Origin of the sequence: Williamsia sp. Leaf354 (assembly GCF_001424365.1) — a bacterium.
Taxonomy (GTDB): domain Bacteria; phylum Actinomycetota; class Actinomycetes; order Mycobacteriales; family Mycobacteriaceae; genus Williamsia_A.
Genome location: NZ_LMPL01000001.1, coordinates 1,193,490 through 1,423,253, shown reverse-complemented (window position 1 = coordinate 1,423,253; position 229,764 = coordinate 1,193,490). Strand labels below are relative to the sequence as shown.

The 229,764-nt window shown below is 67.8% G+C and carries 216 protein-coding genes, 4 tRNA genes and 1 pseudogene (2 of these 221 running past the window's edge); 106 read left to right on the top strand and 115 right to left on the bottom strand.

Annotated features, from left to right (window positions below):
• A protein-coding gene (locus ASG12_RS06865; protein ID WP_055786708.1) for an AMP-binding protein crosses the window boundary here: on the bottom strand, positions 1-1,001 show its 5' portion. Its footprint begins 586 nt before the window's first position; 1,001 of the gene's 1,587 nt are visible here — the first part of the coding sequence; it begins with the start codon at positions 999-1,001; the stop codon falls past the left edge of the window.
• Positions 1,002-1,167: 166 nt separating this feature from the next.
• Here ASG12_RS06865 and ASG12_RS06860 point away from each other — a divergent pair, with 166 nt between their 5' ends.
• On the top strand, positions 1,168-1,650 hold the full coding sequence (locus tag ASG12_RS06860; RefSeq protein ID WP_055786705.1) for a MarR family winged helix-turn-helix transcriptional regulator: 483 nt from the start codon (positions 1,168-1,170) through the stop codon (positions 1,648-1,650).
• Positions 1,651-1,671: 21 nt separating this feature from the next.
• On the opposite strand, the gene ASG12_RS06855 is transcribed toward ASG12_RS06860, so the two are convergent.
• The gene (locus ASG12_RS06855) at positions 1,672-2,133 is read right to left on the bottom strand and encodes a DoxX family protein (RefSeq protein ID WP_055786702.1); all 462 of its coding nucleotides are present in this window, start codon (positions 2,131-2,133) and stop codon (positions 1,672-1,674) included.
• 92 nt (positions 2,134-2,225) lie between these two features.
• Positions 2,226-2,639: a TraR/DksA family transcriptional regulator gene (locus ASG12_RS06850; protein WP_327197937.1), complete on the bottom strand. Its 414-nt coding sequence runs from the start codon at positions 2,637-2,639 to the stop codon at positions 2,226-2,228.
• Positions 2,640-2,770: 131 nt separating this feature from the next.
• On the opposite strand from ASG12_RS06850, the gene ASG12_RS06845 reads away from it, so the two are divergent.
• Positions 2,771-3,982 (top strand): acyl-CoA dehydrogenase family protein, encoded by a 1,212-nt coding sequence (locus ASG12_RS06845; protein ID WP_055786700.1) that lies wholly within the window; start codon positions 2,771-2,773, stop codon positions 3,980-3,982.
• Between the two features lie 7 nt (positions 3,983-3,989).
• Here ASG12_RS06845 and ASG12_RS06840 read toward each other — a convergent pair whose 3' ends face one another.
• Positions 3,990-4,781: an HpcH/HpaI aldolase family protein gene (locus tag ASG12_RS06840; protein ID WP_055786697.1), complete on the bottom strand. Its 792-nt coding sequence runs from the start codon at positions 4,779-4,781 to the stop codon at positions 3,990-3,992.
• A gap of 109 nt (positions 4,782-4,890) precedes the next feature.
• Between ASG12_RS06840 and ASG12_RS06835 the strand changes: the two genes are divergently transcribed.
• The 4 genes from ASG12_RS06835 to cysC (ASG12_RS06820) all read left to right on the top strand — a co-directional run bounded on the left by ASG12_RS06835 (position 4,891) and on the right by cysC (ASG12_RS06820) (position 9,056).
• Positions 4,891-5,352 (top strand): DUF309 domain-containing protein, encoded by a 462-nt coding sequence (locus ASG12_RS06835; RefSeq protein WP_055786694.1) that lies wholly within the window; start codon positions 4,891-4,893, stop codon positions 5,350-5,352.
• Between the two features lie 85 nt (positions 5,353-5,437).
• Positions 5,438-6,256 (top strand): trehalose 2-sulfotransferase, encoded by an 819-nt coding sequence (gene stf0 / locus ASG12_RS06830; RefSeq protein WP_055786691.1) that lies wholly within the window; start codon positions 5,438-5,440, stop codon positions 6,254-6,256.
• Positions 6,253-7,182: a sulfate adenylyltransferase subunit CysD gene (cysD, locus tag ASG12_RS06825; RefSeq protein ID WP_055786689.1), complete on the top strand. Its 930-nt coding sequence runs from the start codon at positions 6,253-6,255 to the stop codon at positions 7,180-7,182. Before stf0 ends, cysD (ASG12_RS06825) begins: the two co-directional genes overlap by 4 nt.
• Complete coding sequence (gene cysC, locus ASG12_RS06820) at positions 7,182-9,056, top strand: adenylyl-sulfate kinase (RefSeq protein ID WP_055786686.1); 1,875 nt, start codon at positions 7,182-7,184, stop codon at positions 9,054-9,056. The genes cysD (ASG12_RS06825) and cysC (ASG12_RS06820) overlap by 1 nt, the downstream gene beginning before the upstream one ends.
• A gap of 80 nt (positions 9,057-9,136) precedes the next feature.
• Here cysC (ASG12_RS06820) and ASG12_RS06815 read toward each other — a convergent pair whose 3' ends face one another.
• The 5 genes from ASG12_RS06815 to ASG12_RS06795 form a co-directional block, all read right to left on the bottom strand.
• Complete coding sequence (locus tag ASG12_RS06815) at positions 9,137-10,741, bottom strand: dipeptide ABC transporter ATP-binding protein (protein WP_055786683.1); 1,605 nt, start codon at positions 10,739-10,741, stop codon at positions 9,137-9,139.
• Positions 10,738-11,631, bottom strand: coding sequence for an ABC transporter permease (locus ASG12_RS06810; protein WP_055786681.1), 894 nt, complete (start codon positions 11,629-11,631; stop codon positions 10,738-10,740). Before ASG12_RS06810 ends, ASG12_RS06815 begins: the two co-directional genes overlap by 4 nt.
• On the bottom strand, positions 11,624-12,622 hold the full coding sequence (locus ASG12_RS06805; RefSeq protein ID WP_055786677.1) for an ABC transporter permease: 999 nt from the start codon (positions 12,620-12,622) through the stop codon (positions 11,624-11,626). Before ASG12_RS06805 ends, ASG12_RS06810 begins: the two co-directional genes overlap by 8 nt.
• A 4-nt stretch (positions 12,623-12,626) precedes the next feature.
• On the bottom strand, positions 12,627-14,243 hold the full coding sequence (locus tag ASG12_RS06800) for an ABC transporter substrate-binding protein (protein ID WP_055786674.1): 1,617 nt from the start codon (positions 14,241-14,243) through the stop codon (positions 12,627-12,629).
• Positions 14,244-14,381: 138 nt separating this feature from the next.
• Positions 14,382-14,600, bottom strand: a complete 219-nt coding sequence (locus ASG12_RS06795; RefSeq protein ID WP_045824212.1) for a dodecin — start codon at positions 14,598-14,600, stop codon at positions 14,382-14,384.
• A gap of 126 nt (positions 14,601-14,726) precedes the next feature.
• Here ASG12_RS06795 and ASG12_RS06790 point away from each other — a divergent pair, with 126 nt between their 5' ends.
• A complete protein-coding gene (locus tag ASG12_RS06790) occupies positions 14,727-15,011 on the top strand; it encodes a hypothetical protein (protein ID WP_055786671.1) in 285 nt (94 codons plus the stop codon).
• A 13-nt stretch (positions 15,012-15,024) separates the two neighbouring features.
• Here ASG12_RS06790 and ASG12_RS06785 read toward each other — a convergent pair whose 3' ends face one another.
• Positions 15,025-16,740, bottom strand: a complete 1,716-nt coding sequence (locus ASG12_RS06785; protein ID WP_055786668.1) for an N-acyl-D-amino-acid deacylase family protein — start codon at positions 16,738-16,740, stop codon at positions 15,025-15,027.
• Positions 16,741-16,827: 87 nt separating this feature from the next.
• Here ASG12_RS06785 and ASG12_RS06780 point away from each other — a divergent pair, with 87 nt between their 5' ends.
• The gene (locus ASG12_RS06780) at positions 16,828-17,448 is read left to right on the top strand and encodes a TetR/AcrR family transcriptional regulator (protein ID WP_082501694.1); all 621 of its coding nucleotides are present in this window, start codon (positions 16,828-16,830) and stop codon (positions 17,446-17,448) included.
• A 113-nt stretch (positions 17,449-17,561) separates the two neighbouring features.
• Positions 17,562-19,799, top strand: coding sequence for an NADP-dependent isocitrate dehydrogenase (locus tag ASG12_RS06775; protein WP_055786663.1), 2,238 nt, complete (start codon positions 17,562-17,564; stop codon positions 19,797-19,799).
• Here ASG12_RS06775 and ASG12_RS06770 read toward each other — a convergent pair.
• Complete coding sequence (locus ASG12_RS06770) at positions 19,796-21,277, bottom strand: aminotransferase class I/II-fold pyridoxal phosphate-dependent enzyme (RefSeq protein WP_055786660.1); 1,482 nt, start codon at positions 21,275-21,277, stop codon at positions 19,796-19,798. The two genes, ASG12_RS06775 and ASG12_RS06770, sit on opposite strands and share 4 nt — an antisense overlap.
• Before the next feature lie 137 nt (positions 21,278-21,414).
• Here ASG12_RS06770 and ASG12_RS06765 point away from each other — a divergent pair, with 137 nt between their 5' ends.
• Genes ASG12_RS06765 through ASG12_RS06755 form a run of 3 tightly spaced genes read left to right on the top strand, consistent with a single transcriptional unit; the run spans position 21,415 to position 23,233 of the window.
• Positions 21,415-21,777 (top strand): ArsR/SmtB family transcription factor, encoded by a 363-nt coding sequence (locus ASG12_RS06765; protein ID WP_055786658.1) that lies wholly within the window; start codon positions 21,415-21,417, stop codon positions 21,775-21,777.
• Positions 21,774-22,829 (top strand): ACR3 family arsenite efflux transporter, encoded by a 1,056-nt coding sequence (gene arsB, locus ASG12_RS06760; protein ID WP_055786655.1) that lies wholly within the window; start codon positions 21,774-21,776, stop codon positions 22,827-22,829. Before ASG12_RS06765 ends, arsB begins: the two co-directional genes overlap by 4 nt.
• Positions 22,826-23,233, top strand: coding sequence for an arsenate-mycothiol transferase ArsC (locus tag ASG12_RS06755; RefSeq protein WP_055786652.1), 408 nt, complete (start codon positions 22,826-22,828; stop codon positions 23,231-23,233). Before arsB ends, ASG12_RS06755 begins: the two co-directional genes overlap by 4 nt.
• A 13-nt stretch (positions 23,234-23,246) precedes the next feature.
• On the opposite strand, the gene ASG12_RS06750 is transcribed toward ASG12_RS06755, so the two are convergent.
• The 9 genes from ASG12_RS06750 to ASG12_RS06710 all read right to left on the bottom strand — a co-directional run bounded on the left by ASG12_RS06750 (position 23,247) and on the right by ASG12_RS06710 (position 32,785).
• Positions 23,247-24,761, bottom strand: a complete 1,515-nt coding sequence (locus ASG12_RS06750; protein WP_162243406.1) for an HNH endonuclease signature motif containing protein — start codon at positions 24,759-24,761, stop codon at positions 23,247-23,249.
• A gap of 261 nt (positions 24,762-25,022) precedes the next feature.
• Complete coding sequence (locus ASG12_RS06745; protein ID WP_162243405.1) at positions 25,023-26,174, bottom strand: PucR family transcriptional regulator; 1,152 nt, start codon at positions 26,172-26,174, stop codon at positions 25,023-25,025.
• Positions 26,175-26,197: 23 nt separating this feature from the next.
• Positions 26,198-27,022, bottom strand: coding sequence for an SDR family NAD(P)-dependent oxidoreductase (locus ASG12_RS06740; protein WP_055786643.1), 825 nt, complete (start codon positions 27,020-27,022; stop codon positions 26,198-26,200).
• A complete protein-coding gene (locus ASG12_RS06735; RefSeq protein WP_055786640.1) occupies positions 27,019-28,776 on the bottom strand; it encodes an alpha/beta fold hydrolase in 1,758 nt (585 codons plus the stop codon). Before ASG12_RS06735 ends, ASG12_RS06740 begins: the two co-directional genes overlap by 4 nt.
• The gene (locus ASG12_RS06730) at positions 28,773-29,639 is read right to left on the bottom strand and encodes a short-chain dehydrogenase/reductase (RefSeq protein ID WP_055786638.1); all 867 of its coding nucleotides are present in this window, start codon (positions 29,637-29,639) and stop codon (positions 28,773-28,775) included. Before ASG12_RS06730 ends, ASG12_RS06735 begins: the two co-directional genes overlap by 4 nt.
• Positions 29,636-31,141 carry a flavin-containing monooxygenase gene (locus ASG12_RS06725; RefSeq protein WP_055786635.1) on the bottom strand — a complete coding sequence of 502 codons (1,506 nt, stop codon included), beginning with the start codon at positions 31,139-31,141 and terminating at the stop codon, positions 29,636-29,638. The genes ASG12_RS06730 and ASG12_RS06725 overlap by 4 nt, the downstream gene beginning before the upstream one ends.
• Positions 31,138-31,695 carry a thioesterase family protein gene (locus ASG12_RS06720; protein WP_156377945.1) on the bottom strand — a complete coding sequence of 186 codons (558 nt, stop codon included), beginning with the start codon at positions 31,693-31,695 and terminating at the stop codon, positions 31,138-31,140. Before ASG12_RS06720 ends, ASG12_RS06725 begins: the two co-directional genes overlap by 4 nt.
• Before the next feature lie 140 nt (positions 31,696-31,835).
• Positions 31,836-32,129 carry a hypothetical protein gene (locus ASG12_RS06715; RefSeq protein ID WP_055786629.1) on the bottom strand — a complete coding sequence of 98 codons (294 nt, stop codon included), beginning with the start codon at positions 32,127-32,129 and terminating at the stop codon, positions 31,836-31,838.
• Complete coding sequence (locus ASG12_RS06710; RefSeq protein WP_055786626.1) at positions 32,126-32,785, bottom strand: EAL domain-containing protein; 660 nt, start codon at positions 32,783-32,785, stop codon at positions 32,126-32,128. Before ASG12_RS06710 ends, ASG12_RS06715 begins: the two co-directional genes overlap by 4 nt.
• 889 nt (positions 32,786-33,674) lie before the next feature.
• Between ASG12_RS06710 and ASG12_RS06700 the strand changes: the two genes are divergently transcribed.
• The 4 genes from ASG12_RS06700 (at position 33,675) to ASG12_RS06685 (ending at position 38,357) form a co-directional block, all read left to right on the top strand.
• Entirely contained in the window at positions 33,675-34,607 is a 933-nt protein-coding gene (locus ASG12_RS06700) for an alpha/beta fold hydrolase (protein WP_162243404.1), read from the top strand.
• Positions 34,608-34,932: 325 nt separating this feature from the next.
• Entirely contained in the window at positions 34,933-36,087 is a 1,155-nt protein-coding gene (locus tag ASG12_RS06695; protein ID WP_055786618.1) for an alpha/beta fold hydrolase, read from the top strand.
• Between the two features lie 109 nt (positions 36,088-36,196).
• On the top strand, positions 36,197-37,579 hold the full coding sequence (locus ASG12_RS06690; RefSeq protein WP_055786615.1) for a carotenoid oxygenase family protein: 1,383 nt from the start codon (positions 36,197-36,199) through the stop codon (positions 37,577-37,579).
• A 223-nt stretch (positions 37,580-37,802) separates the two neighbouring features.
• Positions 37,803-38,357 (top strand): PadR family transcriptional regulator, encoded by a 555-nt coding sequence (locus ASG12_RS06685; RefSeq protein WP_055786614.1) that lies wholly within the window; start codon positions 37,803-37,805, stop codon positions 38,355-38,357.
• Here the strand turns inward: ASG12_RS06685 and ASG12_RS06680 are convergent.
• The gene (locus tag ASG12_RS06680) at positions 38,321-40,663 is read right to left on the bottom strand and encodes a molybdopterin-dependent oxidoreductase (RefSeq protein WP_055787847.1); all 2,343 of its coding nucleotides are present in this window, start codon (positions 40,661-40,663) and stop codon (positions 38,321-38,323) included. The two genes, ASG12_RS06685 and ASG12_RS06680, sit on opposite strands and share 37 nt — an antisense overlap.
• Before the next feature lie 23 nt (positions 40,664-40,686).
• Entirely contained in the window at positions 40,687-42,093 is a 1,407-nt protein-coding gene (locus ASG12_RS06675; protein ID WP_055786611.1) for an FAD-dependent oxidoreductase, read from the bottom strand.
• A gap of 157 nt (positions 42,094-42,250) precedes the next feature.
• Here ASG12_RS06675 and fdxA point away from each other — a divergent pair, with 157 nt between their 5' ends.
• Genes fdxA through ASG12_RS06660 form a run of 3 tightly spaced genes read left to right on the top strand, consistent with a single transcriptional unit; the run spans position 42,251 to position 44,255 of the window.
• Positions 42,251-42,580 (top strand): ferredoxin, encoded by a 330-nt coding sequence (gene fdxA, locus ASG12_RS06670; protein WP_055786609.1) that lies wholly within the window; start codon positions 42,251-42,253, stop codon positions 42,578-42,580.
• The gene (locus ASG12_RS06665) at positions 42,577-43,818 is read left to right on the top strand and encodes a molybdopterin molybdotransferase MoeA (protein WP_156377943.1); all 1,242 of its coding nucleotides are present in this window, start codon (positions 42,577-42,579) and stop codon (positions 43,816-43,818) included. Before fdxA ends, ASG12_RS06665 begins: the two co-directional genes overlap by 4 nt.
• Positions 43,815-44,255, top strand: a complete 441-nt coding sequence (locus tag ASG12_RS06660; RefSeq protein WP_055786605.1) for a molybdenum cofactor biosynthesis protein MoaE — start codon at positions 43,815-43,817, stop codon at positions 44,253-44,255. Before ASG12_RS06665 ends, ASG12_RS06660 begins: the two co-directional genes overlap by 4 nt.
• A gap of 23 nt (positions 44,256-44,278) precedes the next feature.
• Here the strand turns inward: ASG12_RS06660 and ASG12_RS06655 are convergent, their stop codons facing one another.
• From ASG12_RS06655 to ASG12_RS21870, 5 genes are read right to left on the bottom strand one after another with little or no spacing between them, the layout of a single operon-like run.
• The gene (locus ASG12_RS06655; RefSeq protein WP_055786602.1) at positions 44,279-44,530 is read right to left on the bottom strand and encodes a MoaD/ThiS family protein; all 252 of its coding nucleotides are present in this window, start codon (positions 44,528-44,530) and stop codon (positions 44,279-44,281) included.
• 1 nt (position 44,531) lies between these two features.
• Positions 44,532-45,596 carry a GTP 3',8-cyclase MoaA gene (gene moaA, locus ASG12_RS06650; protein ID WP_055786601.1) on the bottom strand — a complete coding sequence of 355 codons (1,065 nt, stop codon included), beginning with the start codon at positions 45,594-45,596 and terminating at the stop codon, positions 44,532-44,534.
• Positions 45,587-45,856: a cytochrome C oxidase subunit IV family protein gene (locus ASG12_RS21880; protein WP_055786598.1), complete on the bottom strand. Its 270-nt coding sequence runs from the start codon at positions 45,854-45,856 to the stop codon at positions 45,587-45,589. Before ASG12_RS21880 ends, moaA begins: the two co-directional genes overlap by 10 nt.
• Positions 45,853-46,416 carry a cytochrome c oxidase subunit 3 gene (locus tag ASG12_RS21875; protein WP_055786595.1) on the bottom strand — a complete coding sequence of 188 codons (564 nt, stop codon included), beginning with the start codon at positions 46,414-46,416 and terminating at the stop codon, positions 45,853-45,855. Before ASG12_RS21875 ends, ASG12_RS21880 begins: the two co-directional genes overlap by 4 nt.
• Entirely contained in the window at positions 46,413-47,153 is a 741-nt protein-coding gene (locus tag ASG12_RS21870; protein WP_055786593.1) for a hypothetical protein, read from the bottom strand. The genes ASG12_RS21875 and ASG12_RS21870 overlap by 4 nt, the downstream gene beginning before the upstream one ends.
• 154 nt (positions 47,154-47,307) lie before the next feature.
• Between ASG12_RS21870 and ASG12_RS06630 the strand changes: the two genes are divergently transcribed.
• Both ASG12_RS06630 and ASG12_RS22220 read left to right on the top strand, forming a co-directional pair.
• Complete coding sequence (locus ASG12_RS06630) at positions 47,308-49,818, top strand: molybdopterin-dependent oxidoreductase (RefSeq protein WP_055786592.1); 2,511 nt, start codon at positions 47,308-47,310, stop codon at positions 49,816-49,818.
• Positions 49,819-49,824: 6 nt separating this feature from the next.
• Positions 49,825-49,959 carry a hypothetical protein gene (locus tag ASG12_RS22220; protein ID WP_268810426.1) on the top strand — a complete coding sequence of 45 codons (135 nt, stop codon included), beginning with the start codon at positions 49,825-49,827 and terminating at the stop codon, positions 49,957-49,959.
• Positions 49,960-50,195: 236 nt separating this feature from the next.
• Here ASG12_RS22220 and ASG12_RS06625 read toward each other — a convergent pair whose 3' ends face one another.
• Genes ASG12_RS06625 through ASG12_RS06615 form a run of 3 tightly spaced genes read right to left on the bottom strand, consistent with a single transcriptional unit; the run spans position 50,196 to position 53,049 of the window.
• Positions 50,196-50,936: an SDR family oxidoreductase gene (locus ASG12_RS06625; RefSeq protein ID WP_055787844.1), complete on the bottom strand. Its 741-nt coding sequence runs from the start codon at positions 50,934-50,936 to the stop codon at positions 50,196-50,198.
• 8 nt (positions 50,937-50,944) lie between these two features.
• Entirely contained in the window at positions 50,945-51,793 is an 849-nt protein-coding gene (locus ASG12_RS06620) for an SDR family NAD(P)-dependent oxidoreductase (protein ID WP_055786589.1), read from the bottom strand.
• Positions 51,790-53,049 (bottom strand): acyl-CoA dehydrogenase family protein, encoded by a 1,260-nt coding sequence (locus tag ASG12_RS06615; RefSeq protein ID WP_055787842.1) that lies wholly within the window; start codon positions 53,047-53,049, stop codon positions 51,790-51,792. Before ASG12_RS06615 ends, ASG12_RS06620 begins: the two co-directional genes overlap by 4 nt.
• A gap of 64 nt (positions 53,050-53,113) precedes the next feature.
• On the opposite strand from ASG12_RS06615, the gene ASG12_RS06610 reads away from it, so the two are divergent.
• Positions 53,114-53,698: a TetR/AcrR family transcriptional regulator gene (locus ASG12_RS06610; RefSeq protein WP_055786586.1), complete on the top strand. Its 585-nt coding sequence runs from the start codon at positions 53,114-53,116 to the stop codon at positions 53,696-53,698.
• Here the strand turns inward: ASG12_RS06610 and ASG12_RS06605 are convergent.
• The 4 genes from ASG12_RS06605 to ASG12_RS06590 form a co-directional block, all read right to left on the bottom strand.
• Positions 53,665-54,384, bottom strand: a complete 720-nt coding sequence (locus ASG12_RS06605; protein ID WP_055786583.1) for a GAF and ANTAR domain-containing protein — start codon at positions 54,382-54,384, stop codon at positions 53,665-53,667. The genes ASG12_RS06610 and ASG12_RS06605 overlap by 34 nt on opposite strands.
• Before the next feature lie 100 nt (positions 54,385-54,484).
• Positions 54,485-54,934, bottom strand: coding sequence for an SRPBCC family protein (locus tag ASG12_RS06600; protein ID WP_055786581.1), 450 nt, complete (start codon positions 54,932-54,934; stop codon positions 54,485-54,487).
• Between the two features lie 112 nt (positions 54,935-55,046).
• The gene (locus ASG12_RS06595; protein WP_200932731.1) at positions 55,047-55,886 is read right to left on the bottom strand and encodes an MBL fold metallo-hydrolase; all 840 of its coding nucleotides are present in this window, start codon (positions 55,884-55,886) and stop codon (positions 55,047-55,049) included.
• A gap of 38 nt (positions 55,887-55,924) precedes the next feature.
• Entirely contained in the window at positions 55,925-57,007 is a 1,083-nt protein-coding gene (locus tag ASG12_RS06590) for a spore photoproduct lyase family protein (protein WP_055786578.1), read from the bottom strand.
• A gap of 94 nt (positions 57,008-57,101) precedes the next feature.
• On the opposite strand from ASG12_RS06590, the gene ASG12_RS06585 reads away from it, so the two are divergent.
• The 3 genes from ASG12_RS06585 (at position 57,102) to ASG12_RS06575 (ending at position 60,568) form a co-directional block, all read left to right on the top strand.
• Positions 57,102-58,526 carry a permease gene (locus ASG12_RS06585; RefSeq protein WP_156377940.1) on the top strand — a complete coding sequence of 475 codons (1,425 nt, stop codon included), beginning with the start codon at positions 57,102-57,104 and terminating at the stop codon, positions 58,524-58,526.
• A 121-nt stretch (positions 58,527-58,647) separates the two neighbouring features.
• Positions 58,648-59,538: an alpha/beta fold hydrolase gene (locus ASG12_RS06580; RefSeq protein WP_055786575.1), complete on the top strand. Its 891-nt coding sequence runs from the start codon at positions 58,648-58,650 to the stop codon at positions 59,536-59,538.
• 40 nt (positions 59,539-59,578) lie between these two features.
• On the top strand, positions 59,579-60,568 hold the full coding sequence (locus tag ASG12_RS06575; RefSeq protein WP_055786572.1) for an enoyl-CoA hydratase/isomerase family protein: 990 nt from the start codon (positions 59,579-59,581) through the stop codon (positions 60,566-60,568).
• A gap of 91 nt (positions 60,569-60,659) precedes the next feature.
• Here the strand turns inward: ASG12_RS06575 and ASG12_RS06570 are convergent, their stop codons facing one another.
• The gene (locus ASG12_RS06570) at positions 60,660-61,238 is read right to left on the bottom strand and encodes a TetR/AcrR family transcriptional regulator (RefSeq protein ID WP_055786570.1); all 579 of its coding nucleotides are present in this window, start codon (positions 61,236-61,238) and stop codon (positions 60,660-60,662) included.
• 176 nt (positions 61,239-61,414) lie between these two features.
• Between ASG12_RS06570 and ASG12_RS06565 the strand changes: the two genes are divergently transcribed.
• The 6 genes from ASG12_RS06565 to ASG12_RS06540 all read left to right on the top strand — a co-directional run bounded on the left by ASG12_RS06565 (position 61,415) and on the right by ASG12_RS06540 (position 67,091).
• Positions 61,415-62,137: an SDR family oxidoreductase gene (locus tag ASG12_RS06565; RefSeq protein ID WP_055786567.1), complete on the top strand. Its 723-nt coding sequence runs from the start codon at positions 61,415-61,417 to the stop codon at positions 62,135-62,137.
• Entirely contained in the window at positions 62,134-63,015 is an 882-nt protein-coding gene (locus ASG12_RS06560) for an alpha/beta fold hydrolase (protein WP_055786564.1), read from the top strand. Before ASG12_RS06565 ends, ASG12_RS06560 begins: the two co-directional genes overlap by 4 nt.
• Positions 63,012-64,010, top strand: coding sequence for an NADP-dependent oxidoreductase (locus tag ASG12_RS06555; RefSeq protein WP_055786561.1), 999 nt, complete (start codon positions 63,012-63,014; stop codon positions 64,008-64,010). Before ASG12_RS06560 ends, ASG12_RS06555 begins: the two co-directional genes overlap by 4 nt.
• An 82-nt stretch (positions 64,011-64,092) precedes the next feature.
• Positions 64,093-65,316 (top strand): sensor domain-containing diguanylate cyclase, encoded by a 1,224-nt coding sequence (locus ASG12_RS06550; RefSeq protein ID WP_162243403.1) that lies wholly within the window; start codon positions 64,093-64,095, stop codon positions 65,314-65,316.
• Between the two features lie 48 nt (positions 65,317-65,364).
• The gene (locus ASG12_RS06545; RefSeq protein WP_055786555.1) at positions 65,365-65,856 is read left to right on the top strand and encodes a DUF2231 domain-containing protein; all 492 of its coding nucleotides are present in this window, start codon (positions 65,365-65,367) and stop codon (positions 65,854-65,856) included.
• A gap of 134 nt (positions 65,857-65,990) precedes the next feature.
• Positions 65,991-67,091: a GGDEF domain-containing protein gene (locus ASG12_RS06540; RefSeq protein WP_055786553.1), complete on the top strand. Its 1,101-nt coding sequence runs from the start codon at positions 65,991-65,993 to the stop codon at positions 67,089-67,091.
• Here ASG12_RS06540 and ASG12_RS06535 read toward each other — a convergent pair.
• The gene (locus ASG12_RS06535) at positions 67,076-67,795 is read right to left on the bottom strand and encodes a TetR/AcrR family transcriptional regulator (protein WP_055786550.1); all 720 of its coding nucleotides are present in this window, start codon (positions 67,793-67,795) and stop codon (positions 67,076-67,078) included. The genes ASG12_RS06540 and ASG12_RS06535 overlap by 16 nt on opposite strands.
• Positions 67,796-67,840: 45 nt before the next feature.
• On the opposite strand from ASG12_RS06535, the gene ASG12_RS06530 reads away from it, so the two are divergent.
• Positions 67,841-69,445, top strand: coding sequence for an MFS transporter (locus tag ASG12_RS06530; protein WP_055786546.1), 1,605 nt, complete (start codon positions 67,841-67,843; stop codon positions 69,443-69,445).
• A complete protein-coding gene (locus ASG12_RS06525; protein ID WP_055786543.1) occupies positions 69,445-70,680 on the top strand; it encodes an MCE family protein in 1,236 nt (411 codons plus the stop codon). Before ASG12_RS06530 ends, ASG12_RS06525 begins: the two co-directional genes overlap by 1 nt.
• 16 nt (positions 70,681-70,696) lie before the next feature.
• On the opposite strand, the gene ASG12_RS06520 is transcribed toward ASG12_RS06525, so the two are convergent.
• Positions 70,697-70,999 carry a putative quinol monooxygenase gene (locus ASG12_RS06520; RefSeq protein ID WP_055786540.1) on the bottom strand — a complete coding sequence of 101 codons (303 nt, stop codon included), beginning with the start codon at positions 70,997-70,999 and terminating at the stop codon, positions 70,697-70,699.
• A 140-nt stretch (positions 71,000-71,139) separates the two neighbouring features.
• Here ASG12_RS06520 and ASG12_RS06515 point away from each other — a divergent pair, with 140 nt between their 5' ends.
• The 4 genes from ASG12_RS06515 to ASG12_RS06500 all read left to right on the top strand — a co-directional run bounded on the left by ASG12_RS06515 (position 71,140) and on the right by ASG12_RS06500 (position 76,266).
• On the top strand, positions 71,140-72,480 hold the full coding sequence (locus ASG12_RS06515; RefSeq protein ID WP_055787835.1) for a hypothetical protein: 1,341 nt from the start codon (positions 71,140-71,142) through the stop codon (positions 72,478-72,480).
• Complete coding sequence (locus tag ASG12_RS06510) at positions 72,477-73,850, top strand: outer membrane protein assembly factor BamB family protein (protein ID WP_055786538.1); 1,374 nt, start codon at positions 72,477-72,479, stop codon at positions 73,848-73,850. Before ASG12_RS06515 ends, ASG12_RS06510 begins: the two co-directional genes overlap by 4 nt.
• Positions 73,851-73,907: 57 nt before the next feature.
• Positions 73,908-75,218, top strand: coding sequence for an NtaA/DmoA family FMN-dependent monooxygenase (locus ASG12_RS06505; RefSeq protein ID WP_055786535.1), 1,311 nt, complete (start codon positions 73,908-73,910; stop codon positions 75,216-75,218).
• A 106-nt stretch (positions 75,219-75,324) separates the two neighbouring features.
• Entirely contained in the window at positions 75,325-76,266 is a 942-nt protein-coding gene (locus ASG12_RS06500; RefSeq protein WP_156377938.1) for a GTP pyrophosphokinase, read from the top strand.
• 60 nt (positions 76,267-76,326) lie between these two features.
• Here ASG12_RS06500 and ASG12_RS06495 read toward each other — a convergent pair whose 3' ends face one another.
• The 3 genes from ASG12_RS06495 to ASG12_RS06485 all read right to left on the bottom strand — a co-directional run bounded on the left by ASG12_RS06495 (position 76,327) and on the right by ASG12_RS06485 (position 79,140).
• Positions 76,327-77,175 carry an Imm49 family immunity protein gene (locus ASG12_RS06495; protein ID WP_082501687.1) on the bottom strand — a complete coding sequence of 283 codons (849 nt, stop codon included), beginning with the start codon at positions 77,173-77,175 and terminating at the stop codon, positions 76,327-76,329.
• Between the two features lie 62 nt (positions 77,176-77,237).
• Entirely contained in the window at positions 77,238-78,083 is an 846-nt protein-coding gene (locus tag ASG12_RS06490) for an Imm49 family immunity protein (RefSeq protein ID WP_055786527.1), read from the bottom strand.
• Between the two features lie 283 nt (positions 78,084-78,366).
• On the bottom strand, positions 78,367-79,140 hold the full coding sequence (locus ASG12_RS06485; RefSeq protein WP_055786524.1) for an SDR family NAD(P)-dependent oxidoreductase: 774 nt from the start codon (positions 79,138-79,140) through the stop codon (positions 78,367-78,369).
• 179 nt (positions 79,141-79,319) lie between these two features.
• Between ASG12_RS06485 and ASG12_RS06480 the strand changes: the two genes are divergently transcribed.
• The 4 genes from ASG12_RS06480 (at position 79,320) to ASG12_RS06465 (ending at position 83,393) form a co-directional block, all read left to right on the top strand.
• Complete coding sequence (locus ASG12_RS06480; RefSeq protein ID WP_055786521.1) at positions 79,320-80,744, top strand: MFS transporter; 1,425 nt, start codon at positions 79,320-79,322, stop codon at positions 80,742-80,744.
• A 13-nt stretch (positions 80,745-80,757) separates the two neighbouring features.
• Positions 80,758-81,642 carry a transketolase gene (locus tag ASG12_RS06475; RefSeq protein WP_443089074.1) on the top strand — a complete coding sequence of 295 codons (885 nt, stop codon included), beginning with the start codon at positions 80,758-80,760 and terminating at the stop codon, positions 81,640-81,642.
• A 1-nt stretch (position 81,643) separates the two neighbouring features.
• On the top strand, positions 81,644-82,636 hold the full coding sequence (locus ASG12_RS06470; protein WP_055786519.1) for a transketolase family protein: 993 nt from the start codon (positions 81,644-81,646) through the stop codon (positions 82,634-82,636).
• Between the two features lie 100 nt (positions 82,637-82,736).
• Entirely contained in the window at positions 82,737-83,393 is a 657-nt protein-coding gene (locus tag ASG12_RS06465) for a GntR family transcriptional regulator (protein WP_055787829.1), read from the top strand.
• A gap of 57 nt (positions 83,394-83,450) precedes the next feature.
• Here the strand turns inward: ASG12_RS06465 and ASG12_RS06460 are convergent, their stop codons facing one another.
• On the bottom strand, positions 83,451-84,017 hold the full coding sequence (locus ASG12_RS06460; RefSeq protein WP_082501686.1) for a TetR/AcrR family transcriptional regulator: 567 nt from the start codon (positions 84,015-84,017) through the stop codon (positions 83,451-83,453).
• A 64-nt stretch (positions 84,018-84,081) separates the two neighbouring features.
• Here ASG12_RS06460 and ASG12_RS06455 point away from each other — a divergent pair, with 64 nt between their 5' ends.
• Positions 84,082-85,065, top strand: a complete 984-nt coding sequence (locus ASG12_RS06455) for a hypothetical protein (RefSeq protein ID WP_055786513.1) — start codon at positions 84,082-84,084, stop codon at positions 85,063-85,065.
• Positions 85,066-85,104: 39 nt separating this feature from the next.
• Here ASG12_RS06455 and ASG12_RS06450 read toward each other — a convergent pair whose 3' ends face one another.
• Entirely contained in the window at positions 85,105-85,539 is a 435-nt protein-coding gene (locus ASG12_RS06450; protein ID WP_055786510.1) for a MarR family winged helix-turn-helix transcriptional regulator, read from the bottom strand.
• Positions 85,540-85,601: 62 nt separating this feature from the next.
• Here ASG12_RS06450 and ASG12_RS06445 point away from each other — a divergent pair, with 62 nt between their 5' ends.
• On the top strand, positions 85,602-86,606 hold the full coding sequence (locus ASG12_RS06445) for an amidohydrolase family protein (RefSeq protein ID WP_055786507.1): 1,005 nt from the start codon (positions 85,602-85,604) through the stop codon (positions 86,604-86,606).
• 22 nt (positions 86,607-86,628) lie between these two features.
• On the opposite strand, the gene ASG12_RS06440 is transcribed toward ASG12_RS06445, so the two are convergent.
• On the bottom strand, positions 86,629-87,288 hold the full coding sequence (locus ASG12_RS06440; protein ID WP_055786504.1) for an SDR family NAD(P)-dependent oxidoreductase: 660 nt from the start codon (positions 87,286-87,288) through the stop codon (positions 86,629-86,631).
• A 99-nt stretch (positions 87,289-87,387) separates the two neighbouring features.
• Here ASG12_RS06440 and ASG12_RS06435 point away from each other — a divergent pair, with 99 nt between their 5' ends.
• Entirely contained in the window at positions 87,388-87,807 is a 420-nt protein-coding gene (locus ASG12_RS06435) for a winged helix-turn-helix transcriptional regulator (protein WP_082501685.1), read from the top strand.
• Positions 87,808-87,866: 59 nt separating this feature from the next.
• On the opposite strand, the gene ASG12_RS06430 is transcribed toward ASG12_RS06435, so the two are convergent.
• The 4 genes from ASG12_RS06430 to ASG12_RS06415 form a co-directional block, all read right to left on the bottom strand.
• Positions 87,867-87,940: transfer RNA gene (locus ASG12_RS06430), tRNA-Phe, on the bottom strand.
• A gap of 66 nt (positions 87,941-88,006) precedes the next feature.
• Positions 88,007-88,080 (bottom strand) — tRNA-Asp (locus ASG12_RS06425).
• Between the two features lie 61 nt (positions 88,081-88,141).
• Positions 88,142-88,214, bottom strand: a tRNA-Glu gene (locus ASG12_RS06420).
• 113 nt (positions 88,215-88,327) lie between these two features.
• Complete coding sequence (locus ASG12_RS06415) at positions 88,328-89,842, bottom strand: DHA2 family efflux MFS transporter permease subunit (protein WP_055787823.1); 1,515 nt, start codon at positions 89,840-89,842, stop codon at positions 88,328-88,330.
• A gap of 102 nt (positions 89,843-89,944) precedes the next feature.
• Here ASG12_RS06415 and ASG12_RS06410 point away from each other — a divergent pair, with 102 nt between their 5' ends.
• A complete protein-coding gene (locus ASG12_RS06410) occupies positions 89,945-90,622 on the top strand; it encodes a TetR/AcrR family transcriptional regulator (protein WP_055787821.1) in 678 nt (225 codons plus the stop codon).
• A 44-nt stretch (positions 90,623-90,666) separates the two neighbouring features.
• Positions 90,667-90,742: transfer RNA gene (locus tag ASG12_RS06405), tRNA-Lys, on the top strand.
• Between the two features lie 512 nt (positions 90,743-91,254).
• Here the strand turns inward: ASG12_RS06405 and ASG12_RS06400 are convergent.
• From ASG12_RS06400 to ASG12_RS06385, 4 genes are all read right to left on the bottom strand, one after another.
• Positions 91,255-91,545 (bottom strand): hypothetical protein, encoded by a 291-nt coding sequence (locus tag ASG12_RS06400; protein WP_055786502.1) that lies wholly within the window; start codon positions 91,543-91,545, stop codon positions 91,255-91,257.
• A gap of 76 nt (positions 91,546-91,621) precedes the next feature.
• The gene (locus ASG12_RS06395) at positions 91,622-92,293 is read right to left on the bottom strand and encodes a response regulator (RefSeq protein WP_055786499.1); all 672 of its coding nucleotides are present in this window, start codon (positions 92,291-92,293) and stop codon (positions 91,622-91,624) included.
• The gene (locus ASG12_RS06390; protein ID WP_055786497.1) at positions 92,293-93,960 is read right to left on the bottom strand and encodes a sensor histidine kinase; all 1,668 of its coding nucleotides are present in this window, start codon (positions 93,958-93,960) and stop codon (positions 92,293-92,295) included. The genes ASG12_RS06395 and ASG12_RS06390 overlap by 1 nt, the downstream gene beginning before the upstream one ends.
• Positions 93,961-94,025: 65 nt before the next feature.
• Positions 94,026-95,465 carry a CitMHS family transporter gene (locus tag ASG12_RS06385; RefSeq protein ID WP_055786495.1) on the bottom strand — a complete coding sequence of 480 codons (1,440 nt, stop codon included), beginning with the start codon at positions 95,463-95,465 and terminating at the stop codon, positions 94,026-94,028.
• Positions 95,466-95,665: 200 nt separating this feature from the next.
• On the opposite strand from ASG12_RS06385, the gene ASG12_RS06380 reads away from it, so the two are divergent.
• The 9 genes from ASG12_RS06380 to phoU all read left to right on the top strand — a co-directional run bounded on the left by ASG12_RS06380 (position 95,666) and on the right by phoU (position 105,493).
• Entirely contained in the window at positions 95,666-96,574 is a 909-nt protein-coding gene (locus ASG12_RS06380) for an alpha/beta fold hydrolase (RefSeq protein ID WP_045824223.1), read from the top strand.
• Entirely contained in the window at positions 96,553-97,392 is an 840-nt protein-coding gene (locus ASG12_RS06375; RefSeq protein WP_082501683.1) for an endo alpha-1,4 polygalactosaminidase, read from the top strand. The genes ASG12_RS06380 and ASG12_RS06375 overlap by 22 nt, the downstream gene beginning before the upstream one ends.
• 91 nt (positions 97,393-97,483) lie before the next feature.
• Positions 97,484-98,956: an ABC transporter substrate-binding protein/permease gene (locus tag ASG12_RS21135; protein ID WP_082501682.1), complete on the top strand. Its 1,473-nt coding sequence runs from the start codon at positions 97,484-97,486 to the stop codon at positions 98,954-98,956.
• A complete protein-coding gene (locus ASG12_RS06365; protein WP_055786492.1) occupies positions 98,953-99,771 on the top strand; it encodes an amino acid ABC transporter ATP-binding protein in 819 nt (272 codons plus the stop codon). The genes ASG12_RS21135 and ASG12_RS06365 overlap by 4 nt, the downstream gene beginning before the upstream one ends.
• Positions 99,772-99,810: 39 nt before the next feature.
• Entirely contained in the window at positions 99,811-100,317 is a 507-nt protein-coding gene (locus ASG12_RS06360) for a nuclear transport factor 2 family protein (RefSeq protein WP_055786489.1), read from the top strand.
• Between the two features lie 136 nt (positions 100,318-100,453).
• Positions 100,454-101,446 carry an acyl-ACP desaturase gene (locus tag ASG12_RS06355; protein WP_045824220.1) on the top strand — a complete coding sequence of 331 codons (993 nt, stop codon included), beginning with the start codon at positions 100,454-100,456 and terminating at the stop codon, positions 101,444-101,446.
• Positions 101,447-101,585: 139 nt separating this feature from the next.
• Positions 101,586-102,671: a tRNA dihydrouridine synthase DusB gene (gene dusB, locus ASG12_RS06350; RefSeq protein WP_235456295.1), complete on the top strand. Its 1,086-nt coding sequence runs from the start codon at positions 101,586-101,588 to the stop codon at positions 102,669-102,671.
• A 77-nt stretch (positions 102,672-102,748) separates the two neighbouring features.
• Positions 102,749-104,734, top strand: a complete 1,986-nt coding sequence (locus tag ASG12_RS06345) for an LCP family protein (protein WP_055786485.1) — start codon at positions 102,749-102,751, stop codon at positions 104,732-104,734.
• 90 nt (positions 104,735-104,824) lie between these two features.
• The gene (phoU, locus tag ASG12_RS06340; RefSeq protein ID WP_045824264.1) at positions 104,825-105,493 is read left to right on the top strand and encodes a phosphate signaling complex protein PhoU; all 669 of its coding nucleotides are present in this window, start codon (positions 104,825-104,827) and stop codon (positions 105,491-105,493) included.
• Positions 105,494-105,651: 158 nt separating this feature from the next.
• On the opposite strand, the gene pstB is transcribed toward phoU, so the two are convergent.
• From pstB to ASG12_RS06310, 6 genes are all read right to left on the bottom strand, one after another.
• The gene (pstB, locus tag ASG12_RS06335) at positions 105,652-106,428 is read right to left on the bottom strand and encodes a phosphate ABC transporter ATP-binding protein PstB (protein WP_045824265.1); all 777 of its coding nucleotides are present in this window, start codon (positions 106,426-106,428) and stop codon (positions 105,652-105,654) included.
• Between the two features lie 65 nt (positions 106,429-106,493).
• Positions 106,494-107,393: a phosphate ABC transporter permease PstA gene (pstA, locus tag ASG12_RS06330; RefSeq protein ID WP_055786483.1), complete on the bottom strand. Its 900-nt coding sequence runs from the start codon at positions 107,391-107,393 to the stop codon at positions 106,494-106,496.
• Entirely contained in the window at positions 107,390-108,421 is a 1,032-nt protein-coding gene (pstC, locus tag ASG12_RS06325; protein WP_055787812.1) for a phosphate ABC transporter permease subunit PstC, read from the bottom strand. The genes pstA and pstC overlap by 4 nt, the downstream gene beginning before the upstream one ends.
• Before the next feature lie 162 nt (positions 108,422-108,583).
• Positions 108,584-109,696 (bottom strand): phosphate ABC transporter substrate-binding protein PstS, encoded by a 1,113-nt coding sequence (gene pstS / locus ASG12_RS06320; protein ID WP_055786481.1) that lies wholly within the window; start codon positions 109,694-109,696, stop codon positions 108,584-108,586.
• 311 nt (positions 109,697-110,007) lie between these two features.
• Positions 110,008-110,937: a mycothiol synthase gene (gene mshD, locus ASG12_RS06315; RefSeq protein ID WP_055786479.1), complete on the bottom strand. Its 930-nt coding sequence runs from the start codon at positions 110,935-110,937 to the stop codon at positions 110,008-110,010.
• Positions 110,927-111,694 carry a winged helix-turn-helix transcriptional regulator gene (locus ASG12_RS06310; protein WP_055786477.1) on the bottom strand — a complete coding sequence of 256 codons (768 nt, stop codon included), beginning with the start codon at positions 111,692-111,694 and terminating at the stop codon, positions 110,927-110,929. The genes mshD and ASG12_RS06310 overlap by 11 nt, the downstream gene beginning before the upstream one ends.
• Positions 111,695-111,802: 108 nt before the next feature.
• Here ASG12_RS06310 and ASG12_RS06305 point away from each other — a divergent pair, with 108 nt between their 5' ends.
• From ASG12_RS06305 to ASG12_RS06285, 5 genes are all read left to right on the top strand, one after another.
• Positions 111,803-112,744, top strand: a complete 942-nt coding sequence (locus ASG12_RS06305; RefSeq protein WP_082501680.1) for an LmeA family phospholipid-binding protein — start codon at positions 111,803-111,805, stop codon at positions 112,742-112,744.
• A gap of 269 nt (positions 112,745-113,013) precedes the next feature.
• Entirely contained in the window at positions 113,014-113,850 is an 837-nt protein-coding gene (locus tag ASG12_RS06300) for a sulfurtransferase (RefSeq protein ID WP_045824270.1), read from the top strand.
• A 2-nt stretch (positions 113,851-113,852) separates the two neighbouring features.
• Positions 113,853-114,158, top strand: a complete 306-nt coding sequence (locus ASG12_RS06295) for a DUF1416 domain-containing protein (protein ID WP_045824271.1) — start codon at positions 113,853-113,855, stop codon at positions 114,156-114,158.
• Positions 114,159-114,336: 178 nt separating this feature from the next.
• Entirely contained in the window at positions 114,337-115,017 is a 681-nt protein-coding gene (locus ASG12_RS06290; RefSeq protein WP_055786473.1) for an FABP family protein, read from the top strand.
• A 90-nt stretch (positions 115,018-115,107) separates the two neighbouring features.
• Entirely contained in the window at positions 115,108-115,656 is a 549-nt protein-coding gene (locus ASG12_RS06285; protein WP_235456095.1) for a DinB family protein, read from the top strand.
• Positions 115,657-115,827: 171 nt separating this feature from the next.
• Here ASG12_RS06285 and cydC read toward each other — a convergent pair whose 3' ends face one another.
• The 5 genes from cydC to ASG12_RS06260 all read right to left on the bottom strand — a co-directional run bounded on the left by cydC (position 115,828) and on the right by ASG12_RS06260 (position 122,829).
• Positions 115,828-117,585 (bottom strand): thiol reductant ABC exporter subunit CydC, encoded by a 1,758-nt coding sequence (gene cydC / locus ASG12_RS06280; protein WP_082501789.1) that lies wholly within the window; start codon positions 117,583-117,585, stop codon positions 115,828-115,830.
• Positions 117,578-119,221, bottom strand: coding sequence for a thiol reductant ABC exporter subunit CydD (gene cydD / locus ASG12_RS06275; RefSeq protein ID WP_055786471.1), 1,644 nt, complete (start codon positions 119,219-119,221; stop codon positions 117,578-117,580). The genes cydC and cydD overlap by 8 nt, the downstream gene beginning before the upstream one ends.
• Positions 119,218-120,261: a cytochrome d ubiquinol oxidase subunit II gene (gene cydB, locus ASG12_RS06270; RefSeq protein WP_055786469.1), complete on the bottom strand. Its 1,044-nt coding sequence runs from the start codon at positions 120,259-120,261 to the stop codon at positions 119,218-119,220. The genes cydD and cydB overlap by 4 nt, the downstream gene beginning before the upstream one ends.
• A gap of 9 nt (positions 120,262-120,270) precedes the next feature.
• Positions 120,271-121,776 carry a cytochrome ubiquinol oxidase subunit I gene (locus ASG12_RS06265; RefSeq protein WP_055786466.1) on the bottom strand — a complete coding sequence of 502 codons (1,506 nt, stop codon included), beginning with the start codon at positions 121,774-121,776 and terminating at the stop codon, positions 120,271-120,273.
• A gap of 135 nt (positions 121,777-121,911) precedes the next feature.
• Positions 121,912-122,829, bottom strand: a complete 918-nt coding sequence (locus tag ASG12_RS06260) for an aminodeoxychorismate lyase (RefSeq protein WP_055786462.1) — start codon at positions 122,827-122,829, stop codon at positions 121,912-121,914.
• Positions 122,830-122,907: 78 nt separating this feature from the next.
• Here ASG12_RS06260 and ygfZ point away from each other — a divergent pair, with 78 nt between their 5' ends.
• Entirely contained in the window at positions 122,908-124,029 is a 1,122-nt protein-coding gene (gene ygfZ, locus ASG12_RS06255; RefSeq protein ID WP_055787804.1) for a CAF17-like 4Fe-4S cluster assembly/insertion protein YgfZ, read from the top strand.
• Positions 124,026-124,712: an MOSC domain-containing protein gene (locus ASG12_RS06250; protein ID WP_055786459.1), complete on the top strand. Its 687-nt coding sequence runs from the start codon at positions 124,026-124,028 to the stop codon at positions 124,710-124,712. Before ygfZ ends, ASG12_RS06250 begins: the two co-directional genes overlap by 4 nt.
• Before the next feature lie 3 nt (positions 124,713-124,715).
• Here ASG12_RS06250 and ASG12_RS06245 read toward each other — a convergent pair whose 3' ends face one another.
• On the bottom strand, positions 124,716-126,008 hold the full coding sequence (locus tag ASG12_RS06245) for a glycosyltransferase family 61 protein (protein WP_055786456.1): 1,293 nt from the start codon (positions 126,006-126,008) through the stop codon (positions 124,716-124,718).
• A gap of 220 nt (positions 126,009-126,228) precedes the next feature.
• On the opposite strand from ASG12_RS06245, the gene ASG12_RS06240 reads away from it, so the two are divergent.
• Complete coding sequence (locus tag ASG12_RS06240; RefSeq protein ID WP_045824286.1) at positions 126,229-126,408, top strand: DUF3073 domain-containing protein; 180 nt, start codon at positions 126,229-126,231, stop codon at positions 126,406-126,408.
• Positions 126,409-126,472: 64 nt separating this feature from the next.
• On the opposite strand, the gene purM is transcribed toward ASG12_RS06240, so the two are convergent.
• On the bottom strand, positions 126,473-127,582 hold the full coding sequence (purM, locus tag ASG12_RS06235; protein WP_055786453.1) for a phosphoribosylformylglycinamidine cyclo-ligase: 1,110 nt from the start codon (positions 127,580-127,582) through the stop codon (positions 126,473-126,475).
• Between the two features lie 147 nt (positions 127,583-127,729).
• On the opposite strand from purM, the gene ASG12_RS06230 reads away from it, so the two are divergent.
• A complete protein-coding gene (locus tag ASG12_RS06230) occupies positions 127,730-129,721 on the top strand; it encodes an OPT family oligopeptide transporter (protein ID WP_055786450.1) in 1,992 nt (663 codons plus the stop codon).
• Positions 129,722-129,737: 16 nt separating this feature from the next.
• Here the strand turns inward: ASG12_RS06230 and purF are convergent, their stop codons facing one another.
• Positions 129,738-131,312 (bottom strand): amidophosphoribosyltransferase, encoded by a 1,575-nt coding sequence (gene purF / locus ASG12_RS06225; protein WP_055786448.1) that lies wholly within the window; start codon positions 131,310-131,312, stop codon positions 129,738-129,740.
• Positions 131,313-131,432: 120 nt separating this feature from the next.
• Positions 131,433-131,816, bottom strand: coding sequence for a sterol carrier family protein (locus ASG12_RS06220; protein WP_055786446.1), 384 nt, complete (start codon positions 131,814-131,816; stop codon positions 131,433-131,435).
• Between the two features lie 70 nt (positions 131,817-131,886).
• On the opposite strand from ASG12_RS06220, the gene ASG12_RS06215 reads away from it, so the two are divergent.
• From ASG12_RS06215 to ASG12_RS06205, 3 genes are all read left to right on the top strand, one after another.
• Entirely contained in the window at positions 131,887-132,234 is a 348-nt protein-coding gene (locus ASG12_RS06215; protein WP_082501677.1) for a VOC family protein, read from the top strand.
• A 63-nt stretch (positions 132,235-132,297) separates the two neighbouring features.
• On the top strand, positions 132,298-133,806 hold the full coding sequence (locus ASG12_RS06210; protein ID WP_055786443.1) for a glutamate-cysteine ligase family protein: 1,509 nt from the start codon (positions 132,298-132,300) through the stop codon (positions 133,804-133,806).
• 42 nt (positions 133,807-133,848) lie between these two features.
• Positions 133,849-134,301: an Rv0361 family membrane protein gene (locus tag ASG12_RS06205; RefSeq protein ID WP_055786439.1), complete on the top strand. Its 453-nt coding sequence runs from the start codon at positions 133,849-133,851 to the stop codon at positions 134,299-134,301.
• A 25-nt stretch (positions 134,302-134,326) separates the two neighbouring features.
• On the opposite strand, the gene ASG12_RS06200 is transcribed toward ASG12_RS06205, so the two are convergent.
• The 5 genes from ASG12_RS06200 to purL all read right to left on the bottom strand — a co-directional run bounded on the left by ASG12_RS06200 (position 134,327) and on the right by purL (position 140,094).
• Positions 134,327-135,172 (bottom strand): phytanoyl-CoA dioxygenase family protein, encoded by an 846-nt coding sequence (locus ASG12_RS06200; protein ID WP_055786436.1) that lies wholly within the window; start codon positions 135,170-135,172, stop codon positions 134,327-134,329.
• A gap of 44 nt (positions 135,173-135,216) precedes the next feature.
• A complete protein-coding gene (locus ASG12_RS06195; RefSeq protein WP_055786433.1) occupies positions 135,217-136,296 on the bottom strand; it encodes an NAD(P)H-dependent amine dehydrogenase family protein in 1,080 nt (359 codons plus the stop codon).
• Between the two features lie 82 nt (positions 136,297-136,378).
• Complete coding sequence (locus tag ASG12_RS06190) at positions 136,379-137,437, bottom strand: GGDEF domain-containing protein (protein WP_082501676.1); 1,059 nt, start codon at positions 137,435-137,437, stop codon at positions 136,379-136,381.
• Positions 137,438-137,470: 33 nt separating this feature from the next.
• Complete coding sequence (locus ASG12_RS06185; protein ID WP_055786428.1) at positions 137,471-137,812, bottom strand: DMT family transporter; 342 nt, start codon at positions 137,810-137,812, stop codon at positions 137,471-137,473.
• Positions 137,809-140,094 (bottom strand): phosphoribosylformylglycinamidine synthase subunit PurL, encoded by a 2,286-nt coding sequence (gene purL / locus ASG12_RS06180; protein ID WP_055786427.1) that lies wholly within the window; start codon positions 140,092-140,094, stop codon positions 137,809-137,811. Before purL ends, ASG12_RS06185 begins: the two co-directional genes overlap by 4 nt.
• A gap of 153 nt (positions 140,095-140,247) precedes the next feature.
• On the opposite strand from purL, the gene eccA reads away from it, so the two are divergent.
• The 5 genes from eccA to ASG12_RS06155 all read left to right on the top strand — a co-directional run bounded on the left by eccA (position 140,248) and on the right by ASG12_RS06155 (position 146,779).
• Positions 140,248-142,047 (top strand): type VII secretion AAA-ATPase EccA, encoded by a 1,800-nt coding sequence (gene eccA, locus ASG12_RS06175; protein WP_055787798.1) that lies wholly within the window; start codon positions 140,248-140,250, stop codon positions 142,045-142,047.
• An 80-nt stretch (positions 142,048-142,127) separates the two neighbouring features.
• On the top strand, positions 142,128-142,475 hold the full coding sequence (locus tag ASG12_RS06170) for a hypothetical protein (RefSeq protein WP_055786424.1): 348 nt from the start codon (positions 142,128-142,130) through the stop codon (positions 142,473-142,475).
• A 20-nt stretch (positions 142,476-142,495) separates the two neighbouring features.
• On the top strand, positions 142,496-144,838 hold the full coding sequence (locus ASG12_RS06165) for a TPR repeat region-containing protein (protein ID WP_156377937.1): 2,343 nt from the start codon (positions 142,496-142,498) through the stop codon (positions 144,836-144,838).
• Positions 144,839-145,505: 667 nt separating this feature from the next.
• Entirely contained in the window at positions 145,506-145,922 is a 417-nt protein-coding gene (locus ASG12_RS06160) for a hypothetical protein (RefSeq protein WP_055786418.1), read from the top strand.
• Positions 145,923-146,026: 104 nt separating this feature from the next.
• Complete coding sequence (locus tag ASG12_RS06155) at positions 146,027-146,779, top strand: SDR family oxidoreductase (protein ID WP_055786417.1); 753 nt, start codon at positions 146,027-146,029, stop codon at positions 146,777-146,779.
• Positions 146,780-146,807: 28 nt separating this feature from the next.
• On the opposite strand, the gene eccCa is transcribed toward ASG12_RS06155, so the two are convergent.
• Complete coding sequence (gene eccCa, locus ASG12_RS06150) at positions 146,808-150,818, bottom strand: type VII secretion protein EccCa (protein WP_055786415.1); 4,011 nt, start codon at positions 150,816-150,818, stop codon at positions 146,808-146,810.
• A 78-nt stretch (positions 150,819-150,896) separates the two neighbouring features.
• Between eccCa and eccD the strand changes: the two genes are divergently transcribed.
• From eccD to ASG12_RS21560, 5 genes are all read left to right on the top strand, one after another.
• Positions 150,897-152,462, top strand: a complete 1,566-nt coding sequence (gene eccD, locus ASG12_RS06145; protein ID WP_082501675.1) for a type VII secretion integral membrane protein EccD — start codon at positions 150,897-150,899, stop codon at positions 152,460-152,462.
• A complete protein-coding gene (gene mycP / locus ASG12_RS06140; RefSeq protein WP_082501674.1) occupies positions 152,459-153,928 on the top strand; it encodes a type VII secretion-associated serine protease mycosin in 1,470 nt (489 codons plus the stop codon). The genes eccD and mycP overlap by 4 nt, the downstream gene beginning before the upstream one ends.
• Positions 153,928-154,704 (top strand): hypothetical protein, encoded by a 777-nt coding sequence (locus ASG12_RS06135; protein ID WP_055786406.1) that lies wholly within the window; start codon positions 153,928-153,930, stop codon positions 154,702-154,704. Before mycP ends, ASG12_RS06135 begins: the two co-directional genes overlap by 1 nt.
• A 40-nt stretch (positions 154,705-154,744) precedes the next feature.
• Complete coding sequence (locus tag ASG12_RS21565) at positions 154,745-155,572, top strand: hypothetical protein (protein ID WP_156377936.1); 828 nt, start codon at positions 154,745-154,747, stop codon at positions 155,570-155,572.
• A 149-nt stretch (positions 155,573-155,721) separates the two neighbouring features.
• A complete protein-coding gene (locus ASG12_RS21560; protein ID WP_156377935.1) occupies positions 155,722-157,344 on the top strand; it encodes a hypothetical protein in 1,623 nt (540 codons plus the stop codon).
• A 79-nt stretch (positions 157,345-157,423) separates the two neighbouring features.
• Here the strand turns inward: ASG12_RS21560 and ASG12_RS06120 are convergent, their stop codons facing one another.
• From ASG12_RS06120 to eccB, 3 genes are all read right to left on the bottom strand, one after another.
• A complete protein-coding gene (locus ASG12_RS06120; protein ID WP_156377934.1) occupies positions 157,424-157,984 on the bottom strand; it encodes a hypothetical protein in 561 nt (186 codons plus the stop codon).
• Between the two features lie 19 nt (positions 157,985-158,003).
• Positions 158,004-158,435, bottom strand: coding sequence for a CD225/dispanin family protein (locus ASG12_RS06115; protein ID WP_162243402.1), 432 nt, complete (start codon positions 158,433-158,435; stop codon positions 158,004-158,006).
• A gap of 122 nt (positions 158,436-158,557) precedes the next feature.
• Entirely contained in the window at positions 158,558-159,997 is a 1,440-nt protein-coding gene (gene eccB / locus ASG12_RS06110) for a type VII secretion protein EccB (protein WP_082501673.1), read from the bottom strand.
• Between the two features lie 113 nt (positions 159,998-160,110).
• Between eccB and eccE the strand changes: the two genes are divergently transcribed.
• Positions 160,111-162,201: a type VII secretion protein EccE gene (gene eccE, locus ASG12_RS06105; RefSeq protein WP_055786396.1), complete on the top strand. Its 2,091-nt coding sequence runs from the start codon at positions 160,111-160,113 to the stop codon at positions 162,199-162,201.
• An 82-nt stretch (positions 162,202-162,283) separates the two neighbouring features.
• Here the strand turns inward: eccE and ASG12_RS06100 are convergent, their stop codons facing one another.
• The 7 genes from ASG12_RS06100 to ASG12_RS06070 form a co-directional block, all read right to left on the bottom strand.
• Positions 162,284-162,577, bottom strand: coding sequence for a WXG100 family type VII secretion target (locus ASG12_RS06100; RefSeq protein WP_055786393.1), 294 nt, complete (start codon positions 162,575-162,577; stop codon positions 162,284-162,286).
• 53 nt (positions 162,578-162,630) lie between these two features.
• Positions 162,631-162,954 carry a WXG100 family type VII secretion target gene (locus ASG12_RS06095; protein ID WP_055786391.1) on the bottom strand — a complete coding sequence of 108 codons (324 nt, stop codon included), beginning with the start codon at positions 162,952-162,954 and terminating at the stop codon, positions 162,631-162,633.
• An 82-nt stretch (positions 162,955-163,036) separates the two neighbouring features.
• Positions 163,037-163,828, bottom strand: coding sequence for an ESX secretion-associated protein EspG (locus ASG12_RS06090; protein ID WP_156377933.1), 792 nt, complete (start codon positions 163,826-163,828; stop codon positions 163,037-163,039).
• Between the two features lie 5 nt (positions 163,829-163,833).
• Positions 163,834-164,796 (bottom strand): PPE domain-containing protein, encoded by a 963-nt coding sequence (locus ASG12_RS06085; RefSeq protein WP_055786383.1) that lies wholly within the window; start codon positions 164,794-164,796, stop codon positions 163,834-163,836.
• 31 nt (positions 164,797-164,827) lie between these two features.
• Positions 164,828-165,130: a PE family protein gene (locus tag ASG12_RS06080; protein WP_055786380.1), complete on the bottom strand. Its 303-nt coding sequence runs from the start codon at positions 165,128-165,130 to the stop codon at positions 164,828-164,830.
• Between the two features lie 66 nt (positions 165,131-165,196).
• The gene (locus ASG12_RS06075) at positions 165,197-166,435 is read right to left on the bottom strand and encodes a hypothetical protein (RefSeq protein ID WP_156377932.1); all 1,239 of its coding nucleotides are present in this window, start codon (positions 166,433-166,435) and stop codon (positions 165,197-165,199) included.
• A 71-nt stretch (positions 166,436-166,506) separates the two neighbouring features.
• Positions 166,507-166,824 carry a type VII secretion target gene (locus tag ASG12_RS06070; RefSeq protein ID WP_055786374.1) on the bottom strand — a complete coding sequence of 106 codons (318 nt, stop codon included), beginning with the start codon at positions 166,822-166,824 and terminating at the stop codon, positions 166,507-166,509.
• Positions 166,825-167,077: 253 nt separating this feature from the next.
• Here ASG12_RS06070 and ASG12_RS06065 point away from each other — a divergent pair, with 253 nt between their 5' ends.
• Positions 167,078-167,545: a hypothetical protein gene (locus ASG12_RS06065; RefSeq protein WP_055786371.1), complete on the top strand. Its 468-nt coding sequence runs from the start codon at positions 167,078-167,080 to the stop codon at positions 167,543-167,545.
• Positions 167,542-167,952, top strand: coding sequence for a YbaB/EbfC family nucleoid-associated protein (locus ASG12_RS06060; protein WP_055786369.1), 411 nt, complete (start codon positions 167,542-167,544; stop codon positions 167,950-167,952). Before ASG12_RS06065 ends, ASG12_RS06060 begins: the two co-directional genes overlap by 4 nt.
• A gap of 16 nt (positions 167,953-167,968) precedes the next feature.
• On the opposite strand, the gene ASG12_RS06055 is transcribed toward ASG12_RS06060, so the two are convergent.
• The 5 genes from ASG12_RS06055 to cysD (ASG12_RS06035) are packed head-to-tail and all read right to left on the bottom strand — an operon-like array spanning position 167,969 to position 172,191.
• The gene (locus ASG12_RS06055; protein ID WP_055786366.1) at positions 167,969-168,286 is read right to left on the bottom strand and encodes a DMT family transporter; all 318 of its coding nucleotides are present in this window, start codon (positions 168,284-168,286) and stop codon (positions 167,969-167,971) included.
• Positions 168,286-168,636, bottom strand: a complete 351-nt coding sequence (locus ASG12_RS06050; protein WP_055787795.1) for a DMT family transporter — start codon at positions 168,634-168,636, stop codon at positions 168,286-168,288. The genes ASG12_RS06055 and ASG12_RS06050 overlap by 1 nt, the downstream gene beginning before the upstream one ends.
• Positions 168,637-168,644: 8 nt before the next feature.
• Positions 168,645-169,400 carry a 3'(2'),5'-bisphosphate nucleotidase CysQ gene (locus tag ASG12_RS06045; protein WP_055787792.1) on the bottom strand — a complete coding sequence of 252 codons (756 nt, stop codon included), beginning with the start codon at positions 169,398-169,400 and terminating at the stop codon, positions 168,645-168,647.
• A gap of 14 nt (positions 169,401-169,414) precedes the next feature.
• On the bottom strand, positions 169,415-171,277 hold the full coding sequence (cysC, locus tag ASG12_RS06040; RefSeq protein WP_055786364.1) for an adenylyl-sulfate kinase: 1,863 nt from the start codon (positions 171,275-171,277) through the stop codon (positions 169,415-169,417).
• Entirely contained in the window at positions 171,277-172,191 is a 915-nt protein-coding gene (gene cysD / locus ASG12_RS06035) for a sulfate adenylyltransferase subunit CysD (RefSeq protein ID WP_082501670.1), read from the bottom strand. The genes cysC (ASG12_RS06040) and cysD (ASG12_RS06035) overlap by 1 nt, the downstream gene beginning before the upstream one ends.
• A gap of 58 nt (positions 172,192-172,249) precedes the next feature.
• Between cysD (ASG12_RS06035) and ASG12_RS06030 the strand changes: the two genes are divergently transcribed.
• The 6 genes from ASG12_RS06030 (at position 172,250) to ASG12_RS06005 (ending at position 178,658) form a co-directional block, all read left to right on the top strand.
• A complete protein-coding gene (locus tag ASG12_RS06030; protein WP_082501669.1) occupies positions 172,250-173,143 on the top strand; it encodes a helix-turn-helix domain-containing protein in 894 nt (297 codons plus the stop codon).
• Positions 173,144-173,185: 42 nt separating this feature from the next.
• Positions 173,186-174,082 carry an enoyl-CoA hydratase gene (locus ASG12_RS06025; protein WP_055786356.1) on the top strand — a complete coding sequence of 299 codons (897 nt, stop codon included), beginning with the start codon at positions 173,186-173,188 and terminating at the stop codon, positions 174,080-174,082.
• Positions 174,083-175,267 carry an acyl-CoA dehydrogenase family protein gene (locus tag ASG12_RS06020; RefSeq protein WP_055786353.1) on the top strand — a complete coding sequence of 395 codons (1,185 nt, stop codon included), beginning with the start codon at positions 174,083-174,085 and terminating at the stop codon, positions 175,265-175,267.
• Positions 175,264-176,232 carry an acyl-CoA dehydrogenase family protein gene (locus ASG12_RS06015; protein WP_055786349.1) on the top strand — a complete coding sequence of 323 codons (969 nt, stop codon included), beginning with the start codon at positions 175,264-175,266 and terminating at the stop codon, positions 176,230-176,232. Before ASG12_RS06020 ends, ASG12_RS06015 begins: the two co-directional genes overlap by 4 nt.
• Entirely contained in the window at positions 176,229-177,338 is a 1,110-nt protein-coding gene (locus tag ASG12_RS06010; RefSeq protein ID WP_055787789.1) for an acyl-CoA dehydrogenase family protein, read from the top strand. The genes ASG12_RS06015 and ASG12_RS06010 overlap by 4 nt, the downstream gene beginning before the upstream one ends.
• Before the next feature lie 72 nt (positions 177,339-177,410).
• Complete coding sequence (locus ASG12_RS06005; RefSeq protein ID WP_055786346.1) at positions 177,411-178,658, top strand: sensor domain-containing phosphodiesterase; 1,248 nt, start codon at positions 177,411-177,413, stop codon at positions 178,656-178,658.
• On the opposite strand, the gene ASG12_RS06000 is transcribed toward ASG12_RS06005, so the two are convergent.
• From ASG12_RS06000 to hsaA, 6 genes are read right to left on the bottom strand one after another with little or no spacing between them, the layout of a single operon-like run.
• On the bottom strand, positions 178,655-179,821 hold the full coding sequence (locus ASG12_RS06000; protein ID WP_055786343.1) for a sulfotransferase family protein: 1,167 nt from the start codon (positions 179,819-179,821) through the stop codon (positions 178,655-178,657). The genes ASG12_RS06005 and ASG12_RS06000 overlap by 4 nt on opposite strands.
• A 28-nt stretch (positions 179,822-179,849) precedes the next feature.
• On the bottom strand, positions 179,850-180,632 hold the full coding sequence (locus ASG12_RS05995; protein ID WP_055786340.1) for an SDR family oxidoreductase: 783 nt from the start codon (positions 180,630-180,632) through the stop codon (positions 179,850-179,852).
• 7 nt (positions 180,633-180,639) lie between these two features.
• Positions 180,640-181,821: a hypothetical protein gene (locus ASG12_RS05990; RefSeq protein WP_235456283.1), complete on the bottom strand. Its 1,182-nt coding sequence runs from the start codon at positions 181,819-181,821 to the stop codon at positions 180,640-180,642.
• Positions 181,818-182,390: a 3-hydroxy-9,10-secoandrosta-1,3,5(10)-triene-9,17-dione monooxygenase reductase subunit gene (gene hsaB, locus ASG12_RS05985; protein WP_055786334.1), complete on the bottom strand. Its 573-nt coding sequence runs from the start codon at positions 182,388-182,390 to the stop codon at positions 181,818-181,820. The genes ASG12_RS05990 and hsaB overlap by 4 nt, the downstream gene beginning before the upstream one ends.
• 1 nt (position 182,391) lies before the next feature.
• Complete coding sequence (gene hsaC, locus ASG12_RS05980; protein ID WP_055786331.1) at positions 182,392-183,318, bottom strand: iron-dependent extradiol dioxygenase HsaC; 927 nt, start codon at positions 183,316-183,318, stop codon at positions 182,392-182,394.
• A 4-nt stretch (positions 183,319-183,322) separates the two neighbouring features.
• The gene (gene hsaA, locus ASG12_RS05975; RefSeq protein ID WP_055786328.1) at positions 183,323-184,504 is read right to left on the bottom strand and encodes a 3-hydroxy-9,10-secoandrosta-1,3,5(10)-triene-9,17-dione monooxygenase oxygenase subunit; all 1,182 of its coding nucleotides are present in this window, start codon (positions 184,502-184,504) and stop codon (positions 183,323-183,325) included.
• A 181-nt stretch (positions 184,505-184,685) separates the two neighbouring features.
• Between hsaA and ASG12_RS05970 the strand changes: the two genes are divergently transcribed.
• The 4 genes from ASG12_RS05970 (at position 184,686) to ASG12_RS05955 (ending at position 188,162) form a co-directional block, all read left to right on the top strand.
• Complete coding sequence (locus ASG12_RS05970) at positions 184,686-185,888, top strand: Rieske 2Fe-2S domain-containing protein (RefSeq protein WP_055786326.1); 1,203 nt, start codon at positions 184,686-184,688, stop codon at positions 185,886-185,888.
• A 4-nt stretch (positions 185,889-185,892) separates the two neighbouring features.
• Positions 185,893-186,255, top strand: coding sequence for a hypothetical protein (locus ASG12_RS05965; protein WP_055786322.1), 363 nt, complete (start codon positions 185,893-185,895; stop codon positions 186,253-186,255).
• A gap of 68 nt (positions 186,256-186,323) precedes the next feature.
• Complete coding sequence (locus ASG12_RS05960) at positions 186,324-187,124, top strand: VOC family protein (RefSeq protein ID WP_055786319.1); 801 nt, start codon at positions 186,324-186,326, stop codon at positions 187,122-187,124.
• Between the two features lie 117 nt (positions 187,125-187,241).
• Positions 187,242-188,162, top strand: coding sequence for a type IV toxin-antitoxin system AbiEi family antitoxin domain-containing protein (locus ASG12_RS05955; RefSeq protein ID WP_055786316.1), 921 nt, complete (start codon positions 187,242-187,244; stop codon positions 188,160-188,162).
• A gap of 65 nt (positions 188,163-188,227) precedes the next feature.
• Here ASG12_RS05955 and dmpG read toward each other — a convergent pair whose 3' ends face one another.
• From dmpG to ASG12_RS05940, 3 genes are read right to left on the bottom strand one after another with little or no spacing between them, the layout of a single operon-like run.
• Entirely contained in the window at positions 188,228-189,292 is a 1,065-nt protein-coding gene (dmpG, locus tag ASG12_RS05950) for a 4-hydroxy-2-oxovalerate aldolase (RefSeq protein WP_055786314.1), read from the bottom strand.
• A gap of 1 nt (position 189,293) precedes the next feature.
• Positions 189,294-190,193 (bottom strand): acetaldehyde dehydrogenase (acetylating), encoded by a 900-nt coding sequence (locus tag ASG12_RS05945; RefSeq protein WP_055786311.1) that lies wholly within the window; start codon positions 190,191-190,193, stop codon positions 189,294-189,296.
• A gap of 9 nt (positions 190,194-190,202) precedes the next feature.
• Positions 190,203-191,000, bottom strand: coding sequence for a 2-keto-4-pentenoate hydratase (locus ASG12_RS05940; RefSeq protein ID WP_055786308.1), 798 nt, complete (start codon positions 190,998-191,000; stop codon positions 190,203-190,205).
• A gap of 171 nt (positions 191,001-191,171) precedes the next feature.
• Here ASG12_RS05940 and kstD point away from each other — a divergent pair, with 171 nt between their 5' ends.
• Positions 191,172-192,887 (top strand): 3-oxosteroid 1-dehydrogenase, encoded by a 1,716-nt coding sequence (kstD, locus tag ASG12_RS05935; RefSeq protein ID WP_055786305.1) that lies wholly within the window; start codon positions 191,172-191,174, stop codon positions 192,885-192,887.
• Positions 192,887-193,750: a MaoC/PaaZ C-terminal domain-containing protein gene (locus ASG12_RS05930; RefSeq protein ID WP_055786302.1), complete on the top strand. Its 864-nt coding sequence runs from the start codon at positions 192,887-192,889 to the stop codon at positions 193,748-193,750. The genes kstD and ASG12_RS05930 overlap by 1 nt, the downstream gene beginning before the upstream one ends.
• Positions 193,751-193,831: 81 nt before the next feature.
• Here the strand turns inward: ASG12_RS05930 and ASG12_RS05925 are convergent, their stop codons facing one another.
• Positions 193,832-194,794 (bottom strand): ferritin-like domain-containing protein, encoded by a 963-nt coding sequence (locus ASG12_RS05925; protein WP_055786299.1) that lies wholly within the window; start codon positions 194,792-194,794, stop codon positions 193,832-193,834.
• A gap of 196 nt (positions 194,795-194,990) precedes the next feature.
• A complete protein-coding gene (locus ASG12_RS22215) occupies positions 194,991-195,119 on the bottom strand; it encodes a hypothetical protein (RefSeq protein WP_268810425.1) in 129 nt (42 codons plus the stop codon).
• A gap of 164 nt (positions 195,120-195,283) precedes the next feature.
• Here ASG12_RS22215 and ASG12_RS05920 point away from each other — a divergent pair, with 164 nt between their 5' ends.
• Positions 195,284-196,987 carry an MFS transporter gene (locus tag ASG12_RS05920; RefSeq protein ID WP_082501788.1) on the top strand — a complete coding sequence of 568 codons (1,704 nt, stop codon included), beginning with the start codon at positions 195,284-195,286 and terminating at the stop codon, positions 196,985-196,987.
• A gap of 50 nt (positions 196,988-197,037) precedes the next feature.
• On the opposite strand, the gene ASG12_RS05915 is transcribed toward ASG12_RS05920, so the two are convergent.
• The 7 genes from ASG12_RS05915 to ASG12_RS05885 form a co-directional block, all read right to left on the bottom strand.
• A complete protein-coding gene (locus ASG12_RS05915) occupies positions 197,038-198,711 on the bottom strand; it encodes an AMP-binding protein (RefSeq protein WP_082501666.1) in 1,674 nt (557 codons plus the stop codon).
• Positions 198,708-199,883 carry a lipid-transfer protein gene (locus ASG12_RS05910; RefSeq protein ID WP_055786295.1) on the bottom strand — a complete coding sequence of 392 codons (1,176 nt, stop codon included), beginning with the start codon at positions 199,881-199,883 and terminating at the stop codon, positions 198,708-198,710. Before ASG12_RS05910 ends, ASG12_RS05915 begins: the two co-directional genes overlap by 4 nt.
• Positions 199,880-200,323, bottom strand: a complete 444-nt coding sequence (locus ASG12_RS05905; RefSeq protein ID WP_055787781.1) for a MaoC family dehydratase — start codon at positions 200,321-200,323, stop codon at positions 199,880-199,882. The genes ASG12_RS05910 and ASG12_RS05905 overlap by 4 nt, the downstream gene beginning before the upstream one ends.
• The gene (locus ASG12_RS05900) at positions 200,320-201,375 is read right to left on the bottom strand and encodes a bifunctional MaoC family dehydratase N-terminal/OB-fold nucleic acid binding domain-containing protein (protein WP_055786292.1); all 1,056 of its coding nucleotides are present in this window, start codon (positions 201,373-201,375) and stop codon (positions 200,320-200,322) included. The genes ASG12_RS05905 and ASG12_RS05900 overlap by 4 nt, the downstream gene beginning before the upstream one ends.
• 5 nt (positions 201,376-201,380) lie before the next feature.
• On the bottom strand, positions 201,381-202,547 hold the full coding sequence (locus tag ASG12_RS05895; RefSeq protein WP_055786290.1) for an acyl-CoA dehydrogenase family protein: 1,167 nt from the start codon (positions 202,545-202,547) through the stop codon (positions 201,381-201,383).
• A 1-nt stretch (position 202,548) separates the two neighbouring features.
• Positions 202,549-203,634 (bottom strand): acyl-CoA dehydrogenase family protein, encoded by a 1,086-nt coding sequence (locus tag ASG12_RS05890; RefSeq protein ID WP_055786287.1) that lies wholly within the window; start codon positions 203,632-203,634, stop codon positions 202,549-202,551.
• A 158-nt stretch (positions 203,635-203,792) separates the two neighbouring features.
• Positions 203,793-204,953 carry a beta-ketoacyl synthase N-terminal-like domain-containing protein gene (locus ASG12_RS05885; RefSeq protein ID WP_055787778.1) on the bottom strand — a complete coding sequence of 387 codons (1,161 nt, stop codon included), beginning with the start codon at positions 204,951-204,953 and terminating at the stop codon, positions 203,793-203,795.
• 262 nt (positions 204,954-205,215) lie between these two features.
• Between ASG12_RS05885 and ASG12_RS05880 the strand changes: the two genes are divergently transcribed.
• A complete protein-coding gene (locus tag ASG12_RS05880) occupies positions 205,216-207,678 on the top strand; it encodes a sensor domain-containing protein (RefSeq protein ID WP_235456092.1) in 2,463 nt (820 codons plus the stop codon).
• 22 nt (positions 207,679-207,700) lie between these two features.
• Here ASG12_RS05880 and ASG12_RS05875 read toward each other — a convergent pair whose 3' ends face one another.
• The gene (locus tag ASG12_RS05875; protein WP_055787770.1) at positions 207,701-209,863 is read right to left on the bottom strand and encodes an acyl-CoA dehydrogenase; all 2,163 of its coding nucleotides are present in this window, start codon (positions 209,861-209,863) and stop codon (positions 207,701-207,703) included.
• A gap of 205 nt (positions 209,864-210,068) precedes the next feature.
• On the opposite strand from ASG12_RS05875, the gene kstR reads away from it, so the two are divergent.
• Genes kstR through ASG12_RS05855 form a run of 4 tightly spaced genes read left to right on the top strand, consistent with a single transcriptional unit; the run spans position 210,069 to position 212,971 of the window.
• On the top strand, positions 210,069-210,770 hold the full coding sequence (kstR, locus tag ASG12_RS05870) for a cholesterol catabolism transcriptional regulator KstR (protein ID WP_055786284.1): 702 nt from the start codon (positions 210,069-210,071) through the stop codon (positions 210,768-210,770).
• Positions 210,767-211,930, top strand: a complete 1,164-nt coding sequence (locus ASG12_RS05865; RefSeq protein ID WP_055786281.1) for an iron-containing alcohol dehydrogenase — start codon at positions 210,767-210,769, stop codon at positions 211,928-211,930. The genes kstR and ASG12_RS05865 overlap by 4 nt, the downstream gene beginning before the upstream one ends.
• 49 nt (positions 211,931-211,979) lie before the next feature.
• Entirely contained in the window at positions 211,980-212,396 is a 417-nt protein-coding gene (locus ASG12_RS05860) for a DUF6264 family protein (RefSeq protein WP_156377930.1), read from the top strand.
• A complete protein-coding gene (locus ASG12_RS05855; protein WP_055786275.1) occupies positions 212,393-212,971 on the top strand; it encodes a hypothetical protein in 579 nt (192 codons plus the stop codon). Before ASG12_RS05860 ends, ASG12_RS05855 begins: the two co-directional genes overlap by 4 nt.
• 13 nt (positions 212,972-212,984) lie before the next feature.
• On the opposite strand, the gene ASG12_RS05850 is transcribed toward ASG12_RS05855, so the two are convergent.
• Positions 212,985-213,566, bottom strand: coding sequence for a TetR/AcrR family transcriptional regulator (locus tag ASG12_RS05850; protein ID WP_055786272.1), 582 nt, complete (start codon positions 213,564-213,566; stop codon positions 212,985-212,987).
• A 116-nt stretch (positions 213,567-213,682) separates the two neighbouring features.
• Between ASG12_RS05850 and ASG12_RS05845 the strand changes: the two genes are divergently transcribed.
• The 3 genes and pseudogenes from ASG12_RS05845 (at position 213,683) to ASG12_RS05835 (ending at position 217,278) form a co-directional block, all read left to right on the top strand.
• Positions 213,683-215,461: an acyl-CoA dehydrogenase gene (locus ASG12_RS05845; protein ID WP_055786269.1), complete on the top strand. Its 1,779-nt coding sequence runs from the start codon at positions 213,683-213,685 to the stop codon at positions 215,459-215,461.
• A gap of 259 nt (positions 215,462-215,720) precedes the next feature.
• Positions 215,721-216,218 (top strand): annotated as a pseudogene (locus ASG12_RS21555) (DUF222 domain-containing protein); the annotation flags it as partial.
• 85 nt (positions 216,219-216,303) lie between these two features.
• A complete protein-coding gene (locus tag ASG12_RS05835; RefSeq protein WP_055786263.1) occupies positions 216,304-217,278 on the top strand; it encodes a DUF222 domain-containing protein in 975 nt (324 codons plus the stop codon).
• Between the two features lie 19 nt (positions 217,279-217,297).
• Here the strand turns inward: ASG12_RS05835 and ASG12_RS05830 are convergent, their stop codons facing one another.
• Both ASG12_RS05830 and ASG12_RS05825 read right to left on the bottom strand, forming a co-directional pair.
• Positions 217,298-218,089, bottom strand: a complete 792-nt coding sequence (locus ASG12_RS05830) for a hypothetical protein (RefSeq protein WP_235456090.1) — start codon at positions 218,087-218,089, stop codon at positions 217,298-217,300.
• Between the two features lie 176 nt (positions 218,090-218,265).
• Positions 218,266-219,258: a hypothetical protein gene (locus ASG12_RS05825; RefSeq protein ID WP_055786259.1), complete on the bottom strand. Its 993-nt coding sequence runs from the start codon at positions 219,256-219,258 to the stop codon at positions 218,266-218,268.
• 161 nt (positions 219,259-219,419) lie between these two features.
• Between ASG12_RS05825 and ASG12_RS05820 the strand changes: the two genes are divergently transcribed.
• Positions 219,420-219,776 (top strand): hypothetical protein, encoded by a 357-nt coding sequence (locus tag ASG12_RS05820; protein WP_055786257.1) that lies wholly within the window; start codon positions 219,420-219,422, stop codon positions 219,774-219,776.
• 77 nt (positions 219,777-219,853) lie between these two features.
• Here ASG12_RS05820 and ASG12_RS05815 read toward each other — a convergent pair whose 3' ends face one another.
• Positions 219,854-222,382 carry an ATP-dependent Clp protease ATP-binding subunit gene (locus ASG12_RS05815; protein ID WP_055786254.1) on the bottom strand — a complete coding sequence of 843 codons (2,529 nt, stop codon included), beginning with the start codon at positions 222,380-222,382 and terminating at the stop codon, positions 219,854-219,856.
• A 216-nt stretch (positions 222,383-222,598) separates the two neighbouring features.
• On the bottom strand, positions 222,599-222,991 hold the full coding sequence (locus ASG12_RS05810; protein WP_082501787.1) for a winged helix-turn-helix transcriptional regulator: 393 nt from the start codon (positions 222,989-222,991) through the stop codon (positions 222,599-222,601).
• Between the two features lie 127 nt (positions 222,992-223,118).
• On the opposite strand from ASG12_RS05810, the gene ASG12_RS05805 reads away from it, so the two are divergent.
• Positions 223,119-223,973, top strand: coding sequence for an SDR family oxidoreductase (locus ASG12_RS05805; protein WP_055786247.1), 855 nt, complete (start codon positions 223,119-223,121; stop codon positions 223,971-223,973).
• A 68-nt stretch (positions 223,974-224,041) separates the two neighbouring features.
• A complete protein-coding gene (locus ASG12_RS05800) occupies positions 224,042-224,659 on the top strand; it encodes a class I SAM-dependent methyltransferase (RefSeq protein WP_055786245.1) in 618 nt (205 codons plus the stop codon).
• Here ASG12_RS05800 and ASG12_RS05795 read toward each other — a convergent pair.
• The 4 genes from ASG12_RS05795 to ASG12_RS05780 all read right to left on the bottom strand — a co-directional run bounded on the left by ASG12_RS05795 (position 224,656) and on the right by ASG12_RS05780 (position 228,016).
• Positions 224,656-225,912: a DUF222 domain-containing protein gene (locus ASG12_RS05795; RefSeq protein WP_235456088.1), complete on the bottom strand. Its 1,257-nt coding sequence runs from the start codon at positions 225,910-225,912 to the stop codon at positions 224,656-224,658. The two genes, ASG12_RS05800 and ASG12_RS05795, sit on opposite strands and share 4 nt — an antisense overlap.
• Before the next feature lie 196 nt (positions 225,913-226,108).
• Complete coding sequence (locus ASG12_RS05790) at positions 226,109-226,639, bottom strand: hypothetical protein (RefSeq protein ID WP_156377928.1); 531 nt, start codon at positions 226,637-226,639, stop codon at positions 226,109-226,111.
• A gap of 5 nt (positions 226,640-226,644) precedes the next feature.
• The gene (locus ASG12_RS05785) at positions 226,645-227,532 is read right to left on the bottom strand and encodes an alpha/beta fold hydrolase (protein WP_055786240.1); all 888 of its coding nucleotides are present in this window, start codon (positions 227,530-227,532) and stop codon (positions 226,645-226,647) included.
• Positions 227,533-227,539: 7 nt separating this feature from the next.
• Positions 227,540-228,016, bottom strand: coding sequence for an anthrone oxygenase family protein (locus tag ASG12_RS05780; RefSeq protein ID WP_055786239.1), 477 nt, complete (start codon positions 228,014-228,016; stop codon positions 227,540-227,542).
• 72 nt (positions 228,017-228,088) lie between these two features.
• Here ASG12_RS05780 and ASG12_RS05775 point away from each other — a divergent pair, with 72 nt between their 5' ends.
• Together ASG12_RS05775 and ASG12_RS05770 are read left to right on the top strand one after the other, a co-directional pair.
• On the top strand, positions 228,089-229,030 hold the full coding sequence (locus ASG12_RS05775; protein WP_055786236.1) for an AraC family transcriptional regulator: 942 nt from the start codon (positions 228,089-228,091) through the stop codon (positions 229,028-229,030).
• A gap of 53 nt (positions 229,031-229,083) precedes the next feature.
• On the top strand, positions 229,084-229,764 hold the start of the coding sequence (locus tag ASG12_RS05770; protein ID WP_055786233.1) for an acyltransferase. Its footprint extends 741 nt past the window's final position; the window shows 681 of its 1,422 coding nt (coding positions 1-681); the start codon lies at positions 229,084-229,086; its stop codon lies off the right edge, out of view.

Here is a 229,764-nt window from a genome sequence, read left to right as displayed (position 1 = left end):
TGCACCTCCGGACGCAGAACGGTGGCCACGCCCGCGATCTCGGTCTGCCCGTAGACCTGGACGAAATCGATGTGCGGCCAGGCGTTCAGCGCCCGTTGCAGTAGTGGCAGCGGCATCGGCGCGGCGCCGTAGCCCACGAACTTGAGCTTGCCGAACGCGCCGATCGCGCCGTCACCCGCGGCGAGGAAACCGGCGAGCACCGGCGGCACGAAGAAGGCGTGCGTGGCGCCGGCCACGAAGGCCCCGACCAGCGACGCCGCGTCGGGCTCACGGGTCATGATGCTCGGTACCCCGGCACGGATCCCGATGAACGCGTACGAGATCCCGCCGACGTGGAACAGCGGCATCGCGACGAGGCTGATGTCGCCTGCGGCGTAGGGGAACACGTCGCCGTTGTCGACGGTGTGGGTGATCAGCGCACGCTGATCGAGGACGACACCCTTGGGCCGACCGGTGGTGCCGGAGCTGTAGATGACCAGCAGCGCATCGGTGTCGACGACATCGGCACCGGCCGGGGTCGGCTCGCCCGCGGCCAGGAAGGACTCGTAGTCGTCGGCGCCCTCGCCGCCGACCACCAGAGTCCGCGTGACGGCCGGGGTACGGTCGGCCACCGCCTCGACTGACTCGGCGAACTCCGCACCGGCGAACACCATCGTCGACCCGCTGTCGACGAGAACGTGGACGAGCTCGTCGCCGGCCTGGCGCCAGTTGACGATGGCGACCGCGGCACCGAGGGCGGCGACGGCGAAGGTGACCTCGAGGCACGCGGGGTGGTTCTTGTCGACGAAGGCGACGGTGTCACCTCGCCCGATGCCCGCCGCGCGCAGCGCCCCGGTGAGGCGTCGGATCCGCAGGTCCCACTGCTCCCACGTCCACGAGGTGTCGCCGTAGGTGATGGCGGTGGCGTCGGGACGTTCGTGCGCCCACCGCGTGACGAAGTCCGGGAGCAGACCCCGACCGTCGGTGACGGTCTGTGGACCCGGGTCGAGATCGGCGGTCATCGGAACTCCTCTGCCTGGCGTCGAGTGATCGCGAGTGTAACGGCGATCACACCCCAGGTTCCTCGGAATCGGACACGATGATCCGACGACGCCTCCCGACAGGCGTCCCCGCCGGCGCAAGTCGGTTCTGGCGCCGGGGTTTTCGCGCCTGCAGTACGCTCCCGGCATGGCCGACCCCACACCGGAGGACCCCACGCGCTGGCTCGACACCGACGAGCTCGAATCGTGGATGGCGCTGACCACGGTGATGATCCGGTTGCCCGCCGCCCTCGGTCGACAGCTGCAGCGGGACTCGGGCCTCACCCACTTCGAATACCAGGTGCTGGCAGGGTTGTCGCAGGCCCCCGAACGCACGCTGCGGATGAGCGATCTCGCCGTGGTGACCGAGGGTCAGCTCCCGCGGCTGTCGCAGGTGACCGCGCGGATGGAGAAGCGGGGATGGCTGACCCGCGCCACCGACCCCTCCGACGGCCGCTTCACGTTGGCCTCGCTCACCGACGACGGCCTGCAGGTCCTCGTCGATGCCGCACCCGGACACGTCGAGGCCGTGCGGCGGTTGGTCTTCGATCCCCTGACCTCCGCACAGATCCGACAGCTCCGCGAGATCGGCAGGCGCCTGCGGTCCTCGCTCGACGACGAGGACCGCTGAGGCGCCGACCGCCAGGGTCGGTCAGGCCGCGGTGACCCGCTCGCGCTCGGCGGCGACCGTTCGGCGCGCCCAGGGCAGGCGCGCGCCCAGGGCTCCGTCGACACTGAACCGGCCGGCACCGACGGCCGCGATGACCAGCGCCGCGGCACCGAGGCCGAGCACCAGCTCGTAGCCACCGTCGGAGATCCAGATCCCGTTGCCGATGTGCGCGATGAAGTAGGCCCCGATCATGTCCGCGACGAGCAGGATCGCGAAGATCGGCGTGAGAAGCCCTGCGATGAGCGCGATCCCGCCGAGGATCTCCACCCAGGTGGCGAGGAACGCCGAGACCCCGGGGGCCGGCGCACCCATCCCCGCGAACGCGGTCTTGGTTCCCGCGTATCCCCACACGTCGAGTTTCTGCAGTCCGTGGGCGAGGAAGACGACCCCCACCCCGACGCGGGCGAGAAGCAGGGCGATGTCGCGCGGGACAGTGGTGTTCATGGGTCCTCCAGCAGTGGGAACGAAGCGACTTTCACTTCATACGTGAAGTGAAAAAGTAGCAGTCGATTACTTCACGCTGCAAGTATCCGACGTCACCAGCGTGATCGATGACGGCGTGACGCGCAGGTGATGCAGACCCCGGTGGCGGGCAGGGCCTCGAGTCGGACCTCGGCGATGTCGCCCCCGCAGTCGAGGCACCGGCCGTAGATGCCGTCCGCGAGCCGGGCAAGTGCAGTGTCGACCTCGGCGACACGCTCGGTCGACCGCTCGATCTGGGCGACGAGCTGTCCCCGCTCGAACGCGAGCGTCGAGCCTTCCGGGTCGTGTTCGTCGTCGGCGTGGTCATCGACCGCGGCGTCGACGACCGCTGAGAGCCGGGCGCGCATCGACCCGATTGAGCGCCGACGCGTCGGCACGTTCGGCGGCGAGTCGACCTCGCGCGATGTCGGGGTCCATGTGCGCACGGTACGGCCCACCTCCGACACCGGCGGATGGGAGAACGTCACAGCACACCGACACCTTTCGACGGGCGATGACCGGTCTTGGGCCCGATCCCTCGGCACAGCACGACCCCCGCCCCTAGAGTCGAGGAGATCGCGTCACCCGCGCCGATCCTCACCTGCAAGAAAGGCGTTCGATGACGTTCTCGCTGGCTCTGACCGACGACCACATCACGTTGCGCGACTGGGCGCACGAGTTCGCCGAGAAGACGATCCGGCCCGCCGCGGCGGAGTACGACGAGAGCGAGGAGACGCCGTGGCCGGTGCTGCAGGAGGCCGCGAAGGCGGGGCTCTACGGCTTCGAGATCATGTCGAACCTGCGCGAGGACGAGAGCGGCCAGAGTTTCCCGATCCTCACCGAGGAACTGTTCTGGGGTGACGGTGGCATCGGCCTGGCCATCATGGGCACCGGCCTGGCCGCCGCCGGGATCGCCGCTGCGGGAACGCTCGAGCAGATCATCGAGTGGGTTCCCCAGTGCTACGGCTCGGCCGACGACGTGAAGGTCGCCGGGTTCTGCTCCTCGGAGCCCGAAGCCGGTTCCGACGTCGCGAACATGCGGACCACCGCCAAGTACGACGAGGCCTCCGACGAGTGGGTGATCTCGGGCCAGAAGGCGTGGGTGACCAACGGCGGCATCGCCGATGTGCTGGTGGTGCAGGCCGTCGTCGAACCCGGTCTCGGTTCGCGGGGACAGGCCGCGTTCGTGCTGAAGTCCGACACCGCGGGCATCGCCTCACCGAAGAAGCTGCGCAAGCACGGATTGCACGCCTCGAACACCGCCGACATCTTCTTCGACGACGTCCGTGTCCCCGGCAGCGCCCTGCTCGGCGGCAAGGAGAAGCTCGACGCCAAGATCGCCCGCGCGAAGGAGGGCCGCAAGACCGGTGCCCAGGCCGCGATGGCGACCTTCGAGACGACCCGACCCACCGTCGGCGCGATGGCGATCGGCGTCGCGCGGGCCGCCTACGAGTACGCCCTCGACTACGCCAAGGATCGCGTGGTGTTCGGCAAGCCGATCATCGAGAACCAGGCGATCTCGTTCATGCTCGCCGACATGGCCACCGAGATCGACGCGGCACGACTGCTGGTGCGTCGCGCCGCGTGGATGGGTGCGGCGAAGCAGCCGTTCGCCGCGGCCGAGGGGTCGATGAGCAAGCTCAAGGCCGGTCGCGTCGCGGTGTGGTCGACCGAGCGCGCGATCCAGATCCTCGGCGGCGTCGGCTACACCCGTGAGTACCCGGTGGAGCGGATGCACCGTGACGCCAAGATCTTCGACATCTTCGAGGGCACCGAGCAGATCCAGCAGCTCGTCATCGCGCGCGCCATCTCGGGCGTGCGCCTGACCTGAGAACGGCTCAGCGCGAGACGGTCTCGGCGTTCCGCACCCCCACCCGCGCGGCGTGCAGGTGGGTGGCCGCGGCCACCTCGAGGTGGGCGAGGTCGTTGGCGATGCAGACGAAGGTGTAGCCGCGGTCGATCCGCAGGGCCGCGGTGGCGCCGTCGGGGGCGTGGATCCCTGCGGCGACGCCGTGACGGCGGGCGGTGTCGGCGACGGTGGCCAAGGCCTGCTCGTACACCTCACCGATCGACGGGTCGTACGGATACGCACCGCCGAGCGCGATCGACAGATCCGACGGTCCGACGTACACCCCGTCGAGTCCGTCGACGGCACAGATGGATTCGATGTTCTCGAGCGCCTCGAGGGTCTCGATCATCGCGATCACGACGGTCGCCTCGTTGGCCTCGGCAGGGCGCGGACCGATACGCAGCGCCGACCGTGCCGGTCCGTAGGAGCGCACACCCAGCGGGGCGTAGCGGGTCGCGGCGACCGCGTGCACCGCGTCGGCGGCGGTGTTGACCATCGGCACGATGACGCCCACCGCGCCCGCGTCGAGGGCACGCTCGATGAGGCGTTCGGAGTTCTCCCCGACGCGGACGAGGCCGACGGCGGTACGGCCGGCGTCGATCGCCATCATCCCGTTGAGGATGCCCGCGTAGCCCATCATCCCGTGCTGCTCGTCGAGGCAGACGAAGTCGTAGCCGACGCGTGCGATGCGCTCGGTGGCAGGCGGCGCATCGAGCGTCACCCAGTATCCGATCGACTCGCGACGTTCACGGATGGTGCGTGCGAATGTGATGGCGTCCATGTGTGAGCCCTTCTGTTGCCTGGCTCTCACCCTGCTGCCGTGGCGCCGCGGGCGTCAACGGCGATGTGACCGAAAATAATGCAACTTAGTGCCGTGACAGGGTGGGCAGATGACCGCAACCGGCGGCGAGCGACGGGACCGGGATCCCGACGGTCGCCCACGCAACGCCCGACCCCGTGACGGGCTGGGCCGACCGTTGCCGCGGGGGGCCGAGGGCGTGCCCCGCGCGCCCGAGGGCGTCGTGCGCAGTGTCTCCGAGACGATCGAGCAGGCGCAGGAACTCCTGAACTCCGGTCGGCCCTTTCACGCCCACGAGGTGTTCGAGGACGCGTGGAAGGCCGCGCGCGATCGAGGGGCGCACGACGCCGAGCTGTGGAAGTCGCTGGCGCAGCTGGCCGTCGGCCTCACCCACCGACTACGCGGACGCCCCGTGGGCGCCGACCGGTTGCTGCGTCGGGGAGCGCAGGGTCTGCGGCCGTTCACCGCCGACCCGCCGTACGGGCTCGACGTGGCGGGTCTCGTCGCGTGGGCGGCGGTGCCCGACACGACCGATCCACCCCGCCTGCGCTGACCGCCCCTGCCGTCGAGATTTGGACCCAGCGTGAGCCAAAACCACTGGTGCGCAGTCGCGCTGCAGGGTGACTAGTATTCCGCAGATGACGACCCGACCGCGCGCCTACCTGGTGCTCGCGACCCAACGCAGCGGCAGCACGCTGCTCGTGGAGTCCCTGCGCGCCACCGGCCAGGCCGGGCACCCCGAGGAGTTCTTCCAGTACCTGCCCCACAGCGACCTCGCCCCGCAACCGCGCGAGTGGTTCGCCGGTGTCACCGACGACTCGATCCTGCGTCTGCTCGACCCCCTCGAACCCGGGACACCGCAGACCGAGACCGCGCAGGAGTGGGCGGCACGTATCCGGAGTGTCGGCGCCACCGACAACGGCGTGTGGGGCGGCAAGCTGATGTGGAACCAGACGCCGCTGCTCACCGCGCACGCCGCCGGTCTGCCGAACCGTTCGGGCACAGACCTGCGCTCGGCGATCTCCGACCTGCTCGGTCCCGACGTCCTCTACGTCCACGTGTACCGCGACGACATCGCCGCGCAGGCCGTCTCGATGTGGCGGGCGGTACAGACCCGCGTGTGGCGCGGTGCCGCCGACCCCGAGGTCGATGCCCGCGCCGAGTACCACGCGGGCGGAATCGCCCATCTGCACCGGATCCTCGCCGACCAGGAACGCAGCTGGCGACGCTGGTTCGCCGAGGCCGACATCTCCCCCATCGAGATCGACTACCGACGACTCGCCGCCGACACCACCTCCGAGGTGGCGAGAGTGCTCGAGGCGCTGGACCTCGACCCCGGTCTCGCCCCGCCGCCGGTGCTGCAGCGCCAGGCCAACGCACGATCGTCGGACTGGATCGCCCGATACCAACGCGACAGTCACGGCACCGAACCCCTCGAGAAAGGAGCGTCCGCATGACCGTGCCCACGCTCACCGACGACACCACCCACGTCGACGAACTGCGGGCCCTGGAGGCCGAGTCGGTGCACATCATCCGTGAGGTGGTGGCCGAACTCGAACGGCCCGTGCTGCTCTTCTCCGCCGGCAAGGACTCCATCGTGCTGCTGCGGTTGGCCGAGAAAGCCTTTCGGCCGTCGCCGCTGCCGTTCCCGGTGCTCCATGTCGACACCGGCCACAATTTCCCGGAGGTCATCGAGTTCCGCGACCGCCGCCTCGGCGACGCCGGCCACACCCTGGTGGTCGGTTCGGTGCAGGAGTCGATCGACTCCGGGCGCGCCCAGGAGATCGGCGGCCCCAACGCATCTCGCAACCGCCTGCAGACGCGCACGCTGCTCGACGCGCTGGAGGCCGGCCGCTACGACGCCGCGTTCGGCGGCGCCCGTCGCGACGAGGAACGCGCCCGCGCGAAAGAGCGGGTGCTGAGCTTCCGCGACGAGTTCGGGCAGTGGGATCCGCGCGCTCAGCGACCCGAACCGTGGTCGTTGTACAACGGCCGCATCCGCCGGGGCGAGCAGGTGCGCGTGTTCCCGCTGAGCAACTGGACCGAGCTCGACATCTGGCGCTACATCGAACTCGAGGAGCTCGAGCTGCCGTCGATCTACTTCGCGCACGAGCGCGAGGTGTTCGAGCGTGACGGGATCCTGCTGGCGACATCGGAGTTCACGTCGCCGGGTGAGTCGGAGAGCGCCGCCGTGGAGTGGGTCCGCTACCGCACTGTCGGTGACCTCACCATCACCGGTGCCGTGCGCTCGCACGCCACCGACATCGCCGGCGTGATCGCCGAGATCTCGGCCGCCACGGTGTCCGAACGCGGCGAGACCCGCGCCGACGACCGCACATCGATCGCGGCGATGGAAGACCGCAAACGCGAAGGATACTTCTGATGACGACCCACGCTCACCGCCAACTGCTGCGCCTGGCCACGGCCGGTTCGGTCGACGACGGCAAGTCCACGCTCATCGGACGTCTCATGTTCGACACCGACAGCTTGCCCCTCGACCACATCGAGGCGGTGCTCAAAGACGGTGTCCCCGACCTCGCGGCGCTGTCGGACGGTCTGCGCGCCGAGCAGGAGCAGGGCATCACCATCGATGTCGCCTACCGCTTCTTCTCCACCGAGACCCGCAACTACATACTCGCCGACACACCCGGGCACGAGCGCTACACGCGCAACATGTTCACGGGCGCTTCCACCGCGCACGTGGCGATCCTGCTGGTCGACGCGAGCGCCGGGGTGCTCCGTCAGACCCGTCGGCACGCCCGGATCGCGACGCTGCTCAACGTCAGACACCTCGTCGCCGCGGTCAACAAGATCGACCTCATCGGATACGACGAGCAGAAGTTCCGCGCGGTCGAGACCGAACTCGCCACGCTCGCAGAACGTCTCGGTGGCGCCGAGCTGACGGTGATCCCGTTGGCCGCCAAGGACGGTGACAATGTGGTCCACCGGTCGGAGAACACGCCCTGGTACACCGGACCCACCCTGCTCGAGTACCTCGAGTCGATCGAACTCGTCGCCCCCTCGGCACAGGCGACCGAGCTGCGGCTGCCCGTGCAGTGGGTGTCGCGGCCGGTGGGCACCGAGCGTCGTCGCTACACGGGTCGGTTGTCGGCGGGCACGCTCGCCGTCGGCGACCCGATCGTGGCGCTGCCGTCGGGTTCTCGCAGCACCGTCACCGCCCTCGACACGCTCGACGACGACCGCGACGTCGCGGTCGCCCCGCTGTCGGTGGCGGTCCAACTCGCCGACGACATCGACATCGGTCGCGGGGATGTGCTCGTCAGCGGGGACGACGCGGCCCACGTCCCGGTGTTGGCACGCGAGCTCGACGCCACCGTCTGCTGGTTCGGCGAGACCCCGCTGCGGGCCGGGGATCGGTTGTCGCTCAAGCACACCGCGACGACCGTGCGCGCCACCGTGCAGGCCCTGTCGTCGCGGCTCGACCCCGAGACGCTCGACGAGCAGGACGGCCCGGTCGAGTTGGCGCTCAACGACATCGGCGTCGTGACGCTGCGTACCAGTTCCATCGTGGTGGCCGACCCGTACGTCGGCAACCGTGACGCCGGCGCGTTCATCCTCATCGACGAGACCACCAACGACACCGTGGGCGCGGGCACCATCCTCGACGCCCGCGAGGTGAAGCCCGGCGCCCAGGTCCGCAAGGACGTCAAATGGCATCCCTCGGCGCTCAACCGGACCCACCGCTGGGGCGCGACCGGCCAGTCGGGCGCGACGGTGTGGCTCACCGGCCTGCCCGCCTCGGGCAAGTCGACGGTCGCGGTGGCGCTCGAACGTGCACTCGTCGAATCCGGACGCACCGCATACCTGCTCGACGGCGACAACGTGCGCCACGGACTGTCCGACGATCTCGGCTTCACCCCGGGTGACCGCGCGGAGAACATCCGTCGGGTCGGGCACCTCACGCGACTGCTCGCCGACGCGGGCGTGGTCGCCATCGCGTCGCTGGTGTCGCCGTTGGAATCCGATCGGGCCATCGCACGCGCCCTCAACGACGCCGCAGACCTGCCGTTCGTCGAGGTCGCGGTGGCCACCCCGCTCGCCGAGTGCGAGCGCCGCGATCCCAAGGGGCTCTACGCACGCGCCCGTGCGGGGGAACTGAAGGGCCTCACCGGCATCGACGCGCCCTACGAGGCGCCGACGAACCCGGACATCACCATCGACACCACCGACGCCGACATCGACGACCTGGTGCGCCAGATCCTCGCCGTCCTCGACGAGGTCGCTCCGCGCCCCTGACCACCCCGATCGGGCAGCTAAATTCGTCGACCGGGCAGCTAACGCCGTCCATCGGGCAGGTAACGCCGTCGATCGGGCAGCTAACTTCGTCGATCGGGCACATGGTCCCGCCCGGGGACCGCATCACGGAGTTCGGCCGTGTAGGGATGCGACGGGGAGTCGAACACCGACTCCGCGTCGCCCTGCTCGACGATGCGCCCCGACCGCATGACGGCGACGTCGTCGCTGATCTGGCGCACGACCGCGAGGTCGTGCGAGATGAACAGATAGGTCAGACCGAGGTCGCGCTGCAGATCGTCGAGCAGGTCCAGGATCGTCGCCTGCACCGACACGTCGAGAGCGGACACGGGTTCGTCGAGGATCACCAGGTCGGGCTCGAGGGCCAGTGCCCGCGCGATCGCGACCCGCTGACGCTGGCCTCCGGAGAGACGGGCAGGCCGGCGGTCGGCGACGTCGGTCGGCAACGACACGCTCGCCAGCAGTTCGGCGACCCGTGTCCGACGACCGGATCGGTCACCGATACCGAAGGCCCGCAACGGTTCGGCGATCGTGTCACCGACCGACACGCTCGGGTCGAGCGACAGAAACGGGTTCTGGTGCACGAACTGGACACGGCGACGGAAGTCTCGCAGCGATCTGCCCCGTGCCGAGGTGACGTCGGCGCCGTCGAAATGCACCGACCCGGTGGTGGGCGTCTCCAGTCGTGCGGCGATGCGTGCGGTGGTGGATTTCCCCGAACCGCTCTCCCCCACCAGCGACATCGTCTGTCCACGACGGATCTCGAGGGACACACCGTCGACGGCGACGAGCTTCTCACCACCGGCACGGAAGGTCTTGCCCAGCTCGCGCAGCGACAGCAGCGGGGTCCCGTCGACCCGCACCGGTGTCCGGCGCGTCCGTGCCCGCGACAGGCTCGGCGCCGCGGCCACGAGGTGCGCGGTGTACTCCTGCTCGGGCGAGGCGAGAACCTGCGCGGTCGGCCCGTCCTCGACGACGACGCCGTCACGCAGGACGACGATCCGATCGGCCCGATCGGCCGCGACCCCCAGGTCGTGGGTGATGAACAGGACGGAGGCGCCGGTGGAGTCGACACGGTCGTCGAGGTGATCGAGGATCCGTTTCTGGACGGTGACATCGAGTGCGCTGGTGGGCTCGTCGGCGATCACCAGCTCCGGGGAGCACGCCAGCGCGATGCCGATGAGGACGCGTTGTCGTTGCCCACCGGACAGCTCGGCCGGGTGCTGTCGGGCACGGACCTCGGGGCGGTCGATGCCCGCCTCGTCGAGGATGCGGACCGCCTCGAGGGCGGCGGTGCGTCGGTTCGCCCGCCCATGGATCCGCAGGATCTCGGCCACCTGGTCACAGATGCGCCGCACCGGGTTCAGCGACGACGTCGGGTCCTGGGGCACGACACCGATGTGCGCTCCGCGCAGCTTCTCGAGACGACGTGCCGGTGCGGAGTCGATGCGCTCGCCGTCGAACCGGATCTCACCGCCGGTGACGCGCCCGCCGGCGGGCAACAGTCCGACCACCGCGTGCGCCAGTGTGGTCTTGCCCGAACCGGATTCGCCGACCAGCGCGACGACTTCGCCCCGGTCGACGGTGAGATCCACACCGTGCACCACCTCGGTGTCGCCGTAGGCGATCCGGAGCCCGCGGATCGCGAGCAGGGGCCCGCGCGTCACGATCGACGCTCCCCGACGGCGTGACCCAGCCGATGCGCACTGAGGACCACCGCGACGATGACCAGACCGGGCACGGTGGTCAGCCACCACGCCGTCGCGAGATAGTTGCGCCCCTCCGACACCAGCGAACCCCATTCCGGCGTCGGTGGTTTCGCGCCGTAGCCCAGGAAACTCAGCGCCGAGACCGCGAGCACGGCCAACCCGAACTGGACCGCCGCCAGCCCGATCACGGGCGCGCACGCGTTGCGCAGGATGTGCTGCACCAACACGCGCGGCCACCGCGACCCGACGGCGAACGCCGCCTCGACGTACGGAGCGCGTCGCACCCTCAGGACCTCCGATCGCATGACCCGCGCGAAACTCGCGACCATCGTGACGCCGACCGCGATGGCGACGTTGACGGTCCCGAATCCGAGTGCGGTGACCAGGGCGAGGGACATCAACAGCAGCGGGATCGACAGCAACACATCGACGATGCGCATCAGCAGCGCGTCCACGGCACCACCGATCGCGCCGGCCAGCAACCCGATGAGCGACCCCACGACGAGCGCGAGACCGACGGCGAGCAGCGTCGCGGACAGCGACAGCTGCGACCCGTGCACGACGCGGGTGTACACGTCGCGGCCGATGTTGTCGGTCCCGAACCAGTGGGACGTACTCGGTGGCTGCAACTTGTCCCGCGGGGTTCCGGTGAGCGGGTCGCCGCTCGCGAACAGCGACGGCACGGCCGCCCAGCCGATGACGAGGAGGACCACCACTCCGGACACGGCGACCGATGCCCGACCGCCCCATCGCGACGGGGAGAACCGGCGTCGAACGGGGCGCGGAGTCGGTCGTGCCCCGGTCGACTCGTCGAGCCGGGGTGTGTCGATGACCAGTTGGTCAGACATGGGCCTCCTCCGTCGTCGCCTCGGTCGTGGTGGTGGCGGACTCGGATCGACCGCGTCTGCCCTCGACGATCCGGGGATCGATGAACGGGTAGACGATGTCGACGGCCAGGGTCACCACGACGTAGACCAGTGACGTCAGCACGACGACACCCTGGACCACCGGGATGTCCTGGGACAGCACCGACGTCTGCGTGAGCCGCCCGACACCGGCTCGCGCGAACACGGTCTCGACGACCACCGATCCGGCGAGCAGTTCGCCGACGAGCACACCCGCGATAGTCAGCGCCGGAACGGTCGCGAGCCGGAACACGTGGCGGGTGTGGATGTACCACCGCGACGCACCCTTGGTCGCGGCGACCTCGACGAACGGCTCGCGCCACGTCGAGGCCAGCGAGTTCGCCAGCACCTGCGCGATGACGGCTCCCGTGGGGATGGCCAGCGTGATGGCCGGGAGGACGACGGCGGCCGGGGTGCGATCGCCGAACGCCGGGAACACCGGGAGCCCGAACGAGAAGCACTGCAGCAGGATGAGTCCCACCCAGAAGGTCGGTACGGCGACCCCGAGCGGCGGCAGCGACAGCAGCAGGGTGCGCAGCCGGCGGGCGCGGGTGTATACGCCGAGGAAGGCGAGGAGCCCGCCGCCGACGACGGCCAGGGCCAGGGCCGTCGCGGCGAGTGCCAGGGTGCTCGGGATCGCGGCGGCGATGGCTCCGGTGACCGTCTGTCCGGTGGAGATGGAGACGCCGAGATCGCCGCGAACGGCGTGGGACAGCGCGGTCCAATACTGTTCCAGCACAGGCTTGTCGAGTCCGTAGCGGGCCTGCAGCTCGGCGATCGCGGCCTTGTCGACCGGCGTACCCGCGCCGCCACCCTCGGCGGCGAGGCTCACCGGATCCGACGGCAGCAGGAACAGCACGATGAACGACACCGTGAACGCCGCCCACAGCACACCGATCGCCTGCAGCACACGCAGAGTCAGATATCGGGCCATGTCATCAGCCTCCGTTCACCCAGGTGTCGTAGAACTGCAGCCGGGCCGACGCGTCGAAGGTGACGGCATGCGCGCGGGGTCCGACACCGATCGCCTGGGACAGCTCGATGGTCGGGATCCACAGACCGTTGTCGAGGATCTGCTGCTGGGCCTGCGCGAAGAAGCGGTTGCGGGCGGCCACGTCGGTGGTCGAGAGTTCGCCGACGAACGCCTGCTCGAGCGCCGCGTTCGGTACACGCTGCTGGTTCAGGTTCCGCTGCGTCACCGAGAACGAGGTGCGCAGGATGTCCCCGTCGCCGCGGGTCGAGTTGTAGTACGTGGCGTCGTAGTCGCCGCTGTTCTGCCGCGAGGTCGACTCGGGTAGCGACACCAGATCGAGTCGGGCGTCCACCCCGACCTTGCGCAGTTGCTGCTGCACGAGTTCGAGGATCGTCTGGTTGCCGGCGAACACCGCGCTGAACAGGATCGAGAAGCTCAACCGGGTGCCGTTCTTCGTCCGGACACCGTCCGATCCCGGCGTCCAGCCCGCCTGCTGCAGTATCGATCTCGCCCGCTCGGGATCGAAGGTCACCGTCTCGGACCGCTGGTGGCCCGGCGTCTTCACCGACAGCACACCGGTCGCGAGCAGGAAGTCCTTGCCGAGCACGGTGTCGACAAGTTCCTGCCGGTCGATGGCCGGGATCAGGGCCCGCCGCACGGCGGGATCGGCGAGGACGCCGCGGGAGACGTTGGGTTGGATCCCGAACGTCAGGCCGGGGTTCGGCGTGGTCCGGATGGCGCCACCGGTGTTCTCGATCAGCGGGGCGTCCTGCGGCAGCGCGTCGCTGACGGCGTCGAGTTGACCCGAGGACACGCTGCCCGTCCGCACCCCCGACTCAGGGACGACGGTGAACTGGATCGCGTCGAGATAGGTCTCACCGGTGTGGCCGAACGCGGCCGAACCCCAGGCGTATCCGGTGCGGCGGACCAGTTTCGCCGAACGGTCCTGCTGATAGTCGGCGTAGGTGAAGGGCCCGGATCCCACGATGCCCGACTGGCATCGCGTCTCGGCCGACTCTGCGTTGGTCGACGCCGCGAGGATGCCGAGCTGCGGTGTCGCCGACGCCTGCAGGAACTGCGCGTTCGGGGCGGAGAACGTGACCCGCGCGGTGAGCGGATCGATGACGGTGGTCCCGGTGTACCCGGCGAGGTAACTCGCCGGCAGCGGCGCCTTCACCCCGCCGAGGGTCGTCACGATCGCATCGAAGGTGCGCTGGACCGCGGTGGCGTCGACCGGGGTGCCGTCGCTGAACGTCACGCCGGGACGCAGGCGGAAGGTGAATTCGCGCGAGGTGGGATCGACCTGCCAGCTCTGCGCGAGCCACGGCACGATCTGGCCGGTCCGAGGGTTCTGGTCGGTGAGCGAGTCGACGACCTGACGGGTGACGTAGATGGTCTGGTTGCTCGACGACTGCGCGGGATCGGCGCACGTCGGCGCGAGGGAGAGTCCGTACTTGAGGGTGCCGCCGCGGTGCGGCGGACCGCTGTCGTCGCCGCCGACGCCGGTTCCCGCGCATCCGGCCACGACGATGGCGAGCACTGTTGCCGGGACGAGCGTGCGAAGAACGGAGACGAGGCGCATCGAGAACGATTTCAGCCCGGACCCGTCTAGTCCGACAGGGTTGCGCCCACGCTGACCCTATGCGTGACAGTCGATTCACCGGCGATGCGATTCTTCCCGCTGAGCGGGAAGAATCGCATGCGATGCCGCCTCGTCAGATCATTCGCCGTCCTCGGCCAGTCGGAAGCCCACCTTCAGGGTCACCTGGAAATGGGCGACCTGGCCGTTCTCGATGTGACCACGGGTCTCGACGACCTCGAACCACTCGAGGTTGCGGACGGTCTTGTTCGCCCGCGCGATGGCGCCCTTGATGGCGTCGTCGATGCTGCTCTCCGACGATCCGACGATCTCGGTGATGCGGTAGACGCTGTCGCTCATGCTGATTCTCCTGGTGGTCAAAATGCCTGTGGTGGAACGGGGTAGGGACCCCGTCACCCTAGGGCTGCACCGACCGTCGCCGGGACGGTTCGACCCACCCGGAAGCAAACATGGCACCGTGGGCCCATGAGCGACGGACCGGAACGCACCGACGACGGGCGCTACATCGTGGTGAAGGGGCGTCGGTGGCGGGCGACCGATCCCGAGATCCCCGCCGACCGTGACGCCGAGCTGCGGTCGATCCTCATGGCGTGGCGCCGCGAGGTGAGACGCACCGACGGGGCGCCGGAGTCGCGGGCCGGTGTGCAGGCGGCGAAGATCGCCCTGGGCGAGCGCGGCACACCATGGTGGGACCAGATGCTCGACGAACGGCGCGCCCGCTGGGAGACCGACGTCCCCCGCCCCGACTGACCGCAGGGGTACGTCAGCGTGTGCGCGCCCGCAGGAAACGACCGGCGCGATCGGTCACCGGGGTGAGCGCCCCGTATTCGGCCACGATCTGACCACCGACGACGGTCGCCGCCACGGCGGCGTCGTTGCGGTTGACCATCCGCGACACCCCCGTCCCCGGGAGTTCGGCCTCGGCGTACTGCGCCGACGAGCCGTCGAAACCGGCGGGATCGATCACCGCGACATCGGCCCGCCTCCCGACCTGCAGGTGACCGGCGTCGAGCCCGTACCAGTCGGCGAGCTCGCCGGTGAGCCGATGCACCGCCGAGTGGACCGGCATGAATCCGCGCTCGTGGCAACGCTCGAGGAAGCGGACGCCGAAGTTGTAGAACGCCATGTTCCGCAGATGCGCCCCGGAATCGGAGAAGCCGACCTGGACCTCGTCGCTGCGCGCGATCGAGTCGAGTTCGTCGTCGCGGTCGTTGGCGATCACCGTCCGCCACCGCAGGTCGGCGCCGTGTTCGACGGCGAGATCGAGCAGGGCATCGGCGGGGTCGATCCCGCGATCGGCGGCGACGTCGGCGAACGACCGGCCCACCACCGAGGCGTCGGGGCATCCCACGATGAAGGCGTCGCCGAGGTCGCGGTGCCACACACGCTGACCGAACCGCTTGCCGATGTCCTTGCGGAACGCCCGTCGATAGCTCTCGTCCTGGAGGAGCTCGGTGCGTTCCATGACGTCACGGATGTCGAGAGCGAGGGTGCCCGAACCGAATTCCTCGAACACCACGAGGTCGACACCGTCGGCGTACACCTCGAAGGGCACCGGCAGGTGCTGCCAGCGGAAGTCGCCTCCGAACACGCGGTTGATGATCCGCGCGCTGATGGTGGCGGCCTTGATGACCGTGCGGTCGGCCTTGATGTCGGCTGCGGAGATGAGGCTCGTGCGCATCGCCGGGCGCCCGCGGAACGGGATCGACTGCGCGAAGTACTTCGCGATCTCCAGGCGGCGCGTGAGGTTGGGGGTGCTCTGGTGCACGCGTCCGCGCGAGCGGACCTCGCGGTTGAGACGGCGGAACTCGCGCCAGGTGCCGAACGTCGACGGCAGTTGGCGCGCCGGCCATCGGGTTCCCTCGAGCTTGGAGAACGAACTGCGGATGGTCGACAGCCCGACGAATCCCTCGTCGAGGGCGTCGGCCACCAGAGCGCTCATCTGCTCGATCTCGGCGGCCGTCGCCGCCTCGCGTGTCGATCGGTCCATCCCCATCACGGTGGTGCGGATGTCGGAGTGGCCGATGAAGGCCGCAACGTTGGCTCCCAGCGGGAGGGAGTCGATGTGGTCGATGTAGCTACCCGCGTCGTGCCACACCTTGTGCTCTTTGACCGCTCCCGCGACCACGTCCCAGGGAAGCGCCTCGACGCGCGCGAAGCAGTCGGCGATGTCGTCGGGTTCACCGTGCACCGTCGACAGCGAGCAGTTGCCCATCACGACGGTCGTCACCCCGTGTCGGGTCGACTCTCCCAGTCCGGGGTTGCCCAGCACCTCGGCGTCGTAGTGGGTGTGCACGTCGAGGATGCCCGGGATCACCCACTTGCCGTCGGCGTCGATGGTCCGCGACGCCGTCGCCGCCGACAGATCGTCGATCGCGGTCACGGTGTCGCCGGAGATGCCGACGTCGGCGCGTACCGGGTCGGTGTCGTCTCCGCTGAACACGGTTCCGTTGACGATGAGGACGTCGAAGTGGGTCATGGGTTCTCCTGATCTCAGGCGGCGCACGTGTCAATACTTTCGGTATCGGATACCGACAGTATCGAATGGGGCCGATAGTGTCACCCCATGTCGAGGAACAGAACGGTGCCGGTGCGCCCGTCACGCGACAACGTGCGCACGCGGATCCTCGACGCCGCGAGCGACGAGTTCGCGGCGAAGGGCTTCGCCGACGCACGCGTCGACGCGATCGCCGAGGCGGCGGGTTTCACCAAGGGCGCCGTCTACTCGAACTTCGGCGGCAAGGACGACCTCTTCTACGCGCTGCTGCACCAGCAGATCGACTCCCGCACCGATCTCGCGGTCGCGGTGCTGGCCGACCTGCCCCCGACCGTCGACGCCGCGATCGCCGAACTCGGCGCCCGCCTGACCGCGTCGATCGGCCGCAACCGTGAGTGGCAGATGCTGTTCTTCGAGTACTGGGTGCGGGCCATGCGCGACCCGCAGCGTCGCGCCGCGTTCGCCGAGCACCGCCGGGCGGTACGCGCGCAGATCACCGAGCGCGTCGAGTTCGCGCTGGCCCAGACCTCGGTACGGCTCGAGATCCCGGTCGACCAGATGGCGTTGGTGATCCTCGCCCTCACCAACGGGCTCTCGGTCGAGGCCCTCGCCGACGACGAGGCGGTGCCGGCCACCCTGCTCGGCGAGGTGCTCCGTGGGCTGCTCACACGGCCCCCGCACGAGGGCTGACCCTCCGCGCGACCGAGCCATCGCTCGGCAGCAGGGCGCGTCCGTGATACTGGTGTAGGCGGACACGGGCAGACCCCCGGAACAGTCCACGTACTACGAGGCGAAGGCGAAACATGAACGCGAAGCAGCCGACCATCATCTACACCCTCACCGACGAGGCGCCCATGCTGGCGACACACGCATTCCTGCCTGTGGTGCGCGCCTTCGCCGATGCGGCCGACATCTCGGTCACCTCGAGCGACATCTCGGTGGCGAGCCGAATCCTCGCCGAGTTCAGCGACACGCTGCCCGAGGATCAGCGGGTGCCCGACAACCTGGGCGAGCTGGGTCGGCTGACGCAGTTGCCCGAGACCAACATCATCAAGCTCCCGAACATCAGCGCCTCGGTTCCCCAGCTGCGCGCCGCGATCAAAGAGTTGCAGGACAAGGGGTACGACCTCCCCGAGTACCCCGGCAACCCCAAGAACGACGAGGAAGCAGCGATCCGCGACAAGTACACCAAGTGCCTGGGCAGCGCGGTGAACCCCGTTCTGCGCGAGGGTAATTCCGACCGACGCGCACCCAAGGCGGTCAAGGAGTACGCGCGCAAGCATCCGCACAGCATGGGCACGTGGTCGATGGCGTCGCGCACCCACGTCGCGCACATGGAAGAAGGCGACTTCTACCACGGTGAGAAGTCGATGACCGTCGACGGCGACCGCGAGGTCCGCATGGAACTCACCACCGCCGACGGCGAGACCCACGTGCTCAAGCCGAAGGTCTCGCTCACCGACGGCGACGTCATCGACAGCATGTACATGTCGAAGAAGGCGCTCATCGAGTTCTACGAGGAGCAGATGCAGGACGCCTACGAGACCGGCGTCATGTTCTCGCTGCACGTCAAGGCGACGATGATGCGGGTCTCGCACCCCATCGTGTTCGGCCACGCGGTGCGCGTGTTCTACAAGGAGGCGTTCGCCAAGCACGGCGAGCTGTTCGACGAACTCGGCGTCAACGTCAACAACGGTCTGTCGGATCTGTACAGCAAGATCGACTCGCTGCCCGCGACCAAGCGCGAGGAGATCGTCGACGACCTGCACAAGTGCCACGAGCACCGCCCCGAGTTGGCGATGGTCGACTCGGCGCGCGGCATCACGAACTTCCACTCCCCCAGCGACGTCATCGTCGACGCGTCGATGCCGGCGATGATCCGTTCCGGCGGCAAGATGTACGGCGCCGACGGCCGCCAGAAGGACACCAAGGCCGTCAACCCCGAGTCGACGTTCTCCCGGATCTACCAGGAGATGGTCAACTTCTGTAAGACCAACGGACAGTTCGATCCCACCACCATGGGCACCGTCCCCAACGTCGGCCTCATGGCGCAGAAGGCCGAGGAGTACGGCTCACACGACAAGACCTTCGAGGTCCCCGCGGCCGGTGTCGCCGACATCGTCGACAACGCGACCGGCGAGGTGCTGCTCACCCAGACCGTCGAAGAGGGCGACATCTGGCGACTGTGCATCGTGAAGGACGCCCCGATCCGCGACTGGGTGAAGCTGGCCGTCACGCGGGCGCGCGACTCGGGCATGCCGGTCGTGTTCTGGCTCGACCCGTACCGCCCGCACGAGAACGAGCTGATCACCAAGGTCCGCACGTACCTCGCCGAGGAGGACACCGACGGGCTCGACATCCAGATCATGTCGCAGGTACGCGCCATCCGGTACACGATGGAGCGCCTGATCCGCGGACTCGACACCATCTCCGCGACCGGCAACATCCTGCGCGACTACCTGACCGACCTGTTCCCCATCCTCGAGCTGGGCACCAGCGCGAAGATGCTGTCGATCGTGCCGCTCATGGCCGGCGGCGGGCTGTACGAGACGGGCGCGGGTGGCTCCGCCCCCAAGCACGTCAAGCAGCTGCTCGAGGAGAACCACCTGCGGTGGGACTCGCTGGGCGAGTACCTCGCGTTGGCGGTCAGCCTCGAGGATCTCGGCAAGAAGACCGGCGACAGGCGCGCGACGATCCTCGGCAAGGCGCTCGACTCCGCAACCGGTCGGCTGCTCGAAGACGACAAGGGTCCCTCCCGCAAGACCGGAGAACTGGACAATCGCGGCAGCCACTTCTATCTCGCGCTCTACTGGGCGCAGGAACTCGCCGCGCAGACCGAGGACGAAGGCCTGGCCAAGCACTTCGGTGAGCTCGCCGAGACGCTGAAGAGCAACGAGGACACCATCGTCGAGGAGATGGCGAAGGTCCAGGGCGAGCAGGTCGACATCGGCGGCTACTACTACCCCGACTGGGACAAGACCGCCGAGGTGATGCGTCCGAGCCCGACGTTCAACGCCGCGCTCAACGACGCGCGGGACTAGGTCCGGTCCGAGCGGAGCACGACGACGGTCGCGAAGCCCGGATCGCTCGCGCCGTGCAGGCGTGCTCCGCCGTCGACCACCTGCTGGAGGTAGGTCACGGCGTCGGCGGTGATCTCCTCACCGGGTAGGAGCGTCGGCACCCCCGGCGGGTACGCGGCGACCGCCTCGCAGGAGATGCGGCCGACGGCGTCGGCGATCGCGACCCGCTCCGACGCCCCCAGGAACGCGGCGCGCGGCGAGACCGACAACCCGTGACCGAAGATCCCCGTCCCCGCCGACAGGGGGCGGGTCGTCACGCCCGGCCGAGCCAGACGGGTGACCGCCTCCTCGATGTCGCCGGCCAGTCGCCGCAGTGCGGGTGCCGAGTCGCCGAGTCCCACCACCAGCACGATGGTCGCCTGCATCGGCAGCTCGACGTGGACGTCGTAGCTCCGTCGCAGTTCATCGGCGATCTCGTAACCGGTGCAACCGGTTCCGCGGACGTCGAGCACGATGCGCAGCGGATCGTAGGCGTGCACCCCCATCCGCCCGATGAGTCGCTGGTCCACCAGGTCGATACCCGGAATCGTGCGCAGTTTGGCGTGGGCGAGTTCGATCGCCTCGAGCGTCTCGTGCAGCAGCTGCTCGCCGTGCATCGACAGTTGCCGCCGGGCACTGTCGAGGGAGGCGATCAGCAGCGACGACGGGCTGGTGCTGCGCAGCAGTCGCAACACCCGGGCCAGTGCGTCGGCGTCGACACGGCCGGAGTTCCCGACGTGCAGCATGGCGCTCTGGGTCAACGAGCCGGCGATCTTGTGGGTGCTGGTGAGCATGGCGTCGGCTCCGGACGCGAGCGCGGTCGTCGGCAGAGCCGGGTGGAAGCCGAAGTGCGGCCCCCACGACTGATCGACGACGAGCGGGATGTCGCGGGCGTGTGCCACCTCGGCCAGTGCGGCGATGTCGGCGGTCATCCCGTAATAGGTCGGCGACACCAGGAACACCGCCTGCGCGTCGGGGTCCGCGGCCAACGCCGCGTCGAGTGACTCCGGCGTCACACAGTGGGCGATGCCCAGATCCTCGTCGTACTCCGGCGCGACGAACGTCGGGATCCCTCCGGAGAGCACCAGTCCGTCGACGATCGATCCGTGCGAATTACGTTGCGCGACAACATGCACGTCGGGTCCGGCCAGGGCGAGACACAGGGCGTGGTTGCCCTGGGTGGCCCCGTTGGTGAGGAAGAACGATCGGGCGGCGCCGAACGCATCGGCCGCCAGGGTCTCCGCTCGTTCGTACGCCGACGGCGACTGCCCGATGTCGATGCCGTGGATGTCCTGGGGGACGTCGGCCGCCAGAGCATCGATCCCGATCGCCTTTCGCAGCGCGGGATCTGCTCCGGGACCGCCCTTGTGGCCGGGGACGTGATAGCGCGCCGGTCCGCGGAACGCGTAGGCGACCACCGCGTCGAGATACGGCGAACTGTGCTGCGGTTCGGGAACCATGGCGGGATGGTATCCGTGCAACCGGACCAGCCGCGTGAAAGCGCACGAGGCCCGCCTTCGCGACCCTGCGTCACAGTGACCCGCGGACGTCCCCGTCACGGTTTGACCGCTGCATCGACATTCGTCAATATAGACGGATGTCGAAGCAACAGGCGGGCGGCGCCGGTGGGTGCGATGGGCAGCTGGTCCGTGCGCCGCTGAGCGAGAACGAGTCCGCCGATCTGGCGCGGATGTTCAAGGCCATCGGCGACCCCGTGCGGTTGCGGTTGGTGAGCCTCATCGCGAGCCACGACAACGGTGAGGCCTGCGTCTGCGACATCTCCGACACCTTCGACCTGTCGCAGCCGACGATCTCCCACCACCTCAGGGTGCTGCGCGACGCCGGACTCCTGGACTGCGAACGACGTGGCACCTGGGTCTACTACCGCGTGATACCCGTTGCGTGGGAGAAACTGTCGGCCGCCGTCGACACCGTCGGCCGAGTCGCGGTGTCCGCATGAGCACTGTCGAGGCCTCCCCCGCGGTCGTCGCCAAACTCTCGGTTCTCGACCGCTTCCTCCCGGTGTGGATCGGCGTGGCGATGGTCGGCGGCATCATCCTGGGCCGCGGCATCCCCGGCCTCGACGACGCCTTGTCGACCATCTCCGTCGACGGCGTCTCACTGCCGATCGCGATCGGGCTGCTGATCATGATGTATCCGGTTCTGGCGAAGGTGCGCTACGACCGACTCGACTCGGTGACCGGCGACCGGAAACTGCTGCTCGGCTCGCTGGCCCTCAACTGGATCCTGGGGCCCGCGTTGATGTTCGCGCTCGCCTGGTTGTTCCTACCCGACCTGCCCGAGTACCGCACCGGGCTGATCATCGTCGGTCTGGCGCGCTGCATCGCGATGGTCATCATCTGGAACGATCTGGCGTGCGGTGACCGCGAGGCCGCCGCGGTCCTGGTGGCGATCAACTCGGTGTTCCAGGTCGTGATGTTCGCGGTGCTCGGCTGGTTCTACCTGTCGGTGCTGCCCGGGTGGCTGGGCCTGGAGCAGACCACGATCTCGGCCTCGCCCTGGCAGATCGCGAAATCGGTGCTGATCTTCCTCGGCATCCCCCTCGTTGCCGGCTACCTCTCGCGACGAATCGGCGAGAAGACCAAGGGGCGTGAGTGGTACGAGCGGGCGTTCATCCCGCGTATCGGTCCGTGGGCGCTGTACGGGTTGCTGTTCACGATCGTGATCCTTTTCGCGCTCCAGGGCGATCAGATCACCTCACACCCACTCGATGTCGTCCGCATCGCGCTGCCGCTGCTGGTGTACTTCGCGGTCATGTGGGGCGGTGGGTACGCCTTCGGCGCGGCGATCGGACTCGGGTACGAACGCACCACCACGTTGGCGTTCACCGCGGCCGGCAACAACTTCGAACTCGCCATCGCCGTCGCGATCGCCACCTACGGGGCCACGTCGGGTCAGGCGTTGGCCGGTGTCGTCGGTCCGTTGATCGAGGTGCCCGTGTTGGTCGGTCTGGTGTATCTGTCGCTGGCACTGCGGAAACGGTTCCGATGAGCACGACGCCGAGTGTCCTGTTCGTGTGCGTGAAGAACGGCGGGAAGTCGCAGATGGCGGCCGGGCTCATGCGCAAGGTCGCCGGGGACACCGTCGACGTCCACTCCGCGGGGACGAGACCCGGGTCGGCGGTCAACGGCCTGTCCGCCGAGGCACTTCTCGAGGTCGGTGTCGACATCACCGCCGAGCGTCCGCAGGCCATCGACCCCGACCTGCTGGCGCGGATGGATGTCGTTGTCACCCTGGGCCGCGAGGCCACGGTCGATCAGATCGACGGTCCACGGTACGAGAACTGGGACACCGACGAACCGTCGAACCGCGGGATCGAGGGTATGGAGCGGATGCGGCTGGTGCGCGACGACATCGCCGCGCGCGTCGACGACCTCGTCCGCCGACTCGCTTGACCCGAGCGGCCTGTCACGCTGCGTCGTCGATGACCATGTCTCGTGGCCAGGTGATGTCGAATCGCTGAGCCGGGGCACGCGGGAGCCGCTCGGCCGCGGGGTGGGCAAGCTGGCGTTCGACATCGATCGGTGGTGTTTCGTCGATGTCCGCATGTCGTTGCAGCAGTTCGTCGATGCGGTGCAGATGATTGGCGCGGAGCTTCTCGGGTGGGTCGGTGTTGCGTCGCCAGCCGTAGCGGCCCTTGTCGGGCCCGTCGGTGACCTTCTCGGTCGACCATTGGTACGGTTCAGGTCCGACAGCCCGGTTGTGGCGTCCGCATGCGGGTGCCATGTCGGTGGAGTCGGTGAGGCCGCCGTCGGCCCAATCTCGTTCGGCGTGGTGCATTTCGGTGTGCGCGAACGGCGTCGTGCAATTGTCTTTGCTACAACCCTTGTACTGGGCGAAGGCCATCAACCGCTGTGCCCGGGACGCGAGGCGCCGATTGCGGCCGAAGTACAGGGGTTCGCCTGTGACGTCGTTGAACACCGCAAGATGAGTCTGGGCGTCGGCGGCAAGTTTCACGACATCACTGATCGGGAGATCGGTACCCGTGGCGGTGCGTGCGACACCGGCATGCTCACGAAGTTGAGCGTCAGTGATGGAGACGATGATCTGCGGCGGCAACCCCCGATGCGACCCACCGAGCAGGCCACCGTTCACCGCCGCATCCAGCAAGGCCTTGAAGGCGTCGTGGTTGCGTTGGGACTGGCTGCGGCAATCCCGATCAGCTGCATCCTTCAGCAACTGCGGGTCGGCATCGCCGTGATCACCCTTCGGCGACTGATCGTCGTCGGGATTGTTCATCCCGGGAGCCGCCCATTTCGCCAATACGACGTCGAACAGCGCTCGCGTGATCGGATCCAACGTGGCGGTCAGCTTCGACATCAACTGCGAGTCCTGGCAACCGAGGTTCAGCTTCCGGTTCCGGGCGCGATCGCGATCGTCGGTGAGAGTGCCGTCGGGATCAAGATGCGCCAGGATTCGGATGCCGGCCGCGCCGATCTCTCTCGGGGTCAACGTCATCGCGAACTCGGCGAGGACTTCCTCCGCCCGCCTCCGCTGTTCGACATCGACGGCTGACGGGATCTTCTTCAACACGTCGAGTACCGCGTGGACGTGGTCGGGTCCGATGGTTCCGGCAGCCAACTCGCGCGCGATGTTCGGGCAGACGGGTGGCAGCTTCTCACCGGTCATTGCGTGCATCGGTTCCAATGCCTGGACTGCCTGTAACCGTTTCTTGGGGTGGGTGATCCGCAGTTTCGTCTGCAGGAACTCAGTGACGGTCACGCATCCCACGGACCGGTGGGCGTCGCGGTCGGAGACCTCGAGGATCCGCTGGTTGCCGATGGACTCGAATTGGCGGACAACGGTGTGGTGGTCGATCGCCAGTTGCGCGACGGTCTCGTCGTCGTGGGCGTCTGCGGTCTCCTTGGCGATCTCTGCCACGAGAGCTTGCAGGGCAGCGTATTTCGCCACGAGATCGCTCACGGACTGCCCCCTCCCCCGGTGTGACTGTACGTCTATTCTAGCACGCGTGTTCGAGGGGTGGGAGGTTGAATTCAGTGAATAGTGTTGAACATGAGTGTATTTCGGGTGGGTGGTTGCGTTCTACCGTGACTGTGCCGAAACTCTTCGCCGAGTGTGCGTCGTTTCGCTTTCGGCGAGCGCTGTGTTGTCTGCACACTCGACTCGAGTTTTGTCACAGTCAGCACGACCGGCACACTCGACGGCCGTTTCCGCACAGTCAGCCTATTGGCGGCCTAGGAGCCACCAGGTGAGCACCAGGTCGTCGGTGCGATCCAGGTCGAGTCCGGTGATGTCGGTGAACCGGCTCACGCGATTGCGCACGGTGTTGCGGTGCAGGAACAGCGCCGTGGCGGTCTCGTCGACACGACAGTTGTTGCGCAGGAACGCAGTCACGGTGTCGATGATCTCGGTGCCGGCCACACCGCGCGCACGCAACGGAGCGAGGTGGACGTCGGCAAGGTGATCGGCGGTGTCGGTGTCGATCGCGAGGAGGGGCAGCGCACCGAGGTCGGCGAGTTCCACGATGCCGGTGCGTCCGAATCGTGCTGCGATGTCGAGTGTGTGCCGCGCGCGGCGGTAGGACGTTCCCGCGTTCGCCGGAAACTCTGCCGGTCCGATGGCGATCAGCGCGTCGACGACGAGATCGTCGGGGATGTGCGGGAGCAGCGCCAGGTAGTGGGAGTCGACCACCGCGTCGACCACCGGGATGTCCCGCGCCGCGCACCGGAGTCGCACCGCGGCGCGGACATCGGACCCGAACCGCGGATCGTCGTGATCGGCGCACGCGACGGAGTAGTGCACGTCGGGCCGGAGGCCGTGTTCGGCCAGACGCGCGGGGAGCGCCGACGCCGCGAACTCGCCCGCGACCAGTCGCCGCAGGAAGGTGCTCCGGCGGGCGGCGAGGGACACCGCATCCTCCTGCAGCACCGTGTTGATCACCGCGGAATACGAAGTCGCCCAATCCCACATGATGTCCTGGAGACCGTCGATGACCTCGGGTCCGATCCCACGGGCGGTGGCGCGCTCGCGCATCACCTTGGCGAGTGTGCGTGCACCGACCTGGATGCTGTGCGCCACCAGCTCGAGCGGGATCTGCTGGGTCGACCACAGACGCGCGAGTTCGGTGAGTTCGACGGTGTTGATCTGCGGCGAGTCACTGCGCACCTGCCGCAGCACCATCTCGAGCACGGCGCGGGTGTTCCGTTCGATCTCGTCGCGCGCGATGAGGTCGTACACCGGGATCCGCTCGCGGTAGATCGCGGTGAGCTCCGCGGCCATCCCGTCGATCTCGGCCTCGACCTCGGCGTCATCGATGAGCGAGGCGATACGCGCCGCCGCCTCGCGTTCCCGGCGATCCGATGTGTCGTCGTGCACCCGTGTCACCTTCGACCGTTCCGTCATCTGTGTTCACTGAGACGTCGGATCTCCGGCGCGACCGTCCTGCTGCGTCGTGTGAACACCGAGGTCTGCAGGACCGCGCGTCCGGCGAGCAACGCCCATCCGACCCGAGGGTAGATCATGCGCGACACGCGCCGTTCGATCGCCGAGACCAGGTGGGGCGTGATGGCGTCGACCGTGCTCACGGTGCCGAACGGGGCGGGCAGCGCTCGCAGCAACGCCGCGAACGCCGGCTGCTCGAGCTTCCCGGTCACCATCGCCGTATCGATCCACCCGGGGTGGAACGCACCGACCGCGACGCCGGTGCCCGCGAGCTCCAGACGCAGCGAGTCGGCGAAGGCCTCGAGGCCGGCCTTGGCCGCGGCGTACGCGCTGTGTCCGGGCTGGTGGGCGAACGACGCCCACGAACAGGTCATCGCGATGTAGCCGCGCGACGCGAGTATCGGGCGCAGGCCGGCACGCACGATGTTGTGGGCGCCGATGAGGTTGATGTCGATGACCCGCTGCCACTCACCGTCGGCGAGCGCGTCCACGGGACCGAACACCGACACCCCGGCGTTCGCCCACACCACGTCGATGCGTCCGTGCCGGGCCACGACCTCGTCGATCACCCGCACGCAGGCCGAGCGGTCGGTCACGTCGAGCACGTGGGTGCTCCCGAGTCCGGGGATGCTCGACTCCGCCCGTGCCAGTGCGTCGGCGTCGCGGTCGAGCAGCACCACCACGGCGCCGCGCTCGGCGCACACCCGCGCGGCCGCGACACCGAGTCCACCCGCACCACCAGTGATCACGACGACCTGGCCGGGCAGCGGCTGTGCGGTCATCGCGTCTCCTCGGTACGCGCAGGAAGTTCGATGACCCCCAGGGCGGATTCGGCGATGCTGCCCAGGATCAACTGCGAGCCGCGACGCACCACCGACGTCACCATCGAGTAGTCCGCAGTCGACGACTGCAGGTCGTGCACCACGTGACCGTCACGATCCACGGCCATCACCCAGGTGGTGTTCGTTCCCTCCCGGAGCTTTTCTGGCAGTGCATAGATGAGCTGTCGGAGGACTCCGGGAAGGGATGCGAGCGCATCGAACCGACGATCCCGCGGGTTGGCGATCGAGATCCACACGAGGTCGCCGTCGACAGAGATGTTGTCGGGGAATCCCGGCAGGTTCTCGATCAGAGCGTCGCCGGCACCGTCACCGTGGAGGCCGAGTCGGAAACTGCCGGATTCGGCGACCGCGATCCACGACTCGTCGTCGTCGACCGCGACACCGTTCGCGAAGTCGAGACCATCGACGACGGTGCGGACCGAGCCGTCGGTCTCACGGACCACGAGACGCCCCGTGCCCGAGTGTTCGAGCAGGTCGGCGAGATAGTCCTCGAGACCGAAGCGTCGCGTGGAGGTGGTGAAATAGATCCTCCCCGACGGGGTGCGGACCACATTCGACGCGAAATTGACGGGCAGTCCGTCGATCTCGGCGACCAGTACCGTGACCTCGCCGCTGTCGACGTCGACCTGCAGCAGGCCGCGTTCGCTGTCGCAGACGAGCAGGGTGTCGTCGTCGACGACCGCGATGCCCAGCGGGCGTCCACCCGTGTGCGCGATCGTCTCGATCGTCGCGGGCCCGTCGGTATGAGTGGTGACACGCAGGATCCGACCGTCCTCGACACCGGTGAGGATGCGACCCACCGAGTCGACGCGGACGTCCTCGGGTCCCCGACCCGGGAGCTCCACCCGCCGCAGGATCCCCATCGGGACAGCGCTCTCGGTCCGGCGGGCGCGATCGGGGTAGGGCAAGGGGTTCCAGCGTCGGGGACGTAGCGTCGGGACCGGCCGGTGCGGGGCGGTGATCGCCGTGCCCGGTGATGCCTCGCCCCGGATGACGGCGGTGACCGCTGCTGCCGACGACCACGGCGCCCCGTGGCCCTCGTTCGCCAGCGGGTACGCGTTGCGGCCGGGTCCGGACGCCGAGATCGCCATCGCTCCCGGATCGACCCGGTGATCGGCCAGTCCGTAGACCACATCCACCGGGCACGACGCCGTCGCCAACCGGTCACCGAGCGTCGCCTCGTCGAGGTAGTGGTCGATGGCGTTGCTCTCGTCGACGAACTCGCGCAGCGTCCGCGCGGCGAGGTCGTCCACCGCGAACTGCGGGACCCGCGTACTCGGCGCGAATGCCGTGCCCAGACCGCGCCGCAACCGCGCGGGCGGGAGCACCGACCAGATCGCGGTACCCAGCATGGGCAGTCGCAGAACGCGTTCGGAGATGCTGCTCGCGGTGAGGCGGCTGGCGACGGTCGCCGGTGTGGCGATCAGGATCACGCGCTCGACGAGCGATCCGAACTGCTCGGCCAGGGCGGTGGCGACCAGGCCACCCCGTGAGTGCCCGACGACCGTCACGGGTGTGGTCCCGTTCTGGCGAATCAGTCGGGCCACCGTCAGCGCGTCGTCGGCGATCGAGGCGCCGCCGACGAGATGCGGGACGAGGGTGTCGACGGAGTCGCCGAGGAGGTCGATGACCCGGGTCCAGGTCGCGGGAGAGCCGCCGAGACCGTGCAGCAGGACGACGTTCGGGCGGCTCATGCGTTCTGTGCCGCGCGGAGTGCCGACACCTCGCGCTCCAGAGCGGGAACCGTCGTCGACGCGCGCAGACCGACGGCGACGTCCCAGAGGCGTCCGGTGAACACGCCCCGCACCTTGTCGACGGCGGCCAATGCGGCCGGTACGTAGACCTTGCGACTCCGGTTCTCGATACCCGCGACGAACGCGGCCGCGCAGTCGTCGGGTTCGGTGACCACACTGAAGGGCCACGGCAGTTTGGTGATGGCCTCGCGCACCGCGTCGATCTTGTCCTGCGCGTCGTACATCGGGGTGCGGATCCACGCCGGGTGGGCGACGCCCACCGACACGCCCTTGTGCGCCACCTCCAGTCGCAGCGATCCGCCGAACCATTCGACGCCCGCCTTCGATGCCGCGTAGGCCGATCCACCGGGTACGTTCTTGAGCGCGGCGGCCGACGAGACGATCAGGATGTGGCCGCGCTGGTCGATCACGTGCGGCAGCGCCGCGTGCACGGTCCGCATGACGCCGATGAGGTTGACCTCGACCGTCCGCACCAGTGCGTCGATCGGCGTGACCACAACCGTTCCCGCCTCCGCCACACCGGCATTGGCCACGAGGATGTCGATGCATCCGTAGTTGTCGATCACCGTGGCGATCGCAGCGGTGAGCGATGCGCTGTCGGTGACATCGGCGCGCAGTCCGAGGTGACGGTTGCCCTTCGAGCGGGCAAGGTCGAGTGCGGCGTCCGCCACGGTGTCGGCGCGATCGACGAGCACCACGTGCGCACCCTTAGAGGCGAGGGTCCGCGCCGTCGCGGCGCCGATTCCCGATGCGCCGCCGGTGATGACGGCGACCTTCCCCTCGACGGAGATCCTGCGGCTCATGACTGTCCTCCTGCTGTGCGGGTGAGATGGTCTGCGGAACGGAATCCCTGGGCACGCCTGCGGTATCCGGCGATGCTGGCCGGCCACAGGTTGCTGTTACGGCCGGTCGCGTCGAGGTACCAGCTCGAACAGCCACCACTGGTCCACACGGTGCCGTCGGTGAGATCGTCCACGTCGCGGACGAAGTCGTCCTCGGCCGCGACGGTCGGTTCCACGGTGGCAGCGTTCCGGTTGTCCCGCAGGGTCATCGCGGCGGCGATGTAGCGCATCTGCGACTCGAGCATCATGATCACCGAGGTGTGCCCCAGGCCGATGTTGGGTCCGTGCATCAGGTACAGGTTCGGGAAGCCCGCGACCGACGTCCCCAGGTACGCGCGCTGGCTCTCACCCCAGTGCTCGGACAGGGTGTACCCCTCGGGGCCGGTGACCGCATCGGTCAGCGGTAAACGACTCGTGTCGAAGCCGGTACCGAAGATGATGACGTCGACATCGTGCTCCACCCCGTCGGCGTCGATGAGTCCGCGTGCGGTGGCGCGGGCGATCCCGGTCGTGCCTACATCGACGTTGGGTTGGGCGAGCGCCGGGTAGTAGTTGTCGGAGATGAGGATTCGCTTGCATCCCATGCGGTAGTCGGGGGTGAGCTTCGCACGCAGCGCAGGGTCCGCGACCGCATGCGCCAGGTGCGCGCGCGCCTCTTTCTCACCGATCGCCATCAGGCGCGGATGTCGGAACGCGGCCAGCTTCAGTTCCCGGACCGTGAACACTTTGGCGCGGCGCAGCTTCTGCACGCCCGGGATCCATCGGGTGGCGGCGCGGGTCCGCCGGGAGATGGGAGCGTCGTTGCGCGGCATCACCCAGGGCGCCGTGCGTTGGAAGAGTGTCAGCGACGACACCAGGGGCTGGATCTGCGGGACGAACTGGATGGCCGAGGCGCCGGTCCCGACGACCGCCACCCGCCGGTTCGTGAGATCCACCGAGTGGTCCCACTGCGCGGAGTGGAAGACCGGGCCGGAGAAGGTGTGGAGGTCGGCGATGTCGGGGATGGCCGGGTCGGCGAGTGCACCGGTGGCGAGGACCACGTGATCGGCGGTCGAAGTACCCCGCTCGGTCTGCAGGATCCACCGTGAGCGCGCGGTGTCCCAGGTGATCGACTCGACCGCGCATCGGGTACGGAGACGGGGCATCAACCCGTGGTCGCGGGCGACGCGTTCGAGATAGGCGCGGATCTCCGACTGGCGGGCGAAGACGTGACGCCAGGCCGCACTCGGCGCGAACGAGAAGGAGTAGAGGACGCTCTGCACGTCGCAGGCGGCACCCGGGTAGTCGTTGTCGCGCCACACCCCGCCGAGGGTGTCGGCGCGTTCGAAGATGACCACGCTGCCCCGGTGGTGAGGTTCGAGACGCACGGCGGCGCCGATCCCGGCGAAGCCGGAGCCGACGATGGCCAGAACGTGGTGATCCACCGCGGTGCCACCGTCGAGGGTGGTGTTCTCGCGTGTCATGCGTGTGCTCCTGTCGCGGCGTGGGTGGTCGACGACTCTGCTGTCGCCTGCGTTCGGATCGCCTCCGACCAGGCGTCGACCCAGCCGGGGAGTGACCCGGGCAACGCCACGTCGCCGTGGAGCGCCAGAAGACGTTCGGGCGCAACGGAGTCACCGGCGCGGTCCAGATAGCGGACCGCGACCACCGCGACGGCGTGCGTGCGGTCGCCGACGTGGAACACCTGCTCGAAGTAGGCGTTGCGGTCGTCGACGCCGATCATGGTGCTGCGCACCTGATACCGCGTTCCCACCGTGAGGGGGCGGCGGTAGCTGATGGTCTGGGCGACGACGACCGGATGCCATCGCCGAGACCGCAGCGCACGCCACAGACCGGTGTCGGACATGTAGGCGATACGGGCGGCGTCGAGGATCGACAGGTACCGGCCGTTGGTCATGTGCATCAGGATGTCGAGATCGGACGGGAGTACCCGGAACGTCGCCTCGCACGAGCTCCCGACCTGTGCACGTCCACTCGCGCGCAGTGGCTTCATGGCGATGATCCATCGCATGGTCATCAACACGTGGACTCCCCGGTGTCACGATGTCCGTCTCTCGGACGAGTTCATCGTGATGCACTGACGACCGTCACAACAGGGACCCGACGACACGATCGGCGAGGTGTCCCTGTGCACTGTGCACACGTCTGGAGTGTCAGCTAGGCGAAGAGCCTTCGCGCGATGGTCGACGCGACCGCCCCGGTCAGATCACGGTCGGTCGTCAGACAGCATTCGTAGACCGCTCCGCGGTGATCGTCGACGCTGCGTCGTTCGGCGGCGACGAAGGCGATGGAACGGTCAGGGGTCAGCAGAGTCATGCTGAACTCGTTCTCGAAGGGGTTGTCGCCGGAATGGGCGCGCACCCCTGTCCCCGTCCATTCGGGAGCCCCCAGGACGCCGAACAACCGATGCTTCTCGACGTAGGCATCGCAGTTCTGCGCGAAGTGGGTCACGAAGGTGTCGGGTTTGTCGACTTGATCAGGATCAGTCCGGGCTCGCACCCCTCGGCACCGCCGATGACGGACTGCAGGTTCGCGATCGCCGTCTGATACGACGCGATGTATGTCTGCTCGAAGCGGAAGATGTCCGACGGCGCCTCGAGGTGCCGACGCGCAGCCGGCGCGAGATCCCGCATCCCCTGCGCGGGAGCCGACAGCGGCGGACACATGCTCTCCGGCAAGCCGAACAGGGGGCCCTGACCGAACACGGCACCAGCGACATGGGCGTGCAGCAGGTCTGTCTGCGTGAACATCTCGGCCACGAGGAGTTCTGCGGCGGTGTGGGCGCAATAGCCTCGGACGGCCGACAGAGCACGCTGATTCCTGGCGCCGCCCGAGAGCATGTCGGCGTGGATCCTGACGATGTCCGGGGCGAGGAGCGGGAACAGGCTGAGAGATTCGTCGAGGTCGCCCGATGCATCCAGGCAGATCGCCAAGCCGTTGTCGCGAGCCCAGCCGACCGTGCGCACGAGCGCGCCGACGCCCCTGGGGTGCGGGGGTCTCGACACCTCGACGATGTCGGGGGCCGACCGACCGGAGGGGCGTGTGAGGAGCTGCTCGGCGATCGGTGGTGCCCAGTCGGGCGCCGAGATCGGCGGGACGACGAACACGAGCCGGGCGTCCCCCCGAGCATCGATCCACTCACTCGCCGAAGCGGAGGCTTCCACGGTGCGCGCGGCTGGATCCGACGTCAGTCGACGTGCGACAACATCTCCCGACCGGAGGGACACCACCGGTTGGGAAAACCTGAACTCCGCTGACGCAGAACCCGAACCGCTTGAGTGGCCTCCCCGCATCGCGTCCTTCGCTTCATGGATCATGGTGGTGATGGTCCGAGGAGCATCTGAGTACGGGGGCAGAAGTTACGGCACCGGACCGCATACCTCAACACCTGTTTTGACAACCTACGATGGGCCGCCACGCCGCTTCGGAGAGTGTCGCACAAAGCGCCGACCACGCGTCGTCACGTGAGACGCATTGCCCGCGAAGTCCGTTCGGCCTCGACCCGTCACGGGAGCCGGCGCCGTCCCGGGCGATGTTCGCAATGCCGTTGCGTACGGTCTATGGTGTAGTCCATATCCCTTCGTGGTCTCAGCGTCTCCGCGCCGCCCACGAGCGACCGGCCGTCGACGATCCTGAACACGACCTCGCCGCCACAGAGGGTCCCGAAAGCGTGGCACACCGAACGGTGAGATACGCCCTCCGCTGCATCGAAAGTGACATGCCGATGATCCGTCGTACTCCAGCACACGACGAGCAGTGGTGCGGCCACCCCACCGACTCCGGTCGACAGGCCCTTCATGGTCGGTCCGTCGCACCGTCTGCGCCGACAGGTCGGGAGACGTGGATGGCGCTGTACGCACTTCTGCTGGGTCCGCCGAGCGGACTCGCCCTGTTCGTCGTCGGATGGTTCTTCGGCGCCACGTCGTACGCGGACGACATCCACGATGTTGCCGCACCCGGGTCCTCAGTGCTGGCGCTGGCGGCGTTGTTCGCCGCATGCGGGATGTTCGCCGGCGGCGCGATCGGGTTGGTGATCGGTGCGCGCCGTTCGCGGGATCTTCGCCCACACGAACGCCACGCGACAGAGGGGTTGCATCACGAATCACCGAGAGTATCGGCGAGAGGGATGAATTCATGATTGACACCATTCGAGTCGATGGCATCGACGTCCACATCGACGGCCCCGACGACGCGCCGACCATCGTCATGGTCCATGGATGGCCGGACACGTTCCGCCTGTGGGAGAGCCAGGTGGCGGCACTGCGGGATTCGTACCGTTGCGCGCGGTTCACACTGCCCGGGTTCGAACTCGGCGCGCCACGTCGCAGCCATTCTGTCGACGAGATCGCCGAGACCATGTCCGGCATCGTCGACGCGGTCAGTCCCACCCGCCCCGTGATACTGATGCTGCACGATTTCGGCTGCGCGTTCGGCTACCGCTTCACAGTCGATGCGCCGGAACGAGTTTCGGCAGTGATCATGTTCGACGTCGGTGACGCGAATTCACCCGAGGTCGACGCCGAGTTGGATAGGACCGCCAAGATCCTCCGCAACGGCTACCAGCGGACGTTGGCCGCGGCATGGCGTCGGGGTGGCCGCGGCAGCAACACCGTCAGCCGCCTCATGGCGAAGGTGTTGGGTACTCATGCCGACCCCACGCTGATCCATTCGGGTATGAACTACCCATACGAGGCGATGCTGGGCAATCCTGATCTGCCGGTCCTCGGTGCGGTCATCGCACACCCGACGTTCTATCTCTACGGCACGAAGAAGCCCTTCATGTTCCACTCGCGAGACTGGTCAGATCGGTTGGCGGCCACCGAAGGGTGCGCGGTGACCGCGGTGAGGGCAGGCCACTGGCTGATGGTTCAGAAAGCCGACGAGGTCAATTCGGCCATCACCGAATGGCTCGGGTCCACGAAGGTGTGAACGACGACACCGCCGTCGGTTGTGCAGCCGACTGTCGGGAGTCGGCCGTCGGGGACGACGCGCCACGTGACAACGAACGTCGCCGCGGCCGCGATTGCGTGGAACACGAGAACGGAACCCCACCAGAGGCGTTCGAGTCGTCACGAAGACGGCCAGGCACAGCGTCGCGAGCACAACGTCCATCGACACGACATGGACATTCGCCGCTCGACGCATCGATGGCGGTGCGGTGGGCCGACACACCGTTTTCGTGGGCATGAACGTCCGACCGCGAACACGCCGAGAGCGCAGAAGTCCGACGGTATGGCATGCGACACTGACGACCGTGAAAACCGGCCCGAACGCTCTGATCGCCGTCGCGACATCTGTTCTCGCTCTCACGGTGATGTCGCCCATTGCGCATTCCGCACCGAGCACACCTGTCGGCACCACGATCTCGACCACCGCCCTGCCGCCGAGACAACTCCTGTCGGGCGCTGCTTCGGGCTACGCGATCTCATACTCGACGACCGACGAGCACGGCCGGAGGGCGATCGCGAACGGACAGGTCTATCTACCGTCGGGCCGCGCACCCGTCGGGGGGTGGCCGGTGGTGTCCTGGGCCAAGGGCACTGTCGGAGTCGGTGACCAGTGCGCGATGAGCACCACGCTGGCGGCCGGTCGCCCCGACCCCTACGCGGTGGAGATCTCGAAGCCGCTGCTGACCCGGCTCCTCGCCGCAGGGACCGCCGTCGTGTCCACCGACTACATCGGCCTCGGTAGCCCCGATGCACACCGGTACCTCGAGACCACCGCCGAGGCGCACGCGGTGATCGACATCGTCCGCGCGGCGGCCTCCCGCTTCCCCGCCCTGTCGCGCACATGGGTGGCGGTAGGACATTCCCAGGGAGGCGGGGCCGCGCTCGCTGCAGGCGCCCTGACGCGGAGCTACGGCACCGGTCTGGGCTTTCGCGGGACTGTCGCGATCGCCCCGGCGTCCAACATCGAGTCCGTCGTGTCGCAGCTCGGTCCCGCCACCCCGAGGATCGGCCTGATCTCGAACATCACCGCGACCTTCGCCTACATCCTGTCGGGACTGAAGGCCTCACGTCCCGACATCGATGTCGACTTCTACCTGACCGACCTCGGGAGACGAACGGTCGCCGCGGCAGGAGACCGCTGTATCGCCGAGGAGCGCGCAACCCTGGCCTCCGTTGTCCCGCAGCAACTGTTGCGCCGGCCTCTCTCCGACCCCACGTTCACCCGTGCCCTGCGCGCCTATCTCGCGGTCCCGACCACGGGCTACCGGCAACCGGTGGTGATCGAGCAGGGTCTCGCCGACTCGGTGGTCTCCCCCGCGCTGACCACCCTGCTGGTCGGGCAACTCGCGGCCGGCGGCACCATCGCCCGCTACAACGTGGACCGACCCGCAACCCACTACGACGTCATCGGTCGCACCGCAGGTCAGTCCGCGGCAGCGATAGCCCGCATGCTGACGTAGCCGAATCCACCGAACGAGGTGTCCGAGCACTGCGCCCTTGACCTACTAACTTTGTTGACTATTGTATTAATTGACCAACACGCATTTCAGTCGACAGGGAGCAGGCACGATGACGACCGAGACATCACCGCTTTACCTCACGGGCGTTCTGGAGCCCGTCACCGCAGAAGTGGACACGCGCGCGCTCGAGGTGACCGGCTCACTTCCCCCGACCCTGTCGGGCCTCTACCTGCGCAACGGCCCGAACGCCCACCCTGGAGTGGACCCCGGGCATGCCTGGGCGGGTCAAGGCATGGTGCACGGGATCCGCATACGAAACGGGCGCGCCGAGTGGTACCGCAATCGATGGGTGCGCACCCCGGAGATGCCGAGCGACTACAGCTTTTTCGACGCAGAACGCGACCGTGCGATCACCGCGGCGAACACGAGTGTCATCGGATTCGACGGGCGCATCCTCGCGATCCAGGAGGCGGGCCTGCCCTATGAGGTGGATCGTGACCTGAACACAGTCGGCCCCTACGACTTCGGCGGATCACTCACCACCGGGATGACCGCCCACCCGAAATGCGACCCACGGACCGGGGAGCTGCACTTTTTCGACTCGTACCTTCCAGAGCAACCGCACCTGCGCTACCACGTCGCGTCTGCATCGGGACAACTCCTGCGCAGCACCGCGATCGAGCTCCCCGAGGTGCCGCTGATGCACGACTTCGCCATCACCGAGCACTTCGTCGTCTTCTTCGACCTCCCCGTGGTCGCCGATCCGACCGTCGCGAATGCAATGCCGTTCAGATGGAACGACGACCACGAGGCGCGGATCGGGATCCTCCCGCGAACCGGAACCGGCGCCGACATCGTGTGGATCCCGGTCGATCCGTGCTGGATCATCCACGCGGCGAACGCTCGCGAGGATTCGCGCGGTCGCATCGTGCTGGAGGCAAACCGCGTCGTCCCCGATCGCTGGGACATCAGCTGGGCCAGACTGGGCGGCGATGTCGCCCATGTCCCGGGCGGACTCGACACTCGCAACCCCCTCCCCGAGGCACTTCTGCACCGCTGGACCTTCGACGTGGCGGCGCGCACCGTGACCGAGCAAGCCCTCGACGACCGCGCGATCGAGTTCCCGACGATCAACATGCAGCGAACGGGGTTGTCGCACGAGTACATCTACGCGGTGGGATATCCGCGGGTGGGCGGTCGCGACGGGTACGAGCTGATCAAATACAACACCCGGACGGGCACCGACGAGGTGCGAGGATTCGGCACCATGCAGGTACCCGGTGAGGCCGCCTTCGTCTCGGCACCAGGGGAGACGAACGACGACGACGGCTGGCTCTTCTCGTTCATCTCCGGCGTGGGCGACGCTCCCTCGGAGCTGCTCGTGCTGGACGCCACCGACTTCACCGGTCCACCGGTCGCGCGGATAACGCTGCCGGCGAGGATCCCTTACGGGTTCCATGGCAGCTGGATGCCTGATCACGACAATGCCTGACATGCCGCTCGTGACGTTCCATCTCATCGGACACCGCTCCCCGCCGAGAGTCGTGGGTTGCTCGACGCCGCTGCGGGATCGACCCCGAGGACGTGATCGTCTCGATCACCGAGAACGCCCATCCCGACGGGTCTTTCGGAAGGGGGTGAGCACAGTTCTCGACCGCGGAGCCCGGTCCTCCCCGCGCCGATTTCGCAGTCGAGAGCACGTAGGATGCTGGCCCATGGCACTACGGAATGCTCTTCTGGCCGCCCTCGCGGATGGTGAGTCGTCGGGGTACGACCTGGCGAAATCGTTCGACGTCGCTGTGGCCAATTTCTGGAGCGCCACCCCTCAGCAGCTCTACCGGGAACTCGACAGGCTCGAGACCGACGGGCTCGTCGAAGGCCACGTGATCGAGCAGACGAATCGCCCCAACAAGCGCGTGTTCTCCCTGACCGACGCCGGGCGTGGGGCACTGCACGACTTCATCGCGCGTCCGCCGAAGGCGACCGCGATCCGCGACGAGCTGCTGGTCCAGGTCGAGGCCATGGAACCGGCGGACTTCGGGGCAGTGCGCTCCCATCTGCAGACAACCCGCGCCGCGTCCGTGACCAGGCTCGGCCGGTATCAGAGGTCGCGGGAACTGCTGCTCGGCGGCAGGACCGAGGAGCAGTTCCTCGCCGAGACCGACCGTCTCGGGCACTTTCTCACCCTCGCGCGTGGCATCGCCTTCGAGGAGGAGACCGTCCGGTGGTGCGACTACGTCCTCACCGTGGTCGCCACGCGGCTCGATTGAGCGTCCGACCTCGCGGCGACATCGCCGCTACCGACCGCCTCGACCCGGGCCGGCACGTTCTTGTGCCACGGGGTACCGACGACCGGATCTCGGCGCTGCGCATCGGTGAGCTCGTTGAGGGCGACCCCGACGCGCCTCGAGGCCGCGCCGTCATCTGTGAGGGCGAGCCCGAATCCGTTGGGGAGCGCGGCGTGCCCTGCCTGCATCCGATCGTCGATCTCGATCTCTGCCACCGCTTCCCCGCGATTGGTCACCACGCGCGCGATGTCACCGGCCGCCAGCGACAGGGCCTCCGCGTCAGCCGGCGCCATCCGTAGAGCGCCGTTCTTGTCCTTCAGTCGCCAAGCGGAGTTGTGGAAGATGGTGTTGGCGGTGAACTGTCGACGCTGTCCGGCCGAGAGGACCAGTGGGAATTCACTGCTCGTGTGCACGGCGCTCACCGGGTCGAGGTCGTCGAGGATCGACAACAGTTCCGGGATGAGAACGGGGATCTTCGCGTCCGCGTGCGGGACGTACCCCCACGCGTCCTCTTCGGACTCCTCCGAGAACACGACACCGGACCGTCCGGCGATCACCGCCTCGTACAGCGCATCCGCACTACGGTGCCCCGCACGCTTCATGGCCTTCGGTGCGCCGAAGGCGGTGAGCTGAGCGAGCGCCCAGACGACCGCTGTCGAACGGTCGCGCGCCGGGAGGGTCGCGCCGAGGGTCTCGTAGACGAGGTAGGGCGCCAATCGGAACGTGTCCTTGTCGAGAAGGCCGCATGCAGCGAACGCGAACCGGAACGGGGTACGTCCCAGCCGCAACGCTGCGCGCAAGGTCGCCAACGTGCGCTCCTTGCCCGCACCGAGCTCTCTGATCAGCCGTGCATAGATCTCCGGCTCGGGCAACGTTCCGGGAAGGGGATCCAGAACGGGTTCACGAAGATGGAACGAGTTCTTCGGGAAGTGGAAGTTGAAGAACGTGGCCTCCCACTTCTCGTACTGGGAGGCGGCGGGCAGAACGTAGTCGGCGTGCTGCGCCGTCTCGGTGAACACCACATCGATCACGACCACCAATTCGAGTGCGTCGAGAGCCGCACGGAAGGTCGTCGAATCGGCCAGGGAGTGAGCCGGATTCGACGACTCGATCAACATGGCGCGAAAACGGTCGGGGTGGTCGGTGAGGATCTCCTCCGCGATCACGTTGGGCGGGACCATTCCGACGGCCATCCGCGCTCCGGTGACGGGCGTGTGCTTGAACTCGGTCGTGTACTTCGCAAGTGGGGCGAACAGCGAGTGCGGATGCATACCGCCCTGCTTGCCGAAATTGCCGGTGAGCAACCAGATCAACTTGTTCAGGTATGAGATGAGCGTGCTGTTCAGGTTCTGCTGGACGCCGAGATCCTCGTAGGTCGACACACTCGACGCCGTACCGATCCGCCGCGCCGTGCGACGCAGGAGGTCTTCCTCGATCCCGCAGACCGCGGCGTACTCACCGATGTCGACCGAACGAAAGTGCGTCTGCAGCTCCTCGACGTCACGCGTGTGGTTCGCGATGAACTCGGCGTCGGTGAGATTCTCCTCGAACAGGATCGCGATGAGAGCCGTCAGGCACCATGCGTCGGTACCCGGCTTCACCTGCAGGTGGAAGTCGGCGAGGTCGGCGGTCTCGGTACGCACCGGATCGATGACGATCATGCTGCGTTCCGGGTCTTTCGAGATCTCCTTGAGAACCGTGCGGGCTCGGGAGACCCCGTGGCTCTGATACGGGTTCTTGCCGAAGAAGACCGACACCTCGGCGTGCTCGAAGTCGCCATGCGTGTGACCGCCGGTGAGGTGGGCATCGACCCAGGCCTCGCCGGTCTTCTCCTGGGCCAGGGCACTCGAGTGATATCGAGAACCGAGCAGCCTCAGGAACGGCAGCGCGTAGGCGCCGCCCAGATGGTTACCTTGGCCGCCACCACCGTAATAGAAGATCTTGTCGCCACCATGGGTGTCGCGCACTGCCGCGAACTTCTGTGCGATCTCTCGGATCGCGGTGTCCCAGTCGATGGGGGTGAACGTGCCGTCGGCCTCGCGCCGCAGTGGCGTGCTGAGCCGTTCGGCGCCGTTCTGATAGTGGTCGAGCCGCAGCGCCTTGTTGCACGTGTAGCCGTGGGTCGACACATGGTCCTTGTCGCCCCGGATCTTGAGGAACCTGCTGCCACTGGTCGCCGGGTCCGTCAGGATCTGTATGCCGCAATTGTTCTCGCACAGGATGCAGGCGGTCTTGTGCCACGTGCCCGTCTCGGTCTTCGTGGGCCCGGTGTGCGTGCTCTCTGCCATCGTGATCTCCTGGTGGGTGTCGGTCATGGGCGGGGTGCGGCGAGCACCTTGTCGGGTTCGGCGGCGGCGAGCATGTCCTCGCGCTCGACGACCTTGATGCGTTCACGGCCCTCGGCCTCACCGAGCTTGCGCTCGTGCTCGTCGAGTCGGTACCAGCCATCCCAGGTCGTGAACGGCACCGACCGGCTCTCGAGCAGTTCGACCACCGACGCCTCGGCGGGGCTCGACGGGTCGTTGAGCGACCCGGCCTTCATGTCGTCGAGGATGCATTCGACGGTCTCGTTGGCGTCGCCCTTGGTGTGGCCGATCAATCCGATGGGACCACGCTTGACCCACCCGGTGGTGTACAGCCCGGTGAGGTGGGTGCCCTCGTCGAAGATGCGTCCCGACTCGTTGGGGATGACCCCGGCCTGCTCGTCGAACGGGATCGCCGGCAGGTTGTCGGACAGGTATCCCACCGCGCGGTAGACCGCCCCGATCTCCCAGTCGGTGTACTTGCCGGTCGGTGTCACGTTGCCGGTCCCGTCCAACTGCGTGCGCTCGGTGCGCAATCCGACGACCTTGCCGTCGGAACCGAGAATCTCGACCGGCGACTCGAAGAAGTGCAGGAACAGCTTGTGCGGCCGGTCGCCGGGCTCGCGGATGGCGTAGTTCTCGATGATCGTGGCGACCTGGTCGGTGATCTTCGACCCGCGCCGGGCGACGGCGGAGCCTTCGTCGTAGTCGATGTCCTCGGGGTCGACGATGACCTCGATGTTCGGCGAGTGGTCGAGCTCCTTGAGCTCGAGCGGGGTGAACTTCGCCTGCGCCGGACCACGACGCCCGAACACGTGGACCTCGATCGCTTTGTTGGCCTTCAATCCCTCGTAGACGTTCGGCGGGATCTCCGTCGGCAGCAGCTCGTCACCGGTCTTCGCGAGCACCCGCGCGACATCCAACGCGACGTTCCCGACGCCGATGACGGCGACCTTCTCCGCCTCCAGCGGCCAGGTGCGCGAGAAGTCGGGATGCCCGTCGTACCAAGCCACGAACTGCGCGGCACCGTAGCTTCCGTCGAGGTCGACCCCGGGGATGTCCATCACCCGGTCGTCGGTGGCGCCGGTGGAAAAGATCACCGCGTCATAGAAGCTGCGCAGGTCGTCGAGGGTGATGTCGGTGCCGTAGTCGACGTTGCCCAGCAGTCGGACCTGTGGTTTGTCGAGGACCTTGTGCAGGGCGGTGATGATGCCCTTGATCCGCGGATGATCCGGCGCCACCCCGTACCGGATCAAACCGAACGGCGCCGGCATCCGCTCGAACAGATCGATCGACACGCCTCGTTCACCGGCGGTGTCCGATTTCATCAGCGCGTCGGCCGCATAGATCCCGGCGGGTCCGGCGCCGACGATGGCGACTCGCAACGGACGCGCATCCATAACCTCATTATGCATCCCGTCATATTACATACGTGACGGGGTGGCGTCGATTGATTATGCGTTCTGGCGTGTGCCATAGTCTGGGCATGCGAAGAAGTCACAGGCGATTGAAAATCGTTGCACCGGAGACACATAGGCGCATTGTGCGCCGTGCACACACGACGGTGGCCCCATGACCTACGTGATCGCGGCCCCGTGTGTCGATGTCCTCGACCGCGCCTGTGTCGAAGAATGTCCGGTCGACTGCATCTACGAGGCTCCTCGGATGCTGTACATCCATCCCGACGAGTGCGTCGACTGCGGTGCGTGCGAACCGGTCTGCCCGGTGGAGGCCATCTTCTACGAGGAGGACGTACCCGACGAGTGGGCGCCGTTCACCTCGGCCAACGCCGACTTCTTCGACGAGATCGGTTCCCCCGGAGGGGCCGCCAAGGTGGGCCCCTACCCGAACGACGTCGACGCGATCGCACGGCTTCCTCGCAGGGAGGTGCCGTCGGCGTGAGTACGTCGACCACCAGAACGGTGGCCGAGCATGCGTCCGCGGTGGCCGATCACATGGGCTCGGCAGCGACGATCACCGTTCCGCTGTCGCAATCACGTGGGGCGGTGGTGGCGGCCACCACCACCGCTCCCACCCTTCTCCCCCGCTTCGACAACTCGGCCGTCGACGGCTACGCCATCACGGCAACCGACCGCGTCTCGGCGGTCGACGGCACACGAGTTCTGGAGCTGGTGGGCCAGATCAACGCCGAAGCCGGCGAGCATCGACGTCTCACCGCGGGTTCGGCGCTGCGCATCATGACCGGCGCGCCTGTACCCGATGGTGTGGATGCCGTTGTCGCACAGGAACACGTGACGCGCCACGGTGATCGGATCGACGTGTCCGGCCACATCCCCAGCGGTCACAACGTCCGACTGGCGGGCGAGGAGGTGCGCAGTGGCGACGTGATCGCTCGACGCGGCACCACTGTGACACCGGGTCTGGTGGGCCTGTTCGCGGCGGTCGGTATGACCACCGTGGACGTCGTGGCGCCGGTGCGGGTCGCCATCCTGTCGACGGGATCGGAGCTGACGGAACAGTGTTCGGGTGACCCTCACCGCGAACTCCGGACCGGTGAGGTGTACGCGTCGAACGCGATCATGCTGACCCAGGCCGTGATCAGCTGTGGAGCAACGGTCGTCCACACGGCGATGGTGTCCGACAATCCGCAGGCATTCCTCGACGCCATGACACGAGCGAGTGCGGTCGCCGACGTCGTGATCACCTCGGGAGGAATTGGTTTCGGTGATCACGACGTCGTGAAGTCGACGCTGCGGACCCGCGGGGTCGATCTGTGCACCGTGAACATGCGACCGGGTCGCCCGCAGGGTGCGGGCAGGTTCGGCGGAGCTGCTGTGGTGACCCTGCCCGGCAATCCGTTGGCCGCGCTCGCCTCGTTCGAGGCCTTCGTCCGCCCCGCCCTGCGGTCGGCGATGGGGTACACCGGGGACGGTCGGCACACAGTGGACGCGCAGCTCGGTCAGACGATCGCCGCCCGGCCGGGAACGGTGCGTTTCTCGCTCGGTTCCGTCGTCCTGACGCCACCCCGATCGATACCGGTGGTCGATCTGGCCGTAGGCGGCAAAGGCCTAGCCGCGGTGATCGGTGCGAACTGCTTCGCGTTCCTCGACGCCGACCGCACCCGCCTCGCCGCCGGCGACCTGGTCACTGTCACCGTGGAGGGAGGGATCCCGAGATGACCCTGCACGACACCACCTCGCGGGTGGCTCATGCTCTGGTCACCGACGCTCCGCTGTCGACCGCCCACCTCACGGCGATGGTCCGTCAGCCGGGATTCGGCGCCGTGTTCTGCTTCGAGGGCGTGGTCCGCGACCATGACCACGCGCGAGCGGTCATCGATCTCGAATACGTGGCACACCCGAGCGCCTCGGACGTCATCGCACGTCTCGCCGCGAGATGCGCCGCAGCCCATCCGGAATGCGTGGTGGCTGTGGCCCATCGAACCGGCCGCCTCGCGATCGGGGACGTCGCATTCGTGGCGGTGGTCGCATCCGCGCATCGGGGCGCCGCCTTCGCGGCCTGCTTCGACGCCGTCGAGACGGTCAAGGCCGAACTACCCGTCTGGAAGTCGCAGCACTTCGCCGATGGCTCGTCGGAATGGGTCAACTGCGCCTGAGCGCCCGCGCCCGGCCCCCTGCGCTATCCGCCGGCGAACGGCGGCAGGACGTCGAGCGTCGCCGCCGATCCCACCTGTCGGTCGGTGGTGACCGCCACGGCATCGAGGAGCACCGAGCACCGTGGGAGCACCGACACCAGTGCAGGGTGGGAGTTCTCGAGCGACCGCAGCACGTCCGAGACCTGATCGGTCGGCGAACACACGCGGTGCTCGGATGCCGCCCCGGCAGCAGCCTTCGCGGCCGCGAAATAGCGGATTTCCAGCGTGACATCCATGTCAGCCTCCTATTGCACTCATGGGCCTGGTGGGGTGCAGGAACCCGGGATCGTTGATCCCGTGTCCGGGTTGTTTGCGCCACAGGGCCTCTCGCCATCTCTGCGCGATGGCGAGGTCGACCGCGTCCTCGGGGTCCGCCGAGCGCAGCAAACCACGTAGGTCGAACTCCTCGGCGCCGAACAGACAGCTGCGGACGCTGCCGTCGGCGGTGAGACGTACACGATCACAGTCTCCGCAGAACGGTCGGGTGACCGACGCGATGACACCGACCCGGTGACGGCTGTCGTCCACGGTCCACAGCTCTGCGGGTGCCGAACCCCGCGGCTCCGATGCAGGACGTAACGTGAACTCCGACCGCAGAGCCGCGAGGATCTCCTCGGCGGTCATCATCTCCTGTGCGGCCCAGGCGTTGTCGGAGTCGATGGGCATCTGCTCGATGAACCGGAGTTCGATGTCGTGGCCGATGCAGTAACGCAACAGATCGCACGCGCCGCCGTCGTTGACGCCGCGCATCAGCACCGCGTTGACCTTGATGGGGCCGATGCCGGCCGCGTGGCACGCGTCGATCCCCGCCAACACCGCGGGCAATCGGTCACGGCGCGTCATCGACGCGAACGTGGCGCGGTCGACAGTGTCGAGTGAGATGTTCACCCGGTCGAGGCCGGCCGCGGCGAGCGCCTTCGCCCGACGCTCCAGCCCGATCGCGTTGGTGGTGAGGGAGATCTGGGGTCGTGGAAGGAGTTCGGCGGCACCACCGATGAGCTCTTCGAGTCCGTGGAACAGGAGGGGTTCACCGCCGGTGAAGCGGATCTCTTCGATGCCCAGGTGGGCCACGGCGATACCGATCAGTCGACTCATCTCTGCCGTCGAGAGCAGTTCGTCCTCGGGCATCCAGTCGAGACCCTCGGCGGGCATGCAGTACGTGCACCGCAGGTTGCACCGATCGGTGACCGACACACGCAGGTCGGTGGCGACGCGACCGAATCGGTCGACGAGTCCGCCGACGTCCGGCCTGCCGGCCGACAGATCCCGCGGTACCGGGATACCCAGGGGGATCATGTCCACACCACCGACGACAGAAGGACCACTGCCGTCGCCACGATCCATGTCATGGCGCCCGCCCTGAGCCACACCGGCGCATGACGAATCTCCATGTACTCGGCCATCACCAGCGCGATCTTGACCAGGGTCACGACGATCAGTGCCACACCGACGATCAGCGGACGTCCGGTGACCGCGGAGGTCTCGATCGCCGCGATGAGGGTGAGCACCACGGCGACGATCCACACGACCCGCAACGACCGCGTGTCCGGGGGCGGCGTCACGCGACGTACACCAGGTAGAAGATGACGATCCACACCGCGTCGACCATGTGCCAGTAGACGCCCACGCCTTCGGCGGGTGCGACTCGCAGGCGACCTGTCGCGGACAGTCGGTGGGCGTATGCCACCGCGACCAATCCCACCAGCACATGGACCAGATGGATCGCGGTGAGCGCGAAATACCAGGTGAAGAAGGGGTTCGCGAGTTGGTCCCGGTGAATCAGGTGTGTCGAATACTCGACCGCCTTGAGGACCACGAAGGCGAGGCCGCACGCGATCGCCGCGGCGTAGCACCGACGCGCGCCGTCGTGCCTGCCCTCCCGAACCTGCGCCAGGCCGGTGGCCACGGCGTAAGAGCCGCTCAGCAGCGCGATGGTGTTCGCCGCACCGATCCACACGTTCACCTGATCGTGCCCCGTGGCGAACTGCTCCCGGTGGCCGATGGCCACCCATTCGAACGCACCGAAGAGGACGAGGAACACGGCGAGCTCGCCGAAGATCAGCAACCAGAACTCGAGCTCACCGGGAATCCGGTTCGCCGGGCGTGATCGTGGGGCGCTCACGCGAATCTCCGGACGAACGGGAGCCCACGAAAACCGAACTCCACCTGCCAGATCGCCACCGTGATCCCCAGCATGTCGGCGATGAAGATGGCAGTCGGTATCCAGAACCCGAAGAGGCCGTCGTACGCGAAGGGACCCGACCGGAAGAAGAACAGCATGATCTCGGGGAGGAACAGCATCAGCGTCAAAGCGCAGCCCCAGCCGAGCCATCGCGGCAGTATCACGGTGTTGCGCCCCTGGACGACGAGACCGGCGTAGGCGAGGACCGCGAAGATCAACAAGAACGTCGGCGTGCCGCCGAGAAACAGGAAATATCCTGCATCCCCGGCGAACTGGACAAGACCCGGATCCCGATCGGGGCGGAAGACCGCCAGGGCGAAGGCGGCGCCGGTGAGAAAGTTGAGCGTGATGAACGCCGTGGAACTGATCACCATCACCATCGCCAGCAGTCCCGAACGCCCTTCGATCCGACGTACCGCCGTCGTCAGGTACCCCATGAACGGCATGATCGTCATCGTCGAGATCATCAGCACGACAGCAGCACCCATGATCTGAGAACGGTGATCGAGGAACTCGTCGGCGTACGCCCGGGTACTCAACGCCGGCGACACCGGCGGGACCCACTGGGCCAGCAGGACCCATCCGAGTCCGAGCATCAGCAGGTAGGCGATCGGCGACACCATCGCGACCACCAGGACGGTGACGTCACCGGTCGTCCGCGGGCGTTGCTCGCTCATGACTCCCCAGTTCAATCGATGGTGCACGACACGAACATGGGGCGGCGCACACGGTTTCGCGGAACCACTGTGCAGGCGCACACCGTGCCCGGACCGGCACGATTCCTGTTGCTGAATATGTAATATAGCTTACACATTACAAGGGAGGTCCGACATGGCCGAGAACACTCAGCCGGCCGAGTGGCAGAAGACCGCATGCATTCTGTGCGAATGCAATTGCGGTATCGAGGTCATGCTCAAGGGCAGGGCGCTGACGAAGATCCGCGGCGACAAGGACCATCCCAACTCGCAGGGCTACAGCTGCGAGAAGCCGCTCCGTCTGGATCGCTACCAGAACGGTGCGCATCGCATCGACAGCCCACTGCGCCGCCGCCCGGACGGCACCTTCGAGGAGATCAGCTGGGACACGGCCCTCGACGAGATCGCCGAGCGTCTCGCCGCGGTACGCGACACCCACGGCGGCGAGCGGATCTTCTTCTACGGCGGTGGTGGCCAGGGCAACCACCTGGGCGGGGGATACGGCCGCGCACTGTTCAACGCGGTGGGCGGCAAGTACATGTCGAATGCACTGGCCCAGGAGAAGACCAGCGAGGCCTACGTCGACATGCACCTGTACGGCGGCCACACGTCGGGCGACTTCGAACATTCCGAGGTCGCGGTGTTCATCGGCAAGAACCCGTGGCAGTCGCACGGCATGGCCCGCGCGCGGCCGACGCTCAAGGAGATCGCCCGCGACCCCGAGCGCTCGATCATCGTCATCGATCCACGCAGGAGTGAGACGGCCGCCATGGCCGACCATCACCTCCAGATCAAACCCGGCACCGACGTGTGGTGCCTCGGTGCACTCGACGCCACCCTCGTACAGGAGAACCTGATCGCCTCGGAGTGGCTGGACACCCACGCGGTCGGCGTCGAGGAGGTACTCGAACTGTTCCGCGGCATCGACATCTCCGACTACGCGCGACGGTGCGGCGTGCCCGAAGAGGACATCCGCGCGGCCGCGCGACGCATCGGACGCGCGACGAGTGTTGCGACCTACGAGGACCTGGGCATTCAACAATCACCGAACAGCACCGTCTGCTCGTACCTGCAGAAGATGCTGTGGGTGCTGACCGGCAGCTTCGCCAAACCGGGCGGGATGCACATGCATTCGTGGATCTTCCCGCTCGCCGGGCCGTGGTTCCCGATTGAGCGGAAGAAGCCGGTGCCGTTCTTCCGGGTGCGGCGCGCCGTCGGATTGCAATCGATGCGACACGGTGCCGCCGCGATGCGCGCCGTCCTGTCCCGCCTCGACGGCGAGTCGACCTCGGGACGGCTCGCCGAGAGCATCGCACGGACGACACAGAGGATGTTCTTCGCGTCGGTGTCGGTGGCCGCGGCCGATCCGATCGCCCGCCTCGCGGGAAACATCGAGCAGGAGGGATTCACCCCGGTCACCGGCGCCCGCATCATCGCCGGACTGATCCCGGGCAATTCCATTGCCGACGAGATCCTCACCGATCACCCCGATCGCTTTCGCGCTATGTGGATCGAGTCGTCGAATCCGCTGCACTCGCTGGCGGGTTCGGACCGCTTTCGCCGGGCCATGCGCAGCCTCGATCTCACCGTCGTCGTCGACGTCGCACTGACCGAGACCGCCCAGGCGGCCGATTATGTGCTGCCCGCCGCGAGCCAGTTCGAGAAGTACGAGGCATCACTGTTCACTCTGCATTTCCCGCACAACACGTTCCAGATGCGTCGGCCGCTGATGCCGCCGATGCCGGGCACGCGGCCGGAGCCCGAGATCTACGCCGCGGTGATCGACCGGCTGCACCTTGTGGACCCCACGATCATCGAATCGCTCACGGCGGCAGCTCGGGTGGGGCGGTCGGCATTCGGCCTGGCCCTGTTCGCGACCATCGAACAGAAGCCCGAGCTCGCCGGGCTGCTGCCCTACATCGTCTACCGCACCCTGGGTGCGACGTTGGCGCCCGGCGACGAAGCGCAGTCGCTGATCTGGAGTTTCGCGCAGCTCGCGACCATCGCCCAACCCGACGCCGCGCGGCGTGCAGGTTTCACCGACGACGGCAACGGACAGGGCGATCAGCTGTTCGAGGCGATCCGCGACCGCCCGCAAGGCGTGGTGTTCACCGAGGACAGATACTCCGACGCGTGGGACTACATCCGCCACGAGGACAGGAAGTTTCACCTCGCGATCCCGGAGCTCATCGAGGAGATCCGTCTGCTCGACACCGAGGAGCCCTGCTACACGAGCGCCGAGTTCCCGTTCATCCTGTCGGCAGGAGAACGGCGAGCGTTCACGGCCAACGTGATCATCCGGGACCCCGAATGGCGACGACGCGACAAGGGCGGCGCACTGCGCATGAACCCGCAGGACGCGGCCGGGCTCGCTGTCGACGACGGCGGCCTCGTGCGTTTGACCACGGAGAGCGGTAGTGCCACGACCACTGTGGAGATCAGCGAGATGATGCAGCCCGGACATGTGTCGCTGCCCAACGGCATGGGCGTGACGTACCCGGGCGAGAACGGCGACACCGTGGTCGGGGTGCCGCTCAACACCTTGACCACGGTCACCCGGCGCGACAAGTTCTTCGGGAACCCATGGCACAAGAACGTGCCGGTCCGCATCGAGCTGGTCGATGCGACGGGCGGGCCCGACAGTTAGGTACTGATGTCCGCCGAGAAACCGCCGATTGTCCTGCTGCACGGGGTGGGAATCTCGGGAGCCGTGCGCGACATCGCCGCGCACACAGATCGGATGACCCACGGTGAAGCCGTCTCCGCCATGCGTGATCTCGTCGACTGACCCGCGGCCGGCGACCTGTTGACCGCAACCGAGCAGGTGTCCCCGATGACGACGATGTCCTGCCTCATCACCCTTGCTGGGCCGAGAGGGACCATCTGCTTCCACCGGCGGTCAACGGTGCCGTGACACGAGAGCGACTGCCCGACGCCCGCTTTCGCAGCCTGCCGACGGTGACGGTGCGCCGGGTGCTCGGTCTCGTCAGAGCCGAGGGTGTCCGGGAGTCCCTCAAAGGGGGGTCACACCATCCGGCGCACCACCGACAGCGGGAGCACCTTCAGGGCCATCGACACCGGTAGCCACGGCCACGTCGGGACATACGCCTTGTGGGACCGCTTCTCGATGGCCGACACCATGGCCTTCACGCCGGTCTCGGTGTCGACCATCAGCTTCGTCTCCTGCTCCACGTGGTCGTTCATCTCCGAGCGGATGTAGCCGGGGTAGATCACCGACACGTCGACGCCGCGGATGTTCTCCGACCGCACGCCCTCGGCGATGGCCGCGACACCCGCTTTGGTCGCGGCGTAGGTGGTCATCGCCTTGCGCATCCCGCGAAGGGCAGACACCGACGAGATCATCACCAGATGTCCGTGCCCCTGCGCGCGGAACAGCTCGAGGGCGGCCTCGGTCTGGGAAAGCGCACCGACGAAGTTGGTCATCGCGGTGCGACGGTTCGCGTGCTGCTTGCCCGTGCCCAGTGCCGCCCCCGATCCCGATCCGGCGTTGACGATCACACGATCGATGCCGCCGAGCCGCTCGGCGAGGTCACCGAACACGGTGAACACCGCCTCGTCGTCGGTGACATCCAGTGCGGCGATCTCGATCCGACGGCCCGGGTGGGCGGCGAGGATCTCCGTGCGCAGGTCCTCGAGCCGGTCGGTGCGACGCGCGCACAGCGCGAGATCGTGGCCGAGCGCGGCGAACTGGCGGGCCATCTCCGCACCGAGACCCGAACTGGCGCCGGTGATGAGCGTGGTCATCGACGAGCTCACGGTGTCTTCTCCCCCTTCTCGGCAGCGGCGGGTGCCGATGCGGTGGCGCTGTGGATGCGTCGGGACATGCCCAGCATCTGGCGAGTGAAGAGCGGGCGCGCGAATCGCTTCGCGAAGAACGCTTTCCGACCCGCGCGGTCGGTGAGGATCACCGGTCGTCGGGCGTCGACGCCGGCGATCACCGCATCGGCCACCTCGTCGGCACCGGTGTCGGAGCGATCGATGAGGCGGGCCGCGATCTGGTCGAGCATGCCGTCACTGCCCGACAGCGACGACGACAGGTTGGTGCGGAAGAACGACGGGCACACCACCGAGGTGGTGATCCCCCACGGCTCGAGTTCGAACGACAAGGTCTCGCTGAGCGCGACCACCCCCGCCTTCACCACGTTGTACGAGGCCATCGCCGGCGGGTGCACGAGACCCGCCATCGACGCGATGTTGACGATCTGGCCTGCAGGCGAACCCTTCTGGGCTGCATCCCTGTGGGCCTGGTCCTTGAGCACGGGGACGAAGGTCTGGCACCCGCGGACCACGCCGAGCAGGTTGATGTCGATGATGCGGCGCCACTCCTCGAGGGTCACCACGTCGATACGCCCGCCCGCGGCGATCCCGGCGTTGTTCACGACGATGTCGACACCGCCCCAGGTGGCCATCACGTGATCGCGGGCGTCGGCCCAGTCGTCGGCGTCGACCACGTCGAGACGCCGATAGGTGGTGCCCTCCGGACCCGAGTACTCCTCGGCGAGGTCGGTGACGAGGACCCGATCGCCGCGGGCGGCGAAGCTCTCCACCAGGGCTGCACCCAGCCCGGAGGCGCCTCCGGTGACGATGACGCGCCGGCTCATCGCTTCACCCCGTACGAACCCAGCTCGATGCGGGCGACCATGCCGAGGTGCACCTCGTCGGGACCGTCGGCGAGCCGCAGGGCACGGGCGTTCGTCCATGCCGCGGCAAGAGGAAAGTCGTCGGACAGGCCTGCGCCGCCGTGCATCTGTATCGCGAAGTCGATGACCTCCTGCGCCATCCGCGGCGCGGCAACCTTGATCTGGGCGACCTCGCTCAGTGCGTTCGACGGACCGCCGGTGTCGAGTTTGTGTGCGGCATCGAGGATGAGCAGACGAGTGGAGTTGATCGCGATGCGCGCCTGGGCGATCCGCTCGCGGTTGCCACCGAGGTTCACGATCGGTTTTCCGAAGGCGAGCCGCTCGCTGCCCCGACGACACGCCAGTTCCAACGCCTTCTCGGCGAGACCGACGACCCGCATCGCGTGGTGCACGCGCCCGGGACCGAGGCGTCCCTGGGCGATCTCGAACGCCTGCCCCGGACCGGAGATGAAGTTCTCCCGGGGCACACGGACGTCGGTGAAGGTGACCTCACCGTGGCCGCCGGGCTCGTCGAAGAAGCCCATCGTCGGCAGCATCCGCGCCACCTCGACGCCCGGTGTGTTGCGCGGCACCAGCACCATCGAGTGCCGGTGGTGTCGATCGGCGTCGGGCGCAGTGAGACCCATGACGATGAGGATCTCGCATTCCGGGCTGCCCACGCCGGTCGACCACCACTTGCGGCCGTTGAGGATGATGTCCTCGCCGTCGGCAATGGCGGTGAGTTCCATGTTCGTGGCGTCGCTCGAGGCGACATCGGGCTCGGTCATGCAGAAGGCGCTGCGGATCCGGCCTTCGAGCAACGGGTCGAGCCACTCCTCGCGCTGCGCATCGGTGCCGTAGCGCAGCAACACCTCCATGTTGCCGGTGTCGGGGGCGTTGCAGTTGAACACCTGCGGGGCGAGGGACGACCGACCCATGGCCTCGGCGACCGGCGCGTAGTCGATGTTGCTCAGTCCCACGCCGCCGTCGGTGCCGTACTTCTCCGCGTAGTGCATCTCGTGGCCGGCGGGCAGGAAGAGGTTCCACAATCCCTCGGCGCGCGCCTTCGTCTGCAACTCGCCCATCAGCGGCAGGGGCTGCCACGGGTCGCCACGACCGTTGCGGAGACGGGCGATCTCGCGGTGATGATCGTGCTCCACGGGCTCGATGTGGGTCTCGATGAAAGAGCGGACACGATCGCGGAGATCGGTGGCCCGTGGTGAGTGGCTGAGGTCCATGGGTTGCACAGTAGCGAGTTGTTGAGCGATGCTCAATAGCGTGTCGACACCTCCACGGAGCCGGATGTCCCCCGAGGACCGCCGCCGTCAACTGCTCGGGCTGGGTCTCCGCATGCTCGTCGAACGACCGATCCACGAACTGTCGATCGACGCGGTCGCGGCCGAGGCGGGAATCTCACGCGGACTGCTGTTCCACTACTTCCCCAGCAAGAGCGCGTACTACGACGCCGTCATCGAGGCCGCCACCCGTCGTGTTCTCCGCAACACCGCGCCCGATTCTGGCGCCACCGCCGACGAGGCACCGACGCAGTTCGTGCGACGGTTCCTCGAACAGATCCAGCGCCGCCGCGACTTCTACCTCGCGCTGGTCTACGGCACGGCCTCGGTCGCCCTCGGCGGAGACCGCGTGGTGAGCCTGCGACTCACCTTCGCGCGACAGATCGCCGAGTCGATCGGCGCACCCGATGCCGAGATCCCGCTGATCCACGCCTGGACGGCCTACGTGGAGGACCGGGCCCTGCAGTGGTCGGATCCCGATCGCACCGATCGCGTCGTGATCGACGACGAGGTAGCCCACTGTGTCGCCGCGTTGACCGCTCTGCGGGGCATCGCCACTCAGGAGCGGGACGACTCCTCACGGGCGGGATGATCGGTCTCGACCAGTTGGCGGGCGAGCTCGGCGAGTTTGACGTTGCCGTCCTGGGACAGTCGACGCAGCAGTTCGAACGCCTGCACGGCGTCGATGCCGAAGCGCTCCATGATCATGCCCTTGGCCTGGCCGATGATGTCGCGACTGGCCAGCGCGCTGGTGAACTGGCTCTTGCGCTCCCGCGCCATCCACGCGTTGGCGACGTGGGCCGCGTACACCAGGCCGATCTCCTCCACGTCGGTGCCGAAGTTGTCGGGGGTGCGGGAGTACAGCGTGAGCGTCCCCAACTTCTCGTCGGCGGTGTAGAGCCGGAACGACAGAATGGACCGGAACGGCACCGCGTTGCGGGCGTCGGCGGCGTAGCCGGGCCAGCGGTCGTCCTCCCAGAGGTCGTCGATGCGGACCACGGCCTCGTCCCACGCCGCGGCCAGGCAAGGGCCCTCACCGTGCGCGGTCTGGATCTCGTTGTGCCGCGTCGCCAGCGGATCGGTGGAGAACTCCGTGGTCAGCGCGTGGCGCCCGTGCGTGATGGAGATGCTCGCGGCCTCGGCCCCGGGCACGTGGTCGATGGCCCCACCGACGACGTCGCCGAGAACCGCCTCCGCCGGCCGATCGTCCGCCGCGTGCAGACGCCGAGCGAGCTCGGCGATCGCCACGTGCACGTTCGTTGTCGTGTCCTCGCTCATCCCACATCCTCTGTCGGTACAGCTCACTGCAGCGAACTGTATCGACCGGCACCGGTCGGGGTGTGCGCATCCCACCGTTGGGCCGGGTGGGTCTCGCCGATCACCCCTTCTCGGCACCGGCCAATCCGTTGAGCACCTCGGTGAGCTGCTTCTCGGTGTCGACACCGACCTTCTCGAAGACCAGCTTCATCGCGGGGGCGCCGATCTTGGCGATCCCCTGCAGCTCGATCTCGTTGGTGTAGGTGACCTCACTGCCACTGCCGTCCGGGTGGACGGTGATGGTCTCGGTAGAGGTGGCGGTGTCGTTGGTGCCGACCAACACGATGGTGTCGTCGGTGAGAGTCGTCAGCTCGTACGTCAATTCGGTACTCACACCGGCGATCTTGGACTCGTTGTGCCAGTTCGACCCGACGCGGATCGGACCGTCGTCGTTGCGGGTGCAGGTCTGGGTGCCGGGATCCCACTCCGGCGCGTTGCCGAAGTCGGACAGGTACTCGACGACGCGGGCGGGCGGGGCGGTGACGGAAAAGGTACGTGAAACCGTGGGCATGGTGCACTCCGATGAGAGGTGGGTCGGCGATCAGCCGATCGCCGGGAGCGGGCTGATTCGCTGAACCCACCGGTGGACCACCATCCACAGTACCGATGCGACCCTGGCGGCCTCAGGAGCCGACGAGGTCGATCGTCTCGTACGCGTCCTGGAACCGGACCTCACGAGCGGTGCCCTCGGTCCGGCGGGTGAGCAGATCCCGGCTGCGCGCGAACCGATCGACGAAGAAGGGCAGCGGGCGCATCGGACGGTCGAGTGACCGACCGAAGTTGTCCCAGTGCACAGGGACGATCAAAGACGGGTCGGTCGCGTCGACGACGTGACGCCAGTAGTCGTCCTGGAATTGCGTTGTCTGCGCGCCCAATCCGCCGATCCCGAGATACAGGGTGTCGACGTCGAGTCCATCGAAGGCATGGGGCACGAAGTTCGCACTCGGATGGATCAGCACCGTGTGGTCGGGGTGGGTGACGAGGAACGAGTAGCAGGCGCCGGTCCGGTAGTCCTTCGCGCGACACGGCGGCGTCAGCGGATCGCTGATGACACCGGGCGCGAAGTCGCCGGGACTGTGCTCCCCCACGAAGACCCGGACGACGAAGTCACCCATCGCGATCTCGTCGCCTCCGTCGATCACCCGCATCGAATCTTCGTCGAGCCCCCACCCGCGGCCGACGTTCATGGTCGATTCCGAGCCGTACATCGTTGCGCCGGTGCGGCGGGCGACCTCGGGTGCGTCCATCGCGTGATCGAGATGCGAATGCGCCACCAGGACCGCGTCAAGGGTGTCGATGTGTGCGCGGGTGAGGGTGTCGGCGATCCGCGTCAGATCCGGGGACACGCGACCGAACCGCACGCGCAGCAGCGGCGGTCGCGAGAAGAACCCGTCGGTGAGCAGAGACGTGGTGCCGTCGGTCAGCAGGATCGACGATGTCCCGAAATAGGTTGCCTGCAGCACGGTCGCGCTCCTGCCGTCGCGGGGCGGCGCGCCCCGGTTCACGTCCAGTAGAGCAGGTGCGCCGCGGGCAGCGCCGCCTCGAGCTCCCGGGTGAACCACGCCTTCATCTCCGACATCGTCTCGCGGGGGTAGACGTATTTCGCGCCGCCGAACTTCGTGCGCTTGACCGTTCGGAGGTCTTCGTCCATCTCCAGTTTCGTACCGGGGTACCAGCTCAGGAGGACGTCCTTGCTCGACGCGGTGAACCGGTGGGTGATGATCTCGGCGGTGAGGTCGAGGTCGTCCACGTCGCCGACGGCATCGGCGACGTCGGCGAGCAGGCGGGCGTACTGCTCACGCCATCCGGGGATGGGCATGATCGGCGCGATCGTCAGTCCCACCCGATACCCGGCCTGCGCGAGCCGTCGGAGGGCATCGATGCGCGCGGGCATCCGCGCCGTGCCGCCCTCGAATCGGTGCGCGATGTCGTCGGCGTTGACCGACAACCGCACTCGGGTGCGCCGACGGTGATCGAGCGCGACGAGGTCGGCGACGTCGTCGAACTTCGTGGTGAACCGCACCGACACGCCGTCGCCGTACTCCCCCGCCCCCACGCGCGTGATGGCCTCGGCCAGCGAGCCGGTCACGTGCTCGATCCCCAGGGGATCGGTGTAGCAGGACAGTTCGAAGGTCGTGCCCTCGTGGCCGCGCTCGGCCGTGCCCGAGGTGATGCTGCCGCGACCGGCGTGAGTACCGATGCCGGCCAGCACCTCGTCGAGGTTGGCGAAGACCCGGGTGACAGGCGGTCCGGAGAGCGAACCCGCCAGATAGCAGTACTGACAGTGCGCCGGGCACCCCTTCGCGAGGTCGATCCGCCAGTCGGCGCTCGGAGGGATGGGTTGGGGCCGAAGCACACTCGGCGGCGCGACGACCACGGCCAGGGTCTTCTTCGCGATCGCGTACGTCTCGCGTTCGGACTGACCGCGCAGGCCGGTCAGCCGGTCGCCGGACAACACGTCGATGTCGGACACACCCGCGGCCTCGCACCGCCGGAGTATCGCGGCGGTGTGGGGCAGTTCGGAGGCCGAACGGGTCACGACGACGCGCGACGGGGTCCAGATCCGAGTGGGGGTCACGAGCATCTCGCAGTCCTCAACGCCGGTCGGCAGTGGATCCTTCCTGGTAGGAAACGCCGACTGCCACGCCCATGACCGATTCGGGGGATATCGTCCTCGCGTGCAGAACACCCTCACCGGCTCGACACCGCGGCCTGAGCTGCGGCGAATGCCCCCTGTCGCCACCCTTACGGCGACGGCGGGCCTGATCGTCTCGCTGGTCGTCGGGGTGACGGTCGAGACATCCACACTGTGGGGGTTCGCACCCATCGTGCTCTACGGACTCCTCGCCGCACTGGGGATGCCGATCCTGCGGGCGACCGTGGTCTCGGTCGTCTCGGGGCTGCTCATCCTCCTGCCCGGGGCTCGGACGGCGCTCGACATGGCCGGCGAGGCCGCCACCGATCAGGTGACCGTCATCGGTGTCGTGATCCTGCTCGGCGGGGCACTCGCGGAGATCCTCCGCGCGACCGGCGCAGCGGCGACCATCGTCACCGCCGCCATGCGCTTCGTCGGCACCTCGAACACCACCGCCGTCGCGGCGGGGATCATGGTGACGTGCCTGCTCCTGGTGGGCGCGCTGGGAACACTCGCCGGCGCACTCGCGGTCGCGGTCCCCGTGCTGCTGCCGATCGCGGCGCGGGCCGGACTGACACGATCGGCCACCGCATCGGCGATATTCATCGGCGGCTGTGCGGGTTTCGCGGTCGCGCCCTTCGCGTCCGGCAACATCGCGATCATGGGCGCCGCCGACATCGGGTACCTCGGCTATCTGCTCCACGGCGGCGGCCCGCTCGCTGTGGTGTCCCTCGTCGTCGGGATGCTCGTGGTGCCGTGGATGCAACGACGCACCCGTGACCTCGACGACCTCTACGCACCCGAGGAACTCGTCGCGACACCCACCGACGACGACGCCCCGACCGACCGTCGCGCGCGACGGGCTGCGGTCGCGTTCACCGTCACCCTCGCCGCTGTCCTCGTCGCGACCCTCACCACGGCGGGCATCGTGTTGCCGATCGTCGCGCTCCCCCTCATGGCCGTGGCCACCGCTCTCGGGGGCGGCATGTCGCCGAGGGCGTTCGCCGCGAGCGCGGTCCGGGGTGCGTCCGCCCTCGCGTGGCTGTTCGTCCTGTTCTTCCTCCTCGCCGTGCTGTTCACCGCGATCGCCCGCATCAACCCGTTCTCGGTGGTGCTGGGTTCCTACGGCACCGACATCGCGCACCTGTCACCGTTCCTGCTCGCGATGACCGTCGCCCTCATCGGCTGGGTCGGCATCCCGGGCGCCTCGGCCGCGCAGGTCGTGTTGGTGGACAAGGTGTTCGGCGAGCTGGCCGCCGCCGCGGGTATCGGCGCGGGGGTCTGGGTGGTGGTGCTGCTCTTCTCGTCGAAGGCCGACACCTACGGTCCCCTGCCCAACGTGAACATGCTGGGGGTGATGGGACTGTGCCGGTCGGCGAACGTCCGGAACATCCTGATCACCGGCTGGGCGGTGCTCGTACCCGCCGTCATCCTCTACACCGCGTTGATCTGGTTCGGCACCATGTGACGCTGCGGTTCTTGTGGCCCGTCACTGAACCGGGCCGGTAGTACACAGATCTGTTTACACGCGGCGTTCCGTGCGCTACGTTCGGCGGGTACACCGATCTGTTTACTCGAGGAGACCCGCCATGACCGGCCACGCATCCCACGACAACCGCTCCGGATCACCGTCTGCGCCCAGCCCGGGATCATCGTGGCGCGTGGTCCCGACCCGCACGATCGCCGTCGGCGACACCGAGTTCGCGTACCGCAGCTACGGGCACCCCGGCGGAGTGCCGGTGGTGTTCCTGCATCACCTCGCCGCGAACCTGGACAACTGGGATCCGCGCGTCGTCGATGGCATCGCCGCGGGCCATCACGTCATCGCATTCGACAACCGCGGCGTCGGCGCATCCGGGGGAACCACTCCCGACACCATCGAGGCCATGGCAGCCGATGCGATCGCATTCATCGACGCGATGGGGCTCACCGAGGTCGACCTTCTCGGCTTCTCGATGGGCGGTTTCGTCGCCCAGGTGATCCTCGCGAGGCGACCGGAACTGATCCGCCGCGTCATCCTCGCGGGCACCGGACCCGCCGGGGGCGTCGGGATCGACAAGGTGACCCGGGTGTCCTACAGCGACTCGATCAAAGCCGTGTTGACGGGCAAGGACCCCAAGCAGAACCTCTTCTTCACCCGCACCGCGAACGGAAAGACCCAGGCGAAGGCGTTCATCACGCGTCTGAAGGAACGCACCGAGAACCGGGACAAGGCCGTCACGGTGCGGACGTTCCGCACCCAGCTGCGCGCGATCCACACATGGGGCACGCAGACGCCCGCCGACCTCGGCACCATCACGCACCCGGTGCTGGTGGCCAACGGCGACGACGACCGGATGGTGCCGACCAGCAACTCCCACGATCTCGCGCATCGCCTCCCCAACGCGACCCTCCGGATCTATCACGACGCGGGACACGGCGGGATCTTCCAGGAACACCGCCAGTTCGTGGCGACCGCGGTCGAGTTCCTCGACTCCTGACCGAGCAACGCCGCAATCCCCCTTCGAACAGGAAGAAGTGATGAACCAGAAATCCAGGCAGGCGCCCGCACACGCGGCAGCACCCCAGGGACGCATCATCGTCGAGGGAGACAGTGGAGTCCTCGTGGCCCGCATCGACGGTGGCCCCAACGCCCTGTTCGACGCGGCGCTCACCAGAGAACTCAAGAAGCTCGTCGATCGTGCCGACAAAGATCCCGACATTCGCGCGGTCGTCTTCACCAGTACGCATCCCGATCGCTTCCTGAGCCACTCCGACGTCGCCTGGCTCCAGAAGGGCGGCACCGGGTTCCCGCCGATCAACACCCGCCTCGCGCGGCTCGCGGCAGGTTCTGCCCGGCTGATCAACCGGCTGCCGGGCATCAGGACGCTGGCGTCGATGACTCGTCTCGAGACGCTGCTACAGCTCGACAGTTTTCACGCGACGTTCCTCAAGATGAACGCGAGCGGGACCATCTTCGTCGCGGCGATCAACGGTTCCGCCCTCGCCGTCGGCGCAGAACTCGCCTGGGCCTGCGACATCCGCATCATGGCCGATGGCGACCATGTCATCGGTTTGTCCGAGGTGCTGCTCGCGCTCACACCGGGCGGAGGAGGTTCGCAACGTCTACCGCGTCTGATCGGTCGGCAGCAGGCACTGATCGCCATCCTCGAGGGCCGGGCCTTCACGCCGGCCGAGGCGCTCGAACTCGGCGCGGTCGACGAGGTCGTCCCGCAGAGCGAGGTGGTGGCGCGCGGTGTCGAACGCGCCGAATACCTGAGCCGACGGGCAAAGAAGTCGCTGGGAGCCATCAAGCGGTCGCTGTACTTCGGCAGCACGCTGTCGCTCGAACAGGGCCTGCAGTTCGAGCACGCCGAGTTCCTGGTGCGCGACCAGTCGAAGGTGGCCCAGAAGCGGATGCTCGAGTACATCGACGCCAGCAACGCGACCGGCGAGCTCCCGCTGTTGAACAAGGAGACCTACGCCCAGGCACTGCGCGACGGCCGCATCGGCGGTTCGTACGGCGAGTAGGCGTGACCGAGAGATACTGCACCGCACTGTGATCGGGGTGGTGCGGCGTTGACGGCGCCGGTGCGGCTGGACCGCATCGGCGCCTGACCTGTCACTCCATGTCGAGGAGCATCTCAACCAGCGCGCCCGCCCGCGCCCACGGTTCGACCGCGTCAAGTGATGTCGACAGGGCGGCGGCACCCTCGTAGATCAAGGCGATCCGCCCCCCGAGCAGGTCCGGGTCCTCGACACCCAGATCGCGACATATGGCGACGATCGAGGCGGCGAACGCCTCCTTCTGCCGATGCACGAATTCCGCGACCTCCGGCATCACCGCCGCGGCCTCGACCGCCGCGTTGTGGAACGGACAGCCCCGCATCTGTCCGCCGCCCGCCTGGGGAACGGCGAAGAGCGCCGACAGGCGCTGGCGGGCAGTGCCCGTCTGCACTTTCTGGTGCTCCACCACGAACTCGAACATCCGGGTCAGGTACTGCTCGACGAGGTTCACTTTGCTCGGAAAGTACTTGTAGAGCGTCCTTTTGGAGACGCCGGCTCGGGCGGCGACCAGATCGACACCGGTGGCGTTGATCCCATCCGTATAGAACAGTTCCATCGCGGCAGCCAGTATGCGGTCACGAACACCCCACGTAGGGCTCGACTCGACAGCCGTTGTTGTTGCCGTAGAAGTCATGGTTCTCACCCGGTTCTTTCATGGTCTTCACCTGTCCCGACCCAAGGTACACCGACCTGTTTACGTGGGCGACTTCATCGCAAAACAGATCGGTGTACTTCCGTGGCATCATCGGCTACAGTCACGAAGTACACCGATCTGTTTACATGCAGCCATCCCAAGAAGAGGTCCCCACCATGACAGACCTGACCCATGCGGTCGTCCTCATCACCGGCGCCAACGGCGGCCTCGGAGAGCAGTTCGTGCACCAGGCCCTCGCACGCGGTGCGCGCAAGGTCTACGCGGCCGCGCGCAGGCCGCGTGAATGGAACGACGACCGCATCGTGCCCTTGACGCTGGACGTCATCGACGCCGCGTCGCGTACCGCTGCCGTCGAGGCCGCGCCCGACGTGTCGGTCCTGATCAACAACGCGGGAATGGTGCCGCCCACCGCCGGCTACGTGGAGCTCGAGGAGACCGACCTGCGCTCGACCATGGAGACCAACTTCTTCGCGCCGGTCCTGCTGGCCACGGCATTCGCGCCGATCCTGCGAGCCGCGGAGAACGCCGCCCTCGTCGACGTGCACTCGGTGGCCAGCTGGAGCGCATTCGGCGGCGTGTACAGCGCCTCGAAGGCCGCACTCTGGTCGGCGACCAACGCGCTGCGCCTCGAGCTCGCGCCTGACGGCGTCCACGTGGTGGGAGTCCACATGGGTTACGTCGACACGCCGATGGCGGCAGGCGCCCAGGGGCCGAAGCTCCGTCCCGAAGACCTCGTCGGCGCGGTGTACGACACCCTCGCCGACGGCGGGTACGAGGTCATCGGCGACGACCTCACCGCCTTTGTGAAATCCGCGTTGAGCGGATCCATCGAATCGCTGTACACCGACCTTCCCACCACTGCTGGAGCGACCTCATGACCACCTGGACCGACACCCCCACACAGACCATCGATGTCGGCGGCGTGCCCTTCGCCTACCGCGAACTCGGCCCGACCGGCGGAGTCCCGGTGGTGTTCCTCCACCACTTCACCGCCACCCTCGACGACTGGGATCCCCGCATCATCGACGGGGTCGCCTCCGCACATCACGTGATCACCTTCGACAACCGCGGTGTGGGCGGATCCGGTGGAAAGGTCCCCGCCACCATCGATCAGATGGCAGCGGATGCGATCGCGTTCATCCGCGCGCTCGGTCTCACGGAGGTCGACCTGTTCGGGTTCTCCCTCGGTGGCGGAGTCGCCCAGGTCATCACGCTGCGGGCTCCCGTACTGATCCGACGCATCGTGCTGACGGGTACCGGACCGCGCGGTGGCGGCGGCATCGACAAGATGGCCGGCATCGTCGGTGGCGCGTACCTCAAGGCGGCACTGGCCCGTCAGGATCCACGCAACTTCCTGTTCTTCCCACGCTCCTCCGAGGGAAAGAAGGCGGCCGCAGCATATTTCGATCGACTCGCCGAACGCCGCGGCGACCGAGACGCGAAGATCTCGCTGCAGGCACGCGTGGCGCAACTGCGCGCCATCGTGGCCGGCGGCCGGGCAACCCCAGACGATCTGTCGATGATCACCCAACCCGCACTCGTCGCGAACGGAGACAACGATGTGATGGTCGCCAGCGAGCACTCTGTGGAACTCGCCGCGCGCATCCCCGACGCGCGAGTCATCATCTATCCCCGCTCCGGTCACGGCGGCATCTTCCAGTATCACGACGAATTCGTCCCCGAGGTGCTCGACTTCCTCGGCGAATCCGTTCCGACCGCACCAACCACGACAACACGAGAAGGAACACGCCGGTGAAAGCGTTCGTCATCGACAAGTACAAGGGCCCCGTACATCTCGCCGAGGTCGCCGTCCCCACCGTCGGGCCGCGTGACGTCCTGGTGAAAGTGGCTGCCGCCAGCGTCAATCCACTCGACAAGATGGTTCGCAACGGCGAGTTCAAGGCGCTGATCAAATACAGGACACCCATCACCCTGGGACATGACGTGTCCGGGGTGATCACCGAGGTCGGTGCACAGGTCTCCGAATTCGCGGTGGGCGACGAGATCTTCGCCCGTCCCCGCGACCTGCGGATCGGCACCTTCGCCGAGTACATCGCGATCGACGCCGACGATGTCGCACCGAAGCCGACGTCGTTGTCGTTCGCCGAGGCCGCCGCGGTCCCACTCGTCGCACTCGCGGCGTGGCAGATCCTGGTGGAGAAGGCGAACATACGCCCCGGACAGAAAGTGCTCGTCCACGCCGGTGCCGGCGGCCTGGGTTCGACCGTCATCCAGCTCGCGAAACATCTCGGCGCGCACGTCGCGACCACCGCGAGCAGCAGCTCGGCCGAACTGGTGACCGCACTGGGCGCCGACGTCGTGATCGACTACCGCACGGACGACTTCGCCGAGGTGCTCTCCGGCTACGACCTGGCGATCGACGCCGTCGGCGGCGACAACCTCGTGAGAACGCTGACCGTCCTGAAACCGGGCGGACTCGCCCTCGGGGTGACCGGACCACCCGACGCGGGCTTCGCGAAACAGCTGGGCGCGCCCAAGCCGTTCGAGTTCGTGCTGTCGTTGCTCAGCAGGAAGGTACGGGCGGCCGCGAAGAAGCGCGGCGTCACCTACGCGTTCTTCTACATGCACGCCGACGGGGCCACGCTCGCGACACTGGCCGCCCTCTACGAGGCGGGACATCTGCGACCGGTGGTGGACACGACGTTCTCCTTCGACGACACCGTCGACGCGATCGCCTACGTCGACGCCGGCAGAGCGCGCGGCGGCAAGGTCGTGATCACGCACGAGTGATGCGGGTGCTCGCCACCGTTCGGCCACCTGACGGCGCGCTGTGGGATCATCGCCCGAGCGACGCAGACGGGTGGGGGTGCAGGTGGACGAGACCGGTTCCGACGCCGACATCCTGCGTCGGGTCATCGACAGCGTTCCCGCACTGATCGGGTACTGGAGCGCGGATCTTCGTAATCTCGCGGCGAACGAGGCCTACGTCGACTACTTCGGTCTCACGCCCGAGAAGGCCCGTGGAATGCACATCCGCGACGTTCTGGGGCCCGAGGTGCACGAGCTCAACCGGCCGTACATCGAGGCCGCCCTGGCCGGCACACCGCAGCAGTTCGACCGCACCCTGATCGACGTGCACGGCATGGTGCGGCACACCCAGGCCACCTACGTTCCCGAGATCGTCGATGGCCGGGTGCGGGGCTTCTTCGTGCATGTCGCGGAGGTCTCACGACGAGTGGAGGCCGAGCGTGCGCGCGACGAGGCGATCTCGCTGTTCGAGACGTCGATGCATCACGCCGCGATCGGCCAGGCGGTGGTCGGCACCGACGGTCGATGGCTGCAGGTGAACCAGGCCCTCTGCGAACTCACCGGGTACACCGCAGAAGAACTGCAGGAGTTGTCCTTCCGCGACATCACCCACCCCGATGACGTCGAGGCCGCCGATCGCCATCTGGCCCAGTTGCTCGACGGCAGCCGAACCCACATCCAGTCCGAGAAGCGCTACCTCCGCAAGGACGGCAGCGTGGTGTGGGTGCAACGCAACGCCGTCATCGTGCGCGGTACCGGCGCCGACGGCATCATCATCGCGCAGATCCAGGACATCACCCGTCGCAAGGTGGCCGAGAGCGAACTCGCGCGGCTGGCCGTCACCGACGCACTGACGGGCCTGGGCAACCGGCACCTGCTCATGGCGCAGATCGGGCGACACGACGCGGGCCCGCTGGGCCTGTTGTTCCTCGATCTCGACGGGTTCAAGCGCGTCAACGACACCCACGGTCACGGAGTCGGCGACGAACTCCTCGTCGCGGTCGCTCGGCGTATCGCCGACGGCATCGATCCTGCAGATCTGGCGTGCCGGATCGGCGGCGACGAATTCGTGGTGCTGATCCGGTCGGCGACCTCGAGCTCTGAGATCGAGAAGTACCGATCGGAGCTCAAGGCCGCGGTCACCGGGACGTACCGACTCACCTCGGCGCCGATCGCGATCGAGGTCGCGGCGTCGGTGGGATCGAGTTGGTCGGCCGACGGCGACCACAGCGCCCTGTTGCGCGCGGCGGACAAGCACATGTACGCCGACAAATCCGGCGCTTCGTAGGGTCGTTCTCAGCGTGCTCTCAACGGGGCGTCGCTACCGTCGCCGCTCATGGACAGCTTCAACGGGTTACCCCTGCATCCGCTCGTCGTGCACATCGTCGTGGTGATGATCCCCTTGGCCGCGGTGTTCGCCGTCCTCGGCGTCGTGTGGCCTGCGGCCCGACGCAAGCTCGGCATCGTCACACCGATCGTCGCGGCGATCGCATTGACCGCGACGCCCATCGCGACCAGCGCGGGCGAGTCGTTGGAGAAGAAGACCCCGCCGAGCGCGGTGTTGGAGCGGCACACCGAACTCGGCGACCAGATGATCTACTTCGCGGCCCCACTGTTCGTGCTCGCCGTGCTCTGGTGGGTCCACACCAGTGCATGGTTCCGCGAGAACGAGTGGGTCGCCGGGCGCGTTCCGGCCCTCACGCGAGGGCGCTCGCAGACCGTCATCACCGGAGTACTCGCCGTCCTCCTCGTGGTGGTCGCCGTCGGCGCGGTCATCTGGGTGTACCGCATCGGCGACGCCGGTGCCCGTTCGGTGTGGGGCGGCTGAGCGAGCCGCGCAGGGAGATCACGGCCGGCTGATCGACCGGTCGCGGTCTCGCCGATTCCCTGTCGGCAGACGTGCGGGCTTTGTTGTCTTTGGCCCCCCGCTACGAGTACGCGCCACCGAGAACCCGGACCGCCGTGACCCCTGGAACGACCGACGACCGCGTTCCCGACCTGTCCGACCTCATCGCGGGGACCGGTGCTGCGCGAACACTGCGCCGCAGCGTCGCATTCGGATCGGTCAACTTCGGGATCATCGCGGCGTGGGTCGCGGTGGACACCACGATCGGACCGACGTCGATTCCGCTTCGCTTCCTCGTGGGACTGTCCGCGGTGCTGGCGATCGGGGCCGGAGTGCTGTGGGCGGTGACCGACCGCATGATGAGCCGTCTCCCCTGCACGGTGTTCGGGGTCTATGCGGAGGCGGGAACGGCGATCGTCATCCTCAGTCTCCCCGATCCCCGGTACGGCGCGGTGGGCTGCGCACTGTTCGCGGTTCTGGGGGCACAGTTCACCGTGCTCATGGCGAGCAGGTGGTTGGTCCTGCACCTGTCCGTCGCGGCAGGTGTGATCGGAGTGGTCACGTTCCGTTCGGTCGGACCCGATGCATTGTCACCCGGGGCGGCGGCACTGGCCGCGTACGTGCTCGCGGTCTCCTCGATCCTCACGCCGTGGGGTGCGCGGATCGTATGGACGCGATTGCTGGTCTACGCCGCACGATCGCGCATCGACCCTCTCACGGGGCTGCTGAACCGGGCGGGCCTGGATCACGCGCATCAACGTCTGGTCGAGCAGGCCCGATCCGGCGGCGTCGATCCGCAGGTGCTCGCGGTCCTCGACATCGACGACTTCAAATCGGTCAACGACAGCCACGGCCACGTGGTAGGCGATCGCGTGATCGGCGAGGTCGCGACATCGCTGCGGCGGTTCGCCACGTCGGTACGAGGAGTGGTGGCGCGCACGGGCGGCGAGGAGTTCACGCTGCTGATGCCCGCCCACCCCCGGACATCACTGACCGATGTGGGCGGTCGACTACCGCTGACCACGGCCGGTCGCGAAGGACCCGCGGTCACGCTGAGTGCGGGGATCGTGCCGCTCGAGCTCCACGGCGCCGACAGGTTCGCGCTCTCCAACGCCCTCACCGAGGCCGACCGGTTGATGTATGACGCGAAGCGTCGCGGCGGCGCTCGGGCCACCGTCCACGGCACCCCCGGGGACGACGGTCAGGTGACCGCGTAGATCCCCGAGGCCCCGGGTCCCTCGGTGTTCCACCACCGCAGGGCGATCGCCGCCGACGTCTCGGCGCGCGCCCTCTCGTCGCCCATGCCCACGAACTGGTGGATCGCCATCGGGGCGAGCACCTCGAACACCGGATTGGCGAAGCGGGCGAAGTGCCCGGCGCCCTCGAGCGTCACGAACCCGTGGACGAAGCTCCACAGTTCGGCGGCGACCTGATGGCCGTCGGTGACCGAGATGCGGCCGGTCTCGACCAGACGGTGTGATGCCCCGGCGAGGACGTCGTAGGCGGTCGCGAAACGCTCGGCCACCACGTTCTCCGCCGCGGGCGTCACCGACCGGTACGTCCCGCGCGTGGAGAGCCCGAACATCATGTCGTAGAGATGCGGGTTGCGCTGTGCGAGATGTCGATTCGAGAGGGCGATGCCGAACAGCTGCGCTCCGGGATCGTCGTCGCACCGCACTGCGTCCTCCATTGCCGCGGTGAGTGCCCGATACCCCTCGGCGACAACGGCGTTCAACAGCTCGGCGACGCCGCCGAAGTGGTGGTAGACGGTGATCGTCGACAGTCCGGCGGCCTCGGTGATGCGACGGACCTTCATCTCAGACGGGCCCACCTGGGCCAGCAGCTCGATCGTGACGGCGACCAGTCGTTCGGGGACGGTCTGTGGCGGTGTAGCGGCCACGGCGTCGGGCTGTTCGGTCACAAAACAATGATGACACGCCCTCGACGCCCGTGATAGAACTTCGTTATGCCACTCCTCGGGGGACCTACCGCTGCGGCGGCGAACAAGACCGCCGTGCTGATCGCACTGTGTTTCGCGGTGTTCGTCGTCAACGTCTCGACGACGATCGTCAACATCGCGCTGCCATCGCTGGTGACCGAACTCGGCGCCACCACGCGCGACCTGTTGTGGATCGTCGATGCCTTCAACCTGGCGTTCGCCGCACTGGTGCTCGCCGCCGGATCGTTGAGCGACCGGTTCGGGCGCCGACGCTTCCTGCTCCTCGGCCTCGCCGTGTCGTTGGTCGCGTCGCTGGCCGGTGCGTGGAGCCAGACCCCCGACATGCTGATCGCCTGGCGCGCCGTGGCCGGCGTGGCCGCGGCGGTCGTCTATCCGGTCACGCTGTCGATCCTGACCAACGTGTTCACCGAGCGATCCGAACGCGTCATGGCGATCGGCATCTGGGGTGCAGCGACGGGGATGTCGGTCGCGGTCGGCCCCGTCGTGGGCGGGGCACTGCTCGAATCGTTCTGGTGGGGATCGATTCTCCTGTTCGGCGCGGTGGCGGCCGGGGTGACGATCGTCCTGACCTTCCGGTTCGTCCCGGATTCCCGCGACCCGTCGACGCCACCCCTCGACGTCGTCGGTCTCGTACTCTCGACGGTCGCGTTGGGCGTCCTGGTCTACACGATCATCGAGGCTCCGGATCACGGATGGACCTCAACGGCCACGCTCGTCGGATTCGGCTGTGCAGTGGCACTTCTCGCGGTGTTCGTCCTTCAGGAGATGCGTGTGGAGCACCCGATGCTCGACGTGCGCCTGTTCGCCAACATGCGCTTCACCGCGGCGAGCGGCGCGGTGACCGCGGCGTTCTTCGCGTTGTTCGGCTTCATCTTCCTGGTCACCCAGTACTTCCAGTCCGTCCGCGGCTACGGCGCTCTGGAGACGGGTCTCCGTATGCTGCCGGTGGCGAGCTCGCTCGCGGTGGCTGCGCTGATCGGTCCGCGGATAGCGGTGTTCATCGGGTCGAAGCTGGTCGTGGCGTTCGGGTTGTTCTCCCTCAGCGTGGCGTTCATCTGGGCCTCGACGGTCGGGACCGACACCAGCTACCTCGTCGTCGTCGGACAGATGATCTTCCTCGGCGCCGGCATCGGCCTCACCAGCGCGCCTGCGACCGAGGCAATCATGGGCATGGTCGCCCCGGAGAAGGCCGGCATGGGATCGGCGGTCAACGACGCGACGCGCGAGCTGGGCGGAACACTCGGCGTCGCGGTGATCGGATCGGTCGCCCTGTCGGTCTACCGGGAGAAGCTCGACGGTCTCGCGCTGCCGTCCCAACTGACCGATCCCGCACGCGATTCCATCGGTGCCGCGCTCGAGGCCTCACGGATCGCCGCGGAGCGTTTCGGTGAGGCCGGCGCTCGCGCCGGTGAGCAACTCGCCGGTCTCGCCCGCGCCGGATTCGTCGACGGCTTCGCCACCGGATGCATCGTCGCCGGCTGTGTCACCGCGGTCGCCGGCGTACTCACCCTCGTCTTCCTCCCGGCCCATCCCGGCAACCCCGAGTCCGATGACGAGGCCACCGAGTCCTCGGTGCCGCAGTCGGATTCGACGAAGCAGCCGCTGACGTGATGACCCGGGCCCACTGGTGGCAGCTCGTCGCTCTGCTGGTGGTGGGTCTCACCGCGCTGACCTACGTCGGTCTCCGGTACGCGCGGCTCGACCGCTACGCCGGCGGGACCTATACGGTGCATGCCGATTTCGCCGACTCCGGTGGGATCTTCGTCAATGCCGAGGTCACCTATCAGGGCGTGCCGGTGGGACGCGTCGGTGCGCTGCGACTGAGGCCCGGGGGCGTGCGGGTCGAGCTCGAACTGGACACCGACAATCCGCGGGTGCCGGCGAGCGCTCAAGCCGTGGTGGCGAACCGCTCAGCGATCGGCGAACAGTTTGTCGATCTGCGGCCGGCAAGTGTCGGCGAGCCGTACCTCGCCGAGGGTTCGGTCATCTCGAACACGACCATCCCCGTACCCATCCAGGACGTGCTCGCCTCGGCGGTCGAGTTCACCGACTCGGTGCCCATCGACGACCTGCACACCGTCATCACCGAACTCGGGAAAGCCTTCAACGGCAACGGCGAGAACCTCAGGGTGCTGGTCGACTCTCTTGCGAATCTGGCGAAGGCCGGCAAAGACAACCTGTCGCAGACCATCTCACTGATCCGGAACGGCAACACGGTCCTCGAGACTCAGGCCCAGCAGTCCGATGCCATTCTCGACTGGTCGAAGAACCTCGACTCGATCACCGCGCAGCTCGCGACGAGCGACCCGGACCTGCGCCGTCTGCTCACCACCGGGCAGACCAGCGCCACCGAGATCTCGACGCTCATCGCGCGCAGCGGCACCGACGTCACCACCGTCCTGCGCAACCTCGCCGCCGATGTCCGCAATGTCCAGGGCACCTTCTTCGCCGCGGGACCGGCGTTGGCGATGCTGTCCTCGATCTCCGCGGGCAGCTACAGCACCGCCTCCGGCGACGGCGTCCTCAGGTTCGGCACGCAGCTCGAGACGAACAACCCACCCTCCTGCACCGTCGGATACGACTCGATGGAAGACGTCATCGCACGAGAACGTCGCAAGAACCCGAACTTCGACATCAACTACGACGACTACCCCTTCAATCGCAACGCCGGATGTAAGGTGCCGCACGGCAATCCGACCTCTGTGCGCGGCGCACAGAACGCGACGTACGACGACCCCCGCATCCCGCAGCCCTGGGACCGCAAGCCCAAGAAGGACCCCGACAAGCTGAACCTCAACCCCATCGCGCAGCAGCTGTCGACACTGCTCGGGGTCTCGCCGCGCTGACGTCGGGGTCGGCGAATCAGTCGCGCAACGGGATCGTCGTCGACCAGACGGTCTTCACCGGCGCCGCGGCCACGATCTCCCGCAGTCGGCTCGCACCCTCGGGGGTCGTGCGCCACTGTGCGTACGCGGCGTGATCGGCGGTGGTGGCCCATCGTTCGACGACCATCACGTGGCATGCGTCGTCGTCGTCGACATGGACCTCGATCCCTTCGTTGCCGGGCCAGGCCCGGGTCGCGACGAGGGTCTCGTCGATGATCTCCGGCGCGGCGTCACGCTGGGCGGGGTCGAGGTGCAGTTCGAGCAGGACGAGGATGGTCATGCCTCCATGGTGCCGTGCCGGCGACCTCCCCGTTCGCAATCGAGGCGTGGTCCGTCCGGCCATGACACTCTTCTCGCGACGAGATGGTCCGATGTGTCCCGTAAGTAACTATTACTGCTTATATGTACGACATGCCGGACATGAAGGACACAGGCGGCCGCTCGGCGGGACACGATCCGGCCCGCGTCCGCGCCCAACGCGCGTGGACGTTCGTCCTCTGCGCCGTGTCGCTGTCCGCGGTCGGGGCGATCATCGGCGCGGTCTTTCCGTGGCCGGACAACGATGCGACACCCTCCGCGGCACCGGCAGCATCGTCCTCGGTCGCCGCGCCGGCAACCACCGCTGCATCCTCAGCACCCCCCACGCCCGCTGCGCCGAACGTCGTCGAGGAGCCGTTCGATCCGAAGGCCCCCATTCCGGGATGCGCCACGGTGGAGCAACCGGACCCCGGTAGCGGAACAATCATCTCGAGGTTGTCGTCGGGCACACCGAGTTACGACAACCCCCGGTTCCCGTGGTTCAGCGGCCCGAAAGCGACGGCCATGTCGAACGCGGTGGCCGACCAGCTGCCGCCCCGCGCGACCATCGATTTCGCAAACCCGAGCAGCTCTCTATTCTTCGGACCGATCCTCGACCTCGACGAATCCGCCCCCGATCCGGAGGGCTCGACGATCGCCTCCGGATCGCTGACGAACGGCGACGCCCACGGATCGGTGTTCCTGACCGTGCAGAAGACCTCCGCGCCCGTCCCACCCTGCGTGGCAGGTCAACTCGACGCTCGACGCACACTCCCGGACGGCACGATCGTGGACGTCCACGACACGTGGCGTGAGGTCGACGGGGTGCGTACCAATACGCGATCGGCGGACGCCACCGCGACCGACGGCTCGCGGATCACCGCGAACGCCGGCGACACGCTCGGCAACACCCAGCAGAGCCGCGGCGCGGTGCCATTGACCATCGACGATCTCGTACGCATCGTCGGCGACCCGAGACTGCGCGTGAGCACCCCGGTTCCCCCCGGCACTCCCCCGCCGGCGCAGGGCTGCGGCGACCGCTCGTTCGGGACGTCGAACGGGCCTGCGGTCACACGCGAGCAGGCGCGCAGACTCGACGGTGTGCTGGCGACAATCGACTTCGGCGGCCGACGACCTGCCCCGCTACAGGTGGCCGAAGGTTCCTCGAGCACGCTGTGCACCACCGTTCCCGGTGGGAACGGTGCACCGGCTCGGCAGATAACGATCACCGGCGGGCAGTCCCTGCCGCCGCAGCCGCGACCCGATCCGGTCTCGAACCCCGGCACGTGGCGCACACTGGCCGACGGATCGGTGGTCCAGACCCAGAACCTCGACACGGTGATCGTCACTCGAACCAACGGGACGCGCGTGACCGTGAGCAACGACGGCGCACCGCCGGCATCGCTGACCTCTCCGACAACCGAGCTCGAATCGATCGCCCTCACTCCGGGACTGAAATTGTGAGAACACTCGATCGACAGACGTGGGCGTTGGCGGCCGCAGCGGTCACCGCCGTCGTGACGGTAACCGTCGCGACGATCATCGTGGTGACGAACATCGGATCCGACACCAGCGGCTCGGCATCGCGGTCGGGACCGCCCGCTGTCGCGTGGACACTCGATGCGGCGAAATACCTCGACCGTCCTTTCGGGCAGTTCTCCGACCCGCGCGGGGGAGCCTCGTTCGGGTCCGGCACGCCCGGGTTCGTGGACACCGGGGACACTCTGGTGACGCTCGCCGGTAGCCCGACCTCCGGGTACCACCTCGGCGACGCGGTCATGATCGGCATCGATCCCGAGACCGGACAGGTGCGGTGGAGGTCGCCCGCCGCCGATCTCGAGGGATGCGGCTCGACGCCCGTCGGCGGCAAGCTCGTCTGCTACGCCTCGAACAGCGGCGGCAAGCACGAGATCGTCACCTTCGACATCGAATCCGGAACATCGGCCCGTCGGTCGATCTCGGAGTTCGTGTTCGCGATCGCCACCACCGGCGACACCGTGTACATCGTCGAGGGCAGCCCCGAGGAGGACGACGTCCGTGTCCACTCGGGCACCGTCGAGGACGTGTCGGCCCACTGGACCCACGCTTACGACCTCGGCGCGGCGTGGGAGAGCGTGTACGAAGACCAGGTCCTGACCGTCACCGACGGTGTCGGCCTCCTGGACATCGGCGGGCAGATCGCCCAGTTCGCGACCGATTCCGGCGCCGAGCGCTGGCGGAGTACCGACTACCGGGCGACCAACGTGACCCTCCGGGCCGGTGGCGTGCTGACACAGGCCACCACCGACGCACCGTCGGGCCAGACGACGGTGAGCCAGGAGCTCCGGGGACCCGACGCGACGGTGCGAGCATCGACGACGGTCCCCGTCGTCCAACGTTTCGACGCCGGACGCGCTGACGACGCCGACCGCCCGGTGCTGATGGGTGACGCCGCCTACGACCGCAGCAGCGGGAAACAGCTGTGGCGCAGCGACGATCTGCTCGCCACGCAGGGCAACGGGTTCGGGACTGTGACTGCCGTGACCGAACACATCGCCTACCTCCGCGACTCCGACAAGAGCGAAACCGGTCTCGACATCAACTCGGGAAAAAGGCTGTGGCGCACCACCTCGGCCCAGCAGTTCGCGCCACTCACGTCACACGACGACGTTGTCGCCGGCGGCGACGGACAGGCCCTCGCGGCGTTTGACGCCAAGCGCGGCACCTCGCTGTGGACGATCCCGTTCAGCGCGCTCGATCCCGATCCCGAGACCTTCCGCTCCGGAGGAGCGATGGTGGCGCATGACGACGGATGGGTGTACTCCTCGGACCGGCGGATCGTCGGTCTCTCCTAAAACCCATCGTCGCCGAAACCATCGGCGCTGTGACGACTCGGGCCTAGCGTCGGGCTCATGGCGGCCACACGACCCCGCACACTCGCGACCATCACCTCGGCGGGCGGGAGTCCCGGCGCCTACGCACTCGCCATCGACCCGCAGCGCAGCACGCTCGACACCGCGCTGGTCGTGGCCGAGCGCGCCGAAGCCGCACGCATCGACGCGTTGTTCGCCGCGGATCTGCTGACGTTCAACGCCCAGGGCGAGATCGGCGCACAGGAGCCACTGGTCTTCGTCTCCGCATTGAGTGCTGTGACCACACGCGTCGGACTCATCGCCACGGTCTCGACCACGTTCCACCACCCGTTCAACCTGGCCCGGTTGTTCGGGACGCTGGACCATGTCAGCAACGGCCGTGCGGCGTGGAACCTGGTGACCTCGGCGATCGGCGAGGAGAACTTCGGCCCCGATGACCTCCCCCCTCCCGAACGGCGATACGCACGCGCCGCCGAGACACTCGAGGTGGTCAACGCGCTCTGGGACAGTTGGGGTGACGGCGCGCTGACCCGAGGTCCCGACGGCGGGGCGGTGCTCGACGCGAGCAAGGTCCGTCCCATCGATCATCGGGGTGAGTTCTTCTCCGTCGCAGGGCCGTTGAACATCCCGCCGCTCCCCCAGGGTCGCCCCGTCCAGATCCAGGCCGGTCAGTCCACAGCGGGAATAGCACTCGGCGCGCGGTACGCGGAAGTGGTCTTCACCTCGTTGCCGACCATGGACCTCGCGCAGGCTTACACCACCGCGATTCGCGAGCAAGCCGTCGACCTCGGGCGCCCCCAGGGATTGCCACTGATCTTCAGCTCGTTCCATGCGACCTTCGGCGCGACCGAGGCCGATGTCCGGGCCACCCTGCGCGACAAACACGACGCCATCGACTACGAACGCGACCGCGCCCTCGTGGCGAACATGCTCGGCGGCGATGTCGATCTCAGCGAGGCGAAGCTCGACGAGCCGCTGCCGGAGAGCCTGATCCCCGACGTCACGACGATCAACCGACGCCGCGGGCGAGTGGAGGTGTTCGGTGAGTACATCCGTCGGGGCCTGACCCTGCGCGAACTGATCGTCGCAGCGCAGGACACCGGACACTGGGCGGTCGCGGGGACCCCCGAGCAACTCGCCGACGCCGTCGAAGAACGCTTCCGTGCCGGGGTTCTCGATGTGCTGTCGCTCAACGGCATCGCCGACGACACGCAGCACGACTTCATAGTCAACGGGCTCCTCCTGATCCTGCGGGCCCGCGGGATCGTCAAACCCGACTACGTGGGTCCGACGCTGCGCGAGAACCTGGGGCTGCCCGAGCTGTACCGCGGTACACCCGGCCGTTTCTGAGCCCGGGTCGCGCTCCGCGGAGCGCGGCGAGTCCGCGGTCGGACACCTGCGGCTCCTTCTAGAGTGTTGACAGTTCGCCTCACGGCTCACCGCAGAAGGAGTGACGATGACCTCGGCAATCGAGCTCTATCTCCGTGACTTCAGCCGTTTCCAAGACGTCACCGCGGCCATGGAGCGTGCCGTGACGGCGCGGCTCACGGAGTCCTTCATCGCGGTCCATGCGGTCCAGTCCCGCACCAAGGAGCCCGATTCCGCGGCGGGTAAGTTCGCCCGACTCGACGAGGCCGGGGTCCCGATCTTCACCGACCCGCTGCACGAGGTGACCGACCTCGTGGGCGTGCGGGTGATCACCTATCTGACATCCGACATCGATCGCGTCGAGCAGGCGCTGACCTCCACCTTCGAGGTGCGACAGCGGGTCGACAAGACCTCGGTCACGCAGAGTGCGGGCACCTTCGGCTACGCGGGTACGCATCTGATCCTCCGCGCCGACGACGAACTCGATTTCGAGGTGCAGATCCGCACCGTGCTGCAGCACGCGTGGGCAGAGATCGAGCACGGTATCCGGTACAAGGGTTCGCGCACAACGTCTTCGGCGCCCATCGATCGCGCCTTCACGCTCGCCGCGGGTCTGATCGAGCTCGCCGACGCGCAGTTCGCCGAGGTCGACACGCTTCACAAGAACGACCTGGCGCACGCCCGTGCGACCGAAGAGATCGAGATCGGCACCCTGCAGGAAGTGCTGACGACTGCTCTGCCCGACATCAATCCGGCCCGCGCGAACGCCTACGAATGGCTCGTCACGCTGCTCGCCGCGAACGGCATCACGGTGCGTGAGGATCTCGACGAGTTCCTCGCTTCCGCCCACGTCGAAGCCGTCATCGCCGCGATGGACTACAAGTTCGCACCCACGCACGTCCGCCTGGTCGACGACCTCCTGCTCGCCCGGTTCGGCGACGACCACATCGAGCGCACGGCCGGCATGGCGTCGGACCGGGATCGTGAACCAAAACTCCGCTATCGGCTGGGGCGACTCACCAAGGAGTGAGGGCAAGGTACTGGGTGCTCGGCGATCGCACTGCGCTCTCCCCGAACTCGCAGGGAGCGATCACGTCGAGCTGAACCATCCCGGCCTCACCAACCCCATCGCCAGATAGTCCGATTCCACCTCGACAGTCATGCCCTCGTCGACCGCAATCGCCGCCGCCGCGGCGATGGGCAGCGAGCTGAACCCGCGGCAATCTTCCCTGCGTTCGGCAGACTTGGTCCAGTAGGTACGGTGCGCCACCAGCGCCGCGTCGATGCTGTCGGTGAGACGCCCCTGATCCCCCTCGGCGACCGCCGCAAGGATCTCGATCACCCCACGGTCGAGCAGATCAGCCTCCTCGGGGAACACCGAGATCGGCTGCTCCAGAGCCCTGGCCGCGTCCGCGAGATGCGACGTCCACTGCGGGTCACCGACGTCACGAGAACGGAAGGCACGAAAGAGGTGGAGGCGATGCTCACCCCACCGCCCATCAGCCGTGAGCTCGGTGAGCTCGAATCTACCGGCGGCTGCTGCGGCAACCTCGCTGCGCGACATCGCTTTCCACCAATACAGCTCGAACCACGACGCCAGGTGAAGATAAGTCGTCTTCCCTGTGCCCTCGATCTCGAAGACCGTTTCGTCAACCTGCGCCCGCACAATCGTGCCCGGCTCCGCCGCAGCCACCAGGAAGAAGGTGGCATGTACCTCCGTCGCGGTCCGGGCCGCGGATGCGGTTGTCGGTTGCTCGACCTGCGGATCGGCAAGCAGGTTGAAAAGAGCTGCGACCTCAGCGGTCGTGGCGGTGAACTCGATCGACTTGTTGCTCCGAGCGAGCCGATCGAGGCGTCGCGACAATCTGCTCGCATTGCCGCGGAGCGACGTGTCAAGATCGGATGCTGGATCGCAATGCCGAGGAATGCGCGGATCCAAAGGTCAACTCCTTGCCCACCGGCCGAGCACGCCTGCTGTCTTGTTGCGCATATGCTGACAGTTCACGTCGAGTGGAACCACCCCGGCCTCACCAGGCCCATCGCCAGATAGTCCGATTCCACCTCGACAGTCATGCCCTCGTCGACCGCAAGCGCCGCCGCCGCGGCGATGGGCAGCGAGCTGAACCCGCGGCAATCTTCCCTGCGTTCGGCAGACTTGGTCCAGTAGACGCGGTGGTTGGACAGAGCTGAGCCGATGCGGTCGGTGAGGAGCCGCTGGTCCCCCTCGGCGACCGCCACCAGGATCTCGATCACACCCCGGTCGAGCAGATCGGCCTCCTCGGGGAACACCGAGATCGGCTGCTCCAGTGACCTGGCCGCATCCGCGAGGTGGGTCGTCCACTGCGGGTCCCCGACGTCACGGGACTGCAGGGCACGAAACAGGTGGAGCCGATGCTCACCCCACCGCCCATCAGCCGTCAGCTCGGTGAGCTCGAACCTGCCGGCAGCTGCCGCGGCAACCTCGCTGCGCGACAGAGCTTTCCACCAGCAGATTTCGAACCAGTTGGCGAGGTTGAGGCCGTGTGTCCCTTCAGTCCCTGCGACGGCATACTCATCGCCGCCGACGACCGCCCTCACCCTTGTCGAGCGGGCCTGGTTTGCCGCGGCGAACTGCACGGTGTGTAGCTCGGTCGTCATTCGTGCGGCGGACAACGTGGTTTCATGTCCGGCCCGTGGGTCGACGCACAGCCGGTACATCACCGAGATTCGTGCCACGTCAGCGGCGGCGTCGATCGACTTCCCCTGCTTCAGTCGGTCCAGTTTGTGCGACAACCACCGCGCCGATTCTTCGACCTCCTCCACGACCTCGGGTCGACGATCGCAATGCCTGCCGTTGGCGTAGGGCATCAGCCGTCCCCCTCGCACTCGAATTCATCGGATATCGAAGTCAGGGAACAAGTAACCGTTCCAGCGACCACCGTTGGTGACCCCAGCATCGACCAAACGACGGTTCTTCACATTATTCCGGAGGCTTTCACCAGGCTGTCGATGCAGACCCGCGTTCCCTGCTTATAGGTCTTGCCGTCGTATCCGCGGCGAATGCCGATATTCATTTCATCCCCAGCTCTGGAGCAGGTATCGATCGTAGGCGGAGCCGTCGGCCCGCGCGGCGCCGACTTCGTCGCGCGGTTCAGTGCATGTGGCTGCCGCCGTTGATGTCGATGGTGGTGCCGGTGAGGTACGCCGCGTCGTCAGATGACAGGAACGTGATGACCGAAGCGATCTCACGTGTCGTGGCGGTGCGGCCAAGCGGGATGCCGGCCGCAATGGCCTTCTCCTGCTCATCGGTGCTGCCCACGCGGATGTTGGTGTCGACAGCACCCGGGGTGACGGCGTTGATGGTCACGCCTGTGTCCTCGAGTTCGCGAGCAAGGGCTTTCGTGAAGCCCAGAACCGCTGCCTTCGCCGACGAATACGGCACCTTGCCGAAGACGCCACCGCCGCGTTGGGCGGACACCGACGACATGGTCACGATCCGCCCCCACCCCTGAGCGATCATGTCCGGCAGAAACGCCTTCGTGACGAGGTAGGTTCCGGTCGCATTGACGGCGAACACCTTGTTCCACAGCTCGAGGGTGGTCTCGAGAAACGGAACGGGCGAGGTGATTCCGGCGATATTGGCCACCGCTCCGATCGGCGGCAACGCTCCGGTTTTCACCTCGTGGCGAGAGGCCTCATAGGCAGCCAGCACGGAATCCTCGTCAGAGACGTCGATGGCGTGACCGAACGCGGGCACGTTGTAGGTACCGCCGATCTCGGCCGCCACCTTTGCCGATGTCTCGCCGTCGAGATCGAGCACGATCACGCCCCAGCCGTCTTCGGCGTAGCGCTCGGCAGTGGCGCGGCCGATCCCCTTCTTCGAGGTGGCTCCGGTGATGACCGCCGTGCGTGTCATTGAGTTCATCGTTCTCTCCTGTACAGATCTCGCTGGTCGACCCCACGCTAGAAGTGTTCCGCGTCACTGTCAACAGTCAACTGTTGCCTGTTACCTGTTGACTTTTAAGTGAAGCGTAGGTCACAGTTGTCACCACTGTTGACAGTCAACAGGAGTCCGATTCATAGTGAGCTGCCGGAGGAGTTGCCATGAGCGTTGACGCTCTCAAGATGCGAGGTCCCGTCCGCGGGACGAAAGACGCGAAACGCGTCGCCATCGGTTCGTCGGTGGGGGCGGTGATCGAGACCTACGACTTCATCGGGTTCGGCACGGCAGCCGCGCTCTATTTCGGGACCGCGTTCTTCCCGGGCAGCAGCTCGGTGGCCGGCACGCTGTTGGCGTTCGCCACCCTCGGGGTCGGCTTCGCCGCTCGACCGATCGGCGGCATCATCGGCGGTCACCTCGGTGACCGGGTGGGCCGGAAACCCGTGTTGGTCGCGTCGTTGATCACCATGGGTCTGGCGACCTTCGTCATCGGACTGCTACCGACCTACGCGCAGATCGGTGTCATCGCGCCGATCCTCCTCGTCGCCGTCCGGATCATCCAGGGCGTCGCCTTCGGCGCCGAGTGGGGTGGGGCGATCATGATCAGCTACGAACATGCCCCGTGGAAGAAGAAGGGGCAGTTCACCGGCATCGTCCAGGCCGGCTTCCCCGTGGGCCTTCTGCTGGCCAATCTGGTGTTCCTGGTCAGTGTGCATCTGCCCGGCGACTGGGCCTGGCGCGTGCCGTTCCTCGCGAGCATCGTGCTCGTCATCGTCGGCCTCATCATCCGATCCAAGGTTCCCGAGTCGCCGGTCTTCGAAGACGTCAAGAGCGACGGCGACATTGCGAAATCGCCTGTCACCGACGCGATCAGGCACGACTGGCGCAACATCCTGCGCGGGATCGGCCTTCGCATCGCAGAGACCGCCGGCTACGCCGTGTCGATCACGTACATGATCTCGTACCTCCACACCGAGAACCTCGCGAGCAAATCGGAGACATTGACGGCCCTGTGCATCGCGTCGGGCATCGGCATCGTGGCCACCATGGCCTGGGGCGCGCTCACCGACCACATCGGACGCCGCACGCTCTACCTCGCCGTGTGCGCCTTCGCCGTCGTGTTCGGCATCCCGATGTTCCTGCTCGTCAACACAGGCTTCTTCCTCCTCGTGATCGCCACGTTCGTCATCTCCTACGCCGTCTGCCAGAACGCCCTCGCCGGCACCCAGGGCGCCTGGTTCCCCGAGCTGTTCGATGCGGCGCGCCGAGCCTCTGGAGCCTCACTGGCGTACCAGATCTCGGCGATGGTCTCCGGCTTCACGCCCTTCATCACCACGCTGCTGTTCCTCTGGATGGGTTGGTGGGGTCCGGCGCTGCTGTTCACCACCTACGCCCTCATCGGACTGATCGCGGCGATCTCGACCGCAGAGACGTGGGGCCCGACCGAGCGCCGACTCGCCGATCGCGCACTGTCCGAGCTGAACGCGGCCGACGCGCTCGACTCCCGCCCCGCGCACATGGACGACGCCACATTCGCCACCCCCACGGCGTCGGGCAGCACCGCCGCGCCCCGACCCGTCACCCACTGAGTCAGGAACACCTATGAGCACCATGACAACCCAGCAGAATGCACCGGCGACAGAATTCGCCGCCCGGGTCGCTGCGGTCGAGGAGTTCGCCTACCGCAGTCGACACAACTCGCTCGACATGGGCGAGGAACAGGGACAGGGCTACGTCGGCCAGGCCCTCGGCGCAGCCGACATCTTCGCCACCGTCTACGCCGACCGGCTGCGCTTCCGGCCCTCCGAACCCGACTGGAACGAACGCGATCGCTTCCTGCTCTCCACCGGTCACTACGCCATCGGCCTCTACGCCGCACTCGCCGAGGCCGGCATCGTCGACCGCGCCGAGTTGGCGACCTACGGCTCCGACGACTCCCGGTTGCCGATGTCGGGGATGGCGAGTTACACACCGGGAATGGAGATCTCGGGCGGGTCGTTGGGACACGGCCTGACCGTCGCGGTGGGAATCGCCCTGGGCCTGCGGCATCAGAAATCGGCCTGCAAGGTCATCAACTTCCTGTCCGACGGAGAACTCGACGAGGGCTCGACGTGGGAGGCGGCCATGGGTGCCCACCACCATCGTCTCGGCAACCTCACCGCAGTCGTCGACATCAATGCGTTGCAGGCCGACGGTGCCACCTCCACCATCCTGTCCACCGAACCGGTGCACGAGAAGTGGGCGGCGTGTGGTTGGTACGTCGAGCGGATCGACGGCAACGACGTCGCCGCTCTGTTGGCCGCGTTCGACCGAGCCGCGGACCTGTCCGGCGACCGACCCTCGGTGATCCTGTGTGACACCAAGGTCGGCAAAGGTGTTCCACTGCTGGAGAACCGAGAGAAGGCGCACTTCATGCGCATCGAAGAACACGAGTGGCAGATCTGTCGCGACCAACTCACCGCCGGCCACACCTCGAAGGACCTCTGACATGACCACCACCACCGCTCCCAAGCTCAAGACGTCGGCGATGATCGCCTCGTTCGTCGACCCCGGCCAGAAGACCGCCATGGCCCCGTTCGGTCACGCACTCGTCGAGGCGGCTGCGCAGAACGACAAGATCGTCGGTCTCAGTGCCGATCTCGCGAAGTACACCGACATGCACATCTTCGCCGCGGCGTTCCCCGACCGCTTCTTCCAGATGGGCATGGCCGAGCAGCTGCTCTTCGGTGCGGCCGCCGGGATGGCCGAAACCGGCCTGATCCCCTTCGCCTCCACCTATTCGGTTTTCGCGGCGCGGCGCGCGTACGACTTCCTCTGCCTCGACATCGCCGAGCCAAAGCTCAACGTCAACATCGTCGGCGGGTTGCCGGGGCTGACCACCGGGTACGGACCGAGCCACCAGGCGACCGAGGACATCGCGATCTTCCGGGGCATGCCGAACCTCACCATCGTCGACCCCTGCGACTCGGTCGACATCAGCCAGGCCGTGCCGCAACTGGCCGCCTCGGAGGGACCGACCTACCTGCGTGTGCTGCGCGGCAAGGTCGCGACCGTCCTCGACGAGTACGACTACACCTTCGAGCTCGGCAAAGCCAAGACCCTGCGCGGCGGCACCGACGTGCTGTTCATCAGCAGCGGACTGATGACGATGCGAGCGCTCCAGGCTGCCGAGCGCCTCGCCGCCGACAACATCGACGTCGCGGTCCTGCACTCGCCGACGATAAAACCCTTCGACTCACAGACCGTGCTGGCCGAGATGAACACCGACCGCCTCGTGGTCACGCTCGAGAACCACACCGTGATCGGAGGGTTGTTCGAATCTGTCGCTGCCGTGGCCACTCGGGTCGGTATGGGCAAGCGTGTCGTCCCGATCGGACTACCCGATCAGTTCCTCGACGCGGGCGCGCTGCCCACCTTGCACGAGCGGTACGGGCTCAGCACCGATCGCATCTGCGCCACCGTGCGCGCCGAACTCGGCTGACGCGACCGCGGTGGAGTCGTCGACCGACCTCCGAGACCGTAAGCTGACAGTCGACAATTGTTTGTCGACAGTCACACCACTGCCGTCTCAGGAGGTCGTCATCGCACCGCAATCGACCGCGCTACTGGGACTTGCGAAGACGAACCTGCGCGAACAGGCCGTCACGGCGCTGCGAGCTGCGATCACCAGTGGCAATCTGCCGCCGAGCAGCCCACTCGTCGAGACCGAGCTGTCGGAGATGCTGCAGATCAGCCGCGGAACCCTGCGCGAAGCGCTGCGACAACTCCAACAGGAGGGGTTGGTGTCCGCCGGCGCACGAGGACGGCTGTTCGTCCGCCACCTCGACTCCAAGGAGATCCGCGACATCTTCGCCGTCCGCGCCGCTCTCGAAGCGCTCGCGGTCCGCGAGCTGGCGGAGAATCCCGACCGGGCCGAGCTGGTCGCAACCCTCCGTAGGGCTCTGGAGGTGATGGACGCCGCCGGTGACGACCTGGAGGCACGGATCGAGGCGGACCTCGATTTCCACCGCCACCTCAGCCGATTGACCGGCAACGAGACGCTCGTGCACTCGTGGTCGTCGCTCGAAGGGTCGATCCGGATGTCGATCATGTTCGCCGGACTCGACCGGGCGGTGGGAAACATGGACGTCGGCAAGCACAGCGCCATCGTCGACGCCATCGAGACGGGCGACGCGAACGAGGCATCGAACGCCGTCGAATCGCATATGCGTTGGGCGTCAGCCAATCTGATCGGCTGACGCGCGGGGTTCGACCCTACGAGAAGGTGGGGGAGACGACGCGGGCCATCGTGCCGTTCACGACAAGTCGATGGTCTCGAGTGACGCGTTCACGTCCTGCGCGCCCAGCACCGCGCTGCGGACGATGTAGCCCTGACAGAAGGTGAGCATGGCCAGCGCCGTGGCGGGCGCAGTTGCAGGCTCTCGCCCCTCGGCGATGAGCCAGCGCTCGGCGGCGGCGGCGAACGCACGCTCGATGTCGTTCATCCGCCGCTGCACGATCTCGCGCATCGTGGCGTCGAAGGCCGCCTCGCCCCAGAACTGCACCACGGTCGCGAACGGGATGCCTGCCTGCTCCAGGCCGACCAGCCACCGCCGCACGACCTCGCGGGGGGAACGTGCCGGCTCGTCGTCCGGCATGGCGAGCAGGCTGAGCCGCTTCCCGATCACCTCGGCCGCGACCAGCTCGATGAGCTCGTCCTTGCGCGCGAAGTGGGAGTAGACCGAACCGGCGGACAGGCCGGCCTCCTCGATGATGTCGGCCATCGTCAGGTTGTTCAGCGCTCGCCGACGCAACACGCGCAGGGCCGCGGCGACTATCTCATCCCGACGTGCCTGGCGGTACGCGTCACTGACTCGAGGCATACGACGAAGCCTAACCTAGGCTAGTCTCCAAACAGAACCGTCATTCTGTTTAGGGAGTAGCGCCATGAGTAACACCACAATCGACCGCACCCGTCCCACGGCCGCCGTCGGTTTCGGAGTCGTCGCCGGTCTCGTCGTCGCGCTGGTGGTCCTGGCCTTCCTCTGGCCCATTGCCACCTCTGAGCCGCGCGACCTCCCGGTGGGCGTCGTCGGCGCGGCGCTTCCACAGGGGGTCGAGCTGCCTGTTGACGCCACGCCCTACAACACCCGCGCCGACGCAGTCCAGGCGATCAAGGAGCGAAAGGTGTACGGCGCCTATGTACTCGACCAGGCCGCGCCGGAGGTGTTGATCGCCGGGGCCGGTTTGGCGTCAGGCACCGCGGTCATCGAGAAGGTGGGCGCCCAGCTGACCGCCGCCCAGGGAAAGGCCCCGACTGTCACCGACGTGGTCCCGCTCTCCTCAGGCGATCCGACCGGCACCGGGCTCGGCGCGATGGGCTTCCCACTGGTCCTGGGCGGCATCGTCGGCGGCGTCCTGGTCTCGTCGCTCGTCACCGGCCTGCGGCGCAGACTCCTCGCCCTCGGCGTCTACGGCATCGCCGCCGGCCTCCTGGCCGCCGTGGTGACCGGACCCGTGCTCGGCATCGTCACGGGCTCGTTCTGGGCCGACGCCGTGGTCCTCGGGGTCGCGATGCTCGGCACCGCCTCGACTGTTGTGGGCCTCAACGCCCTGATCGGTGCCGCGGGTACCGGCGTGGGCGCCGCCATCACCATGCTGCTCGCGAACCCGATCTCGGGCGGGGCCACGCCGCACCAGTTCATCACCGGCCCCTGGGGCGAGATCGGCCAGTATTTCGTCCCCGGCGCCTCGCAGAGCCTCTTCCGTGAGGTCAACTACTTCCCCGATGCATCAACCCTGCACGAGTGGCTCATCCTGATCGCCTGGATCCTCGGCGGCGTAACTCTTTCGGTCGCTGCGCATTTCCGGAGCTCGGCACCGGTGGACGTCCCCGTCGGCGAACGCGAGGAGGCGTCCAGCATCGCCTGAAGGCTGCCGCACCGTTCCCGGTGAGGGCTTCGCTCGGTTTCAGTCGACCGTGTCCCCGCACAGAACGTCCAGGCTCTCCAGCACGAGCCGAATCCTGTCGGGGCTCAGAAGGCGGAGTCGCCGACCCAGAACAGGTGTGATCCGCGCCCCGATGTCCTCGGTCGTCTGCACGCCGTGATCAGTCAGTCGGATCCGTGACCGGCGTGAGTCCGCGAGATCGATTTCACGCGTCACCAGGCCCGAGTCGGCAAGCTTGGACAGTGCCCTGCTGAGAACGGACGGGTTGAGACCGAGGTCGCTCACGAGATCACCCGGACTGTCGACGCCCATCGTGACGGTGCGCAGCACCAGGAAATCCACGAGGTCCAGGTGTGCGGCGGCAGCGACGTGCACCCGGGCGTCGGCCACGACCAACTTGTTCAGGCGGTAGAGCGCATCGAGCAACTGCAGCTCGGGGGCGTCGGTGTCAGCCATGGGAGAAATCTAACATCCGATGATTATTGACATGAGTCAACTATTGCGAGTTGGGTGTGGGTATGACTGATGACAGCGCCACCACACCGGGCCGGATCGATTTTCACCACCACTTCATGCCGACCGCCATGCTCACCTCAGGTTTGTTCGGCGACACCACCGGCTGGAAATTCCGTGACGAGGATGCGTGGACACCGCAGGTCAGTGTGGACTTCATGGATCGTCTGGAGATCGACACCGCGATCCTGTCGGTGCCCAACGATGTGGAGGCACGACTGCCGGAGAACAAGCGTCATCACTTCGCTCGCGAGGTGAACACCTTGTCTCGCCAGGCGGCCGACGACCACCCCGGACGCTTCGGGCTGTTCGCGCATCTACCGACCCCGACAGACACCGACCCCGCACTCGAGGAACTGACCTATGCATTCGACGTGCTCGGAGCCGATGGCGTCACCCTGACCAACGTCTACGGCACCGGTGATGAGGCCCGATCCCTGGGCGACCCGATCTTCGAGCCACTGTGGGCTGAGCTCGATCGCCGCAACGCGCTGGTGTTCCTGCACGGCGAGCAGACGCCGGGCAGCAATCGGGCCCCGAGCAGGTTCTTACCCACCCCGATCAGTGAGACCCCCAACGAGACCTACAAGGGCGCAGCCGATCTGGTGACCAGCGGCCGCAAACGGCAGTATCCGAACGTGCGGATCATCCTCGCCCATTCGGGCGGCAGCACGCCCTATCTGGCCGCCCGCGTCGCCGCACTGTGCGCGTTCCACCTCGACTGCGAACTGACCGCAGACGAGATCCTCGCCGACTTCCGGACGTTCTACTACGAGACCGCCCTGTCAGGATTCGAGACGAATCTGGTGGCGCTCGAGAACTTCGTCGACCCGAGCCACATCCTGTTCGGCACCGACTTCCCCGCCGCCAACCCGCGCACCGCCGGCTGGTTCACCGACAACGTCGACGAGTACTTTGCGACTCGTCCCGCGATTCTCTCGAAGGTCATGCATGACAACGCATTCAGCCTCGTGCCCCGGCTGAGCGCCGTAGTCCCCGCGCACCGGTGAACCTCGACTGCCGGCAAACCCGTCAGGTCAGCGCGGGGTAGCGGGAGTCGGCGTCGGAGCGTGCCTCGTACAGATCGAAGTACGTGGGAGCGATCTCGGCTGCCGACGTGCCGGGTTGCCCGGATCCGATCCACACGCTGATCGCGAGATGGGCGGCGTACACGCCGTGTTCAGTGAGCACGTTGTGCAGGTTGAGAACCCAGTTGCGCAAACCGGCGGAGGCGATGTTGATGTTCGCCATAGCCGGCGACGGCTCCACCGATCCACCTCCGGCTGTGATGATGATGGTGCCGGTTCTGGCGGCGATCATGTCGTCGACGACCTGCTTCACCACATGTATCGCACTGAAGTAGAAGTCGAGCTGTGGCTGAAGATTGGCCGGCGTGACCTCCAGGACGCCGGCAGCGGGCAAGCTGGTGTCGGCCGCCGAGAACTCGAGAACATCGACAGTTCCGAGGGTTTCACGGATCTGGGCGAACGCCGCGGTGATCGACTCCGCGTCGAGCAGGTCAGCAGTGAAGGCGGTCGCCGCGATTCCCTCGCCGTTGAGCACGTCGGTGAGGGAATCCAGCTTTGCCCGATCACGGGCGACGAGCGCGACGGTGAAACCGTTCCGGCCGAACACGCGGGCGATCTCCAGACCCATCCCTGGCCCGGCACCGACTATGACAATCAACGACACGTTCTCACCCCTGAATGGTTACTGTTTGTGTGCAACCACATCGTCTGTGTGTTTCACCGTCGCCACAAGAAGGCACATTCGTGTTCGTGAGGAGCGCCCATGTCCACCAGCGAGAACGCATCGCTCGCACACGGCGCCACCCCGCCCGGTCCGTGTGAGGGGTGGGGCGACGATGCCCCGTTGATCCGCAGCATCCTCGACCGTGTCGGAGACAAGTGGGGCATTCTCGTGATCGCCGTTCTCCGCGACACCCCGCTGCGATACAAACAGTTGCACCGCAGCGTCCCGGACATATCCCAGCGGATGCTCACCCTCACCCTGCGCCACCTCGAGCGCGACGGTCTCGTCACACGCACCGTCTACCCCGAGGTACCGCCGCGCGTCGACTACGCACTGACCCACCTCGGCGTCTCGCTCCTCGAACACGTTCTGGGCCTGGCGATGTGGGCGTCCGAACACACCGATGAGATCCGAGGCCACCGCAGCGAATATGACCGGCGGCAGTCAGTGAAAGCCTGAGAAGGTGCCGCGCGCGGCAGCTGGGCTGCATCGAAGCGCTGATCTGCGCAAACGTTGTGTGGCCAGAGTCGGGATCGAACCGACGACCTTCCGCTTTTCAGGCGGACGCTCGTACCAACTGAGCTACCTGGCCGTACGGCTTGCACCCAGTGGACCGGGCTACTTCGCCGCTTGCGGTCTTCTCGGGAGAAGACCAAAGCGACCCTGACGGGACTCGAACCCGCGACCTCCGCCGTGACAGGGCGGCGCGCTAACCAACTGCGCCACAGGGCCTTGCTTGTACATCACGTGCTCCGGCGTATCTCGAGTTGTCACCTCGAACGCCGGATCAGCGTACCCCCTACGGGATTCGAACCCGCGCTACCGCCTTGAAAGGGCGGCGTCCTAGGCCGCTAAACGAAGGGGGCCAGTATCTCCGTGGGGAGCTAGATGAGCTTAGGACATCGGCTGGAAATTTCTCAAATCCGCTGACCAGAGGACCCGGGGCCGCCGTGGCGACCCCGGGCCCTGGAGCAACCGATCAGGCGTGGACGACGGCTGCACCCTCGGGGGTGGCCGGCAGTTTGCCGCTGCGGACCAACACCGCGGCGATCACACCGCCGACCGCGAAGATGCCCGCGGCCCATCCGAACGCCGTGGTGTAGCTGTGCACCGCAGCCAGCTGACCTGCGTACGCCGGGTTCGAGGCCACTGCCGACGCGTGGTCGGTGAGGTAGCTCGCGACGGCGCTGGAGGCGATGGTGCTCAGCAGCGCGGTACCGACCGAGCCACCGACCTGCTGCATCGTGTTGACCGTGGCCGACGCGACGCCCGCATCCTCGGCGGAGACGCCCGAGATCGCGCCCTGCATGGCCGGCGCCATCGACGAACCGATACCGAGGCCCATCACGATCAGTCCGGGCAGGATGTCCGAGGCGTACGAGCTCGTCTCGGTCAGCTGCGTCAGGTAGAGCATGCCGCCGGCGGCGACGAGCATGCCGACCGTCATCAGCCAGCGCGGTCCGAAGCGCGGCAGCAGCACCGACGTCGACAGGGTCGCGGTGAGCACCAGGGCGCCGATCATCGGCAGGAACGCGAGTCCGGTGCTGATGGGGCTGAAGCCGAGGTTCTGCTGCAGGTAGTAGGTGAGGAACAGGAAGATGCCGAACATCCCGATGCCGGCGATGAACACCACCAGGTACGAACCACCGCGGGTGCGGTCGAGGACGATGCGCAGCGGCAGCAGGGCGTGGGCGGTGCGGGCCTGCAGGGTGACGAACACTGCGAGCAGCACAGCTCCGGCGACCAGCCAGGTGATGGTGGCCCAGTCGGCCCAGCCGTTGGTCTCGGCGTTCGAGAAGCCGTAGACGATCGAGAACAGCGCGGCCGAGACGGTGACGACGCCGGGCATGTCGAGTCGCGGACGGACCGCGGACTTCTGCTTGCCGATGAACAGCAGCGCGCCGACGAGAGCGATCGCGGCGATCGCGAGGTTCACGTACAGGCACCAGCGCCAGTCGGCCCACTCGGTGAGCATGCCGCCGAGCAGCAGGCCGATGGCACCGCCACCGCCGGCGATCGCGCCGAAGATGCCGAACGCCTTACCGCGCTCCTTGGGGTCGACGAACGTGGTGGTCAGCAGAGACAGGGCCGCAGGTGCGAGCAGCGCGCCGAAGACGCCCTGGCCGGCACGAGCGAACACCAGCATCTCGAAATTCACCGCGGCGCCACCGACGGCGGACATCACGGCGAAGCCGACGAGGCCGACCATCAGCGTCATGCGCCGACCGAAGATGTCGGAGAGGCGGCCGCCGAGCAGAAGAAGGCTGCCGAAGGCCAGTGCGTATGCGGTGACGATCCACTGGCGATCGGCGTTGTCGAAGCCGAGCGACGCCTGGGCGTGCGGAAGAGCGATGTTCACGATGGTGGCGTCGAGAACCACCATCAGCTGAGCGAGGGCGAGGACACCGAGGATCACCCAGCGGAGCCGGTGGTGGCGCTCCCCTGCGTTCTCCTCGAGACCCTGCGGGTCGAGGTTCTTGGTCAACGTGGTCATGACGTACTCCATGTTCTGAGCTAGGCGGAGGCATGGCCTCCGGTTACTGAGATCACGCTAGCACTAAGTGGAGATTCTGGCTCCACTTGATATGCTGTGATCATGACCACTGCTGATCAGGTCCGGACAGAACGGACAGAGGCACGCCCCTTGCGCGCCGACGCCGAGCGCAATCGGCTGCGGATCATCGCCGCCGCACGCGACCTGTTCGCCCAGCGTGGGTTGGAGGTGACCCTCGACGACGTCGCCGCCCACGCCGGCGTCGGTGTGGGAACGGTCTACCGCCGCTTCGACAATCGCGATCAGCTGATCGAGGGCGTGTTCGTCGAGCATCTCCACGAGGTCGCGACGCGATTGACCGCGGCCCTGGAATCGCCGGACACCTGGAACGGTGTGGTGACGCTGTTCACCTATGTCGGAGAATCGATGGCCGGTGACCGCGGGCTGGCGTCGGTGATGATGCGCATCGACCACACCGCGCCCGCGATCGAGACCGCGAAGCTGTCCATGACGTCTCTGATCGAGCAGGTGCACCAGCGCGGGGTGGCCGAGGGTGTCCTCCGGCCGGAGATCGAGCGCACCGATTTCTTCGCCTTCTTCACCATGCTCTCGTCCATCGCCGAGGTCACCGAATCGACCGCGCCGGGCACGTGGCGGCGCTACCTCGAGCTCATGCTCGACAGCATCCGTGCCGACGGGACGCGCCACCCGCTGACCGTCCCGGCCATGACCGATGAACAGATCCGCGCCGCGCAGGCCGCGCGGTGCCGGACCCGGTGAGCCGTCTGTAAACTCCCCCGTGCCGCGGTTCGCCGCAGGCATCAGCCCCTATAGCTCAGTTGGTAGAGCTACGGACTTTTAATCCGCAGGTCGTAGGTTCGAGCCCTACTGGGGGCACCACCACCCATCGCCAGACACTTCGCCACGAAGCGGGGTGTCCTCGTTGCCCGTGGTCACCTACGCCGGGCAGCCTTCTACAGCACAACGCGCCACCGCGAAACGTGTTCGCGGTGGCGCGTCAATTTCCCGATGTGGGGCTGCGTCAGGGCCCGGGGGGCGCGCTGCCAGGCGGTGTGCCCGGGCCGGGAGGCGCGCTACCCGGCGGCGTGCCCGGACCAGGAGGTGCACTGCCGGGAGGGCTGGCTGCCGCGGCGCCGGCGCCTACCCCCAGCCCTCCGATGACGACCATTGCGGTAGCGACGCAGGCCACTACGATCTTCGTCGCGATCGTGCCGATGGTTCTCTGACTCATGGCGCCTCCTCAGCTCGGGGACCCGTGGATTGATCTGGTCGCCACCGGCGCGGTGGTGCCCGCGCGGCTGCAACCTACTTCGATGTGGAGGTGATCGTAAGCGGGTCTAACAGACTTTACGTCGCGGGAGCGAGTGTCGGTGACGGCGAGGGACTCTTCGCTAGTGCGCGTGGCTGGGATGGCAGCAGTCGCAGAGCTCACCGCTCCAGCCGAAGCCGCGACCGGCCGAGATCTCGTCGCAGAAGTAGCACGACATGTGGTTCGCGCCGTGGAAGGCCAGCCAGTCCGTCACTCGTTCGACAGCGTCGTCGACGGCACGATTCCAGCGGTAGAGGGTGCGCAGGATCGGCCGGTCGATCAGGGCCGAGTGATCACGGTGCACGCGGTGCTCACAGAGCGGGCAGACCTCGACATCGGACGTCGAGGGCTTCGCGAGCGTGATCAGGGACACATGTGGATTATGTCCCAATCTGCCGCGCTTTTGTACGGATCATTTGAGAAAGCATACGAACATGCGACATCTGCAATTACTCCTCCGGTAGCCTGTATTCCTGCTTCGGACGGCCGGTCGTTCCGTATCGCAGTTTCATCGACAGGCGCCCGTCGGCGACCAGCGTCGCGAGGTGGCGTCGCGCCGTCGGCGGCGAGATGCCCACGGACACGGAGATCTCGTCGGCGAACACGGGCCCGTCGGCCTCGGTGACCGCCGCGAGGATCGACTGCTCGGTCTGCGACATCTCCTCCGAGCGGGGTGCGGCCACCCGTTCGCCTCGCATCGTGGCGATCGCCGAATCCACCTGTGACTGCACCAGATTCGACGCCTCGACGATCCTGCGGTACTGCGCGTACCCGGCGAGGCGGCGGGCCAGTTCGGTGTTCTCGAACGGCTTGATGAGGTAGGCCAGCGCGCCGGCGGTCAGCGCGTGACGCACGGCGGTGGCGCTGTCCTCCGCCGTGACCACGAAAGCGTCGCACCGCATCTCATGGATCAGCTCGATACCCGATCCGTCGGGCAGGTGGACGTCGACCAGGGCGAGATCGATCTCGGGATGGTCGATCAGCGCGGTGCGCGCCTCGGCCACGCTCCCGACGCGCGCGGTGGTGGTGAAGCCGATCATCGCGTCGGCGATGGAGGCGTGCAGGGCCGCGACGCGGAAGTCGTCGTCGACCACCAGCAACGACAGCTCGGTCCTCGCCATCACACTCCCCCTGACACGGTTCGCGCCGCCCGCAGCACGCCCGGTATGCGCGCCACCATCACCGCTCCACCCAACGGGTTCTCGCCCGAGACGTCGCCACCGGGGTCGCCGATGGTCACGTCACCGCCGTGGCCGCGCGCGGACTGCCGCGACAGTGCCAGACCCATGCCGCGGCCACCGGGCACGGTCGAGTCGCGGTGGCTGGTGACGCCCTCGACGAAGACGTCGTCGCGGTGGTCGAACACGATGCCGTCACCGCTGTCGTTCACCGTGACGTGCACGGTGTCACCGTCGGCGACCACCTCGACCTCGACGGTCCGCGGCTCGCGAGCACCGGTGGACGCGGCGTCGATCGCGTTGTCGACGAGGTTGCCGACGATGGTGATGACATCGACCGGCGAGGTGAGCTCCCCGTCGATCCATGTCTGCGGTCCGAGCACCAGCGTCACCCCGTGCTCGCGCGCCGAGGCGGCCTTGGCGTCGAGGAACGCCCGGAGGTGCGGTTCGGCGACGTTGTCGAGCCCGGGCGTCTCGATCGCGAACCGTCCGGTACCGGCGACCTCGTCGAGATACTCCAGCGCGGCGTCGGCGTGGCCCTGTCGGATGAGGCCGGCCACCACGTGGATCCGGTTCGCCGACTCGTGCCGTTGGGCCCGCAGCGCGTCGGTCATCGCCTTGATCGAGGCGACCTCCTGGGTGAGTCCCTCGACGTCGGTGCGGTCGATCACCGACACCACCAGGCCGAGGTCCCGGCCGTCGCGCCGCACCTGTCGCGAGCTGACCAACACGATGCGGTCGCCGACCGCCGCCGCGCGGGGTGTCTCGACCGGGTCGTGGGCGACCTCGAGAACCCGTGGCGTGAGCCCGATGTCGTCGATGCGGTCACCGACGTCACCGGTGATCGCGAGAAGGTCGCGCGCCCTGTCGTTGATGACCCTCACGATGCCGCGCGCATCGGCGGCCACCACGCCGTCTCCGATCGAGTGCAGCACCGCCTCCTGCTCGCGCACCAGCTCGGAGAGCTGATCGGGTTCGAGGCCGAGGGTGAGCCGCCGCCACCGTCGCGACAGCAACACCGATCCGACGATGCCGACGAGCAACGCGGCCGCGGCGAGCGCGGTGGTTGTGACGATGTCGCCACGGATGTCCTGCCGGACCTGCTCGGTGGAGATGCCGACACTGACGAGCCCGACGATGCGTCCGTCGGACGACCGGATCGGGGTCTTCGCCCGCACCGATTCGCCGAGGGTGCCGCGTTCGGTGGCGAGGTCGTCGGATCCCGACAGCGCCCGGAAGGGGTCGGTGGACAACGGTTGGCCGAGCTTGTCGACCTCGGGGTGGGCGAGGCGGATACCGCGGTCGTCGGCGATGACGACGAACAGTGCTCCGGTGCGCGCGGCGACGGCCAAGGCCTGCTGTTCGAGCGGCCCGTTCTCCAGGGCGGCACGTGTCGGGTCGAGTGAGCCGGGCGTCAGCCGCGAGTAACGGGTGACCTCGGAACGGACCTGTTGATCGCTGGCGACCGACCGCGCGATGGCCAGCGCGCGCTGGGCGTACTCGTCGCGCAGGCGGTCACCGGAACCGGAGATGAGGACACCGAAGCCGACGCCGAGACTCAGGACGATGACGACGATCTGCAGCACAAGCACCTGGTTGCGCAGCTTCATCCGAAAAGGGTAGGCACCCGTCCTGCGACGGGTGCCCACCTTGGTCGAACTCGGTATCTCCTCGATCAGAACGGGATGACCCCGACGAGGACGCCGACTCCCAGCATCGACAGCGACACCAGGCCCGCTCGCCACAGCACCTTCTTGTGATGATCGGCCAGCGACACCCCGGCCAGGGCGACCAACAGCAGGATCGCGGGAACCAGCGGGCTCTGCATGTGGAACGGCTGTCCGGTGATGGAGGCGCGAGCGACCTCGGAGGGATCGATGCCGTACTTGCCCGCGGTCTCCGAGAGCACCGGGAGCACCCCGAAGTAGAAGGCGTCGTTCGACATGAAGAAGGTGAACGGGATCGACAGGACACCGATCACGATCGCCATGTGCGGCCCGAGGAACGTAGGCAGGACACCGGTGAGCCACTGCGCGATCGCCTCGACCATGCCGGTTCCCGACATCACGCCGGTGAGGACCGCTGCGGCCAGGACCATCGCGACCACCGAGACGATCGACGACGAGTGCCGGGTGATGGCGGCCTGCTGCTCGGCCACGCGGGGGAAGTTGATGACCAGCGCGATGCCGGCGGCGATCATGAACAGCACCGGGATCGAGATGACGTCCATGCCGAGCACGGCCAGCAGGGCGACGGTGAGACCGGCGTTGACCCACAACAGCTTCGGGCGCAGCGTGGGGCGGTTCTCGTCGAGTGCGCCACCGGTGAAGCCCGAGTTCGGGGTGGGGGTCTCGTCGATGTCGTCGGGGCCGTCGCCGGTGCCCATCGAGGGCCGGGCCGGCGGGGTGGTGCCGTTGCCGGAACCGGGGCCGTCGAGGACGGCCACCGCGGAGTCGCCGCCGGAACCCGAACGGGCGAGGACGGATTCGCGGATCTCGATCTTGCCGATACGACGACGCTCCATGATGCCGAGGTGGTAGCTGAAGATCATGACCACGATCAAGCCGACCACCAACGAGGGGATCATCGGGACGAACACATCCGACGGGGAGACGCCGAGAGCGGCGGCGGCGCGGGTGGTGGGCCCGCCCCACGGGAGGATGTTCATGGTGCCGTTGGCCAGGCCCGCGACCACGGTGAGGACGACCGGGCTGACGCCGAGCTTGAGGTACAGCGGCAGCAGCGCCGAGGTGGTGATGATGAAGGTGGTCGACCCGTCGCCGTCGAGCGACACGATCATGGCCAGAACCGCGGTTCCGACAACGAGTTTCGCCGGATCGTCGCGCACCAGGCGGACCACGAGGCGGACCACCGGGTCGAACAGTCCGACGTCGATCATGATCCCGAAGAACACGATCGCGAAGAACAGCATCGCGGCCGTCGGCGCGAGATCCTTGATGCCGTCGCTGATCATGTCGCTGATGCCCAGCCCGGCGCCGGCGAACAGACCGAACGCGACGGGGACCAGGATCAGCGCGACCACCGGGGTGGCGCGTTTGGTGATGATCAAGAACATGAACGTGACCACCATCAGGAGGCCTAGTACTACGAGCATGGCGTCTACCGCTTTCTCACCGGACTGTGTCGGAGTGATCTGGGTCGGAGTGATCTCCGCTACATCTGGAGTCTCGGGGTCGCACAGATCACAGTCACGCTTGAGCGCGTAAGGCACGTTCTGCGCATTTCGCGCGGCCGGATGGTGTCGCCGCGGCGGAACGCCGACGACCGATACGGGGCCGGTGGCATATTCGAGAGGTGATCGACATCGACCGCCCGCAGATCGAGGGTTCCGTCGCCGTGCGCCAGGGCCGCCGGATCGGCTTCGCCGAATTCGGCTCCCCCCACGGACGTGCGGTGATCTGGCTCCACGGCACCCCGGGAGCGCGACGGCAGATCCCGCTCGAAGCCCGACGGTGGGCAGGCGAGAACAACGTACGGGTGATCGGTCTCGACCGTCCCGGAGTGGGCTCGTCGACCCCGTACCGCTATCCGTCGGTGCTCGGTTTCGCCGACGACCTCCGCATCGTGGCCGATGCACTCGGTGTCGACCAGATGGCCGTGATCGGACTGTCGGGCGGCGGTCCGTACACCCTCGGCACCGCCTACGCGCTGCCCGAGCGGGTGGTGGTGGCCGGCGTCCTCGGCGGTGTCGCGCCGACCGTCGGACCCGACGCCATCGACGGCGGCGCCATGGGCCTGGGCAAGTACGCCGCCGGAGTGCTCGAGGTGGCCGGCGCCCCGATCGGGCGGACGGTCAGTTCGTTCATCCGGGTGGCGCGACCCATCGCGAGCCCCGCCATCGGCCTCTACGGGCTGCTCTCCCCGCGCGCCGATCGGCAACTGTTGGCCCGACCCGAGTTCAAGGCGATGTTCCTCGACGACCTGCTCAACGGCGGCAAGCACCGCATGGAGGCCCCGTTCGCCGACGTCGTCGTGTTCTCGCGCGACTGGGGTTTCCGCATCGGCGACGTCACGGTCCCGGTGCGCTGGTGGCACGGCGACCGCGACCACATCATCCCGTTCCGCCACGGACAGCACGTCGTCGATCTCCTCCCCGACGCGAAGCTCTACCCGATGCCCGGCGACAGTCATCTCGGTGGCCTGGGCATGGCCACCGACATCCTCACGGAACTGATGTCGGTGTGGGACAGCACCGGTCGCTGAGGGCGCTGCTGGGGGTGATCGTCCTGGTCACCCTCAGCGCGTGCGGTCCCGACGACAGCGCCGAGCGGCCGGTCGAAACGACACCCTCGATCGCCTCAGCCGTCACCCCGCCCCCGACCAGCGGCGGCTTCGACTACCAACTGGGCGGCGCATACCCGCCGCCGGACGGGACGACCGTCGTCGAACGCGACAGCACCTCCGACCCCGTCGACGGCATCTACTCGATCTGTTACGTCAACGGCTTCCAGACCCAACCCGGCGTCGAGTGGCCGCGTGACCTGCTGGTACCCGGCGACGACGGAACCCCGCTCGTCGACCCCGGCTGGCCCGACGAACACCTGCTCGACCTGTCGACGCCGGCCCAGCGCGACGCAGCCGCCGCTCGCCAGCAGAACACCATCGACCTGTGTGCGCGCAAGGGATTCCGTGCCGTCGAGTTCGACAACCTCGACTCGTACTCACGCTCACGCGGGGCGTTCACCCTCGACGACGCCGTCGCCTTCGCGACCGATCTCACCACCAGGGCCCACCGTGCGCGTCTGGCCGTGGCGCAGAAGAACACCGCCGATCTCGAGAGCCGCGGCCGCGACGAGGTCGGCTTCGACTTCGCCGTCACCGAGGAGTGCGACCGTTTCGACGAGTGCGCGGCCGCGACCGAGGTGTACGGACCACGGGTGTTCGACATCGAGTACACCGACGATCTGCGCGGCAGCGTCGCCGATATCTGTGCCCGGTCGGCGACCCCGGCCATGACCGTGGTGCGCGACCGCGACCTGGTCCCGCGAGGCGACCCGGCGTACCGATACGCGCGCTGCTGAAAACTGCCCCGCTGCGAAGTGCCGAGGGGAATATGCCCTCGGCGCACGCTCAGGGGGCAGTTTTCGGCAGCAACCGGTGGTTGGATGAGCCATGACCTGCTCACCGTCGCTGTTCCGGCGCGCCGTCGGACTGGCGCTGATCGTGCTGGCGGCGACCGCGACCCTCGTGATCGGCGGGGTGGCGACGCCGCAGGCGCATGCCGCACCGACATTGACCACCGTCGAACCCGGGGTCCTCACCGTCGGCACCGAGGGCACCTACGCGCCGTTCACCTATCACGAGAACGGGACCGGGCCGCTGACCGGTTTCGACGTCGACATCATCACCGACATCGCGAAGAAGCTCGGCCTTCGCGTGAAGTTCGTCGAGACGCCCTTCGACTCGATCTTCCCGGCGCTGGACGCCGGTCGTATCGACATCGTCGCCAACCAGATCTCGTACTCCGCCGAGCGCGCCGCGAAGTACGACTTGTCGGAGCCGTATGTCGAGTCGGCGAGCGTGGTCATCACGCGGTCGGACGACGACTCGATCCGCTCGGTGAACGACCTGAAGGGCAAGACCTCGGCGCAGTCACTGACCAGCAACTACGCCACGATCGCGAAGGACGCCGGCGCGGTGATCGAACCGGTGTCCGGCTTCGACATCGCGATCCAACTACTCGCCCAGGGGCGGGTCCAGGCGACCGTCAACGACGAGCTGACCGCGAAGAACTACCTGACGACCACCGGCGACTCGAGCGTGAAGATCGCCGCCACGACACCGGACAAGAGCCGACAGGTGTTCGCCGCGCGGAAGAACTCCGGTCTCATGCCGGCGATCAACACCGAGATCTCGGCTCTGCGCGAGGAGGGCACGCTCGACAAGACCTACGCGAAGTACTTCGACAAGACCGAACGAGGTTCGAGCACGTGGGACGTGGTGCGCAGCAACCTCGTCCCGCTGCTGAAATCGGCGGTCACCGGCACCATCCCGCTGACCGCGATCAGCTTCGTCATCGGCCTCGCGATCGCGCTCGTTGTGGCGGTGGCCCGCATGTCGAGCCGTCGGGTGATCAGCAACGTTGCGCGTCTGTATATCTCGATCATCCGCGGGACACCACTGCTCGTGCAGCTGTTCATCATCTTTTTCGGGCTGCCGGAGATGGGCATCGTGGTCAGCCCGTACCCCGCGGCCGTCGTCGCCTTCAGCCTCAACGTCGGCGGATATGCCGCCGAGATCATCCGTGCGGCGATCGAGTCGATCAACAAGGGTCAATGGGAGGCGGCGTCGACCATCGGAATGAACTACACGACGACGCTGCGTCGGATCATCCTGCCGCAGGCGGCACGCACCGCGGTGCCGCCGCTGTCGAACACGCTGATCTCGTTGGTGAAGGACACCTCGCTCGCCTCGACGATCCTGGTGACCGAGCTGTTCCGTCAGGCCCAGTCGGCGGCGGCGTCGAGCTTCGACTACCTCGCGCTCTACAGCACCGCCGCGCTGTACTACTGGGTGATCTGCCTCGTGCTGTCGTTCGGGCAGTCGAGATTCGAGGACCGACTGCGAAAGTACGTGGCCACATGACCAGCACACGCGTCATCGAGGCGACCGGGTTGACGAAGTCGTTCCCGGGCCCCGGGAAAGACCCGATCCGGGTACTCGATCACATCGACTTCACCGTGGAACCGGGCTCGGTCTCGGTCATCATCGGTCCGTCCGGGTCGGGCAAGACGACGATGTTGCGATCGCTGAATGCCCTCGACATCCCCGATGGCGGCGTGATCCGGATCGGCGAGGTGAGCGTCGACTTCGCTGCGCTGGGCACTCCGCGCACAGGCCTCGGCAGCGGACGGAAGCTGTCGCGTGCCGACAACGCACTTCTCGCGCGCTACCGGCTGCAGAGCGGCATGGTGTTCCAGTCGCACAACCTGTTCCCCAACAAGACGGTGCTGCAGAACATCATCGAGGGCCCGGTCATCGTGCAGAAACGCGACGCCGAACAGGCTCGCACCGAGGCCCGCGAACTCCTCGACCAGGTCGGCCTGGCCGCGCAGGCCGAGCAGCTCCCCCACCAACTCTCGGGCGGACAGCAGCAGCGTGTCGGCATCGCCCGAGCGTTGGCGATGAAACCGACCGTCGTGCTGTTCGACGAGCCGACCTCGGCGCTCGATCCGGAGTTGGTCGGCGACGTCCTCGGCGTCATCAAGGACCTCGCGACCGCGGGCACCACGATGGTGATCGTCACCCACGAGATCCGCTTCGCCCAGCAGGTCGCCAACCAGGTGCTGTTCATCGACGGTGGCGCGATCGTCGAACGCGGAGCGCCGGCCGACGTGATCGGCGCACCGAGCAACGACCGCACCAAGACCTTCCTCAAGCGCATCCTCGACCCGGCCTGACCCTTACCAAGCGAGCGCTTGATCGCCTACTCTGCGGGCATGCCCGCACCCTTCACCTCCGAGGAACTCAGCGCTGCCTTCGCCCGTTTCGAGGCGACCACCGAGACGTGCGCGGCGAGCGGCGACTGGAACCCGTGGGCCGAGCAGTTCACCGTCGATGCCGACTACATCGAGCACGCGATGGGGACCATGAAGGGGCGCGAACAGATCCGTCCGTGGATCGCGAAGACCATGGGCACCTTCCCGGGCAACCACATGGTGGCGTTCCCGTCGTTGTGGCACGTCACCGATCCGGCGACGGCCCGGGTGATCTGCGAGATCGACAACCCGATGCGCGATCCGGGGGACGGTTCGGTGGTGTCGGCGACGAACATCACGATCCTCACCTACGCCGGCGACGGGCTGTGGTCGTGCGAGGAGGACGTCTACAACCCGATGGAGTTCGGCCAGGCCGCGAAAACATGGTGTGTGCGGGCGAAAGAGAGCGGCACCATCACCGCCGAGGCGCAACGGTGGCTCGACACAACGGGCGCCTTCTTCCCCTGAGGTCAGCGGTACCGCGGGAGACCGTGTCTGTTATTCGTCACGACCGTGTTGCGGAAACTTGGGTCGCACAGGGAGAACCCGTACTCTGAAACACTGTTGAGAGTCGATCCACGCACGTCGAAGAGGGGCTGAACACATGGCACGCGAGATGACCCAACTCGAACTCCTCCAGGAGCTGTCGCCGGCTGCCGAGGAGAACGTCAACCGTCACCTCGCCGTGGCCAAGGACTGGAACCCGCACGACTATGTGCCGTGGGACGAGGGAAGCAACTTCGCGATGCTCGGCGGCCAGGACTGGTCGCCCGAGCAGTCCGAGCTCGGTGACGTCGCCAAGGCGGCCATGATCACCAACCTCCTCACCGAGGACAACCTCCCCTCGTACCACCGCGAGATCGCCAACAACTTCTCGACCGACGACGCCTGGGGCCACTGGGTGGGTCGCTGGACCGCCGAGGAGAACCGCCACGGACTCGCGATGCGCGACTACCTCGTGGTCACCCGCGGTGTCGATCCCGTGGCCCTCGAAGAGGCCCGCATGATCCACATGACCAACGGGTTCACCTCCGTCGGTGTCGGTGGCGACCGCGCCGACGAGGTCGAGGCCCACGGCGGCGAACTGGGCCTGCTCTACACCGTCGCGTACGTGACGTTCCAGGAGCTCGCGACCCGCGTCAGCCACCGCAACACCGGCCGCGCATGCAACGACCCCATCGCCGACAAGATGCTGCAGCGCATCGCCGCCGACGAGAACCTGCACATGATCTTCTACCGCAACATCGTCTCCGCGGCGATGGATCTCACGCCGGATCAGACCATGCGCGCGATCACCGACGTGATCTGCAACTTCCAGATGCCCGGCGCCGGCATGCCCAACTTCCGTCGCCACGGCGTGCTGATGGCCAAGCACGGCATCTACGACCTGCGCCAGCACCACGAGGAGGTCGTGCTCCCGATCCTCCGCAAGCTCAACGTCTTCGACCGCGACGACTTCGGCGCGCAGGGCGAGGCCGACCGCGAGCGGCTCGGCGAGTTCGTCGAGAAGCTCGGCGAGGACACCCTGAAGTTCGAGGAGATGCGTGATCGCGCGCTGGCCCGCGAGGCGGCCAAGCGCGAGGCCCGCGCGTCGTAGGCAGCCCTTGACCACGCTCCTGGATCCGGCAACCGCCGCCCCCGATTCCTCGGGTGCGGCGGTTTCGGCATCGGGATCGACCCGTCCGGCCCTGTCGATCGGTCGTTTCGCGCTCGGCAGTCCCGTGGTGCTGGCGCCGATGGCCGGCGTCACCAACGTCGCGTTCCGCACGCTGTGTCGTGAGCTCGAACTCGAGCGCACCGGCACCGTCTCGGGGCTCTACGTGTGCGAGATGGTGACCGCCCGCGCACTCGTAGAACGCCACGAGTCGACGATGCACATGACCACCTTCGGCCCCGACGAGAACCCGCGGTCGATGCAGCTCTACACCGTCGACCCCGAGTACACCTACGCCGCGGCGAAGATGATCGTCGACGAGGATCTCGCCGACCACATCGACATGAACTTCGGCTGCCCGGTGCCGAAGGTGACCCGCAAGGGCGGCGGCGCGGCGATCCCGTTCAAGCGTCGCCTGTTCGCCCAGATCGTGGCCGCGGCTGTCCGCGCGACCGAGGGCACCGACATCCCGGTGACCGTGAAGTTCCGCATCGGCATCGACGACGATCACCACACCCACCTCGACGCCGGCCGCATCGCCGCTGCCGAGGGAGCGAAAGCCGTTGCGCTGCATGCCCGTACCGCGTCGCAGCGGTATTCGGGTGAGGCCGACTGGTCGGAGATCGCACGGCTCAAGGAACACGTGACCGAGGTTCCCGTGCTCGGCAACGGCGACATCTTCGAGCCGCCGGACGCGGTGGCGATGATGGAGCAGACCGGGTGCGACGGCGTCGTGATCGGTCGCGGCTGTCTCGGGCGCCCGTGGCTGTTCGCCGAGCTGAGCGCCCACCTCAACGGTCTGCCCGCACCGACCCCGCCGACGCTGGGCGAGGTCGCGCAGATCATCGTCCGACACGGACGCCTGCTCGCCGACCACCACGGCGAGGACAAGGGCATGCGCGAGATCCGCAAGCACGTCGCGTGGTACCTGCGAGGGTTCCCCGTCGGCTCGGATCTGCGTCGTGACCTGGCGCTGGTCACCAGCGTCGATCAGCTCGTCGATCTTGTCGGCACCCTCGACGCCGACGCCCCGTTCCCCCGCGACGGCCACGGTCCGCGCGGACGCCAGGGATCGCCCGCCGCCGTAGCCCTGCCCCAGGGGTGGCTCGACGATCCCGACGACGACGCCGTGCCCGCCGGCGCCGACGTCATGCACTCCGGGGGCTGAGTCGACTCCATGACGTGTTCATCCGGCCGTAGCGGCACGTACCATCGGTCACGTTCCCATAACGGCAGAGGAGTCCGGTGAGCGACGACCCCACTCCCGGATCAGCAGATCCGGGTGATCCCGCGCGTCGCCCCGCCCCCGGTTCTCGACGTGACGACATCCGTCGTCGCCTCGACCAGCCCTCCGACGACGTGCTCCGCGAACCGTCTGACCGGGAACGTCTACGGCGCGGCTCCACCGGCCGCCTGACCGTCGCCGAACTGCTCGCGCAGATGAACGACCCGTCCGCGTCGTCGCGCGCCGCAGCAACGCCCCCTCCCGCGACCCCGCCGCCGTCGACGCCACCGCCGTCGACTCGATCGCCCGTGGGCGACACTGACAACGACCGCACCGAGAACATCCCGCCTGTCGTCGACGACATCCCCGCCCCTCCGCCGCCCCCGCGCCCTGCGCCCCGTACCGCGGTGGCACCCGAGGTCCTCCCGCCGCGAGGCGACCGGGTGGCGAAGGCCGCTCAACGCAGCAGCCGCGTGCGCACCGCCCGCACCGCCGCCAGGGTCGTGATCGTGGTCGGAGCGGTGCTGGCCCTCGTCGGCACCGGCACCGTATGGGGGTATCTCCGGGTCACCAACGGCGGTTTCCGCACCATCGAGGCCGTCGACTCCAACGACAAGAACATCCGCAACAAAGGCGCCCAGTACGGCGACCAGACCTACCTGATCGTCGGCACCGACACCCGCGTGGGGAACAACGGCAAGGTCGGCGCGGGCACCACCGCCGACGCCGAGGGCGCCCGTTCGGACACCGTCATCCTCGTCAACGTCCCGGCCAACCGCAGTCGCGTGGTGGCGGTCTCGTTCCCGCGTGACCTGCAGATCGACCGACCCGACTGCGAGAGCTGGGACAACAACACCGCCACCTACGACCCGAACAACATCATCCCCGCCGAGACCGGCGCGAAGCTCAACACCGCCTACGGCGACGGCGGTCCCAAATGCGCGGTGAAGGTGATCCAGCAGCTCTCGGGCCTCAACATCAACCACTTCATCGCGATGGACTTCTTCGGTTTCGAGCAGGTGGTCAACAAGCTCGGCGGCGTGCAGGTGTGTTCGCCCACGCCGCTCTACGACTACGAGCTCGGCCAGATCCTGTCGCGGCCGGGCAAGCAGACGGTGAAGGGCCAGCGGGCCCTGAACTATGTGCGCGCCCGCACCATCGACACCGAGGGCAACGGCGACTACGGCCGGATCAAACGCCAGCAGCTGTTCATGTCGGCACTGCTGCGCGGGATGCTGTCGGGCCAGGTGTTGTCGAACCCGGCACGCCTCAACGGGATCATCAACACCTTCACCAAATACAGCTACGTCGATGGCATCGACACCGACAGCCTCGTGAACCTCGCACAGTCCCTCGAGGGTCTGCAGGCGGGCCGCGTGACGTTCCTGACGATCCCGACCTCGGGTACCACCACCGACGGGTCGAACAACGAGATCCCGCGCAACGACGACATCAACGCGATCTTCGACGCCATCATCAACGACGATCCGCTGCCCGGCGAGCAGAAGGCGTCGGCCCCCTCGTCGTCCTCGTCGTCGAAGGCCCCGTCGTCGTCGGCTCCGAGCACAACGCCCCAGGCACCCCAGGTCATCACCGCCTCGGCGCAGTCGCCGTCGGCGGTCGGCGTCCGTGTGCTGAACGGGACCGGCACCACCGGGCTCGCCACGCGGGTGTCGGATCAGATGTCGCAGCTGGGCTTCGATGTGCGTGGCGTGGCCGACGCCTCGGAGAACCAGACGCAGACCGTGGTCCGCTACGGACCCGGTGAGCAGGCCGCGGCCGCGACGGTCGCGTCGATGATCACCGGCGCGGTGATCCAGTCGGACCGCACCGTGAAGTCCGGCGTCGAGGTCCTCCTCGGCAGCGACTACCCCGGCGAGATCGGAGCGGTGCCCACCGCGGGCGAATCGCTGCGGGTGACGGAGAATCCGCGATCCGACGAGGCCGTCGACCTACCCGGCGATCTGTCGGTGACCAACGCCGCCGACACGTCCTGCAGCGGCTGACCGACCCGAAATCCTCGATCTTCCTGCGCGTTCACCGCGCGTTCACCGCGAGACAACCGTCCGATCCGGGTCTGCCAGTACCCTTGGCACATGCGGAATGCGTACCACGAGCAGATGGCCGAACTGAACGGCATCCTCGGTCACATGTCAGAGCTCGCCGGCGTCGCCATGGAGCGCGCCACACAGGCACTTCTCCAGGCCGACCTGGCGGTTGCCGAGTCGGTCATCTCCGACCACGAACAGATCGTGCGACTCTCCGCACAGGCCGAGGAGCAGGCGTTCGCCCTGCTCGCGCTGCAGGCCCCGGTCGCCGGTGACCTGCGCGCCATCGTCTCCGGTTTCCAGATCGTCGCCGACGTCGACCGCATGGGCGCTCTCGCCCTCCACGTCGCGAAGGTCGCGCGCCGTCGCCACCCGAGCAAGGCCCTGCCCGAGGAGGTCAACGGCTACTTCGCCGAGATGGGCCGCCTCGCCGTGCAGATGGCACTGTCGGCCCGCGAGGTGCTCAACAGCCAGGAGCCGACCGACGCCCTGCGTCTGCAGAGTGACGACGACGCCATGGACGACCTGCACCGTCACCTCTTCACCGTCCTCATGGACCGCGACTGGAAGCACGGCGTCGCCGCGGCCGTCGACGTCACCCTCCTCGGCCGCTACTACGAGCGCTTCGCCGACCACGCCGTGCTGATCGGCCGGCGCGTCGTGTTCCAGTCGACCGGCAAGACCCCGGAGCAGTTCGTCGAGGCGCAGCCGCACTGACGTGACGGCACGCTCGACCTAGTTTTTCGGCACGCTCGGCGGATCTCCGCCGAGCGTGCCTTTCTTTCCGCCGACTGTGCCAAAACATCGCCCCGAACGTGCCAAGCCCCGGTCCTCGTGCAGAGGACCGGGGCTTGCGCTGAGTTCAGCCGAGCGATTTAGCCGAAGCGGCCGGAGATGTAGTCTTCCGTGGCCTTCTGCTCAGGGTTGGAGAACATGGTCTCGGTGTCGTTGATCTCGATGAGCTGTCCGGCCTGGCCGACGCCGGCGAGGTTGAAGAACGCCGTCTGGTCGCTCACGCGTGCAGCCTGCTGCATGTTGTGGGTGACGATGACGATCGTGTAGTCCTTCTTCAGCTCGGTGATGAGGTCCTCGATCGCGAGGGTGGAGATGGGGTCGAGGGCCGAGCACGGCTCGTCCATCAGCAGGACCTCGGGCGACACCGCGATGGCACGCGCGATGCACAGACGCTGCTGCTGACCACCGGAGAGACCGCCGCCGGGCTTGCCCAGGCGGTCCTTGACCTCTTCCCACAGGTTCGCCCCGCGCAGGCTGCGCTCGGCGACCTCGTCGAGCTCCTTCTTGTTCCGCATGCCCTGCAGCTTCAGGCCGGCCACGACGTTGTCGCGGATCGACATGGTGGGGAACGGGTTCGGGCGCTGGAACACCATGCCGATGGTGGAGCGCACGCTCACCGGGTCGACCGAGCGGCCGTAGATGTCCTCGCCGTCGAGCAGGACCTTGCCCTCGACGCGGGCGCCAGGGGTGACCTCGTGCATGCGGTTGAGCGTGCGGAGCACCGTCGACTTGCCACAGCCCGACGGGCCGATGAAGGCGGTGATGCAGCGCGGCGGCACCTCGAGCGAGACGTCCTTCACCGCGTGGAACGCGCTGTAGTAGATGTTCAGGTCTTTGATGTCGAGACGCTTTGCCATGTCGGGCTCTTTCGTTCGGGTCGTGCGAATGTCTGTGTGGGCGCAGATGGTCCGGCGCGGACGCCTCAGGCCTTCTTGGGTGCGAACAGGCGCGAGACGAGCTTGGCGCCGAAGTAGATCACCGCGACGATGAGCACCAGCGTGAGCGCGGCACCCCACACCTTGTCGAGCGCGTCGGGGCCGTTGTTGTACTGCTGCACCATCATCAGGGGCAGCGACTGCTGATTGCCCTCGAACGGGTTGTTGTTGATCGCTCTCGTCGAGCCGACGAGGATCAGCACCGGCGCGGATTCACCCATCACACGGGCGACGGCGAGCATGACGCCGGTGACGATGCCCGACAGTGCCGTCGGCAGCACGATGCTGACGATGGTGCGCCACTTCGGGACACCGAGTGCGTAGGACGCCTCGCGCAGATCCTGCGGGACGATCTTCAGCATCTCCTCGGTGGAGCGCACGACGATCGGGATCATGAGCAGCACCAGGGCGAGCGCGACCACGAAGCCCGACCGGGGCAGACCCAGGGTGGTGCGCCACACGGCGTAGATGAACAGGGCCGCGACGATGGACGGCACACCGGAGAGGATGTCGACCATGAAGGTGGTGAAGCGGGCCAGCACCGACTTGTTGCCGTACTCGACGAGGTAGATCGCGACGAAGATGCCCACCGGGATCGAGATGACCGCCGCGAGCAGCGTCTGCTGCAGGGTGCCGACGATCGCGTTGAACGCGCCGCCGTGCAGTTCGTCGAACTGCCACCAATCGGCCGACAGGATCGGGCTGATGCCCCGGACGATCAGCGTGACCAGCAGCCACACCAGCGGCGCGAGGGCGATCAGCAGCGCCGCCGACACCAGCACCAGGGCCAGCTTGTCGGTGACCTTGCGGCGGGCGATGACGGGGGTGAAGCCCGACGGGTCCCGCTTGACCGGGCCGACGCTGGGACTCTCGAGGGTGGCGGTCATGACTTCGCCTTTCCTGCGACGACCGAGCGGGCCGCGGCGTTGACGATGAAGGTCAGCACGAACAGGGTGAGGCCGGCCGAGATGTAGGCGCCGGTCTTGATGGGCGAGTCGAACTCGGCGGCGTTGTTCGCGATCTTGGTGGCGAACGTCTCACCGCTCTCCATCAGGTTGAAGTCGAGCGGACCGGCGGTCGAGATGATGAGCAGCAGCGCCATCGTCTCGCCGAGAGCGCGCCCGAGGCCGAGCATCGAGCCGCTGATGTACCCGGAGAAGCCGAAGGGCAGGACCGAGACCTTCACGACCTCCCACTTGGTGGCGCCGAGGGCCAGAGCCGCCTCACGGTGACCGATGGGGGTCTGGACGAAGACCTCGCGGGTGACGGCGGTGATGATCGGCAGGATCATCACCGCGAGCACGATGCCCGCGGTCAGCAGGGTGCCACCGGTCGAGAGGTTCGCGACCTGGGTCGGCTCCTTGAAGAACGGCAGGAACGAGAGGTTGTTCACCAACCAGTTGTCGAGCGGGACCAAGGCGGGGCCGAGGACGAGGATGCCCCAGAGGCCGTAGACGATCGACGGCACGGCGGCCAGCAGGTCCACCAGGTAGGTGATGGGGCCGACGAGGCGGCGCGGGGCGTACTGCGTGAGGAAGATCGAAATGCCCAGGGCGACAGGCATGGCGAGGATCAGAGCGATCACCGCGACCACGACGGTGGCGTAGAGCAGGTTCAGGATGCCGAACTGCAGGGTGTCACCGGAGGTGACCCAGTCGCCGGAGTAGGTGAAGAAGTTCTCGGAGTTCTTCAGCAGGGCCGGGACGGCCTGGATGATGAGAAACACCGCGATCAGGGCGATGAGCACCGAGATGAAGATGCCCGAGCCGACCGAGAGTGTGCGGAAGATCTGGTCGCCCAGACGGGTGACCGTGCCCGCTGTCGACGAACCCGACTTGTCCGCGTTGTCGCCGGTGGGAGGGGGACCGGGAATCGTCCCGGCCATCGGGTCCGGGCCGCTGAGCGAGGAGGTCATGGATCCTTCTGAATCAGCCGTCTGGCCGGCGCGCAGTTCGCCGTGCACTTCGGTCATGAGCAATGTCTCCCAAGTCTCTCAACCAACGTCGCGGGGCCGCAATTTGCGCGGCCCCGCGACACCGGGTTCATCGATGCCGGCCCGGATCGGGCGTGGCAGCGGTCAGCTCAGAGAGTTGACCGTTCCGAGCAGGGTGTTCTTGTAGCTGTCGGGCAGGGCGACGTAGCCCAGGTCGGACAGGCCTTCCTGACCGTTGTTCAGGATGCTGGTGAACGCCGACTTCAGGATGGCGCCCTTGTTGCCGGTGTAGCCCTTGGAGCAGACGATCTCGTAGGTCGTCAGCAGCAGCGGCCACGCGCCCGCGGTCTTGGTCTCGAACAGCTTGTCGGTGTCGACCTGCAGGTCCTTCGAACCCGGGGTCTTGAACTGCACGCTCTCGAGCGCCTTGCCGGCGGTGTCGGCGTCGAGCTTGGTGGCGCCCGAACCGAAGTCGAGCTGCGCCAGGCTGAGCTTGTTCTGCTCGGCGAAGCCCCACTCGACGTAGGTGACCGAACCGGGGGTCTTCTTCACGGTGTCGCCGACGCCGGTCGACTTGGCCGCGGCCGAGCCGCCCTGACCCTTGAAGGACTTGTCGTGGGCGTAGGGCCAGTCCGCCTTGGCGGTGTCACCGAGGAAGCGCTGGAAGTTGTCGGTGGTGCCCGAGCTGTCGCTGCGGTGGACCGGGACGATCTTCTCCGACGGGAGGCTCTTGCCCGGGTTGAGCGCGGCGATGGCCGGGTCGTTCCAGGTGGTGATCTTCGAGTCGAAGATCTTCGCCAGCGTGCTCGGGTTGAGGATCAGGTCGTCGACGCCGTCGAGGTTGTAGGCGATCGACACCGGGCCCGCGACGAGCGGGATGTGCCACGCGTCGTTGCCGGCGCAGCGGGTCTTGGCCGAGGCGGCCTCGTCGGTCTTCAGCGCCGAGTCCGAGCCGGCGAAGTCGACGTCGCCGCTGATGAACTTCTTCACGCCGTCACCGGAACCGCTGCCGGTGTAGTTGAGGACGATGCCGCCGTTGGAGGCGAGCACGTCCTGGAACTTCTCGACGGCCTTCTGCTGGGCGGTCGAACCCTCGCCGCTCACCGACTGGCCGCTGAAGCTGTTGTCCGAGCTGGCGTCGCCGCTGCCCGAATCGCTGCCGCCACCGCTGCACGCCGACAAGGTCAGCGTGGCCGCGACCGCGATACCGACGGCCGCGCTGCCGCTGCGAACAGCCGAGCTCCGATTGAATTTCACTCCAGGGTCCTCCGTTGTGATGTGACAAATGTGTGTGGCTGCCCGAGGGACGTCCGCGCGCACGGTCGAACCGCTCCGCACTCGAATCCGTCGAGTCGACCCGCTTCGAATGCCGCGGTCACCTGGAAAGCTAGGGCTCGGTGGTGGACGAGCAGCCGACGGTGGGTGAACGGACGGTGAATAGATCGCGGGTCCACATGGTCGCCGGGCGAACGCCCGGCGTAACTCATTAGTCGAGGTGAGCAACTATTTCGCGGGCTGTGACGCAGCCGCGTGACGGTGCCCACAGACGCGCCGTCGAGGAGGGCGGTTCAGGTGGTCTGCGATCGCCCGTAGGCGACGTCGATCGAGTGCTGCGTGAAGCCCAGTTTCTCGTAGGTGTGGAGCGCCGCGGCGTTGTCGCCCTCGACGTAGAGCTCCACGATCGGCAGCCCTCGCTCCTCGAGGTAGATCAGTCCCGCGAGGGTGAGCAGCTTCCCGAGCCCGCGGCCCTGCGTGCCCGTGTCGACACCGACGATGTACACCTCGCCGATGCTGGGCTCGGTGTCGGTCGCGGGGTGCACCTTGGTCCAGTGGAAACCGAGCAGGGTGTCGGGATCGGCGTGATCGAACACCAGGAAGAGACCCTCGGGATCGAACCAGTCCGAACCGGTCCGCGCGGTGATCTCGTCGATCGACCAGCCGCCCTGCTCGGGATGCCAGTCGAACGCGGCGTTGTTCACGCGCAGGATCTCGGCGTCGTCACCGGAACCGGCGTAGGTACGCAGCACCAGGTCATCGGGAACGGTCAACGGCGGCAAAGGATTCTGCGGATCGTCCAGAGGACGTCGCATCGACAGCAGTTCGCGCAGAGGCTCGAGGCCGCGCGATCGCGCCACGGCCTGCGCGGCCGGGAGGTCGCCGTGTGCCCAGATACGTGCGCCGGAACCGGCCTCCTCGAGCGCCGCGGCGATCAACTCGCCACCGACACCCTTCCCGCGAGCGGGCGGATCGACGATTGCCTCGACCATTGCGGGCTCGTCGTCGCGGCCCGGGGTGATGTTCGCGTAGCCAACGAGCACCCCGTCACGATGGGAAGTCACGTGCGTGACGCGGTCGGTGCCGATGGCGGCGAACGCCTGCTCCGACAACCCCGCGACATCATCGGCCGCCTCGGCTTTCTCCGCGATCAGCCTTGCCGCCCGGGCGGTTTCGGCGTCGAGCGCGCCGTGGATCACCGCTTCGCCCGGCTCACGCACCATTGTCGGCGAACTCCTGATCGTCGAGATCGGTGTCCTCGGCGATGTTCTCGAGGTCCTCGACGTCGTCGGTGGCCTCACCACGGCCGCGGCTGCTGGGGCGCACCGCCTTGTACCCGACGTTGCGGACGGTCCCGATCAGCGACTCGTGCTCGGTACCGAGCTTCGCGCGCAGACGCCGCACGTGCACGTCAACCGTGCGCGTGCCACCGAAGAAGTCGTAACCCCAGACCTCTTGCAGCAGTTGCGCTCTCGTGAACACCCGACCCGCGTTCTGGGCGAGGTACTTCAGGAGTTCGAATTCCTTGTAGGTCAGGTCGAGTGGGCGCCCACGCAGGCGCGCGGTGTAGGTGCCCTCGTCGATGACCAGCTCGCCCAGCGACACCTTGCCGCTCGACTCCTCGGCCGCCACGCCGCGGGTACGCACCACCAGCAGTCGTAGTCGCGTGTCGAGTTCGGCCGGACCGGTTCCTGGCAACAGGAATTCGTCGAGCCCCCACTCCGCGTTCACCGCGACCAGTCCACCCTCGGTGAGCACGGCGACCACCGGGACCGACGAACCCGTGCTGCCCAGCAGTCGACACAGGCCACGCGCCGCGGCCAGATCGGTACGGGCATCGACGATGGCGACGTCGGCGTTGCCGGCCTCCATCAACGACGAGACCTCGGTGGGCACCACACGGACGGTGTGCGCCAACAGCGACAACGACGGCAGGACCGACTCAGGGGTGGGATCGGCGGTCAGCAGCAGGAGATCCACTTCACGCTCCGATCGAGACGGGTTCAGATGTGTACGCCGCTTTACGGGCGTGTGCGAGTCAGATGACAGAATAACCGCAAACAGGCCGCAGCCTGTGATCAGCCGTTGATGCGGGGGACCGTGATGCGCAAGGCGCTCGTCTGTCTGGCGGTTGCGCTCGTCGTCCTCGCGGTCGGAGCGCTCGCCGTCGACACCGGTTTCGCCATCGCGACCGAACGCAGCTTCGCCCGCGCTCTGATGCAGTCCCGTGGGTTTGACGGCGAATCGCCGGCTCTGCTTTACGAGCCCGAAGTCACCATTTCCGGCTTCCCCGCGATACCGCACATCCTCGACGGGCACTACCCGGCCATCGGCATCACCGCCCGCGGTGTCGCCGCCACCGGCACGGCCACTTTCCCGCACAATCGGCAGCCGCATCAGCGCCGCGAGTGCGGATCCGGCGCGCCGTGCCGAGTGGACGTCCGGTCGAGACTCTCAGACGTCGAGGTTGCGGGATCGCACTCGCTGACGCAGCCGTTCCCGCCGTCGAGCTCCCTCGCCGTCCGCTCGGCCACCGCCTCGACCACCCTCGATTCGGTGACAGTGGGTCGGTTCCTCGGTATCGACGACCTCACCGTCAACACCCCGGCACCACGTGGGAGGGCCGGCGGAGGTGGCCCGCAGGACGGCCTGCTCTCGCGGACGTCGGGAGTGCTGATGACCGGAACCGTCCGCGGACCCGACGACCGGGACGTGAAGGTCAGCGTCACCGTCGACCTGTCGATACGCAGCGGCGAGCTCCATCTGGAGGCAACCGGTTTCTACGACGGCCCCGAGGAGCATTCGGCCACCCGCGTTGCCCCAGAATACGAACGCAGCGTGCTCGATCAGTTCACCGCGACGCTGTCCTCGCTGCCCATGGCCTGGGGCACGGAGGCGACATCGGCCCGAAGCAGCGGAAGCGACCTCATGATCGAGGGCACCCCGCACCCGCAGATCTACTCGCCGCTGCTGTTCCTGGACGCGGAGAGCGTCCACTGGATGTTCACGTGCGGCGGTAAGCCCTGTTGAGCCGTCAGTCAGGTGGTCAGCGCAGCTTTGTTACCCTCGGCGCATGTTGACGCGTCGTGAGTTCCTGCTCACCCGCCGCCGTGCGATCGACTTCTGTCGTTCCGCCACCTGCCGCTGTCGATAGTCGGGTCCGTCGCGCTCCCGCGCGTCCCCGGCGTCTCGACGCGTCCGCATTCGCACCTCCCGCCGCACGCGCTCTCCATCTCTGCCTGTGTGCTGCGACCCCTCATCACGTACCCCGCACCACGTACTCCAACGAAAGGAACACCATGGCTCGCTCCGATGTCCTGGTCAGCGCCGACTGGGCTGAGCAGAACCTGAACGCCGACAAGACCGTCTTCATCGAGGTCGACGAGGACGCCACCGCCTACGACGGCGGGCACATCGCCGGCGCGATCAAGCTCGACTGGAAGGCCGACCTGCAGGACCAGGTCCGCCGCGACTTCCTGAACCAGGAGCAGTTCTCCGACCTGCTCTCTGCGCGCGGCGTCGCCAACGACGACACCGTCATCCTCTACGGCGGCAACAACAACTGGTTCGCCGCCTACGCGTTCTGGTACTTCAAGCTGTACGGCCACAAGGACGTTCGCCTGCTCGACGGTGGTCGCAAGAAATGGGAGCTCGACGGTCGCCCGCTCAGCACCGACGCCGTGTCGCGTGAGGCCACCTCCTACAAGGCGGAGTCGCCCGATCTGTCGATCCGCGCATTCCGCGACGAGGTCCTCGACGCCATCGGCACCAAGAACCTCCTCGACATCCGTTCGCCTGATGAGTACTCGGGCAAGATCCTCGCGCCGGCGCACCTCCCGCAGGAGCAGAGCCAGCGTCCCGGCCACATCCCCGGCGCGGTCAACGTCCCGTGGAGCAAGGCAGCAAACGAGGACGGCACCTTCAAGTCCGACGAGGAACTGAAGGAGCTCTACGACGGTGTCGGCATCGACCCGTCCAAGGGCACCATCGCGTACTGCCGCATCGGCGAGCGCTCCTCGCACAGCTGGTTCGCACTGACCCAGCTGCTCGGCTACGACAACGTGAAGAACTACGACGGCAGCTGGACCGAGTACGGCTCGTTGGTCGGCGCCCCGATCGAGCTGGGAGAGCAGTAAGCATGTGTTCCGCACCGAAACAGGGTCAGAAGTTGCCGGCCGGCGTCGATGTCGAGAAGGAGACCGTGATCACCGGTCAGGTCCTCGGCGCCGACGGGTCGCCGGTGGGCGGCGCGTACGTGCGTCTGCTCGACGGCACCGGTGAGTTCACCGCCGAGGTCGTGTCCAGCGGAACCGGTGACTTCCGGTTCTTCGCCGCACCGGGAACCTGGACGCTGCGTGCGCTCTCGTCGCAGGGCAACGGCGAGGCCACCATCAGCCCCGACGGCACCGGCATCTTCGACCAGGACGTGACCATCGCGTCGTAGTCCCGACCGGTCCGCGATCGCCCCCGCCGAGGTTTCGGTGGGGGCGATCGTCGTCTCGGAGCCGCGCACGTAGAATCGGCTCCGTGGTCATCTTCTTCGAGATACTCCTGGTTCTGGCGACGATCGCGATCGTCTGGTTCGGTCTGTACACGCTGTACCGCCTGATCAACGACGAGTCGTGACCTCGGGCGCCCCTGAACCCACTCCCGACGAGCCCGGCGACCGCACCATCGCCGGCAACGAGGCGATAGCGCACGCCGAGGAACGCGCGGCGCGCACCGCCGACAAGAACATCTCCACCCTGCCGGGACTCCCTCTCCCCGAGGACACCGCGAATCTGCGCCAGGGTCCCGACCTGCATCCCGGGCTGCTCGGCCTGCTCCCCCTCGTGGGTGTGTGGCGCGGCCTCGGTGAGGGCAACGACCCCGTCCACGGCGACTTCCACTTCGGCCAGCAGGTCGTCATCAGCCACAGTGGCGAGAATTTCCTGATGTGGGAGTCGCGGTCGTGGATCGTCGACCCCGATGCCCGCTACCTCGAACCGGGTCTGCGTGAGACCGGCTACTGGCGGATCAGCGGACCCGACTCCGACGAGACCATCGAGTTCCTCCTCACCCACTCCGAGGGGTGGATCGAGCTGTTCTACGGCAAACCGCTGAACCAGACCTCGTGGGAGCTCGTCACCGACGTCGTGATCACCTCTGCGTCGGGTACCGAGAACGGTCTGAAGATCGGCGGCGCGAAGCGTCTCTACGGTCTCGTCGAGGACGGTGACCTCGCCTACGTCGAGGAACGCGTCGACGCCGATGGCGACCTCGTGCCGCGGCTGTCGGCGAAGCTGAGTCGCCACATCGGCTGACCGCGTCGTCGCACGGAAATGTGTGCACCTGCCCGCGTGTCCGTCCATGGATGGATGCGCGAACGGGCGGCTGGTGCGAAGCTGTTGTCCATGATGATCGCCAGCGCCAACATCCCGGGAGAGCGAGAAACGCTCATCGAGATCTACGGCGACCAACGCACCAATTTCCTGATCGCGATCGACGGGGTCTCCGAGGACGACGCGCGCCGTGCCGCCGCCGTCGGTGAGCTCACCCTCGGCGGTCTCGTGAAGCATCTGACGATCATGGAGCAGTACTGGATCACCACGGTGACCGAGGCCGATCCCGACGCCGAGTTCGATGTCGAGGCCGCCGCCGACGCCTACCGCCTCACCGACGACGAGTCCTTCGCCGACTGGGTCGACGCCTACCGCAAGCAGGCGCAGCTCACCGACGAGTTCATCGCGACCGTCGCCGATCTCGATGCGCTGATCCCTATACCGACCGCGCCGTGGGCGCCGGTGCGCCAACACCACACGGTGCGTCGCATCCTGCTGCACCTGTTCCGCGAGACCGCGCACCACAGCGGGCACGCCGACCTCATCCGCGAGGCGATCGACGGTCAGAGCACCACCGCGACGATGGCGCGCGACGCCATCCGTAGCTTCGAACGAGGCTGACACCCCGCTCGTACCTGCCCCGGGCTCGTTCACACCCCAGACATGGAACGACCCCCGCACCGCTCGATGAGAGCCTGGCCTGTCAGGACGTGACAGGGATGCGGGGGCCGGGTGACCACCGTGGATTCGCTGAGCAGCGGCGCCGCTGGGCAAACCCGGGCAGCACACCACCTAGCTGATGGTCACCTCACGTGTCCATATGTCATTCAACTGCAGACCACCTCCTTCCTCGTGTACAGCCGAAGTTACGCCGGGATCGCAGGGTGTGCAACGGATTAACCGGTCGAGGTCGATGACGCGGTCGGCCGCGGTGTCGACGGGCAGTGTGTGGGTCGCGACGATCACGGTGCGGTCCGGATCGACGAGGCCGCTGCGCGGGTCGAGCAGCTCGCGGTGCAGGCGATCGGACTCGTCGCGGTCGAGGTGCTCACACGGTTCGTCGAGCAGCACGATCGGCGCGGCGTTGATCAGCACCCGCGCGAGCAGCAGGCGGCGTCGTTGTCCGGCGCTGACCGCGTCGACGCCGCTGTCGAGGACGGTGTCGAGTCCCTCGGGGAAGCCGGCGACCCAGTCGCGCAGACCGACCGACGCCAGCGCGGCGGTGATCTCGGTGTCGTCGGCGTCGCCGCGCGAGACCAGGAGGTTCTCGCGGACCGTTGTCGTGAACAGGTGCGCATCCTCACCGAAGTAGCGCACCGTCTGCGCCGGGGTCGCCGCCCCGGAGACGCGCACCTCGCCCGCCCGCGGCGGCAGGAGCCCCGCGAGGGTGAGCAGCAGTGCGGTCTTACCCGATCCGCTGGCTCCGACGACGGCGATCCGCTCCCCCGCGGTGATCGCGGTCAGAGCATCGACGGGACCACATGCGAGCGAGTCGGTGTGTCCCCAGCACAGTCGGTCGACGACGAGGTCCGCACGGGTCGGCATCGTTGCGCGCTGATCCACCGTCGTGGACGGGGGCGTGGCGATCGTCACGTCGACCCCGGTTCCGTCGAGGAGTGTGAGCACCCGTCGCGCGGCACCGCGGCTGCGTTGCAGTTGCCGGGCGGCGTCGAGCAGACCGCTCGCGGCCTCGAATGCACTGAGCGGCAGGAGGATCAACACACCGAGGGTGGTCGCGTCGACGCGGTCGCTGAGTCCGATCGCCAGCAGGCACGCGATCACCGCGACCGCACCTGTCGCCGCGGGCATCACCCCGGCGGCCCAGGCCTGCACGCGCATCCCGCGGTCGGCAGCCGCGGTCGCCCGATGTGCCGCGGCACGGGCGTCGGCGAGGAGCTGATCGCGACGGCCCGCGACCTCGAGTTCGGGCGCGTGCCACAGCACTGTCGCGGTGATGTCGAGCAGTTCCCCACGTGCGGCGCGGTCGTCGGCCTCGGCGCGTGCGGTCCCGGCCGCGGCCGCCCGCGGGGCCACGACCGCGACCAGCAGCCACGCGACGGCGGTGGCGAGGCCCGCCCAGGGCGACACCAGTGCCATCACCACCACCGCGATCAGCCCGGTCACCGCAGCGGAGCCGATGGGGATGAGCCCACGGATCAGCGCGTTGCCGATCTCGTCGATGTCGTCGCCCGCGCGACCCACGATCTCCGACCGCTTCACCGACAGCGGGTGCGCGGCGTCGCCGGTCGCCAGCGCACCGAACATGCGGGCGCGTGCGGTCGCCATGGCGTCGAGCGCGAGGTCGTGGGTGGCGAGGCGTTCGAGGTAGCGCAGCAGCGCGCGTGAGATGCCCAGGGCCCGCACCGATGTCACCGCGATCGACAGCGCCAGCACCGGCGGCATCTGCCAGGCGCGCGTGATCAGCCACGCCGAGAGCGCGGCGAGCGCGAGGGCGCTGAGCGATGCGCCGGCGCCGAGCAGCAACGACCGGGCGACCGGGCGGGGTCGCACGCCGAGCAGGCCCATCGACCGTACGAGGGGGTCACGCATCGACTCGACCTCTCGCATTCGCGCCGAGATCGATGACGGTGTCGGCGGCCGCGAGCACGGCGGGGCGGTGGCTCACCACGACCACCGTCGCGCCCTTCTCGGCCCGCGTACGGACGGCGCGCATCACCGTCGCCTCCGATTCGGTGTCGAGGTGGGCGGTCGGTTCGTCGAGCAGCAGGACCGGCGCCGGTGACGCCAACACCCGCGTCAGCGCGAGCCGTTGACGTTGCCCCGCCGACAGCCCGGCGCCGCCGTTGCCGATCCGCGCCTCGAGGCCACCGATCTCGGCGAGCACGGTGTCGAAGCCGACAGCGGCGGCGGTACGCGTGATGGTGTCGTCGGACCGGATTCCGAACAGTGCGAGGTTCTCCGCGACGGTTCCGGGCACCATCACCGGCGGCTCGGCCAGCCAGGCCACCTCGCCGGTCACACACACGACGCCCTCGTCGGGTTCGACGAGCCCCGCGATCACCTGCAGCGCCGTCGTCTTCCCCGATCCGTTGGGTCCGGTCAGCACGGTGACCGTCCCGGGAGCGCAGTGGGCGTCGAGATGCCGTGGTGCCCAGCCGTCGCGGTCGACGACACCGACGTCGCGCACCTCCACCTCCGCCGACCGGGCCGTCGTTGCCGTCGGTGGGGCCGTCGTTCGTGCCGATGGCGTGTCGATGAGGTCGAGCACGTCGTCGGCCGCCGCGCGGCCGGCCTCGGAGTTGTGGAACTGCACACCCACCGACCGCAGCGGTAGGTAGACCTCGGGCGCGAGGATCAGCGCGAGCACGCCCGCCTGCAAGGACATGTCCCCGAAGACGAGCCTCAACCCGACACCGACGGCGACGAGCGCCACGCACAGCGTCGCGAGCAGTTCGAGCACTCCGCCGGAGAGGAACGCGATCCGCAGAGCGGCCATGGTGCTGCGACGGCTCCGCTGACCCAGTGCGGCAACACGTTCCACCGGTTCCGACGCCCTGTGCAGCGCGCGCAGGGTCCCGATGCCCGCGACGAGGTCGAGCATCTGCGCGCCCTGGGCGGCGGTCGCTTCGAGGCGGGCACGGGTCCGGTCCCGGGTCATCAGTCCGATGAGGACCATGAAGACCGGGATGAGTGGCAGCGTCACGATCACCACGATCGCCGAGGTCAGGTCGGTCAGCGCCATCACGACGATCACTGCGGGTGTCACCGTGACCGACAGCACGAGCGCGGGGACGAACGAGGTCAGGTACGGGCCGAGGGCGTCGAGGCCGGTGGACAGGGTGGTGATCAGTTCGCCGCGCATCCGGTGCAACGCGCGCGGAGAGGTGCGGGCGGGATCGGTGACCGCGCGCAACGCCGCGTCACGCAGCTGCGCGATGACCTCGGCCGACGCCCGATGGGCGTACCGGTCGCCGAGGACGGTCGCGGCGACCCGGACACCGAAGGCCGTTGCCAGAACAGCGATGTGACCACTCTGGGCTTGCAGCGACCGTGTCGCCGGGTCGGTGACCAGCTCGGCGAGGATGGCCGCGATCATCACCGCTCCGACGATGACGGCCGCGGCGGTCACGATTCCCATCACCGACGTGAGCGCGATGTGGGCACGCGCGGCGGGCGACCTCCGCAGCAACCGCGGGTCGACGGGCCCGCGCCGGGCGGCGGTCATCGGCCCGGCGTGCGCAGCGGCAGGCCGATGGGGGCCGGGATGTGCGCGGTCGAGATGCGTTGCCGGAACACCCAGTAGGTCCAGGCCTGGTAACCGATGACGACCGGGAGCACGGCCAGCGACGCCCAGCTGATGACGGTGAGCGTGTAGTGGCTCGACGCGGTGTTGGCGATGGTGAGGTCGAAGGCGGGACCGACGGTCGAGGGGATCACCGCCGACCACAGCGCCGAGAACAGCATCACCACGTGCGCGACGATGGCGATGCTCGTCGTCGCGAACGCCGTCCACTCGCGACCGGCCGTGGTGGCCGCGACGGTGGCGAGGGTGGCCAGGGTGAGCACGGCGACGACCACCGGCGTGCCGTGGTCGATCCACGTCCACAACCCGAACGCGATGGTGATCGCGGCGGCGGGGACGGCGAGCCGACGCGCGGCGCGCATCGCGTCGCCGCGCATGGGTCCCGCGGTCTTCAGCGACAGGAACACCGCACCGTGGGTGGCGAACAGCGCGGTGGTGGCCACTCCCCCGAGCAAGGCGTAAGGGTGCAGCAGGTCCAAGACACCGCCGATGAAGCGCTGGTCGGCGCCGATCGGCAGGCCGTGCACCAGATTCGCCAACGCCATGCCCCACAGGAAGGCCGGTAGCCACGACCCCAGCCCGATGCCGACGTCGCACCACCGACGCCACCGCGGGTCGTCGATCTTGCCGCGCCACTCGATGGCCACCACGCGGGCGATGAGGCCCACGAGCAGCAGCAGCATCGGGAGGTACATCGCGCTGAGCATGGTGGCGTACCACCCCGGGAACGCGGCGAACAACGCGCCGACCGCGGTGATGATCCAGACCTCGTTGCCGTCCCACACCGGGCCGATGGTGTTGAGCAGCACGCGACGTCGGGTGTCGGCGTCGGACGGGGTCTCGCCGCGGCGGCGTCCGAGGAACGGCATCAGCATGCCGACACCGAAATCGAACCCTTCGAGCAGGAAGTAGCCGGCGAACAGCACCGCGATGACGATGAACCAGATCTCGGGGAGAGTCATGGCGATCTCCTAGTAGGCGAACGAGAGTCGTTCGGAGGCGGGGTGATCCGCGCTGTCGTCGTGGGTGTCGTCGTCGGTGCCCGGTGGGTGGGCGTCGTGGTCGAGCGGCCCCTCGATCACGTAGCGCCGGATGAGCCCGAACCACACCACGGCGAGGACGCCGTAGATCACCGTGAACGTGATGAGCGAGGTGAGCACCGCGCCGACGCTGTTCGCCGACACGCCCTGGGCGACGGTGAGGTGGATACCGGGGTCGCCGGTCGGGTTGGGCACCACCACCCACGGTTGGCGACCCATCTCGGTGAACACCCATCCGGAACTGTTGGCCAGGAACGGTGTCGGGATCGCGGCGATCGCGAGGCGGCCCAACCAGCGCGCGTCGGGGACACGGCCCTTGCGGGTGAACCACAGTCCGGCCAGCGCCAGCAGTGCTGAGCCGCCCGCCCAACCGATCATCGCGCGGAAGGCCCAGTAGGTGACGAACAGGTTGGGTCGGTAGTCCCCGGGGCCCACGGTCTCGGCGTAGTGCTGCTGCATCTCGGCGACACCGGGCAGTGTCGCGTCGAAGGTGTTGGTGGCGAGGAACGACGTCAGGTTCGGCAGCTCGATCACGCGGGTGATGGAGTCGCAGTTGTTGTGGGTGCCGATGGTCAGCACGGAGAACGAGGCGCCGGTCTCGGTGTGGCACAACGATTCGGCCGAGGCCATCTTCATGGGCTGCTGTTCGAACATGAGCTTGCCCTGGACGTCGCCGGTGATCGCCAGGGCCACACCGGAGACGACGATGACCCACAGCGCGAACCGTGTGACGGGTCGGTACAGGGTGCGTGCGTCCCGGTCCAGGGTGTCCGCGAGCTCGACATCGCTGGTCGCGGCGGCGCGCCGCCGGTTACGGATCATCCACCACAGCCCGATGCCCGCGACGAAGGTGCCCGCGGTGAGGAACGATCCGGCGACGGCGTGCGGGAAGGCGGCCAACGTGGTGTTGTTGGTCATCACCGCCCAGAAGTCGGTCAGCTCAGGGCGTTTCGTCTCCGGGTTGATCCGGGCGCCGACCGGGTGCTGCATCCACGAGTTCGCCGCGATGATGAAGTAGGCCGAGGCGTTGACGCCGATCGCGACCAGCCAGATGCACGCGAGATGCACCTTCTTCGGCAACCGTTGCCATCCGAAGATCCAGAGTCCAAGGAACGTCGACTCGAGGAAGAACGCGACGAGTCCCTCCAGCGCGAGAGGGGCGCCGAAGACGTCACCGACGTAGCGGCTGTACTCACTCCAGTTCATCCCGAACTGGAACTCCTGCACGATGCCCGTCGCGATGCCCAGGGCGAAGTTGATGAGGAAGAGCTTCCCGAAGAACTTGGTGGCGCGGTACCACTGCTCGTTGCCGGTGACGGTCCACACGGTCTGCATCACCGCGATCATCGGCGCGAGTCCGATGGTGAGCGGTACGAGGATGAAGTGATAGACGGTCGTGATGCCGAACTGCCATCGGGAGATGTCCAGGGCGTTCATGGTCGACCTCGCTGTCGTCTAGCACTACTACTGTTCGTAGTACTACAGCCGAAAGTAGACCGAATCGGACAGGGAAGCGAGAGGTCAGGGGTGTCTCGTGCGCCACACGGGGACGACGGACACCCTCCGGGGAGGTCAGTCCTCGATCGCGCGATCGACCAGCGCGGCGAACTCCGCGGCGCGCGCCGGCACGGGCATCTCGTAGCCGTTGAGGGTCACGACACGGGCCGCGAGGGTGATCGACGACAGCAGCCACACACCGTCGGCCGCGATGAGATCCGCGGTGCGCAGCGAGCGGGTCTCGGTGGCGAAACCCTCCTTCTCGGCCAGCGCGAACAGCGCCTGCTGGGTGGTGCCGTGCAGGATGCCGTACTCCGGGGGCACCGTCACGAGGGTGTCGCCGAAGAGCGCGATCACGGTCGACCGCGGGCTCTCGAGCACCTCGCCCTCGCTGCTGACGTAGATGACGTCCTCGGCGCCCTGGGCCGCGGCGTGCCGCTGGGCCGCCATGTTGGTGGCGTAACTCAGGGTCTTCGCGCCGATCAGCTGCCACGGCGCGTAGGAGGCCAGATCGATGGAGTAACCGCGGTCGAGGGTGATGACCGACGTCCCGTTCTCGCGCGCCGAGGCGACGCGGTCGGCCACCGGGCCGACGGTGAGATACGCAGTCGCCTCGTTGGATTCACGGCTGATGCCCGTTTCGGCGCCGTCGCGGGGTCCCGGGGCACCCACCGGGGCGCTCTCGCGTCCGCGGGAGTAGACCAGACGCATCACGCCCTCGGTGTCTTTCCCGTTCTCCTCCGCCCACACCCGCGCGCCGGTCTTGATCACCGACCGCCACTGGCCCGCATCGGGCTCGGGCAGATCGAGCAGCGATGCGCTGCGGGCCAGCCGCTCGAGGTGCAGCCCCACCAACCGGGCGGTCCCCGACCGCACCAGCAGCGTCTCGAACACCCCGTCGCCGCGCACCGCGGCGAGGTCGTCGGCGTGCAGGTAGGGCACGTCCGGGTCGAGAACTGCACCGTCATAGGTCACCAGGATCGGATGCGGCATGGCGATCAGAGTAGCGGGTGCTCGTACGATGGAACCGTGACCGACCGCAACGGTGACGCCCCCGTCACCTCGACCCCCATCCCCGCCCCCGATGACTCCCCCGACGCCGGTGTCGCATGGCACCATGGCGACCCGCTGGGCGAACAACGCAGCGCGGCCGAGTCGGTGGTGGTGGTCGATCGGTCGCACCGTGGCGTGATCGAGATCAGTGGCGACGAGCGGTTGAGCTGGCTGCACACCATCACCAGCCAGTTCGTCAGCAACCTCCCCGACCGGCAGTCGGCCGAGAACCTCAGCCTCGACGTGAACGGTCGCGTGGAGGAGCATTTCGTCGTCACCGACATCGACGGGCTCACCCTCATCGACACCGAAGCCGAACGGACGCAGCCGCTGCTGGGCTTCCTGCAGCGAATGGTGTTCTGGGCGAAGGCCGAACCGGTTCTCCGCGACGACCTCGCCGTGCTCACACTGCTGGGCCCCGACGCGCTGTCGGGGCCCGTCGCAGCGCTGCTCGAGATCCCCGCGGATGCCGCGGTCTACCAGGCGGGCAGCATCCCCGAGCAACACCACGACGCCGAGCCGGTCGGGTTCTGGCGCGTCATGCCCCCGCTGGGTGAGCGCGGCGCCGACGGCCGGCCCACCATCCCCCGCGTCGACGTCGTCGTCCCGCGAAGCGAACTCGGCCGCTGGTGGGACGCGCTGGTCGAGGCAGGCGCCCGACCTGCGGGCACATGGGCCTACGAGGCGTCGCGGGTGGTCGCGGTGTCGCCGAGGCTGGGTCTCGACACCGATGAGCGCACCATCCCCCACGAGGTCGAATGGATCGGTCCCCCGGCGGAATTCGGCGCGGTCCACCTCGAGAAGGGCTGCTACCGCGGACAGGAGACCGTGGCGCGGGTGCACAACCTGGGCAAGCCGCCGCGGCGACTGGTGCTGTTGCAGCTCGACGGCAGCTCCGACACCCGCCCGGTGACCGGAGACGCCGTCACCGCCGACGGTCGTGCGGTCGGCCGGATCGGCACCGTGGTCGACCACTACGAGTACGGACCCGTCGCACTGGCGCTGGTCAAGCGCAGCGTGCCGGCCGGGACCGCGCTCCTCGCAGGCGGCGCCGCGGCCGCCATCGACCCGTCGTCGCTGCGTGACGACGACCGGGTGCAGGCCGGACGCGCCGCGATCGAAGGATTGCGCGGGCGATGACCCTGTCCGACGCGGGCTCGGTTCTCGCGGTCTGTGGCGCCGACCGTCCCGTCGCGCTCGACCGCATCGGCGACAGCGGCATCGCGAAGACGCCGTTCACCGGCACGGTGTCGGTGACCGCCGAGGGTGTCGTGGGCGACCTCATCTGCGACACCAAGCACCACGGCGGCATCGATCAGGCCGTGTACGCCTACAGCGACACCGAGGCCCGTCGGTGGGCCGACGAACTCGACCGTGACCTGGCGCCGGGCTGGTTCGGCGAGAACCTGCGCGTCGACGGCGTCGCGGTGAGCGACGCGGTCATCGGTGAACGCTGGCGGGTCGGCGACACCGTCGAACTCGAGGTGACCATCCCGCGCGTCCCGTGCCGGACGTTCGCGGCGTGGGCCGAGGAGGACCGCTGGGTCGCTCGGTTCGCCGATCGCGCCGACGTCGGCGCCTACCTGAAGGTGCTGGTCCCCGGCCCGATCTCGGCCGGCGACGGCATCGTGGTGCTCGACCGCCCGGACCACGGCGTCACCGCCCGCGCCCTGTTCACCGGCGACGTGACGACCGACGCGCTCGAGCACCTGACCACCGACCCCCGCTACACGGGCAAGGTGCATCGCGAGGCGTCGAAGGTGCTGCGCAGACACACCCGCGAGGCCGCGCGGACCTCCCGTGCGAGCGTCGCGCCGGACTGACCGTCACACGACGCCGACGTCGTCGAGCGCGCGTTCGACCTCCCCGACGTCGATGGTGAACGGCAACAGCCACGGCGACCCGGTCCCCACCGTCGGCCCATAGACGCTCGCGTAGCGGTGACCGCAGGCCGCGGCCAGGTCGGCGTAATACGGCTCGGTCCACCCGCTCGCGGCCAGGTGGATCACCGATGTCCCCCGCGGCGCGAAGATGCTGTTGACCATGGCCGCGCCCATCACGCCGACGATCACGTCGGCGCGCAGGCACGCCTCGGCCTGCTCCCGCGCCGATGCCGTGATCGGGTCGAGGGTGACGAAGCCACGGCTGGTCAGCAGATCTTCGATCTCGGCGCCGTTGATGATCTTTCGGCCCGCCGCCCCGCCGCGACGCAGGATGTGCAGACGTGTGCCGGGACCGTCCGGCCGCGACAGCCCGGCGACGACGGCCTCGCGAGAGGCCGCGATCGCGTCGGGCGACTTCCGCACCGGGTGGAGCGTCGGCTGCGACATGTACCGGACGTCGCGGACCACGACGGGACGCTCGAACGGGACGAGCGTCACCTCGACGTCCGGGTCGCCGAGCGCGAGGCCCAGCGACTCCTGCCGACGCAGGTTGATCAGGGTGCCGCGATCGGTCATGACCCACCGCGGCCGGGTGCCCGGTGCCGTGTTCCTGGCCGCGGCGACCGCCCGGGAGAGGTCATCGGTGAGCCAGTGACCGAAGTTGCTGCTGCCGGGCGAGCCCAGGTAGACGGTGTCGGGGTGATCGGGCAGGGTTCGCGCGAGGCGGAGATCGGCCGGGGTCGGCGGCTGCAACGCCACCCGGTCGTGTGACCGCGCGCTCTCGTACAGGGCACTGATCGTGCCGTCCCGCCGCAGGTAGACCGCGTTGCGGTAAAGGATCACCTCGTCGAAGCGCGCCTCGCGGACCGCGACGCCGGCCGGATGGACCCGCCGTGTCTCCTGGTAGATCTCGGCGGCGTCGAGCGGCTCACCGTAGAGATGCAGCTCGGGGCCGTCGTAGGTGTGGCGCCCGAACACCTCGGTCGTGGCGACGTCGGCGTCGCCCAGCACGAACGAGTCGTCCTCGTGGAGGGTCTCCTCGTCGTACATCGGCGGGTGCATCGACAGCGCTGTGCGGGAGAAGTCCTGCACGATGTGGTCGGACAGGTCGGCCGGATGACGCCGCAGCACGCGGGCGGCGAGATCGGCGACCATCCACCGCAGCCGTTGGCCGTTGTCGGCGAGCAACCGCCCGGTCCCGTAGTTGTCGATCGACGCGCGTATGAGGTCGGCCACGTGACAGGACACCTTTCTCGACGTGATGCACAACCGTACAATTTCCCTGGTGGGACCCGTCGAACGGCCGCCGCGACATGACCCGCACTCGCGCGGTGCGGGCTGGTCCGCATCGACGCTCAGAGCGCGCTAGACTGTTGCACACGACAAGATTTATAAACTCAGAATGGGGCCGCCAGTCTTGATTGGCCGCCCCGTCATTGTGCGAGGGGGTCCCCCTATGGGCCGCGGCAGAGCAAAAGCGAAGCAGACGAAGGTCGCTCGGGAGTTGAAGTACAGCTCCCCGAACATGGACCTCTCCAGCCTGCAGCGAGAGCTGGCGAACGAACCCGAACGCCCCTCCGATCGACCGGACCCCGCTGACGCGTGGGCCGACGAGGACGAGTGGCGTCGGGCCTGACCGGCTCCGTCACCACCGACGTACCGATCTGACGACCGCACGGCCCGCGAGGGCCGCGGTCGGCTCAGAATCGCGGATGTTCACCCTTCAGTGCAGCGGCTCCCGCATGGTCTTTTCCGTCGTGTGACTTGGTGATCGACCCGAGCACCCAGCTGTTCAGGTGCCGGGCGGTCAGCACGGCCAGCGCGCGGTCGGTGTCCTCGGGCGCCACGATCGCGACCATGCCGATCCCCATGTTGAAGGTGCGTTCCATCTCGAGGCGCTCGACGCGTCCGCGCTGGGCGATCATCGCGAACACCGGGTCGGGCGTCCACGTGCCGCGATCGAGTTCGGCGAGCAGGCCGTCGGGGATGACACGGGCCAGGTTCTCGGCGAGTCCACCGCCGGTGACGTGGCAGAACGTTCGCACATCGGTCTCCGCCGCCAACGCGAGGCAGTCCTTGGCGTAGATGCGGGTCGGTTCGAGCAATTCCTCACCCAGGGTGCGACCGAACTCCTCGACGTGTCCGCCGAGATCCATGTGGCCCCACTCGAGCAGCACCTTGCGAGCCAACGAGTAGCCGTTGGAGTGCAGACCCGACGACCCCATCGCGATCACCACGTCTCCGGGGCGCACGCGATCGGGTGAGAGCACCGAATCCGCCTCCACCACACCGACTCCGGTGGCCGACAGGTCGTAGTGCGCGTCCTCCATCAGTCCGGGGTGCTCGGCGGTCTCGCCGCCCAGCAGGGCGCACCCCGCCTCGACGCACCCGTCGGCGATGCCCTTGACCAGCTCCGCGACGGTCTCCGGGACCACCTTGCCGACGGCGATGTAGTCCTGCAGGAACAGCGGCTCGGCGCCGCACACGACGAGGTCGTCGACGACCATGGCGACGAGATCTCGACCCACCGTGTCGTGCTTGTCCATGGCCTGGGCAATGGCCAGCTTCGTGCCGACACCGTCCGTCGAGGAGGCCAGGACCGGTTCGCGGTAGGTGCCCTTGAGGGCGAAGAGGCCGGCGAACCCGCCGATGCCGCCGAGCACCTCCGGACGCGACGCGCGCTTGGCGTGCGGGGCGAACAGCCGCACGGCCCGATCACCTGCGTCGATGTCGACCCCGGCGTCGGCGTAGGACGCCCCCCGCCGGACTGGAGTGCTGTCGCCTGCGGGATCGGAGTCCTGATTGGTCACGCGCCACACGCTACCGGAGCCGACGTGGACCGTATCGCCCCACTTTGACCATCACGCCCCGAACGGGGTGTGGCGTCGGTCGCACATCGCCGGGCCGTGTCCGCCATACTTCGTAACCATTGTCCCGCGATCGAACAGGTGGATCCCATGACCGATGTGCGCACCACGGGCAGCGCCGTCCGTGAACTCACCGTGCGCGGTGTGATCCTCGGCGGGATCATCACGCTCGTCTTCACCGCCGCCAACGTCTACCTCGGGCTCAAGGTGGGCCTCACGTTCGCCACCTCGATCCCCGCGGCGGTCATCTCCATGAGCGTGCTGCGGTACTTCCGCAATCATTCGCTCGTCGAGAACAACATCGTGCAGACCATCGCGTCGGCGGCCGGAACGCTCTCGGCGATCATCTTCGTGCTGCCCGGCCTGATCATGGTCGGCTGGTGGACCGGGTTCCCCTACTGGACGACCGCCGCAGTCTGCGCGACCGGCGGCATCCTGGGCGTCGCGTTCTCCATCCCGCTGCGACGCGCGCTGGTGACCGGATCCGACCTTCCCTTCCCCGAGGGTGTCGCGGGCGCCGAGGTCCTCAAGGTCGGCACGTCGGACTCCGCACAGGCCGCCGCCGACAACAAGACCGGACTGCGGATGCTGTCGGTGGCCGCGGTCGTGGCCGCGGGTTTCTCGCTCGTGTCGTCGCTGAAGGTGATCAGCAACGCGGTGTCGACGTCGTTCAAGGTCGGCTCGGGCGGCACGATGGTCGGCGCGAGCCTGTCGATGGCGCTCATCGGCGTCGGCCACCTCGTCGGTCTCACCGTCGCCGTCGCGATGGTCGTCGGACTGGTCATCTCGTTCGGCATCCTGCTGCCCATCCGCACCTCGGGGAACCTGTCGGGCTCCGAGGCCCTCGCCGACACCGTGTCGTCGACGTTCTCCTCCGACGTGCGCTTCATCGGCGCCGGTGCGATCGCGGTCGCCGCGGTCTGGACGTTGGCGACCATCCTGCGTCCCATCGTCACCGGCATCATCGAGTCGGCACGCTCGGCCCGCCTGCGCCGTGGGGGCACCGAGGTCGACGTCGTGGAACGCGACATCCCCATCCAGATCGTCGCGGGCGTCACGGTGTTCATGCTCATCCCGATCGGCTGGCTGCTGTGGGACTTCACCAGCAGCACCGCACTCAACGGCGGTGTCGCCGGGATCATCACCGTCAGCCTGGTGTACCTGCTCGTGTTCGGTCTCGTGATCGCCGCGGTGTGCGGCTACATGGCCGGCCTCATCGGCTCGTCGAACAGCCCGCTGTCGGGCGTCGGCATCCTCGTCGCCATCAGCGCGGCGCTGCTGATCAAGGTCACCTTCGGTGACGCGGACAGCTCGCAGATGACCGCACTCGTCGCCTACACGCTGTTCACCACGGCGGTGGTGTTCGGCGTCGCGACGATCTCCAACGACAACCTGCAGGACCTCAAGACCGGTCAGCTGGTCGGGTCCACCCCGTGGAAGCAGCAGTTGGCGCTCGTCATCGGTGTGCTGTTCGGTTCGGCTGTGATCCCGCCGATCCTGCAGCTGATGCAGACCGCGTTCGGGTTCGCCGGTGCACCCGGCGCCGGCGACGACGCGCTCGCCGCACCGCAGGCGTCCCTCATCTCGTCGCTCGTCAGCGGCGTGTTCGGCAGTTCACTCGACTGGGCATTGATCGGCCTGGGTGCGCTCATCGGGCTCGGCGTCATCGCGATCGACGAGACGATGAGCCGCACCACCCGGTTCCGCTTGCCCCCGCTCGCCGTGGGACTCGGCATGTACCTGCCGATCTCACTTACCCTCGTCATCCCGATCGGCGCGGTGCTGGGCTTCTTCTACAACCGCTGGGCCGACCGGAACGCGACCAACGTCGAACGGACCAAGCGCCTCGGTGTGCTGCTCGCGTGCGGACTCATCGTGGGCGAGAGCCTGTTCGGGGTGGTGTTCGCCGGCATCGTCGCGGCGTCGGGCGACGACGATCCGCTGCGCATCGTCGGCGAGGGATGGGACAACTGGGCCCAGATCGTGGGGATCCTGGCGTTCGTCCTCGTGGTGGGGTGGCTCTACAAGCGCACCCAGAAGGTGTCGGAGACCGCCGCCGTGACACCCGAGGCCTCGGTCTGATCGACCGCGGTGGCGGTCAGGGACGGCGCAGCGCGCTGGCGTTGTCGTTGACCGCACCCAGCGGATCGGACCCGACCGCATTCGAGAGCATCGTCTCGAGGACGGCCTTGCCCATCGAGGTCTCGGTCGGCAGATCGATCGGGTACTTGCCGTCGAAACAGGCCGCACACAACTGATCTCGCGGCTGATCGGTGGCGGCGATCATCTCGTCGATGCTGATGTACCCCAGCGAGTCGGCGCCGATGGCCTGACGCACACCCTCGACCATGCCCTCCTCGGACTCCATGCCGTTGGCGATGAGCTCGGCGGGAGAGGCGAAGTCGATGCCGTAGAAACACGGCCACCGCACGGGGCTCGACGCGATGCGCACATGGATCTCGGCGGCACCGGCCTCGCGCAGCATGCGGATCAGGGCGCGCTGGGTGTTGCCACGGACGATCGAATCGTCCACCACCACGAGCTTCTTGCCGCGGATGACCTCTTTGAGCGGGTTGAGCTTGAGGCGGATGCCGAGCTGGCGGATCGTCTGCGAGGGCTGGATGAAGGTGCGGCCCACGTAGGCGTTCTTCATCAGGCCCTGGCCGTAGGGGATCCCCGATTCCTGCGCGAAGCCGGTGGCCGCCGGCGTGCCCGACTCGGGCACCGGGATCACCAGGTCGCCCTCGGCGGGGAACTCGCGCGCCAGGCGGCGACCGATCTCGACCCGCGAGGAGTGCACCGAGCGACCGTTGATGACGCTGTCGGGGCGGGCGAGGTAGACGTACTCGAACACGCACGCCTTGGGCGTGGGCTGGGCGAACCGCGAGCTGCGGACGCCGTCGGCGTCGATGGCGAGCAGCTCGCCGGGCTCGATGTCGCGGACGAACGAGGCGCCGACGATGTCGAGGGCGGCGGTCTCCGAGGCGACGACCCACCCGCGGTCGAGGCGACCGAGGCACAACGGGCGGACACCGTGGGCGTCACGCGCGGCGTAGAGGGTGTGCTCGTCCATGAAGGTCAGGCAGAACGCGCCCTTGAGGGTGGGCAGCAGTTCCATCGCGGCCTGCTCGATGGTGCGGTCGGCGGCACCGTGCGCGAGCAGCGCACCGACGACGTCGGAGTCCGACGTCGCCCCGCCGTGCAACCGCGACTCCATCAGACCCGCGGCGCGAGCGGTGCTCGCGAGGTCGGAGGTGTTGACGAGATTGCCGTTGTGGCCCAGTGCGACACCGGTTCCCGCGGCGGTGGTGCGGAAGATGGGCTGCGAGTTCTCCCAGGTGGTCGACCCCGTGGTCGAGTAGCGGCAGTGCCCGATGGCGACGTGGCCGGGCATCGAGGCCAACGTCTGCTCGTCGAACACCTGACTCACCAGACCGAGATCTTTGAACACCAGCACCTGCGAGCCGTCACCGACGGCGATGCCGGCGGCCTCCTGGCCGCGGTGCTGCAGGGCGTAGAGCCCGTAGTAGCTGAGCTTGGCGACATCCTCGCCGGGAGCCCAGACCCCGAAGACACCGCACTCTTCTCGGGGCTCGTTCTCATGGATGTCGAGCTCGGCATCCGGCGTGGGTTCGGCGAGAAGATTCGGGCTGTGGATCGACAGCTCGGTCACAGTGACGCTCCCAAAGGTGGGCGGTGCGGAGGGCGTAGAAGTGAGTCTAGGGCCCCCGCGCCGACCTGGGCGAATCATGCGGGCGCGCGTGGCGTCCGGTTCGCCGCGGGCGCGGTCGGATCAGATCGCGACCACCGGCAGGTACGCCGCGACCTCGACCGCGCGACTCCCCGAGGCCGACACCGCTCCCGCGGCCACCGCGTCGTCGAGGTCGAGCAGTCCGGTGGCGAGCAACAACCAGGTGCGCGGGTCGGTCTCGACGACATTCGGGGGCGTGCCCCGGGTGTGCCGCGGCCCCTGGATGCACTGCACCGCCACGAACGGGGGCACCCTGACCTCGACCGACGCCCCCGGGGCGAGTTGGGCGACGGTGCGCGCGGACATGCGGACCGCGGCGGCCAGCTCGGTGCGCGCCGGCGTCGGCAGCGTGTCGTCACGCAACCACGCCGCCACGGCGAGCACCGATGCGCGCATCTGCGCGGGATCGACGGACTTGGGGGCCATGAGCACCGATGATGACAGCAGCGGCGCACACCGACCCGTACCGCCGGACACAGACGGAGGAATTCCCGCCATGGCCGTGAGAAGGATCATGCCGATCATCACCGTCGGCGACATCGCGACGGCGAGTCGGCACCACACCGACATCCTCGGACTCACCGAGGTGATGAACCACGGATGGATCGCGACGTTCGCCGATCCGGACTCGGGACTCCAGGTCAGCCTCATGACCACCGACCTCACCGCACCCTGCAACCCGGCGATCTCGGTCGAGGTCGACGACGTCGACGCCGCCTACGCACGGGCCCTCGCCTCGGGTGCGGAGATCATTCACGAACTGCAGCCCGAGGACTGGGGCGTACGGCGGTTCTTCTACCGCGACACCGACGGCATCGTGGTCAACGTGCTGCAACACCTGTAGGTCCGACCGTCGGTGTGTCCGATATGCGGGCGCGCACCCCCTCGTCGATGACACGATGGGCCGATGGGTGCCGAGGTCTCCACGCGTGAGTTCACCCGTGAGGACCGGCGCCGTTTTCGCGAGCAGGTCGGTCGCGGTACCGACGCCATCGCCCGGATGCTCGCCGACGGCCTGTTCACCGACGCCGGTCGGCAGGTGGAGCCGCTGCTGGGCATGGAGGTCGAACTCAACCTGATCGACCGGGCGATGAACCCGGCGATGTCGAATGCGATTGTGCTGCAGGCCATCGCCGACCCCGAGTTCCAGACCGAGTTGGGGCAGTTCAACATCGAGATCAACGTCGCGCCGCAACCGTTGACCGACGACAACACCATCGCCCTCGAGCAGGCCCTGCGCGCGTCGCTGAACCGGGCCGAACAGCGCGCCGCGGCGACCGACAACCACATCGTGATGATCGGCATGCTGCCCACGCTGCGCACCGACCACCTGAACCACCAGTGGATCTCGGCCAACCCCCGCTACGGTCTGCTGAACGAGCAGATCTTCGCCGCGCGCGGCGAGGACATCGCCCTCGACATCGACGGGATCCCGCTCGGCGACGAACGCGTCGGCGAGCGTCTGGTCACCACCAGCGACTCGATCCTTCCCGAGGCGGCGTGCACATCGGTGCAGTTGCACCTCCGTGTGGCCCCGGAAACCTTTGCCGCGCACTGGAACGCCGCGCAGGCGATCGCCGGTGTCCAGGTGGCCGTCGCCGGCAACTCCCCGTTCTTCGCCGGCAAGGCGCTGTGGCACGAGAGCCGGATCCCGGTGTTCGAACAGGCCACCGACACCCGACCGCTGGAACTGAAGAACCAGGGCGTGCGACCGCGGGTGTGGTTCGGCGAACGGTGGATCACCACCATCTTCGATCTGTTCGAGGAGAACACCCGGTACTTCCCCGCGCTGCTGCCCGTCTGCAGCGACGACGACCCGCTGGCGACCCTCGCGTCGGGTCGGATCCCCGAGCTGAACGAGCTGAGACTCCACAACGGGACGGTGTACCGCTGGAACCGTCCCATCTACGACGTCGTCGACGGTCACGCGCATCTGCGCATCGAGAACCGCGTGCTACCGGCCGGGCCGACGGTGCTCGACACCATGGCCGACTCGGCGTTCTACTACGGCGTGGTCCGGGCCCTCGTCGATGCCGACCGGCCGCTGTGGTCGCAGATGTCGTTCGACGCCGCCACCGAGAACCTGCACTCCGGCGCCCGCGACGGTCTCGACGCCCAGCTGTACTGGCCCGCCGTCGGCTGGGTGTCGCCCGACGAGCTGGTGCTGCGGCGACTGCTCCCCCTCGCCGACCGCGGACTCGCCGCCTTCGGGGTGTCCGACCGTGCGCGTCGGCGCTACCTGTCGGTGATCGAGGGGCGGTGCCTGCGCCGACAGACCGGCGCGGTGTGGCAGCGCGAATCGGTGGCCGCACGCGAGCGCGCCGGGGACTCCCGCGACCGCGCGCTGTCGGGGATGTTGCGCGAGTACGTCGACCGGATGCACGAGGGCGAGGCCGTGCACACCTGGGATCTGTAGTCCCACCACGTGCCCGACGGACGCACGGCTACCGTTGCGTCCATGACCGCCGCACCTGATCCGACGACGCCTGACCGCTCGAACCGCCGCGGGTTCGTGATCGTGGCCGTCGTGGTGGTGGTCGCCATCGCGGCACTGGCCGTCGGACTGGTCGCCTACTTCTCCGGTGGCAGCGACGACGCGCGGGGTGGCCGCACCGACACCCAGCAGGTCAGCGATGTCGCGCACCAGTTCACCGATGCCGCCAGCAAAGGTGACGCGACCACCGCGCGCGACGCGGTGTGCACCGCGGACAAGAGCCGGTACTCGAACCTCTCGACACGTCCGCTCCCCCAGGCCCTGCCCGCGTTCACCCTGGTCGACGTCAAGTTCGCCGGCGACGACGCGACCGGGACGGTGAAGACCACCGGCCAGCCCGACGGCGCGATCTACTTCCACAAGGACGGCGCGGACTGGAAGCTCTGCCCGTCGTCGAAGGCGAAGTTCTCCGGCTGACGACGGGCCGCCGCCGGGCCGCGCCCTACCGTGCCGCGTTCTTGACGAACTCCTCGACGCCGGCGGGCGGTCGGACACCGCCGAAGTAGCCTCCGCGCACGTGTCGGCGCCGTTCACCGTCGTCGGTCGCCCGGGCCGCCGAGTGCCAGAGGTAGGCGTCGTGCAGGATGACGTCGCCGGCGTCGGCGTACACCGCGACCTCGCCGCGCACCTTCTCGAAACGCAGCGGCATGTCGAAGGGCGGTGTCCGGTCGGTGCGACCGCGGGCGGCGCGGGCGCCGTCGGGAACCGTGACCCCGGTCGCGTTCCGGAAGGGCGCCGGTGTCGCCCAGAGATGGCTTCCCGGAACCACTCTCAGGAATCCGTTGGCCGGACTCGTGCCGTCGACGTGGATGGTGAACGCGGTACTGGGCCAGACGTCGAGGCTCGGGCCGGCCTGCCAGTCGGTGTGCCAGCCGATGCGTGCGTACCCGGACTCCTTCCCCGGACGCGCGTCCTGGTACACCACACCGAACTGCTCGTGGGCACGCAGCCAACAGTTCTCGCCCAGCAGTGACGACATGAGCGATCTCAGCACCGGGTCGGACACCGCGTCGGCAACGGCGGGCGACACCTCCGAGACGTATTCGACGTAGTTGACGAATCCTTGTGTCTCCGTGTCCTCGTCGAGGAACACCGTGGAACCGTACCGGTCACCGAGGTCGCCCGACCGGACCCTCTCCTGGGCCTCGATGCACTCCGCTTCGATCCGCGCCAGTCGCGTCTCGTCGACGAGTCCACGCAGGATCGCGTACCCGTGCATCTCGTAGAACCACAGCAGGTCGTCGATCTCGTCGGTACCGAAGACGCCGATGCTGTGGAGGCCTCCCATGGGCCGAGGTTACGACCGCAGCCGGGTGTCCGCGCGTCGAGCGATCACGCCGGCGGGATCAGGCCCCGGCCGGTGATGAGCGGGAGGTCGAGCGCGGTGACGAGACCCGGCTCGGCGGCGACGACGGCCTCGACGGCGTTCACCAGCCGCATGGCGGTGACGATCATGCCCGAGACATTGTGGTCGCCGTGCTCGCCGTGGTGGGTGAAGTCGACGGTCATCATCGGTTCGCCGGTGATCTCGATCCGGTAGCAACCGTCGCCGGTGTGCGGTGTCGGCCAGTCGGGCCGTTGTGTCGGGTCGGTGCGGGTGATGTGGTCGAGCACCACACGTTCGACCCCGTCGACGGTGCCGATCACCTGGAAGCGGACGGCCGCCATGGTTCCCTCGGCGATGTCGCACGACACGGTCGAGATGTCGCGCTCGGCGGGGATCCGCTCCACCTTCTCCACCAGCGGCTCGTCGAGGGTGAGATCGAGACCGGCGGCGATCTGGCGCACGACACTTCCCCACGCCATCGACAGCACGCCCGGGGTGAACAGCATCGGGGTCTCGTCGAGGGGCTTGCCGAAGCCGAAGATGTCGCTCATCACCACCGGCTGGTAATACGTCGAGTAGTCGGCGATCTCGTAGCAGCGGACCTGGTCGATCCGCTGGGAGAGGCTCGTCATCGCCAGGGGCAGGACATCGTTGGCGAAACCCGGATCGATGCCGTTCACGTGCAGGCTGGCGTTGCCCTTCTTACCCGCGGCGTCGACCCTCTCGACGAGATCTGCGGGCACCACGCCGGTCGGGAACTGCAGCAGCACCGGCCCCGACGACACGACGTTGATGCCGTGCTCGATGAAGTAGATGAGGTCTTCGAGGGCCTCGAAGATCCGGTCGTCGACCATCGCGGTGTGCACGATGCAGTCGGGCTTCAGGGCGATGAGCGCGTCGCGGTCGTTCGTGGCGAGCACCCCGAGGTCGCGGCCCAGGTCGGCGAGGCGGCCCGCGTCCTTGCCGACCTTGTCGGGGTTGGAGACCCACACCCCGACGAGTTCGAGGTCAGGGCGGGCGTCGATACCGGCGATCGCATGCCGTCCCACCGTTCCCGTGGACCATTCGACAACCCTGAGCACCACGCGAGACCTCCGTGTCCGACCGTCACCGACCACCCCAGAGTAGAACAGGTTCTAGTTTCGCAGGCCGGTTTGCCCATCGGGGTCACCCGACGGCGGTACGCCGTCCGCCGTCGGCCTTCGCCCGGTACATCGCCGCGTCGGCGCGATCGAGCAACGCGGTCAACGCATCGACGGACTCGAGTCGCGGCGTCGTGGCGACACCGATGCTGACGGTGATGGCGACGCCCGCCCGACAGGCGAGCGTGGAGTCGTGGACCTTCGCCGCGACCTCACCCGCGTCCTCGCCCGGGATCAGGATGGCGAACTCCTCACCCCCGGTCCGTGCCGTCACCGCGTCGCGGGGGACCGCTGAGCTCAGCGCGCCCCCGATCTGGGCCAACACCTCGTCGCCGCGCAGGTGGCCGAACTCGTCGTTGATGGCCTTGAACTTGTCGATGTCGAGAACCAGCACCGACACCGGCCCGCCATGACGGATGTGATCCGACGCGCTCGCCAGGAGTCCCCGGCGGTTGAGCAGACCGGTGAGACTGTCGCGGTGGGCACCGATGGCGTCGGCGTTGAGCATCCGTATCCCCGGCACCACCACCAGCGGCACCGCGATGACGATCGGTAGCAGCACCAGCCCACGTATCGCGACGAGCACAGGTTCGGTCCCACCGAGCAGAGAGTCGATCGCGCACCAGGCCATCGCGGACACGGCGAGGAGGAAGTGCACCGCCACCTCCGGCGCGCGGTGGTGAAAGGCGGCATACATGCCGTTCGCGGCGAGCAGCGCCAGACCCGGCCATGCCGTGAACGCATCGGAGTAACACAGCACCACCGCGATCACCGACACGTCGCTGTAGAGAAGGAACGCGACCGACCCGCGTTCGGACATCTCGACGCCCCGCAGCCACATCGTGCCGATCACCGCCGAAGTCGCCGCGACCGCCAGCGTGATCGGCACCGCGTACTCGACACCCGTGCCCTGCCGGAAGTACACGGCGGAGAAGACGGCCGCGAGTCCGTAGACGAACGAGCCGACGCCGACCAGGATCTCCATCGGTCGTCGCATGCCGATGGTCCGCATGTACTGCACGGCAGTCCGATAGTCCGACGGCGAACGCCACCATCGGACCACCACACGACTCCCCCGTGTCATCGGACAAGCGTACAAGCACGCCCGGGACGAGTTCTACGCGTCGATGTGTGCGGTGCCGAGGTTGACCAGGATCGCGCCCACCACGATGAACGCGATGCCCACCAGCGCGACGAGTCCGAGTCGTTCCCGGAAGAACACGGCACCGGCGATCGCCACGAGTGTCGTTCCGGCGGCCGACCACAGCGCGTACCCGATACCGATGTCGAGACCGCGGTCGATGGCGAGACCGAGGAACACGACACTGCCGATGTAGCCGATCACCACGACCACCGACGGCACCGGACGGGTGAAACCCTCCGCCACCTTCAACGACACCGCGGCCGACACGTCGCACCCGATGGCGCCGCACAGCAGCAGCGCCGCCGCCGGTGTCATCCGAAGAGAGCGGGCAACGTCGCCTCGTGGACCTCACGCAGCTCGGCGAGGGTGACCGAGAAGTGGTCCTGCACCTCGACGGAGTCGCTGCCCTGATCGACCACACCGATACGCGTCCACGGCATCTCGCGCGCGGTGAGCATCGAGCAGAACCGCGTCTCCTCGGTGCGCGGCACGGCGACGAGCACCCGACCGGCCGACTCCGAGAACAGCCACACGAACGGGTCGGCGCCCTCGGGAAGGATGATCCGACAACCGGTTTCACCGGAGAGCGCCGATTCGACGACGGTCTGGATGAGCCCACCCTCGGACAGGTCGTGCGCCGCCGAGATCAACCCGTCGCGCGAGGCCGCGGTGAGGATCGATCCGAGCAGCCGCTCGCGCTCGAGATCGACCTCCGGGGGCACCCCACCGAGGTGGTCGTGGGTGACCTGCGCCCAGATCGATCCGTCGAGTTCGTCTCGCGTGTCACCCATGAGGATCAGCGTCTCGCCGGGTTCGGTGCCGAATCCGGTCGGGATGCGTCGGTGGACGTCGTCGATGACACCGAGCACGCCGACCACGGGGGTCGGGAGGATGGGGGTCGAGCCGGTCTGGTTGTAGAAGCTGACGTTGCCGCCGCACACCGGGATCCCCAGTTGCGCACAGCCGTCGGCCAATCCCTTGACCGCTTCGGAGAACTGCCACATCACCGCGGGGTCCTCGGGCGAACCGAAGTTGAGGCAGTTGGTGACCGCCTTCGGGGTGGCGCCGGTGACGACGACGTTGCGGTAGGCCTCGGCGAGCGCGAGCTGGGCACCCCGGTACGGATCGAGATAGGTGTAGCGACCCGACGCATCGGTGGCGAGAGCGATTCCGCGACCGGTGTTCTCGTCGATCCGGATCACGCCGCCGTCGGCGTTCTCGGCCAACACGGTGTTGCCGCGGACGTAACGGTCGTACTGCTCGGTGATGAACTTGCGGCTGCACAGCGCCGGCGAGGCGAGCATGGTCAGCAGTGTCGAGCGCAGTTCGTCGTCCGACGACGGGCGCGCGAGATCGGAGCTGCGCGAGGCGATCACACCGTCCTGCCACTCCGGACGCTCCACCGGGCGCTGGTAGACCGGGCCCTCGTGGGCGACGGTACGCGGCGGCACGTCGACGACGGTCTCGCCGTGCCAGGTGATCTCGAGGTTGTCGCCATCGGTGACCTCGCCGATCACGGTCGCGAGCACGTCCCACTTCGTGCAGACCGCGAGGAACGCGTCGACGTTCTCCGGCGTGACCACCGCGCACATGCGCTCCTGCGACTCGCTGGAGAGCACCTCGGCCGGGGTCATGCCCTCGGCGCGCATCGGCACCGCGTCGAGCCAGATGCTCATGCCGCCGTCGCCCGCGGACGCCAACTCCGAGGTGGCACAGGACAGTCCGGCACCGCCGAGATCCTGGATGCCCACGACGAGGCCTGCGTGGTAGAGCTCGAGACAGCACTCGATGAGCACCTTCTCGGTGAACGGGTCACCCACCTGCACGGCCGGAAGTTTTTTCCGGTTCGGGCCGGATTCGCCGGTGTCGTCGAAGGTCTCGGACGCGAGTACCGACACTCCTCCTATGCCGTCGAGTCCGGTGCGGGCGCCGAACAGGATGATCTTGTTGCCCGCGCCCGAGGCGAAGGCGAGCTGCAGGTCCTCGACGCGGAGCACGCCGGCGCACAGCGCGTTCACGAGCGGGTTGCCCGCATAGCTGGCGTCGAAGACGGTCTCGCCGCCGACGTTGGGCAGACCGAGGGAGTTGCCGTAGCCACCCACACCGCGCACGACACCGTCTACGACACGACGGGTGTCGGGTGCGTCGGCCGCACCGAAGCGCAGCTGGTCCATCACCGCGATCGGACGCGCACCCATGGCCATGATGTCGCGGACGATGCCGCCGACACCGGTCGCCGCGCCCTGGTAGGGCTCGACGTAGGAGGGGTGGTTGTGCGACTCGACCTTGAACGTGACCGCCCAACCGTCGCCGATGTCGACGACACCGGCGTTCTCGCCGATGCCCGCCAGCATCGACGACCGCATCTCGTCGGTCGTGGTGTCACCGAAGTACTTGAGGTGGACCTTCGACGACTTGTAGCTGCAGTGCTCCGACCACATCACCGAGTACATCGCCAGCTCGGCGTCGGTGGGACGCCGGCCGAGGATCTCGCGGATCCGCGCGTACTCGTCGTCCTTGAGGCCGAGCTCGGCGAAGGGCTGCGGGACGTCGGGGGTGTCGGCGGCGACGGAAACGGTATCTACCTGTGCGCTCACAGCGACATCGTATGTGGTCGGGTCGCCGCGCCGCTTCCTCGCGCCCGAGCGACGTCGCCGTCACCGGCACGGGATAGTCTGGCGGGCGCAATCGTAGGAATGTGCGGGAGCGTTGGTACCGCATCCGCTCCAGACATGCCGGGGGTCGTGGCCGTGGTCGATATCCGTCAGGCGCGTCAACTGTTCGATCTCGGCGTGCTGTCGCTGGGCATCCCGATCGACGGCCAGGAGGCCGTCCGGGATCCGAATCAGGCGAAGCTCGCGTTCCAGCGGGCCACCGAGTACGCGCCGGAGCTGTGCGACGCCTGGCTGGGCCGCCTCGCCTGCGGCGACGACGCCCCCGACGCGATCATGAACCTCTACCGCTCCCGTGGCGCGGCCAACGCCGAGTTGCGGCGCCTCGGTCTGCCGCCGCGGACCCTGGTCGGTCGGTTCGCGACCGGGCTCTACATCGACTACCCCATCACCGACACCGTCGAGATCATCGCCGCCTACGCCGCGTCGCTCATCGGTGGACTCGACTACACCGGCGCCGAGGAGGTCCTCGACGAGATCCCCGCCGGCACTGCTGCCCCCATCGCCGCATACGTGCGCGCGATCATGCACTTCCGCACCCAGCGGTGGCCCGACGTGCTGACGATCCTGTCCGGCTCGGGATCGTGGACCGACGAGTACATGCAGGCGGGCGCGAACGTGATGGCCGGTTCGGCGTGCGCGCAGCTGGGCATGTTCGCCGAGGCGAACCGGCGCCTGTCCGAAGCCGAGACCGGCCCCATCCCGGCGGCGTCGACCGCGGCGATGTTCACCCACGGCCTCGTACTCCGCGAGGAGGGCCAGGAGGAGAAGGCCCGCGCGCTGTTCGAGCAGGTCTACTCCCGCGACCCGAGCTTCACCGCCAACTCCAGCGCACTGGCCGATCCGCGCTATCGCCTCGTGGTCGTCGAACCCGACCGCATCGCCCGCCGCACCGACCGCTGGGATCCGGCGTCGGTTCCCGACGAGACCCCCGGTTCGGTCACGGGTCCGGCGACCGAAGCGCAGACCGATCAGCTCGCCGCGGCCAAGGCCGAACTCGAACGCCAGGTGGGGCTCGCCTCGGTGAAGAGCCAGGTGGCGAAACTGTCGTCGGCGGTCGCGCTGGCGAAGGTGCGCGCCGACAAGGGGCTCGCGAGCCAGTCGCGCAGCCTGCACCTGGCGTTCACCGGCCCTCCCGGTACCGGCAAGACCACGATCGCGCGCATCATCGCCAAGACCTACTGCGGGCTCGGTCTGCTCAAGACCGACTCGATCGTCGAGGCCAGTCGGCGCGACCTCGTCGGCGAGCACCTCGGTTCCACGGCACCCAAGACCTCGGCGGTCATCGACCGCGCGCTCGACGGCGTGCTGTTCATCGACGAGGCCTACACCCTCATCCAGACCGGCCTGTCCGGTGGCGACGCGTTCGGTCGTGAGGCGGTCGACACGCTGCTGGCCCGCATGGAGGACAACCGCGACCGCCTCGTCGTCATCATCGCCGGGTATGACGGCGAGATCGACCGCCTGCTGTCGTCGAACGACGGTCTCGCGTCGCGCTTCGCCCGCCGCATCCGCTTCGACTCCTACCGTCCCGAGGAACTCGCCGAGATCGCCGAGGTCATCGCAGGCGCACGCGACTCGGTGTTGCCCGCGGCGTCGGCGTCGGTGCTGCACCGCGCGTGCATCCCCCTCTACGACACCGTCGTGACCGACCAGAGCGGCCAGCAGGTCCGTCTGATCGACCTCGCCGGCAACGGCCGATTCGTCCGCAACGTCATCGAGAGTGCCGAGGAGGAACGCGAGTTCCGCCTCAGCTCCGGCGACATCGACATCTCCGACCTCGACGCCGACGCGCTCATGCGCATCGAGCCGCAGGACATCCAGACCGCCGTCGACGGCATCATCGCGTCGATGAACCTCGACGCCCGCGTGCGCTGAGATTGGTCCGATCTCGATGGAACCTCGACCCCCGAACGTGCGTCCAAGTACTCAGAACGTTCCGAACCGGGAGGTAGAGCATGGCTGACGGCGACAAGATCGACGTCAACACCGAAGGACTGCACGCGGCATCGAAGAAGATCCTCGAACTCGGTGACAGCACCGACAACGCCGTGGCGGACGGCTCCGGTTTGAGCGGACTCATCACGGGAACCGTCACCGGCGGGAAGCTCACCGGGTTCGCCACCGACGGACCGCTCCGACGTATTCCGGGAGCCACCGCGGATGCCGGACACACACTCGCCGGCCGCTTCTATGTACTCGGCGAGCTGGTCAGCACGGCTGCCGACAAGTACCAGGCCGGCGACACCGCTGCCGCCCGCGCGATCAACACAGCCGGTTATCTGAACGATCCGGGGAGCCGCTGACGATGTTGGGACGTGCCGTCGTGTCAGCGGCCAACTTCGCGTCGATGAGGTCGTCAGCATCAGCACTCGACACCCAGGCGCAGTCGATCGACACGAACGCCGACAACCTCACATCGACCTTCGCCGGAGCTCCGTGGGCCGGTGCAGCGAAGAATTCAGCCGACCACAGAGCGGAGGAGGAACGCCGCGAGCATCGGAAGGTGTCCACCGACTTCCGCGCACTGGCGAAAAGCCTGACCTCCGACGCCGATCGGATGGAGACCTTGGCCAAGGGACTCGTCCGCGACGCAAGGGCGCTCGAAGACAACATGTTCAGCGTCTCCGACGACTGGACAGTTCGGGATCTCTACAACTACGAGCTCGGTTTCCTCGTCGCCGACGCCAACGACGACGCAGCGGCCCGCGCACAGCTCGAAAAGCTGCAGCAGCAACGCGCGCACGAAGCAGCGAACGAGACGCAGCATCTCAGAGGACAAGCCACCGAGCTGACACAGATCGATCAGAAATCGGCCGCCTCGATCAACGCGCACCTCGACACCATCGCCAAACTGACGCCTGCATCCGCCGACCTGTCGAAGACGCGAGCGACGCAGGACATGGCGACACTGTCGGGAAAGAACCTCGACGGGAGCTCGCCATCAGATGCTCAGAAGGAGGCAGCCGCCGAACGACTCCATGCCGCAGCCGATCTGAGCGAAGGCACTCGTGATGCGCTGAGATCGTCAGGAGAGGCGGGTATCTCGCAGCAGAAGTTCGACTACTTGAAAGAGGTTGCGGCGAAACTACCTGACAAGGTCAGCAACTACGACGATGTCGGCGGCGACCTGAGTCCCGAGCAACACAGGGCGGTCCAAGGCGACGTCGCGGACACCATGCGGATCCTCGGGAACCCGTCTGTGAGCACGCTGAACGGCGATCGCGGCGGGATGGACAAACTGCCACCGAACGTCCGCACCCTGCTGACCGAGAGCCCGACCGGAACCCGATCAGTGTCCCGGCACCCGGCCGACGCCAAGAACCCCAACACCACAGAATCTGTTGCCACAGTGGAACTGAAGCGATTCGACGACTGGCGCGGCCTGACCAACACGCTCGGTGCAGGCGATCAGGATCTCAGGTTGGGCTCGGATGTCGATCGCGGATTGTTGAAGCAGGGATCCGAGATCGCGGGTCAGGTGACTCCGTCGACCGCCGCGCAGGAGTACACCGCCGACTCTCGCATCCCGAACCAGGACATCGAAGTCCGCAAGACGCTCGACGCGATGCTGAACAACGCCTCGGGCGACCACCAGGCCGTTCACGATTTCGTGACCGGCAACGACATGAAGGCGACGATCAGCGGCGGCGGCGAGTACAACCCGACCGACCACCTGCGGGGAATCGTCGAACACCAGTGGCGACCGGATGAATTGGGTGCCCGTAACACCTTCGATTGGCTCAAGGACCCCGCGTTGATCACCGATCAGGGGCATCAGGGAGTACTCACCGGAGAGACCGCGACGGGTCTCGCGAGGTACCTCTCCTCGAACGCCGACAGTCTCAACCACCTCGAGGTCCACGGTGGCGGCGAGTACACCTCGATGGGCGCGGTGAACCCCCAACTCACGCAGAGCCTCGCCAACGATCTCGTCCCCCACCTGGGAGGCCTCGCCGGGATGCCGGACTCTCCGCTCTCCAATCACTTCGTCTCGGGATTCGAGCAACGCGAACAACTATCGGACATGATCGGCGTCTTCGCCGGCGATCCGGGAGCAGCACAGACCATTCATCACGGGACGCAGGACTGGATCAGGGTGGCCGCGTTCGAGGCGGGCCAGCACCCCGAGATGGATACCGGGTTTGCGTCGGGCGCCGGTTCGCTCCAGCAAGCCCTCAAAGATGGCCTCGCCGACCAGTACGAAGCAATCCAACAGAACAGCGACTACGGAAAAGCGATCCACGATAATCAGTGGGGAGCAATGTACGACACTGCAAGCGGGGCAGCGTCCCTCATCCCCGGAGTCGGCCCGCTGGTGGGTGTCATCTCGCCCGAGGCGAAACTTGCATTGCAGGGTGACCCTGACATTCCCGGTGCGGGTGCGCCTACACAGGATCTTCGCGACCTGGCACAGCTACAAAGTCGGTCAGGCGTCAACTCGCTCCCGCCGCAGATCGCTTGGACTGACGGCTACTTGCAACAGCATCCCGAAGCTGCGCCGCAATTCGAGAACTTCATGACAGACGGCCATCTGGATTGGATTAAAGTCCACAACGACCCAAAGGTCTTCACCGATCTGTTCGCGCAGATGCCGGAGTCGGACAAGTGGAAGACCTACTACGACGGCGGCCTACAAGCCGATGACTTGAACCCTAAACCTCGTTAGGTCAGAACTTGAGAATATCCAGAGTAGGTCTGCTCTATTGCTCATTCCTGTCTGCCTTCACCCTCACGACCGCGTGCGGTGACAGCACCAGCCCAGTCCCACCGATAAGCCCGAGTGAGACCGTCGTCAACGGGCCCGACACCACAAGCAATTTCTGGTTACCTTCAAGTGCGGAATCGCTCCTGTCAGCGGAAGGCACCTTCGTCCGCGCGGCCATGGAGTCGTACGCCGGAGTCGTCTACGCCTCGGACGGTCAATTCGCTTACCCAGGGTTCGTTGCCAATTCCGACATCAAATATGTCAACAGCATTCCGGCGGCGCCCCCTGACCAGATACGGCCAAAGATGACTGCGGCATACTCGATCATGTCGGTGGAAACCCTCGGCCCAAGTATTCGAGGAGCGAAGATTTGCTCGGCTGCGCAACAGAAGGACGAGGGAATGCGGCCTTCTGAGATCGAGCAAGGCGTGTTGGAACTTCGATACCTGACGAGGGGCCCGGATCCGATAGCCGTGCAGTCGGGCCCCGCAAGCCGACCATCTATCGACGTATTCGGCGGTTGGCGCCTCCAGTCATATTCTCGACTGAAGTCCGACGCATCACCGGAAAGTCGCCAGTGCGCGGCGAAGGGGCTCGACCGGTATCTCGGGAGGCCATCAAGCCCGGGTTGGCCCGCCTCCTCGGCAACGCCGTCGCTGTCGACAGAAGCGCGTTGAGTCGGCCGGCGTCGAGTCGCCTGGTCCGACTGAGCGATCTTCCGGCCGGTGTCTCCGACGCTCTGCAGCGGCCCGCGCAACCGGGCGAGGTCGAGGCACTGAAAGCTCAGATCGCCGCGCGACGTGGCGAACAATCCCCGCCCCCAGGGGCGACAGAGTCGGAAGAAGTTCCTGCCCACCTGCGGCATTCGATCCTCACGCCCGCCGAGCGGCAGCAGGAGATCGACGACAGCAGTCGGTATCAGACTCTCGACGAGCAGATCGACGAGTGGCTTGACGAGTACGGCGGCACCATCCCGCAGGACGTTCTGACGGACATGGTTCGGCGGCATCGGGCAGACCTCGCAGCACGCATGACATCAGGCTGACCAACGTTCCCTGCCGAGCCACGGAGCATGTGCGCAAGGAATGATTCCCCTCGCCCGACTGTCGTTACTGAGCGACACATCCGATCGATGGGAGGACGACGCGCATGACCAAGGAACGACTCAGCGGAACACTTGCGGTGATCACCGGGGCATCGAGTGGGATCGGCGCCGCGACCGCGAGGGCACTCGCATCCGAAGGTGCGACGGTCGTGGTCCTCGCACGGCGTCTCGACCGCCTCACCGAGCTCGTCGCCGAGATCGAGAGCACCGGCGGTACGGCTCGAGCCCGCGAGGTCGACGTGACTGACGCTGACGCCGTGTCCCGGGTCATCGCGTCCATCGGTGAGGAATTCGGGCGCATCGACATCCTCGTCAACAACGCTGGGTTCCTGTCCAATCGCCCGGCAGTCGAGGCCAGTCTGGCCGACTGGCACCAGATGGTCGACGTGAACATCAACGGCGTCCTGAACACCACCCATGCCGCCCTGCCTCTGGTCACCGCCGCGGTCGGCGGGGCACGCGACATCGCCGATATCGTCACGATCAGCTCCGTCGCAGGGCGCCGTGTCCCACGGCCGGAGAGCAACGTCTACTCCGCGACGAAACATGCCGTCACCGCATTCTCCGAGGCAATTCGTCGCGAACTCGCCGAGAAGCGGGTCCGAGTGGGCGTCGTCGAACCCGGCGTCGTCCGTAGCGAGATGACCACCGGCGACAGCGTCGGCGCGCCCGACGCGACGCAGGGCGCACCCCTTCTCGCCGAGGACATCGCCGACGCGATCGTCTACATCGTCACGCGACCCGCGCACGCGGCGGTCAACGAGATCCTCATCCGCCCCAGCGAACAGACTCTCTGACCGGCTCCACCAGCGCGGCGGCCACGCATCAGTCGAGCGGTGCCGACCAGGCGACCTGGATGAGTCGGTCGCCGCCGCGGCTCACCATCACGCCACGCCCCGGCGGACGCGGCGCACTCCTCACGGTGCCCAGCAGCACGCCTTCGTCCTTGGACGCGCTCATCGCGAGGCCGTCCACCGACAGGTCCTTGAGTCGGCTGATGATGGGGTCGTACATCGACCGTGATGCGCCACCGCTACGGCGAGTCAGGATGAGGTGCACACCGATGTCGCGCCCCTGGGCGAGGAGGTCGACCAGCGGCGCCAGCGGATTGCCCGAGGCGACGGCGACCATGTCGTAGTCGTCGACCACGACATAGATCTCCGGGCCCTGCCACCACGAGCGGTCACGCAATTGCGCGGGCGTCACGTCGGGGCCAGGGATACGTCCCTGCAGCAATTCCGCGAGTTGCAGCAGGTACGGCTCGGCCTGCGCGGCAGTACTCGCATACCCGGCGAGGTGATTGCCCTCCACCTCACCGAGAAGGGAACGCCGGTAGTCGATCAGCAGGATCTTCGTCTGCGCCGGCGCGCCGTTGGCCACCAGTCCGCGAAGGATTGTTCGCAACAGTGTCGTCTTGCCGCTCTCGACGTCGGCGAACGCCAGGAAGTGCGGCTGCTGCGCGAAATCGATGGTCACCGGGGCCAACTCGGCCTCGTCGATACCGATCGTCACCCGCATCGGCGACCGCGGGGCGATCGCTTCGGCGCCGGCGACGATATCCTCGCGTGCCACCCGTTCGGGCAACATGCGGACACCCGGAGCCGAGCGACCCGGGTAGAACTCGGCGATCTGCATCACCGCGGTCGCCACCCCCGTCGACAGATCCTCGACCGACGACGATCCGTCGAGGCGTGGCAGGCCGAGCAGCATGTGCAGCTTGTCGGGACTCAGACCACGGCCGGGACGGCCGACCGGGACCGTCGCCGCCACCTTGCGGTCGACCTCGGAATCCGATGAATCGCCGAGGCGGAGCTCGATCCGGGTACCGAGAAGGTCCTTCACGACCGGCCGGATCTCCATCCATCGCGAAGCGGTGATGATGAGGTGGACACCGAACGAGAGGCCCTGTGCGGCAATCGCACTGAAAGCGTCCTCGATGATCTCGAACTCCGACCGAATGGTCGCCCAACCGTCGACCACGAGGAAGACGTCACCGAACTTGTCTGCGGAGAGGCGCTCATCCTCGGCGGCACGGCGGCGACGGAACTCCTGCATGGAATCGATACCGAGATCCCGGAACCGCGCCTCACGCTGACGCAGGACCGACATCACCTCTGCGACCGTGCGACGGACTCTGTCTTCGTCCAGTCGGGTTGCCACTGAGCCGACGTGTGGGAGTCCGGCCAAACCGGCGAGCGTTCCACCGCCGAAATCGAGGCAGTAGAACTGGACCTGCTCGGGCGTGTGGGTCACGGCCGCGGCCATGATCAGGCTGCGGAGCGCCGTCGACTTGCCGGATTGGGGTCCGCCGACGATCGCGGCATGGCCCTGCGCGCCGGACAGATCGAGTTCGAGGACGTCGCGGCGTTGATCGTAAGGACGGTCGACGATCGCCACCGGGAACCGCAACGACGGTGCGCCGGCGGACGGCGCGGCGCGCCAGTCACGCACGCGGAGAAGGTTCGACACCGGCGGCGAATCCTCGAGGGGCGGCAACCACACCTCGTGCGCCGAGCGGCCGTGCCCGACGAGGCGCGACACCGCCATGTCCAGTTCACTGACGGTCTTGCCATCCTGAAGGATCGGACCGTCGTCGTCGGCCATGACCTCCTCGATGACCGTCGGCTCGGGCATCACCACCTCGGGCACGTACGTCGCGGAGAAGACCCGGATCGGCACGCGAGGCCCTGAACGTGCACCACCGTCGCCGCCGCGGATGACCGCACGGCTCGGTAGGTACGGCCCGGAGACGTACGACGCGTTGAACCGTGTGGGTTCCTGCGAGTCGCACTTGAGGTACGCCGAGCCCGGCTGCGCCGGAAGGTGATAGGCGTCGGGGACACCGAGCACGGCTCGGGATTCGCTCGCCGAGAACGTCTTCAAACCGATGCGGTAGGACAGGTGCGAATCGAGCCCGCGGAGCTTGCCTTCCTCGAGTCGCTGAGAGGCGAGCAGCAGATGCATCTGCAAGGAGCGCCCCAGCCGGCCGATCATGACGAAGAGTTCGGCGAAATCGGGTTTCTGCGACAGCAACTCGGAGAACTCGTCGACCACGATGAACAACGCGGGCAACGGATCGAGGCCGGCGCCGTTGAGGCGGGCCTTCTCGTAATCGGCGACGTTGGCGAAGTTGCCCGCCGAACGGAGCAACTCCTGCCGCCTGTTCATCTCACCGGCCAGAGCGTCGCGCATGCGGTCCACCATCGCCAGCTCGTCTTCGAGGTTGGTGATGACCGCGGCCACATGGGGCAGCTCGTCGAGTCCGAGGAATGTGGCGCCGCCCTTGAAGTCGACGAGGATCAGGTTCAACGATTCGGGCGCGTGCGTGGTGACCATCGACAGCACCAACGTCCGCAGGAACTCCGACTTGCCCGAACCGGTCGCGCCGATGCACAGCCCGTGCGGCCCCATCCCGTTCTCCGCCGCCTCTTTGATGTCGATCTCGAGCGGTTGGCCGTCCTCGGTCACGCCCACCGGGACACGGAGGCGATCGCGCGGACTGCGCGGACGCCACACCCGGTCGGGCTCGATGGCCGCGGCGTCGGTGACGCCGATCAGCCGCATCAGGCCAGGATCGCGAGGGCCCGTGTCGGCATCGAGATTCATCAGTTGAGCCGCGGTGGCCAATGAGTAGCGCGCCATACGGCGGGCCACCGACTCTGCGGTGGCGACCGGCATCTGATCGGGCGCGGCGAAGGTCTCCACACCGAAGGCCGAGCGCGCCCCGAGCGAGGGGCCCTCGAGCACGAGCTGCGTTCCGCGGCGCGCGGCGAGCGTCAGCGGCGTCTCGCTCAGCCCGATGACGCTGACCGAATCGAGTCCACCGTCGTTGATACAGCGCTCATCCCCGGCGACGAACCCTCCGGCGAGCACCACCACCCACTGCACGCGACCAGCGACGGCAGTTGCGTTGCGCGAGAAGCGTGGTCGTTCGTTGAGTTCGGGGTCGTTGTCCTGCTCGAACTCTTTCAACGATTGATAGAGCATCCGGGCCGGGCCGGCACCGTCGCGACGTGTGGGGTGACCGACATGCGGCAGCCACTTCGCCCACGACCACTCTGCGGTGTCGGGGTCACGGCACACGATCGCGACACGGACCAGGTCAGGGCCGTGAAAGGTGCACAGCTGCAGCAGCATCGATCGGGCCAGCGCATTCACCTCGGCGGTGGCGCCTTCGATGCTGATCGCCGGGAACGCCCGCAGCGACACCGCAGTGGGCAGACCTCGCACGACGGCGTGCATCCGGATGAACCGGCGCAGCGCCATCACCGACACCGGCTCGAGATCCTCGAGCGGGCCCGTCTCGGGACGCGCGAGTCTGGTGGCCAGACGCTGCGCCCCGACGCCGAGACGTACGTGCGCGAAATCGGCGTCGTCGAGCCGTCGTTCCCACATCCGTCGTGATCCGACCGCGGGGAGTAGCGATCCCGGCGAGGGGTGTGACCACGACAACGCCTTGAGCTGGTCGTTCGCGGTGTCGTCGACGTCTTTGCGCAGCCGGCCCAGGTAACGCAGATAGTCCTTGCGTTCTTCGTTGAGTTCAGCCGCCTTCGGCCCGCCACTGCGGCCGCCCGAAGCGAACATGCCGACCATCGACATCACCATCATCATCGGGAACAACAGCGTCACGGGATTGCGCAGCGCGGACGAGCCGGCGGTGAAGAACAACGCCATCATCCCGACCATCGCGACGACCATCACCAGTGGGAGCAAACGGGTGAGGATGCTGCCGGGCACGTTGCGGGGGACCTCGGGTGGCGGCTGCACCGCCATCTCGCCGCCGGGCAGACGGGGACGAGGGGGCCGTGGTCGGCGAACAAAGCCCTCAGTCGTCATCTGACCTCCCCGGTGCTGCGGATCGTTGCGTCGGCTATCGTACGTTTCGCACAGGTGACAGGGAGGCACTGGATACAGATGACGACACATCCGCCTGGATCCACCTCGCCGCCCCCGGGCGCGATGGCCGGCCCCGGCTCGTACGCGCCGTCGGTGTCGATGAGTTCGTCGGCCGCGGGACCGTCATCGTCGAGTCCGTCGCCGCGTGTCGATCCCGAGCTCTGCCGTGTTTCGGTGTTGTCGGGTCGAACTCAGGTCGATGTCGCGCTTCCCGCCGACGTGCCCGTCGCCGCCCTGATCCCCGAACTCGCGGCTCTGCTGTTGCGCAATCAGTTCGGCGAGCCCGAACGTGTGCCCGATGACCTGTCCGCGCACTGGACCCTGGGCAAGGTCGGCCAGAAAGTGCTCACCGAGACCCGGTCGCTGGTCGAGTCGGGAATCGTCGACGGCGACCTGCTGGTCCTGCGGTCCGAGGCGACCACCGAACTCCCCACCGTCTACGACGACGTCATCGACGCCGTCGCCGGAATCACCCGTCGCGAGTTCCAGTCGTGGTCGCCAGTCGCCGCTCGCTGGGTCGGCGTGATCGCGTTCCTGGCCACCGTCGTCGCCTCGACGACCCTGGCCCTCATCGCGTCGTGGTCCGAGCAACGCCTCGATATCGCCGCGGTCGCGTTCGCAGCCTTCGTGGTGTTCGCCGTCGCATCGGTGACCTCGCAGAACGGCGACGGTGCTCGAGTCGTCGGCGCTGTCCTCACGGTGTCGATGTGTCTCACCGTCTTCGTCGGCTGCTTCGCCAGCCTCTCGACATCTGATCACGCGGCCAATGTTCTTCTCGGAGCCGGCGTCTCGGTGTTGGTCGCCGTGGTGGCGCTACGCCTGTCCGCCGGCGAGCCCTTCACCCACCTCGCCACGATCACCGTGTCGGCGCTGCTGGCGCTGGGCGCACTCGGACAGGTTCTGTTCACCGCACCGGTCCCGCACACCGCGGCCGTGCTCGGTGTCATCGCGCTGCTCGTTGCGTTGATAGCGCCGCGGTTGACGATCCTCTTGGTGCGCCTGCCCATCCCGACCGTCCCGTCGGCGGGCGCCTCGCTCGACGACATCGACCCACCCAGCCAGCAGAACGTGAACGCAGGCGTCGCGGCCATCGGAGCGGTGGCACTGCCCGAGACCGCCGCTCTGGAACTGCGCGCCAAGGCAGCGAACGCCCACATGTCGGGCCTCATGCTCGGCGCTGCGGCCGTCGCGGGCGTCTGTGCCGTCATCGTCTCCGTACCGATGCCGGACTTCGACTGGAAAGCCGCGCTGCTCGGTGTCCTCATCGCATCGGCGATCGTGCTGCGTGGTCGGTCGCACACCGACCTCGTGCAGGCCGCCGGGATGATCGGCATCGGCACCGCCGCGCTGCTGGGTGTCGTCGGCTCGCAGGTGTTCGCGGGCGGCATGTGGGTCGTGCTGGGTGTCGGGGTGTCGTTGCTGCTGGCGGCCGCAGCCTTCGGGTTCGGCGTTCTCACCCCGTCGATGGAGTTCTCGCCTGTACTGCGACGCATCGGCGAGATCATCGAGTACCTGATCATCACCGCCACCGTGCCGATCGCGGCCTGGGTGGTGGGTCTGTACTCACTCGCGCGCGGGTTATGACGCACCGTTCGACACGTGCTCTGCGACGCCGCGGTTCCCTTGGCCGCGTCGCGCTCGCGGCCGCAGTGGCGTTCGTCGCGCCATGTGCGGTCGAGGTGCCCGCGTATGCGCTGACCCCGCCGGTCGTGTCGGGTCCGGTGCCGTCGGAGAACCCGGTGGGTCCGACTGTTCCCACCAAACAGACGGTGGCGACCTGCGTTGAGACGGTGGCATCCAGGGCCGATTACATCTCGCCTCCGGCGGCCTTCAACCTCCTGGGCGTCGAGAAGGCGTGGGAGTTCTCCAAGGGTGCAGGCCAGCGCGTGGCGGTGATCGACACCGGTGTCTTCCGGCACCCGCGACTGGCGGTCACCGGCGGTGGCGATTACGTCTCCAACAGCGACGGCACACGAGATTGCGATGGTCACGGCACCCAGGTGGCGGGCCTCATCGCGGCCAAGCAGTCGAGCTCCGACGGTTTCGCCGGTGTGGCGCCCGATGCGTCGATCATCGCGATACGGCAGACCTCGGCGGCCTATGCACCGGCCGATTCACAGAGCAAGCCCGACGGGACACCGCTGACGTCTGATGGCTACGGCGACGTGAACACCCTCGCCAAAGCGGTTGTGCGCGCGGTGAATCTGCGTGCGACGGTCATCAACATCTCCGAGGGTGCGTGCAACACGGCCGGCACCGATCTCCGCGACCGAACTCTCGGCGCGGCGGTGAAGTACGCCTACGACCGCAACGTGGTGGTGGTCGCCGCAGCCGACAACGTGGACCAGGGCAAAGAGGGCTGCGGCGCACAGAATCCCGCTGCGCTCGGTGGCCGCGACGCCGACCCCTGGGCGAGCGTGGTGACGAAATCGTCACCGGCGTACTTCACGCCCTACGTCGTCAGTGTGGGTGCAGTCGAGGACGATGGCCGACCGTCGGCGTTTTCGCTCGCCGGGCCGTGGGTGACCGTCGCGGCACCCGGGTCGAACCTCGCATCACTGAACATCGCAGCGAACCCACCCATCATCGACGGCGTGAAGGCGCAGAACGGCACCTCCCCCATCACCGGGACGAGTTTCGCCGCGCCGTTCGTGTCGGGTCTGGCGGCGTTGATCCGGGCCCGCTTCCCGCAGTTGACTGCGGCACAGGTCATCAACCGCATCACACGCACCGCGCACCATCCCGCCGACGGTCGAGACGGCGCGGTCGGTTACGGACTGATCGATCCCGTTGCCGCACTGACCACCACGACCCCCGACGTCCTCGCATCGGGTGCCACACCTGCCGATCCGGGAACCGGCGACACCCGCAACGTGTACGTCGCTGCACCGGTCGCACCACCGGCCACCCCACCGGCGCCCAACCCCGTGCCGAAAAACGTCGCCATCGGCGTCAGCGTCGGAGCGATCGCCCTCGCTGCCATCGGCTGGATGCTGATCCGCCGACGCAACGGCGACCGCAACCAACTCCGCGAGGGCATCGACTACTGATGGCCTCCGACGCCTGGACCATGAGCACCCACGAGTTCCGGTTGCTGTGGGAGTCGATCGACACCTCTCCGTACCCGACCGAGTTCGCTTACACGGGAACCGAGGACATCGACCCGGCAGCGCCACCTGCGGGATCGGGATTGCACGAGTTGACGTCCACACAGCGCGAGGCGATGACCGTACTGTGCGCTCCTAAAACCACAATCGCTGTCTCGGGCATCGACGCTCGACGACCGTTCACCGAGACCGGCCACCATCTCCGCATCGTGTCGGCAACCGGCCGCGGCGACCACGTCTTCGTCGCCCGGCAGCGCCTGGCCGGATCGGTCAGCGTAGGCGGCGCGGTGTCGATCACCCGACATTCGCTGAACACGTGGACCCGTGACGTCGTTGCGATGCTGCCCAAACCGACCGGACGCGGCTCCCTTTCCACCGACACCGCGGTCGCCTTCGATTGGTCACCCCCCGGCGAGATCGCTTCGATCGCCAGTGTGGTGGCACCGCAACCCCCGACCGCAGCATCGGCGTTCGCAGCCTCGACGGTCGCAACGTGTGGGTCGATCCGTGTGCAGGCAGGGACCATCACCGATCCTGTTCGGCCCTCGGTCATGGAATGCCGGTACCGCGACATCCCCGATGATGGTCGGTACCTGCTCATCATCGACACCCCCGGCGCCGCGCTACCCGTCGACGTCGAGGCGTTCGCAAAATCACTCAACCGCGTGGTCAACACCCTGCGTGGCAGACACTCCACACGCCTGGCCGAAGCCCGATGACAGAATCTCGACCGCATCGTCGTCGTCGTACACTTGTTATGTGGATCGGCAGTGGAATCACGAAGCCACTCTCGTTACCTTTGATCAAGACCAATTGCTTGGCCGCGAAGTTGCAACCCACCCCGATCACCGACGAAATGACGAGGCGCCACCTGTGAACCGACGTCCCACCCAGACCATCGCCGGCCTGGCGCTGATACTGGCCGTCGCATGCGGATGCTCGAGCACCAGCACCGGTCAACCCGCCGCCGCGTCCAGCTCGTCCGCATCGTCGGGGCCGTCGACGTCTGCGTCTGTATCGGTACCAGCGGACGTACCGAAAGATTCCGTCCTCGACCTCAACTCGACCAAAGACATGACCGGCATCGAAACGACCGTTCCCGCCAACCAGAGCCCGTACACCGACCATCTGCCAGACATCTGCACGCTTATCACCCCCGCTGCAATGCAGAAACTAGGCATGGAGACTAAAACGCGCGGATTCAACGGCGCGAGACTGTTGACACAAGCGTGCATCACGAAGTCCACGGAGAATGGCGACTTGGTCCGAGCCGTCTCTGTCGACTTCTATATTAACAATATTAAAGAATTGACAAATCCGGCCACCGTAATCGCGCAAGGTCCGCCTGTCGCGATTGATTCTAAAATCAGAGCACGTATTGTTAAACTTGCTGCGACTGGCCAAGATGATCCGACCTATAAATACACCTGCCTCGCAGCTTGGGGTACGTTCTTCGGCTCTATCGGCATCAACTATCGGGTTGCCGAAAATTCCGGGAGCGATCCGTGCAAGGATGCGGTGGCCGCAGCTCGGATCATAGCGCCCCTGATGCCGAAGAGTCCGTCGCAAATGCGAGTGACGCGATGAGTGACGAAGACTTCACTTTTAAACCGAGCACTGCGTCCGCTATATCTTCAGGTACACAGGGGTTTGTCTCTGGGATTCAAAACCTTTCATTTCTAATCTCAGCACTAAGGCTGGCGGGGGGATGCGGAACGTTTCGATCTGGGTCCGAGGTGCAGACGGCACTGACGGATCTCGGTGTCGCCGCGAACCAGATGGCAACCCGCCTCGAAGCCGCGCTCCACGAGTACAATCAAGCTGTCATCAGTGCTGGCAATCTCATCTCGGAACAAGAAGCGGCGAATACGGCTGCGATCGGCAAAGCTGGCGAGGGTGATTCCAGCGGATTGCCCGATTGGCTGGCCGGCGCGGGGAACATGCTCAGCGGCAACACAGCTCGGGTTCCCATTCCCAATGGTCCGAACGTAAATGACATCATCACATCGGGCATGACTTCTGGTCTTCCGCCGGTACCGGGCGGGAACCCTACAGCCGTAGGCACATTCCCGTGTGCCGCAGGCCCCGAGCCGAGCGCAGGCCTGACGCTCGACGCGTGCCGCGACCATCTGTCGTCTGCCGATCAGACAATTCTGCAAACCCTCTCCGATCAGTGGAAAGAACTGTCATCGGGGCTCGAGAATTCGGTCACGGTCTTCCACCGAATTGTGCAGTCGAACATGCAGAACGGAGGCTGGACGGGCTCCTCGGGCCCTGCCGTGGGCGCTGCGGCACACCGGTTGGTGACGACCAGTGCAGAGATCTCCGCTCAGGCCGCGATGAACGCGGGCGCGATTCTCGCGTGGGGCGGTGGGCTCGGCGCAACGAAGTCAGGCATCGACGGCTTGAGTTCGACCCGCAGCACGGCAATGGCAACCGCACCATTGGAATCCAAGGCCGCCGTACAAAACAGCTACGACAGCCTCGCACGCATGCAGATGGATGCCACCTACAACCCCGCGGTCACCGCGATCGCTCATGGCCTGTCGAACCTGTCGGATCCCGGCAGCCCCACTTCCGGCGTACCGATAACTCTCTTCCAGACCCTCAACAGCACCGGATCGACCGGTTCGAGCTCAGTAGGTACCGGAGGGACGACCGGCAGCGGATCCAGTGGACCAAGCGGTGGAGCAGGCGGCGGGGGCGGCGGTTCCACCTCGGCCGGCAAAGCCACCACCGACGCCGCCCAAGGCCTCACCCGACAAGGCACCGGTGATCCCGTGGCCGCGGCGACCAAAAACGCTGCCGGACAGGCGGGGCAGAACAATCCCGCATCCGCGGCACAGTCAGCGATGTCGAAAGCCGGCGACGCCACCAAGAGCCTGGGCAGCAAATCTGGTGGCGCTTCTCCGCTCACCCGGTCTGCGGGCCTCGGTGGCCTGTCCGACGCCGAACGCTCCGCTGCCGGTAAAGCCGCAGCCCTCGCCAAAGGCGGCGGTGGCGCAGGTGGCGGCGCAGGCGGTGGAGGCGGCGGGAAGATCGGCGGCATCGGCGGTGCCGGGGCCGCAGCGCCCGAAGGATCACTCTCCGCCCGCAGCACCGGCTCAGCGCTGACCGCCGCCGAACGCGCACTCGCCGGACAACAAGGCGCCACCGCCGCACGACCCGCCGGAGGCATGTCCCCCGGCATGGGCGCCCGCGGCGCCGGCAGCAAAGGTGAGGACGACAAAGAACACAAAGCCGCCCGCTACCTCGTCACCACCGAAAACGGCGAAGAAATCGCCGGCGACCTCCCCGACACCGCACCCCCCGTCCTCGGCGGACTCAACCTCGACACCACCGACGACACCACACGCTGACTGCTCAGTGGGAGGCGACAACCACGTCGTACGCCCCGACGACCCTTCGAGTTGCACTGCGAAGACGTGCGACATCGTCCTACTCGTTCGACCGCAGTACCGCAGGGACCTGAATGTTCTTGTCCGCTAGTTTCCCGTCGAAGCACGCTGATCCAGCAACCAGAGCCGGGGGATATCCGTCGGGCCTCCCGACGATGGCGTGGATGCTGTAACCATCTGGGGCCGTGGCGAAGCGGTTGGGTTCCGGGAAGCCGTCACGCTCGTCAACGGACCATCCCAGCGACTTCCAGATCGTGCCGAGCTTCTCGACGAGCCCCTCGACCGGAATGCCGTCCGGGACCTTCATGTCGCGGTAGCTGCTGTATCTCACAGGGGAGAGATGGTCGTTTGTTGCGTTGTCATCGCAGTCGACGGTGTTGCCTGTGCTGCTGTAACGCGAGCCGTCAAACGCATAGCCGGGCGGCAACTTGTCGAGTGTCTCGCGATACATCTCAACGACGGTGTCCTGCACCTGCTGTTGACTCGTCGGCGTGAACGTCGGATCTCCTCCGGATGCGGGGACACCTGTGCTGCAGGCCGCGAGAGATGCGCTGATCACCGCAACGAACACGAGACGCAAAGTCTCTGAGCGATCGATCATGGCTGATGACTCCAGCCGATCAGTAGGTGGTCGGCGACGCGAGGGATGCGGCCTCGCGGAGGAGCACAAACTGCACCACCACCAGTAGGACTACCGCGATGAGCCCGCAGACGACGGCGATCTTCCCAAGGCGTGCAACGGAATTCGACGCAGCATGGGCCTCGGCGACACGTCCCTGAGCGAGAAGCATAGGCACCGACAGGCTGCGGCTGAAGGCGACGAAGGCGAGTGGCCAGAAGAAGATCAGCGCCGCGACGGCCCATGCACCGTTCGCGGTGGGCGCCGCGGTCGGTGCGAGCGGAGGCATCTGGACCGCGGGCGACGGGTGGAACACCGGCGCGGGCGGCGTGGCGGCGGGGTGGGCACGGTGCGGCTGGTTGGCGACCGCGACTCGACCGCGACCTGCGACGGCGATGCGGGTGGTGGGCTCGTTGCTGGCGTAGCTCATCATCGGAAATCCTCGGGGTAGTCGGTTGTCGGCCGCCGTGTCGGCGATCCGCGACCGCTCGCGGCGGCCACACCCCATCAGATGCAGTCGGCCCGCCGAAGGTTCCCGGCCAGTCGAGAAACCCTCTACGAACCCGCGGTGGGCTCGATGTCGGACTGCGAGATCAGTGCCGCGTTGCGCGCCAGTGCAGGGCCCGGCGGGATCAACTTCACGACGGGGTACGGCGCCGGCAACGGGTCGGGCATGCCCAGTGGTTGGACCGAACTCTCGGGCACGCCGTACCGGACGCCGGTGTCGGACACGTAGAAGTCCGACGCCGCTGCCCCGCTGTCGGGGTCCGAACCCGTGGTGCGGACGAAGTATCCCGAGCCCGGCGGGATGTAGGTCAGGTCGGCGGTCACACCGTCCGACCGTGCGCCGACCGATGGGATCAACGACTTCTGATCGGCGACCGGCACCGCCGGGGTCAGTGACACCGACAGCGCTGCGGGACGGTCGCGATCCTTGCGCCACCCCAGGCACAGCGTCTGTAGGGCGGTCCCGTCGACCTCCACCGGGGTGGTGTCCGGGTAGCCGTCGAGCTTCAGCGTGTCGACCTGGGGAACGGCGACAATGGCGTTGGGTTCGAGCGTCACCGGTTGTCCGCTCGACGCAACCGAGGCGCGGATGAGATCGGCCACGAACGGGGAGACGGCCTGTATGCCGTCGCTCAACACCACGTAGAGCTGCTCCTGGTTGCCCGCCTGCGCATCCAGGCTCGACACCCGCAGGATCGAACCGACCCGTGCGCCGCCGAGCCGGAAACGCGACGGGTCCCCGGCATTGTCGATCACCGGCGCCACGATCGGCGGCGCCGGTGGTAGCGCATCGAGAAGCGAGGTGCTCGCCGCACGCGGCGAGATGGATTGCAGCGCGAGAGCCTGGCGGATGACGGGATCCTCGGGATCGATCTGCGCACGGGTGTTGCGGTAGATCAGGTAGGAGGACTCGCCGTTGCGGGCGAAAAGTGCGTCGTTCGCGCCCAGTTGACGGGTACCGGTGCCGTACCGGGGTGTGCCGGCGACAACGGCCAACGACGGAGACCCATCGGGGTCACGGGGCTCGGTCAGCCGATCGCACACCGTCCACTCCGACACCCCGGGCGCGCCTCGCGCGATGAGACTGCTGGGCGCCCCGGGGATCCCGACCTGGGGCCCGCGGGGATAGTCGGCGAGAACGGAGTCCTTGACCGAGTTCGGATTCGCGGCCGACCCGGTGACCAGGCGTGCCGACGCAAGGTTCAGCGCCGGCCGCAACTGTCCGTTCAGGAGCACATAGAGCTGGCCGGAGTCCTTGCTCATCAAGATCTTCGAATCGCCCACCGAGCCCTGCGGCTTGAAGAACGACACCGCCACCGCGCCACCGAGGACGACCAAGGTGAGCACGAGCCCCACCACGAGGGACTTCACGTGCGCGCTCATCGGATCGTGGATCATGCGGACGTCCCGCCGCACCAGCGCGTGCTCCAGTCGGCGCAGCAGGAAGCGGTAACCGCTGACCTGTGACTTGGTCGTGCGCTGTGCCATCTCTCGACCCCGTTCGCCCTCGAAGGCCCGCTGCCCCACACCGCGCGGCGACGTCGAAAGCGACGGTCCGAGCAGCCATTCACCTGTACAGAACTGCTGTTAAGGTACTCGACGTGGCTCAACCGACTCGCCTCGGCACCTCCGCGCCGACGGGGGGCCTCACGCGAAATCTGCCCCTCTGGCCGGTCATCGCATCCGAGGTTGTCGCGATCGGCGTCTTCGCGCTGTTGCGGTCGACCGGGAGCACCTTCGTCGTGGCCACATCGGCGGCCGTCGTCATCGGTCTCCTCGGTGCGGCGCTCGCCGCGCGGCCGACGACGGGCATCTCGGTGTACGGCCGGATCGGGCGACGACTCGCATTTTTCCGACGCACCCGTCGGATGGCCCCGGATCTCCCGATCCCCTTCGATCTCCCCCAGCAAGACGGCACGACGATCGGTGCCCGCTGGGTGGACGACCGCCTGATCACCGTGGTGCGTGTGGCGCGGCCGGTTGCGCCCACCGGGCTGATCCCGTCGGCCAGCATCGTCTCGGCGTCACAGTTGTCGCTCGGGGTGATCGCGAAGGCACTGTCGCAGTTCGACATCGAGCTCGAGTCGATGGACGTGATCGCCCACGGATGGCGCGCACGCGCCGCCGCGCATCTCACCGATCCCTACCTGCGGTTGACCTCCAGGTTGCCGACCGTCCCACAGCAAGACGTCTGGGTCGTCCTCCGCCTCAATCCCCTACGCTGCCCGGACGCCATCGCATCTCGCGGCGGCGGATCAGCGGGAGTGCTGAAAACAGCGATGGCGGCGACGCGCAGGGTCGCCAATCAACTCGCGCACGAGGGATACCGGCCCACCATCCTCACCGCCCGCGGAATCACCGACATGGCATCCGACCTCATCGACCGGGCATCGGCGGGTGATCCCGTCGAGGAGTGGACCTCCGTGAGTCACCGTGCCCACTCGACGACCGCGTACACGATCGACGGGCCGCTCGACGCCCAACTGATGACCGCGATCTGGACCACGCCCAGTATCTCGACAACCTGCGCGGTGAGGCTCTCCCGTGACGGCAACCGCTACGCGATGTCGACGGTGGTTCGGTACTCGACAGTCGGCGAGCTGTCGCTGACGGTTCCCGAGGAACTGCGACGACTGGACGGGCGCCAGCTGCCTGCACTCCGACGCACGTTGCCGGTGGGGCGCGACCACGTTCCGGCATTGCCCACGGTCCCGATGGCCCTCGACGAGCTCAACGCACTCCGGTTCGTCGACGGCGGCCACGGCCAACTGTTCGGCGCCGATGCCCAGGGGCAGGCCGTCGCCGTGCCGCTGTTCGGTTCCGACGTGCGCCGGGTCGATCTCTTCGGCTCGGCGTTCCTGGCGCAGCAGATCGTGGTGCGCGCCATCGCGGTCGGGGCACGCGTCGTCATCCGCACCGACCGTCCCGAGGTGTGGCGGGGAATGGTCGACAACGTCAACGACTCGAGCACGCTGTTCATGTTCGACTCGCCCGTCGAGCAGCGGAACACGCTGAACGTGTACACGTTGTGCATCCTCGACGCCCGCGAGGCGACCGAGGACCACATGGTCGGAACGCAACTCCGCATCCACCGGACGGCCGCGGTTCCCACACCCATCGACGACGCCTCCGATGTCGCGATCTATCAGGTGAAGTCCGATGCACATCGCGTGTACGTCGTGACCCGCTCGGGAACGTTGGCGGTGTCGCTGGTGGCTCTACCCGCCGAAGGGGCGCTGATCGAGAGCGCACGCCAACAGGTTCGCGTTCCCGAACCGGTGGGTGCCGGCGCACCCGCTTCCGCCGGGCCGTTCCGTCCCGACGACGCCGAACGCCCATGGTCGCCGCCGCATCCAGGCCCAGATGGCGGCCAGGGGCGCACACCCGATGGTCCCGGTCCGGGTGGCGGCCACGGCCCCGACGGTGGCGACTTCCGGGACCCCAGCTTCCGACAGCCTGATCTCGGCGGCCGAGGCCACGATGCGGGTCGCGGCGGTGGTCCCCCTCGTCGTGAACCATTCCGGCCGGACCCGAGAGATCTGCCGCCGCAGCGCCGGCCTCCTGTGCCTGACAACAGATTTCGCATGCCAGGGCCGATGCAGCCGGGGCCCCCGCCGCCCGACCCACGTCAGCCGCATCCGCGGCACGACCCAGGTCCAGGACGCCACACCCGGCCCCCCGACGAGAACTGAGCCAGCACTCCAGACGAGCACTGCATGACAAAGGCGGGGAGTCCGATTCGGACTCCCCGCCTTTGTCATGCAGTGACAATGCTCAGTTGAACATCTTCGCCACGGCACGTTCCTGCTCACCCATGTCGCCGACGCCGTCGGTCGAGGCGCGGATGATCTGGTTGAGCGTCTCCTGGATCTCGGTGACGTCCTTGCGCCAGTTGTCGAACGTGCTGTTGAACGCTGCGTTCGAGGTGCTGTGCCAGCTTTCCCCGAGGTTCTTCTGCAGGTTGGTCACATCGTTGAGGAGACCGTCGAACTCCTGCTTGCACGACGCGATCGTGTGCAGGTGATCGAGGATTGCGGGGTTGTACGTGATCTGGCCGTCGTTTGCCATGATGTGTGTCCTTTGTTTGGTCGAGCTGGTGAGAAGGTGAGTCAGAAGAGCCGTCAGATGTTGAGGCTGCCGGCCGAGCTGATCTTGCTGCTGTTCTCTTCTTCCTTGCCCTCGAACTGCTTCGCGCCCTGCTTGACCAACTCGAGGATGTCCTGCATGTGACCCTGCAGCTTCTTGGCGGCGGTGTTGTAGCGCTCGTTGACGCCGACGAACTGCGTTGCCGCGCTGCCCTTCCACACCGCAGGGCTGGTGGCGTCCTGCACCGCCGTCTGCGTCTTACCGAGAAGGCCCTGCATGTGCTCCTGGATGCCGAGCGCCCTGTCGGAGAAGACAGTGGCGTCGGTTGTGTTGATATTCGTGCCGTTACCCGCGGTCATTCGAATCTCCCTTTGTAACCGTCCGACTCTCGGACATCTGCGTTGTCACGGGAGTGAACCTCCCGCCGATCCCAGCCGGCAGTCATGAGACGCCCCCTGGAAGTGTGTGTGCGAGTTGCCGCAACGCCGCTGCGATGCGGCTGCGATCGCCCGGTGCGATGGACGTCCACCTTTCGCCCGACACCGACGGTGTGGCGATCGAGACGATGCGCCCCCGGTTGGTGTCGAACACGGCGATGGCCGTCCGCTCGGACTCGCGGTCGCCATGCGCGACGATCTGCGTCTGCCCGTTGCATGACAGCAACGCATCGGCGAGCGTGCGCGCGTCGGTCTCGTCGAGCCCGTATCGGAAGAAGGCGGCCGCGTAGTCATCGGAGGTCTCACACCCGTCCAGATCGCGATCGATGACCTCGCTCGGCTGGTTGATCTCCCGGATCGACGCACCCGGCGCCTCCCCGACGAGTGACCCTATCTCCGTCTGGACAAGGCTGATGTCATCGCCGGCGTGGAGTTCTGAGGTGGTGAAGCTGGTGCCGTTGCGGGACAGGACGAATCGCCGCTCACCGACGCCCACGAGACATACCCGCAGCACCTGCGTCACGTCGATACGAACCATCCCCACCATCCAGTCGGGTGCGGTCGCCGCCTGTACCGCGCCACGGACCTCCAGGTCAACGTTCCCGGAATCGTCGAGCTCGCCGCGATCTCGCAACCGCCCGCGGACGCTGTCTCGGTGTGCCGCGGACAGGTCCACGTCTGCACCGGTTTGCTGCTGATCCAGACGCAACACGGACGGCATCGCCTGCACGCCGAGGGCGTCGATGATCACGGGGATCTCGTCGCCGGCGAACTCGTGGACGGTTCCTATTCCCATCACCGTCACACCTCATCCCGCTCGGCGACCCCGATGACAGGGGGAGCCGCGTCGGTGGACGGGGCGGGGACGACGTCCTGCACGGAGTCGTAGTTCGTCGCGGCGACCACCGGGGATGCCGATCCATCCGACGAGCCGGAGTGCGCGATACCGGCGCCGGACACCATCGGCGCGCCGGCCGGGGCAGCGGTGACCGATGTGCGCTCGACCGCAACCACCTCTTCGGTCGTCGCGGTCTCCACGCGCATCTCGGCGCGGTTGGTCTGGCTCACATACTGATCCGAGGCACGGACGGTGCCGCTGGGGCGGTTCATCGCTGCCACCGCGAGCATCGCGCCCTGCGCGGCGGCCATGGCGGCACCGTTCTGCGCGGCCAGTTTCGCCTCCGCCGCTTCCCTGGTCTGCGCAGCGAGATGGCGCTTGGCCAGATTCGTGGGGGCAGCGGGAACGTGCATCGGCTTCGACACCGGGGTGGTCGCGTGCTCGTAGGACTCCATCACCCGCGACGCCTGCGCCTTCATCCCGACCGCCTGCTCGTCGAGCTTCGCGAGGCCGCCGGAGATGAGCGCGGAGGGAGGCGCTGCGACCACCTTGATGGCCGCCTCGATCTGCGCGACCGCCGCGATGACCGCCGCATCGGGCATCGCGGCCACCGCCACCGTGTGCGCCACAGCCTGCCGTTCGATGGCTTCGGCGCTGCGCGACGCCATGTCGGCGGTGTCGCGAACCCACGCACCCAGGGCATCGATCGCCGCCAGGGCGCCGGCCACCGCCGACCCGGACCAACCCTCGAGAACCGACTTGCGCAGGCTGACGACATCGGCGTCGAGCTCGCGGAGGGTCCCCGCGATCGACGCCCAGGCCAGACCGGCCTCGAACATCGGCTTCGGACCGGCGCCCGCGGAGAGATCGCGGCTCAGGCGCTCGGCCTGCCGCGTCTCCCACCGAACTCCGGTGAACCCGATCATCGTGTCGTCCTCTCTCGCTCGTCTCGCCCGGTCAGATGCCGGAGAGGTTCTCCGACAGTGCGTCGTCGGACGCGGTCACCGTCTTGGTGCCGTCGCGCAGCGCGCTGGCGACGTCTCGTATCGCCTTCACACCTTTGACGATCTCCAGGTCGAAAAGTTCCGCTGAATCGGAAAAAGATTTCGCAGCCGCGACCGAGACCTCGTCTCGGCCGGCCGGCGCGACGTCGAGGGCCGGGCGGTGGGCACCGACACTCCGCTCGATCTCCGTCGCAATTCCCTCGAGACGGTTCACGGCACGGAACACCTGCTGCGGATCGACCGACAGGTCACTCATGGGTTGAACTCCTCAGGTTGTGGTTGTCGTCGTGTCACGGCGCTGCTCGGGATGAGCTCGCCGACATCAGGATTCGATCTCGTCGGGACTGTCCCACACCGATTCGGCGACGGACGGCTCCACGCCGCCGAGCACCGAGGGACTGGCGGTGGGCACTTCCCCGACCACGTCGTCGGCATGTCGCGCATCCACAGAGGTGTCCCGATCGGATGAGTGCGAGCTGTTCGATGCGGTGGCCCCCGCTGCACCGGCGGCGCCCATGGGCATGCCGCCCGGCGACACCGTGGACGCGGTCGTCGCCCGGCCCACGACCTCCTCCGAGGCCTGCGCAGCGGCGGTCGTTCGTCCCGACATCGGCGCATCGGAGGGCTTGGCGCTGAACGGTGACGTCGGCGCACTCGCACCCGCCGACGCTCCACCGAGGCCGGCCACGCCCGGGATGGCGCCTCCGCCACCGCCACCACCTGCCGATGCGCCCGAGGTCTTCGCCGCCAGGTCTGCGTTCTGGCCGCCGCGAAAGGGCTCGACGCGCGACGCGAAGCCCCGACCACCGGCCAGACCTCCGCCGGCGCCGCCGCCGACGAGCGACTGTATCGGGCTGGCGACCGCCTGGACCGCGGACGACGCCATCCCCGGGACGGCCGACATGACCTGCGGCGCCGCGGTGATCGCGACCGGCGCCCCGGCGACCGTCATGTTCGCGGTGTGGGCGGTGAGCTCGGCCCGGGTCTGCGCGACGATGCCCAGGCCCGTCGTGAGGTGCGCCGACGCAGACGCCATCGCGGCGGCGATCCCGGGTGGCGTCGTGATGAACGGGATGATCGCGCCGAGAGACGTGGCGAAGTTCGCGATCACGCCCTCGAGCAGGGCAACGCCCTTGCCGACGGTGGCCGTGGCGGTGGCGACGATGCGCGAGATGTCGCCACTCTGCGTCGCCGTGGTCGCGTTGTTCGCGTTGGCCTCGGTGCCCTTCACCATCGCCGAGGCGCCGCCAGCTCCGGCCCAGAAGGGCGCGACGGCGGACATGGCCTGATTACCCAGACCGATCACGCTCTCGAACGCCTGCTGCAATCCGCTGAACAACTGCGTCGGATCGAATGGGGCATTGGCCATGTTGCCCGACCCGAACCCTGCCAGCAGGTCGGTCAACGGCTTGAACAAGGCGGTGAGATCCAGCGGCGGCAACGACGGGAGCTGCGGCAGCGGCGGCATGGGCGGCGGATGCGGAATTGAGATCCCCTTGCCGGCGAGGATGTCCCCGACCGGCATGTGCAGAAGCGGCGCGACACCGCTGTGCTCGAGCATGTCCAGGACCGTCGGTCCGTGGCCTGCTCCGGCATCGTTCCCGGGTGCCGGCGCGTGGCCCGCACCCTCGGTCACAGCGTGGAGCCCGCTGAGCCCAGTGCGCCGGCCGTGTCGCCGTCGGTGCCCTCGTAGCCGGCTGCCGACTCGAACGCCGACGCGGCGCTCGCCGCGTGGACGGCCACCAGCGATGCGGTCGAGACCGCGTTCGAGAACTGGGCGCCGCCGAATCCGGCGAGAAAATCCTGGCCGATGAGGCCGAACACGGGAACCATCACGGCGATGTTGGCAGCGAGATCCATCGCGCCTGCGCTCTCGATCGCCGCTCCTACGCCGGCGACCGTGGTGCCGTAGGCACGAACAGCGTCGGGCTGAACAGAAACGTTCGTCATGAGTAACGACTCCCTGGGTGTCGTGACAGCCGGACGCTTGTCCAGCAGTCGTGTCGAGGACGAGGATAACCGACTTCGGAGCGGTATTCCACGCGATAGTTAGAGATCTTCACGACTCTGCATGATCGCGTCACAACTCAGATGCGCGAGACCTCTGATTGGTTCCATCGGACGAGCAAAATTTTTCCACGGCCCTGTGCAGAACGTCGACCGAGGGGCGGACGGTCGGCCCCGGTGATGTCACGATGTACCGGTGAGCAGCCACTCCGGCCGATACATCGGCAACGACTGGGACGACGACTGGGACGACCCCGACCCGGAGGACGCCACGGACACCGCGGGCGACGGTGCGGATGGTGCCGACACGCCGGCCGCGGCCGAGGACGAATGGTCGCTGCAGACGGTGGGCCGGGCCGCCACACCGACCGGTTCGATAGAGGTCCAGACCACCCTCAACGGCCTGCCGACCGCGATCCGCATCGAGCGGACAGAGATGGACGGTTCGGCGGCAAGGCTGGCCAAGACGATTCTCCTGCTGTGCAGGCAGGCCGGGGTGCGCGCCGGCGCTCGGCAGCGAGCCGAACTCCTCGCCGGGGGCCACACCCTCGAGGCCGTCTCGTACACGGGGCTGCCCGGGGAGCGTGAGGTCGCGGCGATCGATCGGGCGGTGGACGACTTCTTCGACGAGGACGAGACCGGAACGTGGTTGAGGCGAGTATGAGCGAACAGAATTTCCCGCCGCCCGCGCCGATCCCGGACAGCGCGCCGATGCCGCCCAAGTTCCCGATCACCTTCGACGATCTCGAGGCGAGCGCGCGCAGGGCCCTCGATCGGATGCAGTCGGCATCGGAGGCCATAGCGGGGATCCGGAACGAGTACTCCGACGATGACGAGCGGGTGACCGTCGTGGTGTCGGGGACCGGGGAACTCCTCGACCTCCGGATCGACGACGCGGCGATGAGCATGGAACCCGCCGATCTCGCCCAGCTGATCGTGACGACCGCGGGGGCCGCGGCCGGCAAAGCGTTCGGCGCGCTCGCGACGCAGATCGAGACGTTCAGCGAGGCGATGACCTCGGATCCGGGCCCTCTGGCCGGTCTCCAGACGCGACAGGCTCGGTCCGACTGACCCGCGGTGGGCCGGTTCAGGCCGCTCCGACCTCGATGAGCACGACACCGGCCATGACCGCCATGATGCCGAGCACCATCACCCGGGTGAGCGCCTCGCCGAACAGGACGCGCCCGGCGAGCGCGGTGAGTGCGACGCCGGTCGCAGCCCAGATCCCGTAGGCGACACCGAGTCCGACACCCGCCGCCAGGGTGGCCGACAACGCGACGAACGAGACCGCGTAGCCGACCGCGACGGCGATGTAGAAGGCCCTGCGCCCACCCGCGGCGACGCGCAACGCCACCGTGCCCGACACCTCGGCCAGCACGGCGATCGCGAGGTACAGCCACCCCATCAGTCGCTCGTCCCCGACGAACGACTTGCGGGTGAGCCGAACTCGATGCACAGCACCCCGCCGATCACCAGGACGATGCCGACGATCATCAGCGCGGTGAACGCCTCACCGAAGATGACCGCCGACAACACCGCCGTGGCGGCGACGCCGAGCGCACCCCAGATCCCGTAGGCGACACCGAGTCCCAGACCGGCACGCAGCACGCGGTCGAGTAGCACGAACGCGCCGAGATATCCGATCGCGACCACCAGGTAGAGCACGGGGTGATCGAGCGCGCCCTTGAGGGCGAGTGACCCCGCGACCTCGGCGGCGATCGCGCACCCGAGCAGCCCCCAGGTCCGCGGGGCCACCGCCTGTGTCACCGCGCCCGGCGCAGCGCCGCGAGGATGGTGTCGGACAGTTCCGGTCGGCAGATCACCAGGTCGGGCAGGTACACGTCGTCGGAGTTGTAGCGCAGGGGCGACCCGTCGATGCGGCTGCAGAAGAGTCCTGCCGCCTCGGCGACGGCAACCGGTGCGGCGGAGTCCCATTCGTACTGTCCGCCGGCGTGGACGTACGCGTCGGCCTCGCCGCGGACCACGGCCATCGCCTTCGCCCCGGCCGAGCCCAGCGGGGTGACGACCCCACCGACGGCGTCGGCGACGGCATCGGAGAACGTCGGTGGGCGCGATCCGCTGACCACCACGCGCAGGATGTCGTCGGCGCGGGGATCGAGCAGTCCGGCAACGGGTTCGGTCGGCATCGAGCCGGTGTCGTAGGTCACCCCCAGTGCGGGCAGGGCGACGGCGCCGGCGACGAGGCCGGTACCGGCGAACCACAGCGCCACGTGGACGGCCCAGTCGCGGCGACCCTCCGTGCGGTACTCGCGGGTGCCGTCGAGGGGATCGACGATCCAGACGCGATCGGCGGCGAGCCGTCGGCGGTCGTCGGCGGACTCCTCCGACAACACGGCGTCGTCGGGGCGCTCCGCCCGCAACCGTTCCAGCAGCAGATCGTTGGCCTGCTGGTCCCCGGCGTCACCGAGCTCGGTGCCGCTCAGTCCCCCCTCGGCCCGCAGCGTCACCAGCAACTCCCCGGCCGCGGTGGCCAGATCGGCGGCCAGGCGTGCGTCCACCGACGCGCCGCCCGTCACAGCCCGAGATCCCGGATGATGGCGTCGGCGATGTCGGTGGGTGACCCGTGGTCGGGGGTCACGACGATCTCGGCGTCGGTGGGGCGCTCGTAGGGCGAGTCGATCCCGGTGAACTGCTTCACCTCTCCCCGACGCGCGCGGGCATAGAGCCCTTTGGGGTCGCGGCGCTCGCACTCGGCGAGCGGGGTGTCGACGAACACCTCGAAGAACGGCAGGCCGGCGGCGGCATGGATCTCGCGGGCCCGCCGCCGTTCGGCTGCGAACGGGCTGATCAGCGAGACGATCGCGACCGAGCCCGAGTCGGCGAACAACGACGCGACCTCGGAGGTGCGTCGGATGTTCTCGCGTCGGTCGTCGTCACCGAAGCCGAGGTCGGAGTTGAGTCCGTGCCGCAAGTTGTCACCATCCATCAGGTAGGCGGGGCGCCCGGCCGCGACGAGACGACGCTCCACCTCCACCGCGATCGAACTCTTTCCCGATCCGGACAGTCCGGTGAGCCAGATCGTGGCACCACGATACGGGCGCTGATCGGGTGACACCTTCGACCCGTGCCACACGATGGTGCTCTGATGGTCGACCGGGCCGCTGATCATCCCCGCGGCGACGGTCGTGTTCGTCGCCTCGTCGACGAGGATGAAGCTGCCGGTGTCGCGGTTGCGGCGGTAGGCGTCGAACATCAGCGGCTGCTGCGCGTGCAGCGTGACACGTCCGATCTGGTTGACCGACAACGCTTCCGCGGTCTCGTCGCGGTGCAGCGTGTTGATGTCGAGCCGGTAGTTGAGGGTGGTGATCTCCGCGCGCACCGACGCCGTGGTCGCCGAGACGACGTAGCGGTTGCCCGGCCGCAACGTGGAGTCGTCGGAGAACCAGCACACCATCGCGTCGATGTCGCGCCCCACCCACGGACGGTTGTTGGGTCGCGCGATCATCTCCCCGCGGGTGATGTCGATCTCGTCGCGCAACGACACCGACACCGCCATCGGCGGGAACGCCTGCGCCACCTCGACACCCCCGGGCGCCCAGATGCGATCGATGGTGGTGGTGAAGCCGCCGGGGAGCACCACGACCTCGTCGCCGGGTGCGAAGGTGCCGCCGGCGACGGTCCCGGCGTAGCTGCGGTGATCGGAGCCGTCGCCGCGCTGCGGTCGGATCACGTACTGCACCGGCAGTCGGGCGTCGATCAGATTGCGGTCCGACGCGATGTGCACCTCCTCGAGATGGTCGAGGAGTGGCGCACCGTGGTACCAGCCCATGTTCGCCGACGGGGTCACGACGTTGTCGCCGAGCAGCGCCGACACCGGGATGAAGGTGAGGTCGGTGACGGTCAGTTTCGAGGCGAACGAGGCGAACTCGTCACGGATCTCGTCGAACCGGGCCTGCGAATAGTCGACGAGGTCCATCTTGTTGACCGCGAGTACGAGGTGCGGGATGCCCAGCAGCGACGACAGGAACGCGTGGCGTCGGGTCTGTTCGAGCACCCCCTTGCGTGCGTCGATCAGCACGATGGCGAGGTCGGCGGTCGATGCCCCGGTCACCATGTTCCGCGTGTACTGCACGTGTCCCGGGGTGTCGGCGATGATGAACTTGCGCCGCGGCGTGGCGAAGTAGCGGTAGGCGACGTCGATGGTGATGCCCTGTTCGCGCTCGGCGCGCAGGCCGTCGGTGAGCAGCGCGAGGTTCGCGTACTCGTCGCCGCGTTCGGCGCTGGTCCGCTCGATCGACTCCATCTGATCGGTGAAGATCGACTTCGAGTCGTACAGCAGGCGCCCGATGAGGGTCGACTTCCCGTCGTCGACACTTCCCGCGGTCGCCAGGCGCAGCAGTTCTTTTCGGCTCTCGGCCGCGATCGGCAGCGCCATCAGAAGTAGCCCTCCTTCTTGCGGTCTTCCATCCCCGATTCGGAGATCCGATCGTCGGCACGGGTGGCACCACGCTCGGTGAGTCGGGTGGCGGCGACCTCGGCGATGACCTCGGCGACCGTCGTGGCCGCACTGAGCACGCAGCCCGTGCAGGTCGCGTCGCCGACGGTCCGGAAGCGCACGGTCTCGGTACGTGCCGTCTCGTGCTCCGCGGTCTCGAGGAAACGGGTGCGCGCCAACAGCATCCCGTCGCGCTCGACGACCTCGCGGTCGTGGGCGTAGTAGATCGGCGGCAGGTCGATGGACTCGGCGGCGATGTACTGCCAGATGTCGAGTTCGGTCCAGTTGCTCAGCGGGAACACCCGGATGTGTTCGCCCGGTGCGTGTCTGCCGTTGTAGAGGTTCCAGAGTTCGGGCCGTTGCGCCCGGGGATCCCAGGCGCCGAACCGGTCACGGAAGCTGAAGACGCGTTCCTTCGCGCGGGCCTTCTCCTCGTCACGACGGGCTCCGCCGAACACCGCGTCGAAGCGGTTCTCGGTGATACCGCGCAGCAACGCGGCGGTCTGGAGCCGGTTGCGACTCGCGCCTGGGCCGGTCTGTTCGACGACCCGCCCCGCGTCGATGTCGTCCTGCACGCTGGAGACGAGCAGTCGCACGCCGGTCTCGGCGACGATCCGGTCGCGGAACTCGATCACCTCGTCGAAGTTGTGCCCGGTGTCGACGTGCATCAGCGGGAACGGGACGGGCGCGGGCCAGAACGCCTTGCGCGCCAGGTGGAACATCACCACCGAGTCCTTGCCGCCCGAGAACAGCAGACCGGGACGCTGCGCGGTGGCCGCTACCTCCCGGATGATGTGCACCGATTCCGCCTCGAGGGCAGCCAGGTGCGACAGCTCGTAACCGCCGTCGAGCATGTGACTCCTCCGACTCAGCGCTTGTGATGTCGATTATTCGACAGTAGCGTTCGACTATGTGACAGTAAACACCACGACGTCGGAGCGTCAACCGGCGTCGGCACCGACGCACCGCGTGGTCGCCGTCGTCGAGTTCCTCGCCTCCGACCCGTCCCGACGTCCCTCGCTCGCCGAGATCGTGCGCGCGGTCGGGATGACCCGTGCGACCGCGCACGCCGTGCTCGCCCAGTTGTGCGCGGACCGGTGGGTCGACCGCGGCGAGGACAACCGTTTCGCTCTGGCGCCGGCCTTCCTCGGACGGATGGCCGCATCGGTGCGCACACGCCCCCTGGTGGCGACCCTCGGCCCGTCGATACGTGCTGCCGCACGCGACCTCGCCATGCCGGTCTTCCTCGCCGAACGCGAGGACGCGTCCATCACCGTGGCCGACATCGCCGGCGACATCGCGTGGGCGCAGACCGGCATGCGCATCCCGATCTGGGCCCCGCTGTGTCGGGAGTTCATCACGTGGGAACGATCCACCGAGCGCGCGCAGTGGCTCGACACCGTCCCCGAGGCGGCGCGCGACGCGGTCGCCGACGTCATTCGCACCGTCGGCGATCGCGGTTTCAGCGTGGAGAACCTGGGGCGCGAGGCGACCGAGGTGATGGCGACGCTGCACTCGGTGCACCGCGCCGATTCGGCCCCGGCGGTGCAACGCCGCATCGCCGACCTGCTGATCGACCTGATGACGTCGGATTACCGACCGGAGGATCTGTCCGGGACGGTCCCGACCATGTCGGTCGCGGTACCCGTCGCCACCCCGGATCGGATCGAGTCCGACGGGTCGCACCGGGTGACCGCATCGCTCGTGGCCTGTCCGGGCGCGACGGTGGATGCACGCCGGATCGACCACATCGTGGAGCGCCTGCGCGAGGCCGTCACCACGACAGACGGTGCGACGACCCCCTGAGGTCGCTTTACCAACCAAGCACTTGCTAGGTATGGTCGGCCCATGACCTCACCACCGCAGATCCCGGCACCTCTCACCGGCGCCGAGCTGACCGCGGACTCCACGCCGGTCGCCTACGAGGTGGTCGACGGTGTCGCGTACGTGACCCTCAACCGTCCCGACTACCGCAACGCGCAGAACTCGGTGATGACCTATTCTCTCGACGCCGCATTCGTGAAGGCGGTCGACGACCGCGGGGTATCGGTGATCGTGCTGCGCGCCCACGGCAAACACTTCTCCGCGGGCCACGACATCGGCACCCCCGACCGCGACTTCCACGTCGAGTACCCCAACACGGCGACCATCTACTGGGACCACACCGACCGCACCGGCGGCGATCAGCGCCTCGCGCGCGAGATGGAGGTCTACGTCGGGATGTGCCGCCGCTGGCGGGACATCCCGAAGCCGATGATCGCGCAGGTACATGGCGCGTGCATCGCCGGCGGTCTCATGCTGGCGTGGATCTGCGACTTCATCGTCGCGTCCGACGACGCCTTCTTCTCCGATCCGGTTGCCCGCATGGGCATCCCGGGTGTCGAGTACTTCGCCCATGCCTTCGTCCTCGGCCCGCGGCGGGCAAAGGAGATCCTCTTCACCGGCCGTCGCTTCACCGCCGCCGAGGCGCTCGACTGGGGCATGGTCAACCACGTGGTCCCGCGTGACGAACTGTCGACGAAGGTCGCCGAGATCGCGGCGTCGATCACCGAGATGCCCCCGCTGGGTCTGGCGCTGTGCAAGAAGGCCGTCAACATCTGCGAGGACCAGATGGGCCTGCGGAACTCGATGGACTCGGTGTTCGGCTGGCACCATTTCGCCCACAGCGCGAACGCCGAGGCGTCCGACGGGGATGCGTTGGGCGGCATGGACGCCCGGTCGATGAAGGCAAGCGGGGCGTCGTAGATGGATCTCACGTTCGACAGCGACGTCGAGGGCTTCCGCCTCGAGGTGCGGGACTGGCTGCAGGCCAACGTGCCGGCCACCCCCCTGCCGTCGATGGACACCGCCGAGGGGTTCGAGGCGCACCGTGCGTGGGAGGCCACCATGGCCGACGCGCGGATGTCGGTGGTGAGCTGGCCGCAGGAGTTCGGTGGCCGCGACGCGAGCCTGCTGCACTGGGTGGTCTTCGAGGAGGAGTACTACCGTTCCCGTGCCCCGGGCCGCGTGAGCCAGAACGGCATCTTCCTGCTCGCCCCGACCCTCTTCGATCACGCACACCCCGAACAGCTGGCCCGCATCATGCCGAGAATGGCTCGTGCGGAGGACATCTGGGCACAGGCGTGGAGCGAACCGGAGGCGGGTAGCGACCTCGCGTCGCTGCGGTCGAGCGCGGTCCGCACCGACGGCGGCTGGCTGCTGCGGGGCCAGAAGACGTGGAGTTCCCGATCGAGTTTCGCCGACCGCGGGTTCGGATTGTTCCGCACCGACGCCGATTCCAGCCGCCACCGGGGGCTGACCTATTTCATGTTCGATCTCCGTGCCGAGGGCGTCACGGTGCGGCCCATCGCCCAGCTCGACGGCGAACCGGGTTTCGCCGAACTGTTCCTCGACGACGTCTTCGTGCCCGACGACCCTGACAACCCCGGGGAATCGGGGGTCATCGGCGAGGCCGGCAACGGGTGGAAGATCGCGATGAGCACCGCGGCCAACGAACGCGGTCTGTCGCTGCGGTCTCCGGGCCGGTTCCTGGCGACCACCGACCGGCTGCTCGAACTGTGGGGGCACCGGGATCCCACCGACCCCGACACCGCGGCGCTCGGCGCGCGTGTCGCCGACGCCTGGATCGGCGCCCGCGCCTACGAACTGTCGACGTACGCGACGGTCAGTCGTCTCGCCGAGGGCGGGCAGCTGGGGATGGAGTCGTCGATCACCAAGGTCTTCTGGTCCGAGTGGGACATCGCGACCCACGAGACCGCACTCGATCTCCTCGGCGCGGACGCCGAACGCGCCGACTCCCCCGGCGGTGACCACGACTGGATGGGCGGTCATCTGTTCTCCCTGTCGGGCCCGATCTACGCCGGCACCAACGAGATCCAGCGCAACGTGATCGCCGAGCGGCTGCTGGGACTCCCGAGAGGCGACCGATGAGATTCCTGCTCGACACCGAACACCTCGATCTCGCGGGCAGCATCGACGCGATGCTCGCCCGCGCCGACATGCCCGCGGTGGTGCGGGCGTGGAACGACAGCGATCACGCTCCGGGGCGCGCGGTGTGGCGCAGGCTCGCCGACACCGGCGTCACCGCGCTGCTCGTCTCCGAGGAGGCGGGCGGCGTCGGGGCGGGCGCGGTCGAGATGGTCGTCGCGGCCGAACAACTCGGACGCCACTGCGTACCCGGCCCGGTCGCCGAGACCGTCGCCGTCGTCCCGGTCGTGCTGTCCGCCACCGGACGAGCCGACCTCGCCGAACCACTGCTCGCAGGGGACCTCGCGACGATCGCGGTGCCCGACGAGGTGCCCTACGCCGCCGACGCGGTGACCGCCGACCTGGTTCTGCTGCTGCAGGATTCGACGCTGCACCTCGCCGAACCCGACGTCACCCATGCCTCGGTCGACCGGTCGCGGCACATCTCCACCGTCGTCGCCCGCGAGTCGGTGGCGACCGACGTCGATTCGCAGCGGGCCCTCGAGATCGGCGCGCTGGCCACCGCGGCGCAACTCGTGGGTCTGGCGTCGGCGATGCTGTCGACGGCGAGCGATCACGCGCGTAACCGGACCCAGTTCGGGCGCCCGATCGGATCGTTCCAGGCCGTGAAGCACCACCTCGCCGACGTCGCGATCGCCGTGGAGATGGCACGCCCCCTGGTGCACGGGGCCGCGCTGGCGATCGACTCCGGCGCCGCGACGACCGGACGCGACGTCTCCGCCGCCAAGGTGGCCTGCGGCCGCGCCGCCGACCTCGCGGCACGCACCGCCCTCCAGACCCTGGGCGCGATCGGCTACACCGCCGAACACGACCTGTCGCTCTACCTGACCAAGACCCGCGCGCTGCAGTCGGCGTGGGGTACCGCGGCGCGACACCGCCGCACGGTGCTGTCGGCGATCACCGCATGAGCGACACCGTGTTCGCCGCACCCGGGGTCGACACCGCCGAACAGTCCGCGCTGCGCGACTCGGTGCGCACCGTGCTAACCCGCCAGGGTGGATCGGCGTCGCTGCGCGCGGCCATGGCCGCGACCCCACGGTTCGACAGCTCCCTGTGGAGAACACTGGCCGAGCAGGTGGGGGTGGCCGCACTCGCCGTACCCGAACGGTTCGGCGGTGTCGGCGCCACGCTGGTGGAGAGCCACATCGTCCTCGAGGAACTCGGGCGGTCGCTGCACCCCGTGCCGATGCTCGGGTCGGTGCTCGCCACGCAGGCCCTGCTGCTGACCCGCGACGACGACGCGTGCGAACGACTGCTCCCCGGCATCGCCGAGGGGTCGTCGGTCGCCGCACTGTGCTGGGCCGACGAATCGGGCTGGGACACCCCCGGGGTGGTCGCGGAAGGGGGACTGCTGACCGGCACGGCGCACTACGTGCTCGACGGCGAGTACGCCGACGTGTTCCTGGTGATCGCCCGCTCCGGTACACACACGACGCTGCACGCGGTCTCCCCCGACGCCGACGGCGTGTCGCGGACCGCGCTCCCCGTTCTCGACCCGACGCGACCGCTGGCCCGGGTGACCTTCGACGACACGCCCGCCGAGACGATCGCCGCACCCGGCGACCTCATCGCCCGGCTGCAGGCCGTCGCCTCGGTCGCCCTCGGCGCCGAGCAGGTCGGGGTGGCCGCCGAACTGCTCGACCGCACGGTCGCGCACACGAGCGCGCGCACCCAGTTCGGCCGACCGATCGGCTCGTTCCAGGCCCTCAAGCACCGGATGGCCGACATGTTCGTCGCGGTCGAGTCGGCGCGATCGATCTCCTACGCCGCCGCCCACGCGGTGGCGCGCGATCCCGGACCGGCCGGCCCCGACCCCACCATCGCCGCGGCCCGCATCCACTGCGCCCGGGCCGCAGCGGCGGTCGCCGGCGAGGCGGTACAGATGCACGGCGGGATCGGCATCACCTGGGAACACGACGTACAGCTGTACTTCAAACGGGCCCACACCGGCGCACAGCTGTTCGGGCGTCCGCAGACGGCGACCGACGGTCTCGCTCGGTCGCTCGGACTGTAAAAAGTTCAGCCGTTCGACCGACTTGCGGCCACATCAGTCCGCTGTCGGGATCGCCGTATTACCATCGCGATGATGAACGACCGCTCGAGTTCGCGCGGCGGGAACGCGGCGAATTATGTGGACCCGAAGGCGGTCAGCGCTGCTCTGACCACCACTCTCGAACTCGCGGCGCGCGCGGTGGACTTCTCGATGGCGATCCTGCACATCCTCGACGACGAGAACCAGTACGTGCTCGCCGCGCACGGCGTCCGCGGACTCACCGGCACGGTCACGCCGCGACAGAACACCACCTGCCGCGAGGTCGTCGACACCGGACGTCCCCTCGTCATCGCCGACGCCACCAACTCGACGATCAACGAGTCGCTGCTCGACCCGCTGCGCAAGGCCGGACTGCGCACCTACGTCGGTGTGCCGCTGTTCAGTCGCGAGCACACCGCGATCGGGACGCTGTGCCTCACCGACACCGAGGTACGCGAACTCGACGTCGACGACCTCACCCTGCTGCAGAAGTACGCCCGCGTCCTCGAGGAGCAGCTCGAGTTGCAGCGCGACCGGGAGGTGACCGCCGGGGTCTACCCACTCGACGAGATCATCACCGGGCTCCAGCGCGGCGAGATCCGGCCGTACTTCCAGGCCATCGTCGATCCGCGCACCCGCCGCATGCACGGGTACGAGGCGCTGTGCCGCTGGATGCACCCCACCGACGGGCTGCTGCCGCCGAGTCGGTTCCTGCCCGCGGTCCGCGACACCGACATCATGCTCGACATCGACCTGTCGGTGATGCGCACCGCGATGACGGTGATGGCCGGGTCGTCGGACACCGTCGTCCACGTCAACGTCGACGGCGCGCACCTGATCCGACCAGCACGACTGCACCTCCTGCTCGACGCCGTCGCCGAGGGCGCACTGCCCGCCGAACGCCTGTGCCTGGAACTCGTCGAATCGGCCACCCTCGACGACACGGAGGCCATCGAGGCGATCTCCGCGCTGCGAGCTCTCGGCACCCACATCGTGATCGACGACGTGGGACGCGGATGGTCGTCGCTGAGCCGCATGATCACCTGGCCCATCGACGGTTTCAAGATCGACGCATCGCTCACCGCCGGCCTCGGCACCGACGTCGTCGATCATCTTCTCAGCGGACTCATCAGCCATGCCTCGGCCAACAATCTCAGCGTGATCGCCGAGGGGATCGAGACCCCCGAGCAGGTCACCTCGCTGATCGCGCTGCACTGCCCGCTGGCGCAGGGGTACCACTTCCAGGTGCCGCAGCCCTATCCGATCGCCCTACGGGCCGGTGACGTGACCGAACGCATCTAGCGTCGGGCGACCAGCCCGTCGAACGCCTCGTCGACCGCGGTCTCGGTGAGACCGAAGTCCTCCAGCGAATAGCGGTGCACCGGTTTGCGATCGCCGCTCTTGCTCTCGGCGTCCATCGCCGTCATCGCCGCGCGCGCCTCGTCGCCGAGCGGGGTGCCCAGAGCGGTGTAGATCGTCTCGACCGCGCCGAGGGGGTCGTCACGCAGGTCGGTGAAGTCGATGTCGACGAAGGAGGCGGGATCGTGTCGGCTGCGTGCCTCGGTGAATCGCTGCAGGCCCCGTGACCACAGTTCGAGTTGGGTCGCACCGATGGTGTCGCCGACGAACGTCGTCGACCACCCGTCGGTGGCGCTGGCGGCCAACGAGCACATCGATCCGATGATCGTGCGTGGCGGCCGATGAGTCTGGACCACGAGGGCGTCGGGGTAGACGGCGAGCAGTTCGTCGAGCGCGAACAGGTGGCTCGGATTCTTGAGCACCCAACGCTTCTCGGGGTCGTTCGCACCGATCAGCGCCAGGTTGCGACGGTGACGTTCGTAGGCCGGCGTCCAGTCTCTACCGTCGAGCCAGCGCGAGTAGGTCGGCAGATGCGCCAGCGACTCGTACGAGATCGACATCATCGTCTGCCGGAGCAGTTGCCAGCACTCCTCGACGTCGTCGGCGCTCATGTAGTGCAGGCCCATGAACTCCGGGTACTCCACGTGGTGTTGCTCGAGACCGGCATTGATCTGTTGGAACACCGGATTCGCGGCCCACGTGTCGCGTGGCGGGCGCGGTTGCGGGAACTCCGCCAGCCACATCTCGAGACCCTGATGCGCGGGATCGGCGGTCAGCAGGCGGTGCAGTGCCGTGGTGCCCGTCCGCGGCAGCCCGGTGACGAAGATCGGCCGGGTGATCGGGGTCGAGGACAACCCGGGGTTCGCGGTGAACGACGCCTGACTGACCAACCGCGCGACCAGTGCGCCGCGGAGGAAGAACCGGGACATCTTGCTGCCCAGTTCGGTCAACCCGGCGTCACGCTGATAACTCTCCAACAGCACCGACAGGCCCTCGCGATAGTCGCCGCCGTGGGGCTCGTCGCTGCCGAAATCGTCGAGGCCGCAGGCCTTGATCGCCGAGGCGTGCAGATCCTCGACGGTGCCCACACCGGTACGTCCGGTCATGATCGTCCTCCACTCATCCGTTCGCCGGTCAGCAGTGGTACTCACCGCAGTTGACGTCGAGGGTCTGCCCGGTGATCGCACTGGCCCAGTCCGACGCCAGGAACACCACCGCCCGGGCGATCTCGTCGGGTTCGGGCAGTCGTTTGAGGTCCGACTTCGAGGCCGTCTCGCGATAGACGTCGTCGGGGCTGATGTCGTACTTCCTCGCGACCTCGCCGAAGTACCACCGGAGCTGGTCGTCCCAGATGTACCCGGGCGCCACGCTGTTCACCCGGATGCCCTTGTCTCCCAGTTCGGTGGCCAGGGTCTGCGACATCGCCAGCAGCGCGGCCTTGGCGAGTTTGTAACTGCCGTAGCGAGGTTCGCTGTGGCGCAGGACCATCGAGTTGATCATCACCACCGCGCCGGACGTCGCGCCCAGGGCCTCGGTGAACGCCTTCGTCATGCGCAGGCCGCCGAGGACGGTGAGGTCGAGACTGGAGGTGATGGCGTCGAAGTCGGTGCGGGCCAACGGCTTCATCGACGGTAGGGCGAAGGCGTTGTTGACAAGGGCGTCGACGCGGCCGAACCGCTCCACCGTCGCCGTGACGAGGGCGTCGACCGCCTCGTCGGAGGTGATGTCGGTCGGCACCGCGTGCGCGACACCACCGGCGGTGGTGATCTCGTCGGCCACCGCGTGCAGACGTTCGGGGGTACGTGCCGCCAGCACGACCGATGCCCCGGCCGCGGCGGCCTGCAGGCAGATCGACCGCCCCAATCCGGGACCCACGCCGCCGACCACGACGACCTTGCCGTCCAGGAGTCCGGTCATCTCGTCCTCACCCCAGCATCCTGCTCGCGACGCCGCGCTGTCGGGCGGCGATCCGCTCCCGCCAACCGTCGGCGTCGATCACGTTGTGGGCGTGGAACGGGAGATGTTGCGCGACATCGTCGAAGGCGATGACCTGCGCGGTGGGGCCCGCGCTCGCGGGGATGGGCGCCGAGGTGCGTTGCCACCGGATCTGCAGGATGCCGTGGCTGCGGCCGGTGGTCTCGATCCAGTTGGCGACACCGGGATCGCGGCGGGAGACCACCATGCGGATCATGCCGTCGGGGTCGGTCTGCGCCTGGGCGGTGTTGAGGCTGGTCTGATGACCGATGTAGTCGAGCGAGATGTACCACATGCTCCCCAACTGGAAACCCTGGTACGGCGCATCGGATCTGGGGACCGTGATGATCATGGCCTCGTCGTCGGCGAGATCGTAGTGCCCGACGGAGGAGAACTGCGTCGACAGTCCGCCGGGGGTGAGACGGGGCTCGGTGAAGGTGTTCACCGGCAGGTCGAGATAGAACCACTTCGGGAAGTTGAACCAGGTGTTGATCCGCGAGAGCAACATCTTGCCGGCCACCCGATACCGCTTGGTGAGGACGGTCATGTCGGGTTCGTCGGCCGGTGTCCCGACGGTGTCGACACGCTCGATCGCGATGGTCCCCTTCTGCTCGGTCAGCCAGTCGCCGAACACCTCTCGGACCGAGAGCGTGGTGGCCCCGTCGGCGAGGGTGAAATGATTCGGCCGCGTCTCGTCGGGTCCGTAGGGGCCGAACCACAGTTCGAAGGAACCGTCGGCGGCGATGTCGAGGCGTCGGTCGTCGAACGCGTCGTCGCCACCGGGAACCCGGTCGGGGTCGTAGTTGCCGGTGATCACCTGGAAACTGAGATCGGTCGTGGTGCCCCGCGTCCCGGTGACCCGGTACTCGGCGCCGGCCACGAGATCGGCGCTGTAGTACAGGGTGTCGGGGTTGTCGAGACCCATCTTCGTGTAGGGGCCGGTGGAGGTGACGAAGAACGGGTGGGTCAGCGCCCGCGACCACGCGAGTTGCATCACCGCGTGGATGCTCTGCCCGAGATAGCTGTACCCCTCGGCGAGATCGATGTCGGTGCGGATGAAATCGGCTCCGCGGATCAACTCCTCGGCCTCGGCGATCGCCGCGGTCAGCGGTGCGGTGATGTCGCCCGTCACAGCCACGTGTCGCCTCCGGTCCAGGTGAGGAAGTTCTCGAGCTCGGCCTGCGCCGGCGTCACCCGCGGATGTTCGGTCGACAGATAGCCACCGCGATAGAACAGCAACGGCTTGTCCTGCAGCATCTCGCCGAGCACGGTGACCCTGCCGATCACGATGAAGTGGTCACCGCCATCGTCGACGCGTTCGATGTCGCACTGCGCCCACGTGATGCAGTGGCGGATCACCGGCAGGCCCCCGGGTGACCGGTCCCAGTCGATGTGGGCGAACTTGTCGGTGCCCGGCGCGCCGAAGGTGGCGCTGACGTCCTGCTGGTGGTTGGACAGGATGTTCACGCAGAACCGACCGGCCGTCTCGATGACCTTCCAGCTGCGCGAGGTCTTCTGCGGACAGAAGAGCACCAGCGGCGGGTCGAGCGACAGCGCCGCGAACGACTGGCAGGCGAACCCGGCCGGTGCTCCCTCGGCGTCGAGGGTGGTGATCACGGTGACCCCGGTGCAGAACTGCCCCATCGCGGTGCGGAACTGGCGCGGGTCGAAATCGGTGGTGCCTCGCGAGGCGTGACTCATGTCAGTTCGCGAACCCGATGGAGAAGTCGTGACCCCAGAGACTCACCGCGGTGCTCTCGCGCGCCACCCATTCGTGATCGTCCACAGTGCGCCCCTCGCAACCGAATTCGATGTCGAACCCACCGGGGGTCTTCATGTAGAAGGAGTACATGAGGTCGTTGACGTGGCGGCCCAGGGTCGCCGACATCGGGACCTTCTTGCGCAGCGCCCGGTCGTGGGCGAGGCCGACATCGTCGGTGGAGCCCACCTCGACCATGAGGTGCACGATCCCCGTGGTGTTCGGGATCGGCAGGAAAGCCAGGCTGTGGTGGCGCGGATTGCATCCGAAGAACCGCAGCCACGGGGCCGGGTCGCCCTCGTTGCGCCCGACCACCTGCGGGGGCAGGCGCATCGAGTCGCGCAGACGGAAGCCGAGGACGTCGCGATAGAACTCGAGCGAGGCCTCGTCGTCGTCGGTGGTGAGCACCACGTGCCCGAGGCCCTGTTCACCGGTGACGAAGGTGTGCCCGTACGGACTCACCACCCGTCGATGCTGCAGCGCCACACCGTGAAACGCCTCGAGGACGTTGCCGGTGGGATCGGAGAACACGATCATCTCCACGACCTGACGGTCGAGCAGTTCTTCGTCCTTCGCCTCGCGGTAGACGATGCCCGCCGCCGACAGCCGGTCGCGCACCTGCTGCAGCCCTGCGGCGTTCGCACATTCCCAGCCCGACGAGGCGAGGTGGTCGCGGTCACCGGGGACGATGACCAGTCGCGCCGGGAAGTCGTCCATGCGCAGGTAGAGAGCGCCTTCGGTGGTGCCCTTGCCCTCCACCATGCCGAGGACCTTGAGTCCGTAGTCGCGCCAGGCCGCCATGTCGGTGGCCTCGATGCGCATGTATCCGAGCGAGCGGATCGGTCCGGAGTCGGTGGTTGCCGAGACCATGCGCTCAGACCATCGTGTCGCCGATGGGGATGCCGTACTCCCCGTTGGCGAAGGCCTGGTAGGCGCGCTCGGCATCGTTGGCGGCGTGCACACGGCCGGCGTGGGCGTCCCGCCAGAAGCGTTGCAGCGGTTGATCACTGTCGAGTGCCCGGGCGCCGGCGGCCTCGAAGAGGCGGTCGATGGCGGAGATCGAGCGTGACGAGGCACGGACCTGATCGCGACGGGCACGCAGCCGCAGCTCCATCGGGACCTCCTTGCCGGCCACGATGAGGTCGTATTCGTCCTGGACATTGCCGGAGAGCTGACGCCAGGCGGCATCGATGTCGCTGGCGGCCTCGGCGATACGGACCTTGCCGAACGGGTCGTCCTTCGCCTTCTCGCCGGCGTAGGCCGCGCGGACACGCTTGCCCTGGGCCTCGACGTGTGCGGCGTACGCGCCGTAGCCCATCCCGACGACCGGGGTCGAGATCACGGTCGGATGGATGGTGCCCCAGGGCATCTCGTAGACCGGGGCGGTGTTGGTCTCGAGGCCGGGTGCGGTGCCGGTGGCCATGGCGCGGAAGCTGAGCATGCGATGCGAGGGCACGAAGGCGTCCTTCACGACCAGCGTGTTCGATCCGGTGCCCTTGAGTCCGGCGACATGCCAGACGTCGCGGATCTCGTAGTCGCTGCGGGGCAACAGGTAGCTGACGAAGTCGACGGGCTTGCCGTTCTTGAACACCGGGCCACCGACGAAGGTCCACTGCGCGTGGTCACACCCCGACGACCAGTGCCACTCGCCGTTCACCTTGTAGCCGCCGTCGACGACCTCACCCATGCCCATCGGCGCGTAGGAGGAACCGATGCGGGTGGTCGGGTCGTCACCCCACACCTCTTCCTGGGCCTGCTGGGGGAACAGGGCGAGATGCCAGTTGTGGATACCGAGGATCGACGAGACCCAGCCGGTCGATCCGCACGCACTCGCCAGCCGGCGGACCGCCTCGTAGTACGTGACCGGGTCGACCTCGTAGCCACCCCACTGGGAGGGCTGGACGAGCTTGAAGAAGCCCACCTCGTCGAGGCTGTCGATGGTCTCGGCGGGAATGCGGCGCTGATCCTCGCACTCCTGGGCACGCTTCTCGATCTCGGGCAGCAGGGAATCGATCTTGTTCAGCACCTCGATGCCGATCTCACTCCGCTGTGTCATGCGCGCACTCCCAACTCCTGGTGAACAATCTCGGATCCAAGACTAGAACACGTTCTCATTTATGTCGAGGCCTGCACGTTTGTGCCGGTACAGTGGCGTCTCGAAGGGCATTTCTGTAACGTGTTCTACTGATGATGCCGCGGGTACACGCCGCGTGTGGCCGTTCGCGAGGAGCGTTGAGATGACTGATCTGCAGAACGATGTCGCCATCCGCGAGATCGACACCGGGACCCCGCCCACCCGCTTCGCCCGGGGGTGGCACTGCCTGGGTCTGGCCTCGGAGTTCACCGACGGCACTCCCCACTCCGTCGAGGCCTTCGGCACGAAGCTCGTCGTGTGGGCCGGTGCAGATGGCGAGCCGAAGATCCTCGACGCGTACTGCCGTCACATGGGCGGCGACCTGTCGAAGGGCAGCGTGAAGGACGGCAACATCGCTTGTCCGTTCCACGACTGGCGCTGGAAGGGCAACGGCCGTTGCGCCGGTGTCCCCTACGCCAAGCGCACACCCAAGCTCGCGAAGACCCGCGCCTGGCCGACGATGATCCGCAACGGACAGCTGTTCGTCTACAACGATCCCGAGGGCAATCCCCCGCCCGCCGACGTCGTGATCCCCGAGATCGAGGAGTTCGGCACCGGCGAGTGGACCGACTGGACGTGGAACCGCATCGTCATCGAGGGCTCCAACTGCCGCGAGATCATCGACAACGTCGTCGACATGGCGCACTTCTTCTACATCCACTATGCGCTCCCCGACTACTTCAAGAACGTCTTCGAGGGCGAGACCGCGGCGCAGTACATGAACTCGCGCGGCCGGCCCGACATCGAGCTGACGTCGGCCTACGGTGACAGCTACCTGAAATCGATTGCGGCCTACTACGGTCCGGCCTACATGCTGAACCCGATGCACCAGACCTACGGCGGTTACGCGATCGAGACGATCCTGACCAACTGCCACTACCCCATCGACAACAACTCGTTCGTGTTGATGTTCGGCGTGATGGCCAAGAAGCCCGACGGCTTGTCCGAAGAGCAGGCGCAGGGTATGGCGCGCAAGATCTCCGAGGGCGTCGAGGTCGGGTTCCTGCAGGACGTCGAGATCTGGAAGCACAAGAGCCGCATCGACAATCCGCTCCTCGTCGAGGAGGACGGCCCGGTCTATCAGCTGCGCCGGTGGTACGAGCAGTTCTACGTCGACGCCGCCGACGTCACCGAGGAGATGACGGCGCGCTACGAGTACGAGATCGACACCACCAAGGCCCTGGAGAACTGGGGTGTCGAGGTCGAGGACAACCTGCGCCGCAAGGCCGCGGGCGAGGACACCGAGTCCGACATCCGGGCCGAGCAGCAGAAGCTCTCGGCGACCAACGACGCCGCGAAGGTGTGACCCGATGACGCGGGCCGTCGACCGACCGGCAGGGTCGGTCGGTGCGTGGGCGAAAGCCCCCGACTTCGCCGACGACCCGCACCGGCGTGCCGAGATCGCCTCGGCCACCGACCGCGATCGGGCGCACTACCTGTGCGACGGGCTGCGCGAGATCGAGTGCCGGGCGTGCCACGCCTGCGTGATGGTGAAGAAGATCAGCGAGTTCCAGACCAGCGTGCAGTGGTCGGGCGAGGCCCGGGCGCAGTGCTCGGAGCTGACCCGGGTCCGCGACAGCGGCGGCAACCCGGCGATGACCCCGACGTGTTCACGCCTGTCGGCCAGCATCGATCACGGTGTCATCGAGGGGATCATCCCGCCGCACGGGTGAATGGGCGATGATTTCTCGCGTCGTCGCCGGTCTGTACCGGTGACATCCACCCGCGAGAGGATCTGACGATGACCGAGTACTCCGCGCCCGCCGGCGCACCCATCTGGTTCGACCTGATGAGCTCTGACCCCGCACGGGCCGCGGAGTTCTACGGTGCGGTGTTCGGCTGGGAGGTCGAGGGACCGCCGCGCGAGGAGTTCGGCGGATACCAGAACTTCACCCGCGCCGGAGCCCGCATCGCGGGGCTGAGCCCGTGGATGGAACAGGCGGGCGGACCGGCGAACGTGTGGTCGGTGTACCTGCACGCCCCCGATGCCGCCGCCACCGTCGCGGCCGCCGAGAAGGCCGGGGCCACCGTGATCGTCCCGCCGATGGCCGTCGGCACCGAGGGCACGATGGCGATGGTCACCGATCCGGCCGGTGCCGCGATCGGGTTCTGGCAGCCCGCCGACCATGTCGGGTTCACCACCTGGGGCGAACACGGCGCGCCCTACTGGTTCGAGAGCCAGTCGAAGGACTACGACGCCTCGACCGCGTTCTACTCGACGGTGGCGGGGGCGACCCTGCTCGAGGTCGGCACCGGTGGCGCCGAGGACTCTCAGGGCCCGGAGCGCTACTCGCAGTTGATGTACGGCGAACTGGGCTACGCCGGGATCATGGACGCGGTGAAGGTGTTCCCGCCCGAGGTGCCGTCGTTCTGGCAGTTCTACGTCACCGTCGACGACGTCGCCGCGACCAGCGCGACGATCGCCGACCTGGGCGGCGAGATCATGATGGCCGGCGAGGTGACCCCCTTCGGCACCCTCGGCGCCGCCAAGGACCCCCTCGGTGCCGTCTTCTGTTACGCCTCACCCCCCGAAGGCATGTAGCCCCTCGCGTTCGCGCGCCGTCCGTTCATCCGCGCGTCCATCGTGGCGCGCGGATGAACGGTGGACGCGCGTCGGGGCGGCACGGAACCCCAGGCGGCACGGCCGCGTCGAAGTGCCGTGACCACATATCCCACTGATCGTCACGGACTGATCCACCGGTCCGCAGCCCTCGCAGCGGGGTTCGGCGACACCGAGATCACCCGTGCGGTGACCCGCCGCGAGCTCGTCCGAGTGGCCCGAGGCGTGTTCGTGGTGCCGGCAGATCGGACGCCCGAGGAACTGCACCGCCTGAGCGCCATCGCGACCGGCACCTCGACGGACACTGTTCTGAGTCACCAGTCGGCGGCCACGGTCCACGGTCTCGAGATGCTCCGCCCGAACCTGCGACGGGTCCACCTGACGACCGGCACGCTGTCGGGCGGCCGTCGGAGTTCGGTGCGTCACGAACACGTCGGCGTTCTCGGAGAGTCCGACATCGTCACCGTTGGCGGCATCCGGGTCACCTCGCTCGAGCGCACCGCGGTTGACGTGGCGCGGACGACCACAATGGGCTTCGCAGGCGCGCTCGCGGTATTCGATTCGGCGTTGCGTCTCGGAGCCGATCGCGGGGTCATGGAGGCCATGATGGCGTCGTCGGCGCGCGGGATCGGGCAGGCTCGGCGAGCCCTCCGTCACGCCGACGGCGAGTCGGAGAATCCCGGTGAATCGTGGAGTCGCGCCCAGATGATCGAGGCCGGTCTGCTGACGCCGCGTCTGCAACACGAGTTCTCCGACAGAACCGGGAACGTCATCGCGCGGACCGACTTCGACTGGGCCGGTCTCCTCGTCGGGGAGTTCGACGGGATGGCGAAATACCAGAAGCACCTGCGTCCGGGCGAGACACCGTTCGACGCGATGCGCCGCGAGAAGGAGCGGGAAGACGCTCTGCGAGGACTGGGCATCATGGTGCTCCGGTGGACATGGCGCGACCTCGAACGCGGGCTCGTGGTGCCGATGATCCGGGACTGGCTCGTACGATTGCGGCTCACCGCAGCGTGAACGCGCGTCCACCGCTCATCCGCGCGGCGATCTGGACGCGCAGATGAACGGTGGTCGCGCGAACGTCACACGCCGGCGTTGGCGTCCTGTTTCTTGCGGAGTTCGAGGGCGATGTCGATGAGTTGGTCCTCCTGGCCGCCGACGAGTTTGCGGGCGCCGGCCTCGAGGAGGATCTCGGCGACCGAGACGTCGTACTTGGCGGCGTGGCCCTCGGCGTGTTTGAGGAACGAGCTGTAACAGCCGGCGTAGCCCATCATCATCGCGGCGCGGTCGACGAGGCACTCGCTGGGCATGATCGGCGCGACGACATCCTGTGCGGCGTCGGCGATCTTCATGAAGTCGATGCCGGTGCGGATGCCGAGCTTGTCGCACACCCCGACGAACGCCTCGACCGGGGTGTTGCCTGCACCGGCGCCGAAACGCCGCACCGAGCCGTCGATCTGTCGGGCGCCGGCCCGCACGGCCGCGATCGAGTTCGCGACGGCGATGTCGAGGTTCTCGTGACCGTGGAACCCGACCTGGGCGTCGTCGCCGAGCTCGGCGACCAACGCCGACACCCGATCCGACACCTGCTCGAGCACGAGGGCGCCCGCGGAGTCGACGACGTAGACGCACTGGCAGCCGGCGTCGACCTGGATGCGGGCCTGGGCGGCGAGCACCTCGGGCGGCTGGCTGTGGCTCATCATGAGGAACCCGACCGTCTCGAGGCCGAGTTCGCGCGCCAGCCCGAAGTGCTGGATCGACACGTCGGCCTCGGTGCAGTGGGTGGCGATGCGGCAGATCTGCGCGCCGTTGTCCTGCGCGGCGCGGATGTCGTCCTTCACCCCCAGACCTGGGAGCATGAGGAAGGCGATCTTCGCGTTCTGCGCGGTCTCGACCGCAGCGGAGATCAGCTGCTGTTCCGGCGTCTTCGAGAAGCCGTAGTTGAACGACGACCCACCGAGACCGTCACCGTGGGTGACCTCGATGACCGGCACACCGGCGCCGTCGAGGGCACCGACGATGTCGCGGACGTTCTGCTCGGTGAACTGGTGGCGCATGTGGTGGCTGCCGTCGCGCAGCGACGAGTCGGTGACCCGGATGTCGAGGGTGTCGGAGTACGCGATTGCACTCATCTGTGTACCAGTCATGTCAGATCCCCAGCTTCTGCTTGGCCAGTTCTTCGCCGACCTTCGTGGCGGCGGCGGTCATGATGTCGAGGTTGCCCGCATACGGCGGGAGGAAGTCGCCGGCGCCCTCGACCTCCACGAAGATCGACACCCGGGCCATGCCCCCGTTGATGGCGCTCGGCGGATCGAACTGGGGGTCCTGCAGCAGCCGGTATCCCGGCACATACGACTGGATCTCTTTCTCGCGGCGGTGGATCGACTCGGCGATCGCGTCGGTGTCCGCATCCTCTGGTATCGCGCAGAAGATGGTGTCGCGCATGATCATCGGCGGATCAGCGGGGTTGAGGATGATGATCGCCTTGCCCCGTGTCGCCCCGCCGATCGTCTCGATCCCCCGCGAGGTGGTCTTGGTGAACTCGTCGATGTTCGCCCGGGTACCCGGACCGGCCGACACTGACGCCACCGAGGCCACGATCTCGGCGTAGGCCACCGGCACCACCGACGACACCGCGTGCACCATCGGGATCGTCGCCTGACCACCGCAGGTGATCATGTTCGTGTTCGGCTTGTCGAGGTGCTCACGCAGATTCGCCGGCGGCACCACGGCCGGTCCGACCGCGGCCGGGGTGAGGTCGATCGCGGTGATGCCGGCCGCCTCGTATCGCGGCGCGTACTCGCGATGGACATACGCCGAGGTCGCCTCGAAGATGAGATCCGGCTTCTCCGACGAGCCGAGGAGCTCCTCGGCTCCACCGGACATCGTGATCAACCCGTGGTCGGCGGCCCGTTTCATGCCCTCGGAATCGGAGTCGATCCCGACCATCCAGCGCGGCGAGATCACCTCGGAGCGTTCGAGTTTGTACATCAGATCGGTCCCGATGTTGCCCGATCCGATGATCGCGGCGGTGACCTTGGCTGTCACGTCGTCTCCTCAGTTCTCGTTCGAAAAATCTGCGGTCACCGAACCCAGGCCGACGAACTCGGCACGGAACCGATCGCCGGGCCGCACGTCGATCGCGCGTGTCGCGGTGCCGGGCAGGATCACGTCGCCCGCGCGCAGCCGCACCCCGAAACCGTCGACCTTGCGCGCCAGCCACGACACCGCGGTGAGCGGGTGGCCGAGCACCGCCGACGAATTGCCCTTCGCGATGACCTCGCCGTTGCGGGTGAGTTCGGCGTCGATGTCGCCGGTGTCGATGTCGGCGATCGCGACACGCTCGTCACCGAGGATCCAGCCACACGACGACGCGTTGTCGGCGATCGTGTCGCACAAAGTGATCCGCCAGTCACGGATCCGCGAATCGATCAGCTCGATCGCGGGCACCACCCACTCGACCGCATCGATCACGTCGTCGTTGGTGCACCCCGCGCCGGGGAGGTCCTTGCCCAAGATGAACCCGACCTCGACCTCCACACGGGGGAAGCAGAACCGGCCTGCATCGATGGGCGCGTCCTGGCGGTAACCCATCGTGTCGAGGAGGTGGCCGTAGTCGGGCTCGTCGACACCCATCATCTGCTGCATCGCCTCCGACGCCAGGCCCACCTTGTGACCCACCACTCGGGCGCCACCGGCCACCCGCCGGGCGATGTTGCGCAGCTGGATCTCGTAGGCATCGACCACGTCGAGATCGGGATACGACGCAGTCGGCGGCTCGATCGCCTGCGCACGGGCCTCGGCGTCGGCAAGGGTGTGCGCGATGTGATCGCGCACGTCGTCGGGAACCGTCACGTCTGCGCCCTCTTTCGTAGGAACGTGTTGCCGTTTCGCCGACAAACGTCGGTGGTGAACCATCGTCCACCTGGTATAGCCTGCACGAAGACCAATTCTATAACGTGTTCTAGATTTGCGGGAGGGCGGTGTCCCACGGACACCGTCCCCGAGAGAGCGAAAGGGCCGGCCATGACCAGCACAGACCACCTCGAAGCGGAGTACGACGTCGTCGTCGTGGGCGCGGGTGGCGCAGGGATGAGCGCCGCGATCACCGCCGCGTCGCAGGGCCTGAAGACGGTCATCATCGAGAAGTCCGCGTACTGGGGCGGATCGACATCCCGCTCGGGCGGCGGCGTGTGGATCCCGAACAACTCCATCCTCGAGCGTGACGGCGTGAAAGACGATCCCGAGGCCGCGCGCACCTACGTCCGGTCGATCGTCGGCGACGTGGTCGCCCCCGAGCGCATCGACGCCTACATCGACAACGGCCCGAAGGTGCTCGACTTCCTCTCCGAGCACGCACCGCTCGATCTGGAGTGGGTGAAGAACTACTCCGACTACTACCCCGAGGCCCCCGGCGGGCGGGTCGGTGGGCGTTCGTGCGAGCCGCGACCGTTCAACGCCAAGAAGCTGGGCGCCGACTTCGCGAACCTCCACCCGCAGTACACGAAGGCCCCGCTCGGTGTCGTGGTGAAGCAGTCGGACTACCGCTGGCTCTCGACCGGTCTGCGCCACTGGCGCGGCCCGCTGAAGATCATGCAGGTGGGTCTGCGCATGATCTGGGGTCGCGTCACCCGCAAGCACCTCATCGGCATGGGTGCCGCCCTGATGAGCGAACTGCTGCTCGGCGTCCGCAAACTCGGGGTGCCGCTGCTGCTCAACACCGGCCTCACCGATCTGGTCACCGAGAACGGTCGCGTCGTGGGGGTGACCGTCGACGCCGACGGGACACCGACGACCATCCGCGCGCGCAAGGGCGTCATCCTCGCCTGCGGCGGTTTCGAGCACAACGAGGAGATGCGCAAGAAGTACCAGCGCGAGCCGATCGGCACCGAGTGGACCACCGGCGCACCCAGCAACACCGGCGACGGCATCAACGCGGGCATCAAGATCGGTGCCGCGGTGAGCTTCATGGAGGACTCCTGGTGGGGCCCGACGATCATGCTCCCCCGCGGACCGTGGTTCGCCCTGGCCGAGCGCTCGCTGCCGTGTTCGTTCATGGTCAACACCCGCGGGAAGCGGTTCATGAACGAGTCACTCCCCTACGTCGAGGCCGTGCACCAGATGTTCGGCGGCGAGTACGGCCAGGGTGAGGGCCCAGGCGAGAACATCCCGGCATGGCTCGTGTTCGATCAGACCTACCGCGACCGCTACATGTTCGCGTCGGTGTCGGGACGACAGCCGTTGCCCGGCAAATGGTTCACGACCGGCGCGGTGCTCAAGGCCGGCACGCTGGAGAGCCTCGCCGAGAAGATGGACGTCCCCGCCGACGCACTCGTCGCGACGGCGGAACGCTTCAACGGGTTCGCGCGCAACGGGTCCGACGAGGATTTCGGCCGCGGCGTGAGCAAGTACGACCACTACTACGGCGACATCACCAACAAGCCCAACCCCAGCCTCGGTGAACTCACCAAGGCGCCGTACTACGCGGTGAAGATGTTCCCCGGCGACCTCGGCACCAAGGGCGGCATCAACACCGATGTGGCCGGACGCGCTCTGCGCGAGGACGGTTCGATCATCGAGGGCCTCTACGCCGCGGGCAACACGAGCAGCCCGGTGATGGGCCACACCTACGCCGGTCCGGGCGCCACCATCGGCCCCGCGATGGTGTTCGGCTACCTCGCCGCCATGGACATCGCGGCGAGCGACACGGTGTCTGTCGGGTCGGACCGGCAGGCCGGCTGATGCCGATCGATCCGTCGATCGCGGTCGGCGCCGACCTCGGCGAGGTGTCGTTCGAGTGGTCGGCGTCCGATGTGGCGCTGTACAACCTGGGCGTCGGCGCGGCCGGTGACCCGCTCGACACCCGCGGCCTGCGCTACGTCGACGACACGGCGCCGACGGTCCTGCCGACCTTCGCGACGGTGGCGGAGAACTTCCACGCGACGTCGGCACCGACGGTGTCGTTCCCCGGCATCGAGATCGACCTCGCGAAGGTCGTGCACGGCAGCCAGCAGGTGACGATGCATCGCCCGATCCCCGCGAGCGGCACGGCGACCACGCGGTCTCGGTTGGCCGAGGTGCAGGACAAGGGATCGGCGGCGGTCGTGTTCACCGAGGCGCAGACCGTCGACGCCGACGGCGAACTGCTGTGGAGTTCGCGGTCGTCGATCTTCGCCAAGGGCGAGGGCGGGTTCGGTGGTGACCGGGGCGCATCCGAGCGGGTGGAGTATCCCGATCGCGCACCCGACCATGTGCTCACCGTGCCGACCCGTCCGAACCAGGCACTGCTGTATCGACTGTGTGGCGATCGCAACCCGCTGCACTCCGATCCGGCGTTCGCCGCGGGCGCCGGGTTCCCCGCGCCGATCCTGCACGGCCTGTGCAGCTACGGGACCGTGTGTCGCGCGCTCGTCGACGAGGTGCTCGGCGGTGACGTCGACGCGGTCGGTGCGTTCAGTGCGAAGTTCGCGGGTGTGTTCTTCCCCGGCGAGACGTTCCGGATCTCGGTGTGGGACACCGGTACCGACCTGCTGGCCACCGCGACCGCCGCCGAACGCGACGACGCGCCGGTCCTGGGCAACGTGGTGCTGAGCCGCCGCGCCTGACATCACCCCACCGTGCCCCAGACAGCGAACGACCCCGGAACCCGCGCACACGGTTCCGGGGTCGACTCGATCGGTGGGCGACTAGCCGCTGATGTTCAGCGCGCCGTTCACGCCGGCCGGGTAGAAGCCGCCGCGGGTGACGGGCTTCGGGTTGAGGTAGACGATGTTGAGCACCTGGAACGGCGTGCGGCTGTAGGCGATCGCGTTGCGGTCGGTCGGCACGAGGTTCGCCTCGCCGTTGCGCGTGATGCCCTGATCGAGATCCGAGGTGCCGTCGAGGCTGTCGCGCGCATCGGAGATCGCGTTGGCCGCCGAGGCGAGGCCCTTGTTGTACAGGCTCGAACGCACGATGCCCGCGTGGTAGGCCTCCACCGCGAGGATGCCCGCGGCGGCCTCGAGGTAGGTCTTGTTCTGCACCAGAGGCGCAGCACCCTTGTAGGCGGTCACGCCCACGTCCTCGAAGATGAAGGCGCCGAGGAGGAAGTTGTCCTCGTTGGCGAACACGTCGAACGTCTGGTTGCCCGAGATCAGGCCGGCCGCCTTGGCGGCGGCGGTGAAGCTGGCGTCGAGATCGATGGCCGGTCGGGCCACAGCGGCGCCACCGAGCGCCTTGCGCAGGAAGGCGACGTGGGCGAGCTCGTCGGCCGCGATCTCCTTGGCGTAGGCGCGCACCGCCGGCGTGGTGAAGGTGACCTTGCGGCCACCCTTCACGCCACCGAGGCGGCCCTTGCCGCCGAGGAGGTTGTTCGGCAGGCCGACGCCGTTGACGGCGCGCTGGTAGAACTCCGCCTCGAGGTACTCGAGGTTCAGCGCGAAGTTGAGGACGGCACCATCGGTGATCGGGGCGACCGGCGCGGGGATCAGGTTGCCGACGCCCGGCGGGATGGACGGGCTGTTGTCGGCCGACGCCACACCGGCGCCTGCGACCATCGCTGCTCCGGCCCCCAGACCGGTGAGGCCGGCGGCGCGCATGAACCGGCGGCGATCCACCGAGTTCTCGGCGCTGCGCGCGATGGCGGAGGTGAGGAATTGACGATCGAACATGGATGCGTCCTTTGCCGTGGTGGCTGCGTCGACCCGACCGGGTCTCGAGAAGTGATCACGATCTCTGTTCCAGAGGTCGTGAGACGACTTAACCACATGCAAGAAGCGCGAAGCACCCTTAGACGCCCAGCTGAACGAAATCGTCGGCGTGTCGCGCGGTCGGCGCCCGATTCGGGCGAATTCCGCTGGTCGGGCCTCAGCCCATCGAGCCGACGACGAGCAGCATGCCGATGACGAGGGCGACCAATGGCGCGATCATCGCGACCACGCGCCAGAGACGGATGGACGCGGGTGAGTGGTGACGGTTGTGCATGGTGACGGACATGGCGAGAATTCCTTTCACCCCGGGGCGGCGGCGACCCGGTTGGGCGAGTCTTCTGTGACTCGTGATACGAGAGTGACAGAAGTAACACCTGGCTCCCAGCATCGACGCCGAGTCGCGACGTCACGATTGCGCAACACCGATTCCCCGACCACGAGGTGGAGGCCATGAGCAACGACGAGCACGGCGATCGGTCCGGGCGCGAGCACCACAAGACGGCCACACAGCAGGATCGCCTCACCCTGCGCGACATCTGGCTGATCGTCGTGGCGTGCGCGGCACTGAGCGCCGTGGTCGCGGCGATGGCGGCACTGAACACCGCCCTGGCCGAGATCGCGCCCGACATCTCCGCCGACTCCGCGCAGATCACCTGGCTGGTCGACGGGTACACGCTCACCCTCGCCGCGCTGCTCCTGCCCGCGGGCGCCCTCGGCGACCGCTTCGGGCGACGCGGGATGCTGCTCGTCGGCATGGTCGTGTTCGGCATCGCGTCATCGCTGCCGGTCTTCCTCACCGATCCCAACCTGATCATCGGCACCCGCTGTCTCGCGGGTGCGGGTGCAGCCCTGGTCATGCCAGCGACGTTGTCGCTGATCACCTCCGGTGTGCCGGAGTCGAAACGGCCGATCGCGGTGAGCATCTGGGCCGGTGTCGCCGGGGCCGGGGCCATCGGCGGCTTCTTCGTCACCGGCATCCTGCTCGAGTTCTTCAGCTGGCACTCGATCTTCATCACCTTCGCCGGCGCATCGGCACTGATCGTGGTCCTCGCGCTGACCATCGGCACCTCCCGTGACGAGAACCCGCCGCCGTTCGACATCCCCGGATCGGTGGCGTCGGCGGTGGCGATCGCCGCGTTCGTCTTCGGTCTCATCGAGGGTCCGGTGCGCGGATGGGACGACCCACTGGTGCTCGTCGCCCTCGTCGGCGGACTCGCGGTGGCCGGGGTGTTCGTCTACCTCGAGACCCATCGGGAGCACGTCCTGCTCGACGTGACCCTGTTCCGGCGCAGGGCGTTCGGGTCGGGCGCGTTCGCCATCGCCCTGCAGTTCCTCGGCTCGTTCGGCACGTTCTTCCTCATCCTGCAACGCCTGCAGCTGGTGATGGGCTACTCCCCGCTCAAGTCCGCGGTGGCCATGTTCCCACTCGTGGTGGTCGTGATGGTGATGTCGTTGCTGGGCAACTGGCTCGCGGTCCGGTTCAACTTCCGCGCGGTGCTCGCGCCCGGGATGTTCGTGTTCGGACTCGGCATCGTGTTGCTCGGCGCGCTAACCTACACCGAGTACTCGACGATCGCGATCCTGTTGTCGGTCATGGCCTTCGGTCTCGGCATCGCCACCGCCCCGGCGACCACCGCGATCATGGTGTCGACCCCGGTCGAGAACCAGGGCGTGGGTTCGGCCGTCAACGACACCGCACGCGAACTCGGTGCGGCGATCGGCATGGCGCTGGCGGGCAGCATCGTCGCCGCCGGCTACACCGCACGGATCGGGGCGACCGCCGACAACGCCCGAGACCAGTTGCAGACCATGGGCGATCAGCTCGTCGCGGGCGGTCAGCAGGAACGGGGGCAGATGCTCATCGCCCAGAGCGACACCGTCGGCCAGACGATCGGCCGGTCGCTCGCCGAGGCGCGCGCGGTGTCGGAGCAGATCGGCCAGAACATCCCCGGACGCCTGGGTGCCGACATCTTCGACGGCGCACAGCAGGCGTTCCTCCATCCCTCGGATCAGGCCTACATCGTGCTCGGCTCGCTGGTGATGGCCGGATCGGTGCTGCTGGGTTTCTGGGCACCGAACCGCCTGGACGAGAAGGCCACCGGGACCACCGTGGTGTCGGCGCCGTCGGATCGCGAGTCCGACCCGGTCGGGTAGCCCGCACCCACGCCGGTCGGGGGCCAGGGGACGGGGGCCAGGGGACGGGGTCAGACCACCGCGGTCGCGGTCTCCTTCGCCCAGCGGTAGTCGGCCTTGCCCGCGGGCGAGCGCTTCACCGCGTCGACGACGACGAGCGCGCGCGGCACCTTGTATCCCGCGATCGTCGCGCGGCAGTGCGACTGCAGGTCGTCGAGCGACGGTGTCTGGGAGCCGTCGGTCACCGACAGCACCGCGGCCACCTTCTGCCCGAACCGCTCGTCGGGCACACCGACGACCAACACGTCGCCGACGGCCGGGTGGGCCTGCAGCGTGGCCTCGACCTCCTCGGGGAACACCTTCTCCCCACCGGTGTTGATGCACCCCGACCCTCGACCGAGGAACACGATGCTGCCGTCGGCCTCGAGTCGGCCCATGTCGCCGAGGATGGCCGCGCGCCGCCCGTCGGGCAGGGTGACGAACGTGCGCGCCGATTTGTCGGGATCCTTGTAGTACCCGAGCGGGACCCGGCCGACGCGGGCGATGTGGCCGATCTGATCCGACCCCGGCTCGACCGGCGCCAGTGTCTCGTCGAGCACGGTCATCGCGGGATTGGGGGCCGAGCGCAGCGTGCCGTGCTCGTCGATGATCAGTTCACCGTCGTTGCCGGTCTCCGAGGCGCCGAAGTTGTCGCGGAACCACAGGTCGGGCTTCACCGCGCGCATGCGTTCGCGCACCGCGGTCGACCAGATGGCGCCGCCGTTGGTGATCGAGAGCAACCCGCTCACGTCGAGGGTCCCGGCCGCCTGGCGGCGCTCCATCTCCTCCACCAGCGGCGCGCCCATGCCGTCGCCGACGATGAGGATGATCTGCACACCGTCGTGTTCGACCGCGTCGAGCACCTTCGACGGCACGAAGTCACGCTGCAGGACCAGCCGGCCACCGTTGATGAAGAACATGAACATCGAGTAGATCGCGGCGCCGTGCATCAGCGGCGCGGCGAGCAGGAACGACAGCGGCGCGAAGGTGTTCGCGTTGTGGGCGATGGCGTCGAGGTCGGCCAGCGGCACCGGACCGTAGGGGTTGCCGCCGGAGAGCGGTTTGTGGAAGAAGTCGTCGTGACGCCACATGACGCCCTTCGGATAGCCGGTGGTGCCACCGGTGTAGAGCAGGTAGAGCTGATCGCCACTGCGCGTGGGGAAGTCGCGCGCGGTGCTGTGACCGTCGAGATCGACCGTCGCGACCGTGCGGGTGCCGTCGGCGGCTGCGGCCAGCTCGTCGACGGTGTCCCCCACCACGAGCACCGCACGCACGGCGGTCCCGGACAGGATCGGGGCCAGCGTGCGCTGGTGTTCGGGCAGCTCCACGACGACCGCGGTGATGTCGGCGTTGTCGAGGATGTAGGCGAGCTCGGCCGCGGTGTAGCGGTAGTTGACGTTCACCGAGGTCGCACCGATCTTGAGCAGCGCGACCATCGCGTAGACGTGTTCGAGACTGTTCTTGAGGTAGAGGGCGACGTGGTCACCGGCGCCGATACCGTGCGCCTGCAACAGGTGTCCCATCGCGTTGGCGCGCTCGTCGAGCACGGCGTAGCTCACGTTCGTGCCCTCGTAGCCGATGGCCGGGCGGTCGGGCACCGCGTCGGCGATCGCCTCGAAGATGTCGCCGAGGTTGAAATCCGTTGCAGCCGGGGCGGGCTGGACTGCGGGCTGGGCCGTGTCGGAGATGGGGGTCGTGTCGGTCATCGCGTGAGAACCAATCCGCTCGTGGGGACACCGGTGCCGGCGGTGACCACCACACGGGCGGCACCGTCGACCTGATTGACCGAGTCGCCGCGCAACTGGCGCACGCCCTCGGCGATGCCGTTCATCCCGTGGATGTAGGCCTCGCCGAGTTGCCCGCCGTGGGTGTTGAGCGGCAGCGTGCCGCCCACCTCCAGCGCGCCGGGTACCCGAACGAAATCCTTCGCCTCCCCGCGGCCGCAGAAGCCCAACTCCTCGAGCTGCATCAGCGTGTACGGGGTGAAGTGGTCATAGAGGATCGCCGCGTCCATGTCCGACGGGCCCAGGCCCGACTGCTCCCAGAGCTGTCGGCCCACGAGGCCCATCTCGGGCAGGCCCGCGAGGTCGTCGCGGTAGTAGCTGGTCATCACGTACTGGTCGGTCCCGCTGCCCGAGGCGGCACCGGCGATGATCGCCGGGGTGTGCGGCATGTCTTTGGCGCGTTCGGCCGAGACGATCACCAGCGCCACACCGCCGTCGGACTCCTGACAGCAGTCGAGCAGGTGCAACGGCTCGGCGATGTACCGCGAGTTCTGGTGGTCGTCGATCGTGATCGGCTTGCCGTGGAAGAACGCGTTCGGGTTGTTCGCCGCATGCTTGCGGTCGGTGACGGCGATCGCACCGAAATCGGCGCTGGTGGCGCCGTATTCGTGCATGTACCGCTGGGCGACCATCGCGACGAACGCCGCGGGTGTCGACAACCCGTGCGGGTAGCTGAAGGCGTTGTCGGTGCCCGAGGAGTTGTCCTGTGCGGCGAGTCCGGCGTTGACCTGGCCGAACCGCATGCCCGAGCGCTCGTTGAAGGCCCGGTAGGCGACCACCACGTCGGCGACACCGGTGGCGACGGCCATCGCGGCCTGCTGCACCGTGGAACACGCTGCGCCGCCGCCGTAGTGGATACGCGAGAAGTAGGTGAGGTCGCCGATGCCTGCGGCGCGCGCCACGGCGATCTCGGTGTTGGTGTCCATGGTGAACGACACCAGACCGTCGACTTCCGACGGCGTGAGTCCGGCGTCGGCGACGGCAGCCCGCACCGCCTCGGCGGCCAGGCGCAGTTCGCTCCGCCCGGAATCCTTGGAGAAGTCGGTGGCGCCGATGCCGACGATCGCGGCGGCGCCCGACAGTGTGCCGGTCACGAATCACCCTCCTGTGCCGTGTGATCGAGGATCACGGTCACCTGGGAGGTGACGTGCTTGCCCAGGGAGTTGGTGCCGACCACGTCCACCGTCGCGACGCCGGCGTCGAGCGCGGAGACGGTCCCGCTGAACGTGAGGGTGTCGTAGGCGTACCACGGCACGCCGAGCCGCAGGGTGATGGAGCGGATCTGTGCGCGCTGTCCCGCCCACTCGGTGACGTACCGCCCGACCAGACCGGTGTCGGTGAGGATGTTGACGAAGATGTCCTTCGACCCCTTGGCGTGCGCCAGGTCGCGATCGTGGTGGACGTCCTGGAAGTCGCGGGTCGCCAACGCGGTCGACACGATGAACGTGGGCGTCGCCTCGATCGTCAACGGCGACAGCGTGTCACCGACCGCCACCTCCGGCGGGGTGAGCGGCGGGGCCGCGGACGCGCTCACGCCGTGACCCCGTCCGACGACGCGACCGGTTGCCACGCGTAGAGGGTCCAGGCGTCGCCGGTCCCCGGCACCGGTGCATCCGGATCGGAGGGGAAGTCGAGGAACTCGACGGTGACCGGCATCCCGATGGCCACCTCGCTCGGGTCGACGCCGCGCAACTGACCCAGCATGCGCACACCCTCGTCGAGTTCGACGAGCGCGACCACGAACGGCAGCGTACGTCCGGGCACGCGTGGGGCGTGGTGCACCACGAAGCTGTAGACCGTGCCCGTACCGGCCGCGACCTGATAGTCCGTGGTCTCGGTGTGGTCCTTCCACAGCGCCGGGACCGGCGGGTGGGTCAGCGCACCGTCGGGGCCGCGCTGGATCCGCAGTTCGTGGTCGGCGACGCCCTGCCAGAAGAAGGCGGTGTCACGGGAGGCGCTGGGGCGCATCATGGCCGAGGCGTCGAGGTCGGCCACATCGGCGCCCAGCGACGAGATGATCGTGCCCGCAGTCCCCTCCGACGGCGCCGCCGTGACCGGGGGCCGGAACTTCAGTATACGGAAGTCCATCTCGGCGACCACCTCGTCACCCACCGTCCAGGTGTTGTGGGTCGTGAAGAACCATCCCTCGCCCAGGCCGGTCTGCTTGGGCCCCACCACATCGGTGAGCTCCGAGGAGATCGCGACGACCTCGCCGGGGCGGGTGTAGCGGTGATAGACCGAGTCGCAGTTGGTGGCGACGACCGAGGTGTACCCGGCGTCGTCGAAGATCTGTGAGACCGCCGAGAGCGGGTCGTCGGCCGCACGCGCGCCGTGCAGACCCCGCATCGTCCACACCTGGGCCATCGCCGGCGGCGCCACGATGCCGTCCCAGCCGGCGGCCCGTGCGGCCGCGTCATCGGAGTGGATGGGGTTGCGGTCACCGATCGCCTCGGTCCAGTTGGCGATCATCGGCGTGTTGATCGGATCCCGACCGACCACCGGGGCACTGGCGCCGGCCACCCGGACGGCGTCGGTGGCCTCGCGGATGCTCGCGTGGGCACCGGCGGCCTTCTCGTCGACGCTCACGGCGGCTACCTCGCCGCCCGGGGCAGACCGAGCCCGGCCGTGGCGATCATGTCGCGCATCACCTCGTTGACCCCGCCACCGAACGTGATCACGACATTGCGTTTGGCCTGCGCGTCGAACCACTCGAGCAGTTCCGCGGTGACCGGATCGGTGAGATCGCCATAGCGACCGACGATCTCGTCGATCAGCCGTCCGATCCGCTGCACCCGCTCGGTGGCGAAGACCTTCGTCGCGGCGGCGTCGGCCATCGAGATGGACTCGTCCCCCGACGACGCGATCTGCCAGTTCAGCAACTCGTTGATGCGGGTGTAGGCGGCGATCTCGGCCAGTGCGCGCCGCACGTCCGGGTTCTTCGCCGGGACGGCGCCGTCGGCGGCCGGTCGGTGCGACCACGCGGTGATCCGCGCCAGCAGACCGTCCATCCGGCCGGCCGGACCGAGCATCACCCGTTCGTGATTGAGCTGTGTGGTCAACAACTTCCATCCACCGTTCTCCTCACCGACGAGCATGCTCGCCGGGACGCGGACGTCGGAGTAGTAGGTGGCGTTGACGTGGTGGGCGCGGTCGGCGGTGATGATCGGGGTGAAGCTGTAGCCCGGGTCGCGGGTGTCGACGATGAGGATCGAGATGCCCTTGTGCTTGGCCACGTTCTTGTCGGTCCGCACCGCGAGCCACACGTAGTCGGCGTCGTGACCGCCTGTGGTCCAGAGCTTCTGGCCGTTCACCACGTACTCGTCGCCGTCGCGGACCGCGGCCGTCGTCAGCGACGCCAGGTCGGTGCCCGCGCCCGGTTCGCTGTAGCCGATGGCGAAGTGCACCTCCCCGGCGAGGATCGCGGGGAGGAACCTCGCCTTCTGCTCCTCGGTGCCGTGGACCTGCAGGGTGGGCCCCACGGTCTGCAACGTCACCGCGGGCAGCGGGACGTCGGCGCGCGCGGCCTCGTTCACGAAGATCTGCTGTTCGATCTCGCCGAAACCCTTGCCGCCGTATTCCGTCGGCCAGCCCACACCGAGCCAGCCGTCGGAGCCCATCTGCCGGATCACCTTCCGGTAGGTGGGCCCGTGGCGTTCGGTGCGCATGGTCGCCGCGTCCTCGGGCGAGATGAGCGACGAGAAATACTCGCGCAGCTCGGCTTTGAGCGCCTTCTGTTCGGGTGTGAGGTCGATGAACACGTCAGATCCCCTCTTCCACCGACTCCGCGAGCTCGGCTGCGAGCATTGACGACTCCGCAAGCTCGTCGAGTCGGGCGGTGGGGCCGCCGACGAGCCGTGCGAGGTCCTTGACGATGGAGGCGTAGCGATGCAGCGGGTAGGTGATGTCGACACCGACCCCCCCGTGCAGGTGGGTCATGGTCCGCAGCGTCGACGGCATCTCCGCGGCGAGCCAGTAGGCGGCGATCGACAGGTCGCGGTCGGCGTCGAGGCCCTCCGACATCCGCCAGACCGCGGAGGTGACGGCGAGGTTCATCGAGCGCCCGACCACATAGATGTCGGCGAGCTGCTGGGTGACCGCCTGGAACGTCGCGATCGGCTTGCCGAACTGCACGCGGTTCGTGACGTGGTCGGCGGTGATGCGCAGGGCGCCGGCGAGCACGCCGTCGGCGTAGGCCGACAGCGCGAAGCGGTGGGCGTCGCGCACCACGCGCGCGTCCCGGGCGACCACGCGGTCGTCGGGGACGGCGACGTCGTCGAAGCGCACGGTGTACTCGCCCCAGCCCGTCGACGAGGGCGTCGCGGTCAGGGTGACCCCGGGTGCGTCGGTGTCGACGAGGACCGCACCGGAGTCGGTGGTGACGAGCAGGGCCGCGCTGCCCCCGGCGTGCAGCACGGCGGTCTTGGTGCCGCGTAGACGACCGTTGGACAGCGACGTCTGCGGAGTGGTGGTGAGCGGCGATCCCGGCTCGGACACCGCGACCGCGACGTGTCCGCCGCCCTCGACGATGCCCGCCACGACCGACGCAGCCCCCGGGCCGGACGCGACCGCGCCGGCGACCACGGTCCCGAGCGTCGGTGTCACCGCGGCCGCGGTGCCCAGCGCCCTCAGCAACGGGTGCAGACCGATCAACCCGACGTCGTCGCCGCCGTGGTCGGCGGGCAGCGCGAGGGCGAGAAGACCGGCGCGGTGCACCGACGCGTACAGGTCTGTGTCGAATCCGCCGGGGTCGACGAACTCGGCGTCCCAGACCGGCGTGTGACGGCGCAGCAGATCCGACACCACATCGCCCACCGCGGTCGCGGTGGAATCGACGGTGAAGTCCACGGGGCGAACACCTCATCTCCAACTAGAACCTGTTCTAGTTGTAGCAGAGTTGGCCCCCCAACCCCAGGGTCGGCGACCGAAGGTGACCGTCGGGGGCGGCCGCGACACGTCGACCGCCCCCGATCAGCCGAACACCCCCGGAGTGTTCGGGTGAGGGGTCACACGGGCGACACCACCAGCGCCGAGGTGTAACCGCCCATGCCCAGGGACGTCTTGAGGGTGAGACCCGGCTCGGCGGTGGTGAGGCCGTCGAGCAGGTTCCCGATCGCCGCGCGGGACACCTGGGGTGTCGCGGGCACCTCGCCGTGGGTGAACCCGAGCAGCGAGGCGGCCAGCTCGACCGCGCCCGCCGCGGCCTGGCAGTGACCGGCCAACGGCTTGACGGAGAACACCCCCGCGTCGGGTACGCGCGTCGTCGCGATCACGCCCTCGGCGGCATCGCACTGCGCGGTGCCGGGTCCGTGGGCGTTGAGGAACGCGATGTCGCCGCCCGACACACCGGAGTTCTCGAGGGCCTCGTCGACGCACCCGAGAACGTGGGTGAGCTCGGGGTCGATCGACGTCGGGTGGAAACCGTCGTGCGCCATCGCGCCACCCAGGACGTCGGCGTATCCGTCGACGTCGCGTCGGTTGGTCATCACGTACCCGACGGCGGCCTCACCGAAGGTGAAGCCGCGGCTGCCCTCCTGGAACGGGCGGCACGCCGAGAGCGGCTCGTCGTCGGTGATGGCGACCCCGAGGCGCATGAACATGTTGACGATCTCGGGCGTGGCCGAGAGGTCGGTCGCGACCACGACGACGTCGTCGACCATGCCGGCGTCGAGCCACATCTTGGCGGTGATGACCGCCGCCGACCCCGAGGTGCACATCGCCGACACGCTGATCGCCGGGCCGTGGAACCCGTACTCGCGCATCAGCAGGGTGATGGGCGTCGAGGGGGTGACGGCCACGTACTGGCGCGGGTTGAACGCACCTGGCGTGCACGAGAACATCGGATGCATGGCGGTGTCGTTCATGACGGTCGCGTGGACCAGTCCGACGCGACGCCCGGGCGTCCACCCGTGTGCCAGCGCGTCCTCGATCGCCTCGCGGGCGGCCCACCGCATCGCCCGTGCAAAGCGGGTGGCACCGTCGGTGGGCTCGCCGCCGTCGGGCACCGCGACGATCCAGCCCGCCTCGTCGGGGTTCGAGCCGAAGCCCGCGCGAAGGCCCGCCGCCGGTTTGCCAGACGCCAGCCCTTCCCAGAGGCGCTCGCGGCCCCATCCGTAGCCCGTGACGGCGCCGACACCGGACACGCGAGAGTGCAGATTCTTTGTCATGGTGAACTCCTTGTCGTTTGTCACGATAAGCAGTCGCGTATCGTGAATCCGCCCAGGTCAGACGGCACTTTCCACGATCCCGCACTTTCGTGCCAGATGGCGAGTCCGGGAGATTTCACAGACCTCGCGGATGTACTTCCGCCTCATCTGGCACATGCGCTAACGATGTGCAGGAGAATGGGGGCCGTCGGTTCGCGACGAGTCGGCCGCAGACGAGGAATCGGGAGTGGTCGTGTCAGTCGGGGGAACGCCGGACGGAGAGGTGCTTCGCGATGTCGACGGCGATGTCACCGGGGGTGTCGTCGGCGACGTCGTCGCCCCGGCCGCGGCTCCCATGACGCCGTCGGCCGTCTCTCCGGTCGCCGAGCGCTACCGGTTGCTGCTCGAGCTGAGCCCGGACCCGATCGTGGTCCACCAGAACGGCCTTGTGGTCTACGTGAACTCCGCCGCGGTGCGCTTCGGTCGCGTGGAGACCCGCGAGGAGCTCCTCGGCCTGCCGATCACCGACTTCGTCCATCCCGATTCGTTGCCGCGCATGCTCGAGCGCTTCACCGACATGGGCGACGAGCCGGGCGCGGCGACGATGCCCGAAGAGGTGTTGATGCGCAACGCCACCGGCGAGACGCGGCCGATGGAGGTCACCTCGGTCCGCACCATCTGGGAGGACGCCCCCGCCTACCAGGTGATCCTGCGCGACGTCGCCGCCATCCGGGCCGCCGAGACGGCGCTGCGCCACCAGGCCGCGCTGATCGACCACGTCAGCGACGCGGTGATCTCGGTCGATCGCGATCTGCACGTGCGGTCGTGGAACCGCGGCGCGTCGAGGATGTACGGCCTGAGTGCGCTCGACGCGATCGGCCGCTCGCTGCGAACGGTCGTGGGCGCCGGCACCGACCCGAGCGCGATCGTCGCGATGGGTGGCGTGGTCGACGAACTGCACCACCGCTACGACAACGGCCGATCACTGCTCTCACGGGTCTCGGCAACTGCCATGGGCGACGGCTACCTGCTCGTCTGCGCCGCGACCCGCCGACCCCTCATCGAGCGACTGGGGGCGATCCTCATGTCGCTGCACCAGGCGGTCATCGTGGTGCGCGAGGGAGGACGCATCGAGCTGGCCAACCCCGCCGCGGTGGCCATGCTCGAACTGCACCCCACCGCGGTGCCCGGTGTCGACATCGACTCTCTCGCCCTCGATTTCCCCGACGACGTCGAGTCGCCGATCGCCGGGTGCCTGCGCACCGGACTGCCGGTGGCCGACCGCACGGCGAAGCTGACGACGAGCGACGGCCGACGCTGGTTGTCGTGCAGCGCCCGCATCATCGACGACGACGCGAACGGGGCCGCGGCCCTGGTGTCGATCGTCGACATCACCGACCGGCACGAGCGGACATCGCAACTCGCGTGGGAGGCCAACCACGACCACCTCACCGGACTGCTGAACCGCGGCGGGATCCTCCGCCGACTCGCGCGGGAACTCGACGCCATGGCCGCACCCGACGACCGCGTCGCGGTCTACTACCTCGACCTCGACAACTTCAAGCTCGTCAACGACTCACTGGGCCACTCCGTCGGCGACGAGGTGTTGCAGACCATCGCGCGGCGACTCGACGCGATCACCCCTGTCGGCAGCGCGATCGGACGGATCGGGGGCGACGAGTTCGTCATCGTCACACCGCTGTCGGACGATTTCGCCGGCCGGATCGAGGCACAGAGCTCGGCGGTGCACGCCGCGATGGGCGCCGCGATCGCGTTGGGGAGCCGGAGCGAGCGGCTCACCATCAGCATCGGTGTGGCCGTCGCCGGACTGGGCGACGGACGGTCACCGACCGATCTGCTCCGCGACGCCGACATCGCCCTCTACCAGGCCAAACTCGAATCCAGTTCCCGCACACCGTATGTGCATTTCCGGGTCGAGCATCGCGAGGACCTGCAGCGGCGCCAGTCGATCGAACAGGATCTCCGTGAGTCCCTGCACTCGGGCGCCCGCGGGCTGTTCATGGAGTACCAGCCGATCGTGACGACCGGCGACCAGCGGGTCGTCGCGGTCGAGGCCCTATTGCGGTGGGACCACCCGACACTGGGTCGCGTCTCCCCGACCGAGTTCATCCCCATCGCCGAGATGACCGATCTCATCGACCTGATCGGCGACCACGTGGTGCGCACCGCCACCACCGAGTTCACCGCCGCACCGTGGACCTCGGGACTCACCCTGTGCGTCAACATGTCCCGGCGCGAGCTCAGCGACCGCCGGTTGCTGTCGCGGCTCACCGCCGCCATCGAGGAGTCGGGCATGGATCCCGGGCGCCTGTGCGTGGAGATCACCGAGAGTGCGCTCGCCGAGAGCGATGCGCGCGCGCCGGCCACCCTCGCCGCGATCCGCGAACTCGGCATCCAGGTCGCGATCGACGACTTCGGCACCGGCGCTTCGTCGTTGAACCAGCTCTACCGTCTGCCGATCAGCATCCTCAAGACCGCCAAGCCGTTCGTCGACGCCCTCGACGAGAGTGTCGAGGCCCGCGCGATCCTGTCGAGCATCGTCGCGATGGCGCACACCACGGGGATGCGTGTGGTCGCCGAGGGTGTCGAGACCTCGAGCCAGGCGGCCAAGGTGAGCGGCGTCGACTGCGACTTCGCGCAGGGCTACTACTACGCGACTCCGACGGCGCTGGCCGCGATCGCCCCGCTGGTGATGCGCGACGACACCGACCGCCCCGCGCACTGATCGCGTCGGGGTGTCGAGGTTCTCAGCGCGGCAGACCCAGGATCCGTTCGGCGGCCGCGGTGGCGAGGACCTGTGAGGTGCCACCGGCGATGGTCAGACACCGGTTGCGCAGGTACAGGTCGGCGGCGTCGGAGGGTGCGAGTCCGGCCTGGCCGAGTGCGGTGACCGCGAACTCGGGCACCGCCTGACGGTGGCGCGCGCCGATCAGCTTGCGGACGCTCGAGATCGCACCGGGATCCATCCCGGCGATGCTCGCCAGCACCGACCGCGCGTCGAGCACGCGACCGATCTGCGCGTCGACACACAGGGCGCCGAGGGTGTCGCGACCCACCGGTGACAGCGGCGGCCCACCGTCGAGCTGATCGAGGAGCGATTCCATCTCCTTGCCCAACCCCGAGCCACCCATCGCCACGCGCTCGTTGGCCAGCGTGGTGCGTGCGAGTCTCCAGCCGCCGTTCACCTCGCCGACGAGGCAGTCGTCGCCCACGAACACGTCGTCGAGGAAGACCTCGTTGAACAGGGCGTTGCCGGTGATCTCCCGCAGCGGTCGGACATCGATGCCGGGGCTGCGCATGTCGACGAGGAAATAGCTGATGCCCTTGTGCTTCGGGGCGTCGGCGTCGGTGCGGGCGAGGCAGATCGCCCAGTCGGCGGTGTGGGCCTCCGAGGTCCAGATCTTCTGCCCCTGCAGGCGCCACCCACCGTCGGTGCGGGTGGCGCGGGTGCGCAGCGACGCGAGATCGGAACCCGCCTCGGGTTCGGAGAACAGCTGACACCACACGATGTCGCCGGCGAGGGTCGGTGCGACGAACCGCTCGCGCTGCGCGTCGGTGCCGTGTTCGAGGATCGTCGGGATGGCCCATCCGGCGATGACGATGTCGGGGCGGGTGACCCCGGCGCGGTCGAGTTCGTCGTCGAGGAGGATCTGTTCGGCCGCGCCGGCACCGAGGCCGTACGGGGCCGGCCAGTGCGGCATGAGGTAGCCCGTCTCGGCCAACACGCGACGGGTGTCGGCGGACGCCGTTATGCGCGCACAGGTCGCGCGGACCTCGGCCCGCCGGTCCTCGACCGCGGAGAGATCGATGTCGACCCGTCGGCGGGTCCCGGCCAGGGCGGCGTCGGCACAGTGCGCCCGCCACGCCTCGCTGCCGCCCAGCACCGTCCGGGTCGACAGCGCCGCACGGAGGTAGAGGTGTGCGGGATGGTCGAAGGTGAAGCCGATGCCGCCCAGCACCTGGATGCAGTCCTGCGCGGTCGCCACCGGCAGGTCGGCGGCGGCGGCCGCGGCGACCGCGGTCGACAGGGCCAGTTGGTCGGGGGCGGCCCCGTCGGCGACGGCGTGTGCGACATCCCAGGCGGCGGCGGTCATCTGCTCGCTGCGGCACAGCATCTCGGCGCACAGGTGTTTGACGGCCTGGAACGACCCGATCGGCGCGCCGAACTGGGTGCGCACCTTCGCGTACGCGACGGCGGTGTCGAGGACCCACCGCGTGATGCCCGAGGCCTGTGCGGCGAGGCCGGCGACGAGTCGTGCCGCGACCACCTCGGCGGGGGTCTCGATCACCCTGACCGGGGCGACACCGCGCAGCGACAGCGACGCCACCCCGGCGCGGCCGTCGAGCGCGGTGGCCGTCTTCAGGTCGACACCGGGTGCGGCCAGGTCGACGACGAGCCATCGGCGCTCCCCACCGTCGGCGGCGAGCAGCACCAGCCCGTCGGTGCTCGCGCCGACCACCCTGACGGCGTCGGCATCGACGAGCACGCCCTCGGCGCTGTCGCGGAGGACAGCCCCGACGACCGCGCCGGGCGCGACACCGGCCGAGGCGAGGGCGACGCTGCGGTCGCCGGTGAGCAGTGCGGCCCCCAGATCGGACCCGGCGAGCAGATCGGCGGCCACCGCGGTCGCGACCAGCGGACCGGGCACGAGATCGCGCCCACACTGCTCGAGCATCACCGCGAGATCGACGAACGTCGCCCCGAGGCCGTCGAGGTGTTCGGGCACCGTGACCGCGAACAGACCGAGGTCGGCGATCTGCGACCAGACAGCGGTCCACGTGTCGGTGCCGCCGCGCGGATCGGTGTGGTCGATCTCGGCACGGACCAGCCCGACGGTGTCGACGTGCTCGGCCCATCGGTGGACGGCGTCGGTGAACGACGCGTGCTCGCTGGTATCGGCAATCGCCATGGATCCGCCCTCACTCATCTCACCGATCACGAAACTAGAACGTGTTCTAATCATGCCAGGCGTCCGGTCGAGCAGAAAGCCCGGGAGGACGTCGTGTGGTGGGAACGGTGCGGCAAGTCGTCGACTTCGGCGGGCGCGGCATATCGTTGATCCATTCGAGAACCGGTTCGCCCGCCGCGAAGCGGGCGAAGTGAGGATGTGACCCATGGCCACGCCGGCGACACCGGGCGGATTCGCGCCCACGACCGACAGCCCAGCTGAGCAGAGCGAGAGCGCGGCCGACGCCCGTCGGCCCGCCCCCACGCCGCAGACCGGCGCCGACACCGACCTCGGCTCCACCGCGCAGCGCGAGCGACGCCGCCGCATCCTCGACTCCACCCTCGCGCTGGCCTCGAGGGGCGGTTACGACGCCGTGCAGATGCGCGCGGTGGCCGATCGCGCCGACGTCGCCGTCGGGACGCTCTACCGGTACTTCCCCTCGAAGGTCCACCTGCTGGTGACCGCTCTCGCCCGGGAACTCGAACGTGTGGAGGGCCGCGCCGATCGCAGCAAACTGACGGGCGACACCGCGCTCGAGCGTCTGCGCCACGTCCTGGATCTGATCACGCTGGCGATGCAGCGCGATCCGTTGCTCACCGAGGCCATGACCCGCGCGTTCATGTTCGCCGACGCCTCGGCCGCCGCCGAGGTCGACACGGTCGCCGCGGTCATCGACCGCCTGCTCGCCAACGCGATGGTGACCGGCACGCCGACCGACGAGGATCTCAAGATCGCGCGTGTGATCTCCGACGTGTGGATGTCGAACCTCGTGCAGTGGCTGACGCGGCGGGCCACGGCGGCCGACGTCACCAACCGTCTCGAGCTCACCATCGAGCTGCTGTTGGCCGGGCGCGAGTCGCGCTCGTGACCGTCGCGGCGATCGCGCTGCCGCGGTTGGCGTACATCGGGGCCGGTGCCCTCGACCGCCTCGGGTCGGTGGTCGAGACCCTCGGGGTGCGCCGCCCGGTGGTCGTCACCGACTCGTTCATGGTCACCGCCGGCGTGGCGCAGCGGGTGCTCGACCTGCTCACCGACGCGGGGACCACACCGACCCTGTTCGACGGCACCGTGCCCGACCCGACGACCGCGTCGCTGGGCCCGGGACTCGAGGCGGTGCGCGCGGCCGACGCCGATGCGGTGATCGGCCTGGGTGGCGGCTCCCCCATGGACACCGCGAAGGCCCTGTCGGTGCTGTTCGCCCACGGCGGCACCATGGGCGACTACCGTGCGCCCGGCCCCTACACCGGTCCGGCGCTGCCGATCATCGCGATCCCGACCACGGCCGGATCAGGTTCGGAGGCAACGCAGTTCACGGTCATCACCGACAGCGACACCGACGAGAAGATGCTGTGCCCGGGGCTGTCGTTCCTGCCGATCGCCACCATCGTCGACGTCGAGCTGACGATGTCGATGCCCGCCCGACTGTCCGCCGACACCGGCGTCGACGCGCTCACCCACGCCATCGAGGCCTACGTCAGCCGCAAGGCCAACCCCTTCAGCGACGGCCTCGCCCTGGCCGCGATGCGCATCGTCGCCGGAGCCCTGCGCCGGGTGTACGCCGACGGCTCCGACCGTGAGGCACGGGCGGCGATGATGGTCGCCTCGACCCAGGCGGGGATGGCGTTCTCGAACGCGTCGGTCGCGCTGGTGCACGGCATGAGCCGCCCGATCGGCGGACACTTCCACGTCGCCCACGGGTTGTCGAACGCGATGTTGCTGCCCGCGGTCACACGGTTCTCGGTCGACGCGGCGCTCGGGCGCTACGCCGACTGCGCCCGCGCCATGCGCGTGGTCGGCGACAGCGCCGACGACCGGACCGCCGCCCACACGCTCGTCGACGAGCTCACCCGACTGTGCGCCGACGTCGAGGTCCCCACACCCGCGACCTACGGCATCGGTGCCGACGACTGGGAGTCGCGGCTGTCGGTGATGGCCGAGCAGGCTCTCGCCTCGGGGTCGCCGGCGAACAACCCGCGAGTCCCCGACGCCGACGAGATCGTCGGGCTCTACCGCGAGATCTATCAGTAGGTAGTTTCACCCTTATCGGACCCGCCGCAGGTCACCTACTGTTCCCGGCATGAGAGACGACGTCGGCTTCTTCCCGCCCCCGCCACCACCGCCCGGACCGGGGTCGTCGGCGGTGTATCCGTACCTCGCCCCGCAGCGACCGTCGCGGACCGCCGACGTGATCGTGACCTCGATCCTGCTGGTCCTGTACTGGGCCGGTTTCGCGTTCGTGGCGTTCTTCAGTCTGTTCGGGATCATGATCACCGACTCGTGCGGCTACAACGACTGCAACTACGGGAACATGAACCTCGCCTACATCCTGTTGGACGGCGTCGGTGGAGTCGTGCTGCTCGCCGCGTCGGTCGTCGCGATCGTGCTGATGGCCCGTCGGCGCATCGCGTTCTGGGTGCCGCTGGCCGGCATCCTGGTGCAGGGCATGTTGCTCGCGATCTGGGTGTCGCTCATGTCGACCGTCGTCCCGTCGTGATCAGCCCCACCGGCCGACTCATCGGCCGCGCCCTCGCGGTGACGGGCACGATCCTCCTCACGGTCTTCGCGGTGGTCGGCGGATACCTCGCCGCCTCGACACCGAGTCGGGCGGCGATCACGACGACGGCGTGGGACGCGCACCGACAGCTGATCGAGCACGTACAGGCCGTCGTCGACGCGCAGCCCGCCGGGACGGTGTTCACCGATCGACTACTGGAGTACCCGCACGCCGTCCTCGGATCGGGCGCACTGCCGGCCGACGAGGACGGCACGAATCCCGACCAGCCGTATTCCTACTCCGTCGACTACTGGGTACTCCCGGTGGCCGGATGGGACACCTGGGGGACAACGGGCTTCACGCGTCTCGTGTCGGCCATGCGGGAACAAGGGTGGTCGATCGACCTCAAGGAATCGGGATTCGCCGTGGGAACCACGACCGATGGGTACGACATCGTGGTCCGAACAGCGGCGGGCCATGTCACCATCGGCGGCCAGTCTCCGAATTTTCCGCGATCGCAGATGGACCGTGACGCCGTCTGGCCTTCGCAGCTGGCATCGCGGCGAGAAGCCTGAACCCGATCCGCGGTCAGCGCACCATGCGTAGCGCGATGCGCGCGTAGGCGGCACCGAGGTCGACCGGGTCCCGGTAGGCCCCCGACGGGAACCATCGGCACACGTCGACGCACAGCGACGAGATCGCCAGCACGATCCCGTCGACGTCGTCGATGTCGAAATCACCTGCCGCGCGGCCTGCTTCGGCGATCGCCGCGATCACAGCCATCGTCTCGCGCCGGATCACCACGATCTCGCGGTAGTGGACCGGGGTCAGGGCACCGAGTTCGTACTGCACCACCCGGGCGAGACTCGAGAACTCGGCCTGCCACCGCGCGAACGCCGCGACGACGGCCTCGAGACGATCCGTCGGCGGGGCCGCGGGGTCGTCGGCGAGGCGCATCGCCGCCAACACGCTGCGGTGCCCCTCGAGCGCGATGTCGAAGAGCAGCTCCTCCTTGGAGTCGAAGTGCGGATACATCGCGGTCGCGCTCATGTTGAGTCGCCGGGTGATCTCTCGCGTGGACGTGCCGGCGTATCCCGACTCGGCGAAGGCGTCGATCGCCGCGCGCCGAATGCGGTCGGCGGCCCCGGCGCGACCGGCGGTGATGCTCATGGACTCTCGACTCTTCGGAGGGTGTGGCGGGCGCCGACCATTGACGATCGACGCACCCGGAGAGCATCATAAGCGGGCGCTCATTTATTAGCGAGTGCTCATATCGAGGAGAACTCATGGCCGACCCGTTGTCCCGTCGCGACATCGACTTCCTGCTCCACGAGTGGCTCGACGTCACCGCGCTCACCGAGCGCGAGCGTTTCTCCGAGCACTCCCGCGAGACCTTCGACGACGTGTTGTCGCTGAGCGCCGACATGGCGATCGAGCTGTTCTCGACCCACAACAAGAAGGGCGACCAGAACGAGCCGTACGTCGGCGAGGACGGCAAGGTCGTCCTCATCGACGAGGTGCGCACCGCGCTGGCCGAGTTCACCAAATCGGGTCTCATCGCCGGATCGTTCGACGAGTCCGTCGGCGGCCTGCAGCTCCCGTCGGTGGTGAGCAAGGCGTCGCTGGCGTGGTTCCAGGCCGCGAACCCGTCGTCGTCGACCTACCCCTTCCTCACCGTCGGCAACGCGAACCTGCTCGCCGAGTACGGCACGCCCGAGCAGATCGACACCTGGGTACGCCCGATGGTGGAGGGGCGCTTCTACGGCACGATGTGCCTCTCGGAGCCGCAGGCCGGATCCACCCTCGCCGACATCACCACCAAGGCGGTTCCCGCCGACGACGGCAGCTGGCGACTGACCGGCACCAAGATGTGGATCTCGGCCGGCGAGCACGAGCTGAGCGAGAACATCGTCCACCTGGTGTTGGCGAAGACCCCGGGCGCGCCCGCGGGCGTGAAGGGCATCTCACTGTTCATCGCACCGAAGTACCTGCCCGACGGCACCCGCAACGACATCGCCCTCGTGGGTCTCAACCACAAGATGGGCAACCGCGGGACCACCAACTGCCTGCTGAACTTCGGCGACGGCACCCACTCCCCCGCCGACGAGAAGGGCGCGGTCGCCTATCTCGTGGGCGAGGAGCACCACGGCCTCATGTACATGTTCCACATGATGAACGAGGCCCGCATCGGCGTCGGATTCCTCGCCACCGCAATCGGCTACGCCGGATACCTCGCCTCACTCGAGTACGCGAAGGTGCGCACCCAGGGTCGGCCGCTCGACAACAAGGACCCCAGCTCGCCCGCGATCCCCATCATCGACCACGCCGACGTACGTCGGATGCTGCTGGCGCAGAAGTCGTATGTGGAGGGCGCTCTCGCCCTGGGGCTCTACGCCTCGAAGCTCGTCGACGAGGAGCAGACCACCGAGGGTGAGGCCGCCGAGAACGCCCACACACTGCTCGAGGTGCTCACGCCCATCGTGAAGAGTTGGCCGTCGCAGTGGTGTCTCGAGGCGAACAGCCTGGCGATCCAGGTCCACGGCGGCTACGGCTACACCAAGGAATTCGATGTCGAGCAGTACTACCGCGACAACCGCCTCAACCCGATTCACGAGGGCGCGCACGGCATCCACGGTCTCGATCTCCTCGGCCGCAAGGTCGTGATGAACGGCGGCAAGGGGTTACAGCTGCTCGTCGGGACCATCACCGAGAGCGTCGACCGCGCGACGGCCGCGGGTGGGCCGGCCGCCGACTACGCGACGCAGCTCAAGGCCGCGGCCGATCGTCTCGCCGAGGTGACCGTCGCACTGTGGTCGGCCGGCGACGTGTCGGTGTCGCTCGCGAACTCGACGGTCTACCTCGAGGCCGCCGGCCACGTGGTGATCAGCTGGATCTGGCTCGAGCAGCTCCTCGCCGTCGGCGAGAAGACGGGCGACTTCTACGACGGCAAACGAGCTGCCGCGCAGTACTTCTTCCGCTACGAGCTCCCCAAGACCGGACCCCAGTTCGATCTCCTGGCCTCCCTCGACCGCACCACCCTCGACCTGGAGCCCGCCTGGCTCTGAGTTCTCGCTGGTACTGCTGACTGGGTGGAAACAGCCGTAGGTGCTGACTGTGCGGAAACGGTCGTCGAGTGTGCCGGTCGTGCTGACTGTGTGGAAACGGTCGTCGAGTGTGCTGACAGCGCCTCGCAGGCCGACCATGAGACAACGCACACTCGACGGCCGGCTTCCGCACCGTCAGCGGCAGTAGAACGCAACCACCCACCCGAAATACACTCACGTTCAACACTATTCACCATAATCAACCACCCATCCCTCGAACATGCGTGCTAGAATAGACGTACAGTCACACCTGGGGAGGGGGCAGTCCGTGAGCGATCTCGTAGCGAAATACGCTGCCCTGCAGGCCCTCGTCGACGAGATCGCCAAGGAAACCGCAGACGCCCACAACGACGAGACCGTCGCACAGCTGGCGATCGATCACCACACCGTTGTCCGCCAATTCGAATCCATCGGCAACCAGCGCATCCTCGAGGTCTCCGACCGCGACGCCCACCGGATCGTGGGATGCGTGACGGTCACCGAGTTCCTGCAGACGAAACTGCGGGTCACCCAGCCGAAGAAGCGGTTACAGGCAGTCCAGGCGTTGGAGCCGATGCACGCGATGACCGGTGAGAAGCTGCCACCGGTCTGCCCGAACACCGCGCGCGAGTTGGCGGCCGGCACCATCGGACCCGACCACGTTCACGCGGTGTTGGACGTCATGGCCAAGATTCCCGCTGCGGTCGAGCCCGAGCAGCGGGCGCGTGCAGAGGAAACCCTCGCCGAGTTCGCGACGACGCTGACGCCGAGAGATCGGTGCGGTTGGAACACGGATCCTCGCCCACCTCGATCCCGACGGCAGATTGACCGACGACCGCGATCGCGCCCGGAATCGGAAACTGAACCTCGGGTGCCAGGACTCGCAGTTGATGTCGAAGTTGACTGCGACGTTGGATCCGATCACGCGTGCTCTGTTCGATGTGGTGTTGGCGAAGTGGGCTGCGCCCGGGATGAACAATCCCGACGACGATCAGTCGCCAAAGGGTGATCACGGCGATGCCGATCCGCAGTTGCTGAAGGATGCAGCTGATCGGGATTGCCGCAGCCAGAGTCAGCGGAATCATGACGCCTTCAAAGCTTTGCTGGATGCCGCGGTGAACGGTGGACTGCTCGGCGACTCGCATCGCGGATTGCCGCCGCAGATCATCGTCTCCATCACCGACGCACAACTTCGTGAGCATGCCGGTGTCGCACGCACCACCACGGGTACCGATCTCCCGATCAGTGATGTCGTGAAGCTCGCCGCCGACGCCCAGCCGCATCTCGCTGTGTTCGACGATGTCACAGGCGAACCGTTGTTCTTCGGTCGCAATCGTCGCCTCGCCTCACAGGCGCAAAGGTTGATGGGCTTCGCCCAGTACAAGGGATGCAGCAAAGACGACTGCACGACTCCGTTCGCGCACACCGAAATGCACCACGCCGAAGCCGATTGGGCCGACGGCGGACTCACTGACTCTCCGCACATGGCACCCGCATGCGGACGACACAACCGGGCCGTCGGATCCGAACCGCATCAGTGGAGCACGGAGAAGATCACCGACGACCCCGACAAGGGGCGTTACGGCTGGCGCTGCAACACCGACCCACCCGAGACACTCCGCGCCAACCACCTGCACCGCATCGATGAACTGCTCCAACAGCATTCGACGAGTGACGACCCGTGGATCGAACCACCAGACATCGAAGAACCATCGCCACCGGTTCTCTATGTCGAACACCCACGTGCGCCACGCATCGACGTCATGTGGCCGCAGACTCTGCTCTACCGCGCTGCCTAGTTCGCCAGCGCCGCTCAGCTCAGCCGATGCGGCGCAGCGTCGCGACCATCTGGTCGCCGATCGAGGGCGCGACCGCGTCGGCCATGCCCTGCGGCAGGGCGATGATGAACATGACCGAACCCGGTTGTCCGGGAACGGTGGTGGCCACCATGCTGTGCAGCGCGGTGGGGCCCTGACAGGGAGACGTCTCGATGCCGGTGACCGATGCGACCACCTGGACCGCCTCGGCACCGCCGACGGTGAATCGCCGTGGCGCACTCAGTTGCACGCGAGGAACCCGGCCGGAATCCGAGGTGTAGATGTCGGCCACCAGAGCAGATTCATCGCGCACCGCCTGCATGATGTCGCTCGTGTCGGACGCACCGGGGAGGCCGGCGTCGGCAAGCGTGCTCTTCGGGCACGCGGGCGACTCGAGCGTCGCGGCGCCGCTCATCGTCCGGATCGGGCAGAAGCCGAACGGGCCGTCGGCGCACTTCTTCTCCCACCCGATCACCGTGCCGCAGGACTGCACGGTCCAGGTCGGCGGGACGTCGTAGGCCAGACCGCGTTTCCCGGTGACCGACTTCCAGCCGGCCGGGGTGGCGGGACCGGCGGACGGGGTCGGGCACTGCTCACCGGCGTCGGGGTCAGGTGACGATGACTCGGTGGACGACGGGTCGGTGGCAGACGGTGCCGAACCGTCGGAGCCGGTCGGCGCCGGCGACGAGGTCGATGCGGTGGCAGCGACCGTCGACGACTCCTCACCCGGACCGAACTGCTGGTAGGCCACCACACCGACGGCCGCGATGACGGCGACCAGTACCGCCAGCACGACGGCGAGAATGACCAGTGAACGACCGCTGCCACCGCCGGATGGTGGCGGTGGCAACGGTGGGCCGCCATATGGCGTGCCCCGATCCCATTCGTGGTTCGGGTGACTCACGTGACCGACTCCCTGCTCTCGCTTGACGTGCGTACGGTATCAAGCTCGAGCAGGGCCGGACGCGGTCAGTTGGTGCCGGCGATCTCCTTGGCGATCGAGGCCAGCTGGGTCTGCGCCGCGGAGACGACACCCTGTCGATCCTTGTGTGCCTCTTCGTAGTCGACGACGAGGCGGATGTCGGACGGCTTGTCGAGCTCCTTGATCGCCGACACGGCCGAACCGACGGTGAGATCGTCGTAGCCGTCGATGGGCAGGTCGTCGGCGGTGATCGTGCCGGTCGCGACGCGCGCAGAGTGGATGGTCTCGGCGATACCGGTCGCGCCGGTCTCACGTGCGGCCTCCTCGGCGGCCTCGAGTGCGGCGTCACGTCCCGCGGTGAATGTGACCGCAACGGTCTCGGTGGTCTCCCTCGCCGCCGACCGCAGGTTCTCGGTGGTCTCCTTCGCGGACGACCGCAGTCCACCGATCCGCTGCGGGACGCGGCTCACGGAATCGATGACGCGGTCCGCGCCACGGGCGATGACGGTGCCGGGCAGGGTGACCGCGGTGGCGAGGACGCCACTGGCCCACTGTGTGGGCGTGCGGCGCAGCGCCGCGGGGCCACCGATGGCCTCTTCGGCGAGGACGGTGGTCAGCCAGTCGACCGTCGCCGTGTGCGCGTCGATGAGCGTATCGGCGAGGTCGACGACCGAGGGAAGGTCGTGGGCAGTGCCCAGCGCCTTCACGTACTTGGCGCGACCGAGCAGCTGCTGCTCGAGGGCGAGATCGCCGAGGAGTGCCTCGTCGAGCGGCTGGGCCTGTTCGAGGACGGTCTTCCCCAGTGCCACACCGCGTCCCACGAGGGGCCGGGTGATCTCGGGGATCCCGCCGAGTTCACGGAGGACCTTCTCGATCGCAATGGCGCGGAGCTTGCCGTTCTCGGCGTTCTCGCGCAGTTCGGTGGCGACGGCTTCGGTGCGGGCCTGCACCACCCGCGTCTGGGCGATCTGGATCTCGGTGTGGGTCAGCGTCAGCAGGACGCTCAGCTGCGAACGAATCGGCGTGGTCGAGGCTGCCATGTGAAGTCTCTCCTTGGAATCGTCGTCTACCTGTCACACCTCTCAACGACCCGAGGCCCCCTCGGGTAGTCCGCTCAGGGCGAAAGTGTGTCGCAGGTCATCGCGCTCGGTGAGTAATTCTCCTCTGTCCTCGCACCATCGCCGCGTCCTACCGTCGACGAATGGGAGAACGCACGGTGACGACGCCGCAGCCTCGATACGTCGACGCAGCGTTCGCGGTACTGCTGTGCGGGACGCACGTCCTCGCGTCGCTGACGGTCGTTCCGTACGTGGCGTTCTGGATCTGGTTCGCAGCCGGCTTCGGGAACTACGGCGAGTTCGACTCGACGCCGTATGACCTGGCCGCGGCCGCGATGGTGGTGATCACCCTGATCCTGGCGGTGGTCGACTGGGTGCTCACCCTTCGCCGTGGCCGTTCCCGACGCCTCATGTGGCCGCTGTGTCTGACGCTCCTGCTCGTCAACGCCGCCGGCGTAGCAGGTGGCTATGCGGTGACGCTGTCGCTGATCCCGCGGTAGGCACCACCTGGCGCAGACACGAAGCGGGGCGCACCGGTGTCCCGATGCGCCCCGCTCGTGTCACTCCATGACCGATGTCAGTCGGCGGCCTTCGTCAGCTCCACCGGCGACTCGGGAAGTTCGACCGGCTTCTTCTCACCCTTGAAGGTGAACTTCACGCCGTCTCCGTCGCCTTCGCCGTCCCACTCGTCGATGTCGACGAGGACGATCTGTCCGGGGGTGATCTCGTTGAACAGGATCTTCTCCGAGAGCTGGTCCTCGATCTCGCGCTGGATGGTGCGACGCAACGGTCGCGCACCGAGCACCGGATCGAACCCGCGCTTGGACAGCAGGCTCTTGGCCTTGTCGGTCACCTCGAGCGCCATGTCCTTGTTCTTGAGCGCCACCTCGACACGGTTCAGCATGAGGTCGACCATCGTGATGATCTCGTCCTGCGTCAGCTGGTGGAACACGACGATGTCGTCGATGCGGTTGAGGAACTCCGGGCGGAAGTGTTTCTTCAGCTCGTCGTTGACCTTCTGCTTCATCCGCTCGTAGCCCGAACCGTTGCCCTCGCCGGAGGTGAAGCCCAGGCCCACCGCCTTGGAGATGTCGGCGGTACCGAGGTTCGAGGTGAAGATCAGCACGGTGTTCTTGAAGTCGACCGTGCGCCCCTGACCGTCGGTGAGACGCCCATCCTCCAACACCTGCAGCAGCGTGTTGTAGATCTCCGAGTGCGCCTTCTCGATCTCGTCGAACAGCACCACCGAGAACGGCTTGCGCCGCACCTTCTCGGTCAGCTGGCCACCCTCTTCGTATCCGACGTAGCCGGGAGGGGCACCGAACAGTCGCGATGCGGTGAAGCGGTCGTGGAACTCGCCCATGTCGATCTGGATGAGCGCGTCGTCCTCGCCGAACAGGAAGTTGGCCAACGCCTTCGACAGCTCGGTCTTACCGACACCGGACGGGCCGGCGAAGATGAACGAGCCCGACGGACGCTTGGGGTCCTTCAGACCGGCACGGGTACGACGGATCGCCTTGGAGACGGCCTTGACCGCCTCGACCTGGCCGATGATCCGCTTGTGCAGCTCGTCCTCCATGCGGAGCAGACGCGTGGTCTCCTCCTCGGTGAGCTTGAAGACGGGGATACCGGTCCAGTTGCCCAGCACCTCGGCGATCTGCTCGTCGTCGACCTCGGCCACGACGTCCATGTCACCGCTGCGCCACTGCTTCTCACGCTCGGCACGCTCGGTGACGAGCTGCTTCTCCTTGTCGCGGAGGTTCGCGGCCTTCTCGAAGTCCTGGGCGTCGATCGCCGATTCCTTCTCCTTGCGCGCGCCGGCGATCTTGTCGTCGAACTCGCGGAGGTCCGGCGGCGCGGTCATCCGACGGATGCGCATGCGCGCGCCCGCCTCGTCGATGAGGTCGATCGCCTTGTCCGGCAGAAAGCGGTCGTTGATGTACCGGTCGGCCAGGGTGGCCGCGGCCACCAGCGCACCGTCGGTGATGGACACGCGGTGGTGCGACTCGTAGCGATCGCGCAGACCCTTGAGGATCTCGATGGTGTGCTCCACCGAGGGCTCGCCGACCTGGACCGGCTGGAAACGACGCTCGAGAGCAGCGTCCTTCTCGATGTACTTGCGGTACTCGTCGAGCGTGGTGGCACCGATGGTCTGCAGCTCGCCACGGGCCAGCTTCGGCTTGAGGATCGAGGCGGCGTCGATCGCGCCCTCGGCGGCACCGGCACCGACGAGCGTGTGCAGCTCGTCGATGAACAGGATGATGTCGCCGCGGGTGTTGATCTCCTTGAGGACCTTTTTCAGGCGCTCCTCGAAGTCACCGCGGTAGCGGCTGCCGGCGACCAGCGACCCGAGGTCGAGAGTGTAGAGCTGCTTGTCCTTGAGCGTCTCGGGGACGTTGCCCGACACGATGGCCTGCGCGAGACCCTCGACGACGGCGGTCTTGCCGACGCCGGGCTCACCGATGAGGACCGGGTTGTTCTTGGTGCGTCGCGAGAGCACCTGCATGACCCGCTCGATCTCCTTCTCGCGCCCGATGACCGGGTCGAGCTTGGCGTCGGCGGCGGCCGCGGTCAGGTTGCGACCGAACTGGTCGAGGACCAGCGAGGTCGACGGGGTGCCCGACTCGGAGCTGCGTCCGCCGGTACCGGCCTCCTGCGGCTCCTTGCCCTGGTAGCCCGAGAGCAGCTGGATGACCTGCTGGCGCACGCGGTTGAGGTCGGCGCCCAACTTCACGAGGACCTGGGCGGCGACGCCCTCGCCCTCGCGGATCAGGCCGAGCAGGATGTGCTCGGTGCCGATGTAGTTGTGGCCGAGCTGCAGCGCCTCGCGCAGCGACAGCTCGAGAACCTTCTTGGCGCGCGGCGTGAACGGGATGTGTCCCGAGGGCGCCTGCTGGCCCTGGCCGATGATCTCCTCGACCTGGCTGCGGACACCTTCGAGCGAGATGCCGAGCGACTCGAGGGACTTGGCGGCGACGCCCTCGCCCTCATGGATCAGACCGAGCAGGATGTGCTCGGTGCCGATGTAGTTGTGATTGAGCATCCGCGCCTCTTCTTGGGCGAGGACGACAACCCTGCGAGCGCGGTCGGTGAACCGTTCGAACATTGTTCTCCCTTACGTACCTCGGCCGACCAGGTGTGATGCGGATACAACTCACCCGTCGGAAGCCTTGTCACCACTGTAGTGGGCGCCTGTCGGTGCCACCGGGGATGTGTCACCGAGGGTGTGGACAGCCCCTCGGTGGAAGTGGTGTCTGATGTGTCAACGCCGCAGGTGAGGCGGGTGTTTCGGCAGGCGATACGCCGACAGCGAACGAGCCTCTCACCGATCCGGATCGGTGTCGTAGCGGTCGCGGGCGGCCATCACCTGCGGCACCGCGCCCTCGACCTGCTCGACCAACGATCGCACCGACACCGACACCGCGCGGCCCAGGTCGGTGAGCGAGTACTCGACGCGCGGCGGGATGCTCTGCAGCACCGTGCGCGTGACGAACCCGTCGCGCTCCAGGGTCTGCAGCGTCTGCGACAGCATGCGTTCGCTCACCCCGTCGACCCGGCGACGCAGGGCGTTGAACCGGTAGTCGCCCTCGCTCAACGCCAACAGCGCGAGCAGGCCCCAGCGGCCGGTGAGGTTCTGGAGGACGTCGCGGGAACCGCAGTTGCGCGCGAAGACATCGGCCTCGAGAGAGGCGTCGGGGACGTCGGGCGCTGACATGTACGAGAGCATACCCCTGATCGTGCTGTGCATGCGTTGATGTTTGCACTGCGGATTAGTAAGTGCTATCACTGACGTCAGCGCCGGGACGTCCGGCGACGCCACCACCAGTCGGAGAAGAGAAGTCATGACCACCTATGCGGTGACCGGAGCGACCGGTCAGCTCGGTTCGTTGTCCATCGAGGCCCTCCTCGAGCGGGGTGTCGCAGCCGGCGACATCGTCGCCGTCGTGCGCGACGCGGCGAAGGCCTCGCCCCTGGCCGATCGCGGCGTCACCGTCCGTGTCGCCGACTACTCCGACCGCGGGGCGCTCACCGCGGCGTTCGCCGGCGTCGACCGCCTGCTGTTCGTCTCCGGATCCGAGGTCGGGTCGCGCATCGCGCAGCACACCACGGTCGTCGAGGCCGCCGTGGCCGCGAAGGTCGGCCTGGTGGCGTACACGAGCGTGCTCAAGGCCGACGCCAGCGGACTGCAGCTGGCGCACGAGCACATCGCCACGGAGAAGGTCCTCGCCGAGAGCGGTCTCGACCACATCCTGTTGCGCAACGGGTGGTACTCGGAGAACTACACCGCGTCGCTGCAGCCGACGCTCGAGGGCGGCGTGCTCTACGGAGCGGCCGGTGACGGCAAGGTCGCGCCGGCGACCCGGGCCGACTATGCGGGCGCGAGTGCCGCCGCGTTGATCGCCGGCGAGCCCAAGGTCTACGAACTCGGCGGCTCCGAGCACCTCACCTACGCCGACATCGCCGCGGTGCTGGCCGAGGTGTCGGGGAAACCCGTTCGCTACCAGGATCTCCCGGAGGCGGACTACGCCGCGGCCCTCACCTCGGCCGGGGTTCCCGAACCGATGCCCGCCGTCCTCGCCGACTCCGACGCCGGTATCGCCCGGGGCGACCTCGACACGCCGTCGACCGATCTCGCCGATCTCCTCGGTCGTCCCAGCACACCGTTCGTCGACGTCATCCGGTCCGCACTGGCGTGACGTGGGCGGCGTCGCCGCGCGCGTAGGCTCCGAACTGATCAGGCGGACGACCAACGGGCCGGAGTGAGATGACGTCGAGCACGGTTCCCGAGCGCGACCGGTGGAACTACAACACCCACTACTACCGCCTCACGGATTCGGCGGCGTCGGGCGACGCGCGGACCGCGCTCGACGTCGGGTGTGGGGAGGGGATGCTGGCTCGACGCCTACGACTCACCGTTCCGCGGGTCACGGGTATCGATCCTGACCCGTCGAGTATCGAGGCGGCGCGAGCGGTGTCCGAGGACATCGACTACATCTGCGGAGACCTGTTCGAGCATCCCTTCGAGCCCGAATCGTTCGATGTGGTGGCGTCTTTCGCTGCGCTGCACCATATGGACGCCCGGCGCGGCCTGAGCCGTCTCGCCGAGTTGGTACGGCCCGGCGGAACGCTCGTCGTGGTCAGTTGTGCACGGAGCGAGTTCCCGCGCGATCTCGTGATGGAGGGCGTCTCGTTCGTCGCCGCCCACATCCAGATCCGCCGCCACACCATGTGGGACCACGAGAGCCCCGTGGTGTGGCCGCCGCCGGCCAGCTATCGCGAGATGCGGAAACTGTCGGCGGAACTGTTGCCCGGCTCGCACTTTCGGCGCCATCTGCTCTTCCGCTACTCGATCGTGTGGCGCAAGCCGAACAGCGTGATCTAGGCAGCGTCGAGCAGTGCGCGCAGGTGTCGTTCGACGAGACTGACGGGCTGATCGTGGTGGCCCGGCGGTGCCGGCGCGCGCGAGACATGGCTGTGCCCGGTGGGTGTGGTGACGGTCGCGGCGTGGCGAGTGGTGTCGGTGTGGTCGGCGGTGGTCATCCGCCAACCGGGGTTCTGTTTGGCGCGGTTGTGATGCAGACACATCCCGCCACCATTGGCCGCTGAGGTGGCGCCGCCGTTCGCGTAGGGATCGGCATGGTCGTATTCGGCGATCGGGGCGTCGCAGTACGGGATCCCACACGATTGATCGCGGAAATCGAAGAACTGCTTGAGCCCGGCAGGGAACAGTCTCGCGGTGGACTCCATCGCCACCAAGGCCCCGCTCGACGGAGCCTTGAAGATCCGCCGCAACGTGGTGGCCGCATCGGCGTCGAGGCTGGTGGCCACCATCGCCCGCGCGGTGTCGGCGGGGATCGGGCCGTACCCGGTGACGTGCGCTGCCGCATCGCCATTGCCATTCCCGAGCAGCACCTCGTCGGACATCACGACGTTCACCGCCACCGGTAGAGCATCGACCGTCGCGGCGCCGGTGATCCGCTCGACGAGGGCGTCGGCCATCACCTGTGCATGGGTGCGGTCGTCGACACCGACGGTGGCATCGGCGTGTTTTCTCAACGCCGCGTACACCGAGATCCCCGACACCAACGGCAGCAACGCCGACAGGCGCACCATCCCGTCGGGCGCGGGTCGGGTCGACACCCTACGATCTTTCGCCGCCTGCGCGTGCCTGTCGACCACCGCCTGTGGATCGAGTTCGTAGGCGATCCGCTTCACCTCGGCATCGAGCGCTCGGTCGCCGACGCCTTCCAGCACGGCCGGATCGGCGCAGATCCTCCGGTCGATCTCGCCGCGATCACGCGGGGTGAGGTGTGCGGTCTCCCGCACGAGAATGGTCGCCCTCCACTCGGTGAGCGCACCGGAGGCCAACGCCGCACGGGTGTAGGGCATCTCGCGCATCAGCGCCCGCGCGAACCCGAGATACCGGCCACCGGCGGACCCCGATGCCTTACGTGCCAACGCCACCTCGGCGGCCAACCCACGACCCTGGCGCGCAACGGGCACACCCGCTGCGGACTCGGCCTCTCGGCGAAGTTCTTCGAGACGCATTGTCTCGACCGCCTGCGCCGCAGCGCATCCCGCCTTGATCGCCTCGAGAACGGCGATGCGATCGATCGATCGATTCTGTCTCGTCACCGGCCGCGGGGAGATCAGACAGCGAGGACAGGAAGGATTGCAGCGCAGCTGTTGTCGCTTCCCCATCCCCGTCGCTCATGTGTTCGATACTACCCGCCGCCACCGACAACGGCGACCGTCGCCCGACATCTGTGGACAACCGCCAGGACACGAATAGCCATTCTCCACAGGCACTTCCGGAAAATCCTATCGACACTCAGGCCCAATGACGGCGCAGGTCAGACATCGACAGCGCCACAGCAAGGCTCACGTCACTGCCCGCGAAACGCGAGGCGAGGTCCTCGGTCCACGACACACCCACGGCCACCGCCGAGACATCTGCACCCAACTGGGACAACGACCGGGCCATGTCGGGTAGCGAACCACCACCGATTGCAGCATCTTTCACCATCGCCACACGACAACCGGCGACGTCGGTGCCGACAGTCCGCGTGATGACCCGCTCACCATGCGCGCGGCGTCCGACCGCCCAGGGCAACCCGGTGTGCAGAGCGAGCGCCGCGGCGACGGCGATCCCCCCGACCTCGACACCGACGAGAACCTCGATGTCATCGGGCAACTGATCCGCCAGCAACGCCGCCACCCCGCGAAGGATGACGGGGTCGGCGTGGATGGCGTACTTGTCAACGGAGCCGATATCGCCCTCCAGGGCGGCGGGGAGGTCGAGGGTGGCGTTGATCCTCCGCGCCACATCGGAGCGGAGGGTCTCCGCCTCGTCTACCGACATCCCGTTCACAGCAGGACGCGCACCGCATCGGCGAAGAGGCTGGGCAGTTCCTGGGGCGGGTTGTGTCCGCAGTCGAGGCGGCGGACGTCGCGGAGGTCGGTGAAATGCGCGGCGTGGTCGCGGGAGGAGGCGGAGAGGGCCCCGATGGGATCCTCGGTGGCCTCGACGACGACGGTCGGTACGTCGATCGTTCCCAGACGCGCGATCTCGGCCTCGGTGGCGTCGTAGGCGGGGTCACCGTCGACGAGGCCATAGCGATGGCGGTAGGAGTGCACTACGACGTCGACGAAGTCGGGATTGTCGAAAGCCTCAGCAGATGAGGCGAACTCGGAGTCACCGAACCGCCACGTCGGCGACCACTCCGTCCACAGCAGTTGCGCGATCTCCGAGCGGTACTCGGCGAGCCCTGCCCGACCGCGTTCGGAGTGCAGGTAGTACTGGTACCAGGCGCGACGCTCGAGCGTGGGCGGTGCGGGGGTCGTCGCGGCGGCCGCGATGTCCTGCACGTTGTAGCCGCCGACCGTGATGAGCCCCGACACCGACTCGGGCCACAGCAGCGACACCAGACATGCGGCGCGACCTCCCCAGTCGTATCCCGCGACCAGCGGCCGGTCGAGCTCGAGGGCGCTGATGAGGTCGTGCAGATCGTGCGCGAGCGCCGCCTGCTGACCCGAGCGGATGGTGTCCGGCGACACGAACCGCGTGGGGCCGTATCCCCGCAGGTAAGGCACCACGACATCGGCGCCGACGTCGGTGAGGCGTTCGATGACATCGTCGAAGCTGCGCGGGCTGTACGGGAAGCCATGGGCGAGAACGACTGCGCGGCCTCCGGGGGCACCGTGTCGTTCGTAGGCGACATCGAGGACACCGGCCCGGATCTGTTCGGTGGGCATGACCCCACTATGCCCGGCCGGCCACCAGTCCTGTTGCGAGCACGACGAACCCCGCGGTGTGGAGCACCGCCCGCACGATGTTCCATCGCACCCAGGCCGCCTCGAACGCCGCCCGTGCGCTGTCCGCGTCGACGCCGGACGCCGCCAACCGGTCGTTGAGGGGGATGTTCGCCGCGATGGTGACGATCATCCCCGCGAGGTAGAGCACCGCCGCGGCGATGGCCCAGGGCCCGATCGCCTGCCCACGACTCATCCACGCCGCCGCCGCAGCGACCACCAGTCCCCCGAAGAAGAGCAGCAGGAACACCGGGTTGACGATCGCGACGTTGATCTTCTGCATCGCCGCCACCAGGGTGCGGTCGTCGGTGCGATGCAGACCGGGCATCACCGCGTAGGCGAAGGCGCAGAACAGGCCGGCGACGAGGCCGGAGGTCGTGACGCCGAGGACGAGGAGCGCGTCGGTGACGCGTGCTGTGGTGGCCATGGCATCGATTCCACCCGACCCGGACGGCACAGAACATGGTCTGACGAGCCGTGAACATGTTCAATCGTCCTCATGGACTCGATGTCGGGGCTGCTGGACGGCCCTCGTGCCCAGAGCGCGTTCCTGCTGCGGGTGGTGATGACCTCACCGTGGGCGCTGCAGGTGCGCGACGAGGCGCCCCTGACGGTCGTGGTGATGACCGCCGGCGCGGTGACCATCACCTACGACGACGGGACGCGACTGCAGGCGGCCGCCGGCGACATCGTGATCCTGCGCGGACCGGACCCGTACGTGTTCGCGGACACCGACCGCGCCGACATCACCGCGGTGATCCATCCCGACGGCGTCTGCCGTACCGAGAACGGCGCCACCCTGCCCGACCACATGTCGCTGGGTGTCCGGACGTGGGGAAATGCACAACCCGGCCACCATCCCGACGCCGAGATGCTCATCGGCACGTATGCCGTGGAGGGCGAGGTCAGCGCGCGTCTGCTCGGTGCGGTCGACCGCGCGACGGTGATACCGGGCGCCGACAACCCGCTGACCGCGGTCCTGGACGCCGAGATGGGCCGCGAGGCACCCGGTCAGGAGGCGGTACTCAACCGGCTGCTCGACCTCGTGTTGGTGACGGGTCTGCGATCGTGGTTCGACCGGCCCGACGCACCGACCCCTCGGTGGTACGCCGCTCAGTCCGATCCCGTTGTGGGAGTGGCGTTACGGCTGATCCACCACAACGTCGCGCACCCGTGGACGGTGACGACACTCGCCGAAGCGGCCGGGATGTCGCGGTCGGCGTTCTCGCGCCGGTTCACCGAGCTCGTCGGGACGGCACCGATGACCTATGTGACGCAGTGGCGACTCACGCTGGCCGCCGATCTGTTCGCCGATCCCGCACGGACGCTCGAGTCGGTGGCACGCGAGATCGGGTACGGGAGCGCCTTCGCGCTCAGCGCCGCGTTCACCAGGCACCGGGGCGTCAGTCCCCGGGAATTCCGGCGACACCTGCGCCCCTGAGGCGTGGCTCGGCAGGGCATACACAGGAACGCGCAGTATCGTCTCGGTTCATCATGGCTTCTCCCACTGACGTCCCGTCGGGTCGCACATCCCCCGTCGCGGACCCGAAAACCGCCGCCGACCCCGCGGAACCGGTGGAGGTCGCGGCACCGCCGGTCACGCGGGACAAGCATCTCCACCAGATCGACCTGGTCCGCCTGGTCACCTTCGGCGGCGTCATCCTCGACCACGTCATGCTCGGCGTCGCGGCACCGGCCAATGTCGCGGCCGGAGCGATCGAGACGCTGCTCCGCTACACCCGGTACGGCTTCTTCGCGCTCACCGGCTTCGTGCTGACCTACCAGTACCGCAACCGCGAACTGAACGTGTGGCCGTTCTGGCGTCGGCGCTACAAGCTGATCGGCCTGCCGTTCCTCGTGTGGAGCCTCCTCTACTGGCTATACGGCCACTACCTCGGTGGCGGGCTCACCGGGATCGCCGACACAGTGCGCTCGCTGGACGCGGCCCGGCTGGCGGCCAAGAGCCTCGTCTACGACCTCATCACCGGCAGCGCCTGGTACCACCTGTACTTCCTGTCGGTGAGCATGCAGATCTACGCCATCTTCCCGGCGCTGCTGTGGGTGATGCGCAAGACCTGGGGCTACCACCGCTACCTGCTCGTCGCGAGCTTCGCGTTCCACTCGGTGCTGCTCTACATGATGGTGCGCCCGCAGCACGGTTTCCTGGTCGAGGGA

Excerpts from the sequence above, each read along its gene's own strand:
- ASG12_RS06860 (WP_055786705.1), top strand. The coding sequence starts at position 1,168 with ATGGCCGACCCCACACCGGAGGACCCCACGCGCTGGCTCGACACCGAC.
- ASG12_RS06855 (WP_055786702.1), bottom strand. The coding sequence starts at position 2,133 with ATGAACACCACTGTCCCGCGCGACATCGCCCTGCTTCTCGCCCGCGTC.
- ASG12_RS06845 (WP_055786700.1), top strand. The coding sequence starts at position 2,771 with ATGACGTTCTCGCTGGCTCTGACCGACGACCACATCACGTTGCGCGAC.
- ASG12_RS06840 (WP_055786697.1), bottom strand. The coding sequence starts at position 4,781 with ATGGACGCCATCACATTCGCACGCACCATCCGTGAACGTCGCGAGTCG.
- ASG12_RS06835 (WP_055786694.1), top strand. The coding sequence starts at position 4,891 with ATGACCGCAACCGGCGGCGAGCGACGGGACCGGGATCCCGACGGTCGC.
- stf0 (WP_055786691.1), top strand. The coding sequence starts at position 5,438 with ATGACGACCCGACCGCGCGCCTACCTGGTGCTCGCGACCCAACGCAGC.
- cysD (WP_055786689.1), top strand. The coding sequence starts at position 6,253 with ATGACCGTGCCCACGCTCACCGACGACACCACCCACGTCGACGAACTG.
- cysC (WP_055786686.1), top strand. The coding sequence starts at position 7,182 with ATGACGACCCACGCTCACCGCCAACTGCTGCGCCTGGCCACGGCCGGT.
- ASG12_RS06810 (WP_055786681.1), bottom strand. The coding sequence starts at position 11,631 with ATGTCTGACCAACTGGTCATCGACACACCCCGGCTCGACGAGTCGACC.
- ASG12_RS06805 (WP_055786677.1), bottom strand. The coding sequence starts at position 12,622 with ATGGCCCGATATCTGACTCTGCGTGTGCTGCAGGCGATCGGTGTGCTG.
- ASG12_RS06800 (WP_055786674.1), bottom strand. The coding sequence starts at position 14,243 with ATGCGCCTCGTCTCCGTTCTTCGCACGCTCGTCCCGGCAACAGTGCTC.
- ASG12_RS06795 (WP_045824212.1), bottom strand. The coding sequence starts at position 14,600 with ATGAGCGACAGCGTCTACCGCATCACCGAGATCGTCGGATCGTCGGAG.
- ASG12_RS06790 (WP_055786671.1), top strand. The coding sequence starts at position 14,727 with ATGAGCGACGGACCGGAACGCACCGACGACGGGCGCTACATCGTGGTG.
- ASG12_RS06785 (WP_055786668.1), bottom strand. The coding sequence starts at position 16,740 with ATGACCCACTTCGACGTCCTCATCGTCAACGGAACCGTGTTCAGCGGA.
- ASG12_RS06780 (WP_082501694.1), top strand. The coding sequence starts at position 16,828 with ATGTCGAGGAACAGAACGGTGCCGGTGCGCCCGTCACGCGACAACGTG.
- ASG12_RS06775 (WP_055786663.1), top strand. The coding sequence starts at position 17,562 with ATGAACGCGAAGCAGCCGACCATCATCTACACCCTCACCGACGAGGCG.
- ASG12_RS06770 (WP_055786660.1), bottom strand. The coding sequence starts at position 21,277 with ATGGTTCCCGAACCGCAGCACAGTTCGCCGTATCTCGACGCGGTGGTC.
- ASG12_RS06765 (WP_055786658.1), top strand. The coding sequence starts at position 21,415 with ATGTCGAAGCAACAGGCGGGCGGCGCCGGTGGGTGCGATGGGCAGCTG.
- arsB (WP_055786655.1), top strand. The coding sequence starts at position 21,774 with ATGAGCACTGTCGAGGCCTCCCCCGCGGTCGTCGCCAAACTCTCGGTT.
- ASG12_RS06755 (WP_055786652.1), top strand. The coding sequence starts at position 22,826 with ATGAGCACGACGCCGAGTGTCCTGTTCGTGTGCGTGAAGAACGGCGGG.
- ASG12_RS06740 (WP_055786643.1), bottom strand. The coding sequence starts at position 27,022 with ATGACCGCACAGCCGCTGCCCGGCCAGGTCGTCGTGATCACTGGTGGT.
- ASG12_RS06735 (WP_055786640.1), bottom strand. The coding sequence starts at position 28,776 with ATGAGCCGCCCGAACGTCGTCCTGCTGCACGGTCTCGGCGGCTCTCCC.
- ASG12_RS06730 (WP_055786638.1), bottom strand. The coding sequence starts at position 29,639 with ATGAGCCGCAGGATCTCCGTCGAGGGGAAGGTCGCCGTCATCACCGGC.
- ASG12_RS06725 (WP_055786635.1), bottom strand. The coding sequence starts at position 31,141 with ATGACACGCGAGAACACCACCCTCGACGGTGGCACCGCGGTGGATCAC.
- ASG12_RS06720 (WP_156377945.1), bottom strand. The coding sequence starts at position 31,695 with ATGACCATGCGATGGATCATCGCCATGAAGCCACTGCGCGCGAGTGGA.
- ASG12_RS06700 (WP_162243404.1), top strand. The coding sequence starts at position 33,675 with ATGCGGGATGTTCGCCGGCGGCGCGATCGGGTTGGTGATCGGTGCGCG.
- ASG12_RS06690 (WP_055786615.1), top strand. The coding sequence starts at position 36,197 with ATGACGACCGAGACATCACCGCTTTACCTCACGGGCGTTCTGGAGCCC.
- ASG12_RS06685 (WP_055786614.1), top strand. The coding sequence starts at position 37,803 with ATGGCACTACGGAATGCTCTTCTGGCCGCCCTCGCGGATGGTGAGTCG.
- ASG12_RS06680 (WP_055787847.1), bottom strand. The coding sequence starts at position 40,663 with ATGGCAGAGAGCACGCACACCGGGCCCACGAAGACCGAGACGGGCACG.
- ASG12_RS06675 (WP_055786611.1), bottom strand. The coding sequence starts at position 42,093 with ATGCATAATGAGGTTATGGATGCGCGTCCGTTGCGAGTCGCCATCGTC.
- fdxA (WP_055786609.1), top strand. The coding sequence starts at position 42,251 with ATGACCTACGTGATCGCGGCCCCGTGTGTCGATGTCCTCGACCGCGCC.
- ASG12_RS06660 (WP_055786605.1), top strand. The coding sequence starts at position 43,815 with ATGACCCTGCACGACACCACCTCGCGGGTGGCTCATGCTCTGGTCACC.
- ASG12_RS06655 (WP_055786602.1), bottom strand. The coding sequence starts at position 44,530 with ATGGATGTCACGCTGGAAATCCGCTATTTCGCGGCCGCGAAGGCTGCT.
- ASG12_RS21870 (WP_055786593.1), bottom strand. The coding sequence starts at position 47,153 with ATGAGCGAGCAACGCCCGCGGACGACCGGTGACGTCACCGTCCTGGTG.
- ASG12_RS06630 (WP_055786592.1), top strand. The coding sequence starts at position 47,308 with ATGGCCGAGAACACTCAGCCGGCCGAGTGGCAGAAGACCGCATGCATT.
- ASG12_RS22220 (WP_268810426.1), top strand. The coding sequence starts at position 49,825 with ATGTCCGCCGAGAAACCGCCGATTGTCCTGCTGCACGGGGTGGGAATC.
- ASG12_RS06625 (WP_055787844.1), bottom strand. The coding sequence starts at position 50,936 with ATGACCACGCTCATCACCGGCGCCAGTTCGGGTCTCGGTGCGGAGATG.
- ASG12_RS06620 (WP_055786589.1), bottom strand. The coding sequence starts at position 51,793 with ATGAGCCGGCGCGTCATCGTCACCGGAGGCGCCTCCGGGCTGGGTGCA.
- ASG12_RS06615 (WP_055787842.1), bottom strand. The coding sequence starts at position 53,049 with ATGGACCTCAGCCACTCACCACGGGCCACCGATCTCCGCGATCGTGTC.
- ASG12_RS06610 (WP_055786586.1), top strand. The coding sequence starts at position 53,114 with ATGTCCCCCGAGGACCGCCGCCGTCAACTGCTCGGGCTGGGTCTCCGC.
- ASG12_RS06605 (WP_055786583.1), bottom strand. The coding sequence starts at position 54,384 with ATGAGCGAGGACACGACAACGAACGTGCACGTGGCGATCGCCGAGCTC.
- ASG12_RS06600 (WP_055786581.1), bottom strand. The coding sequence starts at position 54,934 with ATGCCCACGGTTTCACGTACCTTTTCCGTCACCGCCCCGCCCGCCCGC.
- ASG12_RS06590 (WP_055786578.1), bottom strand. The coding sequence starts at position 57,007 with ATGCTCGTGACCCCCACTCGGATCTGGACCCCGTCGCGCGTCGTCGTG.
- ASG12_RS06580 (WP_055786575.1), top strand. The coding sequence starts at position 58,648 with ATGACCGGCCACGCATCCCACGACAACCGCTCCGGATCACCGTCTGCG.
- ASG12_RS06575 (WP_055786572.1), top strand. The coding sequence starts at position 59,579 with ATGAACCAGAAATCCAGGCAGGCGCCCGCACACGCGGCAGCACCCCAG.
- ASG12_RS06570 (WP_055786570.1), bottom strand. The coding sequence starts at position 61,238 with ATGACTTCTACGGCAACAACAACGGCTGTCGAGTCGAGCCCTACGTGG.
- ASG12_RS06565 (WP_055786567.1), top strand. The coding sequence starts at position 61,415 with ATGACAGACCTGACCCATGCGGTCGTCCTCATCACCGGCGCCAACGGC.
- ASG12_RS06560 (WP_055786564.1), top strand. The coding sequence starts at position 62,134 with ATGACCACCTGGACCGACACCCCCACACAGACCATCGATGTCGGCGGC.
- ASG12_RS06545 (WP_055786555.1), top strand. The coding sequence starts at position 65,365 with ATGGACAGCTTCAACGGGTTACCCCTGCATCCGCTCGTCGTGCACATC.
- ASG12_RS06530 (WP_055786546.1), top strand. The coding sequence starts at position 67,841 with ATGCCACTCCTCGGGGGACCTACCGCTGCGGCGGCGAACAAGACCGCC.
- ASG12_RS06525 (WP_055786543.1), top strand. The coding sequence starts at position 69,445 with ATGACCCGGGCCCACTGGTGGCAGCTCGTCGCTCTGCTGGTGGTGGGT.
- ASG12_RS06520 (WP_055786540.1), bottom strand. The coding sequence starts at position 70,999 with ATGACCATCCTCGTCCTGCTCGAACTGCACCTCGACCCCGCCCAGCGT.
- ASG12_RS06515 (WP_055787835.1), top strand. The coding sequence starts at position 71,140 with ATGAAGGACACAGGCGGCCGCTCGGCGGGACACGATCCGGCCCGCGTC.
- ASG12_RS06505 (WP_055786535.1), top strand. The coding sequence starts at position 73,908 with ATGGCGGCCACACGACCCCGCACACTCGCGACCATCACCTCGGCGGGC.
- ASG12_RS06500 (WP_156377938.1), top strand. The coding sequence starts at position 75,325 with ATGACCTCGGCAATCGAGCTCTATCTCCGTGACTTCAGCCGTTTCCAA.
- ASG12_RS06490 (WP_055786527.1), bottom strand. The coding sequence starts at position 78,083 with ATGCCCTACGCCAACGGCAGGCATTGCGATCGTCGACCCGAGGTCGTG.
- ASG12_RS06485 (WP_055786524.1), bottom strand. The coding sequence starts at position 79,140 with ATGAACTCAATGACACGCACGGCGGTCATCACCGGAGCCACCTCGAAG.
- ASG12_RS06480 (WP_055786521.1), top strand. The coding sequence starts at position 79,320 with ATGAGCGTTGACGCTCTCAAGATGCGAGGTCCCGTCCGCGGGACGAAA.
- ASG12_RS06475 (WP_443089074.1), top strand. The coding sequence starts at position 80,758 with ATGAGCACCATGACAACCCAGCAGAATGCACCGGCGACAGAATTCGCC.
- ASG12_RS06470 (WP_055786519.1), top strand. The coding sequence starts at position 81,644 with ATGACCACCACCACCGCTCCCAAGCTCAAGACGTCGGCGATGATCGCC.
- ASG12_RS06460 (WP_082501686.1), bottom strand. The coding sequence starts at position 84,017 with ATGCCTCGAGTCAGTGACGCGTACCGCCAGGCACGTCGGGATGAGATA.
- ASG12_RS06455 (WP_055786513.1), top strand. The coding sequence starts at position 84,082 with ATGAGTAACACCACAATCGACCGCACCCGTCCCACGGCCGCCGTCGGT.
- ASG12_RS06450 (WP_055786510.1), bottom strand. The coding sequence starts at position 85,539 with ATGGCTGACACCGACGCCCCCGAGCTGCAGTTGCTCGATGCGCTCTAC.
- ASG12_RS06445 (WP_055786507.1), top strand. The coding sequence starts at position 85,602 with ATGACTGATGACAGCGCCACCACACCGGGCCGGATCGATTTTCACCAC.
- ASG12_RS06435 (WP_082501685.1), top strand. The coding sequence starts at position 87,388 with ATGTCCACCAGCGAGAACGCATCGCTCGCACACGGCGCCACCCCGCCC.
- ASG12_RS06415 (WP_055787823.1), bottom strand. The coding sequence starts at position 89,842 with ATGACCACGTTGACCAAGAACCTCGACCCGCAGGGTCTCGAGGAGAAC.
- ASG12_RS06410 (WP_055787821.1), top strand. The coding sequence starts at position 89,945 with ATGACCACTGCTGATCAGGTCCGGACAGAACGGACAGAGGCACGCCCC.
- ASG12_RS06395 (WP_055786499.1), bottom strand. The coding sequence starts at position 92,293 with ATGGCGAGGACCGAGCTGTCGTTGCTGGTGGTCGACGACGACTTCCGC.
- ASG12_RS06390 (WP_055786497.1), bottom strand. The coding sequence starts at position 93,960 with ATGAAGCTGCGCAACCAGGTGCTTGTGCTGCAGATCGTCGTCATCGTC.
- ASG12_RS06385 (WP_055786495.1), bottom strand. The coding sequence starts at position 95,465 with ATGCTCGTAGTACTAGGCCTCCTGATGGTGGTCACGTTCATGTTCTTG.
- ASG12_RS21135 (WP_082501682.1), top strand. The coding sequence starts at position 97,484 with ATGACCTGCTCACCGTCGCTGTTCCGGCGCGCCGTCGGACTGGCGCTG.
- ASG12_RS06365 (WP_055786492.1), top strand. The coding sequence starts at position 98,953 with ATGACCAGCACACGCGTCATCGAGGCGACCGGGTTGACGAAGTCGTTC.
- ASG12_RS06360 (WP_055786489.1), top strand. The coding sequence starts at position 99,811 with ATGCCCGCACCCTTCACCTCCGAGGAACTCAGCGCTGCCTTCGCCCGT.
- ASG12_RS06355 (WP_045824220.1), top strand. The coding sequence starts at position 100,454 with ATGGCACGCGAGATGACCCAACTCGAACTCCTCCAGGAGCTGTCGCCG.
- dusB (WP_235456295.1), top strand. The coding sequence starts at position 101,586 with ATGGCCGGCGTCACCAACGTCGCGTTCCGCACGCTGTGTCGTGAGCTC.
- phoU (WP_045824264.1), top strand. The coding sequence starts at position 104,825 with ATGCGGAATGCGTACCACGAGCAGATGGCCGAACTGAACGGCATCCTC.
- pstB (WP_045824265.1), bottom strand. The coding sequence starts at position 106,428 with ATGGCAAAGCGTCTCGACATCAAAGACCTGAACATCTACTACAGCGCG.
- pstA (WP_055786483.1), bottom strand. The coding sequence starts at position 107,393 with ATGACCGCCACCCTCGAGAGTCCCAGCGTCGGCCCGGTCAAGCGGGAC.
- pstC (WP_055787812.1), bottom strand. The coding sequence starts at position 108,421 with ATGACCTCCTCGCTCAGCGGCCCGGACCCGATGGCCGGGACGATTCCC.
- mshD (WP_055786479.1), bottom strand. The coding sequence starts at position 110,937 with ATGGTGCGTGAGCCGGGCGAAGCGGTGATCCACGGCGCGCTCGACGCC.
- ASG12_RS06305 (WP_082501680.1), top strand. The coding sequence starts at position 111,803 with ATGCGGGGGACCGTGATGCGCAAGGCGCTCGTCTGTCTGGCGGTTGCG.
- ASG12_RS06300 (WP_045824270.1), top strand. The coding sequence starts at position 113,014 with ATGGCTCGCTCCGATGTCCTGGTCAGCGCCGACTGGGCTGAGCAGAAC.
- ASG12_RS06295 (WP_045824271.1), top strand. The coding sequence starts at position 113,853 with ATGTGTTCCGCACCGAAACAGGGTCAGAAGTTGCCGGCCGGCGTCGAT.
- ASG12_RS06285 (WP_235456095.1), top strand. The coding sequence starts at position 115,108 with ATGATGATCGCCAGCGCCAACATCCCGGGAGAGCGAGAAACGCTCATC.
- cydC (WP_082501789.1), bottom strand. The coding sequence starts at position 117,585 with ATGCGTGACCCCCTCGTACGGTCGATGGGCCTGCTCGGCGTGCGACCC.
- cydD (WP_055786471.1), bottom strand. The coding sequence starts at position 119,221 with ATGACCGCCGCCCGGCGCGGGCCCGTCGACCCGCGGTTGCTGCGGAGG.
- cydB (WP_055786469.1), bottom strand. The coding sequence starts at position 120,261 with ATGACTCTCCCCGAGATCTGGTTCATCGTCATCGCGGTGCTGTTCGCC.
- ASG12_RS06265 (WP_055786466.1), bottom strand. The coding sequence starts at position 121,776 with ATGAACGCCCTGGACATCTCCCGATGGCAGTTCGGCATCACGACCGTC.
- ASG12_RS06260 (WP_055786462.1), bottom strand. The coding sequence starts at position 122,829 with ATGCCGCATCCGATCCTGGTGACCTATGACGGTGCAGTTCTCGACCCG.
- ASG12_RS06250 (WP_055786459.1), top strand. The coding sequence starts at position 124,026 with ATGACCCTGTCCGACGCGGGCTCGGTTCTCGCGGTCTGTGGCGCCGAC.
- ASG12_RS06240 (WP_045824286.1), top strand. The coding sequence starts at position 126,229 with ATGGGCCGCGGCAGAGCAAAAGCGAAGCAGACGAAGGTCGCTCGGGAG.
- ASG12_RS06230 (WP_055786450.1), top strand. The coding sequence starts at position 127,730 with ATGACCGATGTGCGCACCACGGGCAGCGCCGTCCGTGAACTCACCGTG.
- ASG12_RS06220 (WP_055786446.1), bottom strand. The coding sequence starts at position 131,816 with ATGGCCCCCAAGTCCGTCGATCCCGCGCAGATGCGCGCATCGGTGCTC.
- ASG12_RS06215 (WP_082501677.1), top strand. The coding sequence starts at position 131,887 with ATGGCCGTGAGAAGGATCATGCCGATCATCACCGTCGGCGACATCGCG.
- ASG12_RS06210 (WP_055786443.1), top strand. The coding sequence starts at position 132,298 with ATGGGTGCCGAGGTCTCCACGCGTGAGTTCACCCGTGAGGACCGGCGC.
- ASG12_RS06205 (WP_055786439.1), top strand. The coding sequence starts at position 133,849 with ATGACCGCCGCACCTGATCCGACGACGCCTGACCGCTCGAACCGCCGC.
- ASG12_RS06200 (WP_055786436.1), bottom strand. The coding sequence starts at position 135,172 with ATGGGAGGCCTCCACAGCATCGGCGTCTTCGGTACCGACGAGATCGAC.
- ASG12_RS06190 (WP_082501676.1), bottom strand. The coding sequence starts at position 137,437 with ATGACACGGGGGAGTCGTGTGGTGGTCCGATGGTGGCGTTCGCCGTCG.
- ASG12_RS06185 (WP_055786428.1), bottom strand. The coding sequence starts at position 137,812 with ATGACACCGGCGGCGGCGCTGCTGCTGTGCGGCGCCATCGGGTGCGAC.
- ASG12_RS06170 (WP_055786424.1), top strand. The coding sequence starts at position 142,128 with ATGGCTGACGGCGACAAGATCGACGTCAACACCGAAGGACTGCACGCG.
- ASG12_RS06155 (WP_055786417.1), top strand. The coding sequence starts at position 146,027 with ATGACCAAGGAACGACTCAGCGGAACACTTGCGGTGATCACCGGGGCA.
- eccCa (WP_055786415.1), bottom strand. The coding sequence starts at position 150,818 with ATGACGACTGAGGGCTTTGTTCGCCGACCACGGCCCCCTCGTCCCCGT.
- eccD (WP_082501675.1), top strand. The coding sequence starts at position 150,897 with ATGACGACACATCCGCCTGGATCCACCTCGCCGCCCCCGGGCGCGATG.
- mycP (WP_082501674.1), top strand. The coding sequence starts at position 152,459 with ATGACGCACCGTTCGACACGTGCTCTGCGACGCCGCGGTTCCCTTGGC.
- ASG12_RS06135 (WP_055786406.1), top strand. The coding sequence starts at position 153,928 with ATGGCCTCCGACGCCTGGACCATGAGCACCCACGAGTTCCGGTTGCTG.
- ASG12_RS06120 (WP_156377934.1), bottom strand. The coding sequence starts at position 157,984 with ATGATCGATCGCTCAGAGACTTTGCGTCTCGTGTTCGTTGCGGTGATC.
- ASG12_RS06115 (WP_162243402.1), bottom strand. The coding sequence starts at position 158,435 with ATGATGAGCTACGCCAGCAACGAGCCCACCACCCGCATCGCCGTCGCA.
- eccB (WP_082501673.1), bottom strand. The coding sequence starts at position 159,997 with ATGGCACAGCGCACGACCAAGTCACAGGTCAGCGGTTACCGCTTCCTG.
- ASG12_RS06100 (WP_055786393.1), bottom strand. The coding sequence starts at position 162,577 with ATGGCAAACGACGGCCAGATCACGTACAACCCCGCAATCCTCGATCAC.
- ASG12_RS06095 (WP_055786391.1), bottom strand. The coding sequence starts at position 162,954 with ATGACCGCGGGTAACGGCACGAATATCAACACAACCGACGCCACTGTC.
- ASG12_RS06090 (WP_156377933.1), bottom strand. The coding sequence starts at position 163,828 with ATGGGAATAGGAACCGTCCACGAGTTCGCCGGCGACGAGATCCCCGTG.
- ASG12_RS06085 (WP_055786383.1), bottom strand. The coding sequence starts at position 164,796 with ATGATCGGGTTCACCGGAGTTCGGTGGGAGACGCGGCAGGCCGAGCGC.
- ASG12_RS06080 (WP_055786380.1), bottom strand. The coding sequence starts at position 165,130 with ATGAGTGACCTGTCGGTCGATCCGCAGCAGGTGTTCCGTGCCGTGAAC.
- ASG12_RS06075 (WP_156377932.1), bottom strand. The coding sequence starts at position 166,435 with ATGCTCGAGCACAGCGGTGTCGCGCCGCTTCTGCACATGCCGGTCGGG.
- ASG12_RS06070 (WP_055786374.1), bottom strand. The coding sequence starts at position 166,824 with ATGACGAACGTTTCTGTTCAGCCCGACGCTGTTCGTGCCTACGGCACC.
- ASG12_RS06060 (WP_055786369.1), top strand. The coding sequence starts at position 167,542 with ATGAGCGAACAGAATTTCCCGCCGCCCGCGCCGATCCCGGACAGCGCG.
- ASG12_RS06055 (WP_055786366.1), bottom strand. The coding sequence starts at position 168,286 with ATGGGGTGGCTGTACCTCGCGATCGCCGTGCTGGCCGAGGTGTCGGGC.
- cysC (WP_055786364.1), bottom strand. The coding sequence starts at position 171,277 with ATGGCGCTGCCGATCGCGGCCGAGAGCCGAAAAGAACTGCTGCGCCTG.
- cysD (WP_082501670.1), bottom strand. The coding sequence starts at position 172,191 with ATGCTCGACGGCGGTTACGAGCTGTCGCACCTGGCTGCCCTCGAGGCG.
- ASG12_RS06025 (WP_055786356.1), top strand. The coding sequence starts at position 173,186 with ATGACCTCACCACCGCAGATCCCGGCACCTCTCACCGGCGCCGAGCTG.
- ASG12_RS06020 (WP_055786353.1), top strand. The coding sequence starts at position 174,083 with ATGGATCTCACGTTCGACAGCGACGTCGAGGGCTTCCGCCTCGAGGTG.
- ASG12_RS06015 (WP_055786349.1), top strand. The coding sequence starts at position 175,264 with ATGAGATTCCTGCTCGACACCGAACACCTCGATCTCGCGGGCAGCATC.
- ASG12_RS06010 (WP_055787789.1), top strand. The coding sequence starts at position 176,229 with ATGAGCGACACCGTGTTCGCCGCACCCGGGGTCGACACCGCCGAACAG.
- ASG12_RS06005 (WP_055786346.1), top strand. The coding sequence starts at position 177,411 with ATGAACGACCGCTCGAGTTCGCGCGGCGGGAACGCGGCGAATTATGTG.
- ASG12_RS06000 (WP_055786343.1), bottom strand. The coding sequence starts at position 179,821 with ATGACCGGACGTACCGGTGTGGGCACCGTCGAGGATCTGCACGCCTCG.
- ASG12_RS05995 (WP_055786340.1), bottom strand. The coding sequence starts at position 180,632 with ATGACCGGACTCCTGGACGGCAAGGTCGTCGTGGTCGGCGGCGTGGGT.
- hsaB (WP_055786334.1), bottom strand. The coding sequence starts at position 182,390 with ATGAGTCACGCCTCGCGAGGCACCACCGATTTCGACCCGCGCCAGTTC.
- hsaC (WP_055786331.1), bottom strand. The coding sequence starts at position 183,318 with ATGGTCTCGGCAACCACCGACTCCGGACCGATCCGCTCGCTCGGATAC.
- hsaA (WP_055786328.1), bottom strand. The coding sequence starts at position 184,504 with ATGACACAGCGGAGTGAGATCGGCATCGAGGTGCTGAACAAGATCGAT.
- ASG12_RS05970 (WP_055786326.1), top strand. The coding sequence starts at position 184,686 with ATGACTGATCTGCAGAACGATGTCGCCATCCGCGAGATCGACACCGGG.
- ASG12_RS05965 (WP_055786322.1), top strand. The coding sequence starts at position 185,893 with ATGACGCGGGCCGTCGACCGACCGGCAGGGTCGGTCGGTGCGTGGGCG.
- ASG12_RS05960 (WP_055786319.1), top strand. The coding sequence starts at position 186,324 with ATGACCGAGTACTCCGCGCCCGCCGGCGCACCCATCTGGTTCGACCTG.
- dmpG (WP_055786314.1), bottom strand. The coding sequence starts at position 189,292 with ATGACTGGTACACAGATGAGTGCAATCGCGTACTCCGACACCCTCGAC.
- kstD (WP_055786305.1), top strand. The coding sequence starts at position 191,172 with ATGACCAGCACAGACCACCTCGAAGCGGAGTACGACGTCGTCGTCGTG.
- ASG12_RS05930 (WP_055786302.1), top strand. The coding sequence starts at position 192,887 with ATGCCGATCGATCCGTCGATCGCGGTCGGCGCCGACCTCGGCGAGGTG.
- ASG12_RS05925 (WP_055786299.1), bottom strand. The coding sequence starts at position 194,794 with ATGTTCGATCGTCAATTCCTCACCTCCGCCATCGCGCGCAGCGCCGAG.
- ASG12_RS22215 (WP_268810425.1), bottom strand. The coding sequence starts at position 195,119 with ATGTCCGTCACCATGCACAACCGTCACCACTCACCCGCGTCCATCCGT.
- ASG12_RS05920 (WP_082501788.1), top strand. The coding sequence starts at position 195,284 with ATGAGCAACGACGAGCACGGCGATCGGTCCGGGCGCGAGCACCACAAG.
- ASG12_RS05915 (WP_082501666.1), bottom strand. The coding sequence starts at position 198,711 with ATGACCGACACGACCCCCATCTCCGACACGGCCCAGCCCGCAGTCCAG.
- ASG12_RS05885 (WP_055787778.1), bottom strand. The coding sequence starts at position 204,953 with ATGACAAAGAATCTGCACTCTCGCGTGTCCGGTGTCGGCGCCGTCACG.
- ASG12_RS05875 (WP_055787770.1), bottom strand. The coding sequence starts at position 209,863 with ATGGCGATTGCCGATACCAGCGAGCACGCGTCGTTCACCGACGCCGTC.
- kstR (WP_055786284.1), top strand. The coding sequence starts at position 210,069 with ATGGCCACGCCGGCGACACCGGGCGGATTCGCGCCCACGACCGACAGC.
- ASG12_RS05860 (WP_156377930.1), top strand. The coding sequence starts at position 211,980 with ATGAGAGACGACGTCGGCTTCTTCCCGCCCCCGCCACCACCGCCCGGA.
- ASG12_RS05850 (WP_055786272.1), bottom strand. The coding sequence starts at position 213,566 with ATGAGCATCACCGCCGGTCGCGCCGGGGCCGCCGACCGCATTCGGCGC.
- ASG12_RS05845 (WP_055786269.1), top strand. The coding sequence starts at position 213,683 with ATGGCCGACCCGTTGTCCCGTCGCGACATCGACTTCCTGCTCCACGAG.
- ASG12_RS05825 (WP_055786259.1), bottom strand. The coding sequence starts at position 219,258 with ATGGCAGCCTCGACCACGCCGATTCGTTCGCAGCTGAGCGTCCTGCTG.
- ASG12_RS05820 (WP_055786257.1), top strand. The coding sequence starts at position 219,420 with ATGGGAGAACGCACGGTGACGACGCCGCAGCCTCGATACGTCGACGCA.
- ASG12_RS05815 (WP_055786254.1), bottom strand. The coding sequence starts at position 222,382 with ATGTTCGAACGGTTCACCGACCGCGCTCGCAGGGTTGTCGTCCTCGCC.
- ASG12_RS05810 (WP_082501787.1), bottom strand. The coding sequence starts at position 222,991 with ATGTCAGCGCCCGACGTCCCCGACGCCTCTCTCGAGGCCGATGTCTTC.
- ASG12_RS05805 (WP_055786247.1), top strand. The coding sequence starts at position 223,119 with ATGACCACCTATGCGGTGACCGGAGCGACCGGTCAGCTCGGTTCGTTG.
- ASG12_RS05800 (WP_055786245.1), top strand. The coding sequence starts at position 224,042 with ATGACGTCGAGCACGGTTCCCGAGCGCGACCGGTGGAACTACAACACC.
- ASG12_RS05790 (WP_156377928.1), bottom strand. The coding sequence starts at position 226,639 with ATGTCGGTAGACGAGGCGGAGACCCTCCGCTCCGATGTGGCGCGGAGG.
- ASG12_RS05785 (WP_055786240.1), bottom strand. The coding sequence starts at position 227,532 with ATGCCCACCGAACAGATCCGGGCCGGTGTCCTCGATGTCGCCTACGAA.
- ASG12_RS05780 (WP_055786239.1), bottom strand. The coding sequence starts at position 228,016 with ATGGCCACCACAGCACGCGTCACCGACGCGCTCCTCGTCCTCGGCGTC.
- ASG12_RS05775 (WP_055786236.1), top strand. The coding sequence starts at position 228,089 with ATGGACTCGATGTCGGGGCTGCTGGACGGCCCTCGTGCCCAGAGCGCG.